This is a genomic window from Streptomyces sp. NPDC048565 (assembly GCF_040650935.1).
Lineage (GTDB): Bacteria > Actinomycetota > Actinomycetes > Streptomycetales > Streptomycetaceae > Streptomyces.
The window spans coordinates 1-214,134 of record NZ_JBEZIH010000010.1 but is presented as its reverse complement, the minus strand read 5'-3'; the positions used below and the strand labels follow the sequence as shown (position 1 = coordinate 214,134).

Annotated in this window: 180 protein-coding genes, 1 tRNA gene and 13 pseudogenes; 113 read left to right on the top strand and 81 right to left on the bottom strand. The window is 70.4% G+C overall.

Features of this window, described 5'->3' with window-relative positions; all coding sequences use genetic code 11:
• Positions 1 to 91 precede the first annotated feature (91 nt).
• The gene (locus tag AB0C75_RS15285) at positions 92 to 1,378 is read right to left on the bottom strand and encodes an LAETG motif-containing sortase-dependent surface protein (protein WP_362890833.1); all 1,287 of its coding nucleotides are present in this window, start codon (positions 1,376 to 1,378) and stop codon (positions 92 to 94) included.
• Positions 1,379 to 1,667: 289 nt separating this feature from the next.
• On the opposite strand from AB0C75_RS15285, the gene AB0C75_RS15280 reads away from it, so the two are divergent.
• Entirely contained in the window at positions 1,668 to 3,083 is a 1,416-nt protein-coding gene (locus AB0C75_RS15280) for an NAD(P)/FAD-dependent oxidoreductase (protein WP_362890831.1), read from the top strand.
• 23 nt (positions 3,084 to 3,106) lie between these two features.
• Here AB0C75_RS15280 and ssuE read toward each other — a convergent pair whose 3' ends face one another.
• The 10 genes from ssuE to AB0C75_RS15230 all read right to left on the bottom strand — a co-directional run bounded on the left by ssuE (position 3,107) and on the right by AB0C75_RS15230 (position 13,134).
• Entirely contained in the window at positions 3,107 to 3,664 is a 558-nt protein-coding gene (gene ssuE / locus AB0C75_RS15275; RefSeq protein ID WP_362890829.1) for an NADPH-dependent FMN reductase, read from the bottom strand.
• 56 nt (positions 3,665 to 3,720) lie between these two features.
• Positions 3,721 to 4,491, bottom strand: a complete 771-nt coding sequence (locus tag AB0C75_RS15270; RefSeq protein ID WP_362890827.1) for an alpha/beta hydrolase — start codon at positions 4,489 to 4,491, stop codon at positions 3,721 to 3,723.
• A 68-nt stretch (positions 4,492 to 4,559) separates the two neighbouring features.
• The gene (locus AB0C75_RS15265; RefSeq protein ID WP_362890825.1) at positions 4,560 to 5,900 is read right to left on the bottom strand and encodes an NtaA/DmoA family FMN-dependent monooxygenase; all 1,341 of its coding nucleotides are present in this window, start codon (positions 5,898 to 5,900) and stop codon (positions 4,560 to 4,562) included.
• A 41-nt stretch (positions 5,901 to 5,941) separates the two neighbouring features.
• Positions 5,942 to 6,823 carry an ABC transporter ATP-binding protein gene (locus AB0C75_RS15260; protein WP_362890823.1) on the bottom strand — a complete coding sequence of 294 codons (882 nt, stop codon included), beginning with the start codon at positions 6,821 to 6,823 and terminating at the stop codon, positions 5,942 to 5,944.
• Complete coding sequence (locus AB0C75_RS15255) at positions 6,820 to 7,734, bottom strand: ABC transporter ATP-binding protein (protein WP_362890821.1); 915 nt, start codon at positions 7,732 to 7,734, stop codon at positions 6,820 to 6,822. The genes AB0C75_RS15260 and AB0C75_RS15255 overlap by 4 nt, the downstream gene beginning before the upstream one ends.
• Entirely contained in the window at positions 7,731 to 8,618 is an 888-nt protein-coding gene (locus AB0C75_RS15250; RefSeq protein ID WP_362890819.1) for an ABC transporter permease, read from the bottom strand. Before AB0C75_RS15250 ends, AB0C75_RS15255 begins: the two co-directional genes overlap by 4 nt.
• Positions 8,619 to 8,620: 2 nt before the next feature.
• Positions 8,621 to 9,694, bottom strand: coding sequence for an ABC transporter permease (locus AB0C75_RS15245; protein ID WP_362890817.1), 1,074 nt, complete (start codon positions 9,692 to 9,694; stop codon positions 8,621 to 8,623).
• Between the two features lie 39 nt (positions 9,695 to 9,733).
• The gene (locus AB0C75_RS15240) at positions 9,734 to 11,305 is read right to left on the bottom strand and encodes an ABC transporter substrate-binding protein (RefSeq protein WP_362890816.1); all 1,572 of its coding nucleotides are present in this window, start codon (positions 11,303 to 11,305) and stop codon (positions 9,734 to 9,736) included.
• Positions 11,306 to 11,806: 501 nt separating this feature from the next.
• The gene (locus AB0C75_RS15235) at positions 11,807 to 12,649 is read right to left on the bottom strand and encodes a DsbA family protein (protein ID WP_362890843.1); all 843 of its coding nucleotides are present in this window, start codon (positions 12,647 to 12,649) and stop codon (positions 11,807 to 11,809) included.
• A gap of 50 nt (positions 12,650 to 12,699) precedes the next feature.
• Complete coding sequence (locus AB0C75_RS15230) at positions 12,700 to 13,134, bottom strand: Rrf2 family transcriptional regulator (RefSeq protein WP_362890813.1); 435 nt, start codon at positions 13,132 to 13,134, stop codon at positions 12,700 to 12,702.
• 153 nt (positions 13,135 to 13,287) lie between these two features.
• Here AB0C75_RS15230 and AB0C75_RS15225 point away from each other — a divergent pair, with 153 nt between their 5' ends.
• Positions 13,288 to 13,797, top strand: a complete 510-nt coding sequence (locus AB0C75_RS15225; protein WP_362890811.1) for a cupin domain-containing protein — start codon at positions 13,288 to 13,290, stop codon at positions 13,795 to 13,797.
• Positions 13,798 to 13,865: 68 nt separating this feature from the next.
• On the opposite strand, the gene AB0C75_RS15220 is transcribed toward AB0C75_RS15225, so the two are convergent.
• Positions 13,866 to 15,101, bottom strand: coding sequence for a right-handed parallel beta-helix repeat-containing protein (locus tag AB0C75_RS15220; protein ID WP_362890809.1), 1,236 nt, complete (start codon positions 15,099 to 15,101; stop codon positions 13,866 to 13,868).
• A gap of 249 nt (positions 15,102 to 15,350) precedes the next feature.
• Between AB0C75_RS15220 and AB0C75_RS15215 the strand changes: the two genes are divergently transcribed.
• Together AB0C75_RS15215 and AB0C75_RS15210 are read left to right on the top strand one after the other, a co-directional pair.
• Positions 15,351 to 16,823, top strand: coding sequence for an AlkA N-terminal domain-containing protein (locus tag AB0C75_RS15215; protein WP_362890806.1), 1,473 nt, complete (start codon positions 15,351 to 15,353; stop codon positions 16,821 to 16,823).
• A gap of 36 nt (positions 16,824 to 16,859) precedes the next feature.
• Positions 16,860 to 17,378, top strand: a complete 519-nt coding sequence (locus AB0C75_RS15210; protein WP_362890804.1) for a methylated-DNA--[protein]-cysteine S-methyltransferase — start codon at positions 16,860 to 16,862, stop codon at positions 17,376 to 17,378.
• 56 nt (positions 17,379 to 17,434) lie between these two features.
• On the opposite strand, the gene AB0C75_RS15205 is transcribed toward AB0C75_RS15210, so the two are convergent.
• Together AB0C75_RS15205 and AB0C75_RS15200 are read right to left on the bottom strand one after the other, a co-directional pair.
• On the bottom strand, positions 17,435 to 18,016 hold the full coding sequence (locus AB0C75_RS15205) for a TMEM165/GDT1 family protein (protein ID WP_362890802.1): 582 nt from the start codon (positions 18,014 to 18,016) through the stop codon (positions 17,435 to 17,437).
• Between the two features lie 243 nt (positions 18,017 to 18,259).
• Positions 18,260 to 19,144: a LysR family transcriptional regulator gene (locus tag AB0C75_RS15200; protein ID WP_362890800.1), complete on the bottom strand. Its 885-nt coding sequence runs from the start codon at positions 19,142 to 19,144 to the stop codon at positions 18,260 to 18,262.
• Between the two features lie 70 nt (positions 19,145 to 19,214).
• Here AB0C75_RS15200 and AB0C75_RS15195 point away from each other — a divergent pair, with 70 nt between their 5' ends.
• Both AB0C75_RS15195 and AB0C75_RS15190 read left to right on the top strand, forming a co-directional pair.
• A complete protein-coding gene (locus tag AB0C75_RS15195) occupies positions 19,215 to 19,532 on the top strand; it encodes a hypothetical protein (protein WP_362890798.1) in 318 nt (105 codons plus the stop codon).
• A gap of 161 nt (positions 19,533 to 19,693) precedes the next feature.
• Entirely contained in the window at positions 19,694 to 20,809 is a 1,116-nt protein-coding gene (locus tag AB0C75_RS15190; protein ID WP_362890796.1) for a glycerate kinase, read from the top strand.
• Positions 20,810 to 20,851: 42 nt separating this feature from the next.
• On the opposite strand, the pseudogene AB0C75_RS15185 reads toward AB0C75_RS15190, so the two are convergent.
• A pseudogene (locus tag AB0C75_RS15185) lies at positions 20,852 to 21,148 on the bottom strand (helix-turn-helix domain-containing protein); the annotation flags it as partial.
• A 249-nt stretch (positions 21,149 to 21,397) separates the two neighbouring features.
• Here AB0C75_RS15185 and AB0C75_RS15180 point away from each other — a divergent pair.
• From AB0C75_RS15180 to AB0C75_RS15160, 5 genes are read left to right on the top strand one after another with little or no spacing between them, the layout of a single operon-like run.
• Positions 21,398 to 22,195 (top strand): ABC transporter ATP-binding protein, encoded by a 798-nt coding sequence (locus AB0C75_RS15180; protein ID WP_362890794.1) that lies wholly within the window; start codon positions 21,398 to 21,400, stop codon positions 22,193 to 22,195.
• A complete protein-coding gene (locus AB0C75_RS15175; RefSeq protein WP_362890792.1) occupies positions 22,183 to 22,968 on the top strand; it encodes an ABC transporter ATP-binding protein in 786 nt (261 codons plus the stop codon). The genes AB0C75_RS15180 and AB0C75_RS15175 overlap by 13 nt, the downstream gene beginning before the upstream one ends.
• Positions 22,965 to 23,855, top strand: a complete 891-nt coding sequence (locus AB0C75_RS15170) for a branched-chain amino acid ABC transporter permease (RefSeq protein WP_362890790.1) — start codon at positions 22,965 to 22,967, stop codon at positions 23,853 to 23,855. The genes AB0C75_RS15175 and AB0C75_RS15170 overlap by 4 nt, the downstream gene beginning before the upstream one ends.
• Positions 23,848 to 24,942, top strand: coding sequence for a branched-chain amino acid ABC transporter permease (locus AB0C75_RS15165; protein WP_362890788.1), 1,095 nt, complete (start codon positions 23,848 to 23,850; stop codon positions 24,940 to 24,942). The genes AB0C75_RS15170 and AB0C75_RS15165 overlap by 8 nt, the downstream gene beginning before the upstream one ends.
• Positions 24,939 to 26,192 carry an ABC transporter substrate-binding protein gene (locus AB0C75_RS15160; RefSeq protein ID WP_362890786.1) on the top strand — a complete coding sequence of 418 codons (1,254 nt, stop codon included), beginning with the start codon at positions 24,939 to 24,941 and terminating at the stop codon, positions 26,190 to 26,192. The genes AB0C75_RS15165 and AB0C75_RS15160 overlap by 4 nt, the downstream gene beginning before the upstream one ends.
• 92 nt (positions 26,193 to 26,284) lie before the next feature.
• Here the strand turns inward: AB0C75_RS15160 and AB0C75_RS15155 are convergent, their stop codons facing one another.
• A complete protein-coding gene (locus tag AB0C75_RS15155; RefSeq protein ID WP_362890784.1) occupies positions 26,285 to 28,174 on the bottom strand; it encodes a glycosyl hydrolase family 28-related protein in 1,890 nt (629 codons plus the stop codon).
• 503 nt (positions 28,175 to 28,677) lie between these two features.
• Between AB0C75_RS15155 and AB0C75_RS15150 the strand changes: the two genes are divergently transcribed.
• Entirely contained in the window at positions 28,678 to 30,789 is a 2,112-nt protein-coding gene (locus AB0C75_RS15150) for an acyltransferase family protein (RefSeq protein ID WP_362890782.1), read from the top strand.
• A 7-nt stretch (positions 30,790 to 30,796) separates the two neighbouring features.
• Here the strand turns inward: AB0C75_RS15150 and AB0C75_RS15145 are convergent, their stop codons facing one another.
• Complete coding sequence (locus AB0C75_RS15145; protein ID WP_362890841.1) at positions 30,797 to 32,932, bottom strand: SpoIIE family protein phosphatase; 2,136 nt, start codon at positions 32,930 to 32,932, stop codon at positions 30,797 to 30,799.
• A gap of 162 nt (positions 32,933 to 33,094) precedes the next feature.
• On the opposite strand from AB0C75_RS15145, the gene AB0C75_RS15140 reads away from it, so the two are divergent.
• From AB0C75_RS15140 to AB0C75_RS15115, 6 genes are all read left to right on the top strand, one after another.
• The gene (locus AB0C75_RS15140; protein WP_362890780.1) at positions 33,095 to 34,030 is read left to right on the top strand and encodes a sugar phosphate isomerase/epimerase family protein; all 936 of its coding nucleotides are present in this window, start codon (positions 33,095 to 33,097) and stop codon (positions 34,028 to 34,030) included.
• Positions 34,031 to 34,081: 51 nt separating this feature from the next.
• On the top strand, positions 34,082 to 35,794 hold the full coding sequence (locus AB0C75_RS15135; RefSeq protein ID WP_362890778.1) for a dihydroxyacetone kinase family protein: 1,713 nt from the start codon (positions 34,082 to 34,084) through the stop codon (positions 35,792 to 35,794).
• A 66-nt stretch (positions 35,795 to 35,860) separates the two neighbouring features.
• Positions 35,861 to 36,373, top strand: a complete 513-nt coding sequence (locus AB0C75_RS15130; RefSeq protein WP_362890776.1) for a ribose-5-phosphate isomerase — start codon at positions 35,861 to 35,863, stop codon at positions 36,371 to 36,373.
• Between the two features lie 91 nt (positions 36,374 to 36,464).
• Complete coding sequence (locus AB0C75_RS15125) at positions 36,465 to 37,889, top strand: gluconate:H+ symporter (RefSeq protein WP_362890774.1); 1,425 nt, start codon at positions 36,465 to 36,467, stop codon at positions 37,887 to 37,889.
• A gap of 87 nt (positions 37,890 to 37,976) precedes the next feature.
• A complete protein-coding gene (locus tag AB0C75_RS15120; RefSeq protein ID WP_362890772.1) occupies positions 37,977 to 38,909 on the top strand; it encodes an NAD(P)-dependent oxidoreductase in 933 nt (310 codons plus the stop codon).
• 90 nt (positions 38,910 to 38,999) lie between these two features.
• The gene (locus AB0C75_RS15115; RefSeq protein ID WP_362890770.1) at positions 39,000 to 39,680 is read left to right on the top strand and encodes a GntR family transcriptional regulator; all 681 of its coding nucleotides are present in this window, start codon (positions 39,000 to 39,002) and stop codon (positions 39,678 to 39,680) included.
• Between the two features lie 368 nt (positions 39,681 to 40,048).
• Here AB0C75_RS15115 and pssA read toward each other — a convergent pair whose 3' ends face one another.
• The 8 genes from pssA to AB0C75_RS15075 form a co-directional block, all read right to left on the bottom strand.
• Positions 40,049 to 40,867 carry a CDP-diacylglycerol--serine O-phosphatidyltransferase gene (pssA, locus tag AB0C75_RS15110; protein WP_362890839.1) on the bottom strand — a complete coding sequence of 273 codons (819 nt, stop codon included), beginning with the start codon at positions 40,865 to 40,867 and terminating at the stop codon, positions 40,049 to 40,051.
• A gap of 22 nt (positions 40,868 to 40,889) precedes the next feature.
• Entirely contained in the window at positions 40,890 to 41,537 is a 648-nt protein-coding gene (locus tag AB0C75_RS15105; protein ID WP_362890768.1) for a phosphatidylserine decarboxylase, read from the bottom strand.
• 181 nt (positions 41,538 to 41,718) lie between these two features.
• Positions 41,719 to 42,924 (bottom strand): acyl-CoA dehydrogenase family protein, encoded by a 1,206-nt coding sequence (locus tag AB0C75_RS15100; RefSeq protein WP_362890767.1) that lies wholly within the window; start codon positions 42,922 to 42,924, stop codon positions 41,719 to 41,721.
• Between the two features lie 2 nt (positions 42,925 to 42,926).
• Entirely contained in the window at positions 42,927 to 43,454 is a 528-nt protein-coding gene (locus AB0C75_RS15095; protein WP_362890766.1) for a MaoC family dehydratase, read from the bottom strand.
• Between the two features lie 2 nt (positions 43,455 to 43,456).
• Complete coding sequence (locus AB0C75_RS15090; RefSeq protein ID WP_362890764.1) at positions 43,457 to 44,431, bottom strand: CoA ester lyase; 975 nt, start codon at positions 44,429 to 44,431, stop codon at positions 43,457 to 43,459.
• Positions 44,428 to 46,440 (bottom strand): protein meaA, encoded by a 2,013-nt coding sequence (locus tag AB0C75_RS15085; RefSeq protein ID WP_362890762.1) that lies wholly within the window; start codon positions 46,438 to 46,440, stop codon positions 44,428 to 44,430. Before AB0C75_RS15085 ends, AB0C75_RS15090 begins: the two co-directional genes overlap by 4 nt.
• Before the next feature lie 8 nt (positions 46,441 to 46,448).
• On the bottom strand, positions 46,449 to 47,822 hold the full coding sequence (gene ccrA, locus AB0C75_RS15080) for a crotonyl-CoA carboxylase/reductase (protein WP_362890760.1): 1,374 nt from the start codon (positions 47,820 to 47,822) through the stop codon (positions 46,449 to 46,451).
• 366 nt (positions 47,823 to 48,188) lie between these two features.
• Positions 48,189 to 48,980, bottom strand: a complete 792-nt coding sequence (locus AB0C75_RS15075; protein WP_362890758.1) for a GNAT family N-acetyltransferase — start codon at positions 48,978 to 48,980, stop codon at positions 48,189 to 48,191.
• Between the two features lie 129 nt (positions 48,981 to 49,109).
• Here AB0C75_RS15075 and AB0C75_RS15070 point away from each other — a divergent pair, with 129 nt between their 5' ends.
• Positions 49,110 to 49,883, top strand: coding sequence for a restriction endonuclease (locus AB0C75_RS15070; RefSeq protein WP_362890756.1), 774 nt, complete (start codon positions 49,110 to 49,112; stop codon positions 49,881 to 49,883).
• Positions 49,884 to 49,901: 18 nt separating this feature from the next.
• Here AB0C75_RS15070 and AB0C75_RS15065 read toward each other — a convergent pair whose 3' ends face one another.
• Together AB0C75_RS15065 and AB0C75_RS15060 are read right to left on the bottom strand one after the other, a co-directional pair.
• Positions 49,902 to 50,717, bottom strand: a complete 816-nt coding sequence (locus AB0C75_RS15065) for a TetR family transcriptional regulator (RefSeq protein ID WP_362890754.1) — start codon at positions 50,715 to 50,717, stop codon at positions 49,902 to 49,904.
• 100 nt (positions 50,718 to 50,817) lie between these two features.
• Positions 50,818 to 52,599 carry a 3-hydroxybutyryl-CoA dehydrogenase gene (locus AB0C75_RS15060; RefSeq protein ID WP_362890752.1) on the bottom strand — a complete coding sequence of 594 codons (1,782 nt, stop codon included), beginning with the start codon at positions 52,597 to 52,599 and terminating at the stop codon, positions 50,818 to 50,820.
• Positions 52,600 to 52,948: 349 nt separating this feature from the next.
• Here AB0C75_RS15060 and AB0C75_RS15055 point away from each other — a divergent pair, with 349 nt between their 5' ends.
• Positions 52,949 to 53,524 (top strand): adenylosuccinate lyase, encoded by a 576-nt coding sequence (locus AB0C75_RS15055; RefSeq protein ID WP_362890750.1) that lies wholly within the window; start codon positions 52,949 to 52,951, stop codon positions 53,522 to 53,524.
• Between the two features lie 164 nt (positions 53,525 to 53,688).
• On the opposite strand, the gene AB0C75_RS15050 is transcribed toward AB0C75_RS15055, so the two are convergent.
• Both AB0C75_RS15050 and AB0C75_RS15045 read right to left on the bottom strand, forming a co-directional pair.
• Positions 53,689 to 54,228, bottom strand: a complete 540-nt coding sequence (locus AB0C75_RS15050) for an SMI1/KNR4 family protein (RefSeq protein WP_362890748.1) — start codon at positions 54,226 to 54,228, stop codon at positions 53,689 to 53,691.
• A gap of 22 nt (positions 54,229 to 54,250) precedes the next feature.
• On the bottom strand, positions 54,251 to 58,981 hold the full coding sequence (locus tag AB0C75_RS15045) for a DUF6531 domain-containing protein (protein WP_362890746.1): 4,731 nt from the start codon (positions 58,979 to 58,981) through the stop codon (positions 54,251 to 54,253).
• A 16-nt stretch (positions 58,982 to 58,997) separates the two neighbouring features.
• On the opposite strand from AB0C75_RS15045, the pseudogene AB0C75_RS15040 reads away from it, so the two are divergent.
• Positions 58,998 to 59,273, top strand: a pseudogene (locus tag AB0C75_RS15040) (hypothetical protein); the annotation flags it as partial.
• A gap of 150 nt (positions 59,274 to 59,423) precedes the next feature.
• Here AB0C75_RS15040 and AB0C75_RS15035 read toward each other — a convergent pair.
• The 3 genes from AB0C75_RS15035 to AB0C75_RS15025 all read right to left on the bottom strand — a co-directional run bounded on the left by AB0C75_RS15035 (position 59,424) and on the right by AB0C75_RS15025 (position 62,661).
• Positions 59,424 to 59,849, bottom strand: coding sequence for a hypothetical protein (locus AB0C75_RS15035; protein ID WP_362890744.1), 426 nt, complete (start codon positions 59,847 to 59,849; stop codon positions 59,424 to 59,426).
• Positions 59,850 to 59,904: 55 nt separating this feature from the next.
• Positions 59,905 to 61,482 (bottom strand): alpha/beta hydrolase, encoded by a 1,578-nt coding sequence (locus AB0C75_RS15030; RefSeq protein ID WP_362890742.1) that lies wholly within the window; start codon positions 61,480 to 61,482, stop codon positions 59,905 to 59,907.
• A gap of 126 nt (positions 61,483 to 61,608) precedes the next feature.
• Positions 61,609 to 62,661, bottom strand: coding sequence for an Rv2578c family radical SAM protein (locus tag AB0C75_RS15025; protein WP_362890740.1), 1,053 nt, complete (start codon positions 62,659 to 62,661; stop codon positions 61,609 to 61,611).
• A 148-nt stretch (positions 62,662 to 62,809) separates the two neighbouring features.
• On the opposite strand from AB0C75_RS15025, the gene AB0C75_RS15020 reads away from it, so the two are divergent.
• The 3 genes from AB0C75_RS15020 to AB0C75_RS15010 all read left to right on the top strand — a co-directional run bounded on the left by AB0C75_RS15020 (position 62,810) and on the right by AB0C75_RS15010 (position 66,257).
• Positions 62,810 to 63,253: an SRPBCC family protein gene (locus AB0C75_RS15020; RefSeq protein ID WP_362890738.1), complete on the top strand. Its 444-nt coding sequence runs from the start codon at positions 62,810 to 62,812 to the stop codon at positions 63,251 to 63,253.
• 199 nt (positions 63,254 to 63,452) lie between these two features.
• Positions 63,453 to 65,921, top strand: coding sequence for an MFS transporter (locus tag AB0C75_RS15015; protein ID WP_362890736.1), 2,469 nt, complete (start codon positions 63,453 to 63,455; stop codon positions 65,919 to 65,921).
• A 27-nt stretch (positions 65,922 to 65,948) separates the two neighbouring features.
• Complete coding sequence (locus AB0C75_RS15010; RefSeq protein ID WP_362890734.1) at positions 65,949 to 66,257, top strand: hypothetical protein; 309 nt, start codon at positions 65,949 to 65,951, stop codon at positions 66,255 to 66,257.
• Positions 66,258 to 66,306: 49 nt separating this feature from the next.
• Here the strand turns inward: AB0C75_RS15010 and AB0C75_RS15005 are convergent, their stop codons facing one another.
• A complete protein-coding gene (locus AB0C75_RS15005) occupies positions 66,307 to 67,200 on the bottom strand; it encodes a LysR substrate-binding domain-containing protein (protein WP_362890732.1) in 894 nt (297 codons plus the stop codon).
• 122 nt (positions 67,201 to 67,322) lie between these two features.
• On the opposite strand from AB0C75_RS15005, the gene AB0C75_RS15000 reads away from it, so the two are divergent.
• From AB0C75_RS15000 to AB0C75_RS14965, 8 genes are all read left to right on the top strand, one after another.
• Positions 67,323 to 68,324, top strand: a complete 1,002-nt coding sequence (locus AB0C75_RS15000) for an aldo/keto reductase (protein WP_362890730.1) — start codon at positions 67,323 to 67,325, stop codon at positions 68,322 to 68,324.
• Positions 68,325 to 68,501: 177 nt separating this feature from the next.
• Positions 68,502 to 69,335, top strand: coding sequence for a M55 family metallopeptidase (locus AB0C75_RS14995; protein WP_362890728.1), 834 nt, complete (start codon positions 68,502 to 68,504; stop codon positions 69,333 to 69,335).
• Positions 69,328 to 70,686 carry a M20/M25/M40 family metallo-hydrolase gene (locus tag AB0C75_RS14990; protein ID WP_362890726.1) on the top strand — a complete coding sequence of 453 codons (1,359 nt, stop codon included), beginning with the start codon at positions 69,328 to 69,330 and terminating at the stop codon, positions 70,684 to 70,686. Before AB0C75_RS14995 ends, AB0C75_RS14990 begins: the two co-directional genes overlap by 8 nt.
• 63 nt (positions 70,687 to 70,749) lie before the next feature.
• On the top strand, positions 70,750 to 72,750 hold the full coding sequence (locus AB0C75_RS14985; RefSeq protein WP_362890724.1) for a prolyl oligopeptidase family serine peptidase: 2,001 nt from the start codon (positions 70,750 to 70,752) through the stop codon (positions 72,748 to 72,750).
• A complete protein-coding gene (locus tag AB0C75_RS14980; protein ID WP_362890722.1) occupies positions 72,747 to 73,691 on the top strand; it encodes an LD-carboxypeptidase in 945 nt (314 codons plus the stop codon). Before AB0C75_RS14985 ends, AB0C75_RS14980 begins: the two co-directional genes overlap by 4 nt.
• A 138-nt stretch (positions 73,692 to 73,829) precedes the next feature.
• Positions 73,830 to 75,605 (top strand): CocE/NonD family hydrolase, encoded by a 1,776-nt coding sequence (locus tag AB0C75_RS14975; protein ID WP_362890720.1) that lies wholly within the window; start codon positions 73,830 to 73,832, stop codon positions 75,603 to 75,605.
• A 116-nt stretch (positions 75,606 to 75,721) separates the two neighbouring features.
• The gene (locus tag AB0C75_RS14970) at positions 75,722 to 75,955 is read left to right on the top strand and encodes a DUF1049 domain-containing protein (RefSeq protein ID WP_362890718.1); all 234 of its coding nucleotides are present in this window, start codon (positions 75,722 to 75,724) and stop codon (positions 75,953 to 75,955) included.
• Between the two features lie 88 nt (positions 75,956 to 76,043).
• The gene (locus tag AB0C75_RS14965; protein WP_362890716.1) at positions 76,044 to 76,934 is read left to right on the top strand and encodes an arginase family protein; all 891 of its coding nucleotides are present in this window, start codon (positions 76,044 to 76,046) and stop codon (positions 76,932 to 76,934) included.
• A gap of 12 nt (positions 76,935 to 76,946) precedes the next feature.
• Here the strand turns inward: AB0C75_RS14965 and AB0C75_RS14960 are convergent, their stop codons facing one another.
• The 3 genes from AB0C75_RS14960 to AB0C75_RS14950 form a co-directional block, all read right to left on the bottom strand.
• Positions 76,947 to 77,300 (bottom strand): VOC family protein, encoded by a 354-nt coding sequence (locus AB0C75_RS14960; RefSeq protein ID WP_362890714.1) that lies wholly within the window; start codon positions 77,298 to 77,300, stop codon positions 76,947 to 76,949.
• A 136-nt stretch (positions 77,301 to 77,436) separates the two neighbouring features.
• Positions 77,437 to 78,246 (bottom strand): methyltransferase domain-containing protein, encoded by an 810-nt coding sequence (locus AB0C75_RS14955; protein WP_362890712.1) that lies wholly within the window; start codon positions 78,244 to 78,246, stop codon positions 77,437 to 77,439.
• 99 nt (positions 78,247 to 78,345) lie between these two features.
• Positions 78,346 to 79,842, bottom strand: coding sequence for a phosphatase PAP2 family protein (locus tag AB0C75_RS14950; protein WP_362890709.1), 1,497 nt, complete (start codon positions 79,840 to 79,842; stop codon positions 78,346 to 78,348).
• 235 nt (positions 79,843 to 80,077) lie between these two features.
• Here AB0C75_RS14950 and AB0C75_RS14945 point away from each other — a divergent pair, with 235 nt between their 5' ends.
• From AB0C75_RS14945 to AB0C75_RS14930, 4 genes are all read left to right on the top strand, one after another.
• Positions 80,078 to 80,851: an IclR family transcriptional regulator gene (locus tag AB0C75_RS14945; protein ID WP_362890707.1), complete on the top strand. Its 774-nt coding sequence runs from the start codon at positions 80,078 to 80,080 to the stop codon at positions 80,849 to 80,851.
• Positions 80,848 to 81,696: an SMP-30/gluconolactonase/LRE family protein gene (locus AB0C75_RS14940; protein ID WP_362890704.1), complete on the top strand. Its 849-nt coding sequence runs from the start codon at positions 80,848 to 80,850 to the stop codon at positions 81,694 to 81,696. The genes AB0C75_RS14945 and AB0C75_RS14940 overlap by 4 nt, the downstream gene beginning before the upstream one ends.
• A gap of 133 nt (positions 81,697 to 81,829) precedes the next feature.
• A complete protein-coding gene (locus AB0C75_RS14935; RefSeq protein WP_362890702.1) occupies positions 81,830 to 83,068 on the top strand; it encodes an aminotransferase class I/II-fold pyridoxal phosphate-dependent enzyme in 1,239 nt (412 codons plus the stop codon).
• A 48-nt stretch (positions 83,069 to 83,116) separates the two neighbouring features.
• On the top strand, positions 83,117 to 84,142 hold the full coding sequence (locus tag AB0C75_RS14930; protein ID WP_362890700.1) for an MBL fold metallo-hydrolase: 1,026 nt from the start codon (positions 83,117 to 83,119) through the stop codon (positions 84,140 to 84,142).
• Positions 84,143 to 84,177: 35 nt separating this feature from the next.
• On the opposite strand, the gene AB0C75_RS14925 is transcribed toward AB0C75_RS14930, so the two are convergent.
• Together AB0C75_RS14925 and AB0C75_RS14920 are read right to left on the bottom strand one after the other, a co-directional pair.
• Complete coding sequence (locus tag AB0C75_RS14925) at positions 84,178 to 84,798, bottom strand: VTT domain-containing protein (protein WP_362890698.1); 621 nt, start codon at positions 84,796 to 84,798, stop codon at positions 84,178 to 84,180.
• On the bottom strand, positions 84,795 to 85,571 hold the full coding sequence (locus AB0C75_RS14920; RefSeq protein WP_362890696.1) for an MBL fold metallo-hydrolase: 777 nt from the start codon (positions 85,569 to 85,571) through the stop codon (positions 84,795 to 84,797). Before AB0C75_RS14920 ends, AB0C75_RS14925 begins: the two co-directional genes overlap by 4 nt.
• 227 nt (positions 85,572 to 85,798) lie before the next feature.
• Between AB0C75_RS14920 and AB0C75_RS14915 the strand changes: the two genes are divergently transcribed.
• The gene (locus AB0C75_RS14915; protein ID WP_362890694.1) at positions 85,799 to 88,081 is read left to right on the top strand and encodes a phage holin family protein; all 2,283 of its coding nucleotides are present in this window, start codon (positions 85,799 to 85,801) and stop codon (positions 88,079 to 88,081) included.
• 12 nt (positions 88,082 to 88,093) lie between these two features.
• Here AB0C75_RS14915 and AB0C75_RS14910 read toward each other — a convergent pair whose 3' ends face one another.
• The 3 genes from AB0C75_RS14910 to AB0C75_RS14900 all read right to left on the bottom strand — a co-directional run bounded on the left by AB0C75_RS14910 (position 88,094) and on the right by AB0C75_RS14900 (position 90,821).
• On the bottom strand, positions 88,094 to 89,149 hold the full coding sequence (locus AB0C75_RS14910) for a LacI family DNA-binding transcriptional regulator (protein ID WP_362890692.1): 1,056 nt from the start codon (positions 89,147 to 89,149) through the stop codon (positions 88,094 to 88,096).
• Positions 89,150 to 89,157: 8 nt separating this feature from the next.
• A complete protein-coding gene (locus tag AB0C75_RS14905; RefSeq protein ID WP_362890690.1) occupies positions 89,158 to 89,802 on the bottom strand; it encodes a DUF305 domain-containing protein in 645 nt (214 codons plus the stop codon).
• A gap of 83 nt (positions 89,803 to 89,885) precedes the next feature.
• The gene (locus AB0C75_RS14900; RefSeq protein WP_362890688.1) at positions 89,886 to 90,821 is read right to left on the bottom strand and encodes a DUF1996 domain-containing protein; all 936 of its coding nucleotides are present in this window, start codon (positions 90,819 to 90,821) and stop codon (positions 89,886 to 89,888) included.
• A 237-nt stretch (positions 90,822 to 91,058) separates the two neighbouring features.
• On the opposite strand from AB0C75_RS14900, the gene ligA reads away from it, so the two are divergent.
• From ligA to AB0C75_RS14875, 5 genes are all read left to right on the top strand, one after another.
• Complete coding sequence (gene ligA / locus AB0C75_RS14895; protein WP_362890686.1) at positions 91,059 to 93,152, top strand: NAD-dependent DNA ligase LigA; 2,094 nt, start codon at positions 91,059 to 91,061, stop codon at positions 93,150 to 93,152.
• Between the two features lie 148 nt (positions 93,153 to 93,300).
• Positions 93,301 to 94,098, top strand: coding sequence for a rod shape-determining protein (locus AB0C75_RS14890; RefSeq protein ID WP_362890684.1), 798 nt, complete (start codon positions 93,301 to 93,303; stop codon positions 94,096 to 94,098).
• Positions 94,099 to 94,837: 739 nt separating this feature from the next.
• Positions 94,838 to 97,156 carry a protein translocase subunit SecD gene (gene secD / locus AB0C75_RS14885; RefSeq protein WP_362890682.1) on the top strand — a complete coding sequence of 773 codons (2,319 nt, stop codon included), beginning with the start codon at positions 94,838 to 94,840 and terminating at the stop codon, positions 97,154 to 97,156.
• A 150-nt stretch (positions 97,157 to 97,306) separates the two neighbouring features.
• Positions 97,307 to 98,050 (top strand): YoaK family protein, encoded by a 744-nt coding sequence (locus AB0C75_RS14880; RefSeq protein ID WP_362890680.1) that lies wholly within the window; start codon positions 97,307 to 97,309, stop codon positions 98,048 to 98,050.
• Positions 98,051 to 98,151: 101 nt separating this feature from the next.
• Positions 98,152 to 98,457 carry a 4a-hydroxytetrahydrobiopterin dehydratase gene (locus AB0C75_RS14875; protein WP_362890678.1) on the top strand — a complete coding sequence of 102 codons (306 nt, stop codon included), beginning with the start codon at positions 98,152 to 98,154 and terminating at the stop codon, positions 98,455 to 98,457.
• A 102-nt stretch (positions 98,458 to 98,559) separates the two neighbouring features.
• Here AB0C75_RS14875 and AB0C75_RS14870 read toward each other — a convergent pair.
• Positions 98,560 to 99,118, bottom strand: a pseudogene (locus tag AB0C75_RS14870) (TetR/AcrR family transcriptional regulator).
• On the opposite strand from AB0C75_RS14870, the gene AB0C75_RS14865 reads away from it, so the two are divergent.
• A complete protein-coding gene (locus AB0C75_RS14865) occupies positions 99,075 to 99,203 on the top strand; it encodes a hypothetical protein (protein ID WP_362890845.1) in 129 nt (42 codons plus the stop codon). The pseudogene AB0C75_RS14870 and the gene AB0C75_RS14865 sit on opposite strands and share 44 nt — an antisense overlap.
• Before the next feature lie 46 nt (positions 99,204 to 99,249).
• On the opposite strand, the gene AB0C75_RS14860 is transcribed toward AB0C75_RS14865, so the two are convergent.
• Positions 99,250 to 100,305, bottom strand: coding sequence for a LacI family DNA-binding transcriptional regulator (locus AB0C75_RS14860; protein WP_362890676.1), 1,056 nt, complete (start codon positions 100,303 to 100,305; stop codon positions 99,250 to 99,252).
• 407 nt (positions 100,306 to 100,712) lie between these two features.
• Between AB0C75_RS14860 and AB0C75_RS14855 the strand changes: the two genes are divergently transcribed.
• From AB0C75_RS14855 to AB0C75_RS14835, 5 genes are all read left to right on the top strand, one after another.
• The gene (locus AB0C75_RS14855; protein WP_362890674.1) at positions 100,713 to 101,999 is read left to right on the top strand and encodes an extracellular solute-binding protein; all 1,287 of its coding nucleotides are present in this window, start codon (positions 100,713 to 100,715) and stop codon (positions 101,997 to 101,999) included.
• 6 nt (positions 102,000 to 102,005) lie between these two features.
• The gene (locus tag AB0C75_RS14850) at positions 102,006 to 102,962 is read left to right on the top strand and encodes a sugar ABC transporter permease (RefSeq protein ID WP_362890672.1); all 957 of its coding nucleotides are present in this window, start codon (positions 102,006 to 102,008) and stop codon (positions 102,960 to 102,962) included.
• Positions 102,959 to 103,819, top strand: coding sequence for a carbohydrate ABC transporter permease (locus AB0C75_RS14845; protein WP_362890670.1), 861 nt, complete (start codon positions 102,959 to 102,961; stop codon positions 103,817 to 103,819). The genes AB0C75_RS14850 and AB0C75_RS14845 overlap by 4 nt, the downstream gene beginning before the upstream one ends.
• A 71-nt stretch (positions 103,820 to 103,890) precedes the next feature.
• Complete coding sequence (locus AB0C75_RS14840; protein WP_362890668.1) at positions 103,891 to 105,144, top strand: glycosyl hydrolase; 1,254 nt, start codon at positions 103,891 to 103,893, stop codon at positions 105,142 to 105,144.
• A gap of 54 nt (positions 105,145 to 105,198) precedes the next feature.
• The gene (locus AB0C75_RS14835) at positions 105,199 to 108,228 is read left to right on the top strand and encodes a glycoside hydrolase family 38 C-terminal domain-containing protein (RefSeq protein WP_362890666.1); all 3,030 of its coding nucleotides are present in this window, start codon (positions 105,199 to 105,201) and stop codon (positions 108,226 to 108,228) included.
• Between the two features lie 72 nt (positions 108,229 to 108,300).
• Here the strand turns inward: AB0C75_RS14835 and AB0C75_RS14830 are convergent, their stop codons facing one another.
• The 3 genes from AB0C75_RS14830 to AB0C75_RS14820 form a co-directional block, all read right to left on the bottom strand.
• Entirely contained in the window at positions 108,301 to 109,137 is an 837-nt protein-coding gene (locus AB0C75_RS14830; protein WP_362890664.1) for an aldo/keto reductase, read from the bottom strand.
• 166 nt (positions 109,138 to 109,303) lie between these two features.
• Entirely contained in the window at positions 109,304 to 111,103 is a 1,800-nt protein-coding gene (locus tag AB0C75_RS14825) for a long-chain fatty acid--CoA ligase (RefSeq protein ID WP_362890662.1), read from the bottom strand.
• A gap of 266 nt (positions 111,104 to 111,369) precedes the next feature.
• Positions 111,370 to 112,263 (bottom strand): LysR substrate-binding domain-containing protein, encoded by an 894-nt coding sequence (locus tag AB0C75_RS14820; RefSeq protein ID WP_362890660.1) that lies wholly within the window; start codon positions 112,261 to 112,263, stop codon positions 111,370 to 111,372.
• Positions 112,264 to 112,390: 127 nt separating this feature from the next.
• On the opposite strand from AB0C75_RS14820, the gene AB0C75_RS14815 reads away from it, so the two are divergent.
• A complete protein-coding gene (locus AB0C75_RS14815; RefSeq protein WP_362890658.1) occupies positions 112,391 to 113,491 on the top strand; it encodes a bile acid:sodium symporter family protein in 1,101 nt (366 codons plus the stop codon).
• 76 nt (positions 113,492 to 113,567) lie between these two features.
• Here AB0C75_RS14815 and AB0C75_RS14810 read toward each other — a convergent pair whose 3' ends face one another.
• Entirely contained in the window at positions 113,568 to 114,179 is a 612-nt protein-coding gene (locus tag AB0C75_RS14810; protein WP_362890656.1) for a TetR/AcrR family transcriptional regulator, read from the bottom strand.
• A 136-nt stretch (positions 114,180 to 114,315) separates the two neighbouring features.
• On the opposite strand from AB0C75_RS14810, the gene AB0C75_RS14805 reads away from it, so the two are divergent.
• Positions 114,316 to 114,963, top strand: a complete 648-nt coding sequence (locus AB0C75_RS14805) for a hypothetical protein (RefSeq protein ID WP_362890654.1) — start codon at positions 114,316 to 114,318, stop codon at positions 114,961 to 114,963.
• A 114-nt stretch (positions 114,964 to 115,077) separates the two neighbouring features.
• Positions 115,078 to 116,688, top strand: a complete 1,611-nt coding sequence (locus AB0C75_RS14800; RefSeq protein WP_362890652.1) for an alpha/beta hydrolase — start codon at positions 115,078 to 115,080, stop codon at positions 116,686 to 116,688.
• 141 nt (positions 116,689 to 116,829) lie between these two features.
• Here AB0C75_RS14800 and AB0C75_RS14795 read toward each other — a convergent pair whose 3' ends face one another.
• Together AB0C75_RS14795 and AB0C75_RS14790 are read right to left on the bottom strand one after the other, a co-directional pair.
• Positions 116,830 to 117,039, bottom strand: a complete 210-nt coding sequence (locus AB0C75_RS14795) for a hypothetical protein (protein WP_362890837.1) — start codon at positions 117,037 to 117,039, stop codon at positions 116,830 to 116,832.
• Positions 117,040 to 117,110: 71 nt separating this feature from the next.
• On the bottom strand, positions 117,111 to 117,398 hold the full coding sequence (locus tag AB0C75_RS14790; protein WP_362890651.1) for a hypothetical protein: 288 nt from the start codon (positions 117,396 to 117,398) through the stop codon (positions 117,111 to 117,113).
• A 175-nt stretch (positions 117,399 to 117,573) separates the two neighbouring features.
• Here AB0C75_RS14790 and AB0C75_RS14785 point away from each other — a divergent pair, with 175 nt between their 5' ends.
• The 3 genes and pseudogenes from AB0C75_RS14785 to AB0C75_RS14775 all read left to right on the top strand — a co-directional run bounded on the left by AB0C75_RS14785 (position 117,574) and on the right by AB0C75_RS14775 (position 118,875).
• Positions 117,574 to 118,416, top strand: coding sequence for a helix-turn-helix transcriptional regulator (locus AB0C75_RS14785; protein ID WP_362890650.1), 843 nt, complete (start codon positions 117,574 to 117,576; stop codon positions 118,414 to 118,416).
• Positions 118,398 to 118,607: a DUF397 domain-containing protein gene (locus tag AB0C75_RS14780; protein WP_362890648.1), complete on the top strand. Its 210-nt coding sequence runs from the start codon at positions 118,398 to 118,400 to the stop codon at positions 118,605 to 118,607. Before AB0C75_RS14785 ends, AB0C75_RS14780 begins: the two co-directional genes overlap by 19 nt.
• Positions 118,608 to 118,664: 57 nt before the next feature.
• Positions 118,665 to 118,875 (top strand): annotated as a pseudogene (locus tag AB0C75_RS14775) (DUF397 domain-containing protein).
• A 19-nt stretch (positions 118,876 to 118,894) separates the two neighbouring features.
• Here the strand turns inward: AB0C75_RS14775 and AB0C75_RS14770 are convergent.
• Positions 118,895 to 119,542: a dihydrofolate reductase family protein gene (locus AB0C75_RS14770; protein ID WP_362890646.1), complete on the bottom strand. Its 648-nt coding sequence runs from the start codon at positions 119,540 to 119,542 to the stop codon at positions 118,895 to 118,897.
• Positions 119,543 to 119,850: 308 nt separating this feature from the next.
• Here AB0C75_RS14770 and AB0C75_RS14765 point away from each other — a divergent pair, with 308 nt between their 5' ends.
• Positions 119,851 to 122,457, top strand: a complete 2,607-nt coding sequence (locus AB0C75_RS14765; RefSeq protein WP_362890644.1) for a serine/threonine-protein kinase — start codon at positions 119,851 to 119,853, stop codon at positions 122,455 to 122,457.
• A 74-nt stretch (positions 122,458 to 122,531) separates the two neighbouring features.
• On the opposite strand, the gene fdhD is transcribed toward AB0C75_RS14765, so the two are convergent.
• The gene (fdhD, locus tag AB0C75_RS14760; RefSeq protein WP_362890643.1) at positions 122,532 to 123,380 is read right to left on the bottom strand and encodes a formate dehydrogenase accessory sulfurtransferase FdhD; all 849 of its coding nucleotides are present in this window, start codon (positions 123,378 to 123,380) and stop codon (positions 122,532 to 122,534) included.
• A gap of 302 nt (positions 123,381 to 123,682) precedes the next feature.
• Here fdhD and AB0C75_RS14755 point away from each other — a divergent pair, with 302 nt between their 5' ends.
• The 19 genes from AB0C75_RS14755 (at position 123,683) to AB0C75_RS14665 (ending at position 146,303) form a co-directional block, all read left to right on the top strand.
• Entirely contained in the window at positions 123,683 to 124,633 is a 951-nt protein-coding gene (locus tag AB0C75_RS14755; RefSeq protein WP_362890641.1) for a beta-ketoacyl-ACP synthase III, read from the top strand.
• 74 nt (positions 124,634 to 124,707) lie between these two features.
• Positions 124,708 to 125,385: a GntR family transcriptional regulator gene (locus AB0C75_RS14750; RefSeq protein ID WP_362890639.1), complete on the top strand. Its 678-nt coding sequence runs from the start codon at positions 124,708 to 124,710 to the stop codon at positions 125,383 to 125,385.
• 185 nt (positions 125,386 to 125,570) lie between these two features.
• Positions 125,571 to 126,752: an ROK family transcriptional regulator gene (locus AB0C75_RS14745; RefSeq protein WP_362890637.1), complete on the top strand. Its 1,182-nt coding sequence runs from the start codon at positions 125,571 to 125,573 to the stop codon at positions 126,750 to 126,752.
• A gap of 273 nt (positions 126,753 to 127,025) precedes the next feature.
• Complete coding sequence (locus AB0C75_RS14740) at positions 127,026 to 128,549, top strand: sugar ABC transporter ATP-binding protein (RefSeq protein WP_362890635.1); 1,524 nt, start codon at positions 127,026 to 127,028, stop codon at positions 128,547 to 128,549.
• A complete protein-coding gene (locus tag AB0C75_RS14735) occupies positions 128,546 to 129,601 on the top strand; it encodes an ABC transporter permease (RefSeq protein ID WP_362890633.1) in 1,056 nt (351 codons plus the stop codon). The genes AB0C75_RS14740 and AB0C75_RS14735 overlap by 4 nt, the downstream gene beginning before the upstream one ends.
• Before the next feature lie 80 nt (positions 129,602 to 129,681).
• Positions 129,682 to 130,722 (top strand): substrate-binding domain-containing protein, encoded by a 1,041-nt coding sequence (locus AB0C75_RS14730; protein ID WP_362890631.1) that lies wholly within the window; start codon positions 129,682 to 129,684, stop codon positions 130,720 to 130,722.
• A 47-nt stretch (positions 130,723 to 130,769) separates the two neighbouring features.
• Positions 130,770 to 131,990 (top strand): Gfo/Idh/MocA family oxidoreductase, encoded by a 1,221-nt coding sequence (locus AB0C75_RS14725; protein WP_362890630.1) that lies wholly within the window; start codon positions 130,770 to 130,772, stop codon positions 131,988 to 131,990.
• A gap of 11 nt (positions 131,991 to 132,001) precedes the next feature.
• The gene (locus AB0C75_RS14720) at positions 132,002 to 133,006 is read left to right on the top strand and encodes a sugar phosphate isomerase/epimerase family protein (protein WP_362890628.1); all 1,005 of its coding nucleotides are present in this window, start codon (positions 132,002 to 132,004) and stop codon (positions 133,004 to 133,006) included.
• A 425-nt stretch (positions 133,007 to 133,431) separates the two neighbouring features.
• Positions 133,432 to 137,148: a ThuA domain-containing protein gene (locus AB0C75_RS14715; protein WP_362890626.1), complete on the top strand. Its 3,717-nt coding sequence runs from the start codon at positions 133,432 to 133,434 to the stop codon at positions 137,146 to 137,148.
• Between the two features lie 94 nt (positions 137,149 to 137,242).
• Positions 137,243 to 138,361 (top strand): inositol-3-phosphate synthase, encoded by a 1,119-nt coding sequence (locus tag AB0C75_RS14710; RefSeq protein ID WP_362890624.1) that lies wholly within the window; start codon positions 137,243 to 137,245, stop codon positions 138,359 to 138,361.
• Positions 138,358 to 139,554, top strand: a complete 1,197-nt coding sequence (locus AB0C75_RS14705) for an SCO3242 family prenyltransferase (RefSeq protein WP_362890622.1) — start codon at positions 138,358 to 138,360, stop codon at positions 139,552 to 139,554. Before AB0C75_RS14710 ends, AB0C75_RS14705 begins: the two co-directional genes overlap by 4 nt.
• Positions 139,551 to 140,417 carry a sugar phosphate isomerase/epimerase family protein gene (locus AB0C75_RS14700; protein ID WP_362890619.1) on the top strand — a complete coding sequence of 289 codons (867 nt, stop codon included), beginning with the start codon at positions 139,551 to 139,553 and terminating at the stop codon, positions 140,415 to 140,417. The genes AB0C75_RS14705 and AB0C75_RS14700 overlap by 4 nt, the downstream gene beginning before the upstream one ends.
• A complete protein-coding gene (locus AB0C75_RS14695; protein WP_362890617.1) occupies positions 140,411 to 141,043 on the top strand; it encodes an EboA domain-containing protein in 633 nt (210 codons plus the stop codon). Before AB0C75_RS14700 ends, AB0C75_RS14695 begins: the two co-directional genes overlap by 7 nt.
• A complete protein-coding gene (locus tag AB0C75_RS14690; protein WP_362890615.1) occupies positions 141,040 to 141,888 on the top strand; it encodes a TatD family hydrolase in 849 nt (282 codons plus the stop codon). The genes AB0C75_RS14695 and AB0C75_RS14690 overlap by 4 nt, the downstream gene beginning before the upstream one ends.
• A gap of 3 nt (positions 141,889 to 141,891) precedes the next feature.
• Positions 141,892 to 143,067: a metabolite traffic protein EboE gene (eboE, locus tag AB0C75_RS14685; RefSeq protein WP_362890613.1), complete on the top strand. Its 1,176-nt coding sequence runs from the start codon at positions 141,892 to 141,894 to the stop codon at positions 143,065 to 143,067.
• On the top strand, positions 143,064 to 144,461 hold the full coding sequence (locus AB0C75_RS14680) for a nucleotide pyrophosphatase/phosphodiesterase family protein (RefSeq protein ID WP_362890611.1): 1,398 nt from the start codon (positions 143,064 to 143,066) through the stop codon (positions 144,459 to 144,461). The genes eboE and AB0C75_RS14680 overlap by 4 nt, the downstream gene beginning before the upstream one ends.
• Positions 144,462 to 144,502: 41 nt before the next feature.
• Positions 144,503 to 145,573 carry a sugar phosphate isomerase/epimerase gene (locus AB0C75_RS14675; protein ID WP_362890609.1) on the top strand — a complete coding sequence of 357 codons (1,071 nt, stop codon included), beginning with the start codon at positions 144,503 to 144,505 and terminating at the stop codon, positions 145,571 to 145,573.
• A 134-nt stretch (positions 145,574 to 145,707) separates the two neighbouring features.
• Entirely contained in the window at positions 145,708 to 146,064 is a 357-nt protein-coding gene (locus AB0C75_RS14670; RefSeq protein ID WP_362890607.1) for an SH3 domain-containing protein, read from the top strand.
• 154 nt (positions 146,065 to 146,218) lie between these two features.
• Positions 146,219 to 146,303 (top strand) — tRNA-Leu (locus tag AB0C75_RS14665).
• A 151-nt stretch (positions 146,304 to 146,454) separates the two neighbouring features.
• Here AB0C75_RS14665 and AB0C75_RS14660 read toward each other — a convergent pair.
• Together AB0C75_RS14660 and AB0C75_RS14655 are read right to left on the bottom strand one after the other, a co-directional pair.
• Entirely contained in the window at positions 146,455 to 146,829 is a 375-nt protein-coding gene (locus AB0C75_RS14660; RefSeq protein ID WP_362890606.1) for an IclR family transcriptional regulator C-terminal domain-containing protein, read from the bottom strand.
• Complete coding sequence (locus AB0C75_RS14655; RefSeq protein WP_362890604.1) at positions 146,732 to 147,526, bottom strand: SDR family oxidoreductase; 795 nt, start codon at positions 147,524 to 147,526, stop codon at positions 146,732 to 146,734. The genes AB0C75_RS14660 and AB0C75_RS14655 overlap by 98 nt, the downstream gene beginning before the upstream one ends.
• A 93-nt stretch (positions 147,527 to 147,619) precedes the next feature.
• On the opposite strand from AB0C75_RS14655, the gene AB0C75_RS14650 reads away from it, so the two are divergent.
• From AB0C75_RS14650 to AB0C75_RS14620, 7 genes are all read left to right on the top strand, one after another.
• Positions 147,620 to 148,177, top strand: coding sequence for a TetR/AcrR family transcriptional regulator (locus AB0C75_RS14650; RefSeq protein WP_362890602.1), 558 nt, complete (start codon positions 147,620 to 147,622; stop codon positions 148,175 to 148,177).
• A gap of 180 nt (positions 148,178 to 148,357) precedes the next feature.
• Positions 148,358 to 149,374, top strand: a complete 1,017-nt coding sequence (locus tag AB0C75_RS14645) for a LacI family DNA-binding transcriptional regulator (protein ID WP_362890599.1) — start codon at positions 148,358 to 148,360, stop codon at positions 149,372 to 149,374.
• Positions 149,371 to 150,909, top strand: coding sequence for a sugar ABC transporter ATP-binding protein (locus AB0C75_RS14640; protein WP_362890597.1), 1,539 nt, complete (start codon positions 149,371 to 149,373; stop codon positions 150,907 to 150,909). Before AB0C75_RS14645 ends, AB0C75_RS14640 begins: the two co-directional genes overlap by 4 nt.
• Entirely contained in the window at positions 150,899 to 152,863 is a 1,965-nt protein-coding gene (locus AB0C75_RS14635) for a substrate-binding domain-containing protein (protein WP_362890595.1), read from the top strand. Before AB0C75_RS14640 ends, AB0C75_RS14635 begins: the two co-directional genes overlap by 11 nt.
• 20 nt (positions 152,864 to 152,883) lie before the next feature.
• Positions 152,884 to 153,822: a ribokinase gene (locus AB0C75_RS14630; protein ID WP_362890593.1), complete on the top strand. Its 939-nt coding sequence runs from the start codon at positions 152,884 to 152,886 to the stop codon at positions 153,820 to 153,822.
• Between the two features lie 85 nt (positions 153,823 to 153,907).
• Positions 153,908 to 154,297 carry a D-ribose pyranase gene (rbsD, locus tag AB0C75_RS14625; RefSeq protein WP_362890591.1) on the top strand — a complete coding sequence of 130 codons (390 nt, stop codon included), beginning with the start codon at positions 153,908 to 153,910 and terminating at the stop codon, positions 154,295 to 154,297.
• Between the two features lie 230 nt (positions 154,298 to 154,527).
• Positions 154,528 to 154,962 carry a VOC family protein gene (locus tag AB0C75_RS14620; protein ID WP_362890589.1) on the top strand — a complete coding sequence of 145 codons (435 nt, stop codon included), beginning with the start codon at positions 154,528 to 154,530 and terminating at the stop codon, positions 154,960 to 154,962.
• 12 nt (positions 154,963 to 154,974) lie between these two features.
• Here AB0C75_RS14620 and AB0C75_RS14615 read toward each other — a convergent pair whose 3' ends face one another.
• A complete protein-coding gene (locus AB0C75_RS14615; RefSeq protein ID WP_362890587.1) occupies positions 154,975 to 155,778 on the bottom strand; it encodes an N-formylglutamate amidohydrolase in 804 nt (267 codons plus the stop codon).
• 242 nt (positions 155,779 to 156,020) lie between these two features.
• Here AB0C75_RS14615 and AB0C75_RS14610 point away from each other — a divergent pair, with 242 nt between their 5' ends.
• From AB0C75_RS14610 to AB0C75_RS14600, 3 genes are all read left to right on the top strand, one after another.
• Complete coding sequence (locus AB0C75_RS14610) at positions 156,021 to 156,533, top strand: DUF1772 domain-containing protein (RefSeq protein ID WP_362890585.1); 513 nt, start codon at positions 156,021 to 156,023, stop codon at positions 156,531 to 156,533.
• 145 nt (positions 156,534 to 156,678) lie between these two features.
• A complete protein-coding gene (locus AB0C75_RS14605) occupies positions 156,679 to 158,253 on the top strand; it encodes a hypothetical protein (protein WP_362890583.1) in 1,575 nt (524 codons plus the stop codon).
• A 150-nt stretch (positions 158,254 to 158,403) separates the two neighbouring features.
• Positions 158,404 to 159,423 (top strand): alpha/beta fold hydrolase, encoded by a 1,020-nt coding sequence (locus AB0C75_RS14600; RefSeq protein ID WP_362890582.1) that lies wholly within the window; start codon positions 158,404 to 158,406, stop codon positions 159,421 to 159,423.
• Between the two features lie 22 nt (positions 159,424 to 159,445).
• Here the strand turns inward: AB0C75_RS14600 and AB0C75_RS14595 are convergent, their stop codons facing one another.
• On the bottom strand, positions 159,446 to 160,246 hold the full coding sequence (locus AB0C75_RS14595; RefSeq protein WP_362890580.1) for an SAM-dependent methyltransferase: 801 nt from the start codon (positions 160,244 to 160,246) through the stop codon (positions 159,446 to 159,448).
• 118 nt (positions 160,247 to 160,364) lie between these two features.
• A complete protein-coding gene (locus tag AB0C75_RS14590; protein ID WP_362890577.1) occupies positions 160,365 to 160,958 on the bottom strand; it encodes a TetR/AcrR family transcriptional regulator in 594 nt (197 codons plus the stop codon).
• Positions 160,959 to 161,047: 89 nt separating this feature from the next.
• On the opposite strand from AB0C75_RS14590, the gene AB0C75_RS14585 reads away from it, so the two are divergent.
• Both AB0C75_RS14585 and AB0C75_RS14580 read left to right on the top strand, forming a co-directional pair.
• Positions 161,048 to 161,491: a nuclear transport factor 2 family protein gene (locus tag AB0C75_RS14585; RefSeq protein WP_362890575.1), complete on the top strand. Its 444-nt coding sequence runs from the start codon at positions 161,048 to 161,050 to the stop codon at positions 161,489 to 161,491.
• A gap of 8 nt (positions 161,492 to 161,499) precedes the next feature.
• The gene (locus AB0C75_RS14580; protein WP_362890573.1) at positions 161,500 to 162,363 is read left to right on the top strand and encodes an NAD(P)H-binding protein; all 864 of its coding nucleotides are present in this window, start codon (positions 161,500 to 161,502) and stop codon (positions 162,361 to 162,363) included.
• Here the strand turns inward: AB0C75_RS14580 and AB0C75_RS14575 are convergent.
• Positions 162,302 to 163,684, bottom strand: a complete 1,383-nt coding sequence (locus tag AB0C75_RS14575) for an MFS transporter (RefSeq protein WP_362890571.1) — start codon at positions 163,682 to 163,684, stop codon at positions 162,302 to 162,304. The two genes, AB0C75_RS14580 and AB0C75_RS14575, sit on opposite strands and share 62 nt — an antisense overlap.
• Before the next feature lie 47 nt (positions 163,685 to 163,731).
• Here AB0C75_RS14575 and AB0C75_RS14570 point away from each other — a divergent pair, with 47 nt between their 5' ends.
• Both AB0C75_RS14570 and AB0C75_RS14565 read left to right on the top strand, forming a co-directional pair.
• Positions 163,732 to 165,051 carry an aminotransferase class I/II-fold pyridoxal phosphate-dependent enzyme gene (locus AB0C75_RS14570; protein WP_362890569.1) on the top strand — a complete coding sequence of 440 codons (1,320 nt, stop codon included), beginning with the start codon at positions 163,732 to 163,734 and terminating at the stop codon, positions 165,049 to 165,051.
• Positions 165,052 to 165,121: 70 nt separating this feature from the next.
• Positions 165,122 to 165,289 (top strand): annotated as a pseudogene (locus AB0C75_RS14565) (helix-turn-helix domain-containing protein); the annotation flags it as partial.
• 13 nt (positions 165,290 to 165,302) lie between these two features.
• Here the strand turns inward: AB0C75_RS14565 and AB0C75_RS14560 are convergent.
• On the bottom strand, positions 165,303 to 165,959 hold the full coding sequence (locus AB0C75_RS14560) for a YceI family protein (protein ID WP_362890567.1): 657 nt from the start codon (positions 165,957 to 165,959) through the stop codon (positions 165,303 to 165,305).
• Positions 165,960 to 166,267: 308 nt separating this feature from the next.
• On the opposite strand from AB0C75_RS14560, the pseudogene AB0C75_RS14555 reads away from it, so the two are divergent.
• Both AB0C75_RS14555 and AB0C75_RS14550 read left to right on the top strand, forming a co-directional pair.
• Positions 166,268 to 166,507 (top strand): annotated as a pseudogene (locus AB0C75_RS14555) (PEP/pyruvate-binding domain-containing protein); the annotation flags it as partial.
• 108 nt (positions 166,508 to 166,615) lie between these two features.
• Complete coding sequence (locus AB0C75_RS14550) at positions 166,616 to 167,527, top strand: alpha/beta hydrolase fold domain-containing protein (RefSeq protein WP_362890565.1); 912 nt, start codon at positions 166,616 to 166,618, stop codon at positions 167,525 to 167,527.
• Positions 167,528 to 167,633: 106 nt separating this feature from the next.
• Here AB0C75_RS14550 and AB0C75_RS14545 read toward each other — a convergent pair whose 3' ends face one another.
• From AB0C75_RS14545 to AB0C75_RS14530, 4 genes and pseudogenes are all read right to left on the bottom strand, one after another.
• Positions 167,634 to 168,644 (bottom strand): aldo/keto reductase, encoded by a 1,011-nt coding sequence (locus tag AB0C75_RS14545; RefSeq protein WP_362890564.1) that lies wholly within the window; start codon positions 168,642 to 168,644, stop codon positions 167,634 to 167,636.
• Positions 168,645 to 168,703: 59 nt separating this feature from the next.
• Positions 168,704 to 168,910, bottom strand: a pseudogene (locus tag AB0C75_RS14540) (hypothetical protein); the annotation flags it as partial.
• A gap of 26 nt (positions 168,911 to 168,936) precedes the next feature.
• On the bottom strand, positions 168,937 to 169,374 hold the full coding sequence (locus AB0C75_RS14535; protein WP_362890562.1) for a VOC family protein: 438 nt from the start codon (positions 169,372 to 169,374) through the stop codon (positions 168,937 to 168,939).
• A 118-nt stretch (positions 169,375 to 169,492) separates the two neighbouring features.
• Positions 169,493 to 170,101, bottom strand: coding sequence for a TetR/AcrR family transcriptional regulator (locus AB0C75_RS14530; protein ID WP_362890560.1), 609 nt, complete (start codon positions 170,099 to 170,101; stop codon positions 169,493 to 169,495).
• A 92-nt stretch (positions 170,102 to 170,193) separates the two neighbouring features.
• Between AB0C75_RS14530 and AB0C75_RS14525 the strand changes: the two genes are divergently transcribed.
• Complete coding sequence (locus tag AB0C75_RS14525) at positions 170,194 to 170,943, top strand: SDR family oxidoreductase (protein WP_362890558.1); 750 nt, start codon at positions 170,194 to 170,196, stop codon at positions 170,941 to 170,943.
• Between the two features lie 150 nt (positions 170,944 to 171,093).
• Here AB0C75_RS14525 and AB0C75_RS14520 read toward each other — a convergent pair whose 3' ends face one another.
• Positions 171,094 to 171,612, bottom strand: coding sequence for a lytic polysaccharide monooxygenase auxiliary activity family 9 protein (locus AB0C75_RS14520; protein ID WP_362890556.1), 519 nt, complete (start codon positions 171,610 to 171,612; stop codon positions 171,094 to 171,096).
• A gap of 452 nt (positions 171,613 to 172,064) precedes the next feature.
• Here AB0C75_RS14520 and AB0C75_RS14515 point away from each other — a divergent pair, with 452 nt between their 5' ends.
• The 8 genes from AB0C75_RS14515 to AB0C75_RS14480 all read left to right on the top strand — a co-directional run bounded on the left by AB0C75_RS14515 (position 172,065) and on the right by AB0C75_RS14480 (position 179,477).
• Positions 172,065 to 172,787, top strand: a complete 723-nt coding sequence (locus tag AB0C75_RS14515) for a TetR/AcrR family transcriptional regulator (RefSeq protein WP_362890554.1) — start codon at positions 172,065 to 172,067, stop codon at positions 172,785 to 172,787.
• A gap of 218 nt (positions 172,788 to 173,005) precedes the next feature.
• Entirely contained in the window at positions 173,006 to 173,200 is a 195-nt protein-coding gene (locus AB0C75_RS14510) for a ferredoxin (RefSeq protein WP_362890552.1), read from the top strand.
• A complete protein-coding gene (locus tag AB0C75_RS14505; protein WP_362890550.1) occupies positions 173,197 to 174,414 on the top strand; it encodes an FAD/NAD(P)-binding oxidoreductase in 1,218 nt (405 codons plus the stop codon). The genes AB0C75_RS14510 and AB0C75_RS14505 overlap by 4 nt, the downstream gene beginning before the upstream one ends.
• Complete coding sequence (locus AB0C75_RS14500) at positions 174,411 to 175,685, top strand: NAD(P)-binding domain-containing protein (RefSeq protein ID WP_362890549.1); 1,275 nt, start codon at positions 174,411 to 174,413, stop codon at positions 175,683 to 175,685. The genes AB0C75_RS14505 and AB0C75_RS14500 overlap by 4 nt, the downstream gene beginning before the upstream one ends.
• Positions 175,685 to 176,899 carry a cytochrome P450 gene (locus tag AB0C75_RS14495; protein ID WP_362890547.1) on the top strand — a complete coding sequence of 405 codons (1,215 nt, stop codon included), beginning with the start codon at positions 175,685 to 175,687 and terminating at the stop codon, positions 176,897 to 176,899. The genes AB0C75_RS14500 and AB0C75_RS14495 overlap by 1 nt, the downstream gene beginning before the upstream one ends.
• A 126-nt stretch (positions 176,900 to 177,025) precedes the next feature.
• Positions 177,026 to 178,234 carry a cytochrome P450 gene (locus tag AB0C75_RS14490; protein WP_362890545.1) on the top strand — a complete coding sequence of 403 codons (1,209 nt, stop codon included), beginning with the start codon at positions 177,026 to 177,028 and terminating at the stop codon, positions 178,232 to 178,234.
• Positions 178,231 to 178,677 carry a carboxymuconolactone decarboxylase family protein gene (locus tag AB0C75_RS14485; RefSeq protein ID WP_362890543.1) on the top strand — a complete coding sequence of 149 codons (447 nt, stop codon included), beginning with the start codon at positions 178,231 to 178,233 and terminating at the stop codon, positions 178,675 to 178,677. The genes AB0C75_RS14490 and AB0C75_RS14485 overlap by 4 nt, the downstream gene beginning before the upstream one ends.
• Positions 178,674 to 179,477, top strand: coding sequence for an SDR family NAD(P)-dependent oxidoreductase (locus AB0C75_RS14480; RefSeq protein WP_362890541.1), 804 nt, complete (start codon positions 178,674 to 178,676; stop codon positions 179,475 to 179,477). The genes AB0C75_RS14485 and AB0C75_RS14480 overlap by 4 nt, the downstream gene beginning before the upstream one ends.
• 34 nt (positions 179,478 to 179,511) lie before the next feature.
• On the opposite strand, the gene AB0C75_RS14475 is transcribed toward AB0C75_RS14480, so the two are convergent.
• From AB0C75_RS14475 to AB0C75_RS14465, 3 genes are all read right to left on the bottom strand, one after another.
• Entirely contained in the window at positions 179,512 to 181,035 is a 1,524-nt protein-coding gene (locus tag AB0C75_RS14475; protein ID WP_362890539.1) for an aldehyde dehydrogenase family protein, read from the bottom strand.
• Positions 181,036 to 181,154: 119 nt separating this feature from the next.
• Positions 181,155 to 182,408: a GAF domain-containing protein gene (locus AB0C75_RS14470; protein WP_362890835.1), complete on the bottom strand. Its 1,254-nt coding sequence runs from the start codon at positions 182,406 to 182,408 to the stop codon at positions 181,155 to 181,157.
• 540 nt (positions 182,409 to 182,948) lie between these two features.
• Positions 182,949 to 183,203 (bottom strand): DUF6332 family protein, encoded by a 255-nt coding sequence (locus AB0C75_RS14465; RefSeq protein WP_362890537.1) that lies wholly within the window; start codon positions 183,201 to 183,203, stop codon positions 182,949 to 182,951.
• A gap of 130 nt (positions 183,204 to 183,333) precedes the next feature.
• Here AB0C75_RS14465 and AB0C75_RS14460 point away from each other — a divergent pair, with 130 nt between their 5' ends.
• A complete protein-coding gene (locus AB0C75_RS14460; protein WP_362890536.1) occupies positions 183,334 to 183,744 on the top strand; it encodes a hypothetical protein in 411 nt (136 codons plus the stop codon).
• Complete coding sequence (locus AB0C75_RS14455; RefSeq protein ID WP_362890535.1) at positions 183,741 to 184,121, top strand: hypothetical protein; 381 nt, start codon at positions 183,741 to 183,743, stop codon at positions 184,119 to 184,121. The genes AB0C75_RS14460 and AB0C75_RS14455 overlap by 4 nt, the downstream gene beginning before the upstream one ends.
• Positions 184,122 to 184,275: 154 nt before the next feature.
• Here the strand turns inward: AB0C75_RS14455 and AB0C75_RS14450 are convergent, their stop codons facing one another.
• From AB0C75_RS14450 to AB0C75_RS14425, 6 genes and pseudogenes are all read right to left on the bottom strand, one after another.
• Entirely contained in the window at positions 184,276 to 185,013 is a 738-nt protein-coding gene (locus AB0C75_RS14450; protein ID WP_362890533.1) for a VOC family protein, read from the bottom strand.
• Positions 185,014 to 185,041: 28 nt separating this feature from the next.
• Positions 185,042 to 185,975: pseudogene (locus AB0C75_RS14445) on the bottom strand (transposase); the annotation flags it as partial.
• Positions 185,976 to 186,347: 372 nt separating this feature from the next.
• The gene (locus AB0C75_RS14440) at positions 186,348 to 187,055 is read right to left on the bottom strand and encodes a type 1 glutamine amidotransferase domain-containing protein (protein ID WP_362890531.1); all 708 of its coding nucleotides are present in this window, start codon (positions 187,053 to 187,055) and stop codon (positions 186,348 to 186,350) included.
• A 110-nt stretch (positions 187,056 to 187,165) separates the two neighbouring features.
• A complete protein-coding gene (locus AB0C75_RS14435; protein WP_362890529.1) occupies positions 187,166 to 187,753 on the bottom strand; it encodes a TetR/AcrR family transcriptional regulator in 588 nt (195 codons plus the stop codon).
• Between the two features lie 72 nt (positions 187,754 to 187,825).
• A complete protein-coding gene (locus AB0C75_RS14430) occupies positions 187,826 to 188,662 on the bottom strand; it encodes an alpha/beta hydrolase (RefSeq protein WP_362890527.1) in 837 nt (278 codons plus the stop codon).
• 138 nt (positions 188,663 to 188,800) lie between these two features.
• Positions 188,801 to 189,661, bottom strand: a complete 861-nt coding sequence (locus tag AB0C75_RS14425) for an enoyl-CoA hydratase/isomerase family protein (RefSeq protein WP_362890525.1) — start codon at positions 189,659 to 189,661, stop codon at positions 188,801 to 188,803.
• Between the two features lie 98 nt (positions 189,662 to 189,759).
• Here AB0C75_RS14425 and AB0C75_RS14420 point away from each other — a divergent pair, with 98 nt between their 5' ends.
• Positions 189,760 to 190,308: a TetR/AcrR family transcriptional regulator gene (locus AB0C75_RS14420; protein WP_362890523.1), complete on the top strand. Its 549-nt coding sequence runs from the start codon at positions 189,760 to 189,762 to the stop codon at positions 190,306 to 190,308.
• A 348-nt stretch (positions 190,309 to 190,656) separates the two neighbouring features.
• Here AB0C75_RS14420 and AB0C75_RS14415 read toward each other — a convergent pair whose 3' ends face one another.
• Positions 190,657 to 191,328, bottom strand: coding sequence for an SRPBCC family protein (locus AB0C75_RS14415; RefSeq protein ID WP_362890521.1), 672 nt, complete (start codon positions 191,326 to 191,328; stop codon positions 190,657 to 190,659).
• A gap of 360 nt (positions 191,329 to 191,688) precedes the next feature.
• On the opposite strand from AB0C75_RS14415, the gene AB0C75_RS14410 reads away from it, so the two are divergent.
• The 3 genes and pseudogenes from AB0C75_RS14410 to AB0C75_RS14400 form a co-directional block, all read left to right on the top strand.
• Positions 191,689 to 193,194, top strand: a complete 1,506-nt coding sequence (locus AB0C75_RS14410) for a multicopper oxidase domain-containing protein (RefSeq protein WP_362890519.1) — start codon at positions 191,689 to 191,691, stop codon at positions 193,192 to 193,194.
• Between the two features lie 167 nt (positions 193,195 to 193,361).
• Complete coding sequence (locus tag AB0C75_RS14405) at positions 193,362 to 196,052, top strand: LuxR family transcriptional regulator (protein ID WP_362890517.1); 2,691 nt, start codon at positions 193,362 to 193,364, stop codon at positions 196,050 to 196,052.
• A 246-nt stretch (positions 196,053 to 196,298) separates the two neighbouring features.
• Positions 196,299 to 196,888 (top strand): annotated as a pseudogene (locus tag AB0C75_RS14400) (transposase); the annotation flags it as partial.
• Between the two features lie 181 nt (positions 196,889 to 197,069).
• Here the strand turns inward: AB0C75_RS14400 and AB0C75_RS14395 are convergent.
• The 3 genes from AB0C75_RS14395 to AB0C75_RS14385 all read right to left on the bottom strand — a co-directional run bounded on the left by AB0C75_RS14395 (position 197,070) and on the right by AB0C75_RS14385 (position 199,902).
• Positions 197,070 to 197,360: a hypothetical protein gene (locus AB0C75_RS14395; RefSeq protein ID WP_362890515.1), complete on the bottom strand. Its 291-nt coding sequence runs from the start codon at positions 197,358 to 197,360 to the stop codon at positions 197,070 to 197,072.
• A 677-nt stretch (positions 197,361 to 198,037) separates the two neighbouring features.
• A complete protein-coding gene (locus AB0C75_RS14390; RefSeq protein ID WP_362890513.1) occupies positions 198,038 to 199,246 on the bottom strand; it encodes an acyltransferase in 1,209 nt (402 codons plus the stop codon).
• Between the two features lie 41 nt (positions 199,247 to 199,287).
• On the bottom strand, positions 199,288 to 199,902 hold the full coding sequence (locus AB0C75_RS14385) for a helix-turn-helix domain-containing protein (RefSeq protein ID WP_362890511.1): 615 nt from the start codon (positions 199,900 to 199,902) through the stop codon (positions 199,288 to 199,290).
• A gap of 205 nt (positions 199,903 to 200,107) precedes the next feature.
• On the opposite strand from AB0C75_RS14385, the pseudogene AB0C75_RS14380 reads away from it, so the two are divergent.
• Positions 200,108 to 200,329: pseudogene (locus tag AB0C75_RS14380) on the top strand (DUF6233 domain-containing protein); the annotation flags it as partial.
• A 12-nt stretch (positions 200,330 to 200,341) separates the two neighbouring features.
• Here the strand turns inward: AB0C75_RS14380 and AB0C75_RS14375 are convergent.
• Positions 200,342 to 201,469, bottom strand: coding sequence for a hypothetical protein (locus AB0C75_RS14375; protein WP_362890509.1), 1,128 nt, complete (start codon positions 201,467 to 201,469; stop codon positions 200,342 to 200,344).
• Positions 201,470 to 201,792: 323 nt separating this feature from the next.
• Here AB0C75_RS14375 and AB0C75_RS14370 point away from each other — a divergent pair, with 323 nt between their 5' ends.
• Both AB0C75_RS14370 and AB0C75_RS14365 read left to right on the top strand, forming a co-directional pair.
• Positions 201,793 to 202,221: a hypothetical protein gene (locus AB0C75_RS14370; RefSeq protein WP_362890507.1), complete on the top strand. Its 429-nt coding sequence runs from the start codon at positions 201,793 to 201,795 to the stop codon at positions 202,219 to 202,221.
• Between the two features lie 507 nt (positions 202,222 to 202,728).
• Complete coding sequence (locus AB0C75_RS14365) at positions 202,729 to 204,144, top strand: hypothetical protein (protein ID WP_362890505.1); 1,416 nt, start codon at positions 202,729 to 202,731, stop codon at positions 204,142 to 204,144.
• 230 nt (positions 204,145 to 204,374) lie between these two features.
• Here AB0C75_RS14365 and AB0C75_RS14360 read toward each other — a convergent pair.
• A pseudogene (locus AB0C75_RS14360) lies at positions 204,375 to 205,339 on the bottom strand (transposase).
• 152 nt (positions 205,340 to 205,491) lie between these two features.
• On the opposite strand from AB0C75_RS14360, the gene AB0C75_RS14355 reads away from it, so the two are divergent.
• The gene (locus tag AB0C75_RS14355) at positions 205,492 to 205,788 is read left to right on the top strand and encodes a hypothetical protein (RefSeq protein WP_362890503.1); all 297 of its coding nucleotides are present in this window, start codon (positions 205,492 to 205,494) and stop codon (positions 205,786 to 205,788) included.
• Here AB0C75_RS14355 and AB0C75_RS14350 read toward each other — a convergent pair whose 3' ends face one another.
• Both AB0C75_RS14350 and AB0C75_RS14345 read right to left on the bottom strand, forming a co-directional pair.
• Entirely contained in the window at positions 205,789 to 205,971 is a 183-nt protein-coding gene (locus tag AB0C75_RS14350) for a hypothetical protein (protein WP_362890502.1), read from the bottom strand.
• 494 nt (positions 205,972 to 206,465) lie between these two features.
• Positions 206,466 to 207,838, bottom strand: a pseudogene (locus tag AB0C75_RS14345) (IS1380 family transposase); the annotation flags it as partial.
• A 443-nt stretch (positions 207,839 to 208,281) separates the two neighbouring features.
• Here AB0C75_RS14345 and AB0C75_RS14340 point away from each other — a divergent pair.
• Positions 208,282 to 208,599, top strand: a complete 318-nt coding sequence (locus AB0C75_RS14340; protein WP_362890500.1) for a hypothetical protein — start codon at positions 208,282 to 208,284, stop codon at positions 208,597 to 208,599.
• Between the two features lie 78 nt (positions 208,600 to 208,677).
• On the opposite strand, the gene AB0C75_RS14335 is transcribed toward AB0C75_RS14340, so the two are convergent.
• Positions 208,678 to 209,256, bottom strand: coding sequence for a CGNR zinc finger domain-containing protein (locus AB0C75_RS14335; RefSeq protein WP_362890498.1), 579 nt, complete (start codon positions 209,254 to 209,256; stop codon positions 208,678 to 208,680).
• Positions 209,257 to 209,338: 82 nt separating this feature from the next.
• On the opposite strand from AB0C75_RS14335, the pseudogene AB0C75_RS14330 reads away from it, so the two are divergent.
• The 3 genes and pseudogenes from AB0C75_RS14330 to AB0C75_RS14320 all read left to right on the top strand — a co-directional run.
• A pseudogene (locus AB0C75_RS14330) lies at positions 209,339 to 210,502 on the top strand (epoxide hydrolase); the annotation flags it as partial.
• A gap of 381 nt (positions 210,503 to 210,883) precedes the next feature.
• Positions 210,884 to 212,983, top strand: a complete 2,100-nt coding sequence (locus AB0C75_RS14325) for an FG-GAP-like repeat-containing protein (protein WP_362890496.1) — start codon at positions 210,884 to 210,886, stop codon at positions 212,981 to 212,983.
• Positions 212,984 to 213,012: 29 nt separating this feature from the next.
• Positions 213,013 to 213,699 (top strand): proteophosphoglycan 5, encoded by a 687-nt coding sequence (locus AB0C75_RS14320; protein ID WP_362890494.1) that lies wholly within the window; start codon positions 213,013 to 213,015, stop codon positions 213,697 to 213,699.
• Positions 213,700 to 214,134 lie beyond the last annotated feature (435 nt).

The following is a 214,134-nucleotide window of genomic DNA, read 5'->3' as shown; positions in this document are numbered from 1 at the left end:
GTATCGGGGCGACCCTCCGCCTTGCGATCGCACGCACCGGACGCCGCCGGGCCCGCCCTTCGGGCGGACGGCGCTACTTTCGAAACGCGCCCTAGTTGCTACCGGCAGCCGCACGCCTGCGGACGGCGTAGAAGATGCCGCCGCCGGCGATCAGCGCTGCCACCGACGCGCCCACCATCGGGAGGGTGGAGTCGGAGCCGGTGTTCGCCAGGTCGCCGCCCGTCGCCGACTGCGCGGCGACGCCGTCGGTGGCCGAGCCGCCGGTGGTGGAGGCGCCCGTCGACGATCCGCCGGTGGTGGACCCGTCGGTCGAGGAGCCGCCGGTGGACGAACCCGCGGTCGAGGAACCGCCCGTGGAGGAGCCGCCGGTCGACGATCCGCCCGTCGAGTCGCCGGCACCGGCGTTGACCACGATGTCGGCGGTGTCGTTGTCCGGGTTCTTGTCGAAGGACCGTTCCGCCCCGGTGAAGGAGACCTTCCCCTTCGCCCCCTCGACGGCCTTGTCGATCCGCAGGACGAACGGGTATGTCTCGCCGCCGTCCTTGTTCACCCACGCCTGCGAGGTCCCGCAGGTGTAGTGCGTCTTGGAGACCGCGTCGCAGTAGTCGTGGGCCTTGACGACGGAGGTTCCCTCCGGGATCCGAATGTCGACGGTCGTGGCGCTCTGGTCAAGACCGCGGTAGACCCAGGCCGGGCCCTTGTTCGTGAACTTGACCGACGCGGTGACCTTGTCGCCGACCTTGCCGTCGAGCTCGGCGCCGGTCAGGGAGAAGTCGGCCGTGTTCTCCGTGGTGACCTCGCCGATCGAGTAGAGCTTGTCGTGGTCCGCCCGGTCCTTGTCGGTCGCCTGGCCCTTCTCGACCAGCTTCAGCGGGGCGCCGGTGCCCGGCACGGGCTCCGACCCGCCGCCGTCGGAGTCTCCGGGCTCCGTGGTGTCGATGCCCACGTTGACCTCGTCGTGCAGCGCGTTGTCCCCGGCCTTGAGCCCGATCGGCTTGTCCGGTACGTAGACGACGCCGGGCTTCAGCGGCTGGTCGAAGGCGCACTCCGCGACGCTCTGCTCCGGTGCCTCGTCGTACGACGGCTCGGTGTGGTACTCGCAGTTTCCGTACTTGTCCGCAGCGGCCAGACCCGACGTGACGGAGTAGCTCACCCAGACCTTGTCGACGTCCTCGGTGCCCTTGTTCAGCACCGAGAACGGCACATCGACGCCGCTGCCCGGGTGCGCGCCCGTGATCGGCGCGATCGGACCGACCCCGAGGTCCGGTTCCGCGGCGAAGGCGACGGCGGGCATGGAAGCGAGCCCGGTCATCGCGGCTGCGGCGAGTACACCGATCGCGGCGCGCGAAAGACGGCGGCCGGGAAGGGGGTGTGTCATAGAAGTTCCCTCGTCGTGGCGTGCGGTGGAAGAAATGCCGTCTCCGGCATGAACACTTACCGCATCGGGAGACGTGTACGACCATCGAACGGTTGCACATACATCTATTACTTCCGGCCCGGGAGCGGACCCGGCACAGGTCCGACACGGGTCGGGCACGGGGTGGGTGCGGACGGGGCACAGGTCCGGCACAAGCCTGACGCCGCCCCGGGGGCCACCCGGGGTCCCGTTGTCGGCGTACGTGAATATCCTGGGTGCCCTGGCCATCGGCTGACAAAGGAGTCCGAAGGTGCCATCGATGCTGGATGCCGTCGTCGTGGGGGCGGGCCCGAACGGGCTGACAGCCGCGGTCGAGCTGGCGCGCCGCGGGTTCGCCGTGGAGGTGTTCGAGGCGGGGGAGACCGTCGGGGGCGGCGCCCGCACCGAGGAGCTGACCCTCCCCGGCTTCCGCCACGACCCGTGTTCCGCCGTGCACCCGCTGGGCATCGGATCCCCGGCCTTCAAGGCGATGCCGCTGGCCAGGCACGGCCTCGAATGGCTCCAGGCACCGCTGTCGCTCGCCCACCCCTTCCCGGACGGCTCCGCCGCCGTGCTCACCCGGTCCGTCGGGGAGAGCGCCATGTCGCTGGGCCCCGAGGACGCGGGCGCCTACCGTAGGCTGGTCGCGCCCTACACCGGGCACTGGGACACCCTCGCCGAGGACTTCCTGCGCACCCCGTGGGACGGCCTGCCCCGGGACCCGTACCGCTGGGCACGCTTCGGTCTCGACGCGGTGCAGCCGGCCACGCTGCTCGCCCGGCGCTTCCGGGGGGAGAAGGCGCGTGGCCTGATCGCGGGTCTTGCCGGGCACACGATCGCACCCGGCAGCGGCTTCGCGACCGGCGGAATCGCCCTGCTCTTCGCGCTTGCCGCCCATGAGAACGGCTGGCCGGTGCCGCGCGGCGGCTCGGGGGCCATCTCCGAGGCCCTCGCCGCCTTCCTGCGCGAACAGGGCGGCACGATCCGCACGGGCATCGAGGTCAAGCGCCTGGACGAACTCCCGCCCGCACGCGCGTACATCTTCGACACCTCACCGACCGCGCTCGCCCGGATCGCCGGACTCGGCGGCGCCTACGACCACTACCGCTACGGCCCCTCCTGCTTCAAGATCGACTACGCGCTGTCGGGCCCCGTGCCCTGGACGGCGGATGAGGCCAGGCGCGCAGGCACGGTCCATGTCGGCCCCTCCGCCGCCGAGATCGACGCGGCCCTGCGCGCCGCCGTGGCCGGCCGCGCCCCGAGCGTCCCCTTCCTGATCACCGCACAGCCCAGCGTCGTCGACCCGACCCGCGCCCCCGAAGGCCGCCATGTCTTCTGGGTGTACGGGCACGTCCCGGCCGGCTGGGAGGGCGACGCCACCGAGGTCATCGAGCGCCAACTGGAGCGGTTCGCCCCCGGCTTCCGCGACCTGGTCCTGGCCCGCGCGGTGGCAGGACCGCCCCGGCTCGCCGTGCGTAACGCCAACTACGTCGGCGGTGACATCTCCACCGGGGCGTTCGCCGGGCTCCAGACGGTGCTCAGGCCCAAGCTCGCCCGCGTGCCGTACGCCACCGCGCATCCCGCGGTCTTCCTCTGCTCGTCGGCCACCCCGCCGGGCCCCGGTGTGCACGGCATGTCGGGGCACCACGCGGCGAAGGCGGTGTGGCGGCGCCTGAGGGCAGCCTGAGGGGAGGGCGTCGGCCCCGTTCCTCAGCCCGTGGGTGCGAGCACCGCCGTACGTCCGCCCAGCGCCCGGGAGAAGGTGTCGGTGACCTGGGCGAGAGCCTCCGCGGTGCCGGGTGCGACGGTCAGCGTGCCGTCGTCGTCGGCCGTGATGTCCTTGTCCAGCGTGAACCAGCCCGGCACGATGTGCGCCGCTCCCATGGAGCTCAGCACCGGCCGCAACGCGTAGTCGATCGCCAGCACATGGGCCGTGCTGCCCCCGGTGGCCAGCGGCAGCACGGTCTTGCCGGTCAGCGCGAACTGCGGCAACAGGTCCAGCAGTGTCTTCAGCAGCCCCGAGTAGGCCGCCTTGTAGACGGGGGTGCCTATGACCACCCCGTCCGCCCACTCGAACAGCGCCGTGGTCTCGACGACGGCCGGGTGCCTGAAGTCGGCGCCCAGCAGGGCCTGGGCCGGCAGGTTGCGTACGTCCAGCGGCGTCACGTCGTGCCCCTGGTCCCTGAGCCGGTCGTCCAGGTGCCGCAGGAGCCGTCCGGTGCGGGAGGTGGCGGAGGGACTGCCGGAGACGGACAGGATGGTTGCCATGGGGAGAGCCTTTCTCTACGGGGCGGAATGACCGGCACTGCTGTGCGGGGCAGCGGCTACCACGCACTCGAATCGACCGACACGACCGGCACGAGCCCGTTGCGCAAGGTCTCCAGGAAGGTGACGATCTCCGCGGCCACTGAGCGGTGCTGCGTGTCGTTGAGCACGTCGTGGTGCGCCCCCCGTACCACCGAGAGCCGGGTCTTCGGGAGCGACTTCGCCGTACGCACGAGTGCCTCGCGGTCCGCGAGCGGATCGGCTTCGCCGGTCAGGAACAGCGCGGGGACATCGATACCGGCGCCGTGCGCCGCGGCGAGCAGAGCCTCCGGCACCGCCTCGTCGAGCGCGCCCCGCCGGATCCCGGTGTCCTCGGTGAGCCTGCCCCGGTGGGCGGGACAGGCAGTACGCACATCGAGCTCGTCCTCCCAGCCGCCGACGGCCGCGGTCCCTCCGCCGGGAATCCCCGCGAGGACGACGGCGTCCGGCCGCGCGGCCTCCGGTACGTCGGCCCGGCCGAGGAGCGCCGCGACCGCGACGGCTCCGCTGTCCGCGCCGACCAGTACGAGGGGGCGCACGACACCGTCATCATCCGTGGCCGAGTCCTCGGCTGCCGCGGCGAGTTGTGCGCCGAAGCGGTCCAGCGATCCGGTCGGGTCGCCCTCGTCGAGGCCGGGGGCGTCGATGACGCGGACGCGGTAGGCGTCGGCGGCCAGCCGGCTGCCGAGCCTGGTGTAGGTCGCCCGGGTCTCGCCACGGCCGGGCACCACGAGGACGGTGGCGCGGGTGCGCAGGCCCTCGGGGGCGTGGTAATCCGTGTACTCGATCATCTCGGATCAGACTCCTGCGTGTGTGCGGGTGCGGTCGCGTACCGGTCCGGAGGGCTTCGCGGAACGCATCAGTCGTTCGCGAGCGCGCGCTCGGCGGTGTGGCGGTTCGTGGGGACGGGCAGTCCGAGGTTGCCGCGCAGGGTGTCGGCCTCGTACTCGGTGCGGAACAGACCGCGCTTCTGCAGGAGCGGCACCACGCCGTCCACGAAGCGGTCGAGGTCCTCGTTGTTGCGGAAGGCGAGGTTGATGCCGTCCAGGGTGCCGGCGTCCGACCACTTCTCGATGGTGTCGGCCACGGTCTCCGGGGCCCCGACGAACGGCGAGCGGCGGAACGCGTTGACGGACTCGGCGACTTGACGCAACGTCAGTTTCTCCGCCGTCGCGCGCTCGATGATCCTGCCGGCGCCTGTCCTGCCGCCCTTCTCCGCGAGGTGGGCGACGTCGGGGAACGGCGCGTCCAGGTCGTGCGTGCTGAAGTCGTACGCGCCGAAGGAGCGGCCCAGGAGCGCGAGGTTGCTCGCGAAGTCGTTGTCCTCCTCGAAGATCTCCCGCTCCCGGCGCCTGGCCTCCGCGTCGGTCGCGCCGACGATCGGACCGCCGTGGATGAAGACCTTGATGTGGTCGGGGTCGCGCCCGTAGGCGGCGGTGCGCTTCTTGATGTCGGCGTAGTACTCCTTGGCCGATTCCAGCGTGCCGCCCGGCGCGTAGATGCCCTCGGCGACGCGCGCGGCCAGGTCGCGGCCCTCGTCGGAGACCCCGGCCTGGAAGATGACCGGCTGCCCCTGCGGCGAGCGGGAGATGTTGAGCGGCCCGGCGACCTTGAAGTGCTCCCCGGCGTGCTCCAGCGCGTGCAGCCTGGACGGGTCGAGGAAGACTCCGCGCTCCACGTCGGCGGGGAAGGCGTCGTCCTCGTAGGAGTCCCACAGACCGCGGGCGACCTCCACGAACTCCAGCGCGCGGCCGTAGCGGGTGGTGTAGTCGAGGTGTTCGTCGAGCCCGTAGTTCTTCGACGTACCCGTGTCGAAGCTGGTCACCACGTTCCATCCGGCGCGCCCGGAGCTGATGTGGTCGAGGGAGGCGAACCTGCGGGCGAGGTTGAACGGTGAGTTGTACGTCGAGCTCGCCGTGCCGACCAGGCCGATGTGCTTGGTGTGGGTGGCGACGGCGGAGAGCAGGGTGAGCGGCTCGAGCCGGTTCAGGTAGTGCGAGGGGTAGGTGGAGTTGATGAACTGGCTGTCGACGACGAACAGTGCGTCGAACAGGGCGTGTTCGGCCGCCTGGGCCTGCTGGATGTAGTAGTTGATGTCGATGCTGGCGTTCTTCGCGACGCGCGGGTCCTTCCACAGGCCGTGCTGGCCGGGGCCGCCGACGCCGTACGGGTGCAGTGCGAGATGGATCCTGCGGGACATGGGTGTTCCTCTCGGTGGTGCGGGGAGTCGGTGGTGCGGGCTCAGTCGCTCAGCCGGGCGCGCAGGGCCTCGCGCTCGGCCCGGCCGGTGGTCCGCTTGTGCAGCGTCGGAGCGGAGCCGACGAGCAGGCGCGTGTAGACGTGCTGCGGGTGGGTGATGACGTCACGTGCCGCCCCCACCTCGACGAGCTCCCCCCTGTAGAGCACGGCGATGCGGTCGGCGGTCCCGGCGATGGAACCGAGATCGTGGGAGATGAACACGAGCGAAGTCCCGGCCGAGCGCAGCTCCTTGAGGATCTCCAGGACCTGGACCCGGTTGGCGGAGTCCAGGGCGCTGACCGGCTCGTCGAGGATGACCAGGGCGGGCTCCGTGACCAGGGCGCGGGCCACGGCGACCCGCTGGCGCTGCCCGCCGGAGAGCTCCCCGGGCAGCCGCCCGAGCAGGTCGGTGGTCAGGTGGACCCGGTCGAGGAACGCCCGGCCGCGTTCGGCCGCCTCCTTGCGCGGCACCCCCTGGATCAGCAGCGGCTCGATCAGGGAGTCCTCGACGGTGAGGTCGGGGTCGAGGCTGCGCAGCGGATCCTGGAAGACGTACTGGACGATGCCCCGGCGGCGCAGCGCGCGCCACCGGCGGTTGCCGTAGCCGGTCACCTCGTCGCCGCCGACCCGGATCGAGCCTGCCGAGGCACGCACCAGGCCGAGCACGGCGCGGGCCAGCGTGGACTTGCCGGAGCCTGTCTCGCCGATGACACCGACGGTCTCGCCGGGTGCGATGCTCAACGAGACACCTCGCAGGGCGCTCCGGCCCCGGCGCCCCCGGCCGTAACGGACATCGAGACCCTCGACGGCCAGGACCGGGGAGGGAGCCTCTTTCTCCTGGACTGCGACCTGGGCCTTGCCAGTCTGTGGCGACGCGACGCTCATGACGCCTCCTCGGGGCTCGGGCTCTCCTGGGCGAGGAACTTGTCCAGGCCGTAACTCTCGTGCTCGGCCATCAGCAGCCGGGTGTACTCGTGCTGCGGGTCGTGCAGCACCGAGCGTGTCGGGCCCTGCTCCACCACCTCGCCCTGACGCATGACCAGGACCTCGTCGCACAGCTGGGCGACGACGGCCAGGTCGTGGGAGACGACGACGAGTGCCAGGCCGGTGCGTTCGCGCAGTTCGGCGAGCAGGTCGAGGATCTCGGCCTGGACCGTGACATCGAGTGCCGTCGTGGCCTCGTCGGCGATCAGGGCTCGCGGTTCGACGGCGATCGCCGCGGCGATCAGGACGCGCTGGAGCATGCCCCCCGACAGCTCGTAGGTGTACTGGCCGTAGACCAGCTCCGGGTCCCGCAGCCGCACCGCCCTCAGGAGGCCGAGTGCGCGCCTGCGCGCCTCGCGCCGCTTCACGCCCTTCTTGACCCGGATGACCTCGGCTATCTGGGCACCCACCCGGATCGACGGGTTGAGGTAGGACGCCGGGTCCTGGAAGACGGCGCCGATCGTGGTGCCCCGCAGGGCGGTCCACTGCTGGGGCGTCAGCGTGGCGATGTCCGTCCCGTCGATCTCGACGGTTCCGCCGGAGACCTCGAAGTGCGGGGGCAGGATGCCGAGCACGGCCCGGCAGGTGAGGGTCTTGCCGCTGCCGGACTCGCCGACGATGCCGACCGCCTTGCCGGGGGTGAGCTCGAAGCCGACGCCGTGGACGAGCTCCCGGTCGGTGATCCGGTCGCTGATCCGGACGTCGCGTACGGCGATCACCGGAGGAGCGGCGGGGACGGCCGTACCGGCGGACCCGTCGCTCACGGGTTCCTCGGTGTGCGGCGGGGCGGTGTTCTGGGACAGGGTCCTCATCGGGAACCTCCCACGGAGACGGGGGCGGACGTGCCGGTGCGGGCCCGGGCCTTGCGCTGGTCGACCAAGGCGCGTCCCGCCTCACCCGAGACGTCACGGATGGCGTCGGCGAGCAGATTGCACGCCCAGACGGTGACCATGATCAGCAGCGCCGGCGCCACCGGGGCCCAGGGCTGGTGGCTGAGGTAGCCGAGATCGGAGGCGAGCAGCCCGCCCCAGGTGGGAGCCGGAGGCTGGACGCCGATTCCCAGGAAGGTCAGGCTGGAGACGATGACGAAGCCCACGCCGATGGTCTGCGCGAGCGCCACCGCGATCGGCGGGAGCACCTTGACCCAGACATGGCGGCGTACGACCCAGCCCACCGAGGCGCCGGAGACGATGGCGGCCTCCACGTACGGCGAGCGGGCCACGGCCAGCGTGGCGGCCCTGGACACCCGGTAGAAGAGGGGCGAGACCAGCGCGCCCGTGACGAGCATGGCCTGCGTGATGCCGTTGCCCAGCAGTGCGATCACGGCGATGGCGAACAGCAGGAACGGCAGGGCGACCAGGGTGTCGGCCAGCCGGAGGGTCAGCCATTCGAAGACCCTGCCGGAGTAGACCGACAGGATGCCGGGGATCGCACCGACGACGAGGGCCGTCAGCGCGACCTCCAGCGAGCCGAGCACACTGATCCGTGAGCCGTCCAGCAGCCGGCTGAACACATCGCGCCCCAGGTAGTCCGTGCCCAGCCAGTGGGCACCCGAGGCCGACGCCAGTGTGTTGTCGCTGGTCGCCAGGGGATCCTGCGGGGCCAGCCACGGACCGCAGACGGCGAGCAGGGCGATCAGTACGAGGATGCCCACGGCGATCCGGCCGGATGTGAGTGAGAGGACGCGGCGCACCATCGTCATACCCCCCGCTGGGATGCCGGCATCACACGTGCCAGCACCAGATTGATGATCAGGTTGAAGGAGACGACCAGCACGATCGACACCACGAGCACGCCCTGTACGGCGGGCACGTCACCGGCCTGTGCCGAGTCGTTGGCGAACCGGCCGAAGCCCTGGAGGCCGAAGATCCACTCGGTGACCACGGAGGCGCCCACCAGCGCGGGGAACTTCTGCCCCATCGTGGCGAGGGCGGGCCCGAGTCCGTTGCGCAGGACGTGTGCGAAGAAGATCCGCCGTGGACTCAGCCCCCGGACCACCGCTCCCGTCACGTAGTTCTCGCCGTAGGCCGCGACGAGGCCGGCCCGCAGCTGGCGGGCGACGTCGGCGATGACGTCGAAGCTCAGCGCGAGCGCGGGGAGCGTGATGTGGGCGAGCCAGGGGCCGAAGCCCTGCTCGGCCGGGACGTAACCGGCCGAGGGGAACAGCCCGAGTCCCACCGCGAGTACCGCGACCAGCACGATGCCGACGACGAAGGCCGGCATCACCGAGATCACGGTGACGAAGCCCGTGATCGCCCGGTCGACGAGGGTGGTGCGCCGCAGCGCCGCCACCGTGCCGAGGACGAAGCCGACGACCACACCGATGATCAGGGCGAAGACCGCGACCGAGAGGCTCACCCCGAGGCCGAGACCGATCAGCGTGGAGATGTCGGCCCCGTTGACCCAGCTGGTGCCGAGCCGGCCGTGCAGGACGCCGGAGAACCAGTCCCAGTACTGGGCCAGGAAGGACTTGTCGAGACCCCACTCCGCCTCGATGCGCTGGATGGCGTCGGGGGTGGCCTCCTCGCCCAACTGGATGCGAGCCGGGCTGAGTCCGCTCATGGAACGCAGCGCGAACGTCACGAAGGTCGCCACCAGGAACACCGGTACGAAGATCGCGACCGACCGGCCAAGGGCGGCCGCCACCCGCCCCGCCGCATGCCGCGCCCTGACCGCGCCGACCCGGCGGCGGCGCTCGGGAGACCCGTTCTCGGGCGACACGTGCTCAGGAGAGACGCGCTCAGGAGTGACCTCTGGTGTGGTCGTCGTCATGGGTCTGCCCCCTCTCTGCCGTGGTTGGTGGATGGATGGTCAGGAGGCGCCGGTGATCTTCACACCGGTCCAGTCGATATGGGCGGGGTTCTTGGGCAGATCGGACAGCGCCTTGCTCTTGGCGAAGAGGTTGGGCGAGGAGAAGGTGAAGATCAGCGCCTTGCTCTTCAGACCCGTACGCGTCGCCGCCTGGAGCACCTGCTCGTAGTCGGGGGAGTCCAGGGGCGTCTGACGCACCTTCGCGACGGCCTTCCTGAAGCCGTCCGGCTCGTACGGGGTGCTCAGGTTCAGCGGGCCGTCGGGGCCGAAGTGGGCGGTGAGCGTCTGGACCGCGGAGTCACGGCCCGTCGTCGAGTACAGCGAGAAGGCCAGATCCTTGGCGAAGAACGGGGTCGCCCAGTTCTTGTCGATCTTGATGGTGACCTTGATGCCCACGGCCGCCAGCTGCGACTGGACGATCTCGGCCTGCGGATCCTCCGACGGGATGACCAGGTTCAGTTTGATGTCGCCCGGCTTGTGACCCGCCTCGGCCAGAAGCTTCCTGGACTTCGCCGGGTCGTAGGGGTAAGCGTCCTCGGACTGGGTGTCGTAGGCCTCGTAGCCCTTGGGGAAGGGCTGGTCGGTGGCCTCACCGTGACCGAACGTCAGCTTGTCCACGAACTCCTTGCGGTTGACCGCGTAACGCAGCGCGTCGACCACCCTGTCGTCGTCGAACGGCGCCTTGTTGACGTTCAGGCTGATGTTGGAGGCGTTGAATCCGGGCTGGGAGAACACGTCGAGGCCCGCCTTCTCGGCGGCCGACGCCTGGCTCGGGTCGAGGTCGGCGAAGTTGTAGACGCCGGTCTGGAGCCCCGAGACGACCGTGGAGGTGTCGGGGGCGGAGACCAGCTCGACGTCGTCGATGTGGATGTTCTCCGCGTCCCAGTAGTCGGGGTTCTTCCGCAGGACCGCCTTGGTGCCCGGGATCAGCTGGTCGATGATGAACGGACCGGCGCCGACCGGATTCTGGTCAAGCTTCGAGGGGTTCGCCGCGGCCTTCGGGCTGGCGATCTGCAGGACGCGCTCCCCGAGCAGCTGCGGTATCTGGTAGTCGACCTGGGTGAGTTCGAGCGTGGCGTCGAGGCCTTCGGCCTTCACCGACCCGATCGACGTCAGGTCGCCGAAGAGCGCGGAGTTCTTCTGCTTCTGGGCCCGCTCGATGGCGGCCTTCACCGCCGCACCGTCGACCGGCTCCCCGTCGCTGAACTTCAGCCCGGGGCGCACATGGAAGGTGATCCCGTCACCCTTCTTGTTGTACTCCCAGCTCTCGGCTAGGTCCGGGACGGCCTTGCCCTCCTCGTCGGTGCGCGTCAACGAGCCGTATACGAGGGCGAGTTCGCGGAACTGTGCGCCGCTTCCCCCCACCACCGGATCCCAGTGGCCCGGGAAGTAGGAGGAGGCCCACTTCAGGGTGGCGCCGCCGGCCGACGACGAGGCACTGCCGCCGCAAGCGCTCAGAGCCGGCACGAGCAGGGCGACACAAGCGGTTCCGAGGGCAGCGACCCTCAGGCCGCCCGCCTGTCGGGCCGACCGGGCGTCCGGTCGGCGGCGGTTCGTGAGTCGTGCGGACATCTCGTTCTCTCTGATGGGTCCCGGCCCGGAGCGGGGCAGGAGGAGGCGGGGGGGGCGGGGGAGGAGAGGGGTGCGCGGCGCTCGCACCGAACCGTCGTCGCGTATGCGGGCATGCGTCGTCGAGGTGTCGGCGCACGGCAGGGCAGGAGCGGGTCCGGACGGGGACGCCGAAGAACTCACGACCCCGTACGGGGATACGACGAAAGGGCGTGACGGAAGGCGGGGCGCCGACGCGGGGGACAGGCGCGGATCAGCGGACCGGCCGGTGGCCGGTGCTGCCGACAGAGGTCAGGCAGCGCCTGTGAACGGGGGCGGGCGGGTCAGCGACAGAGTGCGCTGGAGGTGCGCCGCAGGTCCACGTAGCGGCACACCACACCGGGATGCGTCGTGAGCATGGGCTCATCCTGGCGGCAGCCGTCGGCGCCTGTCAATGGACACCCATTGGTGTCTCATTGAGCGGGACGCGGCTCAATCGCAGCTCAGGGCGGTGCGGGAGGCTCATCAGGAGGTGGCGGGGTGTACTGACGCCTCGTCAGGATGAAGCCACAGCACGCCGTTTCCGGTCCCGAGGCCGACCGCGCCCGGCGGGGGCCAGACACCCTCCGCCAGCAGGTCGCGCTCCGGTTCGGTCAGGCTCCCGTGGTGGGTCAGGGCCTCGGCGGGGGAGAGCGGTGCGCAGGCATCGAGCACCCCCGGCCAGAGCTCGTCGACGGCCGCCGCGTACGCCTCGTAGGGCCGCCAGCCGGGGACCGCGCGATACCCCGACGTAGCGCGCAGCAGGAGCGTCGGCAGTGCGTAGCGGTGCCCGCCGTCGGAGGTCTCCTTGGCCGTGCCGGGGTGCGGTGACCCGCTCCGTACGGCCAGGACCTCGGGCACCGGCCGCCGAGCCTCGGCGCGGTCGGCGCGCACCCGCTCCAGCACCCCGGGTGAGGCCGCGTCGGCCCTGAGCCGGTCCTGGTCGAGGCCCGGGACACCGTGCGCGGCGGCCAGCGCGGCCTCCGGGGTGTCGGCGGGCTCGCCCAGCACGAAGACGGTCTCCCGCAGCCTGCGCAGCACCCGTTCGGCCACATCCTCGCCCTGGAGTTCGGCGGCCACCGCCACGAGCGAGGAGGGCCAGGAGCTGGCGGCCACCCGGCTCAGCCGGGCCGCCCGGGGCGCGAGGGTGTGTGCGCCGATCCGCTCCACGTAGCCGGCGTAGTACGCGGTCTCGGCCGCCGGGTCGGGAGCCGGGTCGTCCTCGTCGTCGAAGAGGATCGCGTACGCCCGCCGCCAGGGCACGCGGCCGGCCAGCGCGGTCCGCAGCCTGCGGAAGGCGGGCTCGGAACCCCAGGCCCAGGGGCACATCGGGTCGGTGTACTCGACCACCTCCACCGTCGGGGCGCCCGTCCCGCCGGTCACGAGGCACCGATCACGGACGGCTGTTCACGGGCGTCGGAGGGCACCAGCGATGCCAGGGTCAGCCCGCCGAGAACCGTCGCCGCGTCCGACTCGACCCGCCGCCACACCCCGGGCAGGCCGACGGCGGCCCCCGGGTAGTCGAGAGCGGCCAGCGGCTCACCCCGCAGGGTGATCAGCTCGCCGTCGACGGCGCGTACGACATCGAGCAGGGCGATCTCGTCGGCGGGTCTGCCGAGCCAGTAACCGCCTTCGCAGCCACGCTGGCTGCGCACCAGGCCTGCTCGGCGCAGTTCGCCCACCACGGACTTCAGGAACCTGAACGGAATCTCCTGCGAGGAGGCGATGGCTTCACAGGAGAGCGGACGGCCGGGATCACTCGCGAGCTCCAGAAGGGCGCGCGTGGCGTAGTCCGCCTTCGCGGAGATATGCATGCCCACATCATGCCCCGGGGGGCGGGCCGCGGGCGAGGCTCCTCCGGTGGCTGCGCCCCTGCGGTCCGTCCAGTGTTGCCGGAACATTGCCGCAGGTGAAGCGGAAAGGACACCTCTTGACATCCTTTTCGCCGCCGACCTAACGTCCCAGCCATGAGCGAGCCGTTGACGACCCCAGGAGAAGGGTTCCACCCTCACCTCCATGAAGCCCCGGGCCGCCCGGCGGCGCCCCTGCGCACCCGTCTGCACCACATCCGCGCGGACGCGCTGGACGGCGACACGGCGCAGAGCGGCGGCATGCGCCGATTCAGCGCCGTCAGCGGGAAGACCGTGGGTTCCGAGAAGCTGTGGATGGGCCAGACGCACGTGGCGCCGTCGACCGCGTCATCGGACCACCACCACGGCGAGTCCGAGACCGCCATCCATGTGGTCAGCGGGCACCCGGAGTTCGTCTTCCTGGACGACTCGGGTCAGGAGCCGGAGGAGGTGCGGCTGCGCACCTCGCCCGGCGACTACATCTTCGTGCCGCCGTTCGTGCCGCACCGCGAGGAGAACCCGGACCCCGCCGAGGAGGCCGTGGTCGTCATCGCCCGCAGCACCCAGGAGGCGATCGTGGTCAACCTGCCGCGCCTGTACGCCCTGGGCCCCGACGCCACCGCCTGAGCGGCTCGCGCCGCCCCGGTCCACCCGTCGCGGGGCGGTCGGCGGGACGGCGCGTGCCTGTCTCCGTGCTACGGCGTCACCTTGCTGCCGCCGAAGGTCACGGTGAGGGAGCCGTCCGCGGCGAAGGACCAGTCGAGCGCGCCGGAGTAGTCGGAGCACCCCGAGCCGTTCGTACCGGTCCAGAACTGGTTGGAGCTGTCGGCGTCGCCCACGGTCTTGTCGTTGGAACCGTCGCCGCTGCGGCAGGAGATGTTGTCGCGGAACACCGAAGTGCCCTTGTCGAAGGAGAAGTTGCGCTCGACGTTGTCGATGCTGACATTGCTGGACACCGCGATCGAGCCCGGGTTGCTGTTGTAGGTGAACCCGTGGTGGCCGTTGTTGTAGGCGATGTTGCGCCGGACGATGTGGTCGACCTCGATGCCGTCGCCGCCGAGCTTGTAGCCGTTGCGGTCGCCGTCGTCGTTCACGGTCCCGTCGGACAGCGTTCCGTTGTCGTAGGAGAGTGAGTCCTCGATGGTCACCGGGCCGATGGGGCCCGTCTCCGTCTTGGTGTAGAGGTCCCAGCCGTCGTCGATGTTGTTGTGGGACACGGTGTAGCGGAAGACGTTGCCGGAGCCCGAGGTGAGCTTCGAGGCGAAGCCGTCGGCGTCCTCGCCGTCGGAGTCGGCGTTGTCGTGCGACTCCGAGCTCAGGATGAGGTTGTCGGACGGCCACTCGTCGTCGGGGGTGTCGGAGGCGATCCGCGAGATCTGCAGCCCCGAGTCGTGGTTGAAGCGCGTCACGACATGTTCGATGACGTTGTGGCTGCCGCCGACGAAGATCCCGTTGTCCCCGGCGTGTTCGACGATGATGCCGTCGATGTGCCAGTACGCGGCGTTCACGGCGAGCCCGCGGTTCGCCGAGTCCTCGCTCATGGCCGAGAAGTTCAGGACCGGGGTCTCGTCCGGGTAGGCGGCGAGCGTCGTGGGGGCACTCGATGTGCCGTCGTTGCCCGGCGGGATGGTGACCGTCTCGGAGTACTCGTACGTCCCGCCGCGCAGGTAGATCGTCCCGCCGGAGGTGACGCGGTCGATCGCCGATGAGAGCGTCGTGGGGTCCGACTCCGTACCGGCGGCGTCATCGCTGCCGTCCGGCGCCACGTAGAGGGCGTCGGCTGCCACCGCGGCCGGGGCACCGACCGTGCCTCTGTCCGAGGTGTCCGCGGTGTCCGGGGCGGAGGTGGCCTGCGCGAGGGTGCCGGACAGGGCGAGGGCTGAGCCGGCGAGCAGGGTGACACATGCGATCACGGACTTCTTGGTCTGCATCGGTTGTCTCCAGATCGGGTCGGTGCGGCGGTTCGTGTGTGTTCGGTCTGTTGAACAAATGGGGGGACCGGCACCACACTGGGGAGGGAGCAAGCGCTTTCTTGGACCGTAGAGCTGTGTCGTGAGCGCGTCAATAGTCATGTACGTGACCTCTGGTCACTGACTTGAACGTGTCGGTCGGGTGCCCACGCCAGGTCGATGTCGGATTCCCGCCAGCCTTCAGGCCGCCGCGTGCCCGATGCTTGAACCATGCACACCGACACCGAGCGCTGCGTACGGGCCGTACAGTCGAAGGACGCCCGCTTCGACGGCTGGTTCTTCACCGCGGTCCTGACCACCGGGATCTACTGCCGTCCCAGCTGCCCGGTCGTGCCGCCCAAGGCCCGGAACATGACGTTCTATCCCAGCGCCGCCGCGTGCCAGCAGGCTGGATTCCGCGCCTGCAAGCGGTGCAGGCCCGACACCAGCCCCGGTTCCCCCGAGTGGAACGCCCGTGCCGACGCCGTCGCCCGGGCCATGCGGCTCATCCAGGACGGGGTCGTCGACCGGGAGGGCGTGCCAGGACTCGCCGCCCGGCTCGGCTACTCGGCCCGGCAGATCGAGCGCCAGCTCCTCGCCGAGCTCGGTGCGGGACCGCTCGCGCTGGCCAGGTCCCAGCGCGCCCAGACCGCACGGGTCCTCATCGAGACGACCGGACTCCCCATGGCCCAGGTCGCGTTCGCGGCCGGGTTCTCATCGATCCGCACGTTCAACGACACCGTGCGGGAGGTCTTCGCGCTGGCCCCGGGCGAGCTGCGGGACCGCGCGGCACGCGGCCCCCGTGATCCCGGCACCCCGGGGGCCATCGCGCTCCGGCTCCCCTACCGCGCCCCTCTCAACCCGGGCAATCTCTTCGGGCACCTCGCCGCGACTGCCGTCCCAGGGGTCGAGGAGTGGCGCGACGGCGCCTACCGCCGCACGCTCACCCTGCCGCACGGGCACGGCATCGTGGCGCTGTCCCCGCGGCCCGGCCACATCGACTGCCGGCTCTCCCTCACCGACCCCCGCGACCTCACCCAGGCGATCAGCCGCTGCCGCAGACTCCTCGACCTGGACGCCGACCCGGTCGCCGTGGACGACCAGCTGCGCGCCGACCCGCTGCTCGCCCCGCTGGTCGACACGGGAGCGGGGCGCAGGGTGCCGCGTACGGTCGACGCCGCGGAATTCGCCGTACGCGCGGTCCTCGGCCAGCAGGTCTCCACGGCCGCGGCCCGCACCCACGCGGCCCGCCTCGTCGACGCCCACGGGATCCGCGTGGAGGACCCCGAAGGCGGCCTGACCCACCTCTTCCCCACCCCCGGGGCGCTGGCCGGCCTCGACCCCGAAGCGCTCGCCCTGCCACGCAGCCGCCGCGCCACGCTCACCACCCTGGTGGCCGCCCTCGCCGACGGGGCCCTGGACCTGCGGGAGGGCGCCGACTGGGAGAAGGCCCGCGCGGAGCTTGCCGGGCTGCCCGGATTCGGCCCCTGGACGGTCGAGGTCATCGCGATGCGGGCCCTGGGGGACCCGGACGCCTTCCTCCCCACCGACCTCGGGATCCGCAGGGCGGCCGAACGGCTCGGCCTCCCGGCGACGCCCGCCGCGCTCACGGCGCGAGCCGGGCGGTGGCGCCCCTGGCGCGCGTACGCCGTGCAGTATCTGTGGACCGTCGACGATCACCCCATCAACCATCTGCCCGCCTGAATTCACCAGGAAGAACCGAAGGCACGAGGAAGAACCATGACCACCACACCCACGACGACCAGGCAGCACACGGTCATCGACAGCCCGTACGGGGCGCTCACCCTGGTCGCGACCGACGGTGTGCTGTCCGGCCTGTACATGACCGGGCAGCGGCACCGCCCGCCCGAGGAGACCTTCGGGGTGTCCGACGCCGGGCCCTTCGACGAGGCCGCCCGGCAGCTGGACGCCTACTTCGCCGGCGAGCTGAGGGAGTTCGGCCTCCCGCTGGAGCTGGCCGGCACGCCCTTCCAGCGGAGCGTCTGGGCCGAGCTCGTACGCATCCCGTACGGCGAGACCCGTACCTACGGCGAACTGGCCGACCGGCTCGGCAAGCCCGGCGCATCCCGCGCGGTGGGCCTCGCCAACGGCAAGAACCCGGTCGGGATCATCGTCCCCTGCCACCGCGTCATCGGAGCGTCCGGGAGCCTGACGGGGTACGGCGGCGGGCTCGACCGCAAGCAGCGGCTGCTCGCCTTCGAGCGGGGGACGGAGGACGGGGCGCCGGCCCTGTTCTGAGCCGGCCGGTCCCGCGATCCTGGCCCGTGACGCCCGCTCGCCGTCCCGGCGGGCTCTCAGCCTGCGAAGATCTCCACGACCGACCAGACCGCCAGGCCCAGCATGCACAGACCCCCGATGCGCTGCACCGTCTTCAGCGGCACCCGCTTGGCGATGAACCGCCCCGCCAGCAGCGCCAGCGCGGACACCGACATCAGGGCGACGGCCGCCCCGACGGCCGTGGACCAGGTGCCGTTGCTCGCGGCGAGATTCGCGGTGGTGATCTGCGTCAGATCGCCCCACTCGCTGATGAAGACCGCCATGAAAGCGGTCGTGTAGACCGGCCAGAAGCCGGTGACGGTCTTGATCTCCTCGTCCTCGTCGTCATCGCCACCGCTGCGCAGCAGCATGAACGCACCGAGGGCGAAGAGGGTGGCCGAGACCACCTTGACGACCCAGTCGGGCAGCAGGCCGATCAGCCCGCCCGCCCCGACCGCGATGGCCACGTGAACGATGAACGCGGACGACGTGCCGAACCACACATAGAGCGGGCGCATGCGTGTGCCCATGGCCAGCGAGGCGAACATCGTCTTGTCGGGGAGCTCCGCGAGGAAGATCAGCCCGAAGGCGGTGAGGATCGCCAGGGGGTCGAGATGCATTCCGGGTGGCTTTCTGTGAGAGCCGGGCCCCGGATCTTCCGCGAAGTGCCGCACGGGCTCATTTCGGAGGACCACTCGGCCCGGCATGACCGCAGCACCCACAAGGCGTGGGCGTGTCATACCTGACCGAAGGTCTCGCCCACCCGTAAGACTCCACGAGCCCGGCCACCGGGAACCCGAAGGCTCCAGTGTGTCGACGACCGGTTTGCAGGGCTACTCCCCTTCGCAGTCGTCAACACTACCTCACCTGCTCTGCGGGGAGACCGGTGGTCGGGCCTCCCCGTCCTGTCGCGCATCCTTCGCGGCGACCGCCGCAGCGACGAACGAGGCGACCAGCGGCCGGCGGTCCGTCTCCGGCCAGGCGAGGACCAGATGGCTGGCGGGAGCGTCGATCACCGGGACACACACCACTCCTGGGGGGACGGGTTCGACGAGCGAGCGCGGCAGCATCGCGATGGTCCGGCCGAGGGTGATCATCTGGATCATCTGCGGTACGTCGACGATCTCCGGCCCCGTACCGCCGTCGGGCACGTCCTTCCAGCGTGGCAGCGTCTCGTGTTCGAGGTCGGCCAGCCGCAGCTCGGTGCGGGAGGCCAGCCGGTGCTCGCCGGGCAGGATCGCGACGCGCCCCTCCACGTGCAGCGTCTCGTACGCCAGGCCCGTGAGGTCGTCGAACGGCGTGTGGAGCAGCGCCACATCGGCCCGGCCGTCGTGCAGGCGCTCGACTCGGTCCGTGGCACCACCGAACAGGATGTCCACCTGGCGCGCGCCGGGCCGTCGGGAGTACCGGGTGAGGATGCCGGACAACAGCGCCGCGTCACCGCCCGCCTTGATCACCAGCCGCAGGTGGGCCTCGGTGTCTCCCGCCCGGCGTGCGTGCCGGGCCGCGGCGGCGACCGCGTCGATCGCGTGGCGGCCGTGGTGCAGCAGGGTCTCCCCGGCGGGTGTGAGCGAGACATGACGGCTGGATCGCAGGAGCAGCTGGACGCCGAGGCGCGTCTCGATGCGCCGGATCGCCTTGGACAGCGCCGGCTGGGCGATCGACAGGCGCTCGGCGGCACGGCCGAAGTGCAGCTCCTCGGCGACCGCGATGAAGTATTCGAGCTCCCGCGTCTCCAGATCAACCATGCCTGGAGGTTATCGCTCCAGAACCAACGGGTCTTGGACTCGACCGGCACGGTGAGGGTTCCATGGACGCATGATTCACCACACGATGATCGTCTCCTTCAACGATTCCCTCCCGGACGCCGAGCTCGACCAGTTCCTCAAAGGCATGGAACAGCTGATGCGTGACTCCGGGACGATCCAGACCTTCTCGGCCCGGCGCCACATCAGGGTGCCCGTCGACGACCACAGCCCGGTGTTCGCGGCCACGGCCGTCGTGCAGTTCGGCTTCGCCGACCTCGACGCGCTCAACGCCTCGTTCGTGGCCCCCGGAGTCGAGGAATTCATCCGGGGCTGGAAGTCCCGGTTCCCGTACCAGGTGGTCTGGGTCAACCACGAGCCGCTCGACTGACCGGCCCCGACCAGCTCGCGGCGCGCACCGCGCCGCGAGCTGGTCGAGGCGTGCGGTGGTTCCCGGAGAGCCATGGGCAGATCAGGGTGGTCCGGATAGGGTCGGGGCGGCGCGACTGCCTGTTCGAAAGCAAGGGATGCAAGGTGACGGACGGAGCAGCGATGAAGACCGCCCGCGTGCTCGTGGCGGCGGACAAGTTCAAGGGCTCGCTGACGGCCGTACAGGTCGCGGAGCGGGTGACGGCCGGACTGCGGCGCGTCGTACCGGGGTTGCGGGTCGAGACGCTGCCCGTCGCGGACGGCGGCGACGGCACGGTCGCGGCGGCGGTGGCCGCCGGATTCGAGCGCCGCGAGGCGCGGGTGACCGGGCCGCTGGGTGACCCGGTCACGGCGGCGTACGCGGTGCGTGACACCACAGCCGTGGTGGAGATGGCCGAGGCCTCGGGCCTCCAGCACCTGCCCGCAGGGGAGTTCGCCCCGCTCACGGCGACCACGTACGGCAGCGGGGAACTGCTGGCGGCCGCACTCGACGCGGGCGCCAGGACCATCGTGTTCGGCGTCGGCGGCAGCGCCACGACGGACGGCGGCGCCGGCATGCTCGCCGCGCTCGGGGCCCGCTTCCTGGACGGCGACGGCAAACCCGTCGGCCCCGGCGGCGGTGCACTCGCCGGGCTGGCCGACGCCGACCTGTCGGGGCTCGACCCCAGGATCGAGGACATCGACCTGATCCTGGCCAGCGACGTGGACAACCCGCTGACCGGGCCCAAGGGTGCCCCCGAGGTCTACGGGCGGCAGAAGGGCGCCACCGAGGACGACATCGCCGTCCTCGACGCGGCACTCGTCCACTACGCGTCCCTCCTGGGGCCCGAGACCGCAGAGCTGCCCGGAGCGGGCGCCGCCGGAGGCATCGGATACGGCGCACTGGTCGCGCTCGGCGCGCGTTTCCGCCCCGGCATCGAGGTGATGCTCGACGTCCTGGGCTTCGCCCCCGCCCTGGCCCGCGCCACGCTCGTCGTCACCGGCGAGGGCTCGCTCGACGAGCAGACCCTGCACGGCAAGGCCCCGGCCGGGGTCGCCGCGGCGGCGCGCACCGCGGGCGTCGAGGTCGTCGCCGTGTGCGGGCGTCTCGCCCTGCCGCCCGAGGCACTGGCCGGGGCCGGCATCCGCCGGGCCTACGCCCTCACGGACCTGGAGCCGGACCCCGCCGTCTGCATGGCACAGGCCGGACCCCTGCTGGAGCGCGCGGCCGAGGCGATCGCCCGCGACTTCCTGTCCTGACGCACCGCGGTGAGGGGGTTGCCGGACAGTCCGGCAACCCCCTCACCGCTGCGGCGCCGTCAGCCTGAAGGCGTCCAGCGCAAGCACCGTCTCGACCAGTTCGCGCGGCTGTGACAGCGACCGCGAGGTCAGCCGCTCCAGCCGGCGCAGGCGGTTGAACACGGTGTTGCGATGGCAGTGGAGCCGCACCGCCGCGCGTCCCGCCGAACCCCCGCACTCCAGCCATGCGTCGAGGGTCCCCACCAGCAACGCCCGGTCCGCCGGATCCAGCGCCAGCAGCGGCCCGAGGACATCCTCGACCAGCGGGGCCGTGAGCTCCGGCCGCCCCTCCAGCAGGGCGCGGAACAGCGCCGGGCCCCGCTCCTCGGTCCTGCCCGATCCGGACGAACACCCCGACCCGCTCATGGCCGATGAGGATGCCACCGGCTGCGCAGGGGACGGCAGCGCATCACCTCCCTCTGTGCACGGGCACAACCGGGCCGTTCGAAGACGGGGCACCCGCAGCGAGTGCGCCCGTGGCCGTGGACGCACGCCTCGCCCGCTGCTGGTCTGTGGCACCACGACGACCAGTCGGAAGGAGGAGGACGCATGGCAACGCTCGAGATCCGCGAACTGTCCGTGGGCTACGGCCCGGTACGCGCACTGCGTGACGTCTCCGTCGATGTGCCGGCCGGTGCGATCACCGCTGTACTCGGCGGCAACGGCGCGGGAAAGACCACGCTGCTGCGGGCCGTGTCGCGGACCCTCGGCTTCCACCGCGGGACGGGCACGGGCACCATCCGCTTCGACGGCCGCCCCCTGGAAGGGCTCGGCCCCGACCGGGTGGTGGCGGCAGGGGTCATCCAAGTGCCCGAAGGGCGGCAGGTGTTCGCCCGGATGACGGTGGCGGACAATCTGCGGGCCGGCGCACTGGGGGCACGCGGCGGGCGCAAGGCCGATGCCGCCGCCCTCCGCCGCGTACACGAGCTGTTCCCGGTGCTCGCCGAGCGCGCGCACCAGCGGGCCGGACTGCTGTCCGGCGGAGAGCAGCAGATGCTGGCGATGGGCCGCGCCCTGATGGCCGGGCCCCGGCTGCTGCTGCTCGACGAGCCGTCCCTCGGCCTCGCCCCGCTGATGGCGGCCAGGATCGCCGAGACGGTCCAGGAGATCAACGCGGGCGGCACCTCCGTCATGCTCGTCGAGCAGAACGCGGCCATGGCGCTGCGGCTTGCCTCCACCGCGTACGTACTCGACGTCGGCGAGGTCGCACTCGAAGGACCGGCCGACGAGCTCGCCGCATCCGACGAGGTGCGCCGGCGCTATCTCGGCGTCGTCGACGAGACGGCCGCCGAGGACGCCGCGCAGGCGGAGGGCGTCACCCGCACCCTGAGCGGGTGGTCGGCGTGACGAGAGCCCCGGCCCCGCTCGCCGTACGCGAGGTGACCGTGCGCTTCGCCGGACTCACCGCCCTGGACGCGGTGTCCTTCACCGTCGAGCCGGGCAGCGTGCACGCTGTCATCGGCCCCAACGGCGCGGGGAAGTCCACCACCTTCAACGTGCTCTCCGGCGTCTACCGCGCCGCCTCGGGCACCGTGCACCTCGGTTCCACCGAACTCACCGGTCTCGCCCCGCACACGATCGCAGGACTCGGTGTCGCCCGCACCTTCCAGAACCTGGCCCTGCCGCCGCACGCCACCGTCGCCGAAAGCCTCATGCTCGGTCGGCACCGGCTGACCCGGGCCGGGTTCGTGGCCTCCGGACTGCGGCTGCCCTCCGCCACCCGGGAGTCCCACCGCCATCTCGAACGGGTGCGTGAGATCGCCGAGTTCATCGGCCTGGACAGGGAACTCGACTTCCCCGCAGGCGCACTCCCGTACGGGAAGCAGAAGCTCGTCGAGCTCGGCCGCGCCCTGTGCATGGAGCCCGAGGTGCTCCTCCTGGACGAGCCCATCGCCGGCATGACCGCCGACGAGCGCCGCCGCACCGCGGCCGTCGTCGCCGGAGTCCGCGACAGCCTCGGCATCTCGATCGTCATGGTCGAACACGACATGGGGGTGGTCATGCGGCTCGCGGACGCGGTGACCGTACTCGACTTCGGACGCAGGATCGCGGGTGGCACGCCCGCCGAGGTGCAGAACGACCCGGCCGTCGTGCGGGCCTACCTGGGGGCACAGGAATGACCACCTTCATCGAACTCCTCCTCGGCGGACTGTCCATCGGCTCCGTCTACGCACTGATCGCCCTCGGTTTCGTCGTCATCTTCAAGGCCACCGAGGTCGTCAACTTCGCCCATGCCTCGCTGCTGCTCGCCGGCGGCTACGTCACCGCCGTACTCCATGACGACATCGGCTTCTGGCCGGCGCTCGGTGTGGGCATCGCGGGCGCGGCGGTCGTCGGTTCGGCGGTCGAGTTCTTCGTCATGCGCCGCTACCGGGGCAGCGACCAGAGCGTCCTGGCCATCGTCACCATCGGCGTCGACATCCTGCTCACCACCGAACTCACCCGGCGCATGGGCACCGATGTGATGTCGCTCGGAGACCCATGGGGGGACGACGTCGTCACCGTCGGAGGCGTCACCCTCGCCGAGACCCGTATCGCGGCGTTCCTCGTCGCGGGACTGCTCATCACGGTGTTCCTGCTCGCCTTCCGCTTCACCTCCTGGGGCGTGTCGATGCGCGCCGCCGCCGAGAATCCACGGACCGCCGCCCTGATGGGTATCCGCCTCGGCCGGGTCTCCCTCTCCGCCTGGGCGGTCGCCGGAGCACTCGCCGCGGTCGCCGCGCTCTTCCTCACCGTGTTCCCGACCCCCGGCCTGGAACGGGCCACCTCACTCGCCGCGCTCAAGGCGTTCCCCGCCGCGATCCTCGGCGGCCTCGACTCGACGACGGGGGCGCTCGTCGGCGGGCTCGTCGTCGGAGTCACCGAGTCACTCGCCACGGGCTACCAGAGCGACCTCTCCTTCCTCGGACGCGGTATCGGTGACCTCGCGCCGTATCTGGTGATGGTGGTCGTCCTGCTCGTCCGGCCGGCGGGACTCTTCGGTACGAAGGAGCTGTCCCGTGTCTGAAGCCGTCCAGGACACCGGCGCGCGCGAAGCGCTCACCGCCCGGTTGCGCCGGCCCGCCCCCTACCTCCGGCTCGCCGGCTCGGTGCTGCTCCTCCTGCTCCCGTTCTACCTGGACCGCTTCTGGCTCCAGGCCGGACTGTTCGCGACGGCCGCCGCGATCGGGGCGATCGGCCTCAACCTCCTCACCGGCTCCACCGGCCAACTCTCCATGGGACACGCCTTCTTCCTCGCGGTCGGCGCGTACGGCTACTGCGTCCTGGCGGGGGAGAGCAGTACGGAGAACGGCCACGCCCTCACCGGGCTCGGCCTGCCCACCTGGCTCGCCGCCGTCCTGGCCGTGCTCCTCGCGGGAGCGGCGGGCGGGCTCTTCAGCCCCATCGCGGGGCGGCTGAGCGGCGCCTACCTCGGTATCGCCACGCTCGCGCTGATCTTCATCGGCCAGCACGTGCTGTTCAACGCGGGCTCGCTCACCGGAGGCTTCAACGGCCGCCCCGTACCGCCCCTCTCGCTCTTCGGGTTCACCTTCGACGACACCGAGGTGGTCGTGGCCGCAGTGCCCTTCCACTCGTCCGAGAAGCTCTGGTACCTGGCGCTGGCCGCCCTGCTGGCCTGTGGGCTCTTCGCCCGAGGGGTGCTGCGCGGCAGGCCGGGCCGGGCGCTCAACGCGATCCGGGACCATCGGATCGCCGCCGGGGTGATGGGGGTGCCGGTGGCCCGCTACCGGGCCGGTGTCTTCGTCCTGTCCTCGATGTACGCGGGCCTCGCCGGGGTCCTGCTCGCGCTGGTCTTCCAGCGCACCGTGCCCGAGTACTTCGGCATGATCCTGTCCCTCGAATACCTCGCCATGATCGTCATCGGCGGTCTCGGCAGCGTCGCGGGAGCCGTCATCGGCGCCGCGTTCGTGTCGCTGCTCCCGCAGGTGCTCACCCACTACAGCGACTCCCTCCCTCTGGTGTCCGCCCCCGGTACGGGCGGCGTCGCACCGGGCGAGGCGTCCCGCTATCTGTACGGCGCCGCGGTCGTCGCGGTCGTCCTGTTCCTGCCCGGCGGCATCACGCGTCCGAAGAATCCAGGGGAGAAGAAATGAAGCTACGTGTTGTCGGAGCCGTCGTCGCGGCTCTCACCCTCACCCTCGCGGGATGCAGCGAGAAGGCGAAGTCGTCGGACGACGGCGCCGGGGACGCCCAGGGAGTGAAGACGGGGGAGGGCGTCACCGACTCCAAGATCACTCTCGGGGCGCTGACCGACATGACCGGCGTGTACGCGTCGCTGGGCAAGAGCGTCACCCAGGCACAGCAGCTCTGGGTCGAGGAGACCAACAAGGCGGGCGGCATCTGCGACCGGAAGATCGAACTGACCGTCCGTGACCACGGATACGACCCGCAGAAGGCGGTCAGCGCCTACACAGAGCTGGAACCGGACGTGCTGGGCTTCACCCAGTTCATCGGCTCCCCGTTCGTCGCCGCCGTCGAGTCGCGCATCGACGGCCAGGACAAGGGCATCGTCCTGCCCCAGGCCTGGTCGGCGAATCTGGTCGGTTCGAAGTACGTACGTGTCATCGGCGCCACCTACGACGTCGAGACGATCAACCTGATCGACTTCCTGCTCGACGAGAAGCGCATCGCCGAGGGAGACAAGATCGGGCATGTCTACTTCGAGGGCGACTACGGCGAGAACGCCCTGGCCGGCTCGAAGTACGCGGCCAAGGAGGCGGGACTGACCGTCGTCGAGCAGAAGATCAAGCCGACCGACAACGACATGACCGCCCAGGTCTCCGCGCTCAAGCAGGCCGGTGTGAAGGCGGTCGTCGTCAGCGCGGGCCCGCGTCAGGCGGCCTCCCTGGTCGGCGTGGCCGCGGCCACCGGCTTCAAGGTCCCGGTCGTCGGCAACAACTCCGCCTACGCCCCGCAGCTCCTGGCGACGCAGGCGGGCGCCGCCCTGCAGAAGGACTACTACGTAGGCGCCTCCACCCTGCCCATCGGTGACAAGGCCGAGGGACCGGCGAAGCTCGCCGAGGCGTACGCGGCCATGTACCCGAAGGACGGCCTCGACAACGGCGTCATCGCCGGATACAACGCGGCGTCCGTCTTCGGCGAGGCCCTGGAGAAAGCCTGCGCGTCCAAGGACCTCACCCGTGCGGGTGTCGACGAGGCCCTGCTCACCGTCAAGGACTTCGGTGACGACTTCGGGATCCCGCACGACTTCACCGACCCGTCGGCGCCCTCCACCCGGCAGACCGTGGTCATGAAGCCCGACGCGAAGGTCCCCGGCGGCCTCACGGTGGTCCGGGCGGCCGAAGCGGCCCCGGCCGCCGAGTCCTTCACGCCCGCGCCCTGACCTCCCCGCACCCGCGCGGTGCCGGGCCGGGCCGTGGGGGCCGGGCCCGGCACCGCGCGGTCAGTACCCGGTGACCTGCGGCAGGTGCGTGTCTACGGGGTCGCCGATCCCCCGGGGACCCCGCCGTTGGTCCACACCGGGTCCGGCCAGACACCGGTGCAGGCGGGCGGGTCCGCGTACCAGCCCGAGTTGCCCGAGCCCTGGGTGATCTCGAAGCCGCTGCCGACACAGTTGTGGATCGGGTTGGACTGCGCGATGTGTGTGGCGACGACGTCGTCGAACGTGGCGGCGCCCGGGGCCTGGATCTGCAGCGCGTACGTACCGGCCCCGTCGATCCTGATGTGGTCGAAGTGCAGCCCGTCGCTAGAGCCCTCGATCAGATGGATCGCGGCGTAGGAGCTGTCCAGGATCTCGCTGTCGCTGATGTTGATGGTCGCGCCGCTGATCGGTTCGTTGAGTCCGCTGAACCAGATCGCACCGACGCCGAACTGCCAGTTGAAGTCGTTGTTCCCGGTCCGGATCAGGGTGTTGCGGGCGACGGTATGTGTGCCCGAAACCGCCGTCCCCTGACCGGAGTTGACGCCGGGATAGCGGTTGGCGATGTGTAGTCCGCCGCCGTTGGTGACGGTGTCCGCCATGACGTTGTCGGAGATCGTGATGTCCTTGCCGCCGTACGTGACGATGTTGTTGGCGAGTACCGGCAGGATCACGGTGTTGAAGGTGAACTCGTTGTTCACGTTCGGGACGTTCTCCGCCCACATGGCCAGACCGTCGTCGCCGGTGTTGCGGACGAAGGTGTTGGTCACCGTGGAGTTCGTGACGCCGTAGTGGAAGTTCACCCCGTCGGCGGTCTGGTCGAGGATCCGGCTGTTCCTGACCGTGAAGTCGTCCATCGGACCGTCCATCCAGGCACCGCACTTGGTGTGCTGCATCCAGACGTTGTCCACGACCGAGTGGGACATGGCGCCGCCGATGGCGTTGACCTGGTCCTCGTCCACCCGCTCGCGGATGTCGCCGATGACGGCGAAGTCCTTGAGGGTGACATCGCTGCTGCCGCCCTCGTCCGCGTACTTTCCGTAGACCCCTACCGCCTTGCTGCGGTCCGTCGGATGACGTCCCGTCAGCACGCTGTACCAGGGGCCGGCGCCGCGCAGAGTCACCTGGTCGACGACGATGTGGTCGGTGACCTGGAAGGTCCCCTGCGGGATGTACACCTCCTCGCCCTGGGTGCGGCCCGCGTCGACCGCGGCCTGGATCTCCTCGGTGGAGTCGGCGGCGCCCGTCGGGTCGGCGCCGAAGTCGTCCACCACGTCCAGCGCGCCGGACGGCTTGTCGACGGGCGCGGCGACCTGCTCGAAGTCTGCCAGGTCGATGGTGAACGAGGGTGAGTCGTCGGTGGAGGTGACCTGGAGCCTGACCTTCGTACCTGCGGCCAGGGTGGACCCGAACATGGCCCGTGTCTCGTCGTAGAAGTGGTGCGGGTCGGTGTCGCCCGGATTGTTGTTGAACGGGTAACCCCCGTAGAACCAGCCGTACTTCGATGTCACCGGCACGCTCTTGAGCGAGTCACCGTCGACTCTCAGGTCGAGCGAGGCGTCCAGGCCCGCCCCGGCCGCGTCGTCGGGCAGTGAGTAGCGGAAGGTCATGGCGTTCGCGGGGGCCGTGAGTGTGAACTCGACGTACTCACCGGTGGCGTCGAGGGTGACGGCCTGCCGCCCCGAGGCCTCGGAGGGCAGGGAGCCGTAGAGGCGGTCGGGGCCGATCAGGGTGCCGTTGGTGGCGGCGTACTCGGCTTCCTGTTCCTCGAACGGGACGGCTGCGCCCCGGCCGGATATCCCGACGGGCGACGGAGCGGGGACGGCGGCGGCCTGGGCCGGGGCGGCGCCGGCCAGTACCACTGTCGCCGTGGCGGCCAGTGCGAGGGAGAGGGAAGCGGACAGGGAGCGTCCGAGCGGACGGGGTCCGATACGGGGTGGGGTCACGTGTGGGCGTCCTTGCGGCTCGTGGGGGCTCTTCGGACGCCCACAGGCTAGGAGCACGCAGGTAAAGAAGTCCACGGTGCTGCGCAAGATATTGAATTTATCGCTCAAATTAATGACTGAGCTGCGGGAATGCTGAGCGTGCGTACGGGGGTCGTGGCGCGTCCGGAGCCGAGCGGTGTCTTCACGTAGTGAAGCTTGTCATGCCCATTGACAGCGGTTCCGCTCTGCTGGCTTTATATGACGAGGACATGGGAGCGCTCCCATGGTTTCCCCAAAGCACCCTGGGGTGCCGATGAACCCCACCGCCTCGGCGCCCCAGGGCTTCCACCACACCGCACGAAGGCGCCCGGCCGGCACCGGGCGGCCGCATGGCGGTGAACCGTCGGTTTCACGGGGTTGAACCTTCGCCGGGAAGGCGAACCGGGGCGAAGACACCGCAACCCAGGTGGCGGCCGGACTGATCTTCTTGACTGAAGCAGGTCCGTCAGCCGAGGAGCCACCTGATGCCGAGCACCACGCCCGCCGAGATACGCACCGCCCCGGCGAGCGGCGGATCCGCACCGCCCGGAGCCCACACCAGGCGGCTGGACATCCAGGGGTTGCGCGCGGTGGCCGTCGGTCTTGTGGTCCTCTCGCACGCGGGAGTGCCCCAGGTCGGCGGCGGCTACATCGGTGTCGATGTCTTCTTCGTGATATCAGGCTTCCTCATCACCTCGCTGCTGCTGCGCGAACTCGCCACCCATGGGCGGGTGTCGGTCCGTTCCTTCTACGCCCGCCGAATACTGCGGCTGCTCCCCGCGTCATCCCTGGTCATCGTCGTCACACTGGCCGGGACGTGGCTGTTCCTGTCGAAGGCGCGGCTCGCCGAATACGCGGGCGACGCCCTCGCCGGTGCCCTGTACACGGTCAACTTCCGGCTGGCGGCGGCCGGTACGGACTATCTGGCCCGGAATAGCCCGCCCTCGCCGTTCCAGCACTTCTGGTCGCTGGCCGTGGAGGAGCAGTTCTATCTGGTGTGGCCGCTGCTCCTGCTCCTCGCCTGGCGGATCGCCCGCGGCAGGCGCCGACCCGTCGCGGTGCTCCTCGGAGTGCTGTGCCTGGGGTCGTTCGCGGCGAGCGTCCTCATGACGAACTCCTCGGCGTCCTGGGCGTACTTCGGCTCCCTCACCCGCGCCTGGGAGCTGGGGGCAGGCGCGTTCCTCGCGCTGGGCACGCGCCGGCTGGAACGCCTGCCGGCCGCCCTCGCGGCCGCGATGTCCTGGATCGGCCTGGCCTGCCTCGCGCTGGCGGCGGTCCGGTACGACGACGGCACGCCCTTCCCCGGCCACCACGCCCTCCTGCCCGTCGCCGGGGCCGCGCTCGTCCTGGCGGGCGGCTGCGCGCGCGCCCCGCGCGGCGCGGGGCGGCTGCTCGGGCGGCGGTCGCTGGTGTGGCTCGGCGGGCTCTCCTACGGCTGGTACCTGTGGCACTGGCCGCTCCTGGTCATCGTGCCGGCGGCGCTCGGCAGCGCCGACGGCACGGCCGGCGTGCCCCTCGCGCTCGGGCTCTCGGCGGCGGCGCTGGGCCTGGCATGGCTGACCCTGCGCCTCGTCGAGAACCCGGTCCGCTTCCAGCGGGCCCTGCGCACGCGCCCCCACCGCGCCCTGGTTCTCGGGGCCGCGTTGTCGGCCGGCACCTCGGCGCTGTCCCTGACGGCGGCCGCGGTCCCGCCGACGATCGAAGTCGGCGGCCCCGCACCCGCGTTGACGCGGGCTCTCCAGGACGCGCCGGCCCCGCAGGCGCGCCTCACCGCACTCCTGGCGTCGTCCCCCACGGCCCTGCCGAGCAATCTCGCCCCGCCCCTGCCTCAGGTCAAGTCCTCCCGCTCCGCGGTCTACCGGGACGGCTGCCACGTCGACTACGCCGCCACCGGCACCCGGCCCTGCGTCTACGGCGACCGGACCTCCTCCCGTACGGTCGTCCTCTTCGGCGACTCCCACGCGGCCCAGTGGTTCCCGGCCCTGCAACGGCTCGCGACCGTACGCGGCTGGAAGCTGGTCTCGCTGACGAAGGCCTCCTGCAAGGCCGCCGACGTGACCATCATCAGCGGCCACAAGCCCTACACCGCATGCGACACCTGGCGCTCCCACGCCGTGGCACGGATCAAGGATCTGCATCCTGACCTGGTCGTCGTCTCCTCGTCGGACGCCGGAGACCCGTACCACCCCGCCGCCGACCCCCTGCGCCGGTGGACCACCGGCTTCGAGCACACCTTCCGCGACCTGGGTGCCTCCGGCGTCCGGGTCGCCGCCCTGCTCGACACCCCGTGGCCCGAGGGCGACCCGGTCGACTGCGCCGCGAGGAACTCCCTGCAGCTGCGCGCCTGCGCGAACCATCTGCCGGAAGCCACCCACGACGCGAGCCGCGGTGTCGCCGTCCGTGCCGCCGCGTCCGCCACGGGCACCACCGTCATCGACCCCACCCCCTGGATCTGCGCCCCCGGCACCGGCATCTGCCCCGTGGTCGTCGGCGACACCGCGGTCTACCGCGACGAGAGCCACCTCTCGGAGGCGTACGCGGGCGCGCTCGCCCCGGTGCTCGCCCCCTCGCTGGAACGTCTCATCGGCGGGCCATGACCCCCTGTCAGCCCTCCTGCGACAGGGCGTTCAGGAGCAGCAGGGCGATGTCGTCGGTGCCCGGCGTGGCCCGTTTCGCGTACCGGACGAGCGCGTCGGCGACCGATTCCATGCCCTGGTCCAGGGCGAGGGCGAGGTGTGAGGCGAGCTCGGTGGCGGCGTCGTCGATGTCCACCCCCGGGGCCTCCACGAGTCCGTCGGTGTAGAGCGCGAGCACCGCGCCGGGCGGCAGCGGCACCTCGGCCGTCGGGTAGCGGGACGCGGGATCGATGCCGAGGAGGAGGCCGGGCGGCAGGTCGAGGACCTCCGTCTGTCCGTCGGGGTGCCGCAGCAGGGGTGCGGGATGGCCGGCGGTGGCCAGGCGGACGGTGTGCCGGGCGAGGTCGATATGCGCGTAGAGGCAGCTGGTGAACAGGCCGGGGTCGAGGTCGGTGAGCAGGCGGTTGGTGCGGGCCAGCACCTCGTCGGGCGGTGCGCCTGCCGAGGCGTGCACGGCGGTACGGACCTGGCCCATGAGCGCGGCGGCGTTCTCGTTGTGGCCCTGTACGTCGCCGATGGTCGCGGCGGCCGTGGTGTCGTCGAGCCGGATCAGGTCGTAGAAGTCCCCGCCGATGCCCATGCCCCGTGTCGAGGGCAGATAGCGGGCCGCCACGTCCAGGCCGGCGACCGGAGGCAGGCTGTGGGGCAGGAGGTGGGCCTGGAGGCTGTGTGCGAGCCGGTCCTTGGCGTCGTAGAGGCGGGCGCGGTCCAGAGCCTGGGCGAGGAGTCCGGCGATGGAGGTCAGCAGGGCGCGTTCATCGAGGTCGAAGCGGTGCGGACGGTCGTAGGCGAGTGCCAGGGCGCCGACGGGGTGTCCGGAGACGACCAGCGGGAGGACGGCACAGGCGGCGACCGTGGCGTCGAGACCGGCCGAGGGGTAGGCGCGCTTCAGCTCGGTCACGCTGGAGTAGAAGTCGGGGATGCCCGTCGTCAGACCATGCGTCGCCGGCGTGGGCGAGGTCAGGGGTGCACCGTCGAAGCGGTCCATGAGCGAGGGCCTGGTGCCTCGGCGTCCCTCGACCCTCAGCCGTCCCTCCACGGCCGTCATCACGACGAGGGTCTGGATGCGGAAGGCGGGCATCAGCTGGTCGCCGATCAGCTCGATCACGTCCTGGGTGCCGACGGCCTCGGTGAGCGTCGCCGCCAGGTGCATCAGGTGGTAAAGCGCGGTGGCACGGCTGGGCACGGAGGAGGCGGCGGGCAGCGAGGGCGTCGGGATGTCCTTCGGACCGGGCCGCGTCGTGGGCACGATCCGGACGCTGATTCCGGTGGCGTTCGGGAACAGATGGAAGGAGAGCCATTGGTCCGGAGGCCGGAGCACGTTGAAGGAGGTCCGCTGGCGGCTGATGACGGCGGCCCGGTAGTGATCCTCGACGGTGGGGTTGTCCAGCCAGGGGAGCGACACCCAGGGCAGTGTGCCCAGCACCTCGTCGGCCGGGACGCCGAGGAGGTCGGCGGCGCCGTCGTTGAGGAAGGTGACGGTCCCGTCGATCGCCAGCGAGCAGCTCCCGCCGGGCAGCCGCCGCACGAACTCCGCGGTGGCGATGGCCTCGCCCGGTTTCGGCGTGGGCGGTTCCGGCGGGGGCAGCACCCGCGGCTGGGCGCCGGCCAGGATCGGGTAGCCGCTGCTCTCCGACTGCTGGAGGAGCATGCCGATGCCATGGCAGCCCCTGACGACGGCCTCCCGCTCCTCGTCCGTCAGCTGCGGGGGATGCGAGCCCGGCCACAGCAGCACGAGCCCGCCCCGGTCGGTGGCGCCCGCGCGGATGGGCGCGGCGCCCAGCGCGAACCGGTACGGCAGGACGAGCGCGGGGCGTGGGTAGCGGCGTGCCAGTTCCTCCTGGCTTCCGAGCCAGATCAGACACCTCAGGCGTACGGCGTCGGCCACCGGCATCGGGGCGGAGAGGGGCACCCGGGTCCAGGGGGTGGTCAGCTGTCCGGGAACACCCGCGAGCACGGCGAGTTGCAGCGTGGTGTCGTTCCGGGGGAGCAGGTACAGCATCGCCACGGACGCGCCGGTCTCACGCACGAGCCGGGTCACGGCGCTGCCGAGCAGCTCCGTGCCCGAGCCTGTGGCGGCCACGGGGGCCGCAGGGTTCCGCACACTCTCCAGCCTCCCCCGCGCCGGGCGGCCGCGCACCCGCTGCCGGGCGGCGGAGCGTGCGCTCCTGTCGGTGGATCCGTACGCCCGTAGCGATGTGGCGTGGGTCACATTGACAGCCTTCTGGATTCTAGATCCTATAGGAAATAGAGAAAGGGAGCCGAGATGACTCACACCGCAGAAACCTGGCCGATCGCCGCCGCCCTCCTGCAGTTCCCGAATGTAGGGGCCGACGGCGTCTCCACGCAGGACCAGACCGCCCCACAGTGGGCGGAGGCACTTCAGGACGTCGTGGACGCCGGGTTCACCGAGGTCGACCTCACGGACGGCTGGCTGCGGCCGGGAGACCTGGCTCCCGCGCGCATCGAGGAGTTGAGGAGGACGCTCTCCGGCGTCGGCCTGACGGCTCCGGCGATCTCCGCGATCCGCCGCAGCGTCATCGACCCCGTCGACGGCGACGCCAACCTCGCCTACTCGCACCGCACCATCGACGCGGCCGCGGCCCTCGGTGTCCCGCTGGTCTCGGTCGGCCTGCACCGGCCGCTCACCCCGGAGCAGCAGGCCGTGCTCTGGTTCTGGACGGTGCCGGGCCCGCAGGATCCGGTCGGTGACCGCGAGACCTGGGACAAGGCCGTCACACGGCTGCGTGAACTCGCCGACCACGCGGCCTCGGTGGGCGTCGAGCTGTCCCTGGAGATGTACGAGGACACCTACCTCGGCACCGCCGACTCCTCCGTCGCGCTGCTCACCGACATCGGGCGCGACAACGTCGGTCTCAACCCCGATCTCGGCAACCTCATCCGGATGCAGCGCCCCATCGAGTCGTGGGAGTCGATGGTCACCAAGACGCTGCCGCACGCCAACTACTGGCACGTGAAGAGCTACTACCGCGTCGAGGACCCCGCCACGGGCACCGTGCTGACCGCCCCCGCCCCCATGGAGTCCGGCTTCGTCAGCTATCGCCAGGCTGTCCGGATCGCTCTCGCCCACGGCTACACCGGCGCGTTCTGCGTGGAGCACTACGGCGGCGACGGACTCAGCGTGGCCGCCTCCAACCGTGACTACCTCAGGCGCATCCTGCCCCGCAGCGCCGCCGCCTGAACGGCCCACTTCCCGCACCCGCCACACCTCTCCGACAAGGAGCCCCCTGCCATGACCCGGCTGTTCGACGACCCCGACCGCTTCAGCGAGGACCAGTTGCGGGGCTTCGCCGCCGCCTATCCGGAGCACGTCACCGTGGTGCCCGGGGGTGTCGTCCGTACCCGCAGGCCGGGTGTGGGCCAGGTCGCGGTCGTCGTCGGCGGGGGGTCAGGGCACTACCCCGCGTTCAGCGGGCTCGTGGGCGAAGGGCTCGCGTCGGGCGCCGTGGTCGGCAACATCTTCACCTCGCCCTCCGCACGGCAGGCCGAGTCCGTCGCGCGGGCCGCCGACACCGGTGGGGGAGTGCTCTTCGCGTTCGGCAACTACGCGGGCGACCGCATGAATTTCGGCATGGCCCAGGCCCGCCTGCGCGACGCCGGGATCGACACCCGCACCGTCCGCGTCACCGACGACGTGGCCAGCGCCCCCGCCGGGCGGCGCGACGAACGACGGGGCATCGCAGGCGACTTCACCGTGTTCAAGGTCGCCGGCGCGGCGGCCGGCGAAGGCCTCCCCCTGGACGCGGTCGAAGTGGCCGCCCGGCACGCCAACGACCGCACGTACTCCTTCGGCATAGCCTTCGACGGTTGTACGATGCCCGGCGCCGACACCCCGCTCTTCACCGTTCCCGAGGGCAAGATGGCCATCGGCCTCGGCATCCACGGTGAACCCGGCGTCCGCGACGCCGACATGGCCGACGCTCCGACTATCGCCCGCACCCTCGTCGAACAGCTGCTCGCCGAGCGCCCGGAGGACGCGGGGCCACGCGTCGCCGTCGTACTCAACGGCCTCGGCTCCACCAAGTACGAGGAACTCTTCCTGTTGTGGGGCCATGTGGCCGACGCCCTGGGCGAGGCCGGTCTCACCGTGGTGCGGCCCGAGATCGGAGAACTCGTCACCAGCCTCGACATGGCCGCCTGCTCACTCACCCTGATGTGGCTCGACGCGGACCTGGAACGCTGGTGGTGCGCCGACGCCGACGCCCCGGGATTCAGCCGAATGCCGCTGCCAGAAGCCTCCGGCCGGGCCCACGCCGAGCCGGCCGCCGCGCCCGTGGCCCAGGGCCCCGAGGGGGACGCGGGCTCGCGAGCCTCCGCGGCCGACGTCCTGGCCGCACTGCGTGCTCTGCGTACCGCGCTGCACGAGGCCGCCCCCGAGCTCGGCCGCATCGACGCGGTCGCCGGGGACGGTGACCACGGGCGTGGCATGAGTAAGGGGATCGACGCGGCCGTGCGCGCGGCGGAGGAAGCCGACTCGCGCAAGGCGGGCGCCGGTTCGCTGCTGGGCGCGGCCGCGGACGCCTGGGCCGACGAGGCCGGGGGCACCTCGGGTGTGCTGTGGGGCGTCGCGCTGCGGGCCCTCGCGCAGGAGCTCGGAGACACCGGCCGTGCCGACGGAGTGCGAGCGGCGGCCGGTGCCCGTGCCGCACTGGACGCCGTGACCTCGCTGGGTGGCGCGAAGCCCGGGGACAAGACCCTCGTCGACGCCCTCGTGCCGCTCGTCGACACCTTCACCGTCGGGGTCGCGCGTGGCGGCGCCCCGCGAACCGTGTTCGCCGAGGCCGCAACCGCGGCAACCGCCGCCGCCGCGTCCACCGCGGCCCTCACACCGCGTCTCGGTCGCGCCCGCCCGCTGGCCGAACGCAGCGTCGGAACCCCTGACGCGGGGGCGCAATCCCTGGCCCTGTGCGCCCGCACCGTTGCCGAAGTGCTCGGCAGCGACTGAGCGCGCACCGGCACATCTCGGCCGCACAACCGCCCGCATCCACCCACCACTTCACGGGACACCGACATGACGCTCCAGCAGGAACCGGCGCCGCTCCGCATAGTCATCGGCTGCGACGACGCCGGATACGAGTACAAGGAAGCCCTCAAGGCCGATCTGGAAGCCGACCCCCGCGTCGCGTCCGTGCAGGACATCGGGGTGGGCGTGGACGAACACACCGCCTACCCGCACATCGGTGTGGCCGCCGCCCGTCTGGTCGCGGACCAGGAGGCCGACCGCGCCCTCCTGCTCTGCGGAACCGGGCTGGGTGTCGCGATCAGCGCCAACAAGGTACGCGGCATCCGCGCCGTCACCGCACACGACGGCTTCTCCGTCGAGCGCTCGGTGCTCAGCAACAACGCCCAGGTCCTGACCATGGGCCAGCGCGTCATCGGCCTCGAACTCGCCCGCCGGCTGGTGCGCGAGTGGCTCGGCTACCGCTTCGACGCGACCTCGCCGTCGAGCGGGAAGATCGACGCCCTCAACGCCTACGACACGGCCGGGACCCCCGGCCCCGGGGACGCCCCCACCGGCTGCTGACCCCCGAGGGCGCCCGCAGAGCACCCGCACGCACGCCCGTGGCGCCGGCACACCCGCCACTACTTACAACGACGTAAGGACGCGCTCCCGCATGTCTCCACCAGTCCCGCCCGGGACCGACATCCTGGCGGCGGCGACCTCGCCCTGGAGCGGGCACGACACCCGGCTCATCGTCATGGTCGCCCTCGCCATCGGCGTGATCATCTCGCTGATCGCACTGCTCGACTTCCACCCGTTCGTCGCCCTGATAGCCGGCTCAGTCGTCCTCGGCATAGGTTCGGGCACCGCACTGACCGACGTCGTCGACTCGTTCGGCGACGGCATGGGATCCACACTCGGCTCCACCGGTGGTCTCATCGCCCTCGGAGCGATCCTCGGCAAGCTCCTGGCCGACTCCGGAGGCGTCGACCGCATCGTCGACACCATCGGCTCACGGTCGGGCCCCCGGCTGATGCCCTGGTCGATGGCGCTCATCGCCGCGGTCATCGGCCTGCCGATGTTCTTCGAGGTGGGCCTGGTCCTGCTGGTGCCCATCATCGTGGTCATGGCCCGGCGGACGAACACCCCGCTCGTCCTGCTCGCCGTGCCCGCCCTCGCGGGCCTCGGCACCATGCACGCGTTCGTGCCGCCGCACCCCGGGCCCCTGGTCGCCGTCAGCGCGCTCAGCGCCGATGTCGGCACCACGCTCGGCCTCGGCCTCATCGCGGCCATCCCCACCGTGATCATCGCGGGGCCGCTGTACGGGAAGTTCATCGCGCGCCGTGTGCACAGCGAGGCCCCGGCCGAGCTCGTCGCCACCCTCGTCAAGGAGGCCGACCGGACACAGGGCACGGGCACCGACCGCAGGCTCCCGAGCTTCACCACCTCGGTGGGCGCGGTCGCCCTGCCCGTCGTGCTGATGCTCGCCAAGTCCGTCGCCGACATCGCGTTCCCCGGCGACGCCTGGTACAACCACCTGCTCGACTTCCTCGGTACCCCGCTCATCGCGATGTTCGTCGCCGTCCTCGTGGCCATGGTCGTCTTCGGCTTCCGGCTCGGACGCAGCCGCGCCGAGGTCCGTACCGTCGTGACCGCGGGACTGCCCGCCGTCGCCGGCATCCTGCTCATCGTCGGCGCGGGCGGAGGCTTCAAGCAGATCATCGTGGACACCGGTGTGGCCGACGCCATCGGCAAGTTCGCGGCCGAGGCGGACATGCCGCTGCTCGTACTCGGCTGGCTGCTCGCCGTGCTGATCCGGCTGGCCACCGGCTCGGCGACCGTCGCCACCACCGCCGCGGCAGGCATCATGGCTCCGTTGGTGGCGGGCACCCCGCAGGTGGAGGCCTCCCTGATCGCGCTCGCGGTGGGGGCGGGATCGCTCTTCTTCTCGCACGTCAACGACGCCGGTTTCTGGCTGGCGAAGGAGTACTTCGGGATGAGCGTCTCCCAGAACATCAAGACCTGGTCGGTCCTGTCGACGATCGTCGCCGTGATGGGCCTGGGGATGTCCCTGCTCATGTACGCGGTCCTCGTCTGACACCCGGACCGGGAGAACCCGACAGCAGAATCCGTCCGCACGGCCCCCGCATCCCGCACCCCGCATCCCGTAAGGAAGAGGCAACCGATGCCCGCTGAGATAACCACCCCCACCACCGCCGTCCTCGGCCTCGGCGCCATGGGCCTGCCGATGGCCGACCGACTCGCCGGTGCGTTCCCGGTCCAGGCCTTCGACGTCTTCGAGGAGCGGCGCGCACTAGCCGTCCGGGGCGGTGCCACCCCCGCCGCCACTCCGGCCGACGCGGTACGCGGCGCCGACGTGGTGGTCATCGCCGTACGGGACCAGGAGCAGCTGGAGTCCTGTCTGTTCGGCGGCGGGGCCGTCGAGCACGGCGCCGCCGAGTCGCTGCGCGACGGTGCGGTCGTCGTCGTCACCTCGACCGTCGGCGTCGACGCCGTCCAGGACGTCGCGGCGCGTCTCGCCGCACAGGGGGTGAGCCTGGTCGACGCCCCCGTCAGCGGCGGCGCCGTACGCGCCGGGACCGGTGATCTGCTCATCATGGCGGGCGCGGACGAGGCCGCCCTCGACGCGGCCAGGCCCGTCCTGTCCCGGCTCGGCTCCACGCTGCACATCGTCGGACCGCGCGTCGGCGACGGCCAGATCATGAAGACGGTCAACCAGCTCCTGTGCGGTATCCACACCGCCGCCGCCGCCGAGTCCCTCGCGCTCGCCCGCGCTCTCGGCATCGATCTGGACCGCGCCGTCGACGTCCTCGGCCAAGGCGCCGCAGCCTCCTTCATGCTGGCCGACCGGGGCCCGCGCATGGCCCAGCAGTACGAAGTGACGGACGACGGCACCGGCGGCCCCGAGCTGCGCTCCCGTCTCGACATCATCCGCAAGGATATGAACATCGTGGTGTCACTGGCCAAGAAGGCAGGCGTCGCCACCTCCGTGGCCGCGGCGGCCGACCAGCTCTACCAGCTCGCCATCAGCCAGGGCTTGGCCGCCGAGGACGACTCGGCGCTGGTCACCCTGCTCTCCCCGCGCACCACCGGCTGAACAGCCTGGTCGGGGCAGGGCTGCCGTTCCGACTAGGCTGAAGACGGTCAGCCGGTCGCGTCGTCCGGCATGTCACAGGGAGAGTCAACGATGGGATCAGCCGGCAGGCAGGTACGTCCGGCCGGGCTCGGCAGGACAGTCCTCATGGACGAGGCGTACGACGCGTTGCTCGCCCTGATCCTCGACGAGGGCCTGGAACCGGGCACGCCCCTGCGCATCGACACCATCGCCAAGGACTGGGGCGTCTCGCCGACCCCGCTGCGCGAGGCACTCGCCAAGCTGGAGAACACAGGCCTGGTCGTGCGTGTCCCGCACCGTGGCTACACGGTCGCCCCTCTTCTGGACGACGGCGGGTTCCGGGAGCTCATGGGTGCCCGGCTGTTGATCGAGCCGTACAACGCCCGCCAGGCCTGCGAGCGGGACGCGGCGGGGACGGCGCGCGCGCTGGCCGAGAGCCACCGGCTGATGGAGGCGGCGGCGGTGCAGCGCGTGGCGGACGACTTCCGTGCCTACCTCCAGGCGGACTCGGCCTTCCACGCCACGATCGCCCATGCCGCGGGCAACCGCTTCCTCAGCGCGGCGATCGACCCGCTGGGCGCGCACATCCAGCGCTTCCGCCGTTTCACCGGCGGCCGGGTCAGCGACACGGAGGAGGCGCTCGCCGAGCATGCCGCAGTCCTCGGCGCGTTCGAGGCGCGGGACTCGGAGGGCTGCGAGACCGCGATGCGTATCCACCTGGAAGGTGTGGCCCACCGGTCGTTCGGTCACTGACGCCCGCCTTCCGCGTGGCGGCTCAGCGGCGACGACCGCTCAGGGCTGCCAGGTGCCGTCCGTGCCGTGCCCTCGGCGGACCTCGCGCTCGGGGGCTTCGCCGAGCGCCGTCCCCACTGACGGATCTATCGGGGTCTCCTGCCTCAGCGCCTGCGGACCCCCGGCCCGGCTCGTCGTCCGAATGGCGGCAGGACAGCTCAGACTGTCCCCGGCCCTGCTGATTGCCCAACGGTGTGCCTCGACGGCGCGCCGGCGAGGCACACCGATGCGTGCGGTGGCCGGACCCGCCACCGCACGCACGAGGGCCCGGATGCTGGGGAGCATCCGGGCCCTCGTGCTGTCGTGTTCGTGTCGCGTGTTCCGCGTGGCTACGGGAGCTGCGCCGTCCGTGCCTCGCGCCGGTTGTCGCGGAAGGTGTTCACCCGCCGTGCCGTGGCGAAGAGCGGGATCACCGCCCCCAGGACCACCTGGAGCGCACAGCCGGTCTGGAGGAGCAGCTGGCCACCGGGGGCGTCGAACGCCCAGGCGGCGAGGAGCCCCATCGCGGCCACGATCCAGCTGAGCATCGCCACCGCGAGGACACCCCGCGGCTTCGGGTACTCGACCCGGCTGACCATCAGCCACGCCACTCCGATGATCGCGAGCAGCGTCGGTACGAAGGGCAGCTCGAGAAGCACGATCGAGATGACCGTGAGCGCTCCGAAGGGGCTCGGCATGCCCTGGAACATGCCGTCCTTCAAGGTCACGCACGAGAACCGCGCAAGCCTGAGCACCACCGCCAGCAGCACCACGATCCCCGCGAGCGCCGACACCCGCTGGTGTGCGTCGTCCGCGACCATCCCGTACACCAGCACGAAGTACGCCGGGGCGAGACCGAAGCTGATCAGGTCGGAGAGGTTGTCCAGCTCCGCACCCATCGGGGATGAACGCAGCTTGCGGGCCACGAGCCCGTCGAACAGGTCGAACACGGCCGCCATGAGCATGAGGATCACCGCGGTCGCCGCGGAGTGCCTCGCCATGCCCGACTCGTCGCTGCCCGTGAGGTGCGGGATGAGGATCCCCGTGGTGGTGAAGTACACCGCCATGAAACCGCACGTGGCGTTACCGAGAGTGAGCGTGTCCGCTATCGAGAGCCGCATCGAGAGCGGCATGTCCTCGACGTCGTCCTGCTCCTCCGCCTCGGGCACCCAGCCGGCCTGGGTATCAGGATCAATCACGGTCAATTCGAGTCACCCCCGCGGTCGTGGCCTGGCCGACCTCGACCGCGACATCGACACCTTCCGGAAGGTAGATGTCCACGCGCGAGCCGAAGCGGATCAGACCGATGCGTTCGCCCTGCTCCACCTTCGTGCCCTGCGGGATGTAGGGGACGATGCGACGGGCGACCGCTCCCGCGATCTGCACCATCTCGATGTCGCCGAGCTCGGTGTCGAAGTGCCAGACAACGCGCTCGTTGTTCTCGCTCTCCTTGTTGAACGCCGGGACGAACCCGCCCGGGATGTGCTCGACCGAGGTCACGGAACCGGCCAGCGGAGCCCGGTTGACGTGGACATTAAGCGGGCTCATGAAGATCGCGACGCGGGTGCGCCCGTCCTTCCACGGCATGATGCTCTGCACCACGCCGTCGGCCGGCGAGATGACGCGGCCCTGGGTGATCTCGCGCTCGGGGTCGCGGAAGAACCACAGCATGCCCGCCGCGAGCGCGGTGGTGGGCACGGCCACGGCCGCCCAGCGCCCGGACTTACGGGCCCGGGCAAGGCTGAGGGCGGCGGTGGCGACGGTCGGGAGGAGCCACGGCGATGCTCCGCGCGCAAGGCGGACCCCGCCGCGTGGTGCAGAGATTTGGCTGTCGGGCATGGATGACCTTCGTAGCGGATGATGCCGCGCTGGCAACGGGGGGACGGCGGCTTTCCCGCGATGCTATCGGGTGCGAGCGGCAACTGGGCAAGCCAGCAGCCGAGTCGGACAGCTGAAAGCCCCCGGACGGGGTTGACCGGGTGTGACGTTCTTCGCCACCAAATCACCTCGAAAGGGACATTCAGCCCTGGAACCGGTACTCCTCGAGCAGCCGGCGACCGATGATCATTTTCTGGATCTCGGCGGTACCTTCACCGATCAACAGCATCGGCGCCTCGCGGTAGAGGCGCTCGATCTCGTACTCCTTGGAGAAGCCGTAACCGCCGTGGATGCGGAAGGCGTCCTCGACGACTTCCTTGCAGTACTCGGAGGCGAGGTACTTCGCCATCCCAGCTTCCAGGTCGTTCCGCTCCCCGGAGTCCTTTTTGCGTGCCGCATTCACCATCATCGCATGCGCGGCTTCGACCTTGGTGGCCATTTCGGCCAGTTTGAACTGGATCGCCTGGTGCTGGGCGATCGGTTTGCCGAAGGTCTGACGTTGCTGGGCGTACGACACACCCAGTTCGAACGCACGTTGTGCTACTCCGCAGCCACGCGCGGCAACATTCACCCGTCCTACCTCGACACCGTCCATCATTTGGTAAAAACCTCGGCCGGTGGCCCCGCCGAGCACCCGATTGGCCGGAATGCGTAGTCCGTCCATGATGAGCTCGGTCGTGTCGACGCCCTTGTAGCCCATCTTGTCGATCTTCCCGGGAATGGTGAGACCGGGACGGACCTCGCCGAAGCCGGGCTCCTTCTCGACCAGGAACGTGGTCATCGACTTGTGCGGGGCGGTCCCCTCGGGGTGTCCTTCGTCACTCCGGCACAGCACGGCGACCAGCGTGGAGGTCCCGCCGTTCGTCAGCCACATCTTCTGGCCGTCGAGGACGTACTCGTCGCCGTCCTTCACACCCTTGGACGAGATCGCGGAGACATCGGAACCGAGCGCCGGCTCGGACATCGAGAAGGCGCCCCGCACCTCGCCCAGCGCCATCCGGGGCAGGAAGGTGTCCTTCTGCTCCTGTGTGCCGTGCTGCTTGAGCATGTACGCCACGATGAAGTGCGTGTTGATGATGCCCGACACGCTCATCCAGCCCCGGGCGATCTCCTCGACGCACAGCGCGTACGTGAGAAGCGACTCGCCCAGACCGCCGTACTCCTCCGGGATCATCAGCCCGAACAGACCGAGTTCCTTGAGGCCTTCGACGATGTCGGTCGGATATTCGTCACGGTGTTCGAGTTCGGTCGCGACAGGAATGATCTCCTTGTCCACGAAATTCCGCACCGTGGAGAGAATTTCCTGCTGGACATCCGTCAGACCGGCGGTCTGTGCGAGTCGGCTCATGGCTACTTCTCCACGTTCTTGCTCGATGGCTGATCGATCTCGGGGCGGCCCGGCTGCTCGCCGCCGCGCTCCTCGATGTACGTCTCGGTGGGGACCATCACCTTGCGGCGGAACACGCAGACCAGCGTGGCGTCCTGCTTGTAGCCCCTCGTCTCGACGTACACGATGCCCCGGTCGCTCTTGGACCTCGACGGTGTCTTGTCGAGCACGGTGGTCTCGCCGTAGATCGTGTCACCGTGGAAAGTCGGCGCCACATGCTTCAGCGACTCCACCTCCAGATTGGCGATCGCCTTTCCCGAGACATCGGGCACCGACATGCCGAGCAGCAGTGAATAGATGTAGTTTCCGACGACGACGTTCTTGCCGAAATCGGTCGTCTTCTCGGCGTAGTTGCTGTCCATGTGCAGCGGGTGGTGATTCATGGTCAGCAGACAGAAGAGGTGGTCGTCATATTCGGTGACCGTTTTTCCGGGCCAGTGCTTGTAGACGGCACCGACCTCGAATTCCTCGTATGTGCGTCCGAACTGCATGGTCAGGCCTCCGGGGCTTCGAACTTGGAGGTGCGCTGCATCCCGGCGGCGCGGCCCTTGCCCGCGACGACCAGGGCCATCTTGCGGCTGGCCTCGTCGATCATCTCGTCGCCGAGCATCGCCGAGCCCTTCTTGCCGCCCTCCTCCGAAGTGCACCAGTCGTAGGCGTCGAGGATGAGCTCGGCGTGGTCGTAGTCCTCCTGCGAGGGAGAGAACACCTCGTTCGCCGCGTCGACCTGACCCGGGTGCAGCACCCACTTGCCGTCGAAGCCCAGCGCCGCGGCGCGGCCCGCGACCTCGCGGTAGGCGTCCACGTCGCGGATCTGCAGGAACGGGCCGTCGATGGCCTGGAGGTCGTGCGTGCGGGCGGCCATCAGGATGCGCATCAGGATGTAGTGGTAGGCGTCGGCCGGGTAGCCGGGCGGCTGCTGGCCGACGACCAGGGTCTTCATGTTGATCGAGGCCATGAAGTCGGCCGGGCCGAAGATCAGGGTCTCCAGGCGCGGTGAGGCGGCGCCGATGTCGTCGATGTTCACCAGGCCCTTGGCGTTCTCGATCTGCGCCTCGATACCGATGCGGCCGACCTCGAAGCCCATCGTCTTCTCGATCTGGGTCAGCAGCAGATCCAGCGCGACGACCTGCTGGGCGTCCTGGACCTTCGGGAGCATGATGCAGTCGAGATTCGGGCCCGCGCCCTCGACGACCGTGATGACGTCGCGGTACGTCCAGTGGGTCGTCCAGTCGTTGACCCGCACCACACGGGTCTTGCCGGTCCAGTCACCGTTGTTCAGGGCGTCGACGATGTGGTGTCGTGCCCCCTCCTTGGCGAGCGGTGCGCAGGCGTCCTCCAGGTCCAGGAAGACCTGGTCGGCCGGGAGGCCCTGGGCCTTCTCCAGGAACCGCGGGTTCGAGCCCGGCACTGCCAGACAGGAGCGACGCGGGCGCAGTCGGTTCACAGGGGACGAGGGGGTGGTCATGCGGGGACCTCCAGAGGGTCGAGCTTGTTCGCTTTCCGGATCTCGTCGACGATACGGCCGATGATCTCGGTGATGCCGAAGTCCTTCGGGGTGAAGACGGCGGCGACGCCGGCCTCGATGAGGGCGTGTGCGTCGGCCGGCGGGATGATGCCGCCGGCGATCACGGGGATGTCCGGCGCTCCGGCCTCACGCAGCCGGTGCAGCACGTCCGGGACCAGCTCGGCGTGCGAGCCGGACAGGATGGACAGACCGACGCAGTGCACGTCCTCGGCCAGCGCGGCGTCGGTGATCTGCTCGGGCGTCAGCCTGATGCCCTGGTAGACCACCTCGAAGCCGGCGTCCCTGGCGCGTACGGCGATCTGTTCGGCGCCGTTGGAGTGCCCGTCGAGGCCGGGTTTGCCCACCAGCAGGCGCAGCCGTCCGATGCCCAGGTCGGCAGCGGTGCGGGAGACCTTCTCGCGGACCAGTGCCAGCGGGGTCCCCGCCTCGGCGGCGACGGCCACCGTTGCGGACGAGACGCCCGTCGGCGCCCGGAACTCGCCGAACACATCGCGCAGGGCCCAGGCCCACTCACCGGTGGTGACGCCCGCCCGCGCGCACTCGACGGTCGCCTCCATCATGTTGGCCGTGCCCGCCGCGGCCTTCTTCAGCGCCGTCAGGGACTCGGTGGCACGGGCCTCGTCGCGGTTGTCGCGCCACTCGTGCAGCGCGGCGACGACCCGCGCCTCGTTCTCGGGGTCCACCGTCATGATCGCGGCGTCCAGGTCGGCGGTCAGCGGGTTGGGCTCGGTCGTCTCGTAGATGTTGACGCCGACGATCTTCTCCTCGCCGCCCTCGATCCTGGCCCGCCGTGTGGCGTGCGAGGAGACGAGCTCGGACTTGAGATAGCCGGACTCCACGGCGGCCATCGCGCCGCCCATCTGCTCGATCCGGTCGATCTCGGCCAGCGAGTCGGTGACCAGGGAGTCGACCTTGGCGTCGATGACATGGGAGCCGGCGAAGATGTCCTCGTACTCCAGGAGGTCGCTCTCGTGCGCCAGCACCTGCTGGATGCGCAGCGACCACTGCTGGTCCCACGGGCGCGGCAGCCCCAGGGCCTCGTTCCAGGCGGGCAGTTGCACGGCGCGTGCGCGGGCGTCCTTGGAGAGGGTGACGGCCAGCATCTCCAGCACGATGCGCTGGACGTTGTTCTCCGGCTGGGCCTCGGTCAGGCCCAGGGAGTTGACCTGCACGCCGTAGCGGAAGCGGCGCTGCTTGGGGTTGGCGATGCCGTACCGCTCCCGTGTCACCTGGTCCCAGATGCGGCCGAAGGCGCGCATCTTGCACATCTCCTCGATGAAGCGGACCCCCGCGTTCACGAAGAAGGAGATGCGCGCGACGACGTCGCCGAACTTCTCCTCGGGCACCTGACCCGAGTCCCGTACGGCGTCGAGCACCGCGATCGCCGTCGACATGGCGTACGCGATCTCCTGGACCGGAGTGGCCCCCGCCTCCTGCAGGTGGTAGCTGCAGATGTTGATCGGGTTCCACTTCGGGATGCGGTCGACCGTGTACGTGATCATGTCGGTCGTCAGCCGCAGCGAAGGGACCGGCGGGAAGACGTGCGTCCCCCGGGACAGGTACTCCTTCACGATGTCGTTCTGCGTCGTGCCCTGGAGCTTGCCGGGGTCGGCGCCCTGTTCCTCGGCGACCACCTGGTAGAGCGCAAGCAGCCACATCGCCGTGGCGTTGATGGTCATCGAGGTGTTCATCTGCTCCAGGGGGATGTCCTGGAACAGCCGCCGCATGTCACCGAGGTGCGAGACCGGCACGCCGACCCGGCCCACCTCGCCGCGGGCGAGCACATGGTCGGGGTCGTAGCCGGTCTGCGTGGGCAGGTCGAAGGCGACCGAGAGACCCGTCTGGCCCTTGGCGAGGTTGCGCCGGTAGAGCTCGTTGGACGCTTCGGCGGTCGAGTGACCCGCGTATGTCCGCATGAGCCACGGCCGGTCCTTCTGACGTTCGGTCATGGTGGACCTCAGACGTTCCGGCTGGATGGGACGGCCCGCTCCGCTGACGTGTCACGGAACAGGTTGATGGCGTCGATGTGCTGCTCGCGGAGCTCGGTATCGCGCACGCCCAGGCCCTCACGGGGGGACAGCGCGAGCACGCCGACCTTGCCCTGGTGCAGATTGCGGTGCACGTCGTAGGCGGCCTGCCCGGTGTCGTCGAGGGAGTACACCTTCGACAGGGTCGGGTGGATCCTGCCCTTGGCGATGAGCCGGTTCGCCTCCCACGCCTCGCGGTAGTTGGCGAAGTGCGAGCCGACGATCCGCTTCAGCGACATCCACAGGTAGCGGTTGTCGTACTCGTGCGTGTAGCCCGAGGTCGAGGCGCAGGTGACGATCGTGCCGCCCTTGCGGGTCACGTACACGCTCGCGCCGAAGGTCTCGCGGCCAGGGTGCTCGAAGACGATGTCCACGTCCTCGCCGCCGGTCAGCTCGCGGATGCGCTTGCCGAACCGCTTCCACTCGCGCGGGTCCTGGTGGTGCTCGTCCTTCCAGAACCTGTAGTCCTCGGCGTTGCGGTCGATGATCGCGGTGGCGCCCATCCTCCGGCAGATCTCCGCCTTCTGGTCGCTGGAGACGACACAGATCGGGTTGGCGCCACCGGCCAGGGCGAACTGTGTGGCGTAGGAGCCGAGTCCGCCACTGGCGCCCCAGATCAGCACGTTGTCGCCCTGCTTCATGCCGGCGCCGTTGCGCGAGACGAGCTGGCGGTACGCCGTGGAGTTGACCAGGCCGGGAGCCGCCGCCTCCTCCCAGCTGAGGTGCCCGGGCTTCGGCATCAGCTGGTTGGACTTGACGAGTGCGATCTCCGCCAGGCCGCCGAAGTTGGTCTCGAAGCCCCAGATGCGCTGCTCGGGGTCGAGCATCGTGTCGTTGTGGCCGTCGGAGGACTCCAGCTCCACCGAGAGACAGTGCGCGACGACTTCGTCGCCCGGGGTCCAGGCGTTGACGCCGGGCCCGGTACGCAGGACGACGCCCGCGAGGTCGGACCCGATGACGTGGTACGGCAGGTCGTGGCGCTTGCTGAGGTCGCTCAGCTTGCCGTAGCGCTCCAGGAAGCCGAAGGTCGAGACGGGCTCGAAGATCGAGGTCCAGACCGAGTTGTAGTTCACCGAGCTGGCCATGACCGCGACCAGCGCCTCGCCCGGACCGAGCTCGGGCACCGGCACGTCCTCGACGTGCAGGGACTTGCGGGGGTCCTTGTCGCGGCTTTCGACGCCGGCGAACATCTCCGCCTCGTCCTTGTGCACGGTCACCGCGCGGTACGACTCGGGGATGGTCAGAGCCGCGAAGTCCGCGGCCGTACTGTCCTGCGATTGGATCGCGTCCAGGATTTCCTTCACGGTGTTGCCTCCGGCAGATCGGGTCTCCGGCGTCGGGGGAAACGCTCGGAGGACCCCTGTGGTCAGGGGAGCGGTGCGGTGTGGAGGTGTGCCGTCGGTTCGGCGGGTGGTGCTCTGTGCCTGCTCGGTGGAGCAGAAGGGTTTGCCTGTGACGCAGGCGTCCGGGCGCGCGGACACGTGGTCTGCGGGGACAGCCGGCGTACGAGAGATCTCTGCACGCCGGCCGCCCGGACACCTTCAACGTATGGCACTGCGTGACAGGTGACAAGGCACCCAGTGCCAACAATTTCTCTCAGTTGTCATCTCGGCGGCACGCATGAGCAACATCATGGTTGGTATGCGTCATTGGTCCGTCTTTTGCGGGTGCTACGGCGCGGTGCGGTACACGTACGGCGTCGTCGTGCTGAGGGCCGTGAAGCCGAGGCGCCGGAGGATCGGGGCCGACTGATCCGTCGCGTCGACCTGGAGGAAGCGGTAGCCGCGCTCGGCGGCGGCACGGGCCCGTTGGGCGATCAGGGCGCGGTAGATCCCTCTGCCCCGCCATCCGGCGGCCGTCCCGCCGCCCCAGAGCCCGGCGAAACCGGTGCCGGGGTGCAGCTCCATCCGGGCCGAGCCCACCGGTTCTCCGCCCGCCATGGCGACCACCGCGACGAACGTGTCCGGAGCGTCGGCGAGACGGGCCAGGGACTGGTGGCGCAGCCGTGAACCGTCGGTGCCGAAGGCCCGCTCATGGGCCCGGACCATCAGTTCCACCCCCGCCGCGTCGGTCACCTCCCGCAGCCTGACGCCCTCGGGGAGATCCACCGTCACGGCCTGGTCCGCGGCCTGTGCCACCAGCAGCGTCTCCGGCGGCTCCGGCTCGAACCCGGCCGCGGAGAGGCGCTCGCCCAGGCCGGCCGGGCCGTCGTGCGCGTACAGCTTCCACTCGAACTCGCCGGTTCCCCGGGCGGTGTAGTGCTCCACCTGTGCCGCGATCTCCGACTCCGCGCGGCCCGGGGAGAGGTCGGGAGCCGTCCAGACGACGCCGTTCCAGTCGTCGGGGCCACCGGTCTGCCGTACGACGTCACCCACCCGCTCGACGTGTGTGCCGGGGCCGTCGGGGCGGACGTGCTCACGCATTTCGTGGTCGAAGAGGGCCAGCATCTCGTCAGGTTCCATGGACGCATCCGAGCACTCCTGTCCCTGCCTGACCACCGGGTTTTTCCCTGCCGGTGCGTCAACCGGCAGGCGTGGGGCAGATGGGAGGTGATCTTGATGTGGCCGCGACGGGCAAGGGGTGGGTACGCGATGGGCATACAGACGCGCAGAAGTGTCCGGAAGGGCCGCGGGCCCGGATTCGACATCCGGCGGACGGCGTTCGGCTTCGCGTTCCTCGCGCTCCTGGTCTGCGGCGCCGGACTCGCGGCGCGCACGGCCCTGAGGAGCGCCGAGCGGCATCCGGTGGCCGCCGTGGTCTCCGCCGTCGTGCTGGTGGCCGTGACTGTGGCGCTCCTGCGCATGCGCCGTGGCCGCAAGACGGCGGCCAGGGCCGCCGAGGCAGCCGTCGGGACCGCGTACGAGGTCGTGGACGCCGCCCTGGAGGAGTCGTCGGTCCCCGAAGCCGCCCCGGACCCCGAGCCGCTGACGCAGCCCGGCCACCCCGGCCACCCCGACTACAGGGCCATGGACCCGTACGACTTCGAGGAAGCCGTGGCCGGTCTCTGCCGGCGGGACGGCTGCCTGGACGCCGAAGTCGTCGGAGGCACCGGTGACCTGGGCGCGGACGTGGTGGCCACCACCCCGGACGGTCGTCGCCTGGTCGTGCAGTGCAAGAGGTACACCAGCGACAACAAGGTCGGCTCGCAGGACCTCCAGCGCTTCGGCGGCACCTGCTACGCGGTGCACGAGGCCGAGGCGGCCGTCGTCGTCAGCACCGGCGAATTCACCGGGCCCGCTCTCGAATACGCCGGACAGTGCGGCATCGTCTGTGTCGGCCTCGACGAGCTCACCGCCTGGAGCGACGGTGTCGCCCCACCGCCCTGGTACGCGGGAACCGCCGCCGTGCAGCCAGCCGAGGGCTGAGCCCCGCCGGAGCCGCGCTCAGTGCTCCTTGAGCGCCTGCTGGATCGTGCGCATGACCTCGTCGAGCGGCGCGTCGGTGCGGGCCACGGCGACCAGCACCTCACCCTCACTCGACACCGAAGCCGCGGGGGCGTTCCCGGGCTCGGCCCCCAGGGTCCGCCCCGCTCCGATCCCCGTGCCGAAGGTCTTCCGCACGATCGCGAACGCGTGGTCGAGCTGCGACTCCACATCACCCTGGCCGTCCGCGCGCAGCCACCGCCGCAGCACATGGTTGTGCGCCGTCACCACGGCGGATGCGGCGACCTCGGCGAGCAGTGGGTCGTCATTGCCCACCTGGTGGTCGCGCTCATCGAAATGGCCCAGCAGATAGCGTGTGAACAGCCGCTCGTAGCGCGCCACCGACGCGATCTCGGCCTCCCGGAGCGTGGGTACCTCGCGGGTGAGCTGGTAGCGCGCCACGGACACCGCGGGCTTCGCCGCGTACATCTTCATGACCTCCTTGATGCCGCGGCACACCGTGTCGAGCGGATGCTCGTGCGCGGGGGCGGCGTTGAGGACGGCCTCGGCCCTGACGAGGGTGTCGTCGTGGTCCGGGAAGATGGCCTCCTCCTTGGAGCGGAAGTGGCGGAAGAAGGTGCGCCGGGCGACCCCGGCGGCCCCCGCGATCTCGTCGACCGTCGTCGCCTCGTACCCCTTGGTGGCGAACAGCTCCATGGCCGCGGCGGCCAGTTCGCGGCGCATTTTGAGCCGCTGCGCGGCGGCCCTGGTGCCCGCGGCACTCTCCGGGGCGTCCGTCGAGGCGGAGGTACGAGGGGACTTGGCGGGTTGGGACATGAGGTGAACGTAACCCATCGGTGCAGCCGGGCGCGCCTGTGGGGGCGGGTCGCCCGACGGCCCCAGCAACCCGCCCCACTCACCCCACGCGGTCCCGCGCTCAGCGGCGGGCATATTCGCGGAAGCCGCGCCCCGTCTTCCTGCCGAGGCAGCCGGCGGCCACCAGATGCTCCAGCAGCGGCGCCGGGGCGAGGCCCGGGTCGCGGAACTCGCCGTGCAGAACCTTCTCGATGGCGAGGGACACATCCAGGCCGACGACGTCCAGGAGCTCGAAGGGCCCCATGGGGTAGCCGCCGCCCAGCTTCATCGCCGCGTCGATGTCATCGAGCGTCGCGTAGTGCTCCTCGACCATCTTGATCGCGTTGTTGAGGTAGGGGAACAGCAGCGCGTTCACGATGAAGCCGGCCCGGTCACCGCAGTCGACCGGGTGCTTGCGCACCTTCACGCAGACCTCACGGACCGTGGCGTGGACCTCGTCGGAGGTCAGCACCGTGCGGACCACCTCGACCAGCTTCATCGCGGGCGCCGGGTTGAAGAAGTGCATCCCGATGACGTCCTCGGGGCGCGAGGTCACCCGGGCGACCGCCACGACCGGCAGTGAGGAGGTGGTGGTCGCGAGCACCGCACCCGGCTTGCAGACCTTGTCCAGGGTCTGGAACAGCTCCCGCTTGATCTCCAGGTCCTCGGCGACCGCCTCGACCGCGAGATCGACGTCGGCGAACGAGTCCAGCGAGCCGGCCGGTGTGATCAGGGCGAGCGTCTCGTCCCGGGCCTCCTCCGTCAGCCGCCCCTTGGCGACCGAACGCCCCAGCGACTTGGCGATCCGCGCCTTGGCCGTGTCCGCCTTCTCCTGGCTGCGCGCGGCGAGCACCACGGCGTACCCGGCCTTCGCGAAGACCTCAGCGATGCCCGAGGCCATGGTTCCGGACCCGGCCACCCCGACCGACGACACCGTGCGCCCGGTGACAGCGCCCGCGCTCTCGGCCGGCGTGAGGGCGTCCGGGACCACCGTCTGGCCGCCGGGGGCGTCGTACGTGTAGAAGCCACGGCCGGCCTTGCGGCCGGTCAGGCCGGCCTCGCTGAGCTGCCCGAGGACCGGCGCCGGTGCGTGCAGCCGGTCGTGGGACGCCGTGTACATAGCCTCCAGGACCGTGCGGGCCGTGTCGATACCGATCAGGTCGAGCAGCGCCAGGGGGCCCATCGGCAGTCCGCAGCCCAGCTTCATGGCGGCGTCGATGTCCTCACGGGAGGCGTAGTTCGCCTCGTACATCGCGGCGGCCTGGTTGAGGTAGCCGAACAGCAGACCGTCCGCGACGAACCCGGGGCGGTCGCCGACCGCGACCGGCTCCTTGCCCAGCTCATGGGCGAGCCGGGTGACGGTCTCCACGGCGGGCGGGGCGGTCAGTACGGAGGAGACCACCTCGACGAGCTTCATGGCGGGCGCCGGATTGAAGAAGTGCAGGCCGAGGACGCGCTCGGGGCGCTGCGACTCCGCGGCCAGCCGGGTCACGGACAGGGCGTTCGTGCCCGTCGCCAGGATCGCGGTGGGGGAGACCACCGCGTCCAGCTCCCGGAAGACCTGCTGCTTGATCTCGTAGGTCTCGGGCACGACCTCGATGACCAGCTCGGCCTCCGCGGCGGCCCGCAGATCGGAGAACGTACGGAAACGGGCGAGGATGTCGCTCCGCTCCTGCTCCGTGATCCGCTCACGGCGCACGGAGCGCGTGGTGGAGGCCTCCAGGGAGGCGACGGCCTGCCGGGCGGCGGCTTCGCTGACGTCGATGCCGATGACCTCGCGGCCCGCACGGGCCAGGACCTCGGCGATGCCGGTGCCCATCGTGCCGAGGCCGACGACGGCGATGGTGGTGAGCGGGGTGTCCATCACGGGACTCCAGGGTGAGTGACGACTGTGAGGAGCACGGCGGCGCGCGGGGCCGGAACCGGCCGGCGCTCGGCGTGCGGAGCAAACGCGTGTCGTGGTGCACGGTCCCGGCCGCTCAGGGCACACCGGGGGGAAAGGTGACGGGCTCTGTCCCGGAGCCACGTCGCACGAACTGCCGAACCGACAAGCACTCCGGGTGGCTGCGTCACCAGGCCACCGGAGCCGGCGGGGAGTGTGTCCCGCTCACCTGAGCTTAACCGGCGAGTAACGAGCGCGCCAGCCCTGGCTGCCTGTGCACTGGCACACAGTTCGTCAACCACAGTGCGTTCATCACCCTAAACTCAGCGTCATGGACGAGGAGTTCCGCTCACTGACAGACCGGCTCGGGCACGAGGCCGGTGAACCGGAGGTCTTCCGCCGGCTGCTCGTCACGGAGGACGACGAGGAACTGGCCGGGGTCCTCGTGGAAGGCGAACGCCCCTTGTGGGCCCGCGAGATCGCGGCGTTCCGCCTCGGCTGCCGGGGCGACCGCCGTGCCTTCGAGGCGCTGGTCCTCCTCCTGAACCACCGCGACCCCGAACGCTGCGTCTCGGCCGCACACGCCCTGCTGCTCCTCGGTGACCCCAGAACCCCCCGGGCCGCCGCAGCGCTGGCCACCAACACCCTGCGCACGGCCTACGCCCTGCACCCGGTCCGGCTGCTGACCGCGCTGCGCGCCCCCGAATCGGTACCCACCCTGATCAACACCCTGCACCGGCTGCTGCCCCCCAGCGAGGAACCACACTGGCGCGTGGCGCTGGCCTGCGTGGAGGGCCTGGGGGGCCTGGGCGACACCAGCGCCCGCCCGGTCCTGGAGGCCGCCCTGCCGCACCCCCGGCTGGGCGACGCGGCGGCGGAGGCGCTCAGCCGGCTGGGGGCGGGGTGAGGGCGCACCCGCGCCCTACCCTCCAGCGAGGAGACCGCAGCCGGAACGGCGACTCATCACCGCCCGGCGGCCACCAGCGGCGCCAGGAGAAAGGAGCGCCGTAGCTGCGGGCGCTGGGTGCAGCCAAGCTGCGCTCACTGCGCGTGGGCGGATCGCCGGCGCGGCTAATCGAGGATCTCGTCGTTGGAATCGAACTGATGTTGATCAACAGGGAGTGCCGGGAAGTAGTCAGTCTCCGCTCGCCCTGTGAGAACGGCCAGAAGGAAGGACGCGCACTGAGCGTCGTGGTGTTCCCACAACGGCCCACGGCCCTCGTTGAACATGACCGTCCATTCGTCCGGCCCCTGTCCCGGCTTCACCAGCCAATACAGCATTGCCCCGGTGCCCTCGATGTAGGCCCAGGGCAGTACCTTCGTACCGGAGTCCTGGAGCTGAGCAGGCCTGGGCTCGACCTCCCACAGCTTCTCGAGGGTCTCGACCCTTTCGGTTGCTTGCGCGAGCAGCTCGTAGTCGTCGTCCGGGCAGGCAGGATCCAGGAGCCAGATCGTCTCGTCGAAGACGCCTCCCCCGTACGTCTCGACAAGCTGCCGGTAGTCGGTCGGCAGCGCATTGCCGAGTGCCCGCTCGACGGCCGGCCAGTCCCTAGAGCGGCGTGGACCGGAAGGCGCGACGAGTTCGGTGAGGCGTTCCACGGCGGGGTGCATGATCGTCTCTTTCTGTACCGGGTCAGACGCGTTTGGGGACGTTCAGGATAGTGACGATGTTGGTGTTGCTGCCGCCTTCGTAGGGCGTGAAGCTGAAACCCTTGTCGCCCCGGGCCTCGATGGTCAGCCCGATCGGCACGACGTCGGTGGGGTCGTTGGTCCGGTAGACGGGCGTGACGGAGTACTCGATGGTTTCCCCTCGCTTGTCGACGGCCGCCCTGACCTGTTCCTCGACTCTTCGCATGACTGGGGAGTTGGCGAAGCGGTGCATCGTGACGAAGTTTCGCGAATCCTTGTTCGAGCCACCGATCTGTGCGCCGAGCAGATGGGTCTTGTTCAGCTTCTTGTACTTCTCGTAGCCCGCTACCTTCGCGCTCGGGTTGGTCTGCCCGCCTGTCATATCCCCCTCAATCGTGGCGCGCATGGTGCTTGCCCGTCCGCCCGGCCCGGGGCGTCCGTAGCGTACGCGGCCACCCCAGCTGACGTCGCTCTCGTCGCACGGCGCGAGACCCAGGGGATCTGTGAGGGTGTGCGGGTTGTCGACGTAGGTGTGGGGGTTCGGCGCGGCGTCGAGTCCGAGCGGGTCAAGGCTGAGGTAGCGAGCGGTCTGCGGGTCGTAGTGGCGGAAGTAGTTGTGGTGGAGTTCCGTTTCCGGGTCGTAGTACTGGCCGGGAAAGCGCAAAGGCGTATAGGCGTCCGCGTCCCGGTTCCAGGTGGTGGTGCCCCACAGGGTGGCCCTGGTTCGCCAGGCCACGGTGCCGTGTTCGTCGACCAGCTCGGTCGGGGTGCCCACCTGGTCGGTGACGATCGCGAAGAACCGCTGGTCGATGGTTTCCTGCGGCGCCGCGGCCAGGGATTTGGTTTCTGTCTGGGCGAGGGGTGCCTGACCGTCGTGGTCCCAGGTGAGCGTGATGACCTCAGAGGAGCCGGCGGCGGAGGTCGTCTGTTCGGTGAGGGTGGTTCCGTCCCAGGTAAAGCTGGTCTCCTCGGCCACAGTTCCGTCCGCGTCGAGGCGCTGCTTGGCGATGCGGCGGCCCAAAGGGTCGTAGAGATAGCACCACCGAGTGCCGTCGGGGGTGGTGACGGACGTGAGATGGTCTTCGGCATCCCAGGTGTACAGCCAGGTGTCGGGCTTACGCGACAAGCGGCTCTTCCGGCGCACCACCACGCGCCCTTGGGCATCGTGTTCGTAACGGATACCGCCGGCACTCACCAGGTTGCTTCCGGTGTACCTGCGAGCTCCCCGGCCCTCGCTCCCGGGGTGCTTGTCAGGCCACGAGGCGTGCGTCTGGTTACCGGATGCGTCGTAGGCGTACCGCTCCGTCCAGTTCTCGGCCTCGACGGCTGTGACACGGCCGGCCCCGTCGAGGGTGAAGGCACGGTGGCCCGCGTGGAGATCGGTCACGCCCGTCAGGTGACCGTCCCTCCGGTACGCGTATGTGCGGTCGATCGCGGGTTGCGGGGACCGGTTGGAGGTGACGTTCTGCGCGGAGAGCCGACCAGCCTGGTCCCAGCTGTAGGTCAGGGCGAGGCGGTCATCCAGCGTACGGCGGATCTCGCGGCCGGCCATGTCGTGCTCGAAAGAGAGAGTGCGGCCGGATGCCGTCACTGTCTCGAAGTTTCCTGTCGGGTCGTACGCATACGTGGTCGCGATACCCAGCGGAGTCGTACGGTGCGTACGGCGGCCCACCGCGTCGCATTCGGTGGAGAGCGTCCTGCCGTCCACGGTCTCCTCGACAATGCGGCCCACGGCGTCATAGCGGTAGGCCAGCGTGGCATCGGGACCGACAGCATGGACCAGACGCCCGCACGCGTCGTTGTCGAAGTGGATTTCGCGCCCGTCGACACTTTTGCCGGTCAGCTGCCCGGCGGCGGAGTAGCGGTAGGCAACGGCCTGGCCGGCGGCATTGGTCCGCCGCGTGAGACGGCCGACGTCGTCGTAGGCATAGGTCGTGGTACGACCATCGAAATCGGTCTCGCTGATCAACTGCCCAGCCGCGTCGTAGTCATATGTCCAGGAGAGGGACTGCGGATCGGTGACCTCGATCAGTCGTCGTTCGGTGTCGTACGTGAAGGTGTGGCGCGCGTCGCCAGGTGTGATCCGGGCGGTCGGCAGATCGAAGTGCGTGTATTCGGTACGCGCTGTCGCTCCCAGCGGATCGGTATACACGGTGCAGTTGCCCTCACCGTCGAACTCCCACTGCTCGGAGCTTCCGTCGGGGTCGGTCCGGCGTATGAGCCAACCGTCAACCGACCACTCCAGCCGGGTTGCGATAGTCTCCTCACGGCCGGCGACGATCATCGGGCGGCCGAAGGGATCGTAGGTGTAACGACGCACGGTCCCGGACGCGTCGGCGATACTCAGGGGGAGTCCGGCTCTGTTCCGAGTGATTTCTACCCGCTCGCCCAGAGCATTGGTCACGGCGGTCACGGCGCCCCGGGGGTCCACCGTGTAGTGCGTGGTGGCCCCGCTCGGATCCGTGAGAGCGGTGCGGTTACCCCTCTCGTCGTAGCTGTGCAGCCACCTCGCTCCGTCAGGTTCGGTCAGGGAGGCCAGGAGTCCGCGGCCGTCGTAGGTGACGGTCGTACGGTGACCGTCCGTCCTCACCAGTTCGACCGGCCGGCCGTCATCGTCGTAGCTCTGCCGGGACGTCTCCCCGTTGGCGTCCGTGTGGGTCAGGAGCCGGCCGGACTCGTCGTACTCGCTCCTCTGCGTGGCACCGAGCGGGTCGGTCGCAGCCACGACCTGGAGCCGGTCATCGCAGTCGAAGACGCTGGTGGCGCCGGTCGAGTCCGTGTACCGGGTCGTCCCCCCAGGCGCTTCGGGAGGCGTCTCGTAGGCGAACGTGGAGGAGAGCATGCCGTCCGGGCCGATCGTCCTGACAACCCGGCCGACGGCGTCGTAGACGTACCGGAACGTGGACTCGTTGCGGTCCGTCCAGGAGGTGATGCGGGCGTCCGAGTCGTAGGTGAACCGCACGGGCAGGCCGGAGGAGTTGATGACCGCGTCGAGGTTGCCCTCACTGTCGTAGCCGTAATGCCGTACGGTGACGGGCCCTTCGGGCATCCGCAGCGACAGTTCGGTCACCCGGTCGTCCTCGACGCGCAACGCAACCTGGTAGCCGCCGTCATGTATGACCCGGACCGGAGCTCCGTCACTGCGCCGGACGAACGTGATGCCGTTGTGATTGCGGTCCTCGACCTCGCTCAGCCAGTACGCGGTCGACTCCTTGTAAGGGCTGCCCGTGAAGTAGCGCGTAGCCCCTGCCGGCTCATCTGTTATGCAGTAGGTCGTCGCGGACGCGTCGTCCCGCCCGACATGGGTCAGGGGCAGACGAGGCCCCTCGATCGGCAGCACTCCCTCCACGTCATCCGGGACCGGCAGCCGCGGATAGACGAGCAACGACCCGTCCTCGCGCGCCCAGACCGCGCCCTGCCCCCTGGGGTCCAGCTCGATGCGTTCGTCCAGAGTGGAAGCCCAGCTGCGTCCGAACCAGCTGCCCCAGCGGTAGTCGGACAGATGGGTACGGCGCAGAACGAGGGGCAGGGTGCCAGGGAGCACGAGATCGGTCTGGGGCAGTGCCATCTCGCCGGTGGCGACATCGACCGGATCGTTCTTGCAGGTCTTCTTCTCCAGGGAGATGGCGTGACGGCGGGTGTTGTCCCTGGCGCCGTCGAGGGAAGCCGGTTTGAGGCGTGTCCCGCCGCTCCTACGGGTCGGCTGATCTCGCACGGCGCCGCGGCGACCGTCGTCGTCCTTGCCGTCGCCCGAAGTGATCTTGTTCAGGCCGTCACGGATGTCGTGGTCGGTGTCCTTGTGCGTCTTGGAACTCTTGGCAATGCGCTCGGGCACCGTCTTGCCCACGTGGTCGCCCATGTCGCTCAGCGCCTTACCGAGCTTGTCCACCACCCCTTCGATCGTGGTGTCGAGTACGGCGGTCAGGGAGTCCTTGCCCTTGGCCCTGCCATGGTGCCCCTTGGCCTTGCCGAGCTTGCCGCCCGTCTTCTCGCGCATCGTGATCTGCACGCCGGCCAGGTGCATTCCGGCCTTGCTGTGCGCATCGTGGTCGATCACCGGGCCGCCACCCGGCCCCGGGCCGCCGGACCCGCCTACCGAGTTGATCTGCAGCGCATCCTTGCCCGCCTGCGCCGTCTGCCCGGTGTTGTAACCGTCCTGCACACCCGCGACGTTCAGCGCCGTCTGGACCGCCAGGTCCGCCACGATGTTCTCGATCGCCGCGACCGCCGGCTCGGTGAGCGTCGCGACGATCTCCTCGACCGCCGCCTCGGCCATCTCCCTCAGGATTCGCTTGAAGGCAATACGGGTCGCTACGATTTTCCCTCCGGCCAGGAGAGTTGAAAGACCAGCCGTCAGTGGTGCAAATGCCAGGGTGATTCCCACCGTCGCGACCAGGTCGGCCAGTTCAGCCACGGCGGCTATCTTCCGGGCCACGATGATGTCCGCGACTCGGTCCAGCGCACCGGCGACGAGCCGCGCCGCCTTCGCCAGGTCCTTGTGCTTGCCCTGCACCTTCGACCAGTGGCCGTCCAGCGCGGTCAGCGACTCGCTCTGCCCGCTCGCCAGCAGCTTCTGGATGTGCTGATACGCCGCGTACGCGTCGTCATCAGCGTCGTCCCCGAACTCCCGCAGCGCATCCGCCATATCGCGGTACGCGTCCTCGTCGACGTTCGGCCAGCCCACGCCGACCACATCGAGCATCGTGTCGACACCCTCAGGAATCGTGTAACCCACGACGCCACATCCCCCGATTGACTGGCCATCAGTTCGAGCATCATACGATTGCCCGCCATGCCCTGCGAGGTCGGAAGAGACGGGCAGACCTGGTGCTGGGACGCCGGCCAGGGAGCTATCGCTCCAGGGGCACCGCATCGGGCACGACACGGTGGTTGCCCCTGCCCAAGGCGGAGGGTTTCTCCTTGCAAGGCACCTCGCGCACACCCCAAGGGCCCGGCACCCCGACCGCGATGCCCAGTTCCGCTACATCATCGACCAGGCCGGAGAGTTCACCCAGGCTGGCCAGCCCGTGATCAGCACCGGGTCGGCATCACTCTCCCGGATGCCGACCCTGCCCTCGCCGCTCTCGACCACGTCATTCCCGCCGGCCCGCTCACAGCGACCTCCGCTGGCAACTCCACGCCATCGCCGGCCGCACCCCGACACCACGCCCCGAGCACTAACTCGCGGAGTTATTTTCTCGAGAGCCCTCAGACGGGCAGCGCGGGGAACACGGCCACGGAGCCGTCCCTGTTGCGGGCGATCTCGATCGCCGGTCCGGATGTACGTAGAGCGCGTACAGCTCCGCGGTGTCGGGCGGTGCGTCCTCGTCGCGGGACGCGCCGTAACAGGCCCAGCCGGTCACCGTGGTGTCCGGGGCCTCGGCCACCAGGTTCGCCGGGGCGGCGTTTGCCGTCAGGTGCGCGCGCCGGTGTTCGGCATCCCGGGTGATGTCCATCGCGTCCAGATACGCCTGCGGGATCAGCCCGGCGTAGGCGCGCTGCCAGCCGCGTACGCGGATCTCCGCCACGGCGGCGCAGTCGTCGGGAGTCATGGCGCGGATACGCAGGCCGGGGGCGTACGCGGGGGTGGGGCGTGGGGTCACGCTGTCCATCCTGGCGTACGCCCCCGGGGTGGGGCGCGGTGTTTATCAGCGTTTATCAGCTGTGGAAGCCCAGCAGGCCGTGCAGCGTCCTGCCCTTCGTGTTCGTGGCTGCCTTCGTCGTGGTGGTGGGCTTCGGTTCCGGTTGTGCGTCGCAGACCGCGTCCGCGCCGCCGTTGCCGCCGCCGGTCGGGAGGGTGCCGTCGGTGAGGTAGTCCACCAGGTGGGCGTCCAGGCAGTCGTTGCCGCTCAGGGTGATGCCGTGGTTGCCGCCGCCCTGCTCGACGACGAAGCCGGAGCCCTTGAGACGGCGGCTCATGGTGACGCCGCCCTCGTAGGGTGTGGCCGCGTCGTCCGTGGCCTGGAAGACCAGGGCGGGCGGGATCCTGTCGTTGTCGACCTGTACGGGTTCGAGCGGCTCCACCGGCCAGGTGGCGCAGGGGGCGTTGTACCAGGTGTTGTTCCATGACATGAAGGGCGCCTTGCGGTGCGCCTGCCAGGTGTCGTCGCGCCAGGTGCTCCAGGTCCTGGGCCAGGCCGCGTCGCGGCACTGCACGGCGGCGTAGACGGAGTACCCGTTGTCGCCGCTGCTGTCCACGGCCGCGAGGTCCTCGTACGCGGTGGCGAGCGCTTCCTGGTCCTTGTCGTTCACGTACGCCGAGAACGCCTCGGCCAGGCGGGGCCAGTAGCCGTTGTAGTAGCCGCCAGGCATGAAGGTGTCCTCCAGCTCGGCCGGTCCGACCTTGTCCGCCGCGGGGTGCTTCTTCACCGCGGCCCGCATCCGGTACCACGCGGCCTCGACCGCGGCCGGGTCCTTGCCGAGCTTGTACGCGGTGTCGTTCTTCGCGACCCAGGCGGCGAAGGCCTTGTGACGGGCGTCGAACGCGTGGTCCTGGCTGAGGTTGTCCTCGTACCAGACGCCGTCCGGGTCGACGACCGAGTCCAGTACCAGGCGGCGTACGTGCTCGGGGAACAGCTTGGCGTAGACCGCGCCCAGGTAGGTGCCGTAGGAGTAACCGAAGTAGTTGATCCGCGGCGCGGCGAGGGCCCGGCGGATGATGTCGAGGTCCTTCGCGGCACTGACGGTGTCCATGTACGGCAGCAGGTCGCCGTGCTTCTCGCCGCACGCGGCGGCGAAGGACGCGGCCCGGTCGCGCGCGGCCTTCTCCGCCGCGTAGGAGTCCGGCACGCTGTCGGGGCGTACGGGGTCGAAGTACTTCGGTACACAGTCCAGGGCGGGCTTGCTCCTGCCGACACCGCGCGGGTCGAAGCCGATCACGTCGTACTGCGCGGCGAGCTTCTCCGGCAGCGAGGACGCCACGAAGCCGGCCATGGAGAGTCCGCTGCCGCCGGGGCCGCCGGGGTTGACCAGCAGGGGGCCCTGCGAGGTCTTCGCGGTGTGCGGGATCCGGGACAGGGCCAGGGTGACCTGCCTGCCCGACGGGTTGTCATGGTCGAGCGGCGCACGGACGGTTGAGCACTGCATGGTCGGATACGACTTCGTCGCGCAGTCGGTCCACCTGACCTGCGCGAGGGCGGACGCGGTGGACGGCGTGGACGCGGTGGACGGCGATGCGGTCACCAGACCCGCGACCGTGGCACCGACGGCGACCAGAATTCCTGCACGTTTCGTCATATGGCCTCCCGTGGTGGGGCGATGCGGCTGTGGGTGGCACAGCCCCCGCCGCATGTTTCCCGTAACCGGGCACGGAAGGACAGATGGCGTCGAGAGTTGACCCGTTCGGGCCGGGAGACGGTGCGGTCAGAGCAGGGTCAGCTGTGTGGGTCCTGACGCGTGGTCATCCGCGGGGGGCTCGGGGGAGTCCGGCGCGGCGCGGGCGATGCGGCGGGCGCCGCCCCGGTCCGCCGGGCCGATGCCGTACTCGGCCGCCAGCTCGTGCACGCGGCGGGTGATGCCCCGCTGGTACCAGGTCGGCGCGTACGCTCCGTCCGCGTACATCCGCTCGTACCGCCGCACCAGATGCGGATGGTGCTGTCCGAGCCACTGCATGAACCACTCGCGCGCACCGGGCCGCAGATGCAGCACGAGCGGTGTGACCGAGGTCGCCCCGGCGGCGGCGATGGCGCGGACCGTGGCGCGCAGCTGGTCGGGGTGGTCACCCAGGAAGGGGATGACCGGGGCCATCAGCACACCGCAGCCGATCCCGTTGTCCGTCATGGCCCGTACCACGTCGAGGCGGCGCTCGGGCGATGGGGTGCCCGGCTCGACCGTGCGCCACAGCTCGGGGTCGGTGAACCCGACAGAGACGGAGACGCCGACCTCCGTGACCTCGGCCGCCTGCCGCAACAGGTCGAGGTCACGCAGGATCAGCGTGCCCTTCGTGAGGATGGAGAAGGGGTTCGCGTGGTCGCGCAGGGCGGTGATGATGCCGGGCATCAGCCGGTAGCGGCCTTCGGCCCGCTGGTAGCAGTCGACGTTCGTGCCCATCGCGATGTGCTGGCCCTGCCACTGCCGGGAGCCCAGATGGCGGCTCAGCAGCTCGGCGGCGTTTACCTTGACGACGATCTGGGAGTCGAAACCGAGGCCGGTGTCCAGGTCCAGATAGCTGTGGGTCCTGCGGGCGAAGCAGTACACGCAGGCGTGGGTGCACCCCCGGTAAGGGTTCACGGTCCATTCGAACGGCATACGGGAGGCCCCCGGCACCCGGTTCACGATCGAGCGGGCCCGGATCTCATGGAAGGTGATGCCCCTGAATTCCGGGGTGTCGAAGGTACGTGTCGTCACCGCGTCCGCGGCGAAGAGCGCGCCGTTTCCCGGCTTTGTGGTGTTCTCTGCCAGATTGTCCCAGCGCATGAACGCCTCCTTGGTAGCACTCCGCAGAGAATAGAACATATGTTCCCTTGATCGTGCGCTGCGGAGCGTCGGCCCCGATTTTGAGCGGCCGTACCCGAGGTGGTTGGCTCAGCGGGACCCCGAACAACCGAGTGCTGGAGGAGCAGGCATGGCGCAGGTCGAGGCCACGACAGAGCGGATCATCGCGGCGGACGCAGAGACGGTGTTCGATGCGCTGGCCGACTACAAGGAGGTCCGGGGCAAGGTACTGACCGGGCACTTCAGCGAGTACGAGGTGCGCGAGGGCGGAGACGGCGAAGGCACCCTGGTCCACTGGAAGCTCCAGGCCACGAGCAAGCGGGTCCGCGACTGCCTGCTGGAGGTCACCGAGCCCACCGACGGGCAGCTGGTCGAGAAGGACCGCAACTCGTCGATGGTCACCACCTGGATCGTCACCCCGGCGGGTGAGGGGAAGTCCAAGGCCGTCGTCACGACCGTGTGGGACGGCGCCGGCGGCGTCGGAGGGTTCTTCGAGCGGACCTTCGCGCCCAAGGGCCTCGGCCGGATCTACGACGAACTGCTGCAGAATCTCGCCACCGAGGTCGAGAAGTAACAGCGCCCGCCCCGTCGTTGGCGGCGCCGCCGGCCTCACCGGAACGAGTGGTTTTCCGGGGTGGCCGGTTGTGCGCCGTAGCGCCTCCCACCGGCGCATAAGCCCTCAGGATGCGCCCTGCGTGCGCCCGGTCGCGTTTGCCCTGCCTTGCCGCCTGATGCGAGAAATGGGCGGCGCAGCTGCGACGAGGGGAGCGCACGTGGTGGGTGGGATCACTCTGGTGGAGGACGAGCCGGGAGGCACGGAGTACGGGGTGCCCGGGACCTGGGTGGAACCCGGTGTCGCGGTGAAGTCCGAGCCGCCTCCTCCACCGTCCGCCGCCGTGCCGTCCGCACCGCCGGACGAGATCAGCCCCCGCCGGATCCGGCTGGTCTTCCTCGGTCTCATGCTCACCCTGCTGCTCGCGGCGCTCGACCAGATGATCGTCGCCACCGCGCTGCCGAAGATCGTCGGTGAGCTGCACGGCCTGGACAAGATGTCGTGGGCGGTCACCGCCTATCTGCTGGCCTCCACGATCGGTCTGCCGCTCTACGGGAAGCTCGGCGACCTCTTCGGCCGCAAGGGCGTCTTCCAGTTCGCGATCATCGTCTTCATCATCGGCTCAGCCCTCGCCGGCTGGTCGCGCACGATGGACGAGCTCATCGCCTTCAGGGCCGTCCAGGGCATCGGCGGCGGCGGGCTCATGATCGGCGTGCAGGCGATCATCGCCGACATCGTCCCCGCCAGGGAGCGGGGCCGCTACATGGGCCTCATCGGGGCCGTCTTCGGCCTCGCCTCGGTGGCGGGACCCCTCCTCGGCGGCTTCTTCACCGACCACGCCTCGTGGCGCTGGTGCTTCTACATCAACGTGCCGTTCGGCATCGTCACCCTCGCCGTCATCGCGCTCGTGCTGAAGCTGCCCAAACCCGCCGTACGCCCGCGACTCGACGTGCTCGGGGCGCTGCTGCTGGCCGTCGCGTCGACCTGCCTGGTGCTGCTCACCAGCTGGGGCGGTACGGAGTACGCCTGGGGCTCGCGGACCATCCTGGGGCTCGCCGTCGGGGCTGCGGGAGCGACCCTGCTCTTCCTCGTCGTCGAGCACCGGGCCGCCGAACCCATCATCCCGCTGCGCCTGTTCCGCGACTCGGTCTTCAACGTCACCTCGCTGGTGGGCGCGGTCGTCGGGGTCGCGCTCTTCGGGGCGGCCAGCTATCTGCCGACCTATCTCCAGATGGTCGAGGGAGTGTCCGCCACCGAGTCGGGGCTGCTGATGCTGCCCATGATGGGCGGCATCGTCGTCGCCTCCGTCGTCTCCGGACAGCTGGTCTCCCGCACCGGCCGCTACCGCGTCTTCCCTCTGGTGGGCGGAGCGCTCTCGGCCGTCGGCATGTGGCTGCTCTCCCACCTCGACACCGACACCTCCCCGCTGGAGTACGGCATCTGGCAGGCCGTCCTGGGCATCGGGATCGGCCTCGTCATGTCCATCCTGGTGCTGGCCGTCCAGAACTCCGTACGCCCCTCCGACCTCGGCACCGCCACCAGCGCCAACAACTACTTCCGCCAGATCGGCGGCAGTGTGGGCGCCGCGATCTTCGGCACCCTGTTCGCGGGGCGGCTCGCGGACGCGCTCGGGGTGCGGCTGCCTCCCGGAGCCGACCTGCCCGACGCGGAGTCGATCACACCGCAGCTGGTCCACACCATGGAGCCCGCGCTGCGCGACGCCTACATCCAGGCGTACGCCGACGCGATGCCGCGGATCTTCCTCTACCTGGTGCCGGTGCTCCTGCTCGGCCTGTTCCTCGCCTTCTTCCTCAAGGAGAAACCGCTGGTGTCCCACCACACCCCCCAGACGGCCCCCGACGCGGCCACGGCGCCCTCCACGATCCCCGCGGCCCGCACCGACCCCGGCCCGCCGCAGACCGCCCCGCTCTCCGGGATCCCGGTGTCCGGATGCGTCCAGCACCCCGACGGTACGAAGGTCGGACGGGCCGCGCTCACCCTCATCGACGGGCAGGGGCGGCAGGTCGGCCGGGGGGCGAGCGGCGACGACGGGCGGTACGCGCTGAGCGCACCCGCCGCGGGCGCCTATGTGCTGATCGCCGCAGCCGGAGGGCACCAGCCGCAGGCCGTCAGTGTCACCGTCAACGACCGGCCGGTGGAGCTGGACGTGGTCCTGGGCGGGGCCGGACGACTCGCCGGCGCGGTGCTCACGCCGGACGGCGCCCCTGTCCGCGACGCGGCGGTCACGCTCACCGACGTACGGGGTGAAGTCGTCGCGACCACCCGCACCGGACGCGAAGGTTCCTACGTCATCAGCGAGCTGGTGGCCGGTGAATACACGCTGGCGGCCAGCGCCCCCGCCTTCCGCCCCGCCGCCCTCCCGGTCAGCGTGCAGGCCGCCCGGGAGACCCGGCAGGACATCGAGCTTGCGGGCGGCGCCGTGCTGCGCGGCGTCGTACGTGCGCCCGGCGGGCGGGTCGTCGAGGACGCCAGGGTCACGTTGCTCGACGCGGCGGGCAATGTGGTCGACACCCTGACCACCGGCTCCGACGGTGCGTTCAGGTTCGTGGACCTGTCGACCGGTGAGTACACCGTGATCGCCGCCGGCTACCCGCCGGTCGCCACCGTGCTCCAGCTCCCCGGAGGGGGCAGGACCGAGCGTGATCTCCTTCTGGGTCACGAGGACTGACGGAGCATCGGCATGAAGGGGCGGGGTGTGCGGAGGTTTCCGCACACCCCGCCCCTGTCTCATGGCAGCAGCCGGGGCGCGCGTCTCGCCGCGACGTCGCCGGCCAGGCGAGCAGCGAGGCACGGAAGCGAACGACGTCGACGGGGAGCCTTCACCCTCGACGACGCCGCGTCCCTGCGCACCTACGCCACCCGCCAGGGGGTGGGCGCGCTCTCCCTCTGGGCATCCTTCCGCGACCAGGAGTGCGCCTCGGGCGAGGACACGACGGCCGCATCGGACAGTCGCAGTGGAGCCGACCAGGACGCGGGCGCGTTCGCCGAAGCGCTGAGCGGCTGAGGAGGCGGCGCGGCCGAGCTGCCGATGGGCGCGGCGTGGCCGGTCGGCTTCAGCGCACCGGGGCCTCCCTGACCAGTGTCATCAGGGCCTTCGCGCCGGGGCTCATGGTCTGGGGCGGCGGGAGCACCACGACGCTCTCGTAGACCGGCAGGTGCTCTCCGTCGAGCTCCAGCGCGACCAGGCCGCGCGCCTCCGGCTTACGGGAGAAGTGGTGCGGCACGACCGCGATCCCGAGGCCCTCGTGCACCAGCTCCAGCAGGCTGTGCACGTCGTTGACCTCGAGCGCCACCGTCCGGCGGGTCCCCGCCGCGGCGAACGCCTCGTCCGCCGCCCGCCTGGGCCCCCAGTCCGGGTGGAAGTCGATGAACGATTCGCCCCGGAGCTCGCCCCACGCCACCCGCGCGCCCTCATCGGCGAGCCGGTGACCGGGGGCGCACAGGGCGACCATGGGCTCCCGCGCCAGCGGCACGAGCTCGCCCCGCCACTCCGGCGGGCTCACGGTCGCGGCGAACGCGAGGTCAAGACGGCCGCCGGCCACGCCATCGAGCAGACTGGACGTGCCCTCCTGCCGCAGCCTGATCTCCATGTGCGGATGCTCCCGGTGGAAGGCCGCGAGCAACCGCGCCGTGCTGACTCCAGCCACGCACTGCTCCACCCCCAGCGTCAGCGTGCCGCGCAACAGCCCCCGTACGGCGTCCACGGCGTCCCGCGCCGCCCTGGCCCCCGCCAGCGTGCGTTCCGCCTCCACCAGCAGCGCGGTCCCGGCCTCGGTGAGCCGGACCGTGCGGGTCGTACGGCTGAACAGGGGCGTCCTCAGCTCCTGTTCCAGCGCCCGGACGGACGCGGACAGTCCCGACTGGGACACGGCCAGCCGCTCGGCCGCCCGGGTGAAGTGCTGCTCCTCGGCGACGGCGACGAAGTGCTCCAGCTGACGCAATTCCATGATTGAGCAATTTAACCGATGAATCCCAGCGGAATCTCCTGTTGGACCGCTGGATCGTTCTCCGCCAGTCTTGGGGGCGCGCACCAGACCTGGCGCGCGACGCCGTGTCCCGTGGAGCCCGTATGTACGTTCCGTCCGCCGACCGCTACACCGACATGCCCTACCGGCGCACCGGCCGCAGCGGCCTGCTGCTGCCCGCGCTGTCGCTCGGACTCTGGCACAACTTCGGGGGCGACCGGACCCCCGAGACGCAGGGCGAGATCCTGCGCAGGGCCTTCGACCTCGGCATCACGCACTTCGACCTCGCCAACAACTACGGCCCGCCGCCCGGCTCAGCCGAGACCGCCATGGGCCGCGCGCTGCGGACGGACTTCGCCGGGCTCAGGGACGAGATCGTCATCTCCACCAAGGCGGGCTACCACATGTGGGAGGGGCCGTACGGTGAGTGGGGCTCCCGCAAGAGCCTGCGCTCCTCGCTGGACCAGAGCCTGACGCGCCTGGGCCTCGACTACGTCGACATCTTCTACTCCCACCGCTTCGACCCCGACACCCCGCTCGAGGAGACGATGGGCGCCCTGGACACGGCGGTGCGCCAGGGCAAGGCGCTCTACGCCGGTGTCTCCAACTACTCGGCCGAGCAGACCCGCGAGGCCGCCCGGATCCTGAACGATCTCGGCACCCCCCTCCTCATCCACCAGCCGCGCTACTCCATGCTCGACCGCTGGGTCGAGGACGGCCTGCTGGACGCCCTGGACGAGCTCGGGACCGGCTCCATCGCCTACTCCCCGCTGGAGCAGGGCATCCTCTCCGACCGCTATCTGAACGGCATCCCGGAGGGATCGCGCGCCGCGGGCAGCAGCCCCTTCCTGTCCGCCGAGGCCGTCACCCCCGACCTGGTGGGCCGGCTGGGCGCGCTGAACGAACTGGCCCAGGAGCGCGGACAGTCCCTCGCCCAGCTGGCGCTCGCCTGGGTGCTGCGCGGCGGCCGGGTCACCTCAGCCGTCGTCGGCGCGAGCAGCGTCGCCCAGCTGGAGAACAGCGTGGCGACGGTCCGCAACCTGGACTTCACCGACGAGGAGCTCACCCGGATCCAGGAGCTGGTCAAGGGCACAGGCCGCGTCTGATCCCCCGTCGTCCGCCGCCCGGCACCCGGGCGGCGGACGCCTTCACCGGACTGGACCAGTGACAGATCACATAGGCTCTGGTCCGGTGCGGTCCCGGCGCGTACCGTGATGCGGCACGAAGATCCTCTTCCCGGGAACGGGCGGGGGAGCGACCGACCAGCGACAGGACCGCGCACCGTGAAGATCCTCGTCAGCGCCGACATGGAGGGCGCCACCGGAGTGACCTGGCCGGCCGATGTGCTGCCCGGCACCCCGCAGTGGGAGCGGTGCCGTTCGCTGTTCACCTCCGACGTGAACGCCGCCGCGCTGGGCTTCTACGACGGGGGCGCCGACGAGGTCCTGGTCAACGAAGCCCACTGGAGCATGCGTAACCTGCTCCTGGAGCGGCTCGACGAGCGCGTCCAGATGATCACCGGCAGGCACAAGTCCCTCTCCATGGTCGAGGGCATCCAGCACGGTGATGTCGACGCCGTGGCGTTCATCGGCTACCACACGGGCGCCGGCACCGAGGGCGTCCTCGCCCACACCTACCTCGCCAACTCCATCACCGGAGTCTGGCTGAACGGGGTCCGTGCCAGCGAGGGCCTGCTCAACGCCCATGTCGCCGCGGAGTACGGCGTCCCCGTTATCCTGGTCACCGGCGACGACCTGACCTGCGTGGACGCCCACGGCTACGCCCCCGGGGCACGTACGGTCGCGGTGAAGGACCATGTCTCGCGGTACGCGGCGGTGTGCCGCACCCCGGCCCGCACCGCAGCCGACATCAGGGCCGCCGCCGAGGCCGCGACCGCGCTCGCGGTGCGCCACGCGCCCGTGACGATCGACGCCTGCGCGGTGGAGCTGGAGTTCGACGCCGAGCATCTGGCCGCGGCGGCGACGGTGGTTCCTGGCGTGGCGCCAAGCGGCGAGCGGCGCGTCGCCTACACCAGCGGGACGATGTACGAAGGTATTCGCACATTCAAGGCGGTGACGACGATCGTGTCGGCCGCTGTGGAGGAACAGTATGGCTGAGGCGGGCAACCCCACCGGGCCGGTCCCCACCGGACCGGTCGACGAGCGGGCGCTCGACGAGTCGGTGACGTTCACCTCCGAGCTGATCCGCATCGACACGACCAACAGCGGTGACGGCAGCTGCCGGGAACGCCCGGCCGCCGAGTACGTCGCCGAGCGGCTGGCCGGCGCGGGCCTGGAGCCCACGCTCCTGGAGCGCACGCCCGGACGGACGAACGTCGTCGCCCGGATCGAGGGCACCGACAGGTCGGCCGACGCCCTCCTCGTGCACGGCCACCTCGACGTGGTCCCCGCGATGGCGGAGGACTGGACCGTGCACCCCTTCTCCGGGGAGGTGCGCGACGGCGTCGTGTGGGGGCGCGGGGCCATCGACATGAAGAACATGGACGCGATGGTCCTCGCCGTCGTCCGGGCCTGGGCGCGCGCCGGCGTACGCCCGCGCCGCGACATCGTCATCGCCTACACGGCCGACGAGGAGGCCAGCGCGAACGACGGAGCCGGCTTCCTCGCCGACCAGCACCCCGAGCTCTTCGACGGCTGCACGGAGGGCATCAGCGAGTCCGGTGCCTTCACCTTCCACGCGGGACCCGGCATGGCCCTCTACCCCGTCGCGGCCGGAGAGCGCGGCACGGGGTGGTTGAAGCTGACCGCCGAGGGCAAGGCAGGCCACGGCTCCAAGGTCAACAAGGCCAACGCCGTCAGCAGGGTCGCCGCCGCCGTCGCCAGGATCGGTGCCCACGAGTGGCCGGTGCGCCTGACCCCCACCGTGCGGGCCGCGCTCACGGAGATCGCCGCGCTCCACCACATCCGCGTCGACCTGGACGCCCCGGGGTTCGACGTCGACGAGCTGCTCGGCAAGCTGGGCCCGGCGGCCGCGCTGGTCGAGCCGACCATACGCAACAGCACCAACCCGACGATGCTGGAGGCGGGTTACAAGGTCAACGTGATCCCGGGCCACGCCAGCGCCCAGATCGACGGACGCGTGGTCCCCGGTGGCGACGACGAGTTCCACGCGACCATGGACCGGCTGACAGGACCCGGCGTCGACTGGGAGTTCCAGCACCGCGAGGTCGCGCTCGAAGCCCCGGTCGACTCACCGACGTACGCGAAGATGCGCGAGGCCATCGAGCTGTTCGATCCGGACGCCCACGTTGTCCCGTACTGCATGTCGGGCGGCACGGACGCCAAGCAGTTCTCGCGCCTCGGCATCACCGGTTACGGCTACTCACCGCTGAAGCTGCCCGTCGGCTTCGACTACCAGGCGCTGTTCCACGGCGTCGACGAGCGGGTACCCGTCGACGCACTGCACTTCGGCGTCCGGGTCCTGGACCGGTTCCTGCGCGAGGCCTGACGATCGACCGCACCGGACCGCCTGACGACCCGCACCGCCCGACCGAAGAGGGGGAAACCGACCATGGCGTCCACAGCGGCGTACGGAACATGGCCGTCACCGATCGACGCGGCACTGACCGCCTCGCACGACGGCCGGCCGGATTACGTGGGCACCGTCGGTGACGAGGTGTGGTGGACGGAGCCGCGCCCGGCCGAGGGCGGCCGCCGTGCCCTCGTACGCCGAAGGGCCGACGGCAGCACCGAGTCCGTCCTCCCCGAACCGTGGAACCCCCGCAGCCGCGTCATCGAGTACGGCGGGGTGCCGTGGGCCGGCGTGGCGCGCGAGGAGGGCGGGCCGCTGGTCGTCTTCGTCCACTTCGCCGACCAGCGGCTGTACGCGTACGCGCCGGACGGGCCGGACGCGCCCTGGCCGCTCACTCCTGTGTCGGAGGTCGGCGGCGGACTGCGCTGGGTGGAACCGCAGTTGCTTCCCGAACGACGCGAAGTGTGGTGCGTGCTGGAGGAGTTCACCGGGGAGTCGCCCACCGATGTGCGCCGGGTGATCGCCGCCGTACCGCTGGACGGATCGGCCGCTGAGCACCGCGGCGCCGTACGCGAACTCACCGACGACCGGAACCGGTTCGTCACCGGGCCCAGGCTGTCGCACGACGGGCGTCGCGTCGCCTGGATCGCGTGGGACCATCCGCGGATGCCCTGGGACGGCACCCTCGTGAAGACGGCCGAGGTGACCGCGGAGGGTGATCTCACCGAGGTCAGGACCCTGGCCGGGGGCGACGACGAGTCGGTCGTCCAGGTCGAGTGGGACCGGGACGGTTCGCTGCTGTTCGTGTCCGACGCCGGAGGCTGGTGGGAGCTTCAGCGGCTCGGGCCCGACGCCGTCGCCGGCGCGGCCGAGCCCGCCGGCCGCCTGTGCACCGGGCGGAACGAGGAGTTCGGCGGGTCACTGTGGAAGATCGGCGAGCGCTGGTTCCAGCTGCTGGACAGTGGGCTGATCGCCGTCATCCACGGCCGGGGCCCCAACGCCCTCGGGGTGCTCGACCCCAAGAGCGGTGATCTGGTCGACGCCGTGGGCCCCTGGACCGCGTGGGCGGCCACACTCGCCGTGCAGGACACCAGGGTCATCGGTATCGCCGCGAGCCCCCACACGTCCTTCGAGGTGGTGGAGCTGGACACGGCCACCGGACACACCAGGGCGATCGGCGCCCCCCACCGGGACGCGGTCGATCCCGCCTACCACCCCGAGCCCCGGATCCGTACCTTCACCGGACCTGCGGGCCGTGAGATCCACGCCCATGTCTACCCGCCGCGTCACCCCGACCGCACCGGGCCCGAGGGCGAGCTGCCGCCCTACGTCATCTGGGCGCACGGCGGCCCCACCGGCCACACCTCGCTCGTGCTCGACCTGGAGATCGCCTACTTCACCTCCCGGGGCATCGGCGTCGCCGAGGTGAACTACGGCGGCTCGACCGGCTACGGCCGCGCCTACCGCGAGCGGCTGCGCGAACAGTGGGGCGTCGTCGACGTGGAGGACTGCGCCGCCGTCGCCCTGGGTCTGGCCGAGGAGGGCTCGGCCGACCGGGACCGACTGGCGATCCGGGGAGGCAGCGCCGGAGGCTGGACCACCGGTGCCTCCCTCACGAGCACCGATGTGTACGCCTGCGGCGCCATCAGCTACCCGATCCTCGACCTGGAGGGCTGGGCGACCGGTGAGACCCACGACTTCGAATCGCAGTACCTGGAGTCGCTCGTAGGCCCGTACGCCGAGGTGCCCGAGCGCTACCGCGAGCGCTCGCCCGTCAACAACACGGACCGGCTCACGGCCCCGTTCGTGCTGCTCCAGGGGCTCGACGACCCGATCTGCCCGCCCGTCCAGTGCGAGCGCTTCCTCGCCGCGATCGAGGGACGCGGGATTCCGCACGCCTACCTCACCTTCGAGGGGGAGGGCCACGGCTTCCGCCGCGCCGAAACCGTGCGGCGCGCACTGGAGGCCGAACTCTCCCTGTACGCCCAGACGTTCGGCGTCGAGCGCAGCGATGTGCCGCGACTGGAGCTGACGGAGTGACCCTGGAGCCCCTCGCCCGCCCGGCCAGGCTGCGGCCCGGAGCCAGGGTCGCCGTCGTCGCGCCCAGCGGCCCCGTGCCGGCCGACCGGCTGGAGCGCGGCCTCGACCTGCTGCGCGGCTGGGACCTCGACCCCGTCGTGGCCCCCCACGCGCTGGAGCGGCATCCGGACCTCGATCATCTGGCCGGCACGGACGAGCACCGCGCCCGCGACCTCCAGGAGGCCTGGTGCGACCCGTCCGTCGACGCCGTGCTGTGTGCCAGGGGAGGGTACGGCGCCCACCGCATGGTCGACCTCCTGGACTGGTCCGCGATCCGGGCGGCCGGGCCCAAGGTGTTCGTCGGCTACAGCGACATCACCGTGCTGCACGAGGCCTTCGCCCTGCGGGCCGGCTTCTCGACCCTGCACGGCCCGATGGTCGCCACCGATGTGTTCCTGAAGGACACGGACACCCAGGAAGCGCTGCGCTCCACGCTGTTCGAGCCCGAGTCGGTGCGGATCCTGGGTCTGGACGCGGCGGTCGCGCTGGTGCCCGGTGCCGCCCGAGGGGTCACCTACGGCGGCTGCGCGAGCCTCCTCGCCGCCGACGCCGGCACCCCGCGCGCCCGGACGTCGGCCCGGGGCGGACTGCTCGTGATCGAGGACACCGGGGAGGACCCCTACCGGCTCGACGGCATCCTCACCCGGCTGCTGCGCATCGGCGCCCTCGACTCGATAGCCGGGGTGGTGTGCGGTTCGTGGGAGGCCTGCGGACCGGCCGAAGGGGTGCGAGCGGTGCTCGCCGACCGGCTCGGAGGGCTCGGGGTCCCCGTGGTCGACGAGCTGGGATTCGGCCACGGCCCGAGTGCCCTGACCGTCCCTCTCGGCGTCCCCGCGGTGCTGGACGCACCGGCGGACGGCGGGCGTTGCACGCTCACCGTCCAGGTCCCCGCTCTGCTCTGAGGCCCGGGCCCGCGAGTGCGGTGCGGATCCGTGCGGAAACTCCGTTCCCGCACGTTGACATCGCTATGAGGTGTGTCACAGCATGGGCCGGGCCCGGTACTTACCGGTCAGTAATGTGTCCTCGGTGTGGAGGTCCATGTGTCGCGTGCTGTGCCCAGATTCCGCCGTCCACTCACTTTGCTCGCGGGGGCGGCACTTCTCGCCCCGCTCGCTCTGACCGGCGCCCCTCCGGCCTCCGCGGCCGATCGGTACACCGTCACCGCGCTGGAGTTCACCGTGCGGGCCGGTGACCGGTCCTGCACCGTCGACGCCGACCTCTACCGGCCGGCCGGCGCCGACGCGCAGCACCCGGCCCCCGCCGTCCTCGCCACCAACGGCTTCGGCGGCAGCAAGTCCGACGGCTCCACCGACGTCATCGGCAAGGCCTTCGCCGAGCGCGGCTACGTCGGTCTCGTCTACTCGGGCCTGGGCTTCGGCAAGTCCGGCTGCCTCATCACGCTCGACGACCCCGCGATCGACGGCAGGGCGGCCTCCGGGCTCGTCGACTTCCTCGCCGGCACCCGCACCGCCGACGACGGCACCGAGGTCGACTACGTCACCACGGACGCACCGGGCGATCCGGTGGTCGGCATGATCGGCGGCTCGTACGGGGGAGCCGTCCAGCTGGCGACCGCGTCCGCCGACCACCGCGTGGACGCGCTCGTCCCACTGATCACCTGGAACGACCTGGCGTACTCGCTCGCCCCCAACGCGGCCGACGCGACCCGGGGCGTCTCGTCCGACACGCCCGGTGTCTTCAAGTGGCAGTGGACCAACGGCTTCTATCTGATGGGCGAGGGACAGCCCCTGCTGGTCCCCAGCCTCGACCCCTCGCGCATCGGCGGCCTCGGCTGTCTGCACTTCGCCGCCCAGGCGTGCGACACCATCCGCCTCCTGAACTCCGGCCGCTACCCGGCCACCGAGACCCAGGAGATGCTGACGTACGCCCGCAGCGTCTCACCGGCCTCCTATCTGTCCGGTGTCACCGCGCCCACGCTGCTCGTCCAGGGCCAGGCCGACAGCCTGTTCAACCTCAACGAGGCCACCGCCACCTACCGGGCACTGGAGGCCCAGGGCACCACCACGAAGATGATCTGGCAGGCCTGGGGCCACAGCGGCGGCTCGGTGCCCGGCGAGCTCGACCTCGCCACGGGCAATCTGGAGACCAGCTACGTCGGACAGCGGATCCTCGCCTGGTTCGACCGCTACCTCCACCACGACGAGAGCACCGCGACCGGCCCCGAGTTCGCCTACTACCGTGACTGGGAGAGCGGTTACGGCACCGCGGCCGCAGTCCCCGCCCTGTCGCGCACGCTGTACCTCTCCGGCGACGGCGCCCTGGTCGACAGCCGCTCCGAGGTCACCCGCGGCAGCCGCCGGTACACCAACTGGCTGCTGCCGAGCAGCCACTCCGAGAGCTCCCTCGCCGGACTCATCGGGCTGCCCGACCCGGAGCCGTACGACACGAAGGGCACCTACCTCGGCTGGACCAGTGCCCCGCTGCCCGATCCGGTGGACGTCGTCGGTGCGCCGAAGGCCACCCTGAAGGTCGTCTCCCCGAAGACGGAACGCGTCCAGAACAGCGGGGACGCCGCCGACAAGCTGGCCCTGTTCGCGAAGGTGTACGACGTGGCACCCGACGGCACCCAGAAGTTGGTGAACCGCCTGGTCGCCCCCGTACGAGTCCCCGACGTCACCCGCCCCTTCACCGTCGAGCTGCCGGGCATCGTGCACCGCTACGAGGCCGGGCACCGGCTGCGCTTCGTGATCGCCGCGAGCGACACGGCGTACGTCGGGAACCGGGGTGTCAAGCCGGTCACCGTGGTCAGTGCCCCGGGGGACACCGGTGTCCTGGAGCTCCCGACGGTCGGCTGACCATCACCCGTTCGGCCCTGCTCCACCGCTCCCCGGACCCGGGACGGAGCCATCCTGGGGTCCGGGGACCGCGCCTGGTCCCCGGACCGGGACCAGGACCAGCGAAAGGGCCGCTCATGAGCCCCAAGGACGTATCCAGCGGCACCACGAGCGCCTTCACGCCCGCCCGGATCGCCGTGACCGTGCTGGCGGTACTGGCCATCGTCTTCATCTGCGTGAACACCACCGATGTGTCCATCCGCGTGATCATCCCCAAGGTCACGATGCCGCTGTGGGCTGCCCTGCTGGGGGTCTTCGTGGCGGGCGTGCTCTGCGGGGCCTATCTCTTCCGCAGGCGGGCCGCGCGATAGGCGCCGCCGCACATCAGGGGGCTCGGCCGAGAAGCGGGCCGCGCGATATGGAGGACGCAGGCCCATCAGGGCGGCGAGGATGGGCCGTATGCGCACACGAGTGGTCCTCGACGCCCCTTCGAACCTCGGGCTGCGGCCTCCCGCGCCCGGCACCGTACCCGGCTGCTACAAGCTGGCCGGCGCACTGCGCGAGCACCGCATCGTCCAGCGGCTCGGGGCGTTCGAGGGCGGCGTCGTGGTCCCGCCGCGCTACGACCTCGGCGACTGGCAGGAGGGCGACGGGGTCTTCAACGCCGACGCCATCGCCCGCTACACCCGCACGCTCGCCGACCGCATAGAGGGGCACGTCAGGGCAGGTGAACTCCCGGTCGTCCTCGGCGGTGACTGCTCCATCCAGCTCGGAGCCACCCTCGCCCTGCGCCGCATCGGCAGGTACGGCCTCGCCGCGCTCGACGGATCGGCGGACTTCCGCCACCCCGGCAACAGCGACCGGATCGGCGCCGCGGGCGGCGAGGAACTGGCGCTCTCCACCGGGCGCGGGCAGTCCGGTCTGACCGACCTGGAGGGCCTTGGCCCCTATCTCAGGGACGAGGACATCCGGCTCCTCGGCATGCGGGACGACGACACGGACCGCGCCGAGATGGCCGCGCTGAAGATCTCCAACGCGACGGTGGGGGAGATCAGGGACCGGGGGCCGGCCGACATCGCCCGCGCCGTGGTGCAGTCCCTGGAGGTCCCCGTGCTCGACGGCTTCTGGGTCCACCTCGACGCCGACGTACTCGACCCGAGCGTGATGCCCGCCGTCGACAGCCCCGACGACGGCGGACTGTTCCCCGGCGAACTCGCCACGCTGCTGCGCATACTCGTCGGCTCACGCAGCTGCGTGGGGCTCAACGTGACGATCTACGACCCGGATCTCGACCCCGACGGCACGGCCGGCGCACTGCTCACCGACCTGGTCGTCGGCGCCTTCGCCTGAGGGGGGTCCGGATCAGGAGGGTACGTTCCGGTCGACGTACTCGAAGACCGAGCCGTCCGGGTGCAGGGCGATCAGATTGCGGCCGGCGGGGGAGGGCATCGGCCCCGCGATGACCCTCGCGCCCACCCGCGTCAGCGCCGCGTGTGCCTCGTCGACGTCCTTGACCGCGATGGTCGCCGACACCTTGCGCAGCACCTCCAGCTGCGACTCGGGACCGCTCATCAGCAGAAAGCAGCCGATCGCCGCCACCGAGACCCCGCCGCGCTCGAAGCGCTGTGCCGGAGTGCCGGTCAGGCCCTCGTAGAAGGCCACAGCGGCCTCCAGGTCGTCGACACAGATACGCAGCGTGGTTCCCAGGATTTCCATGCCCACGAGGGTAGTTGCCGACTCCGCCGGATGTGATCGGTTCCCCCGCCCTGGGGTCTGTCGTCAAACTGCCGTCTGCCGCGCGGCCGCCCTCCGGACGACGACGGCAGTTTGACGGCAGACCCCAGCTGCTGGATCACACCCGGCAGAGCACCTCGCCGTGCGGGACCATGAACCATGCGTCGGGCTCGTCGCCCCACGCCCGCCAGGCGTCCGCGATCGCCGTCAGCTCTCCCGCGCTCGCGTGCCCGCCGTCCACCGCCAGCTCCGCGTACACCGAAGCGGTCGTACGCTCCGCCCACAGGCCGCTCCACCAGGCGCGGTTCTCCGGGGTGGCGAAGCACCAGGCCGCCGCGGTCGGGTTGATGTCGGTGAAGCCCGCCTGCCGCGCCCAGGACAGCAGCCTGCGCCCGGCGTCGGGTTCGCCGCCGTTCGCCCGGGCCACCCGGTGGTACAGCTCCAGCCACTCCGGCAGCCCGGGCACCTCCGGATACCAGGCCATCGCCCCGTAGTCGCTGTCACGGGCCGCGACGATGCCGCCCGGCCGGCAGACCCGCCGCATCTCGCGCAGCGCCTGCACCGGATCGCTGACGTGCTGGAGCACCTGATGGGCGTGCACCACGTCGAAGGAGTCGTCAGGGAAGTCCAGGGAGTGGACATCCGCGGTGGCGAACTCCACGTTGTCGACGCCGCGTTCGGCGGCGTTGCGGGCCGCACGCTCCAGGATGCCGCCGCTGGAGTCGACGGCGGTCACCCGGCCGGGCGCCACCAGCGCGGCGAGGTCCGCGGTGATGGTGCCCGGCCCGCAGCCCACGTCCAGGACCGCCTGTCCGGGGCGGAGTTCACCGATCAGGTAGGCCGCGGAATTGGCGGCCGTACGCCACTGGTGCGAGCGCAGCACCGACTCGTGGTGGCCGTGGGTGTAGACAGCGGATTCCTTCGGCATGGCCGTACGTCCTCTCTCGGACCTCAGTCGCAGGCGATGGAACGACGGTACGCCGCAATGTCGGATCCTGAGATAGGCGTCTCACGATGCGGTCCTACGTCATACCGGCATCGGGCAGTACACCGTCAGTGCTTCGGGCAGCTTGTCGATCATCAACTCTGTTCCGGAGTGGGCCACTTCGCCGTCGAAGGCGTACGGCGTCCCCGGGGTGAGCCCGGCGATCCGCACCCTGCGGCGGCGTACCGCAGCATGGGCGGGTGACCGGCTCAGCGGTCCGGCGACCGCCGCGGCGAGCAGCCGGAGGCCCGGGGTGCGGCCACCGTGCACCACGCGTACGTCCAGCAGTCCGTCCGCGAGATTGTGGCGGCGGCCCGGAGCGGGGCCCACCCGCTGGAACAGTCCGTTGCCCACGAAGAGCAGCCACAACGGCCGTCGCTTCCCCTGGAGTTCGGCTGTCAGGGGGCGGGAGCCGCGCAGTGCCTCGAAGGCCGCGAGCACCCCGGCGGGCCAGCCGCCGATCCGGGGTGCCCAGCGTTCCCGGGTCCGCACGAGCTCCGGATACACCCCCAGGCTGAAGGCGTTGAGGAAGTAGCCGTGCGCCCCGCCCGGCCCCTGCGGCCCCGGCCGGAAGCGCCCCAGGTCGACTCGGACCGCGTCGCCCGCGGTGAGCGCCGCAGCTGTGTCCTGCACGGTCTCGATGCCGAGGTCGTACGCGAAGTGGTTGAGGGTGCCGCCGGGGAACACAGCGAGCGGCAGGCTGTGGACCGCTGCGACGGCCGCCGCCATGTTGACCGTGCCGTCGCCCCCGCAGACGCCCAGTGCCTTGCCCTGCCGTGCCGCCTTCTCCAGGCACCCCTGGAGGTCGGCGGGCGCGCACTCCACCGTCTCGGCGAGCGGCAGGGTCTCGCGGATCACGCCCGCGGCCGCGGTCGCGGAGCCGGACTCCCGGTTGACGACCACCACGAGATCCTGGCCCGCGGGCAGCGCGGGCGCATCGGCCGGTGGCCGGCCGGGGGCAGGCAGCTGCCCACGGGTGGGTACGACGCCGCGCAGCGCGAACGCCGCTCCGATGCCGAGCGCCGCACCGGCCGCCACATCGCTCGGATAGTGGACCCCGGTGTAGACACGGGAGGCGGCCACCGCCAGCGCCACCGGGGCGACGACCGCACCCCAGCCCTTGGACTCCAGGGCGACGCCGGTCGCGAAGGCCGCTGCGGACGCCGCGTGGCCCGAGGGGAAGGACGTGGTGAAGGGCTGCCGCTTCAGCCTCCGTATGACCGGAACCAGATCCACTATCGGGCGCTCCCTGCGCACCGCGCCCTTGCCCACGGTGTTGATCGCGGCCGAGGCGACCGCCAGCGAGGCGATCCCGCGCAGCGCGGCCCTGCGGGACCGGGCGCTGGAACCGAGCGCCGCCATGCCCGCCGCGGCCCCGAACCACAGGAGTCCGTGGTTGGCGCTGCGGCTCAGCCGTGGCAGCACGGGCTCGGCGCCGGGCCAGTGTCTTTCGGCCACGCGCTGGAACGCGGCAAGGTCGCGCTGGTGGAGCCAGGCCCGCCAGCGGCCTGGGGAGGGAGTACTGCTCGTTGTCGACATGGAACAGCGAATACCCTGCGACCGGGCCGTGAACCAGGAGGCGCGCACGGCGGGCCCGGGCGAACCCCGTCGGGCCTTGATGAACCCCGATAAATTCAGGCGGTATGTGGTAGTTCGCCCCTGTCATGCCCGCTCCGTCACGCCGGAGGCGTTGCCCGGACAAGTTCCGGACGGCTAGCCTGCGTTCGTGATTCCGGTCATTGACCGGAGTGTCGAACGGGATTGGCGGACGATCATGGGGCGACTCGTCCCTGCGGTGACCAGGGCGCTGGATGTTCTCGAACTCTTCCTCCAGGGCGAGGGGACCCTGTCCGCCCCCGAGATCACCCGCAAGCTCCAACTGCCGCGGACCACGGTGCACGAACTCCTCACCACGCTCGCCGCACGGTCCTACCTGGTCACGGTCCCGGAACAGCCCGGCCGCTACCGGCTGGGCGTGCGCACGTACCAGCTCGGCAGCCGCTACGCCGAGCAGCTCGACCTCGCGGCCGAGGGCCAGCAGGTCGCCCGCGAGGTGGCCGAGAACTGCGGCGAGACGGTCCATGTGGCGATCCTGGAGGGCACCGAGGTCATCTACATCGCCAAGGTGGACTCCACCCACGCCGTCCGCATGGTCTCCGCCGCGGGCCGCAAGCTGCCCGCCCACTGCACCTCCGTCGGCAAGCTGCTGCTCGCCGCGCTCCCGGAGGCGGAGCTCGACGCCCGTCTCGACGGGCGCGAGCTCGTCGCCATGACCGACAACAGCCTCACCGACGCCACGGAGCTGCGTGAAGCGCTCGCTGTCGTCCGTAAGCGGGGCATAGCGGTGGAGCACCGCGAGTCGAACCCGGACGTGAGCTGTGTCGCCGCGCCGGTCAGGGACCGGTCCGGACGTGTCGTCGCCGCGCTCTCCATCTCTGTGCCGATGATCCGCTGGAGCGAGGAGCGCGAGGCGGAACTCGCGCAGCTCGCGGCGGGCGGCGCCGACGCGCTGTCCGGCCGGCTCGGACACCACAGGGCCCAGATATGAGGCCGGCTGCGGAAGTGGCGGTGCGTGAGCGGGCCGAGCTGGGTGAGGGCCCCACCTGGGACCCGGCCACGGGGCGGCTGATCTGGGTCGACATCCTCTCGGCCCGCGTCCACACCTACGACCCGTCGACCGGCCGCCGTACGGTCATGGCCACCGGCCAGCACGTCGGCGCGGCGAAGCCCCGGGCGGGCGGCGGCCTCGTGACCGTCCTGCGGGACGGAGTGGGGCTGTACGACGCGGACGGCGCCTTCTCCTGGCTGGTCCACGACCCCGTCCCGGGACGACGGGGAAACGACGCGGCGGTGGCACCGGACGGCGCGCTCTGGGCGGGCACCATGCGCTACGACGAGGCGACGGGAGGCGGCACGCTGTCCAGGGTCGCCCCGGACGGCACGGCGAGCCTCGTCCTGGACACGGTGACGGTCAGCAACGGCACCGGATGGAGCCCGGACGGCCGGCTCATGTACTACATCGACACCCCCGCACGGCGGATCGATGTCTTCGACGTCGACGGGGAGCGCGTCCTGAACAGGCGCCCCTTCGCCGCCGTCGAGGAGGGGGCAGGGTGGCCCGACGGGCTGACGGTCGACGCCGACGGCTGTGTGTGGGTCGCCTTCTGGGACGGCGCGGCGATCCGGCGCCACACCCCCGACGGCCGGGTGGACCGGGTCGTGGACCTGCCGGTGCGGCGGCCCACGGCGTGCGCGTTCGGCGGCCCCGGTCTCCGCGACCTGTACGTGTCCACCGCCCGGACGGGCCTGGACTCCCCGCACCCGCTGTCGGGCTCCCTGCTCGTGCTGCCGGACGCGGGGCAGGGCCTGCCGGGGACACCGTTCGCAGGCTGAGCGGGCGCGACCGCCGGCGGGGTCCGGGCGCCTGTCCCGGTATCTTCCGGATGCGGTGCGCGGGCGGAGCCCGGGGAACCTCCGTATAAACGTATGAAGGGGCCTGGGAGCGACGCAGGAGGGAGGCCCCGGGATGCAGTGGAGCGAGCGGAAGCAGCCCCGCCCTCCCGGGGAGGACCACGGCCAGGTCCGTTACGGGCCGCCCGCACCCGACCCGGGCCTTCCCGTGCTGCCCGAGCTGGCCGGCGTACTGGCCGCGTCGGCCGCGCGGACCCGTCCGGAACCGCCCGGTGGCGGAACGATCCTGCGCGAGGCGGCCGCCGCCTACTGGGAGCGGCGCGGCCTGCACGGCGGGCCCGAGGGCATCGCCGCGGCCCCTGGCGTCCAGCCCCTCCTGCTCGCGCTGATCGCCGCGTACGGCGGCGACGTGCTCATGCCCCGGCCCTGCCCCGCCACCTGGATGCCGCAGGCGCGGCTGCTGGGCCGGCCCGCCTACCACGTGCCGACGCCCGCCGAGTGCGGCGGCATCCCCGACCCGTACGCCCTGCTGGAGACCGTGCGCAGGGTCCGCGCCGAGGGCGGCAGGCCCCGGTTGCTCCTGATCTCAGTGGCCGACGACCCCACCGCGACCCTCGCCCCGCCCGAGCTCGTCCGCGAGGCCTGCGAGGCCGCGGTCTCCGAAGGACTGCACATCGTCAGCGACGAGACCTGGCGCGACACCCTGCACCGGCCCCAGGACACCGTCCTGCTCAGCCCGGCCGAGATGTGCCCCGACGATGTCACCGTCCTGTCCGACCTGGCCGGAGCCCTCACCCCGTCCGCCTGGCCGGTCGCCGTCGCACGCTTCCCCGCCACCGCGCGCGCCGCCGCGCGCCGCTCCCGTGTCCTCGACATCCTCACCGCGCTCGGCGCCCTCGTCGCCGAGCCGGTCGCCAGGGCCGCCGCCCACGCACTGGGCGAGCCCGAAGCCGTCACGGCCAGGATCCGGCAGGCGGCGCACCTCCAGGGCCATGTCGCCTCCGCCGCCCACCGTGCCGTGCTCACCGTCGGCGCGCTGGCCAGGCCTCCCCAGGTAGGCCGCCACCTCTACGCCGATCTCGGACCGCTGCGGGCCCGGCTGGCGGCCCGGGGCGTCACGGACTCCATGGAGCTGGAGGAATACCTGACACGACGTCTCGGCGCCCCCGCCCCCGGGGGGCACCGGTTCGGGGACGAGCTCGGAGCGCTGCGGGTGCGACTGAGCACCGGACCGCTGCTCGGCTCAACCCCGAAGGAGCAGACGGAGTCCCTCACTGCGGTGGAGCCCTTGAAATTGCCGCATGTCGCCCGAGCCCTGAGCATTTTCGCAGCAGCCCTCGATGAACTGCGATGACGATGACGAATTCCGATGACGACGAACTCCGATGACAGGAGCCTCTCGATGACGGAACAGACCGAGCGTCCGTCCGCCGGAGCCGGCCTCTCGCCGGCAGGCCCTGCCGTCGCAGCTCCGCGCCGCCTCGGCGAGCTGCGGACCTGGCCACGCAGCTTCGCCGACCGGCTCACGGCGCCGCTCCCCGGTGTCAGGGGCATGACCCGCCTGGCCAGGGAGCGCGCCCTGCGCCCCAACGCCGAGGGGCTCCGGGGTGTGCACCGGCTGCCATACGCCCCCCGGCCGCTGCCCGTCACCGGCCTGGACACGGTGGCCGTGACCTGGGCCGGACACGCCAGTTGGATCATCAGGATCGGCGGACTCACCGTCCTCACCGACCCCGTATGGTCCCGGCGCATCCTGGGCACCCCCGCGCGGATCACCCCCGTCGGAGTCCCCTGGGAGGCGCTGCCGCCCGTCGACGCCGTCCTGATCAGCCACAACCACTACGACCACCTGGACGCCCCCACCCTCCGCAGGCTCCCGAGGACCACCCCTCTCCTCGTCCCCGCCGGTCTCGGCCGCTGGTTCCGGCGCCGTCGCTTCACCCATGTCACCGAGCTCGACTGGTGGGAATCGGTGGAACTGGGCGGCGTCCGCTTCGACTTCGTGCCTTCCCACCACTGGTCCAAGCGCACCCTTCTGGACACCTGCCGGTCGCTGTGGGGCGGCTGGGTGCTCGGCGACGCGCAGGGACGGCGGCTCTACTTCGCGGGAGACACCGGTTACGGCCACTGGTTCGGGGAGATCGGCCGCCGCTATCCAGGTCTGGACCTCGCGATGCTGCCGATCGGGGCGTACGAACCGCGCTGGTGGCTCTCGGACGTGCACACCGACCCCGAAGAGGCAGTCCAGGCGTACGAGGACCTCGGAGCGCGCGCGATGGCCCCCATGCACTGGGCGACGTTCCTGCTCTCCGCCGAACCCGTCCTCGAACCGCTGACCCGGCTCCGTACGGCCTGGCAGCGGGCCGGGCACTCGCGCGCCGACCTCTGGGACCTGCCGGTCGGCGCCTCACACGTGCTGGAAGCCTGACCGTGTCCGGCCGCCGCCCCCGCCCTCCGGGCTCCTCAACCCGCCATGCGCGCCCGCAGCCGCCGCCACAGCGCCGGTGTCCCGCTGATCAGCAGCGTCAGCACCACCGCCGCGAGCACGCCCTCCCACGGTTCGTCGAACAGCGAACCGCCCAGGATCCCGATCAGCTGATACGTCGCCGCCCAGGCCAGACACGCGGGCACATCGCCCCGGGCGAACTGCCGCAGCGGCAGCCGGCCGAGCAGACAGGCCAGCATGACCGGTATCCGCCCGGCCGGCACCAGCCGGGACAGGACCAGTACCACGGTGCCGTGCTCGTCCAGCTTCTGCTGCGCCTGCGCGAGTCGCTCCGGCGCGGCCCGGCTGGTGATCGCCTCCAGCCACTTCGAACCGTTGCGGGACCGCACCCCCCGCTGCCCCAGCCAGTACAGGCAGATGTCTCCCAGGAACGCCGCGCCCGACGCCACGGCGAACACGAAGAGCAGGGCGAACGGTGACGTCTGGTGCAACGTCACCACGGCCGCCGTACTCACCAGCGCCCCCGTCGGCACCACGGGCACCAGCGACCCCAGCGCCACGAGCAGGAACAACGACGGATAGCCGACGGCCTGCTGTGTCGACTCAGTCGGCAGCTGCCCCAGCACTTCCCCTATCACCTACGGGCCTCCGGCCTCACATGCTCGCCGTGCCCGAGCCGGTGCACCGCCACGTCCGGTGCCACCCGCGCCGCCTCCCGCACGAATTCGTCGCCCGGCGCATGGAACTCGTGCGGTTTGACCCCGTCCATCCCGATCGGCCAGTACGTGCCGTAGTGCACCGGCACCGCGGACCTCGGCTCCAGCAGGGTCAGCGCCCGCGCGGCGCGGGCCGCGTCCAGATGGTGGTCGCCCAGATTGGGCCCCCAGCCGCCGACCGGCAGCAGCGCCACGTCCACCGGCCCCACGGCACCGGCCATGCCGTCGAAGAGTCCGGTGTCCCCGGCGAAATACGTACGGGCCTCGCCCTCGACGACGTATCCGAGAGCGGGCACCCGGCGCGGGCCGACCGGCAGCCTGCGGCCGTCGTGCAGCGCCGGAACCGCGCGGACCAGGACCTCGCCGACCCGCACCACGTCCCCCGGGGCGACCTCGGAGATCCGCAGTCCGCGCACCCGGCGCAGCAGCCTGAGGCCAGGCACGGCCCCGACGGCGCCGCGGGGCACGATCAGCAGGCTGCCGGGGGCGAGACGGGTCAGGGAGGGGAGATGGAGATGGTCGGAGTGCAGATGGGAGATGAGGACCGCGTCGGCCACGGCGGCCTCCGGCGGCGGTACCTCGCCACGGCGCCGGCGCAGATGCGCGAAGCGCCGTGCGAACAGCGGATCGGTCAGCACCCGGACCCCGGAGTCCTCGATCGTGCAGGTGGCATGACCCCACCAGGTGACCTCCACCGACCTGCCTCCTCGTGCCCGCACCCGCGCCCGTACTCGTACTCGTACGAGGGTATGCGGTCCGCGCCCCTCCCACGCCGGAGTGCTCCTTCACACGTCCGCGCGCGTGGCCGTGCGCGGTTACGGAGGGCTACCGTGGGACAGCCCTCAGGGGTGTGGCCGGCATCCGAGGCTGAGAGGGCTGTGACAGGCTTGACGCGGGCCCATGACGAACGACGGGTCCGGACATGAGGTGGAACGGCGTGAATGACGAGCGGTGGCGTAGAGCGGGAGGAGCCGTCCTACGCGTGATCGCTGTATGGGCCGTCTCCACGCTCACCATGCTGGCGCTGGCGGGCATCCTGCCCGACTTCAGGCTCCAGGCCGAGGACGGCGACACCATCACGAGGACCGCCTTCACCGCGGCCTGGGGCGCGGGCGCCTTCGGTCTGCTGTCCGCCCTGGTGTGGCCCGTGCTCGTCAGAGCACTGCTCATCGTGCCCGCCCTGGTGCTGGGCGCCCTCGTCTTCTTCCTCAACGGCTCGCTGCTGCTGATCGCCCTGTGGCTCATCCCTGACGGGCGCGGGGACGCCAACCCGGAGACCGCCGTCGTCGTGGCGGCCGTCATGTCCGCCGTAGCCTCCGCTGCCTCCACCGCCCTCGCGGTCCGTGACGACGACGCCTACCGGCGAAGACTCTCCCGCCTCGCCGACCGTCGCCGCAGGCGCAGCGGCACGCCGCGGAGCGCGGACGGCGGCCGTGGCGGACCGCCCGGAATCGTGTTCGTCCAGCTCGACGGTGTGGGCCACCACGTACTGGAACAGGCGGCGGCCGACGGCCTCATGCCGACCGTCGCCGGCCTGCTCGCCGACGGCGCGGGCCACCGGCTCACCCCCTGGACCACGGACTGGTCGAGCCAGACCGGCTCCAGCCAGCTCGGCATCCTGCACGGCAGCAACTTCGACGTGCCGGCCTTCCGCTGGTTCGAGAAGGAGACCGGCACCGTCATGGTCTCCAGCAGACCGGCGAGCGCCCTCGAACTGCAGCGCAGGGCCATCGCCCGCACCCATGACGGCGGCCTGCTCACCGTCGACGGGGCGAGCCGGGGCAACCTCTTCAGCGGCGGCGCCGGCCAGCTCGCCCTGGTCCTGTCGATGGCCGCCAGGCGCGGCAAGGGACGCCGCTCACGCGCCGGCTACTTCGCCTACTTCTCCGACCCGGCCAACGCGGTCCGCACCGCACTCTCCTTCGTCGCCGAGGTCGGCCGCGAGATCTGCCAGTCCGTCCGGGCGCGGGTGCGCAAGGAGTCGCCCCGGGTCAAGCGCGGCGGGCTCTACCCCTTCATCAGAGCCTTCGCGACCGTCGTCGAACGCGATGTGGTGGTCGCCGCGGTGATCGGCGACATGTTCGCGGGACGCACCGCGGTCTACGCCGACCTCGTCGCCTACGACGAGGTAGCCCACCACTCGGGGCCGCACAGCAGGGACGCGGAGAAGGTCCTGACACGGCTCGACCGCTCGCTCGGCCTCATCCTGAAGATCGCCGACCACACCCCGCGCGACTACCGGATCGTCCTGCTGTCCGACCACGGCCAGAGCCCGGGGGAGACCTTCGCCGGGCAGTACGGCCTCACCCTCAAGGACCTCGTAAGGGCCGGCTGCGGGCTGCCCGTACCCCGCCGTGCGCAGCGCACCCGCAGCGCGTCGGAGGCCCGCGACGCCGTGCGCATCGCGCTGCACCGGCCCGTCGCCGGGGAGCAGGAGGCGGAGCACCCGGCGGCCAAGCCGTCCGACCCGGTGGTGCTCGCCTCCGGGAACCTCGGCCTGCTGTCCTTCCCTGACATCGAGGGGCGGGCGACGCGCGAACAGATCGACCAGCGCTACCCCGCGCTGCTCGGCACACTCGCCGCCCACCCGGGGATCGGCTTCCTGCTCGTGCGGAGCCGGCGGCACGGGTCGGTGGTGCTCGCCCGGGGCGGCGCGGAGATCCCGTTGGCGGAGCTGACGGACGGGGAAGGACCGATGGCGGTCTTCGGGCCCGGCGCGGCGGACGCAGTGCGGCGGACCGACGGCTTCCCGCACGTCGCGGACGTCATGGTCAATTCGATGTACGACCCCGGGACCGGCGGCGTACACGCCTTCGAGGAGCAGATCGGCTCGCACGGTGGCCTCGGCGGCGAACAGTCGCGGCCGTTCCTGCTGTGGCCCCGTACGCTCACGGACCCCCTGGACGCCCTGGCGGCGGACACCCCGCGCGAGGCGGCCGGCACCCGCCCGGCGGGGTCGCCCCCGGCCGGTCCGGTGGGGGCGGAGGCCGTGCACCGGGTGCTGGCCCGCTGGCTGCGGGAGCTGTCCGGGCCGCAGGTGCCGCTGCGGCAGGAGGGCTTCACCGGGGCGATGCGGGCGGACGTGCCCTTCCCCGGCGGGCCGGCCGATGCCGGTGTCCCCGTCCGCCGCGCCGACGCCGAGGTACCCGTCCACCGCGCCGATGCCCAGGACTCCGGCGACGCGGTGCCCGGCCCGCGCGGCTGAAAGCCTCCGGCGTCAGGCGGACTCGCGTCGTATCAGCGTCGGATGGAAGACCACGGACGGTGCTGGGCCGGCGCCCGGTGTGCTGATCTGCTTCAGGACGAGCCGGGCCATCTCGGAGGCCATCTCCTCCACCGGCTGGCGTACGGTCGTCAGCGGCGGATCGCAGGCCACCGCCGCGTGACTGTCGTCGAAACCCACCACGGCCACGTCCCCGGGCACGTCCTTGCCCGCCCGCAGCAGCACCGGCAGGGCGCCCAGCGCCATCAGGTCGGATGCGAAGAACACGGCGTCCAGATCCGGCCGTTCCCGCAGCAGCTGCCGCATCGCCGAGGCCCCGCCGGACTGGGTGAAGTCCGCCTCGGCGGTCACCACGTCCCTGATGCCGTGCTGCTCGAGCGCGTCCAGGAAACCGGTCAGACGCACCTGGCCCGCCGGCATGTCCTGCGGGCCCGCGACCGTACCGATGCACCGCCGCCCGAGTCCCGCGAGGTGGTCGGCCGCCATCTGGGCGCCGGCCCGCTGGTCCGCCTCGACATAGGTGAGCGGCGAGGGCCGCCGGGGTCTGCCGGACACCACGGCGGGCAGCCGGGTGTCGTGGATCAGCCCGGGCAGCGGGTCGTCGGCGTGCGAGGAGATCAGCACCACCCCGTCGACGTGTCCCTGGCGCAGATACGACAACAGCTGATCACGGGAGGCCTGGTCGTCGACGAGCATCAGCACCATCTGGATCCCGGCGGGGCGCAGGACGTCCATCAGCCCGGCGACGACGCGCCCGAAGTGCGGGTCGGAGAACATCCGGCCGATGAACGGCTCGGACACCGGGCGCCGTTCACGCTCGGACACCACCAGGGCGACCGAATCGGTCCGCCGCGTCACCAGCGAACGCGCCGCGCGGTTGGGGACGTAGCCCGTGGTGACCACCGCCTCCTCCACGACGCGCCGCAGCGCGGGATCCACGGTGGTCGCGCCGTTGATCACACGGGACACCGTCGCCCGCGAGACGCCCGCCACCGCGGCCACGTCCTCCAGGGTGGCAGGGCGTCCGGGGGGCGACACGTCGGCAGTCATGCCCCTCTTTATACCGGGTGATCCGCCGGGCACGCGAAGGGTTCGGGCACGTCAGCGGCCTGGGCCGCGCACAGAGCCGTCAGGGTGGCCAGTTGCTTCCCGCGGGCGGTGGCGAGTGTCCGTGCACGAGCTGTGGCCTCCGCCCGGGTGCCCGCCGTCGACTCGGAGCGGGAGACCTGCTGCGACTGGCGCAGATGGTCGTGGATCTGCGTCACCAACAGGCGGTCGAAGGCGGATCCCTCGGCCGTACGGGCGTCCTGGAGGTCCTGGGCCGTCACCATGCCGGGCATGTCGTGCCCCTTGTGCACATCGGTCTCCGGCAGTCCCATCCGGTCCCGCAGCCCCCGCAGTTCCGCCAGTTCGGCTGCCTGGGCGGTCCGCAGACGGGCCGCCCAGGGCGGCAGCCGGGGACCGGAGGCCTTCTTGCCGGCGAGGTCCAGCAGGGTCACGGCTCCCTCGTCCATCGGGATCATCAACTGCACCCAGGCGGAGTCCGTCGGGTCCCCGGAGGGGGAAGCCGGGTCCACGGAGGGGGAAGGGGCGGCCGTCCGCGACGGCACGGGCCGGGACTCCGTGGGGCGTTCCCCGTCCGGGGAGCATGAGGTGAGGGCGGTGAGCAGGAGAAGCAGCGCTGCTGTGCGACGAGCCGGCATCGGCGGGTGATCCCTTGCGCGAGGGCGCCTGCCCGGGCCGCGGGGGCTCGGACAGGCACCGGTGGACATGAACCGACCGGATCTCAGGGGGTGCCGTCGGCACCGCACTTGACGATGGCGTTGATGCAGTCGCGCACCCGCTGCGCCATCTCTTCCTCGGGCCATACGTTGAAGAAGTCGCCGTGCATCGTGTATCCGGCCCCCGAAGCCAGCCGGAACCGTGACGGGTCACCGCTCACCGGATAGCGCAGGACCTGACGCAGCTTGGGCACAGCGACCGGGTGGGTCGACGGGCAGGCGCCGTCCACCGGATAGGCCATGTGGCTCTTGTGGTCGGCCGAGTCGAGATCGGTGCCGTTCCAGCACTGGGGGAAGTCCAGGTAGCTCTCCATCATCGTCCCCTCGGGGCAGTTGACGAAGTCGTGGGACGGGTCGACCTCACCGGCGTGCAGGCAGGACCAGCGCGAGATGGTGTTGTCGTCGGGCCCGGTGGCCACGGCGTTGCCGGCGACGATGCGCAGACCGCGGGGCAGCGGCTTGATGTCACGGATGACGTCGTCCCGCACCCCCTCGCCGAGGTAGTAGAAGGTGGTGCCGGTGGGCTCCACCTCCTTGTCGCCGTCGTACAGCGTGGGGACCCAGTACGAGGACAGGTCGGTCTCGGGTGAGCAGGTGGTGCGGCCCTGCTCCAACGAGGCCAGATCGGAATGGGCGTTGGTGGAGTCGTTCCCGAAGAAGCTGTGCATGTGCGAGGCACCGGGCAGCTCGGGGAAGACGATCGGGTCGTCGGGGGCCCGGTGCGTGTAGGGGCACTCCGCGAGGAACTCCGCGACATTGACCACATCGGCCGCGGCCTTCGTCCCGGGCTGCGCACCCTGGTCACCGGCCGCATTGCCCGCATTGGCCTGGATGAAGGAGAGGGCCAGCGCGGCGGCCGCGAGCCCCGCGATCCGGTAGCGCCACGGTGGCAGGGCTCTGCGTCCGCGGTGTTCGGTCGTACGTCTGTTGAGGAAGAGCACGGCACTCCTGTTCCGGGGAAGTGGGGGTCCCCTGACCGGTCGTCGGCGAGGGGAGAGAGCGCTCTCTCAATGAACGTAGAAGTGTGAAGTAAGCATGTCAAGACTCTGTGCAGAGCCCTCAACTACCTGCTATTTGAACGAATTTGTGAGCCCAGATCATGGGAGAGCGCTCTCTCCGCGGAACGTCCGGGCGGCGGTCACGGGGCGTTGTCAGTGGTGCACGGCAGGATGGTGGCCATGACGACGAACTCAGCTGGTGTGCTCGCCGACAGCGCCGCCTACGCGGCTGCGGTGGAAGAGGCCGGACGTGCTGCCGCCGCGTATTACACCGCGGGTGAGAGCACGCTCGACGACGATGCGTACGACCGCCTCGTGCGCGGGATCGCGGCCTACGAGGCGGAGCACCCGCAGGAGGTGCTGGACGCCTCACCGACGGGGAAGGTCGCGGGCGGTGCGGCCTCGGGGGATGTGCCGCACACCGTCCCGATGCTCTCGCTGGACAATGTGTTCTCCGCCGAGCAGTTCGTCAGCTGGACGGCATCCGTGGAGCGGCGGACAGGCAGGCCGGTCGCCGCCTGGAGCGTGGAGCCCAAGCTCGACGGTCTTGCGGTCGCCGCGCGCTACCGGCAGGGCCGTCTCGACCAGCTGATCACCCGGGGCGACGGGACGGCGGGCGAGGATGTCTCGCACGCGATCGGCACGGTGCTCGGCCTGCCCGGGCGGCTCTCCTCTCCCGTCACCATTGAGGTGCGCGGCGAGATCCTCATGACGGACGAGCAGTTCGAGCGTGCCAACACGGTGCGCACGGAGCACGGCGCGGCCCCCTTCGCCAATCCGAGGAACGGCGCGGCGGGCACCCTGCGGGCCAAGGACCGTCCGTATCGCGTGGAGATGACCTTCTTCGCGTACGGGGCGCTCACGCTGCCCGGACCAGGCGAGCCGGCGGCCCTCTCGGGACTCCCGCACAGCGAGGTCCTGGAGTGCGTCGCGGGCCTCGGTGTGCACACCGCTGCGGACACGGCTGTCGCGCCGCGCACCGTCACCACGGTCGAGGAGGCGCAGGCCGGGGTCGAGGACATCGCGGGGCTGCGAGCCTCGCTGCCGTTCGGTATCGACGGCATCGTGATCAAGGCGGACCTGGCGGCCGACCAGCGCGACGCGGGATCGGGGACACGGGCGCCGCGCTGGGCCATCGCCTACAAGCTCCCAGCCGTGGAGAAGATCACCCGGCTCCTCGGCGTCGAGTGGAACGTCGGCAGGACCGGCATCATCGCGCCGCGCGCCGTGCTGGAGCCCGTCGAGATCGACGGCTCCACCGTCGGTTACGCCACCCTGCACAATCCGGCCGACATCACCCGCCGCGATCTGCGCCTGGGCGACCATGTGATGGTCTACAAGGCGGGTGACATCATCCCCCGTATCGAGGCCCCGGTCGCGCACCTGCGGACGGGGGAGGAGCAGCCGGTCGAATTTCCCGAGGTCTGCCCGCAGTGCGGGTCGGAGATCGACATGAGCGAGCAGCGCTGGCGTTGCACCCGTGGCCGCGACTGCCGGCTGGTCGCCTCCATCTCCTATGCGGCCGGCCGTGATCAGCTCGACATCGAAGGGCTCGGCGCCACCCGGGTCGTCCAGCTCGTCGAGGCGGGTCTCGTCCAGGACTTCGCCGATCTCTTCACCCTGGAGCGGGACCGGCTGCTCGCCCTGGAGCGGATGGGGGAGACCTCCACCGACAATCTGCTGGCGGCCGTCGAGGCGGCCAGGACCCGGCCGCTGTCCCGGGTCTTCTGCGCCCTCGGTGTGCGCGGCACCGGCCGCTCCATGTCCCGCAGGATCGCCCGCTACTTCGCCTCGATGGACCGGATCGTCGCCGCCGACGCGGTGGAGTTGCAGAAGGTCGACGGAATAGGCAAGGAGAAGGCGGCGGCGGTCGTCGCCGAGCTGGCGGAGCTGGCGCCGCTGATCGGCAAGCTGGTGGCCGCCGACGTCAACATGACGGAGCCCGGAGCGACTCCGCCGCCGGAGCCCGGGGCCGAGCCGGAGGACGGCGAGGAGGGCCCCTCGGGGGACGGCCTGCCGCTGGCCGGAATGACGGTCGTGGTCACCGGCGCCATGACAGGCGCCCTGGAGAGCCTCTCGCGCAATCAGATGAACGAGCTGATCGAGCGGGCCGGCGGGAAGTCCTCCTCCGGCGTCTCCAAGCGCACGAGTCTGCTCGTCGCCGGGGAGAAGGCCGGATCCAAGCGGACCAAGGCAGAGGACCTGGGCGTCCGGATCGCCGCGCCCGAGGAGTTCGCCGAGCTCGTCGAGAGCTTCCTGCCCGCGGGCGCGTAAAAGGTATGCGGAGGTGCATGCCTTGGAATTGTCAAGGGAGTGGCTTTTCGATCCTTTGTATTGCATAGTGAGGGCTCGATCATGCCTCGCTATCAGCGGTCGATAACCAATGGCGGCTGTGGCGGCAGACCCCGAGGGTGAGGGCCCGATGCGTGCTTCGTGTGACGGACGGCGCCGTGGCCGGCCGCTCGTCAGGGGACTCGCCATCGACCTTGGCAGCTCCGGGACCCGTGCCTGGGTCCCGGGGCGGGGCCTTGTGGCAGGGGGCCCCGCGGGCTGCGAGGAGCGCGCAGGACGGCCGGTCCGGCGGGGGCGCATCGTCGACGCGGCCTCCTGCGCAGGACTGCTGGGCCGACTCGCCGACACCGCGCTGGGCGACCACCGGCAGGACAGCATGATCGTGCTCAGTCACCCGGTCCTGGCAGGACGTGAACACCGGGCGCTGGCGGGGGAGCTCCTCGCGGCTCTCGGCGCCTCCGGCGCCGTGGTCGTCAACAGCGCCAGCGCGGTCGCCGCGTGCGCGGGACCGCTGGGCGGGGGTCCGGTGCTGGTCGTGGACATGGGCGCCGAACTCACCGAGGTCGCCCTGCTCGTGGACGGGAAGGTCGTCGACGCCCGCCAGGCCGACGCGGGACTCAGCGATCTCGACCCCCGGTCACTGCCCGCCGAACTCGTCCGCAGCGTCCTCGATATGATCACGTCCATGTGGCGTGAGGACCAGCACGGTGCGGTGCGCGGAGCGTTGCGCCGTGGCCCCGTGCTCACCGGCGGCGGGGCGCTCCGCCGCGATGTCACCGACCTGATCGAGGGGTGCCTCGGTGTGCCGGTGCGCATCGCAGCCGACCCCGCGACCGCGGTCGTACGGGGCGCCGCGCTGATCCTGGACTCCGTCCTGGACCGCGCCGGTGAAGGCGCGGTCTCCCTCCGCCCGGTCCGGCTGAGGTGAGCCCCCTCCCGGGGGCTCCCCGGGGGAACGCGCCCCCGAGGGCACCGCGCCGCACGCCACCACGCCGCACGCCGACGCGCCGCACGCCACCACGTCGTACGCCGACGCACCGCACGCCACCACGTCGTACATCGACGCACCACGCGCGCCACCTCCTTGCCGCGCTGCTGCTCACGTTCCTGACTCTGCTCGGCGGCGCCCCGGCGGCGACCGCGGCGGCACTTCCGGTGCCGGGCCCCGGCGCCCTGCACGGCACCGGTTCCGCTGCCCCCGCGTACGCCGCCGGTTCCGGCGCGTCCACGTACGCCATCGGTTCCGCCGCCCCTGCCCACGCCGCCGGTTCCGCCGCACCCGCCTACTCGGCCGGCTCCGCCTCGCGGGTCTCCGGGCCGAAGGCGACCGCACGGCAGGTTCCGGCCTGGTGGGCGGAGGCCGTCCCCGTGCCGGGGCCTCGGGCCGGCGCGGACCGCCCGCACGCCCCGCCTCACGTTCCCCCGCCCGGCCACGGCGCCCTGCCACCACGCCCGCAGGGCCTTCCGTCACCCCGGGGCATCGCCCCAGGGACGGCGGAGGCCGGGTCCCTCGTCGTCGTACGGGTGTGGGCGGCACTGCCCGAAGTGCGCGGCCCGCCAGAGGTGACGGCCGCCCGGGCGGCCCCTCATCGGCCCCGTTCACCCGAACCGTCGCCCCGCCCTTACCACTGAGGCCAGGGCGGACGACGCCCACTCAAGGGGATCCCATGACTCGCGCCACCACGGTGCGAGCGGTTCTGGCTGCCGCCGTTCTGCTCGTCTCCGTGTTCATCACGCTGACCATGTCACCCAGACTCGGCCTCGACCTCCAGGGCGGCACCCGGATGGTGCTGCAGGCCAAGGACTCCGACACCGCGAAGGCGGACCGGGAGAGCACCGACCGCACTCTGGAGGTGCTGCGGCAGCGCATCGACTCCCTCGGCGTCGCCGAACCCGTCCTGACCCGCTCGGGCGAGGACCGGATCATCGTCGAACTGCCCGACGTCCAGGACCCGCGCCAGGCGGAGGAAGTCATCGGCAGGACCGCCCAGCTGAGCTTCCACGCCGTCCAGGGCCCAGGGACCGAGGAACAGAAGGACGGGGAGGCCGGTTCGGCCGGGGAAGGGCCGACGCTCCCCGACGAACAGGGCGGTCTCCTCGACCTCGGCCCTTCGCGGCTCTCCGGTGCGGGCGTCAAGGACGCCACCGCGAACTTCGACCCCCAGCAGGGCACGGGCTGGAGCGTCTCGCTGGACTTCCAGAAGGACGCGGGCAAGAAGTGGACCGAGCTGACCGGCGAAGCGGCGTGCAGCCCGGCCGGTGACGAACGGCGCCGCGTCGCGATCGTCCTCGACGGGAAGGTCATCTCCTCGCCGCAGGTCTCGCCCTCGGTCGGTTGCGAGGTCGGTCTGCCCTCGGCGTCCACCCAGATCACCGGCTCGTTCAGTGCCGACGAGGCACGCGACCTCGCCCTGCTCATCAAGGGCGGCGCACTCCCGGTCCCCGTCGAGATCGTCGAGCAGCGGACCGTCGGCCCGACGCTCGGGGCAGCCGCCATCGACGCCAGCGCCCAGGCCGCGCTGATCGGTGCCGCGGCCACGGCGCTCTTCATCACCTTCATGTACCGGCTCTTCGGAGCACTCGCCGCACTCGCTCTCGCCGCCTACGGACTGATCTCCTACGCGGCACTCGTCGGTCTGGGTGTCACCCTGACCCTGCCGGGTCTCGCCGGCTTCGTCCTCGCCATCGGGATGGCGGTCGATGCGAACGTCCTTGTCTTCGAGCGGGCCCGCGAGGAGTACACGGACCGGGGGAACGGTTCGCTGCGCACCGCGTTGGCCGCCGGATTCCGTGGCGCCTGGAGTGCCGTCGCCGACTCCAACGTCACCACACTCATCGCCGCCGGCCTCCTCTTCTTCCTCGGGTCCGGGCCGGTCAAGGGCTTCGGAGTCACCCTCGCCATCGGTGTCCTGGTCTCGATGTTCTCCGCGCTCGTCATCGCCCGGGCGCTCACCGAGATCGCCTCGGGATCCCGGTTCGTCGGCGACTACCGGGGCGTCAACGGCATCGCCAGGCCGGGCCGCGTCCGTACCTGGCTGAAGGAACGCGATCCCCAGCTGTTCCGGTCGCCGCGCCGCTGGCTGATGGTGTCCGCCGCTCTGGTCCTCGTCGCCGTGACCGGCATCCTCGTGCGCGGGATCGACCTGGGGGTCGATTTCACCGGCGGGCGGCTCGTGGAGTACTCCACCAGCCGCCCCGTCGACGTCGAGGCCGCCCGCGACGCCATCGCCGCCGCGGGCTTCACCGACGCCGAGGTCACCACGGCGGGCGAGAGCGACCTCTCCGTGCGCACAAGCGACCTGGACAACGACGGGGAGCACGCCCTGCGGGCCGCGCTGGCCGAAGAGGGCGGCGAGGCCACCAAGGTGCGCGACGAGCTGATCGGCCCCAGTCTCGGGGACGAGCTGCGGCGCAACGCCCTGATCGCCCTGGGCGTGGCGGTGCTGGTGCAACTCGCCTATCTCGCGGCCAGGTTCCGCTGGACGTTCGCGGTGGCCTCGGTCGGGGCCCTGATCCACGACGTCATCATCCTGGTGGGCGCCTTCGCCTGGCTCGGACGCCCCGTCGACGGGATCTTCCTGGCCGCCCTGCTCACCGTCATCGGCTACTCCGTCAACGACTCCGTGGTGGTGTTCGACCGGGTGCGGGAGCTGTGGGCCAAGAACCGGCGTGCCCCGGTCGCCGATGTGGCCAACCGTGCCGTCCTGCAGACCGTCCCGCGCACCATCAACACGGGGATGGGCGCCCTGTTCATCCTGGTCGCCCTCGCGTTGCTGGGCGGGGACTCGCTCGGGGACTTCGCGCTCGCGCTCCTCATCGGCATCTGCGTGGGGACGTACTCCTCGGTGATGACCGCCGTGCCGGGGGCGCTGCTCCTGGAGCGCAGCAGCAAGGCCCCGCCGCCGGCCCGTAAGCGGGCGTCGGGGCGCGGGAAGGCAGCCGCCCGGACACGCCGGGACCCGGCGGACAACGGGGCACGCGTGTAGGGCCCCCGTTCCGGAAGGGGCCGGACGAGGCCGGACCGGGTCTCATCAGCCGGGTGGGACGGATGCCGTCCCACCCGGCGCGTACGGAGAGCACGAGGGCAGGGCTGCGGCACAATCCTGATCACATCGAGTGATCGGAGTGTGCCGCTCATGGCCGTCGTGCTGCGTGAGGCCCGGGACACGCTCGTCCCGGACATGCGTGGGCCGCACGGTCCGCTGCCGCCGCTGATGCTGGTCCTGACCGTGCTCACCGGGCTGGTCGACGCGTTCAGCTATCTGCTCCTCGGGCATGTCTTCGTCGCCAACATGACGGGCAACGTCGTCTTCATGGGCTTCGCCTTCGCGGGCGCGGCGAGCTTCTCGACGCTCGCCTCGGTGGTGGCACTCGCGTCGTTCGTGGCCGGAGCGCTGGCCGGCGGCCGCGCCGTCCACCGGGTCAGGGCGCACCGGGGGCGGCAGTTGCAGCACGCGGCCCTCATCGAGACGGCCTTCGTCGCTGCCGCGATGACCGTCGCCCTGATCTCGGGCGGACCGTACACCGGGGGTGTCCGCTTCGCCCTCATCGCGCTGCTGGGCCTCGGGCTCGGGGTGCAGAACGCCTCGGTCAGGGCGCTGGCCGTGCCCGACCTCACCACGACTGTGGTGACCCGCACGCTCACCGGGGCCGTGGCCGACAGCCGGCTCGCCAAGGGGCCCGGCAGCCGGGCGGGGCGCCGTGTCCTGTCCGCCGCGGCCCTGCTGGTGGGCGCCTTCATCGGAGCCCTGGTCCTGCTGAACGGGCACCCGGTGCTGCCGCTGGTCCTCGCCGTGGCCGTGCTGGCGGTCGTGAGCGCAGGGGCGAGCGTGCTGGCCCGGAGCGACGCGCCCTGGACGCGGCCACCCGACGAGGGGTGAGCCGGGCCCGTCCGCCGTGTCAGGCAGGACAGCCGGCGCCCCGGACCGTAATCTCACGGGCACCGTCGACCAACCGCATCGATACGCGCAGGAGCCGCCGTATGCCCACCGAACCGCTGTCCGCAGCCGAGATCCAGGACGGTCTGCGCGAGCTGCCCGGCTGGCGGCTGAAGGGGGACCGGATCATCCGGACCTACCGGCTGCCCTCCCACTTCGCCGCCGCCGGGCTGACCGTCCACGTCGCTCAGATCCAGGATGAGCTCAACCACCACTCGGATCTGACGCTGGGATACAACACCGTGGCCCTCGCCGTGAACACGCATGACGCGGGTGGCGCCGTCACGCACAAGGACTTCGAGCTGGCGGCCCGGGTGGAGGCCGTCGCCGCAGGGCACGGCGCGGAGTAGCGGGGCGCGACGCGGACCGGCCGGTCCGAGCCGGTCGGCTCCCCGTGCCGGCCCGGTCCGCTCTCCGTGCCGGCCGGTCCGTTACCCGTGCCGGCCGGTCCGCTACTTCTTCCCGCCCGCGGAGTAACGGAGCGCGTCGACGATCAGATCCAGGAACTGGCCGGTCTTCTCCGGCGATTCGCTCGCCGTGGTGGAGAGGAAGACCCCGAGCAGCATCATCGTGACGTCATCCGGCTCGACGTCGGCGCGCAGCGAACCCGCCCGCACGCCGGCGGCCAGGAACCCCGCGATGGTCTCGGTGATCCGTTCCCGGGTCGCAGGCGTGGCGATGCTGCCCGACGCCCAGCCCGCGCGCAGCGTGGCGGACATGCCGCGCTTGACCTGGAAGAACGCCGCGTACCTGTCCATCCACGCACGGAGCGCGGCTTCGGGCGGTAGCTCCGCGAGCAGCGTGGGCGCGCCGGCGACGACCTCGTCCAGCTCGGCGGAGTAGACGGCCTCCACGAGCGCCTCCCGCGTCGGGAAGTGCCGGTAGAGCGTCCGATCCCACTCCGGCCTCGCGGGCGATGGCGTCCAGCGGCACGGTTTCGGCTGTCGAGGCGAACGAGGCACGGGCGATGGCGAGGATCCGGTCGCGGTTGCGCCGCGCGTCGGCGGGCACCGGCCGGCCGGAACCTGTCGCGGAGGCGACGGCCGCCGCGCTCGACGCCATCCCGTCCCGGTCGGGGGACATCGTGCTCGACTGAGGGGGCACCGTGCTCGACCGGGAGACGGCGGCCGTGCGGCACCGGATCACCCCTCCGGCGCCGCTCCCGCCCCGTCCCCGCCCCCGCCGTCATGTGCCGCTGCCGTACTGCCCCGCTCGATCAGCCGGGGGAGCGGGACCTGCACGGTGCGGGCGGGGTGGCCGTCGAGCAGTGCGGTCAGTTCCCGCGCCGCGAGGCGGCCGAACGCGACCGGGTCGCGGGACAGCGCGGTCAGCCATGGCGCGGTCAGTCGGCAGAGCGCGGAGTCCTCCCACGACACGACCGACACATCGTCAGGGACCGTCAGGCCGAGGCTCGCGGTGACCGCCGAACCGGCCGCCGCCATCACGTCGTTGTCGTAGATCAGGGCCGTCGGCCGGGTCGGCCGCTCCAGCACCCGCCGGGTGACCGCCGCCCCCTCGATGTCGGAGTAGTCCGTGGTCACCGAATGCGCCTCGGTCAGGCCGCGCCGGTCGGCCTCGATCCGCAGGGACCCGATGCGCCGGTCGGTGTGGGCGAGCGTGGAGAGGCCCGCGATGTGCACGATGCGCCGGTGACCCAGCTCGTGCAGACGGCCCACCACGGCGGCCATGGCCCCGGCATCGTCGGCGCGGATCTGTGAGAGACCCGGGTGCGGGCCCGTGTCACTGCCCGGCAGGGTGCCGATGACGACGGCGTGCAGGCCCAGTTCGTCCAGGAGGGCGGCCCGGGGGTCGTCCGTACGCGGGTCGACCACCAGCACCCCGTCGACCCTGTTCTCGGCCCACCAGCGCCTGTAGACCGCGCACTCGGCCGCCACATCCTCCACCACCTGGAAGAGCAGGCCCAGTTGGCGCTCGGCGAGCACCTCCTGGATTCCGGAGATCAGCTGGAGGAAGAAGGAGTCCACGCCCAGGTTGGCCGCCGGGCGCGCCACGACGAGCCCCACGGTGGCCGACCCCTCGCCGGACAGGGCGCGCGCCGCCGTGCTGGGCCGCCAGCCCAACTGTTCGGCCACGCGCCGGATCCGGTCGCGGGTGATCTCCGAGACGCCGGGACGGCCGTTGAGCGCGAAGGAGACAGCGCTCTCCGAGACCCCCGCGCGCTGTGCGATGTCCTTCATGGTCGGCCGGCGCGCCGGTGTGCGTCTGGCCGGTGAAATGTCTTCGGCCGACGTCCCCTTCGGTGTCACCCGATGCCTCTCTCCCGCGTTCTCCATGGCCCCCGAACGGGGTCGGCGTGCTCGCCGGACCTCGGGGCAGTGTATGCCTTGCCCGTCGCAGGGTCGAGGGAAGTCAGCGGACAACTAATGCGCTTGAGTCGCGGTGCTCTAATGCGCTTTAGTGCGAGAGCGTGGTCGAGGCCATTTACTCGCCTGACCTGCGTATATGTCGAAGGTCTAGTTCAACTTTTGATGAATGTATTGACTTTCCTGCGGGTGCCTTGCAGTCTCAGCCGAGCGAAGGCGGCCCGGAGTTCGTCGCTCCGCCTGACTTCGCATGCCTGGTCCGAGCAAAGGAGCCGTTCACCGTGCGCATCTCCCGCAGAGCAGTCGCCGCTGCCGCCGTACTCGCCACCGTCCTGCCGTTGAGCGCCTGCGGGGGCGGCTCCGGATCGGACTCCGCCGACGCCTCGGGCAAGGTCGAAGGGAAGATCACCTTCCAGACCTGGAATCTGCAGGCGAACTTCAAGGACTACTTCAACGGCGTGATCGACGACTTCGAGAAGAAGTACCCCGGGACCGAGGTCAAGTGGGTCGACCGCCCGGGCGAGGGGTACGCGGACAAGATCAGCGCCGACGCGGCCGGCGGCACCCTCCCGGACGTCGTGAACGTCTCGCCCGACCTGGTGGCTCCGCTGGCCCAGGCGGGGATAGCCCTGGACCTCGACAAGGCGGCGTCGAAGTACCGCGACGAGTATCTGCCGGAGGCCTGGGCCAGCCATCAGGTGCCGGGCTCCGAGGGCACGTTCGCGTTCCCCTGGTATCTCAACACCGGGCCGATGTTCTACAACAAGAGACTGCTGGAGAAGGCCGGGCTCGACCCGGCGAAGCCGCCGACCACCTACGACGAGGTCTTCGACGCAGGACTGAAGCTGGCCGGGTCGAGCGGCGGGAAGGTCGCGGCCCTCGCGAACGTGCCGACCATCGAGGACTTCGGGCGTTACGGCGGCGCACTGATGAACGACGAGGGCACAGGCTTCGCCTTCAACGACGCCAAGGGCGTGCAACTCCTCACCAAGTACAAGGAGCTGTACGACGCCAAGGCGCTCGATCCGCAGGCGCTGACCGCGACCCCCGAGTCCTCGGGCCACAAGTTCCTCACGGAGTCCGTGGCGATGAACCCCGGCAGCGCGCTGGACCTGGATAACTTCAAGAAGCAGGCCCCCGGGCTCTACAAGAACATCGGCATCACCGACCAGGTCAGCAACACCGGCAAGGCCAACATGTACGTCATGGGCCTCATGGTGAACGCCCGGACGAAGGAGAAGCCCGCGTCCGTGGCCTTCGCCCACTACGTCACCGACGCGACCCGGCAGATGCAGTTCGCGAAGAAGGTCGCCATCTTCCCGAGTACCAAGGGATCTCTCGACGACTCCTACTTCACCGATGAGGACGGTACGGACGAGACACGGGTCCGGGTCGCCGCCGCCAAGTCGCTGAAGACGGCGGTCAATTACACGCCGGTCCTGTTCAGCGAACAGATGAAGACCGAGCTCCGCAACCAGATCGCCAAGGCGCTCCAGGGGAAGCAGAGCCCCAAAGAAGCCCTTGACAACGCTGTCAAGGCCTGTGACCGGCTCCTGCAGCAGAGCTGAGAACTGATGAAATCCCCCGTCACCCCCTCCACGGCGCCTGCCGGACCCTCAACCGCCCCCGCCACCGCAGGCGGCGGCCGGCCGGTCCGCCGGATCACCCGCCATCTCCCCCTCAGCCCCTGGCTGTTCGCGGCCCCGGGGCTGCTGGTCGTCGGCGCCTTCAGCCTGTACCCGTTCTTCAGCACCCTGGTCAACGCCTTCACCGACCGCCGCACCCTGGTCCCCGGCACGTTCGTCGGCCTGGACAACTTCCGGGAGCTGCTGCACGACGAGATGTTCTGGATCGGGCTCCGCAACAGCGCGCTCTACGTCCTGGGCGTCGTGCCCGCGCTGGTCCTTCTGCCGCTGCTGCTCGCCATGCTCGTCCAGCGGCACATCCCCGGCATCAGCTTCTTCCGCTCCGCCTTCTACACCCCGGTCGTGGCCTCCATCGTGGTCGTCGGTCTGATCTGGGTGTGGATGCTCGACGACCGCGGGCTGATCAACTCCCTGCTGGAGGCCGTGGGTATCGGCAGGGTCGGCTTCCTCAGCGACCAGTGGCTGCTGCTGCTGAGCGCGATGACGGTCACGGTCTGGAAGGGCCTCGGCTACTACATGATCATTTACCTGGCCGCCCTCGCCAACGTGCCACGCGAACTGCACGAAGCCGCCGCCGTGGACGGCGCCGGAGCGATACGCCGCTTCATCACCGTCACCGTTCCCGCCGTCCGCTCGACCATGGTGCTCGTCGCGGCGCTGGCCTCGGTCTCGGCCTTCAAGGTCTTCTCGGAGGTCTATCTGATGGCCGGCCCCTCAGGCGGGCCGGCCGGCGAGGACACCACCCTGGTGATGCTGGTCCAGCGGGTCGGCACCGGCCTGAGCGGACGCGTCGGCTACGCCTCCGCCATCTCGGTCGTCATCTTCGTCGTCACCGTCGGGCTGATGCTGCTGGTGCTCCGCGCCGACCGCAAGGAGGACGCGTGAGCATCCTGAGGACCACCGATGCCGAGGGCCGCCGCATCCCGGCCTGGCAGCTCGTCCTGCGGTACGTGCTGCTGCTCCTCGTACTGGCCCTGACCGTCGGGCCGTTCCTGTGGCAGCTGTCGACCTCGCTCAAGGGCCCGAACGAGGACATCTTCAGCTCCCCGCCGAAGTTCCTCCCCGGCGACCCCACCCTGGACAACTACACCCGGGTCGCCGACACCATCCCCGTCTGGGGCTACGCGCTGAACTCCCTGAAGGTCGCCGCCGCCAACGTGGTCACCAACTGCGTGGGCGCGGCCCTGGCCGGCTACGCGCTGGCCAGGCTGCGCTACCGGGGACGCCGGGCGGCCACCCTGGCGTTCATCCTCGCCATGCTGGTGCCCGTGGAGGGCATCATCATCGCGCAGTTCACCACCATGCGGGATCTCGGTCTCAACAACACGCTGATCGGGGTGCTCCTTCCGGGGTCCATCGGCGCGATGAACGTCCTGCTGATGCGCAACGCCTTCCTGAACCTCCCGCAGGAGGTGGAGGAAGCCGCGTTCGTCGACGGTGCCAACGTCTGGCAGCGCTTCCTGCGGATCGCGCTGCCCTCCGTCAAGGGCACCCTCGCCGTCGTCGCGATCTTCGCCTTCATGGGCGCCTGGGACGACTTCCTGTGGCCGCTGATCGTGCTCAGCGACCCGGAGAACTTCACGCTGACCATCGGTCTGAACTATCTGCACGGCACCTTCGCCAACGACGAACGGCTCGTCGCGGCCGGCACGATCATCGCCGTCGCCCCGCTCATCGCGCTCTTCGCCTGTCTGCAGCGCTTCTTCTTCAGGGGAGTCGGCGAAGGCGCGGTGAAGGGCTGACCGCCCGTCACTCAGGAGTGAAGGACCGACCGTCCGCCGCCCCCCACCACAGAACCAGGATCACCCCTCTCATGAGCTCCACCGCGCCCCGCTTCGGCGCCAACTACACGCCCAGCCAGGGCTGGTTCCACCACTGGCTGGACTTCGACCTCGACGCCGTGCGCGCCGACCTGGACTCCATCGCGGGCCTGGGCCTCGACCACATCCGTGTCTTCCCGCTCTGGCCGCTCTTCCAGCCCAACCGCACCCTGATCCGTCCTCGCGCCGTCGAGCAGCTCGTCGAACTCGCCGACGCAGCGGCCGAACGCGGCCTCGACGTCAACGTGGACGGTCTCCAGGGTCACCTGTCGAGCTTCGACTTCCTGCCCGCCTGGACCCAGACCTGGCATCGCCGCAACCTGTTCACCGAACCGGACGTCGTCGCAGGCCAGGCCGCCTATCTGCGGACACTGGCCGGGGCCCTCGCCGACCGGCCCAACTTCATCGGCATGACCCTGGGCAACGAGGTCAACCAGTTCTCCGGCGGCCCGCACCCCGACCCCGACCCCATCACCCCGGGACAGGCCGCCGACTGGCTGCGGACCCTGCTCGACGCCTGCGAGGAGGGCGCCCCGGGGAAGCTCCATCTGCACGCGGAGTACGACGCGTCCTGGTACCAGGACGACCACGCCTTCACCCCGGCGCACGCGGCGCGGATCGGGGCGCTCACCGCGATCCACTCCTGGGTCTTCAACGGCACCGCCCAGCGCCACGGCCGTACCGGCACGGCGACCGAGCACCATGCGGCGTATCTGATCGAACTCTCCAAGGCATGGGCGCAGGACCCGCACCGCCCGGTGTGGCTCCAGGAGGTGGGCGCCCCCGCCCCCCTGATCGCTCCCGAGCACGCGGCCTCGTTCACCGAGGCGACCGTCGCGAACGCCCTGGACTGCCAGGACGTGTGGGGCGTCACCTGGTGGTGCTCCCACGACGTCTCACGCTCACTGGCGGACTTCCCCGAACTGGAATACGGCCTCGGACTGCTGACCAACGACGGGCAGGTCAAGCCCGCAGGGCGGTCCATCGCCCGGATCGTCGAGGAGCAGCGCGCCGCGCCCCACCGCCCGACGCCGCGCACCACCGCACTCGTCGTCGACACGGGGGACGACGCCACCGCGCCCCACCGCTCGGTGTGCGCCCCAGGCGGCCCGGTCTTCGAGGCGTTCGCCCGGCTCACCGCGGACGGCGCCCGCCCCACCACGGTCCTCGCCGGCCACGCCGACGACCGGGACCATCTCGCCGCCCGCGCGATCACCGAGGTCGTCACACCCGGCCAGGTCCTGTGATCCCCTGACGTACGCACGCCCCGCCCGCACTCACACGCATACGGAGTCACCCTCATGCATGACGACCGCAGCCTGGTCGAAGCCCGCCTGAAGCGCGTCCTGGACGAGCGCATCAGGCCCGCCGTATACCCGGAGTCCGTACCGCTGGACGTCGCGGTCTGGAACGCCCCGGGCGAGCCCGTCCCGGTCGCCGACGGGCTGGCCGGCCCGGTCGAGCCCATCGCGGTCGGCGACCGATGGGGAGCCCCCTGGAGCACCTGCTGGTTCCGTGTCTCCGGGACCGTCCCCGCGCACTGGGCGGGCCGCACCGTCGAGGCGCTCCTCGACCTGGGCTTCGACGAGAACATGCCCGGCTTCCAGTGCGAAGGCCTCGTGTACAGGCCCGACGGCACCCCGGTGAAGGGCCTCAACCCGCGTAACCAGTGGGTGCGCGTGGGGGCTCCCGTCGAGGGCGGCGAAGAGGTCTTGCTGCACATCGAGGCCGCCTCCAACCCCGTCATCCTGGACTACCACCCCTTCCTGCCGACCCGGCTCGGCGACAAGGAGACGGCCGGCGGCGAGCTCCAGTACACCCTCGCCCGGATGGACCTCGCCGTCTTCGACGAGCACGTCTGGAACCTCGTCCAGGACCTGGAGGTGCTGGGGGAGCTGATGGCGGAGCTGCCCGTCGAGGGCGCCCGCCGCTGGGACATCCTGCGCGCGATCGGCAGGGCGCTCGACGCCGTCGACCTCCAGGACGTCAACGGCACCGCGGCTGCCGCCCGCGCGGAGCTCGCCGACGTGCTCGCCACACCCGCGCAGCCGTCCGCGCACCGCATCAGCGCGGTGGGACACGCCCACATCGACTCCGCCTGGCTGTGGCCGCTGCGTGAGACGGTCCGCAAGGTCGCGCGCACGACGTCCAACATGACGGCCCTCCTGGAGGACGAGCCGGACTTCGTCTTCGCGATGTCCCAGGCCCAGCAGTTCGCCTGGATCAAGGAACACCGCCCCGAGGTGTACTCCAAGGTCAAGAAGGCCGTCGCGGAGGGCAGGTTCGTACCGTCCGGCGGCATGTGGGTCGAGTCCGACACCAACATGCCCGGCTCCGAGGCGATGGCCCGTCAGTTCGTGCACGGCAAGCGCTTCTTCATCGACGAGTTCGGCATCGAGAACGACGAGGCCTGGCTGCCCGACACCTTCGGCTTCGCCGCGGGGCTGCCGCAGATCATCAAGGCGGCCGGTTCCAAGTGGCTTCTCACGCAGAAGATCTCGTGGAGCCAGACCAACAAGTTCCCGCACCACACCTTCCGTTGGGAGGGCATCGACGGCACGCGGATCTTCACGCACTTCCCGCCCGTCGACACGTACAACTGCTCCATGAAGGGCAGCGAGATCGCCCACGCCGCCGACAACTTCAAGGACAAGGGTGTCGCCCGCCACTCGCTCGCACCGACCGGCTGGGGCGACGGCGGCGGCGGGACGACCCGCGAGATGATCGCGAAGGCCGGCCGGATGCGCAGCCTGGAGGGCTCCGCCACCGTCGAGTGGGAGAAGCCAGCGGACTTCTTCACCAAGGCCGAGGCGGAGTACCCCGACGCACCGGTGTGGGTCGGCGAGCTGTACCTGGAGCTCCACCGCGCCACCCTCACCAGCCAGGCGAAGACCAAGCAGGGCAACCGCCGGAGCGAACACCTGCTGCGCGAGGCCGAGCTGTGGGCCGCGACGGCCGCCGTGCGGGGCGCCTACACCTACCCGTACGAGCAGTTGGACCGGATCTGGAAGACGGTCCTGCTCCACCAGTTCCACGACATCCTGCCCGGGTCGTCGATCGCCTGGGTGCACCGCGAGGCGGAGAAGACCTATGCGGCCGTCGCCGAGGAACTGAACGGCATCGTGGACGCCGCGCAGCGCGCCCTGGCCGGCGACCCCTCCGCGGGACGCGAGCTCGTCTTCAACTCCGCCCCACACGCCAGGGCCGGCGTACCGGCGGGCGCGGCGGGCGCCGCACCCGTCGCGGGGGAGGGCCGGCCGGCCCCGCGCGAGGGTGGCGGTTACGTCCTCGACAACGGACTCCTGCGGGTCGAGATCGACGCCAGGGGCCTGGTCGTGTCGGCGTACGACATCGGCGCCGAGCGCGAGACCGTCGCACCGGGGCAGGCCGCCAACCTCCTCCAGATCCACCCCGACTTCCCGAACATGTGGGACGCCTGGGACGTCGACGCGTTCTACCGGAACACCGTCACCGACCTGACCGACCTCGACGAGCTCACCCCCGTCGAGGAGGAGGGCACGGCCGGCGTGAGGATCGTACGGAGCTTCGGCGCGTCCAAGGTCACCCAGCTGCTGACCCTCAACGCCCGTGCCAAGCGCCTCGACATCGACACCGAGGTCGACTGGCACGAGACGGAGAAGTTCCTCAAGGCCGCCTTCCCGCTCGACGTGCACGCCGAGCGGTACGCGTCCGAGACGCAGTTCGGGCACTTCTACCGCGCCACCCACACCAACACCAGCTGGGAGGCCGCCAAGTTCGAGGCGTGCAACCACCGGTTCGTCCACCTGGAGGAGCCGGGCTGGGGCGTGGCGCTCGTCAACGACTCGACGTACGGGCACGATGTGACCCGCACGGTGCGCGCCACCGACGCGGGCACCACCACCACGGTGCGCGTGTCGCTGCTGCGTGCCCCGCGGTTCCCCGACCCGGAGACCGACCAGGGCGTGCACCGCTTCCGGCACGCACTCGTACCGGGCGCGGCGATCGGCGACGCGGTCCGTGAGGGCTTCCGCATCAATCTGCCCGAGCGCCGCCTCACCGGTGAGCGGGAGGTCCCACCGCTGGTGACCGTCGACAACGACGCGGTCGTCGTCAGCGCGGTCAAGCTCGCCGACGACGCCGGCGGCGACCTCGTCGTCCGGCTCTACGAGTCCACCGGAGGCCGGGCCCGGGCACGCCTCACCACCGGCTTCGAGGCCTCCGGCCTCGCGGTGACCGACCTGCTGGAGCGGCCGCTGGACGACGTGACGGTGCCGGAGCTCACCGAGGAGGGCGTGAGCCTGACGCTGCGCCCGTTCGAGCTGGTCACACTGCGGCTGGCCCGACGCTGAAAAATGGTGTGTGGGGACCAGGACGCCGTCCTGGTCCCCACACACCGCTCACGGCTGCGGTGAAGCCGGGGATCAGGCGCCGACGTTCATCTCGGCCGGGTCGGATCCGGTCCGCTTGCCCTCGTCGAGCGCGGCGAACGCCGCCAGGTCGTCGGCGTCCAGCTCGAAGTCGAAGACATCGATGTTCTCCGCGATCCGTGACGGCGTCACGGACTTGGGGATCACCACATGGCCGGTCTGCAGATGCCAGCGGAGCACCGCCTGGGCGGGGCTGCGGCCGTGCTTCCGCGCGACGGCGACGACCGTCGGGACCTCCAGCAGGCCCTTGCCCGAGCCCAGCGGCGACCAGGCCTCGGTGACGATGCCGTGCTCGGCGTGCAGCGCGCGGGAGGCGGCCTGCTGGAGCTGGGGGTGCAGCTCGATCTGGTTGACCGCGGGGACGACGGAGGTCTCGCCCAGCAGGCGCTCCAGGTGCTCCGGGAGGAAGTTGGACACACCGATGGCCTTCGCGCGGCCGTCGGCGAGGATCCGCTCGAACGCCTTGTACGACTCGACGTAGGCGTCCTTGGCCGGCACCGGCCAGTGGATGAGATAGAGGTCGACGTAGTCCAGACCCAGCTTGTCCAGCGAGGTGTCGAACGCGCGCAGCGTCGAGTCATGACCCTGATCGGCGTTCCACAGCTTGGTGGTGACGAAGAGTTCCTCACGGGCCACGCCCGAGGCGGCGATGGCCTTGCCGGTGCCCGCCTCGTTTCCGTAGATCGCGGCGGTGTCGATGCTCCGGTACCCGGCCTCCAGGGCGGTGGCCACGGCCGCCGTGGCCTCGGTGTCCGGCACCTGCCATACACCGAAGCCGAGCTGCGGCATGTGGAGGCCGTTGTTGAGGGTGATGGTGGGGACCTGGCTCACGAGCAGTCGATCCTTACGTTGTGGGGTGGGTGCTCCCGACCGGGCGCGGGTGCTCCCCGGTGAACGATCGGAGAAGCGTAAGCATTCCCGGCCGCCGCCATCCGGCGAACCCGAGAAGTGCCGGAGCCGTGCTCAACCGTTGCGGCCCGTCAGCGGCGGCTCCCGTTCAGCGGTACAGGGCGTCGACCTCGGCGGAGTACGCCGTCTCGATCGCCTTCCGCTTCAGCTTGAGCGAGGGGGTCAGCAGACCGTGCTCCTCGGTGAACTGGTGCGCCAGGATACGGAAGGTGCGGATGGACTCCGCCTGGGACACCGCCGTGTTCGCGGCCACCACCGCCCGTCGCACCTCCATCTCCAGGTCGGGGTCGCGCACCAGATCCGCGGGGCGCATCGGCGTACGGCCCTGCATGGCGAGCCAGTGTTCCACCGCCTCGTGGTCCACGGTGACCAGCGCCGCGATGTACGGCCGGTCGTTGCCGACGACGATGCACTGGGCCACCAGCGGATGTGCGCGCACCCGCTCCTCAAGACCTCCGGGTGACACGCTCTTGCCGCCGGACGTCACCAGGATCTCCTTCTTGCGCCCGGTGATGGTGAGATAGCCGTCCTCGTCGAGCGCGCCCAGGTCGCCGGTGGCCAGCCACCCGTCGTGCAGCACGGAGTCCGTGGCCTTGGGGTCGCTCAGGTATCCGGAGAAGACGTTGGCGCCGTACACCCACACCTCACCGTCCCGGGCGATGTGCACCGTGGAGCCGGGGATCGGCAGACCGACGGTGCCGTAGCGGGTGCGCTCCGGCGGATTGGCGGTGGCCGCCGCGGTCGTCTCGGTCAGCCCGTAGCCCTCGTAGACCGTGACGCCCGCACCCGCGAAGAACAGCCCGAGTCTGCGGTCCATGCCGGAGCCGCCCGACATGGCGTGCCGCACCCGGCCGCCCATCGCGTCGCGGACCTTGCGGTAGACGACCTTGTCGAAGAACTGGTGCTGCATCCGCAGCCCCGCGGACGGTCCTGGGCCGGTGCCGAAGGACCGCTCCTCCAGCGCCTCGGCGTACTTGACCGCGATGTCGACGGCCTTGTCGAACGCCCCGGCGCGGCCCTCCGACTCGGCCTTGCGCCGTGCGCCGTTGAAGACCTTCTCGAAGATGTACGGCACCGCCAGGATGAAGGTGGGCCGGAAGGCCACGAGGTCGGGCATCAACGCCTTCGCCGACAGCTCGGGCTGGTGCCCCAGCTTCACCCGGCCGCGCAGCGCCGCGATCTCCACCATGCGTCCGAAGACATGCGCGAGGGGCAGGAAGAGCAGCGTCGCCGCCTCCTCGCCCGGCTTGGAGAGGAACACCGGATGCCAGCGGCTGACCATGGTGTCGGCCTCGAACATGAAGTTGGCGTGGGTGATCACACAGCCCTTGGGGCGCCCCGTCGTGCCGGAGGTGTAGATCACGGTCGCCACCGAGTCGGGGGTCACCGCGCGGCGGTGCCGGTGGACGACCTCGTCGTCGACCAGCGCCCCGGCCTCGAAGAGTTCGTTCACCACATCGGCGTCCAACTGCCAGAGCCGGTGCAGATTCGGCAGCCGGTCGATCACCGAACCGATCGTCATCGCGTGGTCCTCGTGCTCGACCATGACGGCCGCGACCTCGGCGTCGTGCAGCATCCACAGGACCTGCTCGGCCGACGACGTCGGATAGATCGGCACGGACTGGGCGCCCACCGTCCACAGGGCGAAGTCGAAGAGGGTCCACTCGTAGCGCGTACGCGACATGAGGGCGACGCGGTCGCCGAACCGCACGCCGTGTGCGATCAGACCCTTGGCGAGAGCCAGCACCTCGTCACGGAAGGTGGCCGCCGACACGTCGTGCCACCGGCCCTCCGCGTCCTTGCGGCCGAGGGCCGTCCTGTGGGGGTCCTCCTCCGCGAAATCGAAGACGGTATCGGCAAGACCGCCGACTTGAGGGGCAGCCGCCATGGGTGGGACAGTGAACTCGCGCAATGACCTGCTCCTTGTGGCGCTCCGCACGGCGAGCCGCGACGCTACCTCACCCGGCGAGGCCGTGGGAGGGTCCGAAGTGGCCGGAAAACGTGGCATCTGGCCAGGCCAACCGCAGAAATCGGGCCAGATGGGCCGGGCTCGGGCGGACTTCTGACCACGGAGTAAGCAGCACGCGCGGGAATCTCCACCGAATCTGTACGCGGAACATACGCCTCGGCCGCCCGCTGCCGCCGGTGAGAGCGTTACGCGGGCTCCGGATGCGACGGCATGACCGGGCCGCGGTGGAGGCGGTCGCCGCCCGCGAGAATCGCTGCGGCGAGTGCGTCGGCCGCCTCCTGGGCGGCGTCCCTCCGCCGCCCGTGCAGCAGGACGAAATCGACATCTCCGAGCTCCGGCAGGCCCGCTCGGGCAGGCACCGGCACGAGCCCGGGCGGAATCAGGCCACGGGTGTGCGCCATCACCCCCAGGCCCGCGCGTGCCGCCGCCACGAGTGCGCTGAGGCTCGCACTCGTACACGCGAAGCGCCAGGGCCTGCCGTGCTCCTCCAGCACCTCCAGGGCGCGCGCCCTGGTGATGCCGGGCGGCGGGAAGGCGATCAGCGGCAGGGGTCGCTCGGGGTCGATCCGCAGCTGCGGGGCGCCGATCCACGTCAGGGTGTCCTGCCAGACCAGCTGCCCATGGGTGTCCCCGGCCCGGCGCTTGGCCAGCACCAGATCGAGCCGGCCCGCCTCCAGCTGCCGGTGCAGCGCACCGGACAGCTCCACCGTGAGCTCGAGCTCGACCTCGGGGTGCTCACGCCTGAAGGACTCCAGGATCTCCGGGAGGCGCGTCAGGACGAAGTCCTCCGACGCCCCGAAGCGCAGCCGTCCGCGCAGCCGGGTGCCGGTGAAGAACGCTGCCGCCCGCTCGTTGGCCTGGAGGATCGTCCGGGCGAAGCCCAGCATGGCCTCGCCGTCCTCGGTGAGATCGACCCGGTGCGTGTCCCGGTCGAACAGCTGCCGCCCCGCCTCGGACTCCAGCCGGCGGACGTGCTGGCTGACCGTGGACTGGCGGACGCCCAGCCGTCGTGCCGCCTGGGTGAAGCTGAGGGTCTGGGCGACGGCCAGGAAGGTACGGAGCTGAACGGGGTCGTACATGAGGCCGAGGCTATCGCGCTTCGTGATGACAGTCAGTTCGGTATACCTGATTCCCGATCGCGGTGCTCGGAAGCAGGATGGATGGTGACCACACGGTTCCATTGATCGCCGAGAAAGCCCGGAGCACATGAGCAGCCGCACCAGCCGCCGAATCCCCGCGCTGCCGTCCTGGCTGCCGGTCGACGCCTACATCCTGGCGCTGATCGGCACTGTGGTCCTGGCCGCGCTGCTGCCCGCGTCCGGGACCGGCGCGGAGGTGGCGGGCGGCGCGTCGACAGGCGCGGTGGCCCTGCTCTTCTTCCTCTACGGTGCGCGGCTCTCGACCGCCGAGGCGCTGGACGGCCTCAAGCACTGGCGGCTCCACCTCACCGTCATGGCCTGCACCTTCGTGGTGTTCCCGCTGTTCGGCCTGGCCGGCCACGGTCTGGTGCCCCATGTGCTGACCCCACAGCTCCAGGACGGCTTCCTCTTCCTGTGTCTGGTGCCCTCGACCATCCAGTCGTCGATCGCCTTCACCTCCATCGCCCGTGGCAACGTGCCGGCCGCCATCTGCGCCGGCTCCTTCTCCAGCCTCGCCGGGATCGTGCTGACACCGCTGCTGGCGGCCGCACTGCTGGGCGGGAGCGGGGGCGGATTCTCCGCGGACTCCCTGGTGAAGATCGTCCTCCAGCTCCTGGTGCCCTTCCTGGCCGGCCAGCTGCTGCGCCGCTGGATCGGAGGATTCATCAGCCGCCACCGCAAGGTGCTGGGCTATGTCGACCGGGGCTCGATCCTGCTCGTCGTCTACACGGCCTTCAGCGAGGGCATGGTGGCCGGAATCTGGCACCAGGTCACCCCACTCAGGCTCGGCGCCCTGCTCGGCGTCGAGGCCGTGCTGCTGGCCTTGATGCTCGCGATCAGCTGGTACGGCGCGAAGCGGCTCGGCTTCGGCCGGGAGGACCGGATAGCGATCCAGTTCGCCGGGTCGAAGAAGAGCCTGGCGGCCGGACTGCCGATGGCCAGCGTCCTGTTCGGCGCCCACGCCAGCCTCGCGGTGCTGCCCCTGATGCTCTTCCACCAGATGCAGCTGATGGTCTGCGCGGTCATAGCCAAACGCCGCTCCCGCGACCCGCTCCCGGGCGATGCGCGCGTCGGACCCGCGCCGGCGGAGGTGGTGAACCGAGCCTCGCCGAAGCCGGGGAGGCGGCGCGCTGATGCCAGGCCGCACGGGGCCCGGCCACGCGGCTGAAGATGACGGGTGCCTCCGCTGCGTGATGGCCGTACCCCCGGTGACCCTGCGCCTGCTCGCGGCCGGACCTGCTACGTCACGGCCCAGTCGGCCCGGCGGATGCTGCGGGGCCGGTGGAGAGGACATGGTCGACGGCGGCGTTGAGGGTCCCGATCTCGGCGGTGAGGACGGATTCGCGGGTGGGCAGGGCGCGTTCGACCGAGAGTCCGTTGAGGACGGTGAGAAGGAACCTGACCTTGCGGGTGTGGTCTCCCGGGGGCAGTGCGCCTTCCTCGGCAAGCACGGTCAGCCAGTGTTCGACACGGCGCTCCGCCTCCCGTTCATGGGCGAGGTATGCGGCGCGTACCGGTTCGGTCGGCTCGGGTTCGATGAAGCTCCGATAGATCGTGCTCCACGCGGTTCGCGCGTCCTCGTCGGTGCCGAGCGGTGCGAGGACCTGACGCAGGCAGCTCAGCAGCCGTTCGCGGGGCGACAGTGTCCGGTCCCGGATCGGGTCGCCGGGCAGGATGTGTTCGTAGATCCTCGCGAGCAGGCTGTCCTGTAGCGCGCGCTGGGTGGGGAAGTGGAACCTCAGGGAGCCAGTGCTCACTCCCGCACGCGCGGCGACCGCTCGCACGCTCAGCTTCGCCGCGATGTCCTCGGCGATCATTTCTGCGGCGGCCTGGAGGATCTTCTCGCGTGTTTCCATGCTCCGCTCTCCCTCACTCACTTCTCCCAGCTTCTCCCACTGTACTGGCACGCCGTACTAGTACAGCGTGCTAGCGTCTTCTCTAACACGCTGTACTAGTCATGTTGCGGCTGATGTGCGAAGGGGTGTGCGGAGAATGGCGTGGACACAGTGGGCGGCATCGAAGCGCCTCAAGCCGGGAGACGGCAGGGAACTGCAGCGGTTCCGCTGGTGGCAGCTCCCCCTGCGCTCCCTGTTCTGGCTACGACTTCCCGGTGCCGGCGGTCATGCCCACGTGTACGCCGTCGACGTACGGCACTGGGCGCGGTTGGACAACAGCAGGATCCGGGCGCATCTGTTCCTGGACGGCAGGCACGTGGCCGAGTCGAAATTGCCCGCGGTCCTCCCCGTCGACGGGGGTGTCATCGAGGTGGCGATGAGCAACTACGGCATCAAACGCTGCCACTACCGCCCCCTGGGCGGACAGCCGAGTCAGCTCACGCCCGACCCGGCCTCGGCGGAGGGACGGCGGGCGCGTTTCGGCGCCCGCCATCCGGGACTGAGTCAGGCGATCGGCATCGGATCGGTGTTGCTGCTTGTCATCGGTGTGGGCCTGAACCTGTTGCAGCTCGCTGAACCGGTCTCTCACATTCCTCCCGTAGCGCAGCGGGTCGGGACGTTCGAGTCGCCGATACACCTGGCGATCTGGCTGAACCTCGTACTGGGGTGCGGGGCCGTTCTGGCGAGCATGGAGCGCGCGCTCCGCCTGCGGTACTCCTCTCTGCTCGACGTGGCCGGTCACTGATCCCTCGAAGCGAGGAAGGCACGACCCACGTCAGCCCTGTTCGGCTGGCGTCTTGCGCGACCGGTACGGCCCGGTCACACGGAATGACACGAGTACGAGGAAAGGAAGATCGTCATGATCCAGTCGAGGCCAAGGCCCGCCGCCCGGTACGGGGTGGCGTTCGCCGCAGCCCTCATGGTCCTGACCGGGTGTTCGTCCGGCACCTCGGTGGTGCGCGGCACGTCCGCAGTGGGCGCGTCGGCCGCCGTCCCGTCCCCGGACCCGCTCACCTGGAGAAACTGCGGGAAGAATCTCGAATGCGCCACGATCAAGGTGCCGCAGGAGTACACCGAGCCTGACGGCGTGAAGATCCCGCTCGCGGTCATGCGGCACCGGGCCACTGATCCCGACCAGCGCATCGGCAGCCTGATCTTCAACCCGGGCGGACCCGGGGTTTCCGCCACCGAGACACTGCGTAATCTGCCCAGGACAGCAGGCACTCCTGGCGCCTTCTCGCCTACGGTGCTCGCCAGATTCGACATCATCGCGATGGACCCGCGCGGCATCGGCGGATCCCAGGCCGTTCGCTGCCTGACCGACAAGCAGCGGGCTGAGGCCGCCGGCACCGCCTTCGACCCGGCCGTCCCCGGGGGCAAGCCCTTGCCGCGGCTGCTGACCGATGCCGCCGCGTTCACCGACGGCTGCGTCAAACACCAGAACAAGAAGTTCCTGGCCAGCCTGTCCACCGACAACGTGGCCCGCGACATCGACCAGGTCCGCTCCGCGCTCGGCGAGGACAGGATCACGTACTACGGCCTGTCCTACGGCACCGTCGTCGGCCCGATGTACGCCACCCTGTTCCCTGACCGCGTCCGCCAGATGGTGCTCGACGCCCCCGTCGACACCAACCTGTGGTTCGGCAACTCCCTCACGTTCCTCAACGACGTCGCCGTGGCAAGCGAACGGACGCTCAACGCCTGGTTCAAGACCTGCCGCACCGAAGGGACGGCAGTGTGCCCGTTCGGAGCGGGAGACCCGCAGGCGGCGTTCGACACACTGATCGACACGCTGGAAGCGAAGCCGCTGAAGATCGCACCCGCCAAGGGCGTCACCCCGGGCGGTGAACTCGACGGCGCCATGGCACTCGAGGCCACCCGAGCCCTGGCCGGCGACCAGAACACCTGGCCGTTGCTGACCTCGGCGCTGTTGGCCGCACAGGACGGGAACGGTGCGCCCCTGCACACCTTGTGGAGCAGCGTCACGGTATCCCCCTTCCCTGTCCCCACCGCGATGTTCGAAGCCCACACCGCGGTGCGCTGCGCAGACTGGCAGACCCCGGCCGACATCGCCGCGCACAAGACCGCAGCCACCAAGGCCGTCGCCGAGGCCAAACGGATCGGGAACCGGGCCGCCTACTCCGCTCTGAACTGCGCTCGGTGGCCCGCGCCGAACAGGGACCGCGTGACAGAGCCGCTGACAGGCACCGGTGCGCCGCCGGTACTGGTGGTCGCAGGCCGACTGGACCCCGTCACCCCCCACCACTGGGCCGAGAACATGACCCGAACCCTGGACTCCGCCGTCCTGCTCACGCGCGAAGGCGTCGGACACGGCTCCTATGGCACCAACACATGCGTCAACAGCGCAGTTGACGCCGCCCTCGTCCACGGCACCCACCCCGCGGACGGCGCCGTGTGCAAGACGGACACGCCCGCCACCACCCGACCCCTTGTCCCCTCGAACCGTTGAGTCACAGCCTGTCTTCACCCCCGTACCAGTGGCTCCACCCGCGGTGCCGCGCGCGATGGGCCCCTGGTGGCCGACGCCGCCGCTGATCCTCGGCGTGATCGCGTTGTTGCGGTGGGTTCGGGCGGTTGACGGCTGTTGCAGTCATCCGGTGACGCCGTCGGGTCGGTCGGTGGGCGGGGAGCCCCGTATGTCGCCGAGGCCGAGGCCCGTACGGCTGCGGGCGTTGGCCTCGGCGACCCGGGCGCTCAGCAACTCGGCCGGGCCGAGCGGCCGTGAGCGGGCCGGGTCCGCGTCCCACTCCCGGCCACCGCCGAGCGGGCGGAGCTGGAGGTAGGGGCCCTCGTGGCCCATCACCAGGCCCACCCGGCCGCTGTCCCCGTCGCGTACGGCAACTCCGACGCGTAGGGAGTCGTCGTCAGCGGTCACCCGGCCGCTCCTCTCCTGATCACCGTGGCGAGGGCGTGCGCCACGGGGGCGGAGCAGATGCCCAGGTGGACGAGCGCGTAACGGGCCTGCCGTGCACTGCCGTCGCTGTCCGTTTCCGGCCATGGGGTGCGCACGTCCATCGCGGGCAGCTGGATACCAGCGCTGGTCAGCGCATCGGCGAGGTCGTCGCGCGCGGTCACGGCCTCCTGGATCTTGGCCGCCGGCCCGTGCGCGGACCCGGGGGTCCTGCGGGGGAGGGGCGGAATCCGTTGCGGCTGCGTCATGGAGTTCTTCCTTCGGTTGCTCTTTCGCGGAATCGTCCGCCCACCCACACGGCCCGTACTACGGTGCGTGAGGGGCTCGTTACGAGAATGACCCGGTCGGAAGTGCGACACACCGAGGGCGGGATGTGCTTCTCCGGTGGGTCCCGCATGTTCCACACGTTCCACGGAGGGTGCGATGCCGACGAGGCGGGCGGTCACGGGCCGCAGCAGGGAACCACGCGCACGGTTCGCGGAGGAGCTGCGGCATCTGCGTACCGAGCGCGGTGACAGTCTGCGGCAGCTCGGCGAACGGCTGGGCTGGGACTGGTCGTTGTTCGGGAAGATGGAGAAGGGCGAGACGGTCGGCGGACCCGAGGTCGTACAGGCCCTGGACCAGCACTACGGAACGCCGGGGCTCCTCCTGGCGCTGTGGGAGCTCGCGGTCAGCGACCAGACGCAGTTCAAGGAGCGGTACCGCCGGTACATGGCCCTGGAGGCGGACGCGACCAGCCTGTGGCACTTCGCGGTGAGCGTGCTGCCGGGGCTGTTGCAGACCCCGGGGTACGCGAGGGAGGTGCTGGTGGCCGGTGGGTTCCATGAGCCCGAACTGACGCAGCAGGTGGAGGCGCGGATGGGGCGCCGTGTGCTGTTGGACAGCGTGGACGCCCCGCCGTTTCGTGTCATCCTGTCGGAGGTCGTGCTACGGACTACGCCGCGTGACGCAGCTGTATGGCGGGAACAGCTTGAGTACCTGGTTAGCGTGTCGGAGCGCCCGAAGATCACGCTTCAGGTGTTGCCGTTCAGCGTGGGCATGCATGGCTTGGACAGCACGGCTGTCAAGTTCCTGAGGTTGCCGGACTCGCGAACCGTGGCCTACGTCGAGAACGCCTACAGGGGTGAACTCGTCGAAGAGCACGGGCCTGTTGAGCATCTGCAACGTGCGTACGATGCGATGCGTGACTTGGCGTTGTCCCCGGTCGAGTCTCGGAAGTTCGTCCTGAGCATTTTGGAGGAAGTGCCGTGCGATCTCGTGACCTGACTGCCGCGAAGTGGCGCAAGAGCTCCTACAGCAACTCGACCGGAGGCGACTGTGTCGAGATCGCCGATGGATTCGTCGCCGTCGTTCCGGTGCGCGACAGCAAGCGCCCGCAAGGGCCCGTGCTGACGTTCGCGGCGGATGGCTGGGCATCGTTCGTTGTCGCCGTGAAGGACGGCGGCCTGCGAGACTGAAGTCACGGTTGGGCGAGGGCGGCGTGGCCGCTCCCGGTGTGTGTTGGAGGAAGTACCTTGCGATCTCTCGATCTGAGCGCCGTCAGCTGGCGCAAGAGCTCCTACAGCAACTCTGACGGCGGCCAGTGCGTAGAGGTCTCCGACGCGTTCGTAGAGATCGTCCCCGTGCGCGACAGCAAGCACCCCCACGGCCCCGCGCTCACCTTCACCGCGGACGGCTGGGCGTCCTTCGTGGTCCGCGGTGAGACGCGGTGCCGTGGGTGGCTGAGCTCGGTTGTCGCCGGGTCTCACTTCCGCCAGAACAGGTGGTGCGTCACGCCGCTCCGGCTGGGCACGACGTCTTGGTGGTACCGGTCGAGCAGCTCATCAGGGGACTCCCACAGCCGGGTTCCGGAGCCGAACTTCGTCGGGGTGACCGCCACGTGCAGGGTGTCGACGAGGTCGGCATCGAGGAACTGCCGGATGGTTGTGGCGCCACCGCCGAGCCGGACGTCCTGGCCCTGAGCCGCGTCCTTCGCCTGGGCGAGTACCTCGGCCGGGTCGCCGCCGACGAAGTGGAACGTCGTGTCGGAGAGCGTGAACGACGGCCGCTTGTGGTGCGTCATCACGAACACCGGCGTGTGGAACGGCGGCTCGTCACCCCACCACCCCTGCCACTCGTGGTCCTGCCAGGGCCCCCGCTGCGGCCCGAACTTGTTGCGGCCCATGATCTCGGCGCCGATGTTGCGGGCGAAGTCCCGCGTGAAGTAGTCGTCCAGACCTCGGCTGCCACCGGGCTCTGAGCGCTTGACCGGTGGGTGCTCGGTGGCGAAGGCCCAGGCGAACAGCTCACCCGGATCGGCATGGCCGAACGGCCTCTCCAGGCTCTGGCCCTCGCCGGCGCCGAACCCGTCGCTCGAGACGGTGAAGTTCTGGACCCGCAGCAACTGACTCATGTCGCTCCTCGTGCTCCTGTTCCGCGCTTTGTGATCACGTGACGAACGGTAGACCGGCCGGGCCGGAAATACTCATCGCCACATCGTGCGGTTCCCATCGAGTTCCCGCAGCCGTGTGCCGGGCGGCGATTTCCCGGTGAACGCCCAGCGTGGCCACAGGGACCGGGAAGGCATGGACGCACCGGACCCACGTTGACAGGCGGGCCCGTGGGGCAAGGGCACTTTCCGTGTTTCCGATCAACTCCTGTACCGCCCAACTCGTGAAGGCACGAGGCTAAGCTGGTGTCCGATGTGACGAGGGGGAGTCTGTGCTGCATGTGCCGCTGCACCGGGCGTTCCGGTACATCCACGAGCCGCTGCCCATTGACGACGCGTCCATTCCGGTACTCGGCCACGAAGCTCTTGTTGCGGCACTGCGTGAGCGGCTGATGTACTCGCACGGAGGGACGTTCCTGGTCACGGGTTTCCGTGGGGTGGGCAAGACCACCTTGGTGACGAGCGCCCTCGCCCAGGCGGCCTCTGAACACGCCGATACTGGCCGCAATGAGCGGGGCGTCGAGCGTGAGGTCCTGCTGACGGTGCATCTCAGCCTCGCGCGCAGGATGGAAGCAGACCAGCTGCTGTTCGCGGTCGTCCGCCGAATCTTCGAAACACTGGACGACCAGGGACTCTTCCAGCAACTGCCGAGCGAGGTAAGGAGGTCGCTACTCCTTGCCTACACCCGGACGTCGCTGTCCTTCACCCAGACTCAGTCGGAGGGCAGCGAGCGCGCTGGTGCCTTGGGATTCGGGCCACAGCAGGGACTCCTGGGGGCCGTGGCGCCGACTGTGAACCTGACGGGCAAGAAGACCAGGACGCGGACGACGGAAGCGGCGTTTCTCGCGTACTCGGAGACCGATGTCGAGCACGATCTCGTGCGCATCATTCAGTTACTCAGCGGTTTGTACCGCCCTCCTGCCGCTCGCCGCCGAGCCCTGCGCAGACGTGCGCCCCAATTGAAGATACATCCCGTCATCGTGCTCGATGAGGTCGACAAGCTGACCGACGACGCCGATGGTGCGATCGACGACTTGGAGAGGCTGATCGGCTCGCTGAAAAGCGTGCTCACCACACGCGGTGCTCACTTCATCGTGGTGGCCGGACCTGACCTGCATGACAGGGCCCTTGCCGACGTCGCCCGGGGCAACGGCCTGTACGAGAGCGTCTTTGCGTGGCAGATGTATGTGCCCTGCCTCTGGCAGGCTCCGGAACGCCTGGTACAAGAACTGGTCAGGAAAGCCAGAGAGGAACTCGGGCTGCCGCCGATGTCGGCTTCCCCACCCGAAGGGGAGCTCAATCACACGCTGGACTTGAGCGGGCCCGCGGGGGAGGCCCTGCAACTGTCCACTGTGGAAGCGTATCTCCGTTTCAAAGCACGTGGCGTCCTGCGTCGGCTATTGCAGGAGTTCAACTCCCTGATTATGTGGGACAGTACTCAACGTCCCTCATTGCACCTCAACAATAATGACTGGCAACGGGCGTTGTTCTACGGCCATCTGGACACCGTCATGTCGGAAACTACCTCGCGTACCGCGGCAGACCCGGCTGCTTCTCTACCGATCGACGAAGACCGGCGACGGCTCGGCGGCTATCACGTGGCGGACTGGGCACTGCGCAGCCGTGGCAGGGTATTCACTGCAGAAGATGTCACCGGTCATGGCCAACTGGATCCGTTGTTGAGGATGGACAACCCCACGGCGGACGAGCTCCTGCGTCAACTCGTACGCGGCGGCGTCCTGGACCTCGTGAGTGAGCCGAACCGTGTGAACGCCACCCAGTACGGAAACCCAGCGGCTGCTGGAGTTGCGTACTACAAGCTCGCGAACGCGTACTCTCAGAGGGTCGCCGGTTTCGCCCAGCACAGCGACCGCGAACGTGCCGATCTTGGCCTTTCTGTACCGGTATTGGGCCGCCTCACGGACTTCCCGACCGCAGTCTTCAGTCGGCCAGGTCCAGGTGGGGTCACTCCGCCGATACCGGAGCCCCGCGTCCCGACGAGCCTCATGTCGGCTTCACCCCCCATAATCGCACGCCTCGCGGACAGATATGAGGTGCGCAACCTCATCGGATCAGGGGGTATGGGTGCCGTGCACCGGGGCCGTGATCTCCGGACCGGTGAGGATGTGGCGATCAAACTGCTGCACAGGGCGCTGGCGGAGGACGGCCTCTTCTTCGAACGCTTCCGTCGGGAGGGTGAGATCGGTCTTCGCGTTCGGCACCCCAACGTCGTACGTACGATCGCAGCAATTGCACCTCCACAACCTGCAATTGTCATGGAGCTCATCGAAGGCCCCTCGCTCGACCAGCTTTTGAGTGAAGGAACGCCGCTACGGCCGGTCGAGGTCGCACGGATCGGATGGAATCTCGGCGAGGCGATTCAGCACCTGCATTCCCTGAACCTCTCCAGGTTCGACCTCAAGCCCTCCAACATCATCGATCACCCCGTGCGCGGCGGTGTCATCATCGATCTCGGCCTCACCCGTGAAAGAGAAGGAGACGCGCGTCTGACTCAGGTGGGACACGTGGTCGGCACAGTGGCCTACATGGCCCCGGAACAACTCAGGGACGCGTTGGCAGAGGACATCAGGTCCGACCTGTACGCACTTGGAACGGTCTTGTACCAGTGCATCACTGGCCGACCGCTCTACTCCGGCGCCAATGTGCTCGAAGTCACCTTCGCCATCATTCGTGAGCCTGTTTCGCTCGATGACCTCGATCTCCCCGTCTCCACAGCACTGCGCAACGTCGTGGTCACCTGCCTCGCACCGAATCCCGCAGACCGGTATCAAGAACCGTCCGACTATGTGCGCGCGCTCGCCGCCACACCTGAATACGAGGAGGCAGCCGCAGAAGGTCTTCGGTCCAACCGTCGGTGAAGCGGACTGTCGCGGGGCGCCCGCCCCACCCGGTGTGCTCACGCACCGGAAAGGTGCTCTGCCTCAGCGTGCCCTCATGCCTGGCTCACCGCCGGCTCCAGGGCGATGCGGTCATCGCCCGCGTACACGTTCATGGACCGGCCCCGCAGGAAGCCGACGAGGGTCAGGCCGCTCTCGGCCGCCAGGTCCACGGCCAGTGACGACGGTGCGGAGACCGCCGCGAGCATCGGAATCCCGGCCATCACCGCCTTCTGCGCCAGTTCGAAGGAGGCGCGCCCCGACACCAGCAGGATCGACTGCGAGAGCGGCAGCCTGTCGTCGGTGAGGGCGCGTCCCACGAGCTTGTCGACCGCGTTGTGGCGGCCGACGTCCTCCCGGACGTCGATCAGCTCGCCCTCGGGCGAGAAGAGGGCCGCGGCGTGCAGGCCCCCCGTGCGGTCGAACACCTTCTGTGCCTCGCGCAGCCGGTCGGGCAGCGCGGAGAGCAGCGCGGGCGTGACCCGGAGCGGGGGAGTGTCGGCGACGGGGTGGCGGGTCGTGGTGCGTACGGCGTCGAGGCTCGCCTTGCCGCAGAGCCCGCAGGACGAGGTCGTGTAGACGTTGCGTTCGAGCGTGATGTCGGGGACCACGACGCCGGGCGCGAGCTGCACGTCCACCACGTTGTACGTGTTCACGCCGTCGGCCGTCGCCCCGGCGCAGTACACGATGGACCGCACCTCCGACCCCTCGCCGATCACGCCCTCGCTGACGAGGAAACCCGCCGCGAGCGCGAAGTCGTCACCCGGGGTGCGCATCGTGATGGCGAGCGGCTTGCCGTTCAGCCGGATCTCCAGGGGTTCCTCCGCGACGAGGGTGTCGGGGCGGGTAGTGACCGCTCCGTCCCGGATGCGGATGGTGCGGCGACGCTCGGTGACCCGTCCCATGGCCGTGAACCCCGATTCCTTGTGTGGTGGAAGGTGTGGTGGAAGCGTGTGGTGGAAGCCGAAGCGGCCCTTGTCACCGAGGTTGCCACGAGGCGCCGGCCGTCGTGCGGCGAGGTGCGTGGAGATCCGGTCCGATTTCGATTCGGACGGGGGACGTCGGTGTGTCCTCGAGAGTTCCCGGTGCGCTGTTCGAGACGCTCCAACACGAGACCCGTATTCCTGTGGGGTTAGGTGCCCCTGTACCGGTCAGTAGCAACCAAGACTGGATAGTTCCTGCCAAACGTAGCGAGGGGAACCCGTACATGACCGGCTCACGTGTCGTGGCGCTCGGCCACTATCAGCCCGCCAAGGTCCTCACCAACGACGATCTGGCGGTCATGGTCGACACCAGCGACGAGTGGATCACCAGTCGGGTCGGCATCAGGACACGACACGTGGGCGGCCCGGACGAGCCGGTGGACGATCTCGCCGCGCACGCGGCGGCCAAGGCACTCGCGACGGCCGGGCTGCAGCCCTCGGACATCGACATGGTTCTCGTCGCCACCTCCACCGCCATCGACCGCTCGCCGAGCATGTCGGCGCGGGTCGCCGCACGCCTGGGCATGGGTTCGCCCGCTGTGATGGACATCAATGTGGTCTGCTCCGGGTTCACCCACGCGCTGGCCACCGCGGACCACGCGATCCGGGCCGGAGCCGCGACCCGGGTGCTGGTCATCGGCGCCGACAAGATGGGCGACATCGTCGACTGGACGGACCGCTCCACCTGCGTCCTGATGGGCGACGGTGCGGGGGCCGCCGTCGTCACCGCCGACCCGGACGGGGGTGAGCGGCCCGGGATCGGGCCCGTCCTGTGGGGTTCGGTGCCCGAGATGGGCAACGCGGTACGGATCGAGGGCACGCCCCCGCGGTTCGCGCAGGAGGGCCAGTCCGTCTACCGCTGGGCCACCACGCAGCTGCCGCCGATCGCGCGGAAGGTCTGCGAACGGGCCGGTGTCACGCCCGAGGACCTCGCCGCTGTGGTGCTGCACCAGGCCAACCTGAGGATCATCGAACCCGTCGCCCGGAAGATCGGTGCGGTCAACGCCGTCATCGCCCGTGACGTGGTGGATTCCGGCAACACCTCGGCCGCGTCGATCCCGATGGCGCTGTCCAAGATGGTGGAGCGGGGCGAGGTCGAGAGCGGTGCGCCGGCCCTGCTCTTCGGCTTCGGCGGGAACCTCTCGTACGCGGGCCAGGTGATCCGCTGCCCCTGAGGCCTTCTGTGCGGCACTGCGCTCGGTAGACTGTAGACGATAAGCAATTGCTGGGCGCCCGGAGGGGGACCGCGATGTCGTCCGCAGGATTGCCGCCAGGGTCGGTGCCGAAGCTGGAGCGGCCCGGACCGCTGCGCGAGCGCGTCTACGAGGCGCTCCTGGAGCTGATCACCACGCGCGCACTCGGTCCTGGCCAGCATCTGGTCGAGAGCGAACTCGCCGGGCAGCTGGGGGTGTCGCGACAGCCGGTGCGGGAGGCCCTCCAGCGGCTGAACACCGAGGGCTGGGTCGATCTGCGCCCCGCGCAGGGCGCGTTCGTCCATGAGCCCACCGAGGAGGAGGCGGACCAGCTGCTCTCGGTCCGCACCCTGCTGGAAACCGAGGCGGCCAGGCTGGCCGCCGCCGACTCCGGGCGCCGTGGCATCGAGGCCCTGGAGGAGCTGTGCTCCCAGGGGGAGCGGGCCGTCGCCGCAGACGACGTGGACCTCGCCGTCGCCACGAACGCCGCATTCCACGCCAAGGTGATGGATCTGGCGGGCAATGTCGTGCTGTCCGAGCTCGCCGGTCAGGTGGACCGCCGGGTCCGCTGGTACTACACGCCCGTGGCGCGTCAGCGCGGCACCCGCTCCTGGATCGAGCACCGGGAGTTGATCGCGGCCATCGCCGCCGGGGACGAACAGCGGGCGACCGAGATCATGCGCACGCACACCGAGCACACACGCGAGACGTACCACCGGCGCGAACGGGGCTGACCGGCGCCCGGGAGGGGCCCGGGGTGGCGTGCTCCCGCGGGCCTACCCGGGCGCACCTTTGTCCTGAGTGTGGAGAAAGTTGGAGCGGATTCATGCTCAACTTCTTCCCACTCCGGTAAACCGCTGCTACGTTCCCTCGAAAGCCCGACGGACTGGCCCGTGGCGGGGAGGGACGCGTGAGACGCATGACGGCACGACCCGCGAACACGCACCAGGCGCGACTGCTCCGGCTGTTGCGCGACGAGGGACCCAACTCCCGTGCGCAGCTGGGCGATCAGATCGACCTGTCGCGTTCCAAGCTCGCCGTCGAGGTGGACCGGCTCCTGGAGACCGGACTCGTCGTGGCCGACGGGCTCGCCGCGTCCCGCGGCGGACGCCGCTCCCACAACATCCGGCTCGCTCCCGGACTCCGCTTCCTGGGCGTCGACATCGGCGCCACCTCCATAGATGTGGCCGTCACCAACGCCGAGTTGGAGGTCCTCGGACACCTCAACCATCCGATGGACGTACGGGAAGGCCCCGTTGCGATCTTCGACCAGGTGCTGGCGCTGGCGGCCAAGCTCCGGGCCTCCGGGCTCGCCGACGGTTTCGACGGCGCCGGCATCGGCGTACCTGGCCCCGTCCGCTTCCCCGAAGGCGTACCGGTCGCACCGCCGATCATGCCCGGCTGGGACGGCTTCCCGGTCCGCGAGGCGCTCAGTCAGGAGCTGGGCTGCCCCGTCATGGTGGACAACGACGTGAACCTGATGGCGCTGGGGGAGCAGCACGCGGGCGTCGCCCGTTCCGTGGGCGACTTCCTCTGCGTCAAGATCGGTACGGGTATCGGCTGCGGCATCGTGGTGGGCGGAGAGGTCTACCGCGGCACCACGGGCAGCGCCGGAGACATCGGCCATATCCAGGTGGAGCCGGACGGCCGCGCCTGCGCCTGCGGTAACAAGGGCTGCCTGGAAGCACACTTCAGCGGCGCGGCCCTGGCCCGCGACGCCGAGGACGCGGCCCGCGCCGGCGGGTCGCCCGAGCTGGCGGCCCGGCTGGAGGCGGCCGGAAAGCTCTCGGCCGTCGACGTGGCCGCCGCCGCCGCGGCCGGCGACCCCACGGCACTGGACCTGATCCGCGAGGGCGGCAACCGCGTCGGCCAGGTCATCGCCGGACTCGTCAGCTTCTTCAACCCGGGCCTCGTCGTGATCGGCGGCGGGGTGACCGGGCTCGGCCACAATCTGCTGGCCAGCGTCCGCACCCAGGTCTACCGGCAGTCCCTGCCGCTGGCCACGGGCAATCTCCCCATCGTCCTCGGTGAGCTGGGGCCCGTCGCCGGAGTGACCGGCGCGGCCAGGCTCATCAGCGACCACCTGTTCTCGCCGGCCTGATGTCCGGGCCGGCGCGCCGTTCGGCACGCGTTCCGCAGTCACCCACGTAAGCAGCCTGTTCCGAGCTCCGCCCGCAGGACCGCACAGCAAGCGTCCGCAGGACCGCACCGCAGCTCCACCCAGGACGACCGCACCGCAGCGCCACCCAGCAGCTCCGTCAGCAGCACAGCACCGCCGTCACCGCACCCTGCCCGCTCACCGGCCTCACCCGCGCTCCCGGCCCCTCCCGAGGCCCCATGAGCAGGGGAGACCCACTCGCCGAGGGGATTCGTCATGGCACCAGAACCACCTCTGCTCACGATGTCCGGCATCACCAAGTCGTTCCCCGGAGTGCGCGCCCTCGACGGCGTGGACCTGGAGGTGCAGGCCGGTGAGGTCCACTGCCTCCTCGGCCAGAACGGCGCGGGCAAGTCCACCCTCATCAAGGTGCTGGCGGGAGCCCATCAGCCCGACGACGGCACCATCACCTGGCGCGGCGAGCCCATCCAGCTGTCCACGCCGATCACCGCGATGCGGCTCGGCATCGCCACCATCTACCAGGAACTCGACCTGGTGGAGGGCCTGTCGGTCGCCGAGAACGTCTTCCTCGGGCATGAACCCACCAGCGCGGGCTTCGTCGTGAGGACCCGTGAGGCCCGTACCGCCGCCGCCGCGCTCCTGAAGCGCCTCGGGCACCCGGAGATCGACCCGGCCCGCGCGGTCGGTGACCTGTCCGCGGCCCACCAGCAGATCGTCTCCATGGCGCGGGCGCTCTCCCACGACGTGCGGCTGATCGTGATGGACGAGCCGTCCGCGGCCCTGGACCCCGACGAGGTCGACAACCTCTTCCGCATCGTCGACGGGCTCACCGCCGACGGGGTGGCCGTCGTCTACATCTCGCACCGGCTGGAGGAGATCCGCCGCATCGGTGACCGGGTGACCGTCCTCAAGGACGGCAGGGCCGTCGCCGTCGGACTCCCCGCCAAGTCCACGCCCACCAGCGAGGTCGTCTCCATGATGACCGGCCGCAATGTCGCGTACGTCTTCCCCGACCGGCCCAGCGGCGGCGCCCCGGCCACGGCCGAACCCGTGCTGAGGGTCGAAGGACTGTGCCGCAAGGGCGAGTTCGAGCCCGTCTCCCTGGAACTGCGGCCCGGCGAGATCGTCGGCCTCGCCGGGCTCGTCGGCTCCGGGCGCTCCGAGATACTGGAGACCGTCTACGGTGCCCGCAAGCCGACCGCGGGGCGAGTCCTGGTCGACGGCACACCGCTGCGCGCCGGCAGCGTACGGGCCGCCGTGGCCGCGGGAATCGGCCTCGCCCCGGAGGAACGCAAGGCGCAGGCCCTGCTGTTGACGGAATCGGTCACCCGGAACGTCTCGGTCTCCTCCCTGTCCCGCTTCGCCCGCGCCGGGTGGCTCGACCGGGGCACCGAGCGCAAGGCCGCGAGGAACGCGACCCGGCAGCTGTCCCTGCGGCCCGACAACCCGGACGCCGCGGTCCGCACCCTGTCCGGCGGCAACCAGCAGAAGGCGGTCCTGGCCCGCTGGCTGCTGCGCGGCTGCCGGGTCCTGCTGCTCGACGAACCGACCCGCGGCGTCGATGTCGGCGCCCGCGCCGAGCTCTACGCAGTCATCCGCCGGCTGGCCGACGAAGGCCTCGCCGTACTGCTCGTCTCCAGCGAAGTGCCCGAAGTGCTGGGCCTCGCCGACCGGGTGCTGGTCCTCCGGGAGGGCCGTGTCGTGCACACGGCCGATGCCACGGAGCTCGACGAGCACCGCGTCCTCGACCTCGTCATGGAAGGGAGCCCGACGTCATGACACAGCCCGCACCGTCGGCGCAGTACCAAGGACCGGAGAAGGAGTCCCCGACCGGCCCCGAGGACGCGCCGCCCCCGAAGCAGGGAGGCGGCGGCCTGCGCGCACTCGGCCTGCGCGCCGATGTCCGTAACCTCTCGCTCCTCGGTGTCCTCGCCGTCCTGGCGCTGGTCGGGGGCCTCACCGAACCCGACGCGTTCCTGGACACCGGGAACCTCCAGCTGATCCTGACCCAGGCCTCCGTCATCGGGGTCGTCACCGTCGGCGTGACCCTTGTCATCATCGGCGGCGGCATCGACCTCTCGGTCGGCGCGATGGTCGCCCTCGCGTCCGTCTGGGCGACGACACTCGCCACCCAGGACTTCGGCTTCGCGGGCATCCTCTTCACCGCCGTGGTCGTCGGCCTCGCCGCAGGGCTCGTCAACGGGGTCCTCATCGCCTACGGGCGCATGGTCCCCTTCATCGCGACCCTCGCCATGCTCGCGTCGGCCCGTGGACTCGCCCAGCTGATCACCGACGGCAAGACACAGATCGTCACCGTCCAGTCCGTCCTCGACCTGGGCCTGCCCGACTCGTACGTCCTGGGTGTCCCGCCGCTGGTCCTGTTCTTCGCCGCGGTCACCGTCGCCGGCTGGCTCATCCTGAACCGGACCACCTTCGGACGCCGTACGGTCGCCATCGGAGGCAACGCGGAGGCGGCCAGGCTCGCCGGCATCGACGTCCGGCGCCAGCGGCTCTACCTCTACCTGCTGTCCGGCCTGTGCTGCGGCATCGCCGCCTTCATGCTGATCGTTCTGTCCGGCTCGGGGCAGAGCACCAACGGCAATCTGTACGAACTCGACGCCATCGCCGCCGCGATCATCGGAGGCACTCTCCTGAGCGGTGGCCGGGGCACCATCGTCGGATCCGTGCTCGGCGTCCTCATCTTCACCACGATCACCAACATCTTCGCTCTCAACAATCTGCAGAGCGACGTCCAGTCCATCGCCAAGGGCGCCATCATCGTCGCCGCCGTCCTCGTCCAGCACCGCACCCTGCGCGGCAGCGACACCTGACGGCCCGGCCGCCCCACGCAGCAACTGATCACCCACCCGCTGTTCCGTACGCATCGCACCGGATGAAGGGTTCGACAGCCATGCCAGAAACCAGCCGCAGAGGACTGCTCTTCGGCACCGCGGCCGTCTCCGCGGGAGCCTTCCTCACCGCCTGCACCAGCAACGATCCCAAGGAGAAGGCGTCCGACCAGAGCAGCGGCCAGCCCGCCGCCGATGACAAGCCGGGCAAACCCCTCACCATCGGCTTCGCAGGGCCGCAGGCCGACCACGGGTGGCTGAACGCCATCAACGTCCAGGCCAGGAACCGGGCCGAGAAGTACTCCGAGGTGACCCTGGAGATCACCGAGGGTTCCAACGACACCGCCGCCCAGATCGGCCAGGTCAAGACCCTCATCAACAAGAAGGTCGACGTCCTGATCGTCCTGCCCGCCGACGGCAAGGCGCTCACCCAGGTCGGCCTGGAGGCCATGAAGGCCGGGATCCCGGTCGTCAACCTGGACCGTGTGTTCGCCTCACCACAGGCCTACCGCTGCTGGGTCGGCGGCGACAGCTACGGGATGGGCCTCAACGCCGCGCAGTACATCGGTGAGCAGCTCAAGGGCAAGTCGAACGCCAAGGTCGTCGAGCTCGCCGGCATCGACAACCTGGAACTGACCAAGCAGCGCAGCCAGGGTTTCGCCGACGGCCTGAAGAACTACTCCAACATCAAGCTGGTGGCCCGTCAGGCCGCCGACTTCACCGTGGAGTCGGGCCAGGCCAAGATGGCGCAACTCCTCCAGGCGCAGAAGCAGTTCGACGCCCTCTGGAACCACGACGACGACCAGGGTGTCGGTGCGCTCCGCGCCATCCAGCAGGCCGGCCGCGACGAGTTCATCATGGTCGGCGGGGCGGGCGCCAAGTCCGCGATGGACGCCATCAAGGCCGACAACAGCGTCCTGAAGGCCACCGTGCTCTACCCGCCCACCATGGCCGCATCCGCGGTCGACCTGGCCCGCGCGCTCGGCCAGAGCAAGGGTGTCGCCGGCCTCGCCGAGCTGGAGATCCCGACCTCGCTGACCCTGTACTCGGCGGTGGTCACCAAGGACAACGTCGACCAGTACCTGCCGACGGGCTTCAGCTGATCCCGCACCGCCGCCGCCACCGAACCACCGACGAGGAGGAAGCCCGCATGGTCCGCAGGGAAGAAACGGAGCAGGAGACCGAGGTGCCGCCGCCGACGGCGACACTCGGTGTCGGCATGGTCGGATACGCGTTCATGGGCGCCGCCCACTCCCAGGGGTGGCGGACCGCGGGACACGTCTTCGACCTGCCCGTGCGTCCCGCTCTCGCCGCGATCTGCGGGCGCGACCGAACGGCCGTCGAGGCCGCCGCCGCCCGGCACGGGTGGGCTGCCGCGGAGACCGACTGGCGCGCCCTGATCGCCCGCGACGACGTGCAACTGGTCGACATCTGCACCCCGGGCGACAGCCACGCGGAGATCGCCATCGCCGCGCTCGACGCGGGCAAGCACGTGCTGTGCGAGAAGCCGCTCGCCAACACGGTCGCCGAGGCGGAGGCCATGGCGGAGGCCGCCGAGCGGGCGGCGGCCCGCGGCCAGGTGGCGATCGTGGGCTTCAACTACCGCAAGGTGCCCGCCCTCACCTACGCCCGCTCGATGATCGAGGAAGGCCGGCTGGGCAAGCTCAGGCACGTGCGGGCCACCTACCTCCAGGACTGGCTCGTCGACCCCGGATCACCGCTCACCTGGCGGCTGGAGCGCGAACGCGCCGGATCCGGTGCGCTGGGAGACCTCGGGGCGCACATCGTCGACCTCGCCCAGTACCTGGCGGGGGAGCCGCTGGTCGGGGTGTCGGCGATGAGCGAGACCTTCGTACGCGAGAGGCCGGTGCTCGCCGGAGCCGCCGCCGGGCTCACGGGCGCCGCGGACAGTGCCGCGCGGGGGGCGGTCACCGTCGACGACGCGACGCTGTTCAACGGGCGGCTGGCATCGGGAACCCTGGCCTCCTTCGAGGCGACCAGGATGGCGGCGGGGCGCAAGAACGCCCTGCGCCTGGAGATCAACGGGGAGTTCGGGTCGATCGCCTTCGACCTGGAACGGCTCAACGAGCTCTCCTTCCACGACCACACCGAACCCGCCACCAGCGCCGGCTTCCGCCGGATCCTCGTCACCGAACCCCAGCACCCCTACCTGGAGGCGTGGTGGCCGCCGGGTCACGGTCTGGGCTACGAGCACACCTTCGTCCACCAGGCCCATGACGTGGTGCGCACCATCACCGAAGGACGGGCCCCGCTCCCGTCGTTCGCCGACGGGCTCCAGGTGCAGCGGGTGCTCGCCGCGGTCGAGGAGAGCGCCGCCAAGAACTCCACGTACACCCCGGTCCCCTTCTAGGAGGTTCGCGCATGCCCCGTCCCTTCACTCTCTTCACCGGCCAGTGGGCCGACCTGCCGCTGGAGGAGGTCTGCCGGCTCGCCCGGGACTTCGGCTACGACGGACTCGAACTCGCCTGCTGGGGCGATCACTTCGAGGTCGACAAGGCCCTGTCCGACCCCGGCTACCTCGACGGCAGGCACCAGCTCCTCGACAAGTACGGCCTCAAGTGCTGGGCGGTCTCCAACCACCTGGTCGGCCAGGCCGTCTGTGACAGCCCGATCGACGAGCGCCACCAGGGCATCGTGCCCGCCCGCATCTGGGGGGACGGGGACCCCGAGGGCGTCCGCAGGCGGGCGGCCGAGGAGATCAAGAACACCGCGCGGGCGGCGGCCGCCTTCGGGGTGGACACGGTCATCGGCTTCACCGGGTCCTCGATCTGGCATCTGGTCGCCATGTTCCCGCCAGTACCGCCGCACATGATCGAACGCGGTTACGAGGACTTCGCGGAGCGGTGGAACCCGATCCTGGACGTCTTCGACGCGGAGGGCGTGCGGTTCGCCCACGAGGTGCATCCCAGCGAGATCGCCTACGACTACTGGACCACGCACCGCGCCCTGGAGGCCGTGGACCACCGGCCCGCGTTCGGGCTGAACTTCGACCCGAGCCACTTCGTGTGGCAGGACCTCGACCCGGTCGGCTTCCTGTACGACTTCCGGGACCGCATCTACCACGTGGACTGCAAGGAGGCCCGCAAACGCCTCGACGGCCGCAACGGACGCCTGGGCTCCCACCTGGCGTGGGGTGATCCCCGGCGCGGCTGGGACTTCGTCTCGGCGGGGCACGGTGATGTGCCCTGGGAGGACGTCTTCCGGATGCTGCGGTCCATCGGGTACGAGGGGCCGGTCTCCGTGGAGTGGGAGGACGCGGGCATGGACCGGCTGGCGGGGGCGCCGGAGGCGCTGGCCTCGCTGAAGAGGTTCGATTTCGACCCGCCGAGCGCGTCCTTCGACGCGGCGTTCGGCAGCGGAGACTGACCCCGGGGGCTCTGCCCCCGGACCCCGCGCCTCAAAACGCCGGCGGGGCTCAAGGTGACCCGGCATGATCGAGCCCGCCCGGCGTTTTGAGGGCCCGTTCAAGCCCCGCCGGCGATTGAGGCGCGGGGTCCGGGGCGGCGCCCCGGTTGGGGAAGGGGCGGGTAGGGGAACAGCCGCGCAGGGCCCAGGCCCCCGGGGCGATCCCGCCTGCCCTGAAGCGGCTTTGTCCTGCCGTGGGTAAAAGTTCAAGGCGCCCTCTGCGCAAGGGCTTTCCGTTGAGGACGAACCCGGCTACGGTCCCTTACGTGTACACGACATGACCCTGGCCCCAGGGCCCCCTCAGGCCCCGGGGACAAGCGCGGCAGTCCCCGCGTGGAACGGCAGAACGCATCCGCCCGTACAACCGGCACCCCCGGAGGACGCACGTGCACCGAAGCAGCAGACGGCTCCGCGCCCGAAAATCACTCGCTCTCCTCACCGGCGGACTGCTCGCCGCCGCCACCCTCACCCTGACCTCATCGCCCGCGGCGACGGCCGACGCACCACGGGCCGCATCCACGAAGGCGGCGGAGGAGGACTTCCAGCAGGTCACCCTCGCCAAGGGCGCGGAGGAGACCGGCGAGCCCATGTCGCTCGCCGTGCTCCCGGACCGCAGCGTCCTGCACACCGCCCGCGACGGCACGCTGAGGCTGACCGACGAGGGCGGCAACACCGTCGTCGCCGGCAAGCTCGACGTGTACGACCACGACGAGGAGGGGCTCCAGGGAGTCGGCATCGACCCCGGGTTCGAGGAGAACCGGGCCATCTACCTCTACTACGCGCCGCCCATGGACACCCCGGAGGGTGACGCCCCGGAGAACGGCACCACGGAGGACTTCACCCCCTTCGACGGTGTGAACCGGCTCTCCCGCTTCGTGCTCAACGAGGACGGCACCCTCGACCAGGACAGCGAGAAGAAGGTCCTCGAGGTCAAGACCTCCCGCGGCACCTGCTGCCACGTCGGCGGTGACATCGACTTCGACGCCGACGGCAACCTGTACCTGTCGACCGGCGACGACTCCAACCCCTTCGCCTCCGACGGCTTCACACCCATCGACGAGCAGGCGAGCCGTAACCCCGCCTTCGACGCCCAGCGCAGCGCCGGCAACACCAACGACCTGCGCGGCAAGGTCCTGCGCGTCAAGGTCAAGGAGGACGGCTCGTACGACATCCCCGACGGCAACCTCTTCGCGCCGGGCACCGAGAAGACCCGCCCCGAGATCTACGCGATGGGCTTCCGCAACCCGTTCCGCATCAGCGTCGACAAGCCCACCGGCACCGTCTACGTCGGTGACTACGGGCCGGACGCCGGCGCGGCCGACCCCGGGCGCGGCCCGGCAGGACAGGTCGAGTTCGCCAAGGTCACCGAGGCGGGCAACTTCGGCTGGCCGTACTGCACCGGCGACAACGACCCGTACGTCGACTACGACTTCGCCACCAAGACGTCCGGCGACACCTTCGACTGCGACGCGCCGAAGAACACATCGCCGAACAACACCGGCATCACCGACCTGCCGCCGGCCCAGCCCGCCTGGATACCGTACGACGGCGGGTCCGTGCCCGAGTTCGGCAGCGGTTCCGAGTCGCCGATGGCAGGCCCCGTCTACCACTACGACGCGAATCTCGACTCCCCGGTGAAGTTCCCCGAGGCCTACGACGGAGACTTCTTCGCCACCGAGTTCGGCCGCCAGTGGATCAAGCGGATCGAGCAGGACGGCTCGGGCAACGTATCGAAGATCAACGACTTCCCGTGGTCCGGCACCCAGGTGATGGACAGCGCCTTCGGGCCCGACGGCGCCCTGTACGTCCTCGACTACGGACTCTCGTGGTTCGGCGGTGACGAGAACTCGGCGCTCTACCGCATCGAGAACGCCACCGGCGGCCACTCCCCGATCGTCGAGGCCAAGGCCACCAAGACCTCGGGCCAGGCACCGCTGAGCACCGAGTTCACCGCCACAGGCACCGACGCCGACGACGACCCGATCGCCTACAGCTGGGACTTCGGCGACGGCACGGACGGCACCGGCGCCACGCCGAGCCACACCTACGAGAAGGACGGCACCTACGTCGCGACCGTCACAGGCGACGACGGCACAGGACGCACCGGCACCGCCAGCGTCCACGTGGTCGTCGGCAACACCGCGCCGACCGTGACCTTCGGGTCCCCGGCCGACGGCGCCCTGTTCAAGTTCGGTGACACCATCCCGTTCAAGGTGAACGTGAGCGATCCCGAGGACGGCACGATCGACTGCTCCAAGGTCACCGTGCGCTACCTCCTCGGCCACGACAACCACGCCCACGCCATCACCTCGGCCACCGGCTGCGAGGGCACCATCACCGCGCCTGCCGACGCCGAACACGACCCCAACGCCAACATCTACGGTGTGCTCGACGCCGAGTACACCGACGGCGGCGGAGGCGGCCAGGCGCCGCTCACCAGCCACGACCAGGTGCAGCTCCAGCCGCGCCACCGCCAGGCCGAGCACTTCACCGAGCAGCAGGGCATCACGCTGCAGGACAAGGCCGAGGCCAACGGCGGCAGGACCGTCGGCGACATCAACGACGGCGACTGGATCTCGTTCACCCCCTACAACCTCACCGGCGCCGACAAGCTCACCGCCCGGATCTCCTCCGGCGGCGCGGGCGGCTCACTCGAGGTACGCACCGGATCGGCGGACGGCACCCTGCTGGGCTCGGCGACGGTCCCCGTCACGGGCGGCTGGGAGACCTTCGAGGACGTGGACGTCGCCCTGGAGAACATCCCGGAGGAGACCACGGACCTGTATCTGGTCTTCAAGGGCGGCGACGGCTCGCTCTTCGACCTCGACGACTTCGAGATCACCGGGGACGCTCCCGTCAAGGAAGCACAGAAGGTGCTCGTCTTCTCCAAGACGGAAGGCTTCCGGCACGACTCGATCCCCGAGGGGATCGCCGCGCTGGATGAACTGGGCAAGGACGCCGACCTCGTGGTCGACTCCACCGAGGACGCCGGCCAGTTCACGGCCGACAACCTTGCGGGCTACGACGCGGTCGTCTTCCTCTCGACGACCGGTGACGTCCTGAACTCCGACCAGCAGAAGGCGTTCGAGGACTATGTGGCAGGCGGAGGCGGCTACATGGGCGTCCACGCCGCCGCCGACACCGAGTACGACTGGGAGTTCTACGGCGGGCTCGTCGGGGCCTACTTCGACTCGCACCCCGAGATCCAGCCCGCGACCGTCCAGGTGGAGAACCACGACCACCCGGCGACCGAGCACCTGGACGACGCCTGGGACCGTACCGACGAGTGGTACAACTACCGCACCAACCCCCGGGACAAGGCCCAGGTCCTCGCCACTCTCGACGAGACCAGCTACACGGGCGGCACCATGGAGGGCGACCACCCGATCGCCTGGTGCCAGGAATACCAGGGCAGCCGGTCCTTCTACACCGGCCTCGGCCACACCAAGGAGTCGTACGCCGATCCCGACTTCCGCGGGCACCTGCTGGGCGGCCTGCGCTACGCCGCCGGCCAGGTCGAGGCCGACTGCGCCCCGGACACGGACTCGGACACCGGCTACCGGTCGATCTTCGACGGGAAGACGCTCGACGGATGGAAGCAGGCGGGCCCCGGGAAGTTCGACGTGGTCGACGGTGAGCTCCGCTCCGAGGGCGGCATGGGTCTGCTGACCTACCAGGAGAAGGAGCTGAGCTCCTACTCGCTGAAGCTCGACTGGAAGCTGGCGGGCGACGACAACTCCGGCGTCTTCGTCGGCTTCCCCGAGTCGGACGACCCCTGGTCCGCGGTGGACAACGGCTACGAGGTGCAGATCGACGCCACCGACGAGGAGGACCGCACGACCGGCGCCGTCTACACCTTCCAGTCCGCCGACATCGAGGCCCGTGACCAGGCGCTGCTGCCGCCCGGCGAGTGGAACAGCTACGAGATCAAGGTCGAGGGCGAGCGGCTCCAGATCTTCCTCAACGGGGTGAAGATCAACGACTTCACCAACACCGACCCGGTCCGCAGCCTGAAGGACGGCTACATCGGTCTCCAGAACCACGGGGACGACGACCAGGTGTCCTTCCGCAACATCCAACTGAAGGAGCTGCCCTCCACCTAGGACGGCGACCTCCTGCACCGGTGGTGGGCGGGGAAGCGTGATGCCTCCCCGCCCACCGTCCACCACCCCTCTAGCGCCCCCAGGGAGGCAGCCCGTGACCGCACATGCCGTTCGTACCGGAGTCTGGTTCATCGGAGCACGCGGCTCCGTCGCGACCACCGCCACCGCGGGGTGCGCGGCCATCGCGGCCGGCCTCCACCCACCGACCGGCATGGTCACCGAGACCGCGCCCTTCACCGGCACCGGACTGCCACCGCTGACCGGCCTGGTCTTCGGCGGCCACGACACCCTCGACTGTCCCCTGCCCAAGCGGGCCGAGGCCCTCGCCGCCGCAGGAGTGCTCCCGCACGGGCTCCCCTCGGCCGTCGAGGCCGAACTCACCGCCGCCGACGCGGAGATACGCCCCGGCGGACCGTTCCCTGGCGACACCCGCACCGACGAGGAGCTCATCGCGGGCTTCGCCGCCGACATCCGGGACTTCGCGGACCGCCACGAACTGGCCCGTACGGTCGTCGTCAACGTCGCCTCGACCGAACCCGCCCCCGCAGAGGGCGACTTCCGGCTGCCCGCCAGCTCCCTCTACGCGGCGGCCGCGCTGCGCGCCGGCTGCCCGTACGCCAACTTCACCCCGTCCACGGGGCTGCGCAGCCCCCACCTCCAGGAGACCGTCACCTCCTGCGGACTTCCCCACGCCGGACGCGACGGCAAGACCGGCCAGACGCTGCTCCGCTCCGTGCTCGCGCCCATGTTCGTCCAACGCGCACTGCCGGTGCGGGCATGGTCGGGCACGAACCTGCTCGGCGGCGGGGACGGGGCGGCGCTGGCCGACCCGGCCGCGGCCGCCGCGAAGAACGCGGGCAAGGAACGCGTGCTCGCCGACACACTCGGGTCCGCCCCTGAGGGCGAGGTCCACATCGACGACGTACCGGCGATGGGGGACTGGAAGACCGCGTGGGACCACATCGCCTTCGACGGCTTCCTCGGCTCGCGGATGATCCTCCAGACGATCTGGCAGGGCTGCGACTCCGCCCTCGCCGCACCGCTGGTCCTGGACCTGGCCCGGCTGCTCGCACGCTCCCACGAGGCGGGCCTGACCGGGCCACGGCCCGAACTCGGCTTCTATTTCAAGGACCCGGACGGCGGCCCGGCCGGGCTGTCCGAGCAGTACGCCGAACTGCTGGCCTTCGCCGAGCGCCTGCGGGTCGCCCGGTGAGGCCGCTGCGGCTGCTCGCGGCGGTGACCGCGTCCCCGCGGTTGCTCGGTGCCCGGCCCGCGGCACCCCTGAACAGCCTGTCCGGCGCGGGTGGGACTGCGCCCGCACCGGGCAGGCCCGCCACTCGCGCACGCCTCGGGGCCTGGGCCGAACTGCTGCGTGTGTCGGCGCTGTTCACCGTGCCCGGTGACGCGCTCGCCGGGGCGGCCGCCGCCGGCCGGCGCCCCGACCGGGGCACGGTACTCGCGGTCGGCGCCTCGCTGTGCCTCTACGAGGCGGGCATGGCCCTGAACGACTGGGCGGACCGGGAGGAGGACGCCGTCGACCGCCCGCACCGCCCGATCCCCTCGGGCCGTGTCACGCCGGGCGCCGCCCTCACAGCGGCGGGTGCCCTGACGGCGGCGGGTCTGGCCCTGGCGAGCCGCGCGGGCCGCCCCGCGCTGGCCGTGGCCTCCGGCCTCGCGGCCACGGTCTGGGCCTACGACCTGCACCTCAAGCACACGAAACTGGGCCCGGCCGCGATGGCCACGGCCCGAACCCTGGACCTCCTCCTGGGCGCGACCGCCGACGCGGGGGCGGGGCCGGGGACAACGCCCGGGACACCCGGGACCCCCCGGCCTGGCAGGGTCCCGGCCACGGGGCCTGCCACGGGCCCGGGCTCGGCCAAGGGCACCTGGCCTGCCGGGGCCCCGAGCGCCCGGCCGGCCTCGGCCGCTGCCCAGGGCGTCCCCAGGGCGCCGGCCGGCTCTCCGGCACCCCTCGCCGCGCTTCCCGCCGCCCTTCTCCTCGGTGCGCACACCTACGCCGTCACCTCCGTCTCCCGCCACGAGGCGCACGGCGGGTCCACCGTCGTGCCGCTCGCGGCGCTGGCCGGTGTCGCCGGGCTCGGGGCCGTCGTCGTGCGCGGCCGGCTCACGCAGGGGGAGCCGACCGGGCGCCCAGCGACCGCCGAACGGCTCCTGCTCCCCGCCTTCGTCGGCGCCTACCTCCGTACCTCCGCAGTCCCCCTCCTCCACGCCGGTCTCAACCCGTCCCCGCCCCTCACCCAACGCGCTGTCGGCGGTGGCATCCGGGCGATGATCCCGCTGCAGGCCGCCCTCGCGGCCAGGGCAGGGGCACCCATCGGGGGGCTCGCGGTCATGGGGCTCGTCCCACTCGCCCGCGCACTCGCCCGGAAGGTGAGCCCCACGTGACCCTCCGACTCGGCTACGGCACCAACGGACTGACCGACCTCCGGCTCGACGACGCCCTCGGCCTCCTCGCCGACCTCGGCTACGACGGGGTCGGCCTCACCCTCGACCACATGCACCTCGACCCCCTCGCGCCGGACCTCGCCGGCCGCACCAGCCGCGTGGCCCGCAGACTCGCCGGGCTGGGCCTCGGTGTCACCGTCGAGACCGGCGCGCGCTACGTCCTCGACGCCCGGCGCAAGCACGGCCCTTCCCTCCTGGACCCCGACCCCGACGCCCGCGCGGCCCGCACCGCACTGCTCGTCCGTGCCGTCGACGTGGCAGCCGGGCTCGGCGCCCACGCCGTGCACTGCTTCAGCGGTGTCACCCCACCGGGCACCACCACGGACACCGCATGGCAGCGGCTGACCGACGCCCTGACACCCGTACTGGACGCCGCCGGCAGCGCGGGCGTCCCGCTCGCCATCGAACCGGAACCCGGCCACCTCCTCGCCACGCTCGCCGACTTCCACCACCTGCGCGCCCTCCTCGGCGACCCCGGCCCGCTCGGACTCACCCTCGACATAGGCCACTGCCAGTGCCTGGAGCCCGCCGCACCCGTCGACTGCGTCAAGGAAGCCGGCCCCTGGCTGCGCCACGTCCAGATCGAGGACATGCGACGCGGCGTCCATGAACACCTGCCGTTCGGTGACGGCGAGATCGACTTCCCCCCGGTGCTCGACGCGCTCGCCGCCACCGGCTACACCGGCCTCACCGTCGTCGAACTGCCACGCCACTCCCACGCGGGCCCCGAACTCGCCCGCAGCTCGATCGACTTCCTGCGCCGAGCCGCCGCCGGCACGACGGACGGAGCCGCACCGTGCTGATCAGCCGTGAGGAACTCGACCACCGGCTCGGGGGAGCGGCCAGAGCCTGGCTCGACGAAGCGCTCGCCGAAGCCGCGCACGCCGCGGCGCACCAGGACGCGGACAGCGGCGATCCGCCCTGGGAGCTGCGCTTCGCATCGGCGGGAAGACACTGCGGGCCGGAGAACGCCGACTCCGTGCGCGCCCTGCTGCTCGTCGAAGCCCGCGCGGGGCTGCCCGCGGTGACCAGGCTCTACGAGCAGGGCACCGCAGCCGAACGCCGCGCCGTCCTGCTCACCCTGCACCGGCTGGGCCTCGGCGCCACCGCACTCCCGCTCGTCGAGGACGCCCTGCGCACCAACGACACCCGGCTGGTCGCCGCAGCCGTCGGCCCCTACGGCGCGGCCCACCTCGACGCGCACGGCTGGCGGCACGCCGTCCTCAAGTGCCTCTTCACCGAGGTCCCCGTCGACGCCCTCGACCGGCTCGGCGAGCGGGCCGGCGGCGACAGCGAACTCGCCCGCATGCTCACCGACTTCGCAGCCGAACGCACCGCGGCGGGACGCCCGGTCCCCGCCGGTCTGCGGACCGTCCTCGACCTCACGGCCCCGGCTCCCGCCCCCACACCGACGGAGGAAACCTCATGAGGATCTTCGACCCCCACATCCACATGACCTCCCGCACCACGGACGACTACCAGGCGATGTACGACGCCGGGGTCCGCGCCCTCGTCGAACCCTCCTTCTGGCTCGGCCAGCCCCGCACCTCGCCGGCAAGCTTCCTCGACTACTTCGACGCCCTCCTCGGCTGGGAACCCTTCCGCGCCTCGCAGTACGGCATCGCCCACCACTGCACGCTCGCCCTCAACCCCAAGGAGGCCAACGACCCCCGCTGCACCCCGGTCCTGGACGCCCTGCCCCGCTATCTCGTCAAGGACTCCGTCGTCGCCGTCGGTGAGATCGGCTACGACTCGATGACCCCCGCCGAGGACACCGCCCTCGCCGCCCAGCTGCAACTCGCCGCCGACCACGGCCTTCCCGCGCTCGTCCACACCCCGCACCGCGACAAGCTCGCCGGTCTGCACCGCACCATCGACGTCGTCCGTGAATCGGCCCTCGCCCCCGAGCTGGTCCTGCTCGACCACCTCAACGAGACGACCGTGAAGGACGCCCTCGACAGCGGCTGCTGGGCAGGCTTCTCCATCTACCCGGACACCAAGATGGACCCGGACCGCATGATCACGGTCCTGCGGAACCACGGCACCGACCGGGTCCTCGTCAACTCGGCCGCCGACTGGGGGAAGAGCGACCCGCTGAAGACCCGCGAGGTCGCCGACACCATGCTGAAGGCCGGATTCGACGAGGACGACGTCGACAAGGTCCTCTGGCGCAACCCCGTCGCCTTCTACGGGCAGAGCGGCCGGCTCCAGCTCGACACCGCCACCCCGGGCCCGCTCCACGAGGGCAACTCCATCCTCCGCGGCGGGGAGTGAACCATGCGCTTCCGCCACCCCGACGGGTCCACCGTCCACCTCGCCTACTGCACCAACGTGCACCCCGCCGAAACACTCGAAGGGGTCCGCGCCCAGCTGCGCGACCACTGCGAGCCCGTACGCAGACGGCTCGGCCGTGACCGCCTCGGCATCGGGCTCTGGCTCGCCAGGGACGCCGCCCGCGCCCTGATCAACGACCCCGCCGCACTGCGCTCGCTGCGCGGCGAGCTGGAACGCCGTGGCCTCGAAGTGGTCACCCTCAACGGCTTCCCCTACGAGGGCTTCGGGGCCCAGGAGGTCAAGTACCGCGTCTACACCCCGGACTGGACCGACCCCGAGCGCCTCGCCCACACCACCGACCTGGCCAGGCTGCTCGCCGCCCTGCTCCCCGACGACGTCGCCGAAGGCACCGTCTCCACCCTGCCGATCGCCTGGCGCACCCCGTACACGGGCGACCCCACGGCGGCGGACACCGCGCGCAAGGCACTCGTCACGCTCGGGCAGCGGCTCGACGCCCTCGCCGAACTCACCGAGAAGTCCATCAGGATCGGCCTCGAACCCGAACCGGGCTGCACCGTGGAGACCACCGCCGACGCCATCGGACCCCTCACCGCCGTGGGCCACGACCGCATCGGCGTCTGCGTCGACACCTGCCACCTCGCCACCTCCTTCGAGGACCCGGACACCGCGCTCGACGCCCTCAGCACGGCCGGCATCCGCGTCGCCAAGGCCCAGCTCTCCGCGGCGCTGCACGCCGAACACCCGCACCTGCCCGAGGTACGCGCCGCCCTCGGCGCCTTCGCCGAACCCCGCTTCCTGCACCAGACACGCACCCTCACCACGGCCGGCCTGCGCGGGACCGACGACCTCGACGAGGCGGTGTCCGGCGGAGTGCTCCCCGACGGCACACCCTGGCGCTCCCACTTCCACGTCCCCCTGCACGCGCCTCCCGCGCCCCCTCTCACCTCCACACTGCCCGTACTCCAGTCCGTGCTGAACAGGCTCGTCGGCGGACCCGTGCCCCTCACCCGGCACCTCGAAGTCGAGACGTACACCTGGCAGGCGCTCCCCGCCGCACTGCGGCCGCGCACCCGCCCCCAGCTCGCCGACGGCATCGCCGCCGAACTCACCCTGGCCCGCGACCTCCTCGTCGACCTCGGACTCAAGGAGCTCCCATGACCACCCCCGCCACCGGCGAGCGCTCCACCCCGCTCCTCGTCCTCGACGTCGTCGGCCTCACCCCCCAGCTGCTGCGGCACATGCCCCATCTGCGGGCCCTGGCCGGCACCGGCGCACAAGCTCCTCTCAGCACCGTCCTGCCCGCCGTCACCTGCGCCGCCCAGTCCACCTTCCTCACCGGCACCACCCCCTCCGAACACGGCATCGTCGCCAACGGCTGGTACTTCCGCGAGCTCGGCGACGTCCTTCTGTGGCGCCAGCACAACGGGCTCGTCGCGGGCGACAAGCTCTGGGACGCCGCCCGGCGCGCCCACCCCGGCTACACCGTCGCCAACATCTGCTGGTGGTACGCGATGGGCGCCGACACCGACTGGACCGTCACCCCACGCCCCGTGTACTACGCCGACGGCCGCAAGGAACCCGACTGTTACACCAGGCCCCCCGGGCTGCACGACGAGCTGACCGAGAAGCTCGGCACCTTCCCCCTCTTCCACTTCTGGGGTCCAGGAGCCGACCTCGTCTCCTCACAGTGGATCATCGACGCCACCCGGCACATCCTCCACACCCGGGGCCCCGACCTGGCGCTCTGCTACCTCCCGCATCTCGACTACGACCTCCAGCGCTACGGCCCCGACGACCCCCGCTCCCACCGGGCGGCGGCCGACCTCGACCGAGCCGTGGCGCCCCTGCTCGACGACGCCAGGGCCGAAGGCCGCACCGTCGTCGCCCTGTCGGAGTACGGCATCACCCGCGTCGACCGGCACGTGGACATCAACCGGGCCCTGCGCCGGGCCGGACTCCTGGAGGTCCACACCCAGGACGGCATGGAGTACCTCGACACCATGGCCTCCCGCGCCTTCGCGGTCGCCGACCACCAGCTCGCGCACGTCTACGTCCGCCGCCCCGAGGACCTCGACGCGACCCGGGAGGCACTCGCCGACCTCCCCGGCATCGCCGAACTCCTCGACGACGAGGGCAAGAAGGCGCACCACCTGGACCATCCACGCTCCGGTGAGCTCGTCGCCGTCGCGGAGAAGGACGCCTGGTTCACGTACTACTACTGGCTCGACGACGACCGCGCGCCCGACTTCGCGCAGCTCGTCGAGATCCACCGCAAACCGGGCTACGACCCGGTGGAGCTCTTCATGGACCCCCAGGACCCCTATGTCCGGGTCAAGGCCGCGTCGGCGGTCGCCCGCAAGAAGCTCGGGATGCGCTACCGCATGGCGGTCGTCCCACTGGATCCCACACCTATTCGCGGCAGCCACGGCCGCCTTCCCGAGAGCGACGACGAAGGCCCGCTCATCCTCTGCTCCACCCCCCACGCGTTCACCGGCCGAGTCCAGGCCACCGAAGTGAAGTCCTTGCTCCTCAAGCTTGCCGGACTGCACTGACAATCCGTCCCGCCCGCACGTTCACAGGGAGATTTGTGATCATGAGCCGCACCCCGAAGGACCTCGAACTCGCGCGCAGACTGAGCCGCCGCAACGTCCTGGGCGTCGCCGCCGGAGTCACGGCGGCGACCCTCCTCAGCGGCGCCGCCGCCCAGGCGTCGAGTCCGGGCGCCGGCCACGGACAGGACCATGGAAAGGGGCACGGCCACGGCAAGGGCCGCCCGGTCCTGCCCCCCGGCCGCCTCGGCGTCCAGCTCTACAGCCTCCGCGACAAGGTCGCGTCCGTCGGTTTCGCGCCCGTCTTCGCCGAACTGGAGAAGTACGGCTACGACGAGATCGAGTTCGCCGGATACACCCAGGGCGCGGGCGGCGACATCACCCTCGCCCAGCTCAGGCGGCTGGCGCAGGACCACGGGCTCCACCCCATAGGCAGCCACGTCAACTACTACGACGACAACGACCCCGGCGCCTACTCCTTCGCCCAGAACCTCACCCAGGTACTCGACGACGCCGAGGCCCTCGGCCTCAAGCACATCGGCACCGCCTCGGGGCCCTTCCGCTACGGCGACACGGTCGACGGCTGGAAGCGCGCGGCCGAGGACTTCAACACCTACGGCGCCGCCGCCCGCGAGCGCGGCATGAAGTTCTACCAGCACAACCACGCGGAGGAGTTCTCCTTCGCCACCGACAAGCCCAAGGTGCGCCTCTACGACGTCCTCCTCGCCGAGACCGACCCCGACCTGGTCTATCTGGAGATGGACATCTACTGGGCGTTCTGCGGCCAGTTCCGCTTCGGCAAGCGGGTGGACGGCACCCCCGCGCCCTTCAACCCCATCGACTACGTACTCAAGCAGCCCGACCGCTACCCGCTCTTCCACATCAAGGACGGCACCCGCAACGACAGCGCCCGCGACGGCTACGACATGACGGACGTCGGCGACGGGGACATCGACTACAAGAACTTCCTGAGCCGCGTCACCGCGCGGACCCACCGCGGCCGTACCTACCACCACTGGCAGGTCGAGCACGACAGCCCGGTCGACTCGCTCGCCTTCGCCCGCAAGTCCAGCGAGCACCTGCACTCGCTCCGCGAGAGCCGCTGCGGGGACTGACAGTTAAAGGATCCGCAATGCACCGTCGACCGGCCGGTGGACGCTCGTAAGATCCTCGTGCGCGTCACTGACGTCCAGTCCAGAGGCGCGCCGTACACCAGCACATCGATTCACGGAGTCAAGGAGGACCCCTCTTGAAGAGGACCAAGGTGTGGTCGGCGATCGCCCTTCCTGTCCTGATCGCCTCGGCCGCCCTCACCGCAGCCCCGTCGGCCACGGCTGCACCCGCCGGTGGGACGGTCACGCAGGGGACTCTCACCTGCAAGGGGGATGGGAGGGCCGGAGTGACGAACGCCCGCACTCCCGTCCACACGGGCGCCTCCGGAAGTTCCACCGTCACCGGCTACATCGCTGCGGGTAAGACGGTCCACAAGTACTACGAGTGCATCAACTCCGCGGGGAACGTCTGGTACGAGATCACCGGTCACCTCGACGACGATGCGCCCGGCACCGACAGCAGGGCCAGGTTCATCTGGGACGGCTATCTGTAACCCGTGGCTCGTTCCGGCCCGTGCGCTCCACGGAAGCGGTGGAGTGCACGGGCCTGAGCAACTGACCACCGGAAACGCAGGTGAGAGGCACCTCGAACCCCTGGTATTGTTTTCTTTGTCGCCACGGGGAACACCCCGGGACGACAGACACCTTGTCCGGGTGGCGGAATGGCAGACGCGCTAGCTTGAGGTGCTAGTGCCCTTTATCGGGCGTGGGGGTTCAAGTCCCCCCTCGGACACTCACGAAGGAATGACCGGTCGAGCGTTGATGCTCACCGGTCATTTCTGTGTTCCGAGGGATCCTGGGCGGACCGGCCCGCCCACCCCGGGCGGCCTGCGCGGCGGTTCCTCGCCTTGACGCGTGCCGGCCGGGTGCCGGCCGGTGGACGGTCAGGGGCCGGCGACCCGGTGCGGGTCGCTCTCGATGCCGGTGGCGCACTCCCGCAGCCGGGGCACCATGGCACGCAGTTCGTCGAGGCTGCGCATGCCCGCGCTCGCGGCGATGTCGGCCGCGGCGATCACGGCGCCCGATCGGTCGTGCACGGGTGCTGCCACGGCCCGCAGCCCCTGGTCGAGTTCCTGGTCGGCGAGAGTGTCTTCGGGGGGGAGTCCGAAGATCCCGGGACCGTCTGACGGGGAGGGGCGGAGCGGGGCGCTGGTCGGCGAGTCAGACCGTGGGAAGGGAGCCGCCGTCGACGACGTACTGGCTGCCCGTGAGGAACGCCGCGCGGTCGGAGGCGAGGAACGCGACGACCTCGGCGACATCGGCGGGCCGGCCGGGGTGTCCGAGCGGGATGCCGACCCGGTCGATCAGCTGCCGCCGGGCCGTCTCGGTGTCCCCGCCGCCGTCGGCGGCCATCCGGTCCAGACGCCGGGTGACGGCCGAGGTCTCGATGAGACCGGGGACGACGGTGTTCACCCTGATCCCGTGCTTTCCGACCTCGTTGGCCAGACCCTTGCTGTAGACGGTCGTCGCGGCCTTCGCCGCCGCGTACGGGAGGGACGCAGCCCCGGGCAGGCGCGCCTGACCCGAGGTGATGTGGATGATGGCCCCACGGTTCTGCGCGATCATCCCCGGCAGCAGGGCCCGGTCGAGGCGTACCGCGGACATCAGATTCGTGTCGAGGTCCCGGTACCAGTCGTCGTCGGCCGCTTCGAGCGCCCCGCCGGGGAGGTACGTCTGGCTGCCCGCGTTGTTGACGAGGACGTCGATCCCGCCGAGCAGTCGCGTCGCCTCATCGGCCAGGCGCGCCGCCCCGTCGGCGGTGGCGACGTCGGCGGAGACGAACCTGCCGGCCGCCGGCTCCTCGACCGGAGTGCGGGCGGCGACGACGACGTCGGCCCCCGCCTCGGCGAACCGGACCGCGACGGCCGCCCCGATCCCTTTCGTGCCGCCGGTGACCAGGACCCGGACGCCGGAGAACTCGTCGGCGGGTCCGGGCACCATGCTGGTGGATGTCATGGGAATCAGCTCCTTGCTCGGGCCGCCCGCACGGAACGGGCGGCCGGTAGGCTGGGCCCTAGCCTACAATAAAAACGAGAGGTCGTTCTTTTTATGCCCAAGGTCACCCAGGAGCACCGCGATGCCAGGCGCCGGCAGATCCTGGCCGCCGCTCGCGAAGTGTTCGCAGCCAAGGGCTTCGCCCAGACCTCCACCGGCGAGATCGTCGCCGCCAGTGGACTCTCCACCGGGGCCGTCTACAGCTACTTCCCCAGCAAGAACGACCTGGTCGCAGCCGTATGCGAGAGCGCCGTCGAAGACCTTGTCGACCTCGCGGCCCTCCGTGACCCGGGCGAGCTGCTCGACCGGATCCGCGCCCGCCACGGCAGTCACGGCCGGCTGATGACGCAGGTGTGGGCCGAGGCGGCGGTCTCACCCGGCCTCGCCGCCCGGATCCGGGTGCGGCTCGCCGATGACCAGGCGAAGGTCGCCGACCTCATCGGCCAGGACCGCCGCAGCCGTGGACTGCCCGACACGGCCGACCACTTGGGCGTGGCCGGCGCCCTGCTCGCCCTGCTCACCGGCTATTCGCAGCGCCTGGCCGTCGGCCAGGACATGGACACCCCCGGTTTCCGGCACGCGCTGGAGGCTCTCCTCGGCGACGCGGTCTGAGGAATCCGGCGGGCGCGCGAGTGCCCGGCCGGCAGTCCGGATCACGATCCTGTCTCGGACCCCGCCGAGGGGCTTGTTTTCAGTCGTGTAATCGATTCCAATCAGCCATGTAATCGATTCCACGGTCTCGGCCGGTCGGTTTCGAGGCACACGGAAACCACAAGGAGGTGGTCCCGGGAAATGGCGAGCATCAAGGATGTCGCGGCCCAGGCAGGAGTCTCTGTCGCCACGGTCTCCCGCGTCCTCAACAGCCACCCCTCCGTCAGCCCGGACGCCCGCAGGCGTGTGCTCGCCGCTGTGGACGCCCTCGGCTACCGGCCCAACGCCGTGGCCCGCTCGCTGCGCACCGACCAGACCCGCACCCTCGGCCTCGTCGTCAGCGACGTACTCAACCCGTACTTCACCGCGCTGGCCCGCTCCGTGGAGGAGGAGGCGCGCGGTCTCGGCTACAGCGTGATCATCGGCAACGCCGACGAGCGGCCCGAACAGCAGGACCACCACGTGCGTACGCTGCTCGACCGCAGGATCGACGGGCTCCTGGTCTCGCCCGCCGACGGTGAGTCCCCGCTGTTGCTGGACGTCGCACGCACCGGCACCCCGATGGTCTTCGTCGACCGCTGGATCCCCGGCGTCGACATCCCCGTCGTGCGCGCGGACGGCCACCGGGCCATCCAGGATCTGGTCGCCCATCTCCACGCTCTCGGCCACCGCAGGCTCGCCATCATCGCCGGGCCGGCCGCCACCACCACAGGAAACGAACGCGTCGAGGCCTTCCGGGAAGCGATGCGGGTCCACGGGCTCGCGCTGCCCGACGCGTACATCGGGCAGGGCGACTTCCAGGCCGACAGCGGCCGGCGCGCCACCGAACGCTTCCTGTCCCTGCCCGAGCCTCCCGAGATCGTGTTCGCCGCCGACAACCTCATGGCACTCGGCGCCCTGGACGCCATCCGCGCACGTGGCCTGCGCGTCCCCGAGGACATCGGGATCGCGGCCTTCGACGACATCCCGTGGTTCGTCCACACCGGCCCGCCGATCACCGCGATCGCCCAGCCGACGGGTGACCTCGGCCGAGCCGCCGTGCGCGCACTGGTCGACATCGTCGAGGGTCGCCCCCCGCAGTCCGTCACCCTGCCCGCCCGCCTCGTCGTACGCAGCTCCTGCGGCGAGCGCACCCTCACCCCCGGGAGCAACGAGTGAGCGAACAAGTCGAGTTGCTGCGCGTCGAAGGCGTACGCAAGACCTTCCCCGGCGTGATCGCCCTGGACAGTGTCGACTTCGACCTCCGCAGTGGAGAAGTGCACGTCCTGCTCGGTGAGAACGGCGCGGGCAAGAGCACTCTCATCAAGATGCTCTCCGGCGCCTACCGCCCGGACGCCGGGCGGATCTTCGCCGGCGGCCAGGAGGTGCGCATCCACGGCGCGCAGGACGCGGAGAAGCTGGGGATCGCCACGATCTACCAGGAGTTCAACCTGGTACCCGATCTGACGGTCGCCGAGAACATCTTCCTGGGCCGCCAGCCCCGCCGTTTCGGCATGATCGACCGCCGTCGCATGGAGGCCGACGCCGAAGTGTTGCTGCGCCGGGTCGGCCTGCACATCTCGGCGCGGGCCAGAGTCCGCGAACTGGGCATCGCCCGGCTGCAGATGGTCGAGATCGCGAAGGCGCTCAGCCTGGAGGCACGCGTCCTCATCATGGACGAGCCGACAGCGGTCCTCACCTCCGACGAGGTCGACAAGCTCTTCGGGATCGTGCGGCAGTTGCGCGCCGACGGTGTCGGCGTCGTCTTCATCACCCACCACCTCGACGAGATCGCGGCCCTCGGCGACCGGGTCACCGTCCTGCGCGACGGCCGCAGCGTCGACCAGGTGCCCGCGTCGACACCCGAGGCGGAACTCGTCCAGTTCATGGTGGGACGCAGCATCGACCAGCAGTACCCGCGTGAACGCCCCGATGCGGGAGCGGCGTTGCTCTCCGTCAGCGGACTCACCCGCGACGGGGTGTTCCACGACATCAGCTTCGAGGTGAGGGCCGGCGAGGTCGTCGGCCTCGCCGGACTCGTCGGAGCGGGCCGCACCGAGGTCGCCCGCGCGGTCTTCGGCGCCGACCCCTACGACGCAGGCACCGTCGCGGTACGCGGCGAGCGGCTGGGCAAGCACGACGTGACCGCCGCCATGGGCGCCGGGATCGGGCTCGTCCCCGAGGACCGCAAGGGCCAGGGACTCGTGCTCGACGCCTCCGTCCAGGAGAACCTCGGTCTGGTCACCCTCCGCTCGGCGACCCGTTCAGGACTCGTCGACGTCAAGGCGCAGCGCACCGCCGCCGCCCGTATCGCCGAACAGCTCGGCGTACGGATGGCGGGCCTCGGCCAGCAGGTGCGCACCCTGTCCGGCGGCAACCAGCAGAAGGTCGTCATCGGCAAGTGGCTCCTGGCCGACACCCGGGTGCTGATCCTCGACGAGCCGACACGCGGGATCGACGTCGGCGCCAAGGTCGAGATCTACCAGCTCATCAACGAGCTGACGGCCTCCGGGCACGCCGTCCTGATGATCTCCAGCGACCTGCCCGAGGTCCTCGGCATGAGCGACCGGGTCCTGGTCATGGCCCAGGGCCGCATCGCCGGTGAACTCCCCGCCGAGGAAGCCACCCAGGACGCCGTGATGGCACTCGCCGTCAGTGCCCCACCCAGCACCACACCCACCGAGAAGGCAGAGGAGGGCCCCCGTGGCCACTGACACGCATCCGAGCAAGGCGGGCGCGGGCGGCGCCGGACACACCCTCCGCCGCCTCCTGCTCGACAACGGCGCCCTCAGCGCACTCGTCGTCCTCCTGGTGGCGATGTCGCTGCTCTCCGGCGACTTCCTCACCACTCAGAACCTGCTGAACGTCGGTGTCCAGGCCGCCGTGACCGCGATCCTCGCGTTCGGTGTCACCTTCGTCATCGTCTCGGCCGGCATCGACCTGTCCGTCGGCTCCGTCGCCGCGCTCTCGGCGACCGTCCTCGCCTGGTCGGCGACGTCCGCGGGCGTTCCCGTCTGGCTGGCCGTCATCATCGCCGTGGCCACCGGCATCGCCTGCGGATTCGTCAGCGGCGCCCTCGTCGCGTACGGCAAGCTGCCCTCGTTCATCGCGACGCTGGCCATGCTGTCGGTGGCCAGGGGCCTTGCCCTGGTCATCTCCCAGGGCAAGCCGATCGCCTTCCCCGACTCCATCTCCGTACTCGGTGACACCCTCGGCGGCTGGCTGCCCGTCCCCGTGCTCGTCATGATCGCGATGGGCCTGATAGCGGCCCTCGTCCTGGCCCGTACCTACATCGGCCGCTCCATGTACGCCATCGGCGGCAACGAGGAGGCCGCCCGGCTGTCCGGGCTGCGCGTCAAGAAGCAGAAGCTCGCCATCTACGCCCTGTCCGGCCTCTTCGCCGCGGTCGCCGGCATCGTCCTCGCCTCCCGTCTGGTCTCCGCACAGCCGCAGGCCGCACAGGGGTACGAACTCGACGCCATCGCCGCCGTCGTGATCGGCGGCGCCAGCCTCGCCGGCGGCGTCGGCAAGGCGTCAGGCACCCTGATCGGCGCACTGATCCTCGCCGTGCTGCGCAACGGCCTCAACCTCCTGTCGGTGTCCGCCTTCTGGCAGCAGGTCGTCATCGGCGTCGTCATCGCCCTCGCGGTGCTGCTGGACACGCTGCGCCGCAAGGCGGGATCGGGCGGTGCGTCCGCCGGTGGCGCCTCCGCCGCGCCGGGAGCACCGGGGAAGGGCCGAGAGGGAGCGATACAGGTCGGCATCGCGGTGATCTGTCTGGCGGCCGTCATCGCCGCCGTGACCTTCTTCAAGTCCGGCTCCTCCGGCACCGCCACCAAGGTGGGCATGTCGCTCTCCACCCTGAACAACCCCTTCTTCGTCCAGATGAAGGAGGGCGCACAGAAGGAGGCGAAGGCGGCCGGGATCGACCTCACCGTCACCGACGCCCAGGACGACGCCTCGCAACAGGCCAACCAGCTGGAGAACTTCACCAGTTCAGGAGTGGACTCCGTCATCGTCAACCCGGTGGACTCCGACGCGATCGGCCCCGGCGTCCGTGGTGCCAACAAGGCCGGTATCCCCGTCGTCGCCGCGGACCGGGACGTCAACAAGGCAGAGACCGAGACGCTCGTCGCCTCCGACAACGTGGCGGGCGGCAAGCTCGCAGCGAAGACTCTCGCGGACCGGCTCGGCGGCAAGGGCAGCATCATCGTCCTCCAGGGCACCGCGGGGACCTCCGCCAGCCGTGAGCGCGGTGCGGGCTTCGCCGCCGGCATCAAGGCGTACCCGGACATCAAGATCGTGGCGACCCAGCCGGCCGACTTCGACCGCACCAAGGGCCTGGACGTCATGACCAACCTCCTCCAGTCGCACCCCGGCATCACCGGTGTCTTCGCCGAGAACGACGAGATGGCACTCGGCGCGGTCAAGGCACTGGGCAGCAAGGCCGGTAAGTCCGTGCCGGTCGTCGGCTTCGACGGGACCCCCGACGGTCTGACGGCGGTGGAGGCGGGCACTTTGTACGCGTCGGTCGCCCAGCAGCCCGGCGAGCTGGGGAAGATCGCCGTGCAGAACGCCATCAAGGCGGCCGACGGCAAGAAGATCGACGGCATGGTGAAGGTGCCCGTCAAGGTCGTCACCCGGCAGAACGTCGCCGACTTCTCCTGATCACGGAAGGTACCGCTCAGATGCACGGAACCGATGCCCCCGGGCCCTCCTCGCCCTTCCGGCACGACCTGCTGGTCGTCGGCTCGGCCAACGCCGACCTCGTCGTCGGCGTCGACCGCCGCCCCGGCCCCGGGGAGACGGTGCTCGGCTCGGACCTCGTCGTCCACCCCGGCGGCAAGGGCGCCAACCAGGCGGTCGCCGCCGCCCGCCTCGGTGCCCGTACGGCCCTCCTGGCGCGGGTCGGCGACGACGCCCACGGGCGGCTGCTGCGTGCCTCGCAGCAGGAGGCGGGCGTCGACACCGGCGGCGTGCTCGTCGGAGGGGCGCCCACCGGGGTCGCGCTCATCACCGTCGACCCCTCGGGCGACAACAGCATCGTCGTCTCCCCGGGCGCCAACGCCCGCCTCACCCCCGAGGACATCAAGGCCGCGGGGCCCCTCCTCGCGTCCGCCGCCGTGGTCTCCGTACAGCTGGAGATCCCGCAGGCCACCGTCGCGGAGACGGCCCGCTCGCTCGGCCCCGGCTCGCGCCTGGTCCTCAACCCATCCCCGCCCGCGCCCCTGCCCGACGAGGTGCTGGCCGCCTGCGACCCGCTGGTGGTCAACGAGCACGAGGCGCGCTACATCCTCGGGGAGAGCGCGGGCAGCACCCCGGAGTCCTGGGCGCGGGGGCTCACCGCCCTCGGCCCGCGCTCCGTGGTGATCACCCTGGGCGCGGAGGGCGCGCTGGTCTCCGACACCCGTGGGGGAGACCCCGTACGGGTGCCGAGCCCCCGGGTCGACGCCGTTGACACGACGGGCGCGGGCGATGCCTTCACCGCGGCCCTGGCCTGGCGGCTCGGCCTGGGCGACGCCCTCGCCGAGGCAGCCGCGTTCGCCGTACGGGTCGGGGCCGCGGCCGTCACCAAGGAGGGCGCGCAGGCGTCCTTCCCGACCGCGGAAGAGGTCTCCGCGTTGTGAACGGGTCGTGTGAAGGAGCCGCTGCGAAGAGGTCGCCGCTGCGAAGAGGTCGCCGCTGTGAAGAGGTCACTGTGAAGGGGGCGCTGTGAAGAGGTCAGGCATCCTGAACCGCCATCTCGCGGGAGCGGTCGCCGAACTCGGCCACGGCGACGGCGTCCTGATCTGCGACGTGGGCATGCCCATCCCACCGGGACCCCGCGTGGTCGACCTGGCGTTCCGCGCGGGCGTCCCGTCGTTCGCCGAGGTCCTGGACGGCCTGCTGGACGAGCTGGTCGTGGAGGGCGCGACGGCGGCCGAGGAGATCCGGGAGGGCAACCCGGAGGCCGCCCGCCTCCTGACCGCCCGCCTCCCGGACCTGACGCACGTGCCCCACGACCGTCTGAAGGCACTCACCGCGTCCGCCCGTCTGGTGGTACGGACAGGGGAGGCCAGACCGTACGCGAACGTACTGCTGAGGTGCGGCGTCTTCTTCTGACACGGGCCCGTACCGGCCCCGTCGCGGCCCCGTTGCGACGGGATTCCCGAGCCGTTAGGGTCAAGGCCGTGACTGCCGGGTCGGCCTTGGGCCATGTTCGAGAGAGAAGCCCGGCTCCTGCGTGAGCGCGTGGCGGGCACGAGCCCCGCCGCCCTGTCGTGATCCTCCCGCCCGGCGCCCCACCATGGCGCCCTCCCAGCGGAATCCACGACATGGAGACGTAGCAGAACATGCCTCACACACCACAGCAGGACACCCACGGAACCCAGCAGGGCGTCGACGTCGTCCAGCTGGACCACCACGCCGTGCTCGCCGCCGACCGCGGCCTTTCGGCCGAGTTCATCGCCACGGTCCTGGGCCTGGAGGTCGGCGCCCCGTTCGGACCGTTCCTGCCGGTCGACCTGGGGAACGGCGTGACGCTCGACTACTACGAGCAGCGGGGCGAGCCGGTGCAGCCGCAGCACTACGCCTTCCTCGTCCCCGACGCACAGTTCGACACCATGATCGCCCGGCTCCAGGCGCTCGACGTGACCTACTACGCCGACCCCCACCACACCGAACCCGGCCTGATCAACCGTCTCTTCGGCGGCCGTGGTGCCTACTTCAAGGACCCGGACGGCCACAACATGGAGATCATGACCCGGCCGTACGCCCGGCCGAGGTAGTCGCGGCCCCGGTCACCCGTCACCGAGTCCTTCGACCAGTGTGGCCAAGGCCGACGCGAGCGCGTCGAGGCCCGGGCCTGCCGGGCCGCCCGGCTCGGTCATGTACAGGTCGCGCCGGATCTCGATCATCAGTGCGCCGACCCGCCGGTCCTTTCCGTAATGCTTCAGCGGCACATACGTACCGGCGAACGGGCTGTCCAGCCCCGTGCCGCCGAATCCGGCGAACGCCGCCTCCGCCCGGGCCGCCAGCCCGGGCGGAGTGTGGAGGCCGTCGGTGCCCAGACAGACGGGCGGGCGCGGGCCGGTGCCGTGCAGCTCGTACGGGAGCGCCGTGGCCGGATAGGAGTGGACGTCGATCACGACGGCGCGCCCGGTGGCGGCGAGCCGCTCGTCGACGGCCTCGGTCATCGCCCGGGCGTACGGGTGGAAATAGCGGTCCAGCAGCGGCCCCGGATCCGCGCCGGAGGGACGGAGCGGCTTCCGGTGTGTCGTGCGGGTGTAGACCGCGCCCATGCCGGCGGCGAGCATCTCCTCCCGCTCGTCGGGGAACCGTTCGGGGTCGACGACCAGCCGTGACAGCCCGTTGACGAAACTCCACGGGGTCACCGCACAGGCCGCGGCCGCCCTGGCGGCCAGGGCAGCTGTGTGCGCGTCGGTGATGTGGTCGAGTTCGGTTTCGAGCGCCTCGTCGTCGAGCACGATGCCGGCGCGCACGTGCTCCGGGACGACCCGGGAGGAGTGCGGGACGTGCAGCAGCACCGGCGACGCGGCGGCGCCGGGCAGGAGCTGGAACGGCAACGGCGGCTCGGGGCTCAAGAGTCGGTCCTTGTCTGTGTGGGAGCGTTTGACGTTCACGCATGGGTCAATCCCCAGCGTCACAGACATGGACACCGTCTTCGGCGGACACGGCGTCGGCGCGAGAGGGCGTCGGTGCTGGGGCGGCACCGCAAAGCTGTTGCGTGAAGTCCCCTCAGACGAGAGCCTGTTGCGGATCGCCGGCCCCGACGGGTCGTCATCCTGTTCCTCGGACGGGCCGCAGCGCCGGATTCGGAGCACACATGAGAACCCTGCAGACCGTGGCACTCCTCGCCTCGGCCCTGGGAGCGGCACTGATGGCCGGCCTGTTCTGCGCCTTCTCGTACGCCGTCATGCCGGGCCTGTCCCGTGGCGACGACCGGGCCTTCGTCCAGAGCATGCAGCACATCAACCGGGCCATCATCAACGGCTGGTTCCTCACCCCCTTCCTGCTGCCGCTGCCCCTGCTCGTACTGGCTGCCGTCCTCGCCGCGAAGGGGCACAGCCCGGGGGCTCTGCCGTGGATCATCGCCGCGCTGGCGCTCTACCTGGCGGCGTTCCTCGTCACCGGGACGCAGAACGTCCCGCTCAACGACACCCTGGACAAGGTGCCGCTCGACTCGGCCGCCGACCGGCTCCGGGACGCGCGTGAGGCGTTCGAGGCTCGCTGGACCACCTGGAACACGGTCCGCGCGGCCCTGCACACCGCGTCCCTCGGCGCGCTGCTGTGGGCGCTCCACCTCCATGGCACGGGCGTGCGGGAGCTGAATCCGTAGGGCAGCTCCCGCACGCCCCGCCCGCTCGTGTCACAGCCGGCCACGCCGCCGGTCATGGCCCGCGGGTGACTCCCCGCCCCCCTGGCTCGTTGACCAAGGCCGCACACCTCCGCCCAGCGGCACCCCGCTGAGGAGAGGAGCGGCCATGCAGGAGTGCCCGCCACTGAAGTCGCCACCGAAGTCGGCCCCGCGCCCCGTCCGGAGTGCCGAGGCCGCCCGGGGGAGCCGGTGGACATCCGGAGCGCTGTTCTGGCCGGCGGCGGTAGCCGTGCTCTTCGCCGCCGCCCAACTGGCCTTCGTCGTACCGGGGTCAGGTCTTGGGTGGGACGAGACCGTCTACGTCAGCCAGGCCGGCGGCAACGCCCCTCCCGCATTCTTCAGCGCGCCCCGCGCCCGTGGAATCTCCTACCTGGTGGCCCCCGTGGCGGCGCTCACGACATCCACCACCGCACTGCGGGTCCACCTCGCCCTGCTGTCCGCCGCCGCTCTCTTCCTCGCCCTGCGGGTGTGGCGCAGTGTGCTGCCCGCGCCCGTCCTCGCAGGCGCGGGCGCCCTGTTCGCCGGGTTGTGGCCGACCCTCTTCTACGGCTCGGCGGCCATGCCCAACCTGTGGTGCGCCCTGGGCGCCCTGGCCGCGACCGGCTGGGTGGTGACGGCCATACGCGGTGACGCCGGGCCGTCGGCGGCGGCCGGGGCCGGCGCGGCCGTGGCGCTGGTCGCTCTGATGCGGCCGGCCGACGGCTTCTGGCTCGCACTGCCGCTGGCCCTGGCCGTCACCCAGGTGCCCGGTCGCCGTCCGCCACGTCTGTGCGCCGCACTCGTCGGCGGGCTCGTGGCTGGCTGCGCGCCCTGGGTGGCCGAGGCGTACGCCCGCTACGGGGGTCTCGGTGCCCGGCTGCACCGAGCGGGCGAGATCCAGGGCGGGCTCGGCTGGAACATCGCTGTCGACGACCATCTGCGCGCCCTCGCGGGCCGGACCCTGTGCCGCCCCTGCGACATCGGCTGGGAGAGCCCGGGCACCTCGGTGTGGTGGGTGGCCCTGCCCTTCCTCACGGCCGGCGGGATCGCGGCGGCCCGGCGTGCGGGCCGGGGGTCCGCTGCACTGCTGGCGACCGCGACGGGGGTCTCGATGGCCCTTCCGTATCTGTTCCTGGTCGAATACGCCGCCCCCCGCTTCCTGCTCCCCGCGTACGCCCTGCTCGCGGTGCCGGTCGCCGAATACGTGGCGTACCTCTTCGCCCGGGCACGGCGAGCCCGTCGCCCCGTGGGCGCGGTCGCGCTGACCTTGGCGCTGGCCGCGCATCTGACCGTCCAGCTCTCCGTGCTCAGCCATGTGATCCGCACCAGCCAGGGCACGAGCACGGAGTTCGCCGCGGTCGCCGGGCAGCTGAACCGGCTGGGCCTGCGCTCGCCGTGCGTGGTCAGCGGGGAGAACGCCGTGCCGATCGCCTACTACGCCGGCTGCGCCTCGCGCCAGACCGCCGGGCACGACGCGAGCATCACCCCCGAAGCCCTCCGCGCCCTCGCCCGCCGCGTACCGACGGCCGTCCTGACAGCCGGGGACGGCACGGCAGGCAACGGCACGCCGCCCCCGGCCGACGGCGGCTCCCGGAGCGTCTCCCTGCTGCCAGGACGCCGTGGCACCGCGCCCTACCAGGCCCATCTGCTGCCGGGTCCGGCCGCGGCCACAGATGATCACAGGGCGCGTCTGCCGGAGTGACCGCCCCACGCGTGTTACGAATGCCGGGGCGGCTCGCGGTCCTTTGCGGTCCCACCCGGGCGCCGTCCGAAACGCCCCGGTAATGCTCCGGGCGCGGGAGCTCTCCACGCTCGCTCGGGAATCGTCGGAGCAGCGGACGGAGGCGGTGACGTGGCCGGCACGCCAGCACGCGGACAACGGGCCGAGCACGGTGCGGAGGTGTCCCACCGGACCATCCACGGCTACCGCCGTGCGTACCGGATCGCGGGGGAGGGGCCCGCCATCCTGCTCATCCACGGCATCGGTGACTCCTCCGAGACCTGGGCCGAGGTGATCCCCGAGCTGGCCCGTCACCACACCGTGATCGCCCCCGACCTCCTCGGCCACGGAGCCTCGGACAAGCCGAGGGCCGACTACTCGGTCGCCGCCTACGCGAACGGCGTCCGCGACCTCCTGGGTGTCCTGGGCATCGAACGTGCCACCCTGGTCGGCCATTCGCTCGGAGGCGGTGTGGCGATGCAGTTCGCCTACCAGTACCCCGAACGCACCGACCGGCTCGTCCTGGTGAGCGCGGGTGGCGTGGGACGAGAGGTCAACCCCGTCCTGCGAGCCGTGTCCCTCCCGGGCGCCGACCTGATGCTGTCCACGCTGCGTCTGCCCGGCATGCGCAGCCAGGTCGGCCTCTTCGCACGGCTGATCAGGCTGCTCGACACCGACCTCGGGCAGGACGCGGACGAGCTGCTGGGCCTCGTGGACGCCCTCCCCGACGCAACGTCCCGCAGCGCGTTCATCAGCACGCTGAGGGCGGTGGTCGACTGGCGGGGCCAGGTGGTCACGATGCTGGACCGCTGCTACCTGGCCCAGGGCATGCCCACGCTCCTGCTGTGGGGCTCACGCGACAGCGTCGTCCGCGTGCGCCACGCCTACGCCGCCCACGCGGCCATGCCGGGCAGCCGCCTGGAGATCTTCGAGGGCGCCGGCCACTTCCCCTTCCACAACGACCCCGCCCGGTTCGGCGCGCTGATCGAGGACTTCGTGCGTACCTCGGCCCCGGCCGACTGGAGTCAGGAGCACTGGCGCGAACTCCTGCGCGCCGGCCGTCCGGGCAGCACGGCCGGCGCGGAGGACCCCGCGTTCGGCCGTGCGGTGGGCCGTGGACTGCGGGAGACGACCGAACGCGGCGCCACCTGAGGAGGCGGGCGTCGTACGCCGGTTACGCCTTGCGGGCGACTGCGCACCACATGGGCAGGGTGTCGTCCGTGCTGTCGGACGGCTCGGGACGCCAGCGGGTCAGGGTGACCACGCCCGGCTCCAGGATCTCCAGGCCGTCGAAGAAGCGTTCCACTTCCTTCCGGGTGCGCGGGGTGGCGGAGGCGTGGCTGGCGGCGCGCTCGTTGTAGATCCGCATGGATTCGGCGACTTCGGGGGCCGTGACGTCGGCGGCCGGGTGGGACAGGACCAGATGGCTGCCCGGGGCGAGGCGGTCCAGCAGGCGCCGGACGATGTCCCACGGGTCCTCGGCGTCCTTGATGTACTGCATGATCGCCACCAGCATCAGGCCGACCGGCCGGTCCAGGTCCAGGGTGCGCGAGGCCTCGGCGAGAATCGTGTCCACATCACGCGCGTCGGCCTGTACGTAGTCGGTGTGGCCGTCGGGGCCGCTGACCAGCAGTGCCCGGGCATGGGTGAGCACGATGGGGTCGTTGTCGACGTACACGACCCGCGACTCGGGAGTGGCCCGCTGGGCCACCTCGTGGGTGTTGTCCGCGGCGGGGATGCCGGTGCCGACGTCCAGGAACTGACGGATCCCGGCCGCCGCGAGGTGACGTACGGCGCGGCCGAGGAAGGCCCGGTTGGCCCGGACCGAGGGCACGATCGTCGGGTTCGCCACCGCGGCGAGCTCGGCCGCCTCCTGGTCCACCGGATAGTGGTCCTTGCCGCCCACCCAGACGTTGTAGACACGGGCGGGATGGGCGCTCGTGGGATGGGGCGTGGGCAGCGGGTACTCGTTCATCGCTCGTCACCTCGTGGAGGCCAAAACGGCTCGGTAGGACTCGTGTTCGGCCACGGTACCCCGGGTGATCCACGGGGGGAGCCCGCCGTCCGTGGAAACCACCTGCGTGTTCGGGTGGTCAGTCGTTGCCCCGGTCTCCCAGGATCCTCGCGGTGTGGCCTGCCAGGCCCTGCCTCACCTGCTGGTGTGTCATCTGCTGTTCGCCCAGCAGGTGTTCCACCAGGTCGGCGCGGGTCGCGGCCAGGAGGGCGTGTGCTGTGAAACCGGCGGTGGTGGCGGTGGCCGGAATCTGCTCAAGCATCTCCTCCAGGGCGCCGTGCCACCGCGTGTAGTGCCCCGCGGCGTAGGGGCTGCCGCTGCCCGCCTCCTCCAGGGCCATGGAGAGATGGCGGTTGTCCATCTTGAAGCGGAGCATCGCGTCCAGCAGGGCCGGTACGCGTTCGAGGGGCGGCGTCGACGGGCCGAGGGGGGCCGGGCCCGACTCCACGGCCTCGCGCAGCGGCTGGACACGGGCCTCGTACAGGGCCTGGATCAGTCCCGTGCGGTCGCCGAAACGGCGGAAGAGCGTGCCTTTGCCCACCCCGGCCGCCGCCGCGACCTCGTCCATGGACACGCTGCGCGGGCTGTCGCTCCGCGCGAAGAGGGCGTCGGCCGCTGCCAGCACGGCCTCGCGGTTGCGGGTGGCGTCGGCGCGCTGCTTGCGCTCGGACATGACCTCTCCATTTGCTAACCGGACCGACGGTCCGTATGGTTCCACAGGTAAACGGACTTGCAGTCCACATCTTAGGGGTGATGATTCCGATGAGCGACACCATGAGTCCGGCGGACCTGTACCGCCACAGTCTGCGGCTTCTGCTCGACAAGGACATCGACGGCTGGACCGCTCTGGTCGACGGCGACGCGCTGTTCGAGTTCCCTTACGCGCCGGACGGATTTCCGTCGAGGCTGGAGGGCAGGGAGGCCGTCGCCGCCTACATGCGCGACTACCCGGAATCCATCGACCTGCGCGAGGTCGTGGGGCTGGAGATCCACGAACCGCGGGACCCGGACACGATCATCGCCGAATGGCGTGGAGTGGGCCGCATCGTCGCCACCGGGGCCCCTTACGAAATGCCCTATGTCGCCGTGGTCACCGTCAAGGGCGGCAGGATCACTCGTTACCGCGACTACTGGAACCCGCTCGCGATCATGGGATCCCCCTCCGACGACGCTTTCGCCGACGTCACGTTCTTCGACGCCTCATGAGGAGCGACATGCCCCACCGCACACTGGTCACCGGCGCGACCGGCACCACCGGAAGCCGGGTCGCCAGGCAGCTCACCGGGCGGGGGCACGCCGTCACCCTGGCCTCTCGCACGCCCGGCCCGCCGGACGGTGCGCGGACCGTGCACTTCGACTGGTACGACACCGCCACCCATGGCCCCGCGCTGCACGGGGTCGACCGCGTGTATCTCCTACCGCCGGTCGGTGACCCCGAGCCGGTCACCGTCATGCGGCCCTTCCTGGAGCAGGCCCGTGCCGCAGGGGTGAGGCGGGTGGTGCTGCTCAGCTCTTCGGCCATTCCCCTCGGGGGGCCGGTAGTGGGGCAGGTCCACGGGCTGCTGGCCGACGGGATGTTCGAGGAGTGGGCCGTCCTGCGGCCCTCCTGGTTCATGCAGAACTTCACCGGCCGGCATCTGCACGGCGGGAGTCTGCGTACGGACGGCGTGATGGCGAGCGCGACGGGCGACGGCCGCGTCGGCTTCGTCGACGCCGAGGACATCGCGGCCGTCGCGGTGCGCGCGCTCACCGATGCGGTGGCGCCCGACACGGATCTGGTCATCACCGGCCCCGGGGCGCTGAGTTACGACGAGGTGGCGGCCCTCGTCGCCGAGGCCTCCGGGCGGCCCGCCGCGCACCGGCGCCTCACGTACGGGCAGATGTGTGACCATCTGGTCGCCGAAGGTGTCCCGGCGGAGTTCGCGGCCGTGCTCGCCGGTCTGGACCTGGCCATCGCGGAGGGTGCGGAGGATCGCGTCACCGATACGGTCGAGCGGATGACGGGCAGGCCCGCCCTCAGTTTTCGTGCGCATGTGGCGGCGGTGACGTGGCCGGAGGGCGGGCGGGCTCCTCGGTAGGGCGGTCCTCGGTGGGACTGCCCTCGGTGGGGCGCTCCCCGGAAGGGCGGGGCACCGAGGCTGCGGCGGACGGCCTGACCAGCCGGTGCTGGGCGAGGCAGGCGACCACGAGTGTGGCGCCGAGCACCGGCCAGGCGAACGGGCCCACGCTCACGGCGGCCCCGACGACGACGGGGCCGAGGCTGCGCTGCGTGGACTGGGCCAGACCGTGCAGTCCGAGATAGGCGCCCTGCGCTTCCCCGGGCGCGAGCGCGATGGAGAGCTCCCAGGACGAGATCGAATGCAGGATCTCGGCGATCGTGAAGGCGGTGGCAGCGAGCAGGACGGCTGCGGTGGCGAACCAGGGACCGCCGCCGGCCGACGCGGCGAGCGCCACGCCGCCCGTCAGGAAGGCGGCGCCGATCGGGACGAGCAGCCGGCGGGCGGCCGCCCGCGTCTCGCCGAAGCGGGACAGGGGTACCTGGAGTGCGATCACCAGCACGCTGTTGAGGACGAGGATCAGCGGCGCAAGACCGACCGGCGCGTCGGTGGCATGGACGATCCACAGCGGAAATCCGACCTGGAGGATGCTGTCGTCCAGGAACAGCCAGATCTCCGACCCGGTGAACGCGAGGTAGCGGCGGTCCCGCCAGGGAGTCGCCGGGCGGACAGAGGAACCGGAGAGGGTGCGGTGGGTGTCGGTGGCGGAGGCCTGCCCGGCGACGACGCGGCTGGGAGCCTTCGGTTCCGCGCACCGCAGGGTGAGGACCCCGATGATCGCGTACGAAGCGACGTTGGCGAGCAGCAGCGCCTGGTAGGCGGCGGTGCTTCCCACGGTGAGCGCGGCGGCGGCCCCCGCGGCTCCCACGGCCCACCCGATGTTCGCTGCGGTCCGCTGGATCGCCTGGTAGCGGATGCGCTGGGGGCCGGCGACCCGCGCGGCGAACAACTTGGTCAGGACACTCGACGCACGGTCCGGCAGGGCGCCCAGCGCCGAGAACAGGACCAGCAGTGCGTAGTCGTCCGTCGTGAGCAGGGCCAGCAGGGCCGCGCCCCGCGCGAGTTGGGCGGCCAGCAGGACGCGGGTCACGGGAAAGCGGTCGGCCAGCCGCCCCGCGAGCGGCGGTCCGGCTATGCCGAGAATGCCGGACAGCCCCATCAGGACACCGATCTGGGCGACCGTCAGGTGGGCGACGTAGAGGAAGTAGAGCGTGGCCGCTCCCGTCCACAGGCCGGTGCCGATCTTGTCGATGACCGCGACCACCAGCATGCGCCGCCCGTCACGGCCACCCGGTACGGCCAGGCGCCGGGCGAACGGCACGCGGCTCGGCGTCTGTTCCATCAGGACCCCCCTTGACAGATATTTTGTATCGGTACAAACTCTGTTCTGTGGCAGAACAATATGGGATCGTGGGCGGTACGGCTAGAGAGATTTCGGCGTCCGTCGAGAGCCGGGTGGCCGACGGCACGCTGCGGCCGGGAGCCTCGCTGCCTCCCGTTCGGCGTCTCGCCGAGGCGCTGGGTGTCAGCGCCGGGACCGTCGCGGCGGCCTACAAGGAGCTGCGCGGGCGCGGGGTGGTGGTGACCCTGGGACGCGGCGGCACAGTGGTGGCGTCCGCCCCTGCCGTCACCTCGCGGCGGCCCCCCAAGGTGCCCGCAGGGCTGCGTGACCTGGCGGGCGGACACCCCGACCCCGCCTGCCTCCCGGTGCTGACCCCGCCCGCGAGCCTGGGACCCGTGGCCGGATCGCACCGTGCGGCCCCGCGGTTCGCCGAGCTGGAGGACGCGGTCCGTACCTGGTTCGCCCGCGACGACGTGCCCACCGGATCGGTGACGTTCGCCCACGGCGCCCTGGACTGCATCGCCAGACTGCTCTCCACCGAGCTCAGACCCGGCGACGCCGTGGCCGTGGAGGACCCCGGCTTCCATCATCTCCTCGACCTCGTACCGGCCTTGGGTCTGCGCATGCTGCCGGTCGCGGTCGACGACGAGGGCATCCGCCCGGAGGCCCTGCGCACCGCGCTGCGCGCGGGGGCCCGGGCCCTGGTGTGCAGCCCCCGAGGACAGTGCCCGCTCGGCGCGCGCTTCACCCCGGACCGCCGGGACGCACTCCTGACCGTGCTGGGCGACTTCCCCGACGTACTGGTCGTCGAGGACGACCACAACGCGGAGATCGCCGGCGCGGACGCCGTATCCCTCGCATCCGGCGGACTGCCCCGCTGGGCCCATGTGCGTACGGTGTCCAAGCACCTCGGGATCGACCTGCGCTGGGCCGCCCTCGCCTGCGACCCCGTCACCCTCGCGCGTCACGACGGACGGATGCTGCTCACCTCCGGCTGGGTCAGCCATATCCTCCAGGTGACCGTCGCGGATCTGCTGACCGACCCGGCCGTCACCCGGCTCGTGGCGGAGGCCGCCCGCACCTACACCACCCGCCGCGAAGCCCTGGGTGCGGCGCTGGCGGAGCACGGCATCGCGTTCCACGGGATGAGCGGCCTCAACGCGTGGGTCCCGGTCAGGGACGAGTCCGCCGTCGTCAACGCCCTGCGTACCCGCGGCTGGTGGACCGCGGCCGGCACCCGCTTCCGCATCGCGTCCCCGCCCGGGGTGCGGGTCACCACCGCCACCCTCACCCCGGCCGAGTCCGTACGCTTCGCCGGTGACTTCGCCGACGCGCTGGCGGAGTCACAGGTGGTCTACGGGGGATAGGCGCACGTTCAACCGGCGCTCCCGGCAGGAGGCCGGGCTCACGCCCATGCAGTGACTCGCCCAGCAACACCTCGACAGGGAACGGCGGTTGCTGGATGGGACCGACCTGCCGGTCGACCGGATCGCCGCCGACGCCGGATTCGGGACCGGCGCCGCGCCACGACAGCACTTCCGCGTGACACTGGGGGTGTCGCCGCGCGCGTACCGCCGCACGTTCAGGGGTGGTGCGGGTGCCTAGAATTGACGGTGTGTCAGGCGACGGGCGGGGTGCGGATGGCGGCGATGTCGAACTGCAGACGGAGCCTCTCGCTGACCATGGCGCCGCCCTCGGCCAGGCGGGCGTTGTAGGTCAGACCCCAGTCGGAACGGTTGATGGTGGTGGTCCCGTCGAACCCGACGCGCTCGTAGCCGAAGGGGTCGGTGACGTAACCGATGTACGTGAGGTCCAGGATCACGGGCCGGGTGGTGCTCCGGATGGTGAGGTCGCCGGTCATGCGGTAGACGTCCTTGCCGATGAGCTGTACGGCGGTGCTCGCGAAGCTGATGTGCGGGTGCTTCGCGGCGTCCAGGAAGTCGCGGCCGATCAGATGCGCGTCACGCTGCTCGACACCGGTGTCGACGCTCGCGGTGGCCAGGGAGATCTCCGCCCTGGACCGCGCGGGGTTGCGCCCGTCGAAGTAGAGGCGGCTCTCGTACTCCAGGAACGCGCCACGCACCGTCGTCACCATGGCGTGCCGGACGGAGAAGCCGATCCTGCTGTGCGCGGGGTCGATCATCCACTCCCCGGTGAGGGCCGCCAGGCCGGGATCGGGGAGAACCGCAGCAGTTGCGGCCGCAGGGGCGGAGGAGGGCTCCTCCATGGGGGGCTCCTGGCGACGGAGCAGGGAGCTGCGGCTGAAGAGGTTCATAAGGCATGTAGTTACCCGCGCGTAAGCAGCGCCCGCAAGCCATGATCAACGAACCCGACCATCCCGGAGCGAACCTTCACACGGTGAACGGCCTGTCAGGTCAGGAGGGCCGAAAAGGCAAAGGCAAGGAGAGCTCTCCTTGCCGCTGTCAGGATATAGCGCACAGGGGGGCTTGCGGCAAGGCCCCGGTCCTGGCGCACAACCGTCGGCCAAGCCCACCACCTGCACGAACGCGGCATCACAGAGGTGGGCGCGATGGGCCACGGCTGTCTCGGAGGCATCACGGTGAACGATCGGTATGTGTGGGGGATCTATCGACGGCCTCGTTCGCCGGCCAGCAGGACTACCTGAACGTCGTGGGGCCGACGGCGGTCCTCCAGCACATCAGCCGGTACTGGGCCTCACTGTTCACCGAGCGGGCCGTGATCTACCGCCGACGGAACGGGACCGACCACCGTACGGTCCGGATGGCCGTGGTCGTGCAGCAGATGGCCCTCCCGCAGGCGTCCGGCATCCTCTTCAAGGCCGACCCCTGGACGGGGCCACGCGGATGATCCGGGACGGGCAGCGGATCCGCGTGCACGGAACGGGCGGGTACGTCGAGCCAGCGGGTGCCGCTGTCAGGGCGTCCGGGGGCGGCGCTCAAATGCGTTGCCGTGTCCGAAGAGCAGCTGATAGTTCTCTGCACCATGGACATCACCCGCATCCCCGCCGAGCCCGACGCAACCACGGCCGTCGGCGCGGTCATGGCAGAGCTGGCCGGCCTCGGGAGCCGGTCCTTCGCACTGCCAGCCGACGCCGACCTGAGTCCCGTGCTGCCCGAGAGCGGGGGCGTGCCCACGGTCTGGGTGACGGCGGGCGGGGCCTCCGTGGAGCAGGGCGTCGTGCTCTACGTCCACGGCGGCGGGTTCGAGCACCGTATGCCGGAGCTGATGAACCTGACGGCTCATCGGATCTCGCAGGCAACCGCCCGCCCCACACTGGTCGTTCACTACCGCCTGGCCCCGGCCGACCCCTACCCGGCTCCACTGGACGACGTCCTCGCCGTCTACCGGAGCCTGCTCGACCAGGGGGTGCCCGCGGCGAAGATCGTCATCTTCTCGGAGTCCTCCGGTGCCACCCTGTCACTGTCCGCCCTCCTGGCCCTGAAGGAGTCCGGCACCGCCCTCCCGGCCGCCGTTATCGCCAACTCCGCGATCACCGATCTCACCCTGTCCAGCCGGTCCATCGACGACAACGCCGCCCACGACTCAGGTGTCGACCGCACCATGCTCACCCGCCTCATCGGCCAGTACCTCGCCGACGCCCGCCCCGACCTGCCCCCGCAGTCGCCGATCCACGGTGCCCTCGACGGCCTCCCGCCGCTGTTGCTGACGGTCGGAGCGGCGGAGGCACTGCTGGACGACACCCTGCGTTTCGCACAGGAGGCATCGGCCGCCGGAAGCAAGGTGTCGGTCGAGGTGTACGAGGCGATGCCGCACGTCTTCCAGCTCACGATCCTGTCCGAGCGGAACCCGACGGGCCGACGGCTGCTGCGGGGCCTGACGCGGTGGGTCGCCGACTCGTAGTGCGCGACCGCGCCCGCCGGCCCGACGAGGGGAGGAGCCGCGCCGGTTCGCGCCGGTCACGAAGGCCGAGGCCAAGGACTCGTCGAAGGCCCGGCGGCAGCCCGGACTACCGGGAGCCCGCCGCAGGGCGCGACTTGTAGAAGGACTCTTCCAGGTAGGCGGCGGCGTGCGGCTGGTAGGGCTCCTCCAGGTAGGCGGCCTCGTCCTCGTCGAGTTCGACGTCCACCGCGGCGACCGCGTCGGCCAGCTGGGCCGGCTTGGTGACCCCGACGATGGGTGAGGTCACCGCCGGGTTGCGCATGACCCAGGCCAGGGCGACCTGGGCCGGGGACAGACCCCGCCTGCCCGCGATCTCGTGGACGCGCTCGGCCACCGCCTGGTCCTCGTCGCGGTAGAGGATCTTGCCGCCCTCGTCGGTCTCGGCACGCGCCGTGGCGGTGTCCCGGACCCGCGTCAGCCTGCCCCGCGCCAGCGGGCTCCACGGGATCACGCCGATGCCCTGGTCGGCGCAGAGCGGGAGCATCTCCCGCTCCGCTTCTCGGTGGATGAGGTTGTAGTGGTCCTGCATCGACACGAACCGGGTCCAGCCGTTCAGGTCGGCCAGGTACAGGGCCTTGGCGAACTGCCAGGCGTACATGGAAGAGGCTCCGATGTAGCGGACCTTCCCGGACTTGACCACGTCGTGCAGCGCTTCGAGGGTTTCCTCGATCGGGGTGTCGTAGTCCCAGCGGTGGATCTGGTACAGGTCGATGTAGTCGGTCCCCAGTCGCTTCAGGGAGGCGTCGAGCTCCGCGAAGATCGCCTTGCGGGACAGCCCGGCGCCGTTCGGGCCGGGACGCATCCGCATCCAGACCTTGGTGGAGAGAACGACCTCCTCGCGCCGGGTGAAGTCCTTGACGGCCTGGCCGACGATCTCCTCACTGCTTCCGGCGCTGTACCCATTGGCCGTGTCGAGGAAGTTGACGCCGGCGTCGAGGGCCTGCCTGATGATGTCCCGGCCGGCGTCCACGCCCAGCGACCAGGGCTCGCCGCCCCGGTCCGGCTCTCCGAAGCTCATGCAGCCGAGGGTGATGGCGGAGACTTCCAGGCCGGTCGTTCCGAGCTTGATGTATCGCATGCATCCGAAGCTAGGAGTTGGAGCGCTCTCCAACGCAAATTCGGCAAAGCGGCTGTGCCTTCGGCGAAGAGGCGGAGACGGAAGTCCCGGCCGGATACGTGACCGTGGCGCACGGCGTTGCTGCGGAGCCGGGCGACGGTCAGCGTCAGTGCATCGTGCGCGTCGGTTCCGTTCGGGATGCCCCAGGCGTCCAGGCGCTCGCCGGCCGGGCGCCGCGCGAGCCGGGCGCGAATGAACGGCTCGTTGCGGTCCCCGAGTGGACGGATCGGTGCGGTCGGTTGTCAGCTCTTCTTCAGTTCTTCTTCAGCTCCTCTGCGAGCATCACCAGGATGCCGCTGGGGCCGCGGACGTATGTGAGCTTGTAGACGTCCTCATAGGTCGCCACGCCACGCAGTGGATGGCACCCGTGCTTCGCCGCTGTCTCGAGGGCCTTGTCGATGTCGTCGACGGAGAAGGCGACGCGATGCATGCCGATCTCGTTGGGGCGGGTGGGCTTCGACTCGATCGCTTCGGGGTGGATGTACTCGAAGAGCTCAAGGCGACCGTGCCCGTCCGGCGTCTGGAGCATCGCAATTTTTGCGTGATTGCCATCAAGGCCGACGGCGGTGTCGGTCCACTCACCACTGACCGTGTCACGGCCGATGACCGTGAGGCCGAGGTCGGTGAAGAAGGAGACGGTGGCTTCGAGGTCGCGAACGGCGATGCCGACGTTTTCCAGTCTGATGGCCATGTGCTGGATGCTACCGAGCCGCGACGCCGCCGAAGAGGGGCGACTCGCACCGCGAGGGTGGCCGGTGGCACGTCACCGGCTGCCCGCCGCCTCGTCCGTGGACACGGTCGAGGCACGCTCAGGCAGGTGGCCAGCTGTGGAGGGCTGCGTCCGCGACCCGTTGGAGTTCGTCGCGGGTGGCGCCCGTGGCCGCCTGGACCGCGATGCCGTTCGCCATGGTCATGAGGTAGCGGGCCAGGGTGTCCGGGTCGGCACCCGCGGGCAGGTCGCCTTCGTCGATGGCTTGTCGGAAGCGGTCACGAAGATGTGCCCGGTTGTCGTCGCGCCATGCGGCGAGCGCTTCACCGGCACCCGGTCCGAGGTGGCCCTCGGCCAGGAAGCCCTGGACGCCGAGGCATCCAGCCGGGCAGCCCGCCCGGGTCGAGGCGTCGATGGAGCCGGTGAGGTAGGCGGCGGCCACCTCCCTGGCGGTGGGCTCCCGCAGTGCGCGGGTGCTGTAGGAGGCAGGGCCCTCGGCGTAACGTTCCAGGGCCTTCCGGAAGAGGTCCTCCTTGTTGCCGAAGGCCGCGTACATGCTGGTCTTGGTGATTCCCATGGCGCGGGTCAGGTCGGTGAGGCTGACGCCGTCGTAACCGTGCTCCCAGAAGACGACCATGGCCCGCTGCAGGGCCTCATCGGCGTCGAAGCCCCTCGGCCGGCCGATCGGTGCCCTGCGCGTCTCTTCCACGCCACCCATCCTACCCCTTCTGTACCGAGTGGAACGGAAGTGCTACGGTCGAGTTCTGTTCCGGTCGGAACAGAAAGAGGAGGCGGTTGGGCATGGGAACACTCGAAGGTATGACGGCTGTCGTCACCGGCGGCGGAACGCGGGGGATCGGCCGGGCCGCGGCGGCACGGCTGGCGGCCGAAGGGGCGCACGTGTTCATCACCGGTCGGCGTGAGGCCGAGCTGAAGGATGCCGTCGAGTCCATCGGCTCCGCGGTCACCGCGGTGCCGGGTGACATCACGAACGCGGCGGATCTGGACCGGCTGTACGGCGCGGTACGTGAGCGGGGGCGTGGCCTGGACGTACTGTTCGCCAACGCGGCCACCGCCTCGTTCGCGACACTGGAGCAGACCGCCGGGGAGGATTTCGACCGCATCTTCGAGGTCAACGTCAAGGGAACGTTCCTGACCGTGCAGAAGGCGCTGCCGCTCCTCAACGACGGCGCCTCGGTCATCCTGAATGCCTCCACGGCCGCCGACAACGGCACACCGGCGTTCGGGGCGTACGCGGCGTCCAAGGCCGCCGTCCGGTCCTTCGCGCGGACCTGGGCCAATGAACTCAGCGGCCGGGGTATTCGTGTCAACGCGGTCTCACCCGGGCCGATCGACACCTCCGGCATCACCGAACTCGTCGGCGAGGAGAACTCGGCCGCGTTCAAGGCGGACGTCGGTGCCAAGGTCGCGATCGGCCGGGTCGGACGCCCGGAGGAGGTCGCCGCCGCAGTGGCTTTCCTCGCCTCGGCGGACAGCACCTACATGCTGGGCGCCAACCTGTACGTCGACGGCGGCGAGAATCAGATCTGACGTGGGGAGAGCCTGACGGTGGCTGAGACCGCCTCAGGGCTCGACGTGGAGCTCGGGAGGGGCTTCTCATGAAAAGCCCCTCCCGTGGACGGGTGAGGTCGGCGACCCGGGTGGGGTCACCGCTCTCCCGGCCTCACTCCACTCGGTGTGTCAGCCGCCGACGTTGACGTCGATGCAGGCGTAGAACGCGTTGTCGGTGTCGGCGACGTTCCACACGGCGAGCACCTTCTGCTGCCCGGTGAGGCCGCCGAAGTCGACGTCGTGGTTCACCACGGCGCCCGGCTTCGCGCCACCGTCGTCGAACACCGCGATCTGCTGACCGCCGGCGTAGTACTCCCAGGTGCTGGTGGAGTGCTGAGCGGTGAGCTTCCAGGAGAACGTGGCGTTCTTCGGGACCGAGGTGACGGCCCAGCCCTTGCTGTCGTCGTCCAGCTCCGAGAAGCGGCTGTTCCCGCCGCTGCAGCTGGTCAGGCCCTTGGGTCCTTCCACGCTCTGGGGCTCGTAGGTGATGTCCCCGCAGGACACGGTCCCCGCGGCGCACTGAGCCTGCCGGCTGGGGGGATCCGAGATGTAGCCGTGGGCGCTCGCCGAACCTGCCGGCAGGCTGATGGCGATGACGGGGGCCAGGGCCGCACCGATCAGTGCCGCTGTCTTCCTACTGGCGTGCATACGTACTCCTTCACATCAGGCCGGCCGGGGCGTGTGCGGTCGTATGTGGGGGTGACCGCACATGCCGGGGTACGGCCTCCGGGTGGGGTCCAAGAGGCGCGAAGGTCCACGCGCACTCACCGTCCTCGTCGGCGCACGGAGACGCCGAGTGGGGCCAACTCCGCAAGCGGAGCGGTGAGTTCTTTGGTATAGACCATACAAGTCGACGTGTTCGTGTCAACCTCTCTCGCGGCATGCGTCTGCATGCTCGCGAACCTTTGGCGGGTCCGCTTCTGCGAAAGGGGGCGTTGGGTGAGGAACCTTGCGAGAAGGCGGGTGGTGGCCTCGCTGTCGGCCTCGGCGGGGTGACGCGGAAGCTCCCGCGGGATGGGGGCCGGGGTGGCGCTGGTCGCGGTGAGGACCCAGGCGCGGTCGGAGCTGGCTAACCTATTGGCGGAAGGGGAGTGCACACGATGGAGGCAGGGCCGGCCGATGGCGGTCAGCGGGACGGGCAGGGTTCGCGGCGTCGCCGGGAGATCGTGGCCGCGGTCCAGCGATTGCTCGGCGAATGGGGCAGCTCCGAACGGCTGACGATGCGGGCGGTCGCCAAGGAGGTGGGCATCTCCGCTCCGAGTATCTACCTGCACTTCCAGGACAAGACGGCGCTGGTATGGGCGGCGCTGGAGGACCGCTACGGTGAACTGGCCGCCCAGATGGCTGCTGCGGCCCTGGCCCGCGGTGACGGGGATCCGCGGGGCCGGGTCCGGGCGCAGGCGCACGCGTACTGCCGGTTCGCCCTGGGCAGTCCAGGCCATTACCGGCTCATGTTCGAGGTGCATCAGCCGGCGGCGGACCCGAGCAGGATCGGCGCCCACCCCGCCCGCCAGGTTTCCGCCGGTCTGCGCGCAGGCCTGCGCGGCTGTGCGGAGAACGGGTTCGGCCTGTCGCTGCCGGTGGAGCAGGCGGCGCAGACGCTGTGGGCCGGTCTGCACGGCATGGTCTCGCTGCACCACAGCCTCTATCGCGACGAGTCGTCGGAGGACCTGGTCCTGCAGCTCGCCGACGGCCTGGTCGACTCGCTCGTGGCCCGCGCGCCCGGCATTCCTTTCCTCGTCGCAAGCGGATCCGAGACCGAGGCGTCGCGCAGGATCAGGGCGCTCAGGAGCGCCCCGGGGCCGGACGGTCCGCAGCCGTAACGGGATGCGCCGCCCCTCGGCGGGGGAGCGGCGCCCGGTCGTGCGCCCCGTGTACACACTTCCTTCACGCCGCCAACATCCGTTTCCTTGGGGCTGGTTGCTGCTCCGTATGCGCAGGAGTACAGTCGCCGCTGAACTAAGTTAGGTGCTTAGGGCAACCATATGGCACCTGACCCGCGTCGCCCGTGGCAGCGGGCTGGACGGAAGTGGATCCCCCCATGGACATCTCCATCGACTTCGACAAATGCTGCGGTGCCGGTCAGTGCGTGCTGGCGGCGCCGGAGGTCTTCGACCAGCGGGACGAGGACGGCGTCGTGGTCCTGCTCGACGACAACCCGCCGGCCGAGCAGGCCGAGAACGTGATCCAGGCCGCGGCGGTCTGCCCGGCCGCCGTGATCCAGGTGCGCGTGTGAGTGCCGAAACCGCGGCCGCGACTCCGTCGCGGGTCGCCGTGGTCGGCGCTTCCGCGGCCGGACTGAGTGTCGTGGAAGGACTGCGGCGCGAGGGCTACACCGGATCGCTCACGCTGATCGGCGAGGAGAAGCACCTGCCCTACGACCGGCCGCCGCTGTCGAAGCAGCTGCTGTCCGGCGTCTGGGACACCGACCGGCTCCACCTGCGCGGCGAGGACGACCTTCAAGCCCTCGACCTGGAGCTGAAGCTGGGACAACCGGCTACCGCCCTGGACACCGCCGCCGGCCAGGTCGTCCTGGCCGACGGCACTGTCGTCGGTTACGACGCCCTGGTGGTGGCCACCGGCACGCGGGCCCGGCGCCTGCCGGGCACCGAATCGGTGCGCGGGGTGCACGTCCTGCGCACGCTGGAGGACGCGCTCGCGCTGCGCGAGGATCTGGGGGCCAGGCCGCATCTGGTCGTGGTCGGCGGCGGCTTCGTCGGCGCCGAGGCCGCCGCCGTGGCCCGCCGCCTGGGCTGCGAGGTCACCCTTGTCACCGACACCGCCCAGCCGATGGGCGACGCCCTCGGCGACGAGCTGGGCGCCCTGCTGCGCACCGTCCACCAGGAACATGGCGTACGGATCGAGACCGGGGCCCGCGTCGACGAGGTCCTCACCGACGGCGGGCGGGCGAGCGGGGTGCGTCTCGCCGACGGCCGCTCGCTGACCGCGGACGCCGTCCTGGTCGGTATCGGAGCCCGGCCGAACACCGAGTGGCTGACCGGCAGCGGCGTTCCGGTCGGCAACGGGGTGGAGTGCGACGCCACCCTGTACGCCGGATCCGGGGTGTGGGCAGCGGGTGACGTCGCCTGCTGGCTCAATGCCCGTACCGGTGAACCGTGGCGCATCGAGCACCGCACCAACGCCGCTGAGCAGGGTCTGGCCGTCGCCCGCAACATCCTGGCCGGCCCGGAGCGGGCTGTCGCGTTCGACCCGCTGCCCTACGTGTGGTCCGACCAGTACGACCTGAAAATCCAGATCTACGGCCGGACCCGCGGCGCCGACGAGGTCCGCATCGTCGAAGGCAGCACCGCCGAGCGCAAGCTGGTCGCCCTCTACGCCAGAAACGGCCGGATCAGCGCGGCGGTCGGCATCAACATGGTCCGGGCCCTGCGCGGCTACCGGGCACAGGTCGCCGCGGCGGCCCCCCTTCTCACCGGGAGTGCGGCATGAGCGAGACCCTCAGGGCCGGAGTGGTCGGCCTGGGCATGATCGGCGGCGGGGTCGCCGTCAGTCTGGCCCGCAGCGGACGCGTCCCCGCGGTCCACGACGTCCGCCCCGACGCCGCCGCGGACCTGGCCGGTGTGCCCGATCCGCTCGGCTCGCCCGCCGAGGTGGCCGAGGTGTCCGACGTCGTGATGGTCGCGGTGGTCGACGCCGCCCAGGCACGCGAGGTCATCGGCGGCGAGGACGGACTGTTGCGGGCAGCCCGGCCCGGCCTGACCGTCGTGCTGCTCGCCACGGTCGCCCTGCCGGTCGTCCACGAACTGGCCGCGCTCTGCTCCGAGTCCGGTGCGGGCTTCCTCGACTGCGGGGTGACCCCGGGCGACCAGGCCGCCGAGAACGGCATGGTCGCCATCCTCGGCGGAGAGCGGAGCATCGTGGACGTGGCGCTGCCCGTCCTCGAGGACTGGGCGAAGAAGGTGGTGCACTGCGGTCCGTCCGGCGCGGGTATGGCCACCAAGATCGCCCGCAACGTCGTCACCTACGGCAGTTGGCGCACGGTTGCCGAGGCCGCGGCACTGGCCCGTGCCGCAGGTGTGGACCCCGCCCGGCTCGCCGAGGTGATCGACGCGGCCGACCCCGAGGGCCGCACGCTGCTGCAACTGCTGCGCATGCAGGACGCCGACGGGGTGCTGCCCGAAGCCGTCGGCCGGCAGATCGAACCGTTGATGACCAAGGACCTCGTTGCCGCCCGGGACCTCGCCGCCGCCCTCGGCGTCCAGGCGCCCCTCGTCGAGACGGTACGCACCCAGGCCCGCCGCACCCTCCAGCTGGAGGCCGATGTGGCGCCAACCCCGGCACCCGCGAAGGACGACGCCCACGCCTACGGACTGCACATGATGGACCAGGCGTACGGCCCCGGTTTCAGCACCGCCATCCAGGACGCCGACGACCCCTTCAGTACCGAGACCGTCGACTACCTCTTCGCCCAGGTGTGGGGCCGCGCGGGCCTGTCCGTCCGCGACCGTCGGCTGCTCACCCTCGGCGTCGCCGCCACCGTCGCCCGGCCCGAACTCGTGCAGGTCATCGCCAATGGCGCGCTGGTCAACGGCGAGCTGAGCGCGGAGCAGCTCCGCGAGGCCGTCCTGCACCTGGCCGTCTACACCGGCTGGTGCAAGGCCACGGCCACCCACACCGGCGTCACCGCCGCGATCGACGCGCACAGCGCCACCCAGCCCCCCACCACCCAGCCCCCCACCCTCGCGCAGGAGCAGCAGTAATGACCGAGATCCTCGTCAACCAGCCCGTCACCCGCGATCCTGGCGCCCCTCTCGACCCGCCGGCCGAGTACACCGGACTGCGGGAGGACCAGCCCATCGTCAAGGTCCGCTTCCCCAACGGCTCGACCGGCTGGCTCGTCACCCGTTTCGAGGAGGGCAGCCAGGTCTTCACCGACCCGCGGCTCAGCGCCAGGCGCCCGCGCCACGACACGCCTGAAGGCGAGGTCGCCGAGGCTGGTGAGGACGCCCCCTTCGACGCGGGCTTCGTGATGATGGACGAGCCCGAGCACGGCGCCTACCGCCGCCTGCTCACGGCCCGCTTCACCCCCAAGGCCGTGCAGAACAAGCTCCAGCCCTACCTCGACAAGATCGTCGACGAGCACCTGGACGCCATCGCCGCGGGCCCCGAGACCTTCGACTTCGTCCAGGCCATGGCGCTGCCCATCCCGTGCCTGGTGATCTGCGAACTGCTCGGCGTCCCCTACAAGGACCGCGACGGCTTCCACGAGGCCACCGTCGATCTCATGGACATGGCCAAGAGCCGCGAGGAACGCGACAAGGGCGCCCACTGGCTCATCGACTACATCACCAAGCTCGTCGCCGACAAGCGCAGCACCGGCGCCACCGACGGCATCCTCGCCGAACTCATCAACAAGGCCGACGGCGACGACGCGGCGCTGACCGAGAAGCAGCTCATCGGCCTGGGCGTGCTGCTGCTGTTCGCCGGACACGACACCACGGCCGCCATGATGGGCCTGTCTGCCCTCACCCTGCTCACCCACCACGGGCAGCGCGAGCAGATGCTGGCCCACCCGGAGAAGATGGGTACCACGGTCGAGGAGCTGATGCGCTACCTCACCATCGTCCAGTTCGGCCTGGGCCGCGTGGCCAAGGAAGACCTCGAACTTGCGGGCGCGCAGGTGAAGAAGGGCGATCTCGTCGTCGTCGCGATGAACGCCGCCAACCGCGACCCGCGCGCCTTCCAGGACCCCGACACCCTCGACATCGACCGCAAGATGGCCCGCCACATGGGCTTCGGCTACGGCGTCCACGCCTGCCTCGGCCAGAACGTCGCCCGCGCCGAACTCAGAACAGTCCTGCCCAAGCTCTTCCAGCGCTTCCCCGACCTGCGGCTCGCCACCCCGCTGGAGGAAGTCCCCATGGACTTCACCGGCACCAACTACGGCGTCCGCAAGCTCATGGTCACCCGCTGACCCAGCCCCCGGCCCGGGCAACGTTCCCCGGAGCGCCTTGCGCCTTCCCCCGATGGACAGCGCGCTCCGGGGAGCGGTCCCGGCCGCGGCATGACCCCACGTCTTTCGTAGCGAAGGAGTTCCCCCATGGCTGTCTCCTCCGAACACGCCCCCGCCTTCCCACTGCAGCGTGGATGCCCCTTCTCCCCGCCCGAGGACGCCACGGCCTTCCGGGAGAGCGGCCGGCCGCACCGGGTGACGATCTGGGACGGCAGCACGCCCTGGCTGATCACCCGGCACGACCACATCCAGCAGCTCCTCGGGGCGGTCGGCAAGATCAGTGCGGACGTCACCGACCCCGGCTTCCCCAACACCAGCGACGCCCAGCCCGCCGTCGAGGGCAACATCTTCTTCCGCAAGGACGGCACGGAACACCTCCCGGTACGTCGCATCCTCAACCCGGACTTCACCGCCAAACGCTCCGAAGCGCTGCGCCCGCGCATCGCCGAACTCGCCGACCGGCTCCTCGACGACGTGCTCGCCATGGACGGACCCGTCGACCTCGTCGAGCACTTCGCGCTGGCCCTGCCCACCGTCGTGATCTGCGAAGTCCTCGGCGTCCCCTACGAGGACAGCCCCACCGTGCACGAGTCCTCGAAGAAGATGGTGCAGCTCACCATCGCGCAGGACGAGAAGGTGGCCGCGCACCGCGCGCTGCACGAGCTGTTGGCCCGCCACATGGAGGCCAAGCGCTCCCGCCCCGACAACGGACTGCTGTCCCGTCTGGTGAACACGCACGTCGACGACAAGGGCGACCTGACTTTCGAGGAAGCTGTGGGGCTCGGCGTCCTCGTGATCGGCGCCGGGCACGAGACCACCGCCAACATGATCGCCCTGGGGATCCTCGCGCTCCTGCGCGAACCCGCACAGCGCGACATCCTGCTGTCCGACCCGGCGGCGTACGCCTCGACCGCGGTCGAGGAGATGATGCGCTACTGGAGCATGGTGCAGACCGAACCGCGCCGCGTCCTGACCGAGGACATCGAGGTCGGCGGCGTACTGCTGAAGGCCGACGAGGGCATCATCTGCAACCTGCCCGCCGCCAACCGGGACCCCCTGGTCTTCGCCGACCCCGAACGCCTGGACATCACCCGCAGCGAGCGCAAGCACATGGGCTTCGGCTACGGCGTGCACCAGTGCCTGGGCCAGAACCTCTCCCGGGTCGAGATGCAGGTGGCCTGGCCCAAGCTGTTCGAGCGGATCCCGGGCCTGCGGCTCGCCGTCGACGAGAGCGAACTGCACTTCCACGACGACGCCCTCACCTACGGAGTCGAGACCCTGCCGGTGACCTGGTGAACACCCACGACGCACCGGGCCCGGACCACGCGCCGGGCCCGGCACACACAGCGGGCCCGGACCACTTCGCCCACCTCGCCACGGCCGGCCGCGCCACGCAGGCCGAGGTCATGCGCGTACCGGAGGAGGCAGTCCGCAGCGAGCCCGGGTCGCTCAGCGACCTGGCGACCAAGGTCGTCTTCGGTGACCTGTGGAACAGGCCGGGACTGAGTGTCCGCGAGCGGCGCATCATCACGCTCACGGTCCTGGCCATGCTCCAGTCCCACCAGATCCACGGACACTTGCACGTCAAGGCCGCCCTGGACAGCGGTGACCTGACCGAGGCCGAACTCCGGGAAGTCGCCGTGCAGATCGCCTACTACGCCGGCTGGCCAGTCGCCACCTCCTTCGAATGGACCGTGGACAAGGCCACCGGCAAAACATCGGGAGTGGAGGACCTGTGACCGGACGGCTTCAGGGCAGGCGCGCGATCGTGGTCGGGGGAGGCCAGACCCCTGGCGCCACCACCGGCAACGGCCGCGCCGTCGCCCTCACCTTCGCCCGCGAGGGAGCGCAGGTCCTGGTCGTGGACCGGGACCTGGACTCGGCTGAGGAGAGCGCCGAGCTGATCCGCAAGGAAGGCGGCACGGCGACCGCTCACCGGGCCGACATCACCGTCGAGGACGAGTGCGCGGGCATTCCCGACGCGGCTCTCGCGGCCCTGGGGCACGTCGATGTGCTGCACAACAACGTCGGCGTCGTCCCCGCCGGCCGCACCGAGGACCTCGACGCCCGGACATGGCGTCAGGGCTTCGAGGTCAACCTCACCGGCATGTGGCTGACCTGCAAGGCCGTCCTGCCCCACATGCGCGAGCGGGGGAGCGGTGCGATTGTCAACATCTCCTCCATGGCCGGCCTGCTCGCGGGTGGCGAGGCGATCGCCTACACCACCTCCAAGGCCGCGGTGCACGCCATGACCCGCAGCCTGGCACTGGAGTACGCACCCCACGGAATCCGGGTCAACTGCATCGCCCCCGGCATGATGGACACCCCCATGGGCGTCGACGCCCCGGCCCGGGCGGGAGGCGCCTCCCGCGAGGAGGTGGCCGCCAAGCGGGCCGCGCTGGTTCCGATGGGGCATCAGGGCACCAGCTGGGACGTCGCCAACGCTGCCCTGTTCCTGGCCTCTCAGGAGGCCGCCTTCATCACGGGCACGGTGCTCGCGGTGGACGGCGGGTTCACCCTGACCTCGCGCATGAGTTAGCACAGGGCGGCGGTCAGGCGCCCTTATCTCGTGTCTAGAAGAAGCCCAGCCTCTTCGGCGAGTAGGACACGAGGAGGTTCTTCGTCTGCTGGTAGTGCTCCAGCATCATCTTGTGGTTCTCCCGGCCGATGCCCGACTGCTTGTAGCCGCCGAAGGCGGCGTGCGCCGGATAGGCGTGGTAACAGTTCGTCCAGACCCTGCCTGCCTGGATGGCCCGGCCCGCACGGTAGGCCGTGTTGCTGTCCCGGGTCCATACGCCCGCGCCGAGTCCGTACGGCGTGTCGTTCGCCGTCCTGATCCCTTCGTCGAAGTCCGAGAAGGACGTCACCGCGAGCACGGGGCCGAAGATCTCCTCCTGGAACACCCGCATACGGTTGTCACCTTCGAAGATCGTCGGCTGGACGTAGTAGCCACCGTCCAACTCACCTCCGTGCTCGATGATCTGGCCCCCCGTCAGTACCTTCGCTCCCTCCTGCTGGCCGATCTCCAGGTACGAGAGGATCTTCTTCAGCTGTTCGGCGGAGGCCTGTGCGCCGATCATGGTGTCCGTGTCCAACGGGTGCCCCGGCACGATCCGTTCGGTGCGGGCGATGCCCGCTTCGAGGAACTCGCCGTAGTGTCCGCGCTGGACCAGCGCCCGCGAGGGACACGTGCACACTTCACCCTGGTTGAGGGCGAACATGGTGAAACCCTCGAGCGCCTTGTCACGGAAGTCGTCGTCCTTCGCCCAGACGTCGTCGAAGAAGAGGTTCGGCGACTTGCCACCCAGCTCCAGTGTGACGGGCTTGAGGTTCTCCGAGGCGTACTGCATGATCAGGCGCCCCGTCGTGGTCTCGCCGGTGAACGCGATCTTCGCGACCCGCGGACTCGAGGCGAGCGGCTTGCCCGCCTCCGCGCCGAAGCCGTTGAGGATGTTGACCACGCCCGGGGGAAGCAGATCCGCGACCAGGCTCATCCACACATGGATCGACGCGGGTGTCTGCTCGGCCGGCTTGAGGACCACCGCGTTCCCGGCCGCCAGCGCGGGGGCGAGCTTCCAGACAGCCATGAGGATGGGGAAGTTCCACGGAATGATCTGGGCCACGACACCCAGTGGCTCGTGGAAGTGGTACGCGACGGTGTCGTCGTCGATCTCGCTGAGCGAGCCCTCCTGGGCACGCAGCGCGCCCGCGAAGTACCGGAAGTGGTCGATGGCCAGTGGAATGTCCGCGGCCAGTGTCTCGCGCACCGGCTTGCCGTTCTCCCAGCTCTCGGCGACCGCCAGCTCCTCCAGATGCTCCTCCATGCGGTTGGCGATGCGGTTCAGGACGGTCGCACGGTCACCCGCGGAGACGGCACCCCAGGCGGGGGCCGCCGCATGGGCGGCGTCCAGGGCGCGCTCGACGTCGTCCTCGGTGCCGCGGGCGATCTCCGTGAAGGGGCGGCCGTTGACGGGGCTCGGGTTCTCGAAGTACTGACCACGGGCCGGCGGTGCGTAGGCGCCGCCGATCCAGTGGTCGTAACGGGACTCGAACGAGACGATGGCACCCTCGGTGCCCGGTGCGGCGTAACGGGTCATCTCTGTGGCCTCCCGGATCCGGTGCCGCCCGCCGTTGGACGGCCCTCGGTGTGACGCTAGGCAGCGCGACGTTGCAACGCCGTTGCACGGGCCGCCCCAGGGGCTTCCCCGGTGCGTCGCTACGCGCGTTGCTCCGCGTCGAGCACCTGGGCCCTGGCCAGCAGCGCAGCCCGCCGCTCCGGCGGTGCGGCGGCGGCGAGCGCCCGCCAGACAGGGAGGTCCTCCGCGCCCCATGAGCTGTACGCCCAGTCGGCGAGCAGACCGGGATCACCCCGCGCGATCAGCGCGGCCCGCAGCTGGCCCGCGACCCTGCGGCGCAGCCGGACGACCCCCGGTGCCTGAGAACGCGGCAGCAAGGGCCCCGCATAGGCACCGAGCGCTGCCGCTACCGCCCCGGACTCCAGCCTGCGTGTGACGGTGTCGAAGTCGCAGTCCACCGGCGTACTCAGCCGGTACGGACGCGAGCGCAGCAGCTCAGGCCCCAGAAGCCCCCGCAGCCGGGCGAGTTCGGCCCGCAACGTCACCGATGGGGCGGACTCGTCCTCGTACAGCTCGATCAGCAGCTCGTCACCGCTGAGGCCCTCCGGATGCAGGGCCAGCGTCACCAGGATCTCGCTGTGGCGTCTGCCGAGCCGGATCCTGCGCCCGTCCAGAACCAGGAGCGCCTCGTCCCTGCCGAGCGCGGAGAGCTGCGCCGAACCACCGGCGGACGGAGGTGCGACGAGCGCCAGTTGGGACTCGGCGGCGCGCGCCACTGCCTGTACGAACCCAAGGCTGTGCGGATGTGCGAGCCCGTTCCCACCGGTGATGTCGACAGCACCGAGCACCCGGCCGGTGTGCGGGTCGTGCAGCGGGGCGGCGGCGCACGTCCACTGCTGGACCGGCCGAAGAAAGTGTTCGGCCGCGAACACCTGGATCGGGCGGTCGATCGCGAGTGCCGTACCGGGTGCGTTCGTCCCGGCTTCGGACTCCGCCCAGCGGGCGCCTTCCACGAAGTTCATCCGCTCCGCGCGCCGACGCGCCCCGGTATGCCCCTCGACCCACAGCAGCCGGCCGTGCGCATCGCAGACCGCGAGCAGATGCTCGCCGTCCACCGCGTACGCACTCATGAGTTCACGGATCATCGGCATGACGCGAGCCAGGGGATGGGCGTCCCGGTGCGGTCCGAGTTCATCCGCGCACAGCTCGACCAGTGGCGCGCCGTCCGGGCTGACCCGCGCCCGGGCCGAGCGTCGCCACGACTGGCCCACCACGGCGCGTACCGGTGTCTCCAGCCGCCCTGCGGAGGTGAACACCTCGTGCGCCCGGCGCAGTTCACGGAGACGGGTGCCGGGATTCGCGTCGGCGGCCAGAGCCACCCAGGGGTCCGCCAACTCGCCCTCCCGTCCATGCGGCATGCCTCCCATCTCCCCATCGTCGGGGCAACGGGCATGGGCGACAACCGCTGGGTGCGGGGTAATCTTCGCCGGCGAGCCGGCGATGAGTGAGCCGGCGATGAGTGAGCTCGGCTCGGCCCGGCCCGGCTTTGCGCGGCCTCGCCTTGCGTGACCTGACCTGACCTGACCTGACTTGACCTGACCCGGCTCGGCCGCGGCCCGGCGGGAACGGGAAAGGCGAGAGACCGCGTGAGCAGGGTGCGCGCGCCGGGCGGTACGTCGGCCCGGTCCGGGTGCTCCAGAACACGCCGACGCCGCGGCTGGGCGAGCGCCTTGAAGGCGCTGAGGTCACCGAGTTCGACGGGCACGGATGGGGAAGGTTCGGGCTCCGGGGGAGGGGCGGCTGCATCGGAGCGCTGTGACATACGTGCACAGTGTTGTGTGCACAGACACCTGTGCATTCCGGCACCCTGGCGTCCTCAACGGGGGCCCCTCCCGGGCCGATCGCCCAACGGGACGGTCCGATTTCGCTTGCAGTCAGTGGCCTTTACGGCGCTCAGTGTCGAAGCGATACAGCACCCGTACCAGACGCCACATTCCGACCGCCGCTCCAACCAGGGCTCCTCCCTTCAGTACGCCTTTGGAGGTTGAGCCGGAGAGGTCGAAGACGAGAGTGAGGACCAGAACGACGGCAAAGACCGCCGCGGCAAGGGCGACAGCAGTCACCAGCGCAAAGACGATCTCTACCGTCATTGCATCCTTTTCCCACCGCGACTCGCGCCCCATATCCATGCCGGAAGTCTCGCATCACGGTCAGTGTGCGGCCACGACGACCGTGGATCGACTCCTTCCCAAGGGACTGTGGCAGTTTGCCTTCTGGCTGTCCCTGGTCAGCGAAGTCGCGAACGGAGAGCCTGGAGGCATGCTGCTGCCGCTGACCCACGGGACGACCGAGCTCATCGAGGCCGTCCGCATCATTGATTCCGCCAGGCACCTCAGTTCGCAGGACATGGTGGGCGACACTGTCGCCATCTGGGAGGGCGAGCAAGCCCAGCAGGCCCTGTCGCTGATCGCGGAACTACCAGGCAGTGAGCCGTACCGCTGCTTCCTCCCAGGCTGGGGAGTCCGGGCGCACGACTCCACCGATCAGCTCTTCGAGATCGCCTTCTGTTTTCGCTGTCACGGTGCCCGCATCTGGGGGCCGGGCCTTCCCGTCGAGCAACAACACCAGACCTTCGATGCGGAGAGCCCTGCCGCACATGAACTGCTCCGCCGACTTCGCTCGTGCCTCGGGCCGGCTCTGTCATACCCCGTCAGTACGCTCGGCCCATGAGTGTTTCTCTCTACTACTCCGCGAGCCGCGCGATGCCGCCGACGGATGCCGAGGCCGCCGCTGTTGAGCGCATTGTCGCTGCTCACATGGCGTGTTTCCCGTACGAGAACGAGGAGAGTCTGTGCCTGTACGACGGCGATGCCGGCACCTCGGACGAGATCGTGGCCGGGTCCACCAAGTTGCCGTTCGATCCGGGACGGGTGCTGTCGGTGCTCGACCATGTGCTGAGCTCGGTCACCGAACTGCGCCGTGCTCTGCCGGGCGCGGATTGGCGCGTGCACATGGACGACCTCGACGTCCCGTGGGACGAGACCGACGGATACGCCTTCCCCGGCATGCGCGATCCGGACCTCGCAGCCGAACTGGGCAGCCTCTGAAGCGAATACAGAGCTTTGGCCTCTGCGCGGCGGGAAGCGGCGGTCGGCGGGAACAGCCCGCCACCGCCGCTCGCGGTGCCGGCCGGCGCAGGTGCATCCGCGCCGCCCGGCCGAGGAGACGGGCCTTGGCCGGCTGGGCCGGCGGAGCTCCGTGTCAGCCCCGGCCGAGCACGCAGAAGTCGTTGCCCTCCGGGTCGGCCAGGACGACCCAGGAGACGTCACCCTGGCCCACATCCGCGGGCGTGGCGCCGAGGCCTTCGAGACGGGCGACCTCCCTCGCCTGATCATCGATGGGGTCGGACATCACGTCGAGATGGATGCGGCTCCATACGACCTTGTCATCCGGCGTGCGGCGAAACTCCAGGTACGGGCCGACGCCCCTGACCGAGCGCAGCAGGGCGCGGTCGTCGGCCAGCTCATGGACGGTCCAGTCGATCGCCTCGCCCCAGAAGCGGACCATGGCCCGTGGGTCGGCACAGCCGACGACCACGGCGGCGATGGGCCCCGTGTCCCGGTAGAGCTCTCGTGGCTCCAGGACGCTGAACACGTTGCCTTCCGGGTCGGCCAGCATCGTCCACGGCACGTCGCCCTGGCCCACGTCGACGGGCGTCGCCCCGAGGCCCTTCAGACGTGTGACCAACTCCGCCTGATGGGTGTCGGAGGTGGTGGCGAGCTCCAGATGCACCCGGTACCTCACCGCCTCCGGGTCCGGGACGCGGACGAGGTCGACACAGACGGCGGACGGGTCCGGCCAGTCGAAGCCGGCGGGTTCCAGATTGACGACCCCGGGGCCCTCGCTGGACAGGCCCCAGCCGAGCACCTCGGCCCAGAACCGACCGAGCGCCGACTCGTCCCGGGCCTTGAAGTTCACCTGAACAAGCTGCAGCGTCATGCTTCGTAGCCTAAAGCTTGTTCTTTATCTACCAAGATCTTCCGGGCTTGCCGGTGGCCTTGAGGGTTTCGGGGCGTTTGACGGTCCTGCCGACGTCGTAGCGGGGTGCCCGGTGTCTGTTCTTGGCGCCGGGTGGCTGTCCGGGGCCGGCGCCGCGGGGTTTGGGAACGCGGGCCGGGCAGACAAGGTGAGCGCGGATGTTCCTGAATCCCCGGCGGACGCGGGTGGGGGTGAGCCGGCTGGAGGCGGTGGGCTTCTCCCAGGGCCGGCGTAGGTCCTCGGCGAGAGGGCGGGCGAGCCGGAGTTGGGTGTGCGCGACGATCAGGATCCAGGTCCAGCGGTCCGCCGCCTCGGAGGTACGGAGTTTCGGGGCGGTCCAGCCGAGGGTCTGCTTCGCGAAGCGGAAGGTGTGCTCCAGGTCGAAACGGCGGAGAAGAGCCTGCCAGAAACGGTCCACATCGTCCGGGGTGCACCGGTCTTCGAGGACCACAACCACACCGGCGGAGCGTCCCGGTCCTTCGACGGATGCTCGGCCTTCAACCGGATCAACGTGCCTTCGATCAAAGGCAGTTCGCCGTCGTGGTCGAGCCATAAGGAACGGTGGGTGAGCCGGGGATGGACCCGGTCCCATGCCCGTGTTTCGGCCTTGCCGTAGGGGGTGTCGGTGACAGTGGTGATCGCGGGCTCGGGCCAGGTCTCCGGCCTGGTGAAGCGGAACTCCGGTCCGTGCTTGGCCGGCCGTTCGTCCCCGGTCGGCGGTGCGGCTTGGGCAGGCGCATGACGCGGTCGGAGCGGACCCGGCCGACCAGCTCGACGGGCAGGTCGCGCAGGACCCTGGCCAGGCGGGTGACGTCGTAGCCGGCGTCGCTGACGATCACGATGTGCGGGTCCCCCTTCTGCCACTGCCCCGCGGTGATGAGCCGCTCGACGACTCCCCGCAGCTGGGCGGCGGTGACCGCAGTGCACCTTGGTCGGAGCACATGATCAGACCAAGGCCCCCCGCGTCCGGCGAATCCCCAGGTGGGCGACTCAGGTCGAGACACCGTTCGAGGCCGGAAGAAAATGAACAAGCTCAGAACAGAGTCGAGCGAGCCACGAAGTCCTCACCGCCGTAGAGGGACTCGTACCGGATCTCAACGAGCAGTCTCGTGGAGATGAGCTCCCAGAATCATGCGGATTCCTGCCCGTTTCGCTCTTCGGCCCGGTGTGGGCCGGGACACCAGCGCTCGGTGTCAGCTGGCCTTGGGGTGGCGCTCGTGGTGCCGGGTGGCGGGGTGGGGTGCCCGGGCAGATCCGGTGATCTGTGTGCCGGGCGATGCTGGTTGTGGTGTGCGTTATGCGCGGGCCTCGTCGACCTGGTTGACGAGAGTGAGGAGGGTGAGGAGGGCGTCGGCGGCGGGGCCGGAGGAGGCGGGGCTCTGACCGGTGATGAGCAGGCCGTCGATGACGACGTAGGGCTGCCAGTTGCCGGTCTTGGAGTAGTCGGCCCCGAGCTGCTTGAGTTCGTCCTCGACGAGGAAGGGGACGATGTCGGTGAGGCCGGCGTCGGCTTCCTCACCGTTGGTGAAGCCGGTGACCTTCCGGCCGCGGACGAGGGGGCTGCCATCGGGGTCGGTGGCGTGGCGCATGACGCCTGGGGCGTGGCAGACCAGGGCCAGGGGCTTGCCCGTGCGTAGGACGGTTTCGATGAGCCGGACGGAGGCGGGGTCTTCGGCCAGGTCCCACAGGGGGCCGTGGCCACCGGGATAGAAGACGGTGTCGAAGTCGTCGGCGGACACGGAGTTGAGTCGGACGGTGTGGGCGAGGGCCGCCATGGCTTCGGGATCAGCCTCGAAGCGGCGGGTCTCATCGGTCTGGAAGGCGGGTTCGTTGCTCTTGGGGTCCAGAGGCGGCCTGCCCCCCTTGGGGGAGGCGAGTACGACTTCGGCGCCGGCTTCCTTGAAGCGGTAGTAGGGGGCGGCGAGTTCCTCCAACCAGAAGCCGGTCTTGCGGCCGGTGGTGCCGAGTTCGCCGTGCGAGGTGAGGACGATGAGGATCTTCATGGCGTGTACTTTCTCTGAGTAGACCGGTCGACTCGTGCGACATGAAGGAGGGCCGGTGTCCGGGTGGATCTTCAGGGCCGGGGGTGTGACTGGGTTCCGGGTTCTGTGTTCTACAGGTGCAGAAGGTGGCGGGTGATCGTCGTCGTGGTGTCCAGTGGGCCGATGTCGCGGTGGATCTTGACCATGACGCTCGCTCCGAGCCACATGTTGTACAGGACCTGCGCGGTCTCGCGGGGGGTGCCGTCGACGGCGACCGATCCGTCCTTCAGGCCGGCTGTGATCGTCCGTTCCAGGCGGTCGATCACGGCGGTGGTACCTTCCTTCAGAGCGAGCCGCATCGCCTCCGACAGGTCGGAGACCTCCGCACCGAGCTTGACGGCCAGGCATTTTCCCTGGCATTCGTCGACGCTCTGCGTATCGCGCCAGTTCTGCCAGTAGTTCATCAGCCGCTCCGCAGTGGTCAGGCCGGGTTCGGCGAGGGTGCGGTCCATGTCCGCCAGGTAGTCGGTGAAGTAGGCCTTTATCATCGCCTCGCCGAAGGCGTCCTTGGAGCCGAAGAAGTGGTAGAACGACCCCTTCGGCACTCCGGCCGTGGAGAGAACTTCGTTGATACCCACCGCGGAGAATCCCTTGCGGGCCATGATCCGCTGCGCGGCGTCGAGAATGCTGCGGCGGGTGTCGCCCTGGATAGTTGCCATGCTGACCACTCTACGTCCCATTAGACCAGTCGTCTATGCGGGTTTCGTGGGGCAGTCGCACCGCCTCGCGTGTTACTGGGCGAGGAAGTCCAGGAGGACCGTGTTGACCTCGGCGGTGTGGGTGGTGAGCAGGCCGTGCGGGGCGCCGTCGATCTCCACGTACGTGGCGGCGGGCAGAGCCTTGGCGAAGCGGCGCCCGGTGGCGTCGACGGGCAGCGTCCGGTCGGCCGTGCCGTGCACGATCAGGGTGGGCACGTTGATGCGGGGGATGTCGGCCCGGAAGTCGGTGGGCCAGGTCAGCGGGGCGACAGCGGAGGCGATCGAGCCCGCGCCGGCAGCCACGGTCCAGGCGTTGCGCACGGCTTCCTCGCTCACCCGGGTGCCCAGGTTCTCGTCGAGGTTGTAGAAGTCGGAGTAGAAGCCGGTGAAGAAGGCGTAGCGGTCCTTCTTCGCCGCCTCGGAGACGCCCTCGAAGAAGGAGAGCGGGGCGGCACCGTCGGGGTTGTCGTCGGTGATCGCCAGGTACGGCTCCAGCGACGCGAGGAACACAGCCTTGGCAACCCGGCCGGAGCCGTGGACGGACAGGTAGCGGGCGACCTCGCCGGTACCCATCGAGAAACCGACCAGGACCACGTCGTGCAGGTCGAGGGTCTCCATGACGGTGTTCAGGTCGGCTGCGAACGTGTCGTAGTCGTAACCGGTGGAGGGCTGGCTGGACTTGCCGAAGCCGCGCCGGTCATAGGTGATGACTCGGTGCCCGGCAGCCAGCAGCGCCGGGATCTGCCCCTCCCAGGAATTGCCGTCCAGCGGGTAGCCGTGGATCAGGACGACCGGCTGCCCGGTCCCCTTGTCCTCGTAGTGCAGTTCGATGTCGGTGCTGTTCTCCGTGCCGACCTTGATGCGTCCCATGATGCCGTCCCCTTCCGGGAGTTCGGTGTCTGCCGTGTTCCGATGCCAGAACTATACGACTGGTCTACTCGCCCCGCAACCCTCTCCGTGACCGAGGCCTGCCGGCGGGTTGCGCCGCGCCTGGGTGGGCGGTGGTTTTCAGGAGCGGTGTGCCCAGGGGATGGCTTCGAGCAGGCGTTCCAGTCGGAGTTCGCCCTTGCGTGTCTGTCCGCCGTGGTCCATCAGCACGCGGAGCCGGTGGACGATGTCGTCCTGGGAGGGGTAGACCTTGGCGTGTGCGGCCGCCTCCTGTGTCAGGTTCGGCACGGGGCCGCTCGCCTCGGCGGCGTCCAGTGCCTCCTTCGCGGCGGCGGCCACCCCCTGGGGCAGAACGGCGATGCGGCGGGCGAGGGCGTCGACGAACGCGTCGAGGTGTTCGTCCGGGATCGCGCGGTTGATCCACCCGTAGCGCTCGGCGAGGGAGGTGTCGAACAGTTCGGCGCCCAGCACGATCTCCAGCGCTCGGGCCCGGCCGACCAGTCGGTTGAGGTACTGGGTGCCGCCTCCGCCAGGGAAGATGCCCATCAGTGATTCCGGCTGGGAGAGCCAGGTCCGGTCCGCGGCGGCGAACCGCATGTCCGCGGCCATCGCCAGCTCGGCCCCACCCGCGCGGGCGTAGCCGCGCAGTTTGGCGATCGTCACCTGTGGCAGTGTGCGCAGTCGCTCGTTGAGCTGCTGGAGCGGGTTGAGGGCCGGGTCGGCGTCGGGGTCGGCCAGGGCCATGAGGGTGCTCGGATCGAAGGACCACTCGAAGTCCGCGTGGGCGGAGAAGAACTCGGGATCGGCCGACTGGAGGACGACCACGGCGATGTCCTCGTCGGACGCCACCTCGTCCGCGAACGCCTTGAGGTCGCCGGCCAGTGTGGCGTCGACGGTGTTCACCGGCGGGTTGTCGAGGGTCACCCAGGCGATCCGGTCCTCCGCACGGACCACCAGGGACTTGTAACCGCTGTAGTTCATCACTGCGCTCCTCCGGGCGGGTGTGGCCGCCCATCATTGTTTAGTGAGTGTTACAGAATGAGAGTAGCACGTTCTTTAGCGTGCGCTACAGTTTGTGTATGACAGGTAGACCGAGGACCTTCGACAAGGACGCCGTGCTCCGGATGGCGATGCGCGCGTTCTGGGAGCGCGGATACGACGGAGTGAGCGTCGCGCAGGTGTGCAAGGAGGCAGGGATCGCCGCGCCGAGCCTGTACGCGGCCTTCGGCGACAAGAACGCGCTGTTCGAGAAGGCGTGCGCGCTCTACACCGAACATCTGGACGAGGATCTGGAGCGCGACCTGTCGGCACCCACGGCACGTGAGGCGATCGAGCACCTGCTGCGGTCCTCGGCCGAGCATTTCTCCGCACCCGGGCAGCCCCCCGGCTGTCTCGTCATGGGCGAGCCAAGGCTCGCCGAACGGCGAGACAAGACACGCGACATGATCCGGGAGCGTCTACGCCGGGCCGCCGCCGAGGGAGAACTCACGTCCGTGGTCGAGGCCGACGGCCTTGCCGCGTTCGTCGACACCGTACTGACCGGCATGGCGGCCCGGGCTCGTGACGGTGCCAGCCGGACCCAACTCCTGGACACGGCCCGTTACGCGGCCCGGGCCTGGCCGACGTAGCGCCCCTCCCGGACTCGACGGGACCGAGCCGGCCCACCGCTGCGGATTCGGCGGCCGGACTCCGTGTGCACCCGGCCAGGGCCGGCGACTCCTTGCTCCGGGCCCGTCCACCTCGTCGCCGCACCGGCTCAGGAGTCCGACGTCGGACCGTGCGGTGCCGACCTGTCGACAGGCCCGGTGACGGAGGGGGCTGCGGGACGGGTGGACGGTCGTATAGCGCTCAGTGCTCCTGCACGTCTTATTCTGAGACGATCAGTAAGACTCCGGAGTACAGGGTGTGGTCGGTAGTCACAGTGGATCCTTGTGCCGTTTGTGGGTTGGTTCCGGTCATTCGGGGGATCGGTGGGGTCAGCGGTCGGTGCGGGCCTCGGCGGCAGCCTTGAGTTCCTTGACCCCGCTGTCCAGGCTCGCACCGAGCGCCTTGGTGAAGAGCTCGACGTTGTCGTCGACCTCGTCGCCCGTCCAGCTCTCCTCGGTGCGGACGAGGGTGCCTCCCTCGACCTTGGTGAAGGTCCACACGTGGGTGCCCTCGCTGATGTGGATCCCCTCGCCGTTCGCGGGTCCGGCCCAACGGATGCAGTTGTTGCGCTTGACCTGCTTGATAGTGGAGGTGACCGACAACTCGGTGGCCGGCGACGCCGGGGTGGCAGCTACCGCACTGGTCCACCGGATAGGCGAACCGGCTCGCAGGGGCCCGGAGCCGAGCTGCTTGCTGGTGAGCATGGACTCCTGCCAGTCGGACCAGTTGTTTACGTCCGTCTGGATCTCGAAGACGGTGCGAAGCGGGGCGTGTATCAGGATCTCGGTTCCGTAGCGCACCTTGGCGTCGGGGACGGTGCCCTGCCCGCGGCATTCGACTGCATCCCCGTGGCCTTGGTCGCGGGCGTCAGCGCGCGACGGGCCGGAGGCTTCCTGGGCTTGCGGATGGTCGCGAGAACACCCCGCGCCAGCGGCGGCGATGGAGAGGGCGAGGGCGATCCCCACGAAGCGTTTGCCGGGGCGGGAGCGGTTGGCAGACATGGACGGTTTCCTTCCGTAAGCAACTCTGAAACTGAGGGGGAGCATGTGGGCCGGTGCTCAGCGGCGGACTACTGGTGCCGTGCGGAATGGGGAGCCGAGAAGGCCTGTACGGCCGTCGGCAGTTCCCCGATCGGGGCGACCAGACTCCTCAGGAACGGACAGTCGAAACAGTCCACTTGGAAAGGAGTCACGTGAAGATCCTCCCGCCACGAGGGATCCTTCGCGTCGGTAAGAACTGCGTAGTCTGCGTACGTCGAGGCACAGCCGAAGCGGCAGCGCCGTCGGAGGAACCCCCTGGCCTCACGGCCTACGCAATTTTCGCCGACGCGAAGGATCCCTTCAGGCTGGGACGGTGGCCAGATGAAACGACGCACAGCGCTGAAGGCCTTCGGATTCGGTATCGGGGGCGCGGTTGTCCTCACAAGCGGCGGACTTGGTGTCTACTACTACGCGGCGAAGCTGGACACGGCCGGCAAGGTCTCCTTCGACAAGGCCCTGTCGATCCCGCCGTTGGCGGAGTCGACGACCGACGCTTCGGGTGCCCGGGTCTTCACGCTCGGCATCCAGCCGGGTGATACCCGGTTCAAGGCCGGTTCGGCCACCCGCACTTGGGGAGTGAACGGTACGTACCTCGGTCCGACGATCCGCGCGCGGCGCGGTGAACAGGTCGAGTTCGCCGTGAGCAACGGACTGGATCAGGACACCTCGCTCCATTGGCACGGGATGCACCTGCCCGCGGCCATGGACGGTGGACCGCACCAGGTCGTCCCGGCCGGGGGGACCTGGCGCCCGCGGTGGACGGTCGACCAGCCCGCCGCGACCCTCTGGTACCACCCGCACGTACACGGCTCGACCGCCGACCACATGTACCGGGGCCTCGGCGGACTGTTCATCCTCGACGACGAGACCACCGAGGCGTCGAAGCTGCCTTCCGAGTACGGCGTCGACGACATCCCGATGATCGTTCAGGACCGGGCGTTCGACGGGAACAACCAGTTCGAGAAGCGGGTGCCACTGCTGGGCGGCGCGCTGGGCGTGATAGGTGACGAGGTGCTGGTCAACGGCACGATCGGTCCGTACGTCGACGTCAAGACCAGGCTCGTGCGGCTGCGGCTGCTCAACGGCTCCAACGCACGCTTGTACAACTTCGGTTTCTCCGACGACCGGACGTTCTCGCTCGTCGCCACCGACGGCGGCCTGCTCTCCCGGCCGTGGAACACCGAGCGCCTGTACCTCTCACCGGGGGAGCGCGCCGAGATCGTGGTCGCCTTCAAGCCGGGTGAGCAGATCGAACTGCGCTCCTACCCGTCCGAGTACGGCGGCACCCTGGGACGGATCAACGGCTTCGACGACCGACTGGACATCTGCCGGTTCCGGGCCGCGGACACCCTGTCCGACAGCGCCGACATCCCTTCCACCCTCGGCGTCGCGCCGGATCTCGCCGGCGAGAAGGTTGCGAAGGAACGCTCCTTCGTACTCGCCTCGGACCAGATCAACGGCCGTTCGATGGCGATGGACCGCATCGACTTCGGTGTTCGCGAGGGCACCGTCGAGGTGTGGGACGTGGTCAACGACAACGGATTCCTGCACAATTTCCACGTCCACGACGTGCAGTTCCAGGTACTGACGGTCGACGGCGGGAAGCCGGAACCACACCTGCGCGGCTGGAAGGACACCGTCCTGCTGGCACCGGGAAAGCACTACCGGCTGGCGATGCGCTTTCGCGGCCACACCGACCCGAACTCGCCCTACATGTACCACTGCCACCTTTTGCTGCACGAGGACAACGGAATGATGGGCCAGTTCGTCGTCCTGGACGAAGGCGAGAAGGTCGGCGCCGTGGCACAGCCACACCACCACTCCTGAAATCGCCATCACACACAGGAGCAACCACTGAGGATGGCTGACAGGCCCACGGCCCCGGCGAGCCGACGGCTGTCCGGGCCGGCCTTGCACGGCGAGCCGACGACGCCCCGGACCGGCTGGACGGCTCTGGACCGGCCCGGTGACCTACGCGCTGTAGCCTACGCACTGTGCAGACGTCGACTCCCACTCACGGTCCGCTGCTCGGAAGGCAGTACGAGACACAGCGCCTTCGCGAGCTGATCGGCGCAGCGCGGGAGGGGCGGGGTGGCGCGCTGCTCCTGCGTGGTGAGGCGGGGATCGGCAAGAGCGCGTTGCTGGAGCACGCGGAAGGGGCTGCGTCCGGATTCCGCGTGCTTCGCGCGGGTGGGTCCCCGCTGGAGGCGGAGCTGCCGTTCGCCGCGCTGCACCAGCTCTGTCTTCCGGTGCTGGGGCACCTGAGCGAGCTGCCCGACGAGCACCGTCAGGCGCTCCTGATCGCTTTCGACCTGGCGTCCGGGACACCGGACGTGTTCCGGGTCGGCCTTGCGACCCTGGGGCTGCTGACGGCGGCGGGCCAGGAGCGTCCGGTGCTCTGCGTGGTCGACGACGCGCACTGGCTCGACGCGGCCTCGTCGAAGGCGTTGACCTTCGTCGCCCGGCGTGTCTCCGCCGAGCCGGTGGCCATGCTGCTCGCCGTGCGGCTGCCGTGCGAAACGGAGGAGCTCGACGCCCTGCCCGGCCTGAGCGTCGACGGCCTGAGCGACATCGACGCACGGGCGCTGCTCGCCGCGCAGAGCCACGAGACGCTGGACGAGCAGGTGCGTGACCGGCTCGTGGACGAGGCCCGGGGCAACCCACTGGCTCTGGTCACGCTGCCCAGAGCCGGTGGGTTCGCCCCGCCGCGACTCACCTCGGCGCCGACCCGGGTCGAACACGAATTCCGGGCCACGCTCTCCGCTCTGCCCGCGCAGGCACGGCTCCTGCTCACGATCGCCGGCGCCGACCCGACCGGCGATCCCGGGCTGCTCTGGCCGGCCGCGCGCGGCCTGGACATCGACCTGCCGACCGCGGGTGAGGCCGCCACCGCCACCGGACTGGTCGAATTCGGAACCCGCGTGCGCTTCTACCACCCCCTGGCGCGGACCGCGGCATACGGCGCCGCAGCGACGAGCGAGCGGCGGCTGGCCCATCGCGTGCTCGCCGAGGTCACCGACCCGGTCGCCGACCCCGACCGGCGCGCGTGGCATCGCGCCCAGGCCGCCGCCGTACCCGACGAGGAGGTCGCCACCGAGCTGGAACGCTCGGCGTCCCGGGCCCGGGCGCGTGGTGGTGTGGTGGCCACGGCCGCCTTCCTCGAACGCGCGGCGGAGCTGTCGCCCGACGCCGCGCAGCGGGTCGAGCGGACCCTCGCGGCCACCCGGGCTCATCTCGACGCCGGCACCGCCGACAAGGCGGCCACCCTGCTCAGTACAGCCGACAGTTCGGGGCTCGACGCGTTCCAGCAGGCGGAGACCGACCTGCTGAGAGGCCGGATCGCCCTGGTCAGGGTCGGCGAAAGCGAGGGGCTGGCGTGGATGCTGCGCGCCGCGCAACGGCTGGCGCCCCTGGACCCCGAGCGGTCCCGGGAGAGCTACCTGGAAGCGCTCGAGATGAGTCTGCTCGTGGGACGCGCGAACGGTGTGATGGACCGGGTCCTCGCCGAGGCCAGATCCGCGCCGCCGCACCCACCGGACATCCTCGACGCGCTGGACATCCTGGCCGTGAACGGGCACCGGGCGGCCGTGCCTCTGATCAGGGAGGCTCTCGACGGGGCGGCGGGCCCCCTGTGGATTCGGCACCCCGCGCTCGCGATCATCCTCGCGGCAGAACTGTGGGAGCCGGACACTCATATACGGATCGTCGAGTGGCTGTTGAAGTCCGGCCGTGAGTCGGGATCACCGCTCGTCCTGCGGCTCGGTCTCGCACAGGCCGCCTCCGCCGCCGCGCTCACCGGCGACCTCGACGAAGCGATAGCCACGATCGCCGAGGAGCAGGCACTGGCCGACGCGACCGGTACTCCTCCGGTCATCTACCACCGGATGCACCTGGCCGCGATGCGCGGACGCCGCGACGAGGCGTTCGCGCTGTTCGAAGCCGTCATCGCAACGGCCCCCGCCACCGGACATGTGATTGCCAGCGTCCACTGGGCGAGCGCCGTACTCAACAACGGTTTGGCCGACTACCAGGAGGCGCTGGCCGCTGCGCAACGTGCCACCGCCGACGGGGAACTCTTCATCACGGGATTCACCCTGCCGGAGCTGGTGGAGGCCGCCGTACGGTGCGGCGAGCACGCAGCCGCCGTCGCCGCGCTTGCCTCGCTGACCGAACGCACCGAGGCCTGTGCAACCCCCTGGGGGCTGGGGACCGCCGCGTACGCGCGAGCGCTGGTGACGGGAGCGGAGAGCGACTACCGGGAGGCGATCGCCCACCTCACCGACACGCCGATGCTCCCCTACCGGGCCAGGGCACACCTCCTGTACGGGGAATGGCTGCGGCGCCAGGGCCGCAGGCAGGACTGCCGTCCCCATCTGCGCACCGCGCACGAGCTCTTCTCCGGCGCGGGGCTCGAGGCGTTCGGCCGACGCGCGGCCAACGAGCTGCGCGCCACGGGTGAGACGGCGCGCAGCCGCACCGATCACGCCCGCGACCAGCTCACCATGCAGGAGTTGCACATAGCGCGACTGGTCGCCACCGGCGCGACGTCGAAAGAGGTGGCAGCCCGGCTGTTCCTGAGCCCACGGACCATAGACGCTCACCTGCGCAACATCTACCGCAAGCTGGGCATCAACTCCCGCAGGCAGCTCAGGGACCGATCCGACCTACGGCCCGCAGACCAGTGACCTGAGGATGCTCTTGGACTGCGGGTTCCCGTCACCCCCATCGGCCCGGCGAGCGAACATGCCTTGACCTTGACCGGCAACGGAGAGGGGCCAGGAAGGCACTGGCGCCGCGAACACCCGTCGAGCCGGTGGAACCCGGCGGCAACTGCGCGCACCGAATGGACTGTGTGGGGCACCTGGACCAGCGGCTATCGGCGTGAACGCGGTTGTGGCGATGGCTGGCCGGGCCACCGCCCACCACCGTGCCTCGATCGTGACGGCGAACTACCTTTGGTCGAGGGCACGTTGATACGGCTGAATGTGGAACACCTGTCGAAGGACCGGGACGCTCCGCCGGTGTGGTTGTGGTCTCGAAGACCGGTGCCACCCCGGACGATGTGGACCGTTTCTGGCAGGCTCTTCTCCGCCGTTTCGACTTGGAGCACACCTTCCGCTTCGCGAAGCAGAACCTCGGCTGGACCACCCCGAAACTCCGTACCCCCGAGGCGGCGGATCGCTGGACCTGGATCCTGATCGTCGCTCACACCCAACTCCGGCTCGCGCGGCCCCTCGCCGTGGACCTCCGCAGGCCCTGGGAGAAACCCACGACCTCCGCCCGGCTCACCCCGGCCCGGGTCCGCCGGGGGTTCAGGAACATCCGCGTTCACCTCACCTGCCCGACCCGTGTTCCCGAACTCCGAGGAGCCGGCCCCGGACGGCCACCCGGCGCCAAGAACAAACACCGGGCACCCCGCTATGACGTCGGCAAGACCGTCAAACGCCCCGAAACCCTCAAGGCCACCGGTAGACCTGGAAGATCCTGGTGGATAATGAACAAGCTAAGGGCTGTCCCGTAACCGCTGGCGGGCGCGCGACGTCAGCTACGGCACCTCGCGGCGTTGTCGGAACGCCCGAGTACATCCAGTATGCGGACGTCCCTCCGCCTTGCGATGCACCGCGTCTGAGGCCGCGCGCTGATCCACCAGGGATTACCGGCAAGCCCTATGTGACAGCTATCGCGCTTCGCTCACGAATTGTTTATAGCAGGCCGTGAATTCGGCCGGGCCAGAACCGGAAATCTATTCGCGAAACGTGCGTGAAGTCTGCGCGCAGTCCAGCGGCAATGGTGCCCCATTCCGTGAAATACGACTCGGTGATGGCCTCCGCGACAATCGGATGTAGAACCTCCTCCGTCGCACCGGCCTCCTGGAGCTCAAGGATCTGCTTCACGTAGGTGGGCGAGATATCCGTGGTGATGTGGCGTTCGCGGCCGTCGTCCGAGCTGCCCGTGCAGGTGAACCCGAAGTAGGCCGTCACCTCCACCATCATGCCCGCCCCTGGAGGTGGCGGCCCGTGCGCACGCTTGCGCTCTGACCTGCGGTTGCCGCTCGGACTCCGTCTCCTCCACCAGGGCGGACTGAAGGCGCTTCTGCGGGGTCGTCAGCTTCCCGGCCCGGTAGCGCTCCACTGTCCGGCGCGAGACGCCCAGACGCTCCGCCAGTGCCTTGGTCGATCCATTCGCGCGCGTGAGGAGAAATTTAACCTGTGCATTTGCGGATTTCGGCGTGGGACGGCTGAAGACCTTCCGCTCCGCCCGCGCGAGGGCCTCCAGGACCTTGCCGCGGCGTGGGGCTGCCTGCTGCTGCTCGTGATCGCTCATGCCACCGATGAGGCCAGCGGACCCCTGTGGACAGCGGCCGGCCTCCGCGCGGGTAGCTACGGCGGCTGTCGCCGTCCGTCCGTACGGTGGAAGGCATGACGACATCCTCCGCTCCCGAGTTGGTGCCGGTGCCCACCCGGGTGCTGTTGCCCGGGGACCAGACCTTCTCTGGGGGAGCGACTGCGGCGTGAGGCCAGCCAATGGGGCTTCATGCGGCTCAGCGTCGGTTTCATTGACGCTAGCAGGTGCAACAGGTGTGGTGGTATTGCCAGTTCAGGTGAAGCCCCGCGACGGTCAGACCGCGGCCGCCGAGGCTTCCGCTCGGTCAGCCACATCGCTCGCGTATTTACAGCACCCGGCGGAAGCCGGGAAGTCGGCGTAGTCCGGCTGCCAGCGGGAAGGCCAGTGCCAGGGCGAGCACGCTGGTCATCACCCAGGCGCTGGCCGCGGTCAATCCGTGGTCCGTCAGGTAGTACTGCGTGGCCACCACCAGGGGTACGTGAAGGATGTACACGCCGTAGGAGTCCGCTGCGAGTTCCGCAGACAGTCGGCTTCTGGGGGTGACCGCCTCCCGGAACACGGTCAGCAGCCCGACGCACAGCGAAACACACAGCGCGCTGTCGTACGCCGCCCACGCCAGGGCGGGCCCGTTGAAACCGCCTGGCGCGAAACAGGCCGCGTCCGCTCCGATGACGAACAGCACGGCGGTTCCGGCCAGGCCGCCGCCCAGCCACACCCAACCGACACGGGCGTCGAACCCCTCCAGCCAGGCGTCGCGATACGCCAGCACACCGAGGATGAAGAAGGTCGCGTACTGCGGCACCCGGGCGGGCTCAACCTGCAGGAAATCCAGCACTGGTACCCACTCGTCCAGCGGGTACCACAGCCGGACAAGGAAGGTGGCGGCCGTGATCGCAGCGGTCAGCCCAGCCAATGCCCGGTGCCCGGGCGCCGGCCGCGCAGCACGCACGCGTCCGCCTCCGTAGTAGCGCTGCAGCAGGCGGCCAACACGGCTGCAGACCATGTACAACACGGTGTAGGCCAGCAGGTTCTGGATGAACCACAGGTGCCCGAACTGCAGGTCCGGCCAGGACGGTCTCGTCCAGTCCGCGGGTTTCTCCCCCAGCCCGAGGTAGACATCGAGGAAGTATCGAGGGAAGGAGATCGGAGGGTAGCCGCGATAGTGAACGTAGTACGCATACATCAGACCGGGAACGATCGTCAGTGCGCCGACCACCACGGGGATACCCAGCCGGACCAGACGGCCTTTCAGGAACCGCCAGAAGCCCCGCCGCCGGCAGGAACCGGGCACGAAGACCGCGGAGACGAAGAAGAACAGGCTCATGAAGAACGAGCCATCGACTGCGGACAGCGTGGCCAGGGCCGGCGTGCGCGGCTGTCCCTCCACGTACCACCAGTCCTCTGGTCCGTAGGGCTGAGCTGCGTGGTGAATGACTACCAGGACCGTCAGGGCGATCCGTAAGTTGTCCAGCCAGTCCAGACGGCGGACCCGGCGCGGTACCGGAACGGGGATACCGGAATCGGATGTGTTCATGTGTTCAGCATGCTCAACACTTGTACACACTCGCACTGGGGCTATCCCCCTGTTCCGTCCCCCAGCGAGCCGTAAAAGCCCTGCAAGAGCAGGTGTTGGTTGGCCGCACTGCGGCGCGCCAGCGCCTGTGGAGCGAACAGCGGCCCGTCGTGATGGGGCTGCATCACCCGCTCCATCAGCAGGGGCCCCAGGATCAGACACAGAACCTGAAACGGGGCCCATTCATCGTCCGGCTCCTGCTGGTCATACGCCGATGACAACCGCTCCACCTCCATCCGGGCGCCGCTCAGAAGCCGCCCGAACAAGTCGGCGCTCGCCACACTGTCTTCCAACAGCACATGCCGCAGGTACCCGCGCAGCACTGGATCCGCCCCGAACAGCCGGGCGGACACCTTGCCGAGCGAGTCCATCAGACCGGCATTCGGGTCCACCTCCGCCAACTCCCTGCCGATTCGGTCCAGCACGTACTCGTCGACAGCGGCTCTCAGCCCCTCCTTCGACCCGAAGTGCCGGGTCACAAGCGCCGGCGACAGCCCCGCAGCCGCTGCGACCGCTCGCGTCGAAGTTGCCTCGAACCCTCGCTCCGCGAACAGCTCCAGCGCCGCCTCCCGCAACCGCGCCCGCCCGGTCAGATCACTTTTCTCCACCGCCGTCATGCCCCGCAGCGTAATCACCAGCCCAGAAAAATCGAAGCCGCCGGAGTAGGCGCAGAGCCCGCTGACGTGCAAAGGCCGCCGCGGTGGACGACGGCCTGCCGCTGCCGCCCATCGAGCTACCCCTCCGCGGCTCCCTTCTGGTTCAGGGCCCGGGTGAGCTCGCGGTTGGCCGCGCGGGCAGCCTCCAACTCCGCGTCCCTCTCCTCCAGCCGCGTGGGTGCTGGCGAAAGCCGGCAGGCGCGGTCCCGCCCGGGGCGGTGTCGTGCACGCCGTCGACTGCGAGGAAGCGCCGGCCGGGGCACCGGTGCTGCCGCTGACCCGGGCCCTGGACGTCGCCGAACAGCCTGGAGTGTGGCTGTGTGCGCTGTGCGGCGCGGCTGCGGAACTGGACTCTGTCCTCAAGGGCTTCGACCGCGGTTTTGAGTGAGGGCGCGCAGGGTCAGCCGGCGGCCCGTGACGCGATGAGCCGGTTGCTCAGCTCCACCGTTCCGAGGTACCACCAGAAGATCCAGTCCAGGAACGCTTTGTCGTAGTCGCCACGCTGGTCCGCCTTGCGGTGGCGCAGGTCGTAGCGGTTGGCGATCTCGAACAGCGCGCCCTCATCCTTGCCGAGCTTGTCCTTGAGCAGGGCTCTGCGCTCTTCGAGGATGCCCGCGAGGGTGACGATCGCCGACCGCTTGCTCTCCACCGTCGTGTCCCGTCCTCGGAACAGGGCGACCGCATGACGGACTCGGGTCGTGATGTCCGGGGCGCTTTCGGCCAGCGCCCGATGCACCAGTGCGCTGCGGGCGTCGTCGGTGACGGCGACCAGGCGCCCGAGGTCCTCGCCTTCGGCGGCCAGCTCGTACTCGACGCCGGCCTCGCGCAGCAGTTCGTTGACCTTGCCGCGGTAGAGGATGCGGGCGGGCCTGTTGTGGAACTCCGAGTGGTGCCACCCGCACATGCTGTACGAGTGGTAGTGGCGGGTGCGTGGGCGGCTGACCAGGTCGTGGAAGACCTCGATCAGCCCGAAGAAGGTGTCCTCGTCCCAGGTGGTCGGCGCCAGGGGCCACAGGTCGGGGATGCCCAAGCGGCGCTCGATCACCCGCGAGGCGTCCGGCAGCTCGCTGGAGTCGTCGACGCATTCTTCGCCGAAGACCTCCACCAGGTAGCCGCTGTCGGCGAAGTCGCTGATGATCCGTTCGAAGTCACGCCGGGCATCCCGTGGAGTGCTGCCGTCGCACGAGAGGCCGCGGCCTTGCCGCTGTGGCCAGTACGGCTGCGGCTCGGCTGCACGGCGCAGCTCGGAGGCGCGATTGACCAGCTCCGTCAGCCAGTCCCGCTTGTCCATCCCGTGCCGCGTGTCCCAGCCGGGGGTGGTGCTGGCCCACGGGTCGTCCGAGGGCGCGGGGTGGTTGGGTAGATCCTCGAAGTCGGCCACTGCCGTGGTACCGGCCAAGGCCTCCGTCAGCAGCCAGACCGCCTGCTCCTCCCACGATCGGTGCGAGGACCGCAGGACACGCTCGCCTTCGGACGCGAACAGCGGTGCAGGCCAGCGGAGCTCGTAGTTGCTCAGATCCAGACTCACCGGGCCATCATCACCCACCTTGTCGGGCGTCAACTGGCCAACGGCACACGAGCATTCGGACGGGAGGCGGTCCTTGAACACCTGGTGAGGTGGACAGCATCCCTCGGGGCGCTCAGCGCCGTCCGGTTCGTGTCGATCTTTAGGGGGGTGGTCCGTGGGGCAGTAGCAGGCCCGTGCGACTGTCTGCCGACCGGCTGCAGAAGGGCTGGCCCGGCCCCGCTGGCACGAGCAGGGCACGGCGGGCGCCGCCCTCCTGAACGGCCTGGACGGCACCACTAGCACGTACTTTCGAGGACTTTGCGCGCCGGACAGTCGGCCACCCGATGGCCAGCGTCAGCCTGACCCTCGTGGCCGCCAACGGGCAGGACCGGCAGATTGGCGCGCTGTCCGTCACCGCTCCCGGCACCATCATTGAGCGGGCGATGGACCACGGGTACAGCAACGTGCAGGCGCTTACCCTGAGCGTGGCCATCGGCAAGGTCCACGGTCTGGCGGTAGCCGAGGAAGCCCCGCGGCCAGGGCATCGCCAGCTTCCTGCTGAAGCGGGCCTGGCAGGTCTACCATCAGCTCGACTACTGCCTGCTGTACGGGTCCTTCGAGATCGACCGGAACCTGGGCTCCTTCTACAAGGAGTGTGGGTACACGTCCACGCTTTAGGTGAGGGCTTCCTGCTCGAACGGATCAACCTGCCCTTCGGGATCCACGCCGGCCCCGACCAGCGCGTGTTCACCCGCTGGAGGCCTCCTCGCTGAGAACTGCCTCACTGTGCCGTGGACGTGGGGTCCGGAGGCGACGGCGCCGTTGAGTACGGCGCCGTGCATCCCCCGAGCCGATACGCGAGCGAGCCCGGACCGACATGGTCCGGGCTCGTGTGACTGAGCGTTTCACTTGGCGGGTGAGCGTTTGAGTTGGCGGTGAGCGTCCGGGGTGGCGGGTGTTCTGACTTTTTGACTCACATAACACCAGCAGTGCTGGCTGACCTGAGATATTCGATCGGACGGGACCTCCTGCCTGGCATAGTGGGCGGCACGGAGCTACTGCTCAACCAAGTGGGGAACCACTCGAGCCTGGGAAATTCGGTGATCCCCATCAGGGCTCGGCCAGCCTCTGGGATGGGCACACAATGCGCACGGCTTCTGATCCGGTCAAGCAGCTTGAGCGGGCGCGGTTCTCATGCCTCTTGGTCACTTCCGCCAGTACTGTCGCCAGGAAACCGAGGAGAGGCTGCAATGGGGATATTAGGCACGGGACGAAGCGCAGTGCTGATCGACCAGACGATGGTGTGCGAGGCGTCGCGTCTGCTGGAGGGGGTCCCTGCGGGATATCGGGGACACATCTCGGACGAGGACTGGCGCTGGCACTACGATGAGGGACACCACATCAATTGGCTGCCAAGCGTCGAGGAACGTCTGCTCCACTTGTCGACTCTCCTCGACGCAATCCTCCTCTACGACCAGGTGTATGTACTCGACTCCGGGAAGCCTGCGGACGAGGCTTCCTTGACTCTGCGGCGGGTCCTCTTCGAGCGGGGAATCCTCACCCCCCTCGACACTCGGACGCTCGCATTGCCTGTATCGAACGAGTTGACCAAGTTCCTCGCCGATGTCAGTGCGGACCGGGAGGAAGAGCTCTGGGATACGTCCCCCGGCTATGTGGGCGAGAACATTAGAGTCACCCTTGCCCACGAGCAGCACCATGGTTCGGATGAGCGCCGAACATTTCTCAGCGCGCTCCGCAGTGAAGTCGAAGGCTCACCGCTCCACAGCGGAAGCCTCTTCGAGCATGCGGATGAGCTGCGGGCTGACCCACTTGGAACCCTCGGGTTCGAGCTGCTTAGGCAGATCGACCGCTTCGACAGCGGCGCGCTCGTCGGCGGGGTCTCCCACCTGCGCACCTTCGTATACTGGCGAACCGCCGCGCACCTCGGGCTGCCCTTCATCCCGTCCCTGCGCAGGCTGCCTACCTACCATCTGCTGACCAACCACATTCGGAACTCTGTCCAGGAACGCGTCTACAGCGCCGTCGGCGAAGCCTTCCACTGCTCGGTCAGCGAGGTCTATGAGAATGAGCACCCCCTTCCGCTTTACTTACCGCCCGCGCTGAGTCTCTTCCTCGACCATCTGCGCGCCAACGGCAATATCGCTAGCGCCATCGACGACCTGCGCCGCTCCCACCGCAAGCTCCGACGGGACCTGGCATCCTTCCAGCACGCTATGGGGGGCAGCGCCACCCTTCGTGACGCGCGTGATGCCCAACGGCGGCTGACCGCCGCCCTGACAACCCTGCGTGCCGAGGCCAACGGAGCCCCGCCGCACGGTGCCATCGACCAGGTTCTCGACATCGTCCCCGCCGCGGTCCGAGCGGCGGCCAACCCCCTCGACGTCAGCGGTTACTCCGACACCCTGGCTCGTCGCCCCGCTGAGTGGATCCGCTCCTGGTGGGTTCGCCGCCCCATCCGCTCCGCCTTTGCCCTCAGTGATCGGCTGCTGGGCCTTTCGCAGTATGACCAGCTCCTCGAAGCCGCGACAGGCCAACGCTGCACCACTGAAGGGATCTCGTGGCTCCACACCCGATACGGCAGATGCCTCGCCCTGTACGGCGGTGAAACCAGGCTCCCAGCTCCTGCCTCGCCGACGCGACCACCGTTGACCACGTCCGACGACACCAGCGCCTAAGACCGCCGACCAACACAGCGAACGATCGGACAGCCCAGCGTCTTACTGGCGCACACCCGGTGTCATTAGCCTCGATCTTTCGTGACGGTCCGTCGGCTTCTTCGGCGGGCAGTTTCGGTTGTTCGGGTCGGTGGCGGGCACGCTGATGGCCCGGCTGTCGCGTCGGGTGGGTGCCGGGTTCCACGGCTCCGGTCGGGGTGATGCTGCTCGCAGGGACGGGAACTGGCTGGTCAGCCGGGGTTCGGGAGAGCTTCGAGCCGCGCCAACGCGTCGGTGATCACGTCGGTCCAGGGCCAGTGGCGTGCGAACCTCAGGTGCCGGCGGCGAGCGGTCGTGACGATCTTGGCGGCGGCGGAGAGAAGGCGGAACCGGAGACGGCGGGGCTCCCACCTGCGGATTTCGCCGGTCAGAGCGAGCATCGGCATCCAGGCCAGCAGGTCCAGGGCGAGCTGGACGATCTCCAGCCAGATCTGGTTCTGCGTGGTGTCGTGCAGGGGCAGGTTGCGCAGACCGGTGGCCCGCGCGGCCCGGATGCGGTCCTCGGCCCGTGCCCGCTGGCGGTGCCGCAGCTCCAGTGCCGCGATCGGCATGTCGGTGGTGTTGGTGGCGAAGCAGGTCAGCCGCAGTCCGTCAGCGTCGGTGATCCGCAACTGGGCGCCGGGATGGGGCCGTTCCTTCCGCACGATCAGCCGCATTCCCTTCGGCTGGTCGCGGTGGCGTCCTGCTTCTCGGAGTGGGCCAGCACGAGCACCCCGTCCAGGTCCACGATCACCTGCCCCGCGACATCCGGCGCCGCAGTGCCGGCCAGCTTCCAGACGCGCTCACGCGCTTCGGCCCGCGCGGCCCGTATCGCGGACAGGGCTTTCGGCCCAGCTGCGGCGAGGGCGTCGACGAGCCGGGAGACCGTCGGGTCGGAGGCCACCGGCCCGAACACGCCGGGCTCGGCCCGCAGCGTCCCGACATCCGCGAGGCAGTCCCCGCCCATCGCGACCGCGAGGGCCACGTCCAGCAGGACCTTCCCCGGATCGTGCACCGCCCGCGGCCGCCGCCATGGCGCAAGCGCCGCCGATATCACCTGGTCCAGCCCCGCCTTGCGGACCGTCTCGACCAGCAACACGGCCCCGGCCTGGGACGCCACCCCACGGCCACCGCCCTCGATGCGGACGCGTGGATAGAACCCGATACGCTTCTTCACCTGGGAAGTGCCTCCGACGGTGGCAGGAACAAGGACCTCGACAATCCTCATTCTTGCTGGTCAGAGGCACTTTTCGCTTACATGGTCACCCGTCGGACAGCCCGCTTCATGAAAGCGCCAGGTTAGTGGCTCACCCACCATGGTCGGTGAGCATGGCCCTGAGGCCCTGTCCTTCCCGCCCTCACAGGCCCGCTGCCCGGGCTGACGGGTCGGACAGGTACCTCGGATGCACGGACGGCCTTGCCGACGTCAGCGCCGATCACGGCCCCCTCACCGAGATCCGCCCCGACGTCGACGCGCGTGCGCCCCTGGCCGGCGTGCTGGAGGAGATGGCGGATTCCGCGCACAGCTCGTACCTGTGCACCGACGACGACACCGACTCCGCGATCAACTACCGGAACTACGACCTGTTCAGCAGCAAGGCACAGGAGCTGCGAGAGGCCACCTGATCATCGCCTCTTCCAGAAAGCCATTAGGTCGGCCAACGCCCGGATGATCTCAGGGCGCTCCGCAGCCTCTGCCTTGTGGAGACTGATGATCAGCGACAAAAGGATCATCACGGCGAACAGCGCGATGACGTACAAGAAGATCTGAGGAGCAGCAATTGCCACTTGCTCCAGCACGGCCCACATTCGCCCTCCTGGACGGATCAGCCGCTGACTCCGGGAGAACTCCGCTGAGGCGGAGACCTCAACGAAGGCAGGCGGACGCCTGTCATAGACACAGCGCCCGCCAGCTGTGCGCCACGCAGTAGCGTGGCTGTTCGTTGAGGTCGTGATGACCTGATGATGCGTGAGCTTGTACGGGCTAGGGATAATGCCGAACTTGGCACTCCACAGGTTCCCACGCCATGAGGTTCGCTCTATGGCGTGGCAAGTAGCTCGCGGCACAGCTTACATCGTTCTGTCGAGCAGAGAAGCAAGCCCATGAGGAGAGCGCTTGACCAGTTCAGCAAAAACTAACCTCGAGGTTTCATGACGGTCCGCCGACGGAGTCGGTGGACCGTTTTCGTGCCGTGGGTTGAAGCTGTGCAGGCCGAGGGCCCGAGTGTCGTCTCGGGGTGGCGCCGGGTTCCACTGCTCCGGGTGTTGAGGTGCTGTCGAAGGGGCGGGGAATCCGCTGGTCGGCCAGGGGCGGGCAGTTGGGTGAGCTGGTCCAAGGCGGCGGTGATGTGGCCGGTCCAGGGCCGGTGCCGGGCCAGGCGGAGGATCCGCCGACGGCCAGTGGTGACGAGCTGTCCGGCCGCGGTGAACAGGCGGAGCCGTAGTCGGCGGGGTTCCCAGAGGCGGGTCTTGCCGGTCAGGGCGAGCATCGGCATCCAGGCCAGCAGGTCGAGAGCGATCTGCACGATCTCCAGCCAGATCCGGTTCTGAGCGGTGCGGTGCAGGGGAAGGTTGCGCAGACCGGTGGCGCGGGCGTTTCGGATGCGGCCCTCGGCCTGGGCCCGCAGTCGGTGACGGAGCTCGAGTTCGGCGATCGGTCGGCCCGAGGTGTTGGTGGCGAAGCACGTCAGCCGCATGCCGTCCGCATCGGTGAGCCGCAACTGGGCTCCGGGGTGCGGTCGTTCTCTTCTGACGATCAGCCGCATGCTCTTGGGCCATCCGTCCAGGACGTCGCCGGTGAGTTCAGCGACCCAGGCGCCGTCGCGGACCTCGCCGTCCGTCTCGACGGCCGGAGTCCGAGCCGATGCCGGAACCTTCAGCATGTGCTGGTGGATCGCCTCGGTGATCACCATGCGACCGAGTAGGACAGCCGCCGTCCTCGCCGGGCGAGCCAGGCGACGAAGTCGTGGGTGCCGCCCGCGGAGTCGGTGCGGATCAGGGTTCGGCGCCCGCGCCGGTACTTCTTCGGCAGCTGGGCCAGGGCCAGTTGGGTTGCGGTGATGTGGTCGGCCGCCGTGTTCGACCCCGCGTTGCCCGGTCTGAGCAGGGCCGCGACCGGTTCACCGGTGCCGCCCGGTCCGTGGTCAACGAACCCCATCAGCGGGTGGTGACCGTAGGTCCGCTTCCACGTGGGTGCGGCGTCCTCCTTGTCCGAGTGCGCGATCACCAGCACCCCGTCGAGGTCCACGGTCACCGTCCCGCCCGCATCGGGCGCTTCCCGGTCGGCCAACCGCCAGACCTGCTGGCGAACGTCGGCCCGCGCAGCACGGATGGCCCGCAGGGCTGTCTCCCCGGAGGCCGCGAGGGTGTCGATGAGGCGGGAGACCGTTGGGTCAGAGGCCACCGGCCCGAACACGGCCGGCTCGGCCCGCAGCATGGCGACGTCCGCGAGACAGTCCCCGCCCAGCGCGACCGCGAGGGCAACGTCCAGCGGGATCTTGCCCGGATCGTGCACCGCCCGAGCCTTCCGCCACGGCGCCAGCGCCGCTGATATCGCGGTGTCCAAGCCGGCCTTGCGGACCGTCTCGACCAGCAGCACGCCCCCGGCCTGCGAGACCACCGCCCGGCCACCGCCCTCGATGCGGACACGCGGGTACGACCCGATACTCTTCTTCACCTGAGAAGTGCCTCCGGCTGGAGCAGGAACAAGGACCTCGACAATCCTCATTCTTGCTGGTCAGAGGTACTTTTCGCTCACCTGACCACCCGTCGGACAGCCCGCCTCATGAAAGCGCGAGGTTAGGGGCCCATTCCGGATCAGGATGTTTCCGGGTTCGAACGGCGGAGGTGCGCAGTGGGGCTGGGAACAGTGGTCGTCACCGCGGCGGCGGGGACATCGGCTCGGTCATGCGCCGGGAGTTGCGCGGCGATTCCACGGGTCGTGCCGGCGAGCAGCAACCGGGTGACCGGGTTCTGCCCCACATCCCAAATGCGCGTGCCCACACGAGCAGGTACGCCCCGACGGCCTGTACGGGGTGAGCTAGGAAGCGATCTCAGCCCGCGCGACGCCGTCGGCTTCTGCGCGCCGCACTCATCGCCCCGCTCTACATCGGTTTCAACATGTTCAGGGTCTGGCTGGCCCAGGCTGAGGGGTTCGCCCTCCCCGAGATGCACGGCTTCGACGGAGACCGCCCGTGGAGCAGCGTTTCCACCACTCTGGCACCACTGCTCAACCACCCGGATGACGATGGCCCGGACCTCACGCCCGCTCAGTGTGCGGCCATGCTGCCGCGGCTGGAGGCAATCATCGACGAGCGGCAGCACCTACAACACCTGGGCTGCGACCCCGTTCTCGAGCGACGTATCGACGACACCCGCCAGCTGGTCACCGTCATGAAGTTCTGCTTGGACAAGGACGTTGAGGTCATCTTCGGCTGACGTGGTTCGGCTGACCCGGTTTTACTCAACAGGACCGAAGACACCCCCCAACTGCGTAGAGCCGATGAGCGGTAACGACTACTCCGGTGATCTGGCGTTTTTGCGCTGGTTGGCATTGAAGCGCGCCTTCTTCTGGCGATTCCCGCACGTGTTCATGTCGCACCATTTACGGGTGCGACTCTGGCTGGTGTCGAAGAAGGCGGCTCGGCAGGTCGGCGATGCGCACAAGGCCAATTTCCCGTCTCGTTCGCCTGCGAGGATGCTGATCGCGTCCGTGGCGATCACGCTGAGGGCATCCTCCACGCGGGAAGCAGCCGAGCCGAGCAGCCACCGCCGCTCACCCTCCGGCGTCAGAACAGCCGCGGCCTGGCCCTGAGCGCTGCAGTCGTTGATGACCTGGACAGCAGACGCAGGGAGAGCTTCCCGGACCGCGGACGCTGTCGCGGCGGCGTGGATCGACTCCCTCAGTTCCCGAGCACGGTCGAGCTGGGCCGTGGTGCAGGAGTCCACGGCGAGGCCGTACACAGCCAGCCAGTCGACGAGCCGCTGCGGCACGGGAATCCGCTCCACGGCCTCGCCACGACGCTCGGACAGGGTCCCCGTGAAGCTGGTCGCCAGCACCGAGCCGAGGCGGAAGTCAGGAAAGCCAGCACGCATGGGAACCACCTTAGCTGGTTGCGGAGCGACTCGGGGAACTGTTAGAACCGTCTTAGCCGGTTCCATGAAGCCAGGAGGTCTCATGCCCCGTCCAACCAGCGACGTTCAAGCGTTTGAAGCCCACGCAACTGATGCCGACCTCGACGATCTGCGCGCGCGACTGGCCGCGGCGCGATTTCCCGAGGCCGAGACGGTCCGTCGCGCCGCGCCCGGCCCCCGCCGATGGGGACAGGGCGTCCCTCTCGCCGACCTCGCCGATGTCGTGGACTACTGGCGCACCGGGTACGACTGGCGGTCGTTCGAAGCGCGCCTCAACCGGATCGGCCAGTTCCGCACGACCATCGATGATCTGGGAATCCACTTCCTGCACCGCCGATCCGCGCGCGCAGACGCCACTCCTCTGATCCTGACGCACGGCTGGCCGGGGAGCGTTGCCGAGTTCACCGACGTAGTGGACGAGCTGGCAGATCCGAAAGACGCCAACACGCCGGCCTTCCATGTCGTGGTCCCGTCGCTACCGGGCTTCGGTCACAGCGACAGGCCGACCACCACCGGGTGGGGGACCGAAAAGATCGCGGCCGCATGGGTCGAACTGATGGGAAGGCTCGGCTACAGCAAGTTCGCTGCCCACGGCGGCGACTGGGGAGGCGTGATCACGACGATCCTCGCCGGCAGGTTCCCCGCGCACGTTCTCGGCATCCACTCGACGCTCGCGCAGGCACCACCCGGGTTGACGACGGACGGACTGACGACCGCCGAGCGCGCGTGGGCCGAGGAAAACCGCGATTTCTGGCTGAACCGCGTGGCGTACGCGAAGCAGCAGGCGACCCGACCGCAGACGATCGGCTACTCGCTCGTCGACTCGCCCGTCGGGCTTCTTGCTTGGATCCTCGACAAGTTCGCCGAGTGGTCGGACACCGAAGACAGCCCGTTCGAGACGATTTCCAGAGACAGGATTCTTGACGACGTCACCCTGTACTGGCTGACGCGGACCGGAGCGTCGGCGGCTCGTATCTACTACGAAAGCCACAACTCACTCGATCCCGAACTGCGGGTCGACGTGCCCTCGGCCATCACCATGTATCCCGGCGACGCCGAGAAGTGCCCGCGTGTCTGGGCGCAGGAGCGGTACCGGCAGATCGTCCGATGGAGGGTGCCCGAAGCCGGGGGACATTTCCCGTCGCTGGAGGTCCCCGAGTACTTCGTCAAGGACCTGCAGGAGGGCCTCGCCGCAGTCCTGGCCGCGCCGCTCACCGGTGAACGCCGCTCGGACTGCACGCCGACACGCGGCGGGGCCCTCCCCGGGCAGGTCGGGGGAGGTTAAGGACGGTGATATCGGACATTGCGGGTGCCGATCTGTCCTGTTTCTCCCCGGCGGCGGTCGCGGCCGGGCTGCACGCGCCACTCGTCAGTCAGTAGGCCCAGGAGTTCCGCCTTCGTGCGCGAAGGAGGCGGCCGCTGTCGCAAGTCGCTGTCCTTGGGCGTGTGTCGGGTGTTCTAATCAGCGGCGGCCTCTTGTGGGGGACACGGGGGGACACCGGCGACACGAGTGGACACGAGCCGACACAAGGGGACATCAGCGGTGTTGGCCGCTGGTGGTGGTGAACGAGGGGGATGGGCAGCCGAGATGAGCAGCTGGACGAAGAGACCTTTCCATGCGATAGGCATCACGAGTGCCGTCGTCGTGTGCGCCCTGATCGGGCCGCAGGCGGGTGTCGGCAGCGCGAGCACCGTGGTGAAGGGGGAGGCGTCGGTGGGGGGCGCGCCCACCCTCGATACCGGTGGGCCGACCGGGTTTCCCGCGGTCGGCTCCGGGCCGGCCCAGCCGGGTGACGGAGTGCGAATATCCACCGTACGGGCGGCCGCAGCCCACGCTCCCCGCCACGATTACAACGGTGACGGCCGGAGCGACATGGTCGCCTGGTACGACTACAGCGACGGCAGCGACGGCATGCGTGCCTTCCTCGCCGATGCGGACGGTAGCTTCCCCGAACCCAACAGAGGCTGGGAAGCGGCCGCAGGCAACTACTGGGCCGAGCACATGAAGCGCGTCACCGGTGATTTCAACGGTGACGGGGTCGGTGACGTCGCCGCCTTCTACGGCTACGACGACGGACGGGTCTCCCTCCTCACCTGGCTCGGCAAGGGTGACGGCACCTTCGCCGGTCACTTCGCCTCCTGGACCGTGACCCCCGGAAACTGGACCTTCGACGCCATCACGGCCGAGGCCGGGGACTTCGACGGTGACGGCCGCGACGACATCGCCGCCTGGTACGACTACCGCAACGGCGATGACAAGCTCTTCACGTTCCTGGCCGATGCCGACGGTGGCTTCGGCACCCCCTTCTCGTCCTTCGCGCGCACCGCCGCCGATGGATGGGAGGTCCAGCGGATGAAGTTCGCCACGGGTGACTTCGACGGTGACGGTCGCGACGACATCGGTGTGATGGACAGCTACACCGCCGGCACCGTCCGGCTGATGGCCTTCACCGCGAAGGTCGACGGCGGGTTCAACGAGCCCGTACGCGGATGGGAGTCCACCGGCTGGCAGTTCGGCCGGGTGAGCGTGCACTCGGGTGATTTCAACGGTGACGGGCGCGACGAGTTCGCCGCCTGGTACGACTACGCCGACGGGCACGATGCCCTCATCGGGTTCGACCTGGGCGCGGATGGGAAGTTCGGCAACCGGCGCGATCTCCTGAGCGCGGTGCCGGGGTGGTACGAGCGGTCCCAGATGCGCATCGTCACCGGTGACTACAACGGTGACGGGCGTGATGACCTCGCCACCTTCTACGGGTACAGCGACACACGGGCCAAGGCCATCACCTTCATCGCCAAGGCGGACGGGACCCTCGGCGAAGCGTTGCACAGCTGGGAGGAGCCGAAAGGCTGGAACCTCGACAGGGTGCATATGTTCGAGCAGTACAGCAGCCCGCCGGAGCTTCCCGTCTGCCCGGTGATCTACGGGCACGGCGGTTACCCCACCGGAGACAAAGCCGGGGAGCGGGACCAGGTGCGTCAGCCGAACCATCCGAAGGGCCTGGCGCAGCAGAAGAGCTGGGGGGCCGGTGGTGTGGAGGCAGACCTTCAGCTCACCAAGAACGGCACCAAGGGTGTGATGTGGCACAACAGAACGACCAGAGGTCTCACGGGCCCCTCGGCCGCGGTGACGGACATCTGGTGGGCCACCGGCGCCGGCCAGCTCAAGGGCCGCACGATCGACCGCGGTCCTTACGCCGGTGAGACCGTCTACACCTTCCGTGAGTGGCTCGACAGTGCCAAGAGCCAGAACATGGCCGCTTTCGTGGAGCTCAAGGGCGAGGCCGGGGCGTCGCTGCTCAGCACCGACGCGTCCATCCGTGAGACCGCGTGGAAGGAGGTCATCGAGCCCATCGCGGAGCGTGCCTCCACGCAGAAGATCATGATCTATACCGGTGCCAAGAACACTGATTTGAGGGCCGAGCTCACGAAGCGCGTCGAGGCGGCCGGTCTCGGTGCCGCGCTCAAGAACTTCCCCCGCTGGGTCGACTCGGCCGCGGTCGGCTGGGAGGAGCCCCCTCCGTCGGCTTCCGGCCACTACGCCACATGGCAGGAGAAGCTGGATCAGTTCGCTTCCCCGGCCTCCTCGCAGCCGATGGTCACCACCTGGACGAAGGAACTGAAATCCTGGCTGAGCGGAAAGTGCCTCCCGGCCTCCGCGCCCGGGGGCGGTACGGTGATCAGCTGAGCTGTCTCGATGCGCGAAGGAGTACTGCCATGGCGCTGATCCCGCTCGATCTCCCCGATCCGATGTCACTCCGCGGCCGCTGGGCCGCCCTCGCCGCCGTCCAGGCGGCGGCGGGACGCGGCGACGACTGCAGGGCGGACGGGCCGCTGTGGCACTACGACGACGGTGACGGCAGCTGGGCCGATCTGCACCGTCTCGGGGGCGGGCGAGCGGTGTTGCTCGGTCAGGACCGCCATGACTCGGAGACCTTCTACGCGGAGGCGTCCGACTTCTTCGAGGAGGAGGAGACGGACCTGCTGACCGGTGCGCCCGAGTGGTGGGAGCCGGCCGTACGCCGGGTCCGGGACAGTGAGCAGCAGCTGTTCCTCGGGTTCGTGTACGGGTTCGACGGCAGCGGCTGGTATCGCGCGGAGTACGAGCTCGAGGACGGGTTCAGGAGCGTGGGGCTCCCCGCGCTCAGCGTCGCCCTGACTCGGGAGAGGATCCTTGCCACTGTCCAGGCCGCCGTCCAGCAGAGGCCGGGCGGTGGCGGTCGGCGTGCAGCGGACGGCGCCGAGCGCGAGGTGGTCGATCCCGAGGCGGTCGATGCGCTGATCGCCGCGGATGGGGCGGTCGACGCCGCTCTCGTGGCCGAGGTCGGCCCCAGCAGTCCGGGGTGGGACCCGGAGGCCGGGGCGGCGGCGGCACGTGCGTTCCTCGTGGGGCCGTCGGAGTAGTTCCAGGGCGGCGCGACGGCGGATCCGGCAAGGGCCGGTCCCGAGCCGAGGAGTCAGCGGGCGGGGGAGTGGCGTCGTAGGACGGCGGGCCCGTCGTCGACGGGAAGGGGTGGCCGCCCCGGTGCCCGTGATCTCCGTCAGCAGGTGGTGGTACTCCGCGGGGCGCGTCTCGTAGTCCACCCAGGCGTCCAGCCCGGCCGGTTCGCTGTCCGCCCCGCGCAGCAGGTCCACCGAGACCTGCCGAAGCTCTGTTCCAGGCCGCCCTGTTCGGCTCGTTCCAGCACGAGGCGCAGCCCGCCGACAGCGGCCCGGGCGCGGCCGCCGGCCCCCCCCGCCCGCCGCCCCCCCGCGCCCCCGCCCTCCGCCTGGCCCGCGCGCACCCCGCCCCCGCCCCCGCCCCCGCCCCCCCCCCGACCGGGGTGCCGCGTCAGGTAC

Bases quoted from the DNA above. Each gene is read 5' to 3' on its own strand.
- AB0C75_RS14720 (WP_362890628.1), top strand. From the start codon at position 132,002: ATGCCCCGTCCCTTCACTCTCTTCACCGGCCAGTGGGCCGACCTGCCG.
- AB0C75_RS15060 (WP_362890752.1), bottom strand. From the start codon at position 52,599: ATGGACACCCCGCTCACCACCATCGCCGTCGTCGGCCTCGGCACGATG.
- AB0C75_RS14740 (WP_362890635.1), top strand. From the start codon at position 127,026: ATGGCACCAGAACCACCTCTGCTCACGATGTCCGGCATCACCAAGTCG.
- AB0C75_RS14940 (WP_362890704.1), top strand. From the start codon at position 80,848: ATGAGGCCGGCTGCGGAAGTGGCGGTGCGTGAGCGGGCCGAGCTGGGT.
- AB0C75_RS14645 (WP_362890599.1), top strand. From the start codon at position 148,358: ATGGCGAGCATCAAGGATGTCGCGGCCCAGGCAGGAGTCTCTGTCGCC.
- AB0C75_RS14335 (WP_362890498.1), bottom strand. From the start codon at position 209,256: ATGCGTGCTGGCTTTCCTGACTTCCGCCTCGGCTCGGTGCTGGCGACC.
- AB0C75_RS14750 (WP_362890639.1), top strand. From the start codon at position 124,708: ATGTCGTCCGCAGGATTGCCGCCAGGGTCGGTGCCGAAGCTGGAGCGG.
- ligA (WP_362890686.1), top strand. From the start codon at position 91,059: ATGACGACGAACTCAGCTGGTGTGCTCGCCGACAGCGCCGCCTACGCG.
- AB0C75_RS14415 (WP_362890521.1), bottom strand. From the start codon at position 191,328: ATGTCTGCCAACCGCTCCCGCCCCGGCAAACGCTTCGTGGGGATCGCC.
- AB0C75_RS15030 (WP_362890742.1), bottom strand. From the start codon at position 61,482: ATGACGAAACGTGCAGGAATTCTGGTCGCCGTCGGTGCCACGGTCGCG.
- AB0C75_RS14525 (WP_362890558.1), top strand. From the start codon at position 170,194: ATGGGAACACTCGAAGGTATGACGGCTGTCGTCACCGGCGGCGGAACG.
- AB0C75_RS15260 (WP_362890823.1), bottom strand. From the start codon at position 6,823: ATGAGCGTCGCGTCGCCACAGACTGGCAAGGCCCAGGTCGCAGTCCAG.
- AB0C75_RS14950 (WP_362890709.1), bottom strand. From the start codon at position 79,842: ATGTCGACAACGAGCAGTACTCCCTCCCCAGGCCGCTGGCGGGCCTGG.
- AB0C75_RS14965 (WP_362890716.1), top strand. From the start codon at position 76,044: ATGCGCACACGAGTGGTCCTCGACGCCCCTTCGAACCTCGGGCTGCGG.
- AB0C75_RS15120 (WP_362890772.1), top strand. From the start codon at position 37,977: ATGCCCGCTGAGATAACCACCCCCACCACCGCCGTCCTCGGCCTCGGC.
- fdhD (WP_362890643.1), bottom strand. From the start codon at position 123,380: ATGGGACGGGTCACCGAGCGTCGCCGCACCATCCGCATCCGGGACGGA.
- AB0C75_RS15085 (WP_362890762.1), bottom strand. From the start codon at position 46,440: ATGACCGAACGTCAGAAGGACCGGCCGTGGCTCATGCGGACATACGCG.
- AB0C75_RS15200 (WP_362890800.1), bottom strand. From the start codon at position 19,144: ATGGTTGATCTGGAGACGCGGGAGCTCGAATACTTCATCGCGGTCGCC.
- AB0C75_RS14385 (WP_362890511.1), bottom strand. From the start codon at position 199,902: ATGACGGCGGTGGAGAAAAGTGATCTGACCGGGCGGGCGCGGTTGCGG.
- AB0C75_RS15075 (WP_362890758.1), bottom strand. From the start codon at position 48,980: ATGGAACCTGACGAGATGCTGGCCCTCTTCGACCACGAAATGCGTGAG.
- AB0C75_RS14770 (WP_362890646.1), bottom strand. From the start codon at position 119,542: ATGAGTCAGTTGCTGCGGGTCCAGAACTTCACCGTCTCGAGCGACGGG.
- AB0C75_RS15285 (WP_362890833.1), bottom strand. From the start codon at position 1,378: ATGACACACCCCCTTCCCGGCCGCCGTCTTTCGCGCGCCGCGATCGGT.
- AB0C75_RS15190 (WP_362890796.1), top strand. From the start codon at position 19,694: ATGAAGACCGCCCGCGTGCTCGTGGCGGCGGACAAGTTCAAGGGCTCG.
- AB0C75_RS14425 (WP_362890525.1), bottom strand. From the start codon at position 189,661: ATGAACTACAGCGGTTACAAGTCCCTGGTGGTCCGTGCGGAGGACCGG.
- AB0C75_RS14580 (WP_362890573.1), top strand. From the start codon at position 161,500: ATGCCCCACCGCACACTGGTCACCGGCGCGACCGGCACCACCGGAAGC.
- AB0C75_RS14970 (WP_362890718.1), top strand. From the start codon at position 75,722: ATGAGCCCCAAGGACGTATCCAGCGGCACCACGAGCGCCTTCACGCCC.
- AB0C75_RS15115 (WP_362890770.1), top strand. From the start codon at position 39,000: ATGGGATCAGCCGGCAGGCAGGTACGTCCGGCCGGGCTCGGCAGGACA.
- AB0C75_RS14955 (WP_362890712.1), bottom strand. From the start codon at position 78,246: ATGCCGAAGGAATCCGCTGTCTACACCCACGGCCACCACGAGTCGGTG.
- AB0C75_RS14430 (WP_362890527.1), bottom strand. From the start codon at position 188,662: ATGGGACGCATCAAGGTCGGCACGGAGAACAGCACCGACATCGAACTG.
- AB0C75_RS14985 (WP_362890724.1), top strand. From the start codon at position 70,750: ATGGCGTCCACAGCGGCGTACGGAACATGGCCGTCACCGATCGACGCG.
- AB0C75_RS14655 (WP_362890604.1), bottom strand. From the start codon at position 147,526: ATGACATCCACCAGCATGGTGCCCGGACCCGCCGACGAGTTCTCCGGC.
- AB0C75_RS15150 (WP_362890782.1), top strand. From the start codon at position 28,678: ATGCCGAGCACCACGCCCGCCGAGATACGCACCGCCCCGGCGAGCGGC.
- AB0C75_RS14755 (WP_362890641.1), top strand. From the start codon at position 123,683: ATGACCGGCTCACGTGTCGTGGCGCTCGGCCACTATCAGCCCGCCAAG.
- AB0C75_RS15255 (WP_362890821.1), bottom strand. From the start codon at position 7,734: ATGAGGACCCTGTCCCAGAACACCGCCCCGCCGCACACCGAGGAACCC.
- AB0C75_RS15235 (WP_362890843.1), bottom strand. From the start codon at position 12,649: ATGTGCCCCTGGGCCTGGGGTTCCGAGCCCGCCTTCCGCAGGCTGCGG.
- AB0C75_RS14390 (WP_362890513.1), bottom strand. From the start codon at position 199,246: ATGAACACATCCGATTCCGGTATCCCCGTTCCGGTACCGCGCCGGGTC.
- AB0C75_RS14545 (WP_362890564.1), bottom strand. From the start codon at position 168,644: ATGCGATACATCAAGCTCGGAACGACCGGCCTGGAAGTCTCCGCCATC.
- ssuE (WP_362890829.1), bottom strand. From the start codon at position 3,664: ATGGCAACCATCCTGTCCGTCTCCGGCAGTCCCTCCGCCACCTCCCGC.
- AB0C75_RS15210 (WP_362890804.1), top strand. From the start codon at position 16,860: ATGACCACCACACCCACGACGACCAGGCAGCACACGGTCATCGACAGC.
- AB0C75_RS14800 (WP_362890652.1), top strand. From the start codon at position 115,078: ATGATCCAGTCGAGGCCAAGGCCCGCCGCCCGGTACGGGGTGGCGTTC.
- AB0C75_RS15130 (WP_362890776.1), top strand. From the start codon at position 35,861: ATGACGCTCCAGCAGGAACCGGCGCCGCTCCGCATAGTCATCGGCTGC.
- AB0C75_RS14630 (WP_362890593.1), top strand. From the start codon at position 152,884: ATGCACGGAACCGATGCCCCCGGGCCCTCCTCGCCCTTCCGGCACGAC.
- secD (WP_362890682.1), top strand. From the start codon at position 94,838: ATGACTCGCGCCACCACGGTGCGAGCGGTTCTGGCTGCCGCCGTTCTG.
- AB0C75_RS14395 (WP_362890515.1), bottom strand. From the start codon at position 197,360: ATGATGGTGGAGGTGACGGCCTACTTCGGGTTCACCTGCACGGGCAGC.
- AB0C75_RS14620 (WP_362890589.1), top strand. From the start codon at position 154,528: ATGCCTCACACACCACAGCAGGACACCCACGGAACCCAGCAGGGCGTC.
- AB0C75_RS14745 (WP_362890637.1), top strand. From the start codon at position 125,571: ATGACGGCACGACCCGCGAACACGCACCAGGCGCGACTGCTCCGGCTG.
- AB0C75_RS14595 (WP_362890580.1), bottom strand. From the start codon at position 160,246: ATGAACGAGTACCCGCTGCCCACGCCCCATCCCACGAGCGCCCATCCC.
- AB0C75_RS14730 (WP_362890631.1), top strand. From the start codon at position 129,682: ATGCCAGAAACCAGCCGCAGAGGACTGCTCTTCGGCACCGCGGCCGTC.
- AB0C75_RS15050 (WP_362890748.1), bottom strand. From the start codon at position 54,228: ATGCACCCCGCCGTGGAACGCCTCACCGAACTCGTCGCGCCTTCCGGT.
- AB0C75_RS14675 (WP_362890609.1), top strand. From the start codon at position 144,503: ATGAGCCGCACCCCGAAGGACCTCGAACTCGCGCGCAGACTGAGCCGC.
- AB0C75_RS14520 (WP_362890556.1), bottom strand. From the start codon at position 171,612: ATGCACGCCAGTAGGAAGACAGCGGCACTGATCGGTGCGGCCCTGGCC.
- AB0C75_RS14320 (WP_362890494.1), top strand. From the start codon at position 213,013: ATGGCGCTGATCCCGCTCGATCTCCCCGATCCGATGTCACTCCGCGGC.
- AB0C75_RS15220 (WP_362890809.1), bottom strand. From the start codon at position 15,101: ATGCAGACCAAGAAGTCCGTGATCGCATGTGTCACCCTGCTCGCCGGC.
- AB0C75_RS14890 (WP_362890684.1), top strand. From the start codon at position 93,301: ATGCGTGCTTCGTGTGACGGACGGCGCCGTGGCCGGCCGCTCGTCAGG.
- AB0C75_RS14475 (WP_362890539.1), bottom strand. From the start codon at position 181,035: ATGACCCGTTACGCCGCACCGGGCACCGAGGGTGCCATCGTCTCGTTC.
- AB0C75_RS14585 (WP_362890575.1), top strand. From the start codon at position 161,048: ATGAGCGACACCATGAGTCCGGCGGACCTGTACCGCCACAGTCTGCGG.
- AB0C75_RS15000 (WP_362890730.1), top strand. From the start codon at position 67,323: ATGTACGTTCCGTCCGCCGACCGCTACACCGACATGCCCTACCGGCGC.
- AB0C75_RS14535 (WP_362890562.1), bottom strand. From the start codon at position 169,374: ATGGCCATCAGACTGGAAAACGTCGGCATCGCCGTTCGCGACCTCGAA.
- AB0C75_RS14945 (WP_362890707.1), top strand. From the start codon at position 80,078: ATGGGGCGACTCGTCCCTGCGGTGACCAGGGCGCTGGATGTTCTCGAA.
- AB0C75_RS14510 (WP_362890552.1), top strand. From the start codon at position 173,006: ATGGACATCTCCATCGACTTCGACAAATGCTGCGGTGCCGGTCAGTGC.
- AB0C75_RS14340 (WP_362890500.1), top strand. From the start codon at position 208,282: ATGTTCAGGGTCTGGCTGGCCCAGGCTGAGGGGTTCGCCCTCCCCGAG.
- AB0C75_RS14590 (WP_362890577.1), bottom strand. From the start codon at position 160,958: ATGTCCGAGCGCAAGCAGCGCGCCGACGCCACCCGCAACCGCGAGGCC.
- AB0C75_RS14690 (WP_362890615.1), top strand. From the start codon at position 141,040: ATGAGGATCTTCGACCCCCACATCCACATGACCTCCCGCACCACGGAC.
- AB0C75_RS14650 (WP_362890602.1), top strand. From the start codon at position 147,620: ATGCCCAAGGTCACCCAGGAGCACCGCGATGCCAGGCGCCGGCAGATC.
- AB0C75_RS14680 (WP_362890611.1), top strand. From the start codon at position 143,064: ATGACCACCCCCGCCACCGGCGAGCGCTCCACCCCGCTCCTCGTCCTC.
- AB0C75_RS14610 (WP_362890585.1), top strand. From the start codon at position 156,021: ATGAGAACCCTGCAGACCGTGGCACTCCTCGCCTCGGCCCTGGGAGCG.
- AB0C75_RS14350 (WP_362890502.1), bottom strand. From the start codon at position 205,971: ATGTGGGCCGTGCTGGAGCAAGTGGCAATTGCTGCTCCTCAGATCTTC.
- AB0C75_RS14575 (WP_362890571.1), bottom strand. From the start codon at position 163,684: ATGGAACAGACGCCGAGCCGCGTGCCGTTCGCCCGGCGCCTGGCCGTA.
- eboE (WP_362890613.1), top strand. From the start codon at position 141,892: ATGCGCTTCCGCCACCCCGACGGGTCCACCGTCCACCTCGCCTACTGC.
- AB0C75_RS14910 (WP_362890692.1), bottom strand. From the start codon at position 89,149: ATGACTGCCGACGTGTCGCCCCCCGGACGCCCTGCCACCCTGGAGGAC.
- AB0C75_RS14605 (WP_362890583.1), top strand. From the start codon at position 156,679: ATGCAGGAGTGCCCGCCACTGAAGTCGCCACCGAAGTCGGCCCCGCGC.
- AB0C75_RS14370 (WP_362890507.1), top strand. From the start codon at position 201,793: ATGGCCAGCGTCAGCCTGACCCTCGTGGCCGCCAACGGGCAGGACCGG.
- AB0C75_RS15055 (WP_362890750.1), top strand. From the start codon at position 52,949: ATGGACGAGGAGTTCCGCTCACTGACAGACCGGCTCGGGCACGAGGCC.
- AB0C75_RS14815 (WP_362890658.1), top strand. From the start codon at position 112,391: ATGAGCAGCCGCACCAGCCGCCGAATCCCCGCGCTGCCGTCCTGGCTG.
- AB0C75_RS14905 (WP_362890690.1), bottom strand. From the start codon at position 89,802: ATGCCGGCTCGTCGCACAGCAGCGCTGCTTCTCCTGCTCACCGCCCTC.
- AB0C75_RS14435 (WP_362890529.1), bottom strand. From the start codon at position 187,753: ATGGCAACTATCCAGGGCGACACCCGCCGCAGCATTCTCGACGCCGCG.
- AB0C75_RS14735 (WP_362890633.1), top strand. From the start codon at position 128,546: ATGACACAGCCCGCACCGTCGGCGCAGTACCAAGGACCGGAGAAGGAG.
- AB0C75_RS14410 (WP_362890519.1), top strand. From the start codon at position 191,689: ATGAAACGACGCACAGCGCTGAAGGCCTTCGGATTCGGTATCGGGGGC.
- AB0C75_RS15095 (WP_362890766.1), bottom strand. From the start codon at position 43,454: ATGCAGTTCGGACGCACATACGAGGAATTCGAGGTCGGTGCCGTCTAC.
- AB0C75_RS15125 (WP_362890774.1), top strand. From the start codon at position 36,465: ATGTCTCCACCAGTCCCGCCCGGGACCGACATCCTGGCGGCGGCGACC.
- AB0C75_RS14560 (WP_362890567.1), bottom strand. From the start codon at position 165,959: ATGAACCTCTTCAGCCGCAGCTCCCTGCTCCGTCGCCAGGAGCCCCCC.
- AB0C75_RS14465 (WP_362890537.1), bottom strand. From the start codon at position 183,203: ATGGATATGGGGCGCGAGTCGCGGTGGGAAAAGGATGCAATGACGGTA.
- AB0C75_RS14930 (WP_362890700.1), top strand. From the start codon at position 83,117: ATGACGGAACAGACCGAGCGTCCGTCCGCCGGAGCCGGCCTCTCGCCG.
- AB0C75_RS14825 (WP_362890662.1), bottom strand. From the start codon at position 111,103: ATGGCGGCTGCCCCTCAAGTCGGCGGTCTTGCCGATACCGTCTTCGAT.
- AB0C75_RS15090 (WP_362890764.1), bottom strand. From the start codon at position 44,431: ATGACCACCCCCTCGTCCCCTGTGAACCGACTGCGCCCGCGTCGCTCC.
- AB0C75_RS14990 (WP_362890726.1), top strand. From the start codon at position 69,328: ATGGCTGAGGCGGGCAACCCCACCGGGCCGGTCCCCACCGGACCGGTC.
- AB0C75_RS15135 (WP_362890778.1), top strand. From the start codon at position 34,082: ATGACCCGGCTGTTCGACGACCCCGACCGCTTCAGCGAGGACCAGTTG.
- AB0C75_RS14355 (WP_362890503.1), top strand. From the start codon at position 205,492: ATGGCCCTGAGGCCCTGTCCTTCCCGCCCTCACAGGCCCGCTGCCCGG.
- AB0C75_RS14495 (WP_362890547.1), top strand. From the start codon at position 175,685: ATGACCGAGATCCTCGTCAACCAGCCCGTCACCCGCGATCCTGGCGCC.
- AB0C75_RS14820 (WP_362890660.1), bottom strand. From the start codon at position 112,263: ATGTACGACCCCGTTCAGCTCCGTACCTTCCTGGCCGTCGCCCAGACC.
- AB0C75_RS15180 (WP_362890794.1), top strand. From the start codon at position 21,398: ATGGCAACGCTCGAGATCCGCGAACTGTCCGTGGGCTACGGCCCGGTA.
- AB0C75_RS14960 (WP_362890714.1), bottom strand. From the start codon at position 77,300: ATGGAAATCCTGGGAACCACGCTGCGTATCTGTGTCGACGACCTGGAG.
- AB0C75_RS15195 (WP_362890798.1), top strand. From the start codon at position 19,215: ATGATTCACCACACGATGATCGTCTCCTTCAACGATTCCCTCCCGGAC.
- AB0C75_RS14840 (WP_362890668.1), top strand. From the start codon at position 103,891: ATGAGCTCCACCGCGCCCCGCTTCGGCGCCAACTACACGCCCAGCCAG.
- AB0C75_RS14860 (WP_362890676.1), bottom strand. From the start codon at position 100,305: ATGAAGGACATCGCACAGCGCGCGGGGGTCTCGGAGAGCGCTGTCTCC.
- AB0C75_RS15205 (WP_362890802.1), bottom strand. From the start codon at position 18,016: ATGCATCTCGACCCCCTGGCGATCCTCACCGCCTTCGGGCTGATCTTC.
- AB0C75_RS14880 (WP_362890680.1), top strand. From the start codon at position 97,307: ATGGCCGTCGTGCTGCGTGAGGCCCGGGACACGCTCGTCCCGGACATG.
- AB0C75_RS14455 (WP_362890535.1), top strand. From the start codon at position 183,741: ATGAGTGTTTCTCTCTACTACTCCGCGAGCCGCGCGATGCCGCCGACG.
- AB0C75_RS15265 (WP_362890825.1), bottom strand. From the start codon at position 5,900: ATGTCCCGCAGGATCCATCTCGCACTGCACCCGTACGGCGTCGGCGGC.
- AB0C75_RS15070 (WP_362890756.1), top strand. From the start codon at position 49,110: ATGGGCATACAGACGCGCAGAAGTGTCCGGAAGGGCCGCGGGCCCGGA.
- AB0C75_RS15020 (WP_362890738.1), top strand. From the start codon at position 62,810: ATGGCGCAGGTCGAGGCCACGACAGAGCGGATCATCGCGGCGGACGCA.
- AB0C75_RS14790 (WP_362890651.1), bottom strand. From the start codon at position 117,398: ATGACGCAGCCGCAACGGATTCCGCCCCTCCCCCGCAGGACCCCCGGG.
- AB0C75_RS15005 (WP_362890732.1), bottom strand. From the start codon at position 67,200: ATGGAATTGCGTCAGCTGGAGCACTTCGTCGCCGTCGCCGAGGAGCAG.
- AB0C75_RS14785 (WP_362890650.1), top strand. From the start codon at position 117,574: ATGCCGACGAGGCGGGCGGTCACGGGCCGCAGCAGGGAACCACGCGCA.
- AB0C75_RS15100 (WP_362890767.1), bottom strand. From the start codon at position 42,924: ATGAGCCGACTCGCACAGACCGCCGGTCTGACGGATGTCCAGCAGGAA.
- AB0C75_RS14490 (WP_362890545.1), top strand. From the start codon at position 177,026: ATGGCTGTCTCCTCCGAACACGCCCCCGCCTTCCCACTGCAGCGTGGA.
- AB0C75_RS14865 (WP_362890845.1), top strand. From the start codon at position 99,075: ATGGCGAGGATCCGGTCGCGGTTGCGCCGCGCGTCGGCGGGCACCGGC.
- AB0C75_RS14795 (WP_362890837.1), bottom strand. From the start codon at position 117,039: ATGGGCCACGAGGGCCCCTACCTCCAGCTCCGCCCGCTCGGCGGTGGC.
- AB0C75_RS14915 (WP_362890694.1), top strand. From the start codon at position 85,799: ATGAGGTGGAACGGCGTGAATGACGAGCGGTGGCGTAGAGCGGGAGGA.
- AB0C75_RS14660 (WP_362890606.1), bottom strand. From the start codon at position 146,829: ATGTCGCCGAGGTCGTCGCGTTCCTCGCCTCCGACCGCGCGGCGTTCC.
- AB0C75_RS15065 (WP_362890754.1), bottom strand. From the start codon at position 50,717: ATGTCCCAACCCGCCAAGTCCCCTCGTACCTCCGCCTCGACGGACGCC.
- AB0C75_RS15230 (WP_362890813.1), bottom strand. From the start codon at position 13,134: ATGCATATCTCCGCGAAGGCGGACTACGCCACGCGCGCCCTTCTGGAG.
- AB0C75_RS15225 (WP_362890811.1), top strand. From the start codon at position 13,288: ATGAGCGAGCCGTTGACGACCCCAGGAGAAGGGTTCCACCCTCACCTC.
- AB0C75_RS15215 (WP_362890806.1), top strand. From the start codon at position 15,351: ATGCACACCGACACCGAGCGCTGCGTACGGGCCGTACAGTCGAAGGAC.
- AB0C75_RS15245 (WP_362890817.1), bottom strand. From the start codon at position 9,694: ATGACGACGACCACACCAGAGGTCACTCCTGAGCGCGTCTCTCCTGAG.
- AB0C75_RS15270 (WP_362890827.1), bottom strand. From the start codon at position 4,491: ATGATCGAGTACACGGATTACCACGCCCCCGAGGGCCTGCGCACCCGC.
- AB0C75_RS14805 (WP_362890654.1), top strand. From the start codon at position 114,316: ATGGCGTGGACACAGTGGGCGGCATCGAAGCGCCTCAAGCCGGGAGAC.
- AB0C75_RS15105 (WP_362890768.1), bottom strand. From the start codon at position 41,537: ATGCCCGACAGCCAAATCTCTGCACCACGCGGCGGGGTCCGCCTTGCG.
- AB0C75_RS14440 (WP_362890531.1), bottom strand. From the start codon at position 187,055: ATGAAGATCCTCATCGTCCTCACCTCGCACGGCGAACTCGGCACCACC.
- AB0C75_RS14850 (WP_362890672.1), top strand. From the start codon at position 102,006: ATGAAATCCCCCGTCACCCCCTCCACGGCGCCTGCCGGACCCTCAACC.
- AB0C75_RS14935 (WP_362890702.1), top strand. From the start codon at position 81,830: ATGCAGTGGAGCGAGCGGAAGCAGCCCCGCCCTCCCGGGGAGGACCAC.
- AB0C75_RS15240 (WP_362890816.1), bottom strand. From the start codon at position 11,305: ATGTCCGCACGACTCACGAACCGCCGCCGACCGGACGCCCGGTCGGCC.
- AB0C75_RS14420 (WP_362890523.1), top strand. From the start codon at position 189,760: ATGACAGGTAGACCGAGGACCTTCGACAAGGACGCCGTGCTCCGGATG.
- AB0C75_RS14515 (WP_362890554.1), top strand. From the start codon at position 172,065: ATGGAGGCAGGGCCGGCCGATGGCGGTCAGCGGGACGGGCAGGGTTCG.
- AB0C75_RS14460 (WP_362890536.1), top strand. From the start codon at position 183,334: ATGCTGCTGCCGCTGACCCACGGGACGACCGAGCTCATCGAGGCCGTC.
- AB0C75_RS14810 (WP_362890656.1), bottom strand. From the start codon at position 114,179: ATGGAAACACGCGAGAAGATCCTCCAGGCCGCCGCAGAAATGATCGCC.
- AB0C75_RS14725 (WP_362890630.1), top strand. From the start codon at position 130,770: ATGGTCCGCAGGGAAGAAACGGAGCAGGAGACCGAGGTGCCGCCGCCG.
- AB0C75_RS15170 (WP_362890790.1), top strand. From the start codon at position 22,965: ATGACCACCTTCATCGAACTCCTCCTCGGCGGACTGTCCATCGGCTCC.
- AB0C75_RS15250 (WP_362890819.1), bottom strand. From the start codon at position 8,618: ATGGTGCGCCGCGTCCTCTCACTCACATCCGGCCGGATCGCCGTGGGC.
- AB0C75_RS15140 (WP_362890780.1), top strand. From the start codon at position 33,095: ATGACTCACACCGCAGAAACCTGGCCGATCGCCGCCGCCCTCCTGCAG.
- AB0C75_RS14325 (WP_362890496.1), top strand. From the start codon at position 210,884: ATGAGCAGCTGGACGAAGAGACCTTTCCATGCGATAGGCATCACGAGT.
- AB0C75_RS15025 (WP_362890740.1), bottom strand. From the start codon at position 62,661: ATGCGCTGGGACAATCTGGCAGAGAACACCACAAAGCCGGGAAACGGC.
- AB0C75_RS14500 (WP_362890549.1), top strand. From the start codon at position 174,411: ATGAGCGAGACCCTCAGGGCCGGAGTGGTCGGCCTGGGCATGATCGGC.
- AB0C75_RS14835 (WP_362890666.1), top strand. From the start codon at position 105,199: ATGCATGACGACCGCAGCCTGGTCGAAGCCCGCCTGAAGCGCGTCCTG.
- AB0C75_RS14875 (WP_362890678.1), top strand. From the start codon at position 98,152: ATGCCCACCGAACCGCTGTCCGCAGCCGAGATCCAGGACGGTCTGCGC.
- AB0C75_RS15160 (WP_362890786.1), top strand. From the start codon at position 24,939: ATGAAGCTACGTGTTGTCGGAGCCGTCGTCGCGGCTCTCACCCTCACC.
- AB0C75_RS14450 (WP_362890533.1), bottom strand. From the start codon at position 185,013: ATGACGCTGCAGCTTGTTCAGGTGAACTTCAAGGCCCGGGACGAGTCG.